The following is a 230,686-nucleotide window of genomic DNA, read 5'->3' as shown; positions in this document are numbered from 1 at the left end:
TTAGTTTTACGTAATATCAATGAATTAAAAGAAGACTGGTTACAGTCTGCATTATAAAGTGGGCAGCCGGCGAACTTTATATTTGCCGGCTATCATTATATAGGGAGAGAATAAGTATGAAAATGGGGATAACCTGCATCCCGGGCGATGGAATCGGACCGGAGATCGTTGCGGAAGCTAAGAAAGTACTTAATAAGGTTTGCTCCGTATACGGACACGAAATGGAATTCACTGATGTTTTAATGGGTGGCGCATCTATCGATGCCTATGGCAAGCCGCTCACTGATGAAACTATCGACAAATGTAAACAGGCTGACGCTGTACTTATGGGTTCAATCGGCGGTAATACTTCTACGTCACCATGGTATAAGCTTGAGCCTTCTCTTAGACCTGAAGCCGGTCTTCTTGGGCTTCGTAAATCCTTGAATTTATTTGCAAATTTAAGACCTGCATTTTTATATCCTGAGCTTGCTGATGCATGTCCGCTTAAGGAGGAGACCTCTGATAAGGGATTTGATCTTCTGATCATGCGCGAGCTTACGGGCGGTCTGTATTTTGGTGACAGATTCACCGAGGAAGTTGACGGAGAGCTTGTAGCAACAGATACTCTTGTTTATAAAGAGAGTGAGATCAGACGCATCGCTATCAAGGCCTTTGATGTTGCCATGCAGAGATCAAAGAGGGTGACAAGTGTAGATAAGGCAAACGTTCTTGATTCCTCAAGACTTTGGAGAAAGGTTGTAGAGGAGGTTGCTGCAGATTATCCTGAGGTTGAGCTTTCACACATGCTTGTAGATAACTGCGCAATGCAGCTTGTTAAGGATCCTTCACAGTTTGATGTGGTTCTTACGGAGAATATGTTTGGTGATATCTTATCTGATGAAGCCAGCATGATCACAGGCTCTATCGGAATGCTTCCCAGTGCCTCTCTTAACGAGAGCAGCTTTGGACTCTATGAGCCCAGCCATGGCAGCGCTCCTGATATTGCCGGTATGGATATTGCCAATCCTATAGCAACTATCCTTTCAGCAGCTATGATGCTCAAGTTCACCTTTAAGCTTGAGAAGGAAGCTGAGAGCATAGAGAATGCAGTTAAAAAAGCTCTCAAGGATGGCTATAGAACAGTAGATCTCATTCGCAGTGGTGAGAATATTGCAGAAGATAAGAAATGCGGATGCAGTAAGATGGGAGATATCATTGCTTCGAGAATCGAATGAATCTGAAGAATCATTAACTTTATATGATTATTTACCCCAGGAACCTATAGATATGCTTGTTGTCCTTACAGTTATAGGTATGGCTTTTTACTATATCTGGAGGGCGACATATCTTACTCCCTGGTATGATGAGCTTTACACCTATTACTATTTTATAAGCAGGGGACCTGTGTATGCAGCGATTCACTGGCCGCTTCCCAATAACCATGTCGGCTATTCGGTATTATCATCATTGCTTGATATGTTTGGTAACTCATACATAGGACTTCGAGGTGTTTCGTTCATCTGTGCAGTTGTCAATCCGCTTCTTGTTTACAGGCTAAGCAAGAAATTTATGGAGGACTGGTATTCATACGGCGCGATGCTTTTGTATTTTTGCTGTATGTTGGTAAATGACCTCTCTATTCAGGGAAGAGGCTACACTCTTGGATGTACCTGCTTTTTACTGGTTCTTAGGCAACTCACCCTAATATGCAGATCCGAGGAGTTTAAGCTCATTGATTACATACTGTTTGGAATATTTCTTATACTTGGCTTATATACGCTTCCGAGCAGTATTTACTGGGTTATTCCTTCCTGCTGTGCAGCAGCGTTTTTCTTAATAGTAAATGGATATAGGAGCTATGATTTTAAGGGCTCTGTATGGAATACCAGATATTTTAAGAGACTGAAAAACTGTATAATCACAGGACTCATATCAGCGGTAATAGTTTTCGGTCTTTATCTGGTTATATGGCTTGCAGTTGGATCAAACCTTCTTGTTAAGGATGAGGCGAGCGTTTATTTTGGAATGTCTCACGTGAAGCTTATTCTTACTCATCCTCTTGCGGCTGCAAAGGAAGGCCTTGATTATATGCTTTCACAGCCATATATTCAGAGCGTTAGTAGAATAGGATATATGCAGAGCTTTGTTGAATGGTGTAAATCCCTTTGCTCTTATATGTATCCCGGATTTAACGTGGTTACGCTGTTTTTATCAATATGTGCCCTTATAATTCTTATCGCGGAGTGCATAAGGCATTTTGAAAACAGCAGAACTATATTCAATCTGCTGATGATATTTAACATTATTGGATACCCGATAATGCTTATAATCCAGGCAAAGCTTCCCTACTACAGAGTATTCTCCTATGTGGGAGTGTTGTCAGCAATTTCCTTTGCCTATGTTCTTGAGCACCTTAGCCGTATGGCGAGGCAGATTATTAGAAATACATCTGATTCACCGGTTGCAAGAAATATCTTTGCCACCGTTCCTGTTATAGGTATACTCATATTTGTTATTTTTATGATGACTAAACCTGAGTATAATGCTCAGTATGGACAGCGTGAGACTAACTGCTATAATGCACTTTATATAGCTCATCCCTCTGAGAATAAGAATATATGCGCACTTGATTGTGATCAGCAGTACTTACTTAAATTCGGATGGGGCATTGAATGTGAAAATACCGATGTTACTGACTGTGATTATATTCTTATAGACAGGAATATGATGGAGGAAGGCTACACCGGATCAGATTATTGGAAGTTTTATGTAAATTTTGAGACTATTCCATGGGATTATGTGAATTCTCATTATTATATTTTTTACGAAAATGAAGACTTTGTTCTTTATAAGAGATAAGGAGGTTTTTTATGAACAGTGATCGCGTAATGGAAGGACTTCAACAGGCTCCTCACAGAAGCTTGTTTAATGCACTTGGTTTCACCGCAGAAGAGAGGAAAAAGCCTCTTATTGGTATCGTCAGCTCACAGAGCGACATAGTTCCCGGACATATGGAGCTTAACAGAATTGCTGAGGCAGTAAAGCTCGGCGTAGCTGAAGCCGGTGGTATGCCGGTAGTTGTTCCTGCAATTGCCGTATGTGACGGTATCGCAATGGGACACATTGGAATGAAGTATTCACTTGTAACAAGAGATCTTGTTGCAGACAGTACAGAGTGCCTTGCAATGGCACATGCCTTTGACGGACTTGTTATGATTCCTAACTGCGATAAGAGCGTTCCCGGACTTCTTATGGCTGCAGCAAGAATCAATATTCCTACAATTTTCTGCTCCGGCGGTCCTATGATGGCTGGACGTGTAAATGGTAAAAAGAGATCCCTTAGCTCAATGTTCGAGGCTGTAGGAAGCGTTTCAGCAGGTAAGATGACAGATGATGAGCTTATTGAATTTGAGGAAAAGGTTTGCCCTACCTGTGGTTCATGCTCAGGTATGTATACAGCTAACTCTATGAACTGCCTTACAGAGGCAATCGGTATGGGACTTAGGGGTAACGGAACCATCCCTGCAGTTTATTCTGCACGTATCAGACTTGCCAAGAAGGCCGGCTACCAGATCATGGAGCTTATTGAGAAAAATATCCGTCCCAGAGACATTCTCACAAAGGAAGCATTTGAGAACGCTCTCGCTATGGATATGGCACTTGGCTGCTCAACAAACACAATGCTTCATATTCCTGCAATCGCTCATGAGGCAGGAATTGAGATCAACATGGAGATGGCAAACGAGATTTCTGACAGAACTCCTAATCTCTGCCACCTTGCTCCTGCAGGTCCTACATACATGGAGGATCTTAACGAGGCAGGCGGAATCTATGCTGTTATGTCAGAGCTTGCAAAGAAGAACCTTCTTCACCTTGATCTTATTACATGTACAGGCAAGACGGTAGGTGAGAATATTGCCGGTGTTCATAATCTTGATCCTGAGGTTATAAGACCTATCGAGAATCCTTACATGCCTAACGGCGGTATTGCTGTACTTAAGGGTAATCTTGCTCCTGATACAGGTATCGTTAAAAGATCTGCAGTAGTTCCCGAGATGATGGTTCATGAAGGACCTGCAAGAGTATTTGACTGCGAGGAGGATGCAATCGCAGCTATCCTTGGCGGTAAGATCGTAGAGGGTGACGTTGTTGTAATCAGATACGAAGGGCCTAAGGGTGGCCCCGGAATGAGAGAGATGCTCAATCCTACATCTGCAATTGCAGGAATGGGACTTGGCTCATCAGTTGCTCTTATTACAGACGGACGCTTCTCAGGTGCCAGCAGAGGTGCTTCTATAGGACATGTATCTCCTGAAGCAGCTGTAGGCGGACCTATCGCTCTTGTAAAAGAGGGAGATATCATCTCTATCGATATCAACAACAATAAGCTTGATATGAAGGTTTCAGATGAGGAGCTCGCTAAGAGAAAAGCAGAGTGGAAGCCCAGAGATCCCAAGGTTACAACCGGTTATCTTTCAAGATACGAAAAGATGGTAACCAGCGGTAACAGAGGTGCTATTCTTGAAGTGAAGTAATTATATAGAATATTTTCCCTATGGGGAAGTTGTCACATGGGTGACAGATGAGGAATTTGAAAAAAGGAGTCTAACTTATGCAGTTAACAGGAGCGCAAATAGTTTTGGAATGCCTTAAGGAACAGGGTGTTGACACTGTTTTCGGATATCCGGGCGGAACAATTCTTAATGTATACGATGAACTTTACAAACAGCAGGATAAGATAAAGCACATTCTGACATCTCATGAGCAGGGTGCTTCCCATGCTGCTGACGGTTACGCAAGGGCAACAGGTAAGGTGGGTGTTTGTCTCGCAACAAGCGGCCCTGGTTCAACCAACCTTGTAACCGGTATTGCTACAGCTTATATGGATTCAGTTCCGCTTGTAGCAATTACCTGTAATGTTAACCTTCCACTTCTTGGTAAGGATACCTTCCAGGAGGTAGATATCGCCGGCATTACCATGCCTATAACAAAGCATGGCTATATCGTAAAGGATGTAAAGCAGCTTGCAGATACAATCAGAAAAGCCTTTGATATTGCAAGAAGCGGACGTCCCGGTCCTGTTATTGTTGATATTACAAAGGATGTTACAGCTAATAAGTGTGACTATAAGCCTGCAAAGCCTGTACATAAGGAAAAGCCTGTTAAGTACACAGAGGAGGATATCCAGACAGCTGTAAAGATGATCGAGCATGCCAAGAGACCCTTTATCTATGTAGGTGGCGGTGCTGTTATATCAGGTGCTGATAAGGAGCTTCTGACCCTGGCTGAGAGAATACAGTCTCCTGTATGCGATACACTTATGGGTAAGGGTGCCTTCAGCGGTCACAACAGCCTTTATACCGGAATGATCGGTATGCATGGTACAAAGACCTCCAATTTCGGAGTAAGTGAGTGCGATCTTCTTATAACTCTTGGTGCAAGATTCTCTGACAGAGTCATTGGTAACGCCAAGACCTTTGCAAAGAAAGCAAAGATCCTGCAGATAGACATTGATGCAGCTGAGATCAATAAGAACATCCACGCTGACTATTACATTGTAGGCGATCTGAAGGAAGTCTTAACAAAAATAAATAATAAGCTTACTCAGCAGAATCACGCTGAGTGGATTTCACACATCAAGGAATACGAGAAGAACTTTCCACTTGATTATGATAAAAATGCACTTACATGTCCTTACGTAATCGAAACACTGGATAAGCTTACAAACGGAGAAGCAATCGTTTCAACAGATGTTGGTCAGCATCAGATGTGGACTGCTCAGTTCTATAAATTCAAGACTCCCAGAACCTTCCTTACTTCAGGTGGTCTTGGAACAATGGGCTACGGCCTTGGCGCTGCCATAGGTGCAAAGGTAGGTATGCCTGATAAGACTGTTGTAAATATTGCAGGTGATGGCTGCTTTAGAATGAATATGAACGAGCTTGCAACTGCAAGCAGATACGATATTCATGTTATTGAGATCGTGATAAACAACCAGGTACTTGGTATGGTCAGACAATGGCAGAACCTTTACTATAACCAGCATTATTCAAATACAGTTCTCACTGATAAGGTTGATTACTGCAAGGTTGCTGAAGGTCTTGGCTGTATGGCTATCAGAGTAAAGAAAAAGGATGAGGTTGAGCCTGCTCTTAAAAAGGCTCTGGCTGCAAAAGGACCAGTTCTTATTGATATCGCCGTTGATTCAGATGATAAGGTATTTCCTATGGTTTCACCCGGTGGTTCAATAAGCGAAGCTTTTGATGAAAAAGATTTAGAGGGAAAGGATAGAGCATAATCTGTCAAAGTATAAGGTATGAAAAAGAGGGGAATTCTATACATAATATTGGCGTTATCTGCGGGACTTTGTCTGACATTGTATCTGCTTTTGGGCTTTTACTACACAGACAGCTTTTCCTATGGCACATGGATCAATGAGGTCTATTGCACTGGAAAAACTCCTGCGCAGGCCAATGAGGAACTTAAAAACCATTCCTTCTACAACGGAATGGTGGTCACAGGCATGGATGGGGAGGATTTTTTTGTCGACTCCGGAGCCATAGATTACAGTGTGGACTATCTTGAAGAGCTTACGCAGATGCTCGACAGACAGAATCCGATTGCCTGGGGACTTAATATGTTTAAGTCTAAGGATAGGGAAATTATTGGTAATCCTACATTTGATGAAGAGAAATTAAAGGCTCTTCTTTCAACGTGGGGCATTTTTGATGTCCAGGATAAGGATATCTATGAGCTGAAAAAGGATGATGAAGGCTATTATCTTGTAGAAAACGAGATTAAATCAGCTAATTTTGATAAGTATTTCGAGAATATCAAAGCCGGTCTCTATAACAGACAGTATGCGTTGGACCTCAGCACCGATGAGGAACTGTATGACATTGCAACTGCATCCGAAGAGGATGAAAAGCTTTATGACCTTTATCAGAAGATTGAAAAGGTTCAGAATCTCAAGGCTTCCATAAAGATCGGTGAAGCAGAGATTTCAGCAAAGCCGTCTTCAGTTTCTGAATGGATGGTCACAATTGATGAGCTTACAAAGGCTCAGAATGAAGAGCTATCTGATGAAAATCCCGGGGGTGGAATGTTCCTTGCTGGAGATAAGGTTATTGAATTCCCTGACAAATACAAGATTGAAGAGAATTTTGTTACGGATGAAGCCGGAAACATTCTTCTTAGCTGCTCCAAGATATATGATTTCCTTGAGAATAGCCTTAGTTATGTCGATACTAATAAGTGTATAGACAGATTCCAGAAGGATGGAAAAGGCCTCATTTATGTCAGCGGCAATAAAAATGGTAAGCTCTATGATATTGCCAAGGAATATACCAGCTTTGTAGAGGCAGTTACAGGCACAGGCCCTGAGCAGACCGAGGTTACCTTCCCGGGTAAATCCTTTGTCATAGATGGCACAGAGCTTGGTAAAGAGTATATCCTCGTTGATATGGGGAACCAGCATCTTAGATATTATAAAAATGGCAAGGTTAAAATCGAGTACGATATAGTAACCGGTAATACAGGGCTTGGAAGAGGTACGCCGGTTGGACTTTTCCATATTTATAACAAGAGATACCATACAATTTTAAGAGGCGTTGATTATGCTTCTTACGTTAATTACTGGCTTGGAGTTAATAAGGGAATAGGCATTCACGACGCTACCTGGAGAAAGGATTTTGGCGGCGAAATATATAAGCATTCAGGATCTCACGGATGTATAAATTCGCCTCTCGAACTGATGGAAAAGCTATATGAAACCGTGGAAGTAGGCGTTCCAGTATTATTATATTATTAGTTCTTTTTATATCAGGAATTATTTGTTGTTATGGAAGAATTATATCTGCAACCATGTCATATAACTTCAATCATCGCTTTGTTTTTAAGAAAAAACAACGTAAAAAAGACACACTTTATAGATTTTTAATTGTTTCAACGAGTCAGATGCCGATAAGTGCTTTTATTGTTGCAAATCTTCACAGGATGATTGGAGGGGAAGAGGTGCTAAGCAAGATCCCTGCTGACTTTTTGCTGTTTTTTTATGTTCTATTATTTTTAAAGAAAATTTGTATTTAAGAGAAAAAAGTGATGCTAAAAAGCATCACTTTTTTTGAATTAGTTTAATTAAAATGATTAAATAACATCAATTATGGAATATGTAGTTGACAAAAAATATTTTACGGTTAAAATGAATTTAACTTTAAGAAAAACGAAAAATAAAAATCATAAAAAATTATGATTTTTGAAAACGATCCATAGGAGGAAAAAACAGTGTCCAGAGTTTACAATTTTAGTGCAGGTCCGGCAGCACTTCCGGAAGAGGTTTTAAAACAGGCTGCAGCAGAAATGCTTGATTACAATGGCAGTGGTATGTCCATCAACGAGATGAGCCACAGATCCAAGGCTTTTGATCAGGTTATCCAGACTGCTGAGCAGGATATCAGGGATCTTATGAACATTCCCGATAACTACAAGGTATTATTCCTCCAGGGTGGTGCAAGTCAGCAGTTCGCTGCAGTTCCCATGAACCTTATGCAGAATAAGAAGGCTGCATACATCGTAACTGGTCAGTGGGCTAAGAAGGCTCTGGCAGAAGCTAAGAAATACGGAGATGCTGTAGAGGTTGCTTCAAGTGCAGATAAGACCTTCTCATATATTCCTGATTGCTCAGATCTCGCAATTCCTGAGGATGCTGATTACGTATACATCTGCGAGAACAACACAATTTATGGAACAAAGTTTAAGAAGCTTCCCAACACAAAGGGACACATCCTTGTATCTGATGTATCCTCATGCTTCTTATCTGAACCTGTAAACGTAAATGATTACGGCGTAATCTATGGCGGTGTTCAGAAGAACGTAGGACCTGCCGGTCTTGTTATCAGCATCATCAGAGAAGATCTCATCAGAGATGATGTTCCGGATTATGTCCCTACAATGCTTAAGTGGAAGACTCAGGCAGATAACGGTTCTTTATACAACACACCTAACTGCTGGGCTATCTATATGTGCGGTCTTGTATTCAAATGGCTTAAGGCACAGGGCGGTCTTGAGGAGATGAAGAGAAGAAACGAAGAGAAGGCAGCAATCCTCTACGACTTCCTTGATAACAGCAAGATGTTCAAGGGAACAGTAAGACCTGAGGACAGATCACTTATGAACGTTCCTTTCATCACAGACAGCGAAGAGCTCAATGCTAAGTTCATCTCTGAGGCAACTGCAAACGGTCTCGTAAGCCTTAAGGGCCACAGAACAGTTGGTGGTATGCGTGCTAGTATCTACAACGCTATGCCTAAGGAAGGTGTTCAGAAGCTCGTTGACTTTATGGAGAGCTTTGAGAAAGCAAACCAGTAATTTCAATCTGAAGGGAGATTATAAATAAAATGTTTAAGTATAAATGCCTTAATCCTATCGCAAAGATTGGTCTTAACAACTTCACAGACCAGTATGAAGTAGTTGATAATATCGACGATGCTGATGGCGTTCTTGTAAGAAGCGCTAACATGAACGAGATGGAGTTCTCTGAGAACCTCCTTGCAATCGCAAGAGCAGGCGCAGGTGTAAACAACATCCCTGTAGACAGATGTGCTGAGGAAGGTATTGTTGTTTTCAATACTCCCGGTGCTAACGCTAACGGTGTTAAGGAGATGGTTATTGCAGCAATGCTTATCGCTTCCCGTGACATCATCGGCGGTGTAGAGTGGGTTAGAGCAAACGCAGGTGATCCTGAGATCGCAAAGCTCACAGAGAAGACAAAGAAAAAGTTTGCCGGAACTGAGATCGCTGGTAAGAAGCTTGGTATCATCGGCCTTGGAGCAATCGGTGTAAGAGTTGCCAACGCAGCCAGAAACCTTGGTATGGAAGTATTTGGATATGATCCTTATCTTTCAGTAGATGCTGCATGGAGCCTCTCATCTGATGTTAAGCACGTTACAAATGTAGATGATATCTATTCAAAGTGCGACATCATCACAATCCATGTTCCTGCACTTGACAGCACAAAGGGCATGGTTAATGCAGAAGCAATTGCAAAGATGAAGAAGGGCGTTATCATCCTTAACCTTGCAAGAGACATTCTTTGCAACGAGGCTGATATCCTTGCAGGAATCAACTCCGGCAAGATCAGAAAGTATGTAACAGACTTCCCGAACACAGTTACATCAGGGCACGACGGCTGTATCGTAATTCCTCACCTTGGTGCATCAACAGAGGAGTCAGAGGACAACTGTGCTGTTAAGGCTGTTCTTCAGATGAAGGATTACCTTGAGAACGGTAACATCGTTAATTCAGTTAACATGCCCCGCTGTGAGCAGGGAATCTGCACAGGTCCCAGACTTGCTATCATTCACAAGAACGTTTCCGGTATGATCGGAAAGTTCACACAGGTTCTTGGTAACGCAAACTACAATATTTCTAACATGACAAACAAATCAAGAGGCGATTATGCTTACACTATTATCGATGTAGAGAGTGGTATCTCAGATGATCTTGTAAAAGAAATCGAGAAGATTGAAGACGTTATCAGAGTGCGTGTTGTCAGAAAAGATGTATAATAAATAAGACGTTTACAGGCGCAGGGTAAAAGCCTTGCGCCTTAATCTTTTATTACTGAGAGGTGAAAAATGGCTGATATAAGAGCATTTGCTGCGTACAGACCAAATGAGGAAGTAGCTTCAAGAGTTGCAGCGCTTCCCTATGATGTTTACAACAGAGAAGAGGCTAGAGTAGAAGTACAGCGCGAGCCTATGTCATTTCTTGCAATAGACAGACCCGAGACTCAGTTTCCTGAGGACTACGACATGTATTCAGAGGAGGTATATCAGAAGGCACATGACATGCTTTGGGAGAAAATTGAGAACGGGACCTTTGTTCATGAAAATAAGCCCTGCTATTACCTTTACGAGCAGACCATGAACGGCAGAGTTCAGACAGGTATTGTTGCCTGCAGCTCAGTTGCTGATTATGAGAACAATATTATTAAGAAGCATGAGAATACACTCGCCAAGAAGGAGGCAGACAGAATCCATCATGTTGATTCCTGCGACGCCCAGACCGGTCCGATTTTCTTATGCTATAGAGAAAATGCTGCTATCCGTGAGGTCATGGAAAGAGTAAGGAATCACGAAAAGCCTGTCTATGACTTTGTAACTACTCAGGATGTAAAGAGCAGAGTTTTCGTTATTTCCAATGATAACGACATAAAAATAATTGCTGATGCCTTTGCGGGTATGGACAGTATCTATATCGCTGACGGTCACCACAGATGCGCCTCTGCAGTTAAGGTAGCTCAAAAAAGAAGAGCTGCGGATCCTGATGCAAACGGCAATAAGGAATATGATTTCTTCTTGTCTGTTTTATTTTCAGATAAAGAGCTTATGATCATGGATTACAACCGCGTAATAAAGGACCTCAACGGACTTAGCGAGGATGAGTTTAAAGACAAGATAGCCGAAAAATATGATATAACCGAGGAAAAGGAAGCTGTGAAGCCTTCAAAGAAGGGTGAAGCAGGAATGTACCTTGGAAAGAAATGGTACAGACTGAATGCTCATAAGGATATCATGTCTGAAGATGCGGTTGACGGCCTTGATGTAAGCATATTGCAGAACAACGTACTTACACCGGTTCTTGATATCAGCGATCCCAAGAACGATCCGAGGATAGATTTTGTCGGCGGCATCAGAGGCCTTGGTGAGCTTGAAAAGAGATGTGAAAAGGACTGCGTTCTTGCATTTTCCATGTATCCTACAGATATCCATGAGCTCTTTGCGGTAGCTGATGCAGGAAGGCTTATGCCACCCAAATCAACCTGGTTTGAGCCAAAGCTTTTAAGCGGTTTATTTATACATGCTATTTGAAGCAAATAACATCTATTTCACTTGACTTTACTACTATTAATGATAAGATGTTTTTGCCTTTATAAAAAGAATTAGCAAGGGCAGTATGCAAAAGGCATACCGCCCTTTTTATTCGATATATTTTAGAGCCGGAGGTTTGTTCAAATTGAATCTGGACCGTCAGAGAAAAGCGCCTGTATATGAAGCGCTTGAGAGATTTAGAAAACAGAGAGTGGTGCCCTTTGACGTACCTGGACATAAGAGAGGTCGCGGTAATGCGGAATTAGTGCGCTTTCTTGGAGAACAGTGTGTTGGTATCGATGTAAACTCCATGAAGCCTCTGGACAATCTTTGTCATCCCGTTTCTGTAATTAAAGATGCTGAGGAGCTGACTGCTGATGCTTTTGGAGCAGAGCATGCTTTCTTAATGGTAAATGGAACTACCAGCGCTGTTCAGGCCATGGTTTTATCATCTGTTAAGCATGGTGAGAAAATCATCATGCCAAGAAATGTCCATAAGAGTGCCATTAATGCTCTTATCCTGTGCGGTGCGGTTCCCGTATATATTGATCCCAAGGTTGATACAAAGCTTGGAATTCCGCTCGGAATGGAGCTTTCAGATGTAGAGGCTGCTGTCAGGGAAAATCCTGATGCGAAGGCAATTCTTATCAACAACCCTTCATATTATGGAATATGTTCTAATCTGCAGGCTATTGTTGACCTGGCTCATGCAAACGGCATGAAGGCTCTGGTTGATGAAGCTCACGGAACTCATCTTTATTTTGGACCAAACCTACCTTTATGTGGTATGAAGGCTGGTGCTGACATGGCTGCAATCAGTATGCATAAGTCAGGTGGGAGCCTTACCCAGAGCTCAATTCTTCTTTGCGGCAAAAATGCTAATATAGGATACATAAGCAGAATCGTTAACCTTACACAGACCACAAGTGCAAGCTATCTGCTTATAGCTAGTCTTGATATTTCAAGAAGAAACCTTGCTCTTCATGGACATGATTCCTTTGAGAAGGTTACAGGAATGGCAAAATATGCAAGGGAAGAGATTAACGAGATTCCCGGCTATTATGCCTATGGTCACGAGCTTATAAACGGCGGAAGTATCTATGACTTTGATGAGACCAAGCTTGTTGTAAACACAAGAGGTGTCGGCCTCACCGGAATTGAAGTCTATGATCTTCTTCGTGATGAATATGACATACAGATGGAATTTGGTGATTTATCAAACGTTATGGCGTATATTTCCATCGGTGACAGGCTTCAGGATATCGAGAGACTCGCAGGAGCACTTTCAGATATCAGAAGACTTTACGCTAAGCCAGAGCAGAGCTTTTTCTCTGCAGAATATGTAACACCTATAGTTAAGGCAACTCCTCAGGAGGCCTTCTATGCTGAGAAGGAAGCACTTCCCATAAGAGAGACTGTTGGAAGAATCTCTGCGGAATCAGTTATGTGCTATCCTCCGGGAATTCCGATCATTTCTCCTGGTGAGGTGGTTACAGAGGAGATTCTTGATTACATTATGACTGCCAAGGAGAAGGGATGCTCCATGCAGGGACCTGAGAGTGAGGACATTTCCGAATTACAGGTTTTAAAGTAAAAGAAAGGATGATTGACTATGGCTGAAATGGATTATTGGTTCAGTGATATGCATACGCAGAATGTTAAGATCAGCATTCGACTTGCGAAGCAGCTTTTTTCAGGATCAAGTGAATTTCAGAGAATAGACGTATTTGATTCTCCGGAATTTGGTAAATTCCTTGCTTCTGACGGTAATATTATTTTTTCAGAAAAGGACGAGTTCACTTACGACGAGATGATAGTTCATGTGCCTATGGCTGTTCATCCTAAGGTTCAGAGAGTCCTTGTTCTTGGCGGCGGCGATGGCGGTGTTGCCAGAGAACTCAGTCACTACGAAGAGATCAAGGTTATTGACGTGGTTGAGCCTGATAATATGTTCGTCGAGGTTTGTAAGCAGTACTTCCCGGACAATGCCTGTGGTCTTGATGACGACAGAGTTCATATCTATTATCAGGACGGTCTTAAGTACCTCAGAAAATGTGAGGATATGTACGACCTTATTATCAACGACGTAACAGAACCCCTGGGACATGAGGCCGGACTTTTCACAAAGGAATTCTACGGCAGCTGCTATAAGGCTCTTCACGATGATGGAATCATGGTTTACCAGCACGGAAGCCCGTTCTATGACGAGGACGAGGAGAGCTGCAGAGCAATGCACAGGAAGGCCTACAGAGTATTCCCTATTAACAGGGTTTATCAGGCACATATTCCTACCTGCCCTGCAGGATATTGGTTATTCGGATTTGCAAGTAAGAAATATCATCCCTTGAAGGACTTCAATCCTGACAGATGGGATGAGAGAAATATAAAGACCTGGTATTACACAACACATCTTCACAAGGGCGCATTCATGCTTCCTAAATACGTTGAGGATTTGTTGCAGGAAGAAGAGGCTATGTCTAGATAATCCATCATATGCAAAGCCTTCCCCTTTTTGGGGGGAAGGTGGCACGAAGTGCCAGATGAGGGTAATTAGGAGGATAAAAAATGAGTAGATTATTAGTAATTGGTTGTGGCGGTGTTGCACAGGTTGCAATTCAGAAGTGCGCACAGAACAGCAAGGTTTTCACAGAGATGTGCATTGCATCACGTACAGTAAGTAAGTGTGATGCTCTTAAGGAAAAGCTTGAGAAGGCAGGCACACCTGTTAAGATTACAACAGATACAGTAAATGCTGATGACGTAGAGGATATCAAGAGAGTTATTACCAGCTATAAGCCTGATGCAGTGCTTAATGTAGCACTTCCTTATCAGGATCTTACAATCATGGACGCATGCCTTGCCTGCAAGGTTGATTATATTGATACAGCTAACTATGAGCCTGAGGATACAGACGATCCGGAGTGGAGAAAGATCTACGAGAAGCGCTGCAAGGAGAAGGGCTTTACAGCATACTTTGATTACAGCTGGCAGTGGGCTTATTTTGATAAGTTCAAGGAGGCAGGTCTTACAGCTCTTCTGGGAACAGGCTTTGATCCCGGCGTAACCTCTGTATTTACAGCTTATGCAAAGAAGCATTACTTTGATGAGATTCACTATATCGATATCATGGACTGCAACGGTGGCGATCACGGCTATGCTTTTGCTACCAACTTCAACCCTGAGATCAACCTTCGTGAGGTTTCTGCAAACGGAAGCTACTGGGAGAATGGACACTGGGTTGAGACCAAGCCCATGGAGATCAAGAGAGAGTATGATTTTGCTCAGGTTGGTAAGAAGGATATGTACCTTCTTCATCATGAGGAGATCGAGGCTCTTGGAAGAAACTTCCCTGAGGTTAAGAGAATTCGTTTCTTCATGACCTTTGGCCAGAGCTATCTTGATCACATGAGATGTCTTGAGGATGTCGGAATGCTTTCAACAAGTCCTGTAATGTTCGAGGGAAGAGAGATTGTTCCTATCCAGTTCCTGAAGGCACTTCTTCCTGATCCTGCAAGCCTTGGCCCCAGAACCGTTGGTAAGACCAATATCGGTTGTATCTTCCGCGGTATCAAGGATGGTAAAGAGAGAACAATCTACATCTACAACGTATGTGATCATCAGGAATGCTACAAGGAGCTTGGCTCACAGGCTATCAGCTACACAACAGGTGTACCGGCAATGATCGGTACAGCTCTTGTTGTAACAGGTCAGTGGAAGAAGCCCGGCGTATTTACTACAGACGAGTTCGATCCCGATCCGTACATGGAAATGCTTAATGAGTATGGGCTTCCCTGGGTTGTTGAGGAGAATCCTACACTTATCGATTGATAAAAATAATGAACATAAAGAAAAATCAGGGCAGGCTATGATGGCTTGTCCTGATTTTATTTATATGCACAGACGCGTGCATGAAAGGCATATTGAAAATACAAATAATCAGTCGTCCTTAAAAACCTTACTCAAAGCGCGAAGTACATCGCTGGCCATGAAGGGCTTTACGACGAAATCCTTTGCACCCTTCTTAAGAGCAAGCACAATCATTGGCTCCTGCTTCTGGTCAGAGCACATGATAACGTTTGCCTTAGGGTCAAATTCCATTACTTCCGTAAGTGCATCAATACCGTTCATTTCGGGCATATTAATATCGAGAATGAGAAGATCAGGCTTTTTATCCTTGAACAGATCTACAGCCTGCTTACCTGTTTTTGCTTCTCCGATGATCTCATATTTTTCCTTGTCCAGTGATGATTTAAGCATTTCACGCATAAATGTTGTATCGTCAGCTATTAGAATTCGTTTGCGCATTTTAACTCCAATCCCTATGAATCAGACAATAGTTTTATATTAAAAAATCTCCTATAAAATATTATTACAACAAAATTACCTAATATCCAATAAAAAAGAGTTACAATTTCATTAAAGAAAAATAAATTCTGATTTTGGTCTGATTTTAGTTACAGCTACATAAAAATGAAGTAAAATGATTGTGCAAATTTTATAGGAGAGTAGCTAATGGAAGAGATGTTTTCAAGAACCGGCCTTCTTTTGGGAGAAGATGCTATAGAAAAACTCCATAACAGCCACGTTGCTATATTCGGCATCGGAGGTGTTGGCGGCTATGTGTGTGAAGCCCTTGTACGAAGCGGAATCGGTTCATTTGATCTTATAGATAGCGACACTGTAGCTGAAAGTAACTTAAACAGACAGATAATCGCTCTAAAAACAACTATTGGGAAATATAAAACAGAGGTTATGAAGGAGAGGATGCATGCAATCAATCCTGATGTGAAGGTAAATATACATAACTGTTTTTATCTTCCCGAAAATGCCGATGATTTTGATTTTAATAAATATGATTATGTAGTTGATGCGGTGGATACAGTTACCGCAAAGCTTGAAATCATAATGAGAGCAAAGGAATGTGGCACACCTGTAATAAGTGCCATGGGCGCCGGCAATAAGCTTGATCCCTCAAGATTCAGGGTGACTGACATTTATAAGACCAGTGTCTGCCCTTTATGTAAGGTTATGAGACGCGAGCTTAAAAAGAGAAATATTAGAAAGCTTAAAGTTGTATTTTCTGATGAAGAACCAATTAAGCCGGCTGTAAGAGCGGAGGATGCCGCAGAACTTAAGGCATCAGGCTCTTCAAGAAGAAGTACACCCGGAAGCACCGCATTTACACCTGCTGCCTGCGGACTTGTTATCGCAAGCGAGGTGGTGAAGGATTTACTTAAGGAAGGATGCTCTGATAAATGAACAATCTAAAGACTCCGGTCTATGTTATAGATGAAAAGAAACTAATAGAAAACTGCAGAATTTTAAAGGATGTACAGGAAAGATCCGACGCGAAAATACTTCTTGCTCAAAAGGCATTTTCAGCCTACAGCACTTATCCGGTAATTGCTGAGTACCTTGCAGGAACCACGTCATCCGGTCTTTTTGAGGCAAAGCTTGCCTGTGAGGAGTTTTACACTAAGGAGCAAAGAAAGCACCTTGAAGCTTCAAACATAACCTCAAGTACAAAGCTTCCTGAGATACATGTTTTTGAGCCAGCGTTTGGCGATGAGGAGATGAAGGAAATATGCGATATAGCTGACCATCTGGTTTTTAATTCCATAAATCAGCTTGAGCATCACAGAGCTGTATGGGAAAAGGCTGTTAACGAGAAGGGCTCAAACGATGAACCTAAAGTAAGAAACGGCTTTTCAGTAGGTATAAGGGTAAATCCCGAATTCTCAACTCAGGATGACCATGAGATATACGATCCCTGCGCTCCTGGATCAAGACTTGGAATAAGAGTCTGCGATCTCGGGGACAAATTACCTGATGGCGTAGAAGGACTGCACTTCCATACTTTATGTGAGCAGGGCTTTGAGCCCTTAAAGGAGACCTTTGAAGCCTTTGAAAAAGCCTTCGGGAAGTATTTGCCCGGTAAAAATAATGACAGTCATCTTAAATGGATAAATCTTGGCGGCGGACATCATATCACAAAGCCCGATTACGACAGAGAAGGTCTCATAGAGCTTGTTAAATATATAAGAAACACCTATGGGCTCCAGGTATACCTTGAGCCCGGAGAGGCAATAGCTCTGGATGCAGGATATGTTATAACTACTGTCATGGACATTGTTACTACAGAGAAATATCCTGTACTTATCCTTGATACATCTGCTGCATGCCATATGCCTGATGTGCTGGAGATGCCCTACAGACCTCCGCTTAGGGATGGCGGCGAGCCAGGAGCGAAGAAGTATACTTACAGACTTTCATCAAGGACCTGCCTTGCCGGAGATGTCATAGGCGATTACAGCTTTGATAACGAAATAAAAATAGGTGACAGGCTCTGCTTTGAGGACATGGCTATATACAGCATGGTAAAGAACAACACCTTTAACGGAATGCCATTACCTGATATAGCTGTGCTTCACGAAGATTCCTCTACGGAGGTTGTGAAAAAATTTGGCTATGATGATTTCAAATGTAGGCTGTAACAGACTTTATAAACACTCGAATTTATGATATTATGCTAACAGTTAATTGACGGAGGTAGAGGAAATATGAAAAATGTTACAGTTTTGGATCATCCTTTGATTGAACATAAATTGTCCATCTTAAGAGACAAGCACACAGGTACAAAGCTTTTCAGAGAGCTTGTAGGTGAGATCGGAGCTTATCTTGTATATGAAGCTATGCGTGATGTTCCGCTTGAGGAGACAGTAGTTGAGACTCCTATTAAGACAATAAAAATGGGAAGACTTAACGAAGATAATTATGCATTTGCTCCTATCATGAGAGCTGGAATGGGACTTCTTGACGGAGTACTTAAGGTTATTCCCAATGCGAAGATCGCTCACGTAGGAATGTACCGTGATGAAGAAACATTCGAGCCTGTTAATTATTTCTTTAAGGCTCCCGAGGATATCGGTGAGAGAGAGGTTATTATCCTTGATCCCATGCTTGCTACAGGCGGTTCTGCCTGCGATGCAATCGAGCTTTTCAAGCAGAAGGGCGTTAAGAAGATGAGATTTATCTGCCTTATCGCTGCTCCTGAGGGAATTGACAAGGTTGTTTCAGAGCATCCTGATGTACCGATCACTGTTGCTCATATTGATGATTGCCTTAACGAGAACAAGTACATCGTTCCCGGACTTGGTGATGCCGGAGATCGTATTTTTGGAACAAAATAATTAGTTGTTATTAAATATAAAGCTGGAACCCTTTAAAGTATTTCTTTTTAGTAAGTTCCAGCTTTTTTAGAGGTTAGTGACAATATGGCTGATATGATTACACCTGGTAAAGATGGATATAGCATGCCTGCAGAATATGATCTGCATGATGCAACAATAATGATATGGCCGGTAAGACCGGGAAGCTGGGGAATAGACTCAACTGCTGCAAAGAAGGCCTTTTGCAGGATATTTTCTAAAATAATAAAGTCTGAGGTTCTCTTTGTCCTTGTAAACGAGAAGGACGCTTATGAGGCGAAGGACTTTATTAAAAGAAATACCATGAATTTAAAGAAAATATTTAACGTAAGGAGCGATGATAATAAAATCATCCAGATAAATCCCAGGGACACAGGTACAATCTACCTTGTTGAAATGGAGACCGATGATGCGTGGGCAAGAGATGTAGGTCCTACCTTTGTTCGAAATGAAGAGGGTGACATCAGAGGAATAGACTGGGCTTTCAATGCATGGGGCGGACACGTGGATGGCCTTTATGCAAATTGGGACAAAGACGACCTTGTAGCAAGCAGCTTTTGTAAGCTTATTGGAAAAGAATGCTATGACGCTCATCCCTTTGTACTTGAAGGCGGATCCATACATTCTGACGGTGAAGGCACTATCATGGTTACCGAGAGCTGCCTTTTGAGCGAAGGAAGAAACCCTTTCCTTAGTCAGTATGAGATCGAAAATAAGCTGAAGGAATACCTTGGGGCAGAAAAGGTTTTATGGCTCCCTTCCGGAATTTATAACGATGAAACCAACGAGCACGTAGACAATGTCTGTGCCTTTGTGGCTCCCGGTGAGGTGGTTCTTGCATGGACAGACAATATGCTTGATCCGCAGTTTGACTTATCGCTTTCATGCTATGAATATCTTAAGGGCGAGACTGATGCCAGAGGACGTCAGATAAAGATTCATAAGATGCCCATACCTGAAAATCCTGTTTGCGTCACTGAAGATGATGTTGATAATTATGATTTTGAGGACGGCGAGGATGAACGCGAGGAAGGCGAGAGACTTGCCGCAAGCTATGTGAATTTCTATTTTACAAACTCATCAGTGCTTGTTCCTGCCTTTGGTGGAGAAAACAAGCAAAGCGACCTCATGGCCGTAAATATACTAAAGAAGATATGCAAGAACAGAGAGGTTGTCTCTGTTCCTGCAAGAGATATTCTTCTAGGAGGCGGCAATATTCACTGCATTACTCAGCAGATTCCTGCAAAGGTAAGTAATATGAAACGCAAGACCGTCAATTTCGAATAAGAGAGGCTAACAACATGTATAAGGACTATTCATCTACAACAGTTGCGGCAATACAGTTTGCCTGTGGTAAGGAAGCCTATAATAATCCGGAGATGTCGGATTATGAGCTCGTCAGAGCCAATATCAAAAAAGCTGATAAGCTTGTAAGAAGAGCTGCTTCTCAAGGCGCTCAGATAATTCTTCTTTCAGAGCTCTTTGAAAGACAGTATTTCTGCCAGGAAAGAAGATATGACTATTACGATTTTGCAACTACTACAGCAAAAAATACTGCAGTTCAGCATTTCAGGGATGTCTGCAGAGAGCTTTCAGTCGTTATGCCCATTAGCTTCTATGAACGTGAAGGTAATGTCCTTTATAACTCAGTTGCAATGATAGACGCTGACGGCGATATTCTTGGAGTTTACAGAAAAACTCATATTCCGGATGACCATTATTATCAGGAAAAATTCTATTTTACTCCCGGAGATACAGGCTTTCATGTATTTGAAACCGCTTACGGAAGAGTCGGTATAGGTATCTGCTGGGATCAGTGGTTCCCGGAGACTGCAAGATGTCTTGCACTTCAGGGTGCTGACATTATCCTTTATCCTACAGCCATCGGCTCAGAGCCTATTCTTAACGTGGACAGCTCGGGACACTGGCAGAGGACCATGCAGGGACACTCTGCAGCGAACATTATTCCTGTTGTTGCAGCAAACAGAATTGGTACAGAGAAGGTTATTCCTTCAGAGGAAAATGGTGGTCAGCTTTCATCACTTAATTTCTACGGACACAGCTTCATGACTGATGAGACCGGAGATATATTAAGACAGGCAGGAAATAACACTGAAGAAATCATTATGGCAGTTTATGACTTTAACGAGATTCGTCAGAACAGATTGTCATGGGGACTTTTCAGGGACAGAAGGCCTGAATGCTACAAAGAAATTACCGATTGATTATATACTTTACCGAATTAAAGCGGTGCTCTTTTCATTTGTTATATAGTGTTATATAATTTCAAAGCATGTGTTTTGACATGTAAAAATGTTCTATGAGGTAGTTGTATGACACTAACTGATGGGGAGAAAAACGGCGTTTATCTTGTAAAGGAGATGAACGTTGAACAGGACGTCTATTCCAAAAGACTTAAGTCCATTGGGATCAAATACGGATCTCACATTAAAGTTATTAATAAAAAAGAACGCGGCGGTCTCATCGTTCAGGTTGAGAAAAAACAGATAGCATTATGCCGCAACGTAGCTTCCGGAATAATCGTGGAATTCGAGAAAAAGGAATTCCCGGAGGTTATGTAGAAGGAGAGTTATGGCACAGAAGATCAGAACCCGTTACGCACCGAGCCCTACGGGAAGAATGCACGTTGGCAATCTCAGAACAGCTCTTTATGAGTTCCTTATTGCCAAGCATGAGGGCGGTGATTTCATCCTCAGAATCGAGGATACAGATCAGGAGCGTTATGTTGAAGGCGCTACAGAGATCATTTACAGAACACTTGAGAAAACAGGACTTATCCATGACGAAGGTCCTGATAAGGATAAAGGCGTAGGCCCTTATGTTCAGAGTGAGAGACAGAAGGAAGGACTTTATCTTAAATATGCCAAGGAGCTTGTTGAGAAGGGTGAAGCTTATTATTGCTTCTGCACACCTGAGAGACTTTCTACACTTGTACAGGTTATCGATGGCAAGGAAGTAAGCAAGTACGACAAGCATTGTCTCCACCTCTCAAAGGAAGAGATTGAGAAGAACCTCGCTGAGGGAATGCCTTATGTAATAAGACAGAACAATCCTACAGAGGGTCAGACAACCTTCCACGATGAGCTTTACGGAGATATCACAGTTGAAAATGCAGAGCTTGACGACATGGTTCTTATCAAGTCTGACGGCTATCCTACATACAACTTTGCAAACGTTGTTGATGACCACCTTATGGGAATCACACATGTTGTAAGAGGTAACGAGTATATCTCTTCATCACCTAAGTACAACAGACTTTATGATGCATTTGGATGGGAAGTACCGAAGTACATCCATTGTCCTCTTATCACAGATGAGGATCATCATAAGCTCAGTAAGAGAAGCGGACATTCTTCATTCGAGGATCTCGTTGAGCAGGGCTTCCTTACCGAGACAATTGTTAATTTTGTGGCGCTTCTTGGATGGTCACCTGATGACAATACTGAGATCATGAGCCTGAACGAGCTTATTGAGAAGTTTGATTATCACAGAATCAGTAAGTCTCCTGCAGTCTTTGATTATACAAAGCTTCGCTGGATGAACGGCGAATATCTCAAGAAGATGGATGAGGATGAGTTCTACAAGCTTGCAGAGCCCTACATGAAGAAAGTTATCAAGAAGGATCTTGATCTTCATAAGATCTCAGCTATGATCAAGACAAGAATTGAGATATGGCCTGATATTCCGGACATGATCGACTTCTTCGAGGAGATGCCCGATTACGACGTATCTATTTACAAGCATAAGAAGATGAAGACTGATGAGGCTTCATCACTTGCAGTATTGAAGGATCTTCTTCCTATTCTTGAAGCTCAGGAGGACTACAGCAATGACGCCCTCTATGCAAGACTCCAGGAATACATCAAGGAGAAAGAATACAAGAACGGCTATGTACTCTGGCCGATTCGTATAGCAGTTTCAGGTAAAGCCATGACTCCCTGCGGTGCAACCGAAGCAATGGAAGTTATTGGAAAGGAAGAGACTCTTAAGAGATTAAAAGAGTCTATTGCCAAGCTTGAGGCCTGACCTGAATGTAAAATGTAATTCCGCTCAGAAAAGTGCAATAGAGCACTTTGAAGGACCTGCTTGTGTTATAGCAGGTCCAGGCAGCGGTAAAACCTTTGTTATTATTCAGCGGATACTTAATCTGATCCGGAAGGGAGTTAGTCCCGGATCGATCCTTACGATAACCTTTACAAAGGCAGCTGCCATCGAAATGCAGCAGAGATTTATTAAAGAAACTGATTCCATGTATCCGGAGGTTCTCTTCGGAACATTCCATTCCATTTTTTATCATATTTTAGACAACAGAAATTATTCAATTTTAAAGGAGCCTGATAAGTACAGGATTCTTTCGCATATCCTGCAGGGGAAGGATTATGACAATGAATCTATTAGGCTTATTCTCTCTGAGATATCAAGGCTTAAAAATACGGGTGAGCCAATAGAAAACCGTGATAAGGGTGTACCCTTTTACGAGGGCTTCCCTGAAATTTATTCTGAATACTGCGAGATTCTAAAGGAGCAGTCATTAATGGATTTTGATGACATGGTGCTTCTGTGCAGAGATTATCTGATAGACAGACCTGATATAAGAAAGAAGTGGCAGGATAGATTAAAGTTCATTCAGATTGATGAATATCAGGATATAAATAAGATGCAGTTTGAGGTTGTAAGGCTCCTTCTTAATGAAAAGAATAATCTTTTTGTGGTAGGCGATGATGACCAGGCTATATATGGCTTTAGAGGATCTGATCCTAAATTAATGCTGACCTTTGAGGAGTATTTTAAGGACGCAAGAAGGATAATTCTTGATACGAATTACAGATGCGCCCCTGCCATATTGGACGCTTCAAAGCTTGTGATCGACGAAAACAAGATAAGGTATAGAAAAGACATTAAATCCGGCAAATGCCAAAATGCAGGGATTTTCAGAGGTGCATCATTCACAGACAGAAGTGAACAATATAAAGGCATAATCCGTAAGCTTAATTCCATGAAGACGAATATGCAGCTCTCCGACATCGCAATAATCGTAAGGACAAACACTGAAGCTACTGGTATTGCCAGAATACTAAACGATGCAAATGTACCTTGTCTTTACAAGGAGAAAATAGTTGCACTTCATGAGAAGCCGGTTGTAATGGATATTTTATCTTATATGGCCTTTGCCAAGGCAGGCCAGAAGCGAAGCGACTTTATACGAATCATGAATAAACCTGTAAGATATATCTGCAGAGAATGCTGTTCCAGGGAGATAATAAAAGAAAGCGACCTTACAATGTATTACCAGAAAAAGGGGAAGCTAAGAATGACCACTACAGTGCAGAAGTTCTTCAGGGATATGAAGCTATTATCAAAGCTTAGTCCAAAGGGCTCGGTTCACTTTATAAGAGGGTACCTTGGCTACGATAAATACCTTAAGGAAAAGTTCATTGGAAATGAAAAGGTGTGGACCATTCATAAGGAGGAGCTTGATGAATTCGAGAAGCTCTGCGCCGGCTTTAAAACCTATGAGGATTTGATTGAGTATCTGGAAGATACCTCCAGAGTTCTTGATAAGATGCGAAATACTAAGATTGTAAATAAAAGCGGTGTTAGGATAATGACTATGCACGCATCTAAGGGACTTGAATTTAAGGCTGTTTTCCTTCCGGACTTAAACGAGGGCATCGTACCATCGAGGAAGAGCATAACCAGTGAGGAAATTGAAGAAGAGCGGCGTATGCTTTATGTTGCTATGACAAGGGCTAAGGAGGAGCTTTATCTTAGCTTCGTCAAAGGCACCAAGGAAAATCCCATGAGAATGTCAGGGTTCCTTAGGCCTGTTCGGGATATTTTTGATGCCGGTATAGATGTTAAATAACTATAAAATAATAGAAAATAGTGCGGTATTTTGATAGAATAATCCTAGTTTTAAATATTTGTTGGAGGGTAATTATGAAAAGGAAATACGTAAAAGCTTTAAGGCTTTTGACCGGGGCTATGGTCTATATGATGGTAGTTACCGGTTGCGGCAGTAGCGACGGGGCTTATGCTACAAAAAGCATGGATGAAAGCTACGCTACAGAATCAGCCATGGAGGGCGGAGTATACGATGCTGAATACGAAGAAGCCTATGATGAGGGCTCTACTAACAGCAGCACCCAGGCTGAGGAGATAACAGAAGAAAAGTCATCAGCCAAGCAAAAGCGCAAGCTCATTACAAATATGAGCATGAACACGGAAACAAAGGAGTTTGACAAGACTGTTGATTTCCTTCAGAAGAGAACTGAGGAACTCGATGGCTATGTAGAAAGCTTTAGTACTGATAAGAGCTCCTATTCAGAAGAGCGCACAGCTAATCTTACTCTTAGGATTCCCGAGGAAAAGCTTTCAGGCTTTGTGACAGAGGTTGCAGATGTAAGTAATATCACTTCCCAAGAGATGAATGTTACTGATGTAACTTTAACCTACGCAGATCTTGAAAGTCACAGGAATGCACTTCGTGCTGAGGAAGAGCAGCTCCTTACTCTTATGGAGAAAGCTGAAACCATTGAAGATATCATGACTATCCAGGATAAGCTCACGGATGTACGCTATCAGCTTGAGTCAATGGAGTCACAGCTACGAACCTATGATAATCAGATCACCTACAGTACCTTAAGAGTAACTGTCCGAGAGGTTATTGAATATACACCCGAGCCTGTTAAGAATCCTTCCTTCTGGGAGAGAGCAAGGGATGGCTTCCTTGATAACTGTGAAGGCGTAGCAACCTTCTTCAAGGAATTTGCACTGCTTATAATCACTCATTTGCCTGTGATTACGATCCTGATAATCATTGTTATCATCATCATTGCTATCGTAAGATTCGCAAATAAAAAGAGTAAGGAGAGACTTGCCAACAGACCTCCTGTTATGCCGGGACCTGTACCCGGTGGTATGCCGCCTGTTCGTCCAAACGACAAGCCTAATCAGGGAACTGCACAGGGTAAGAGCGTACCTCCGATTCCTCAGGGACCTACCACCTATGGAAAGTCATCTATAGAGGATAAATCTGAGACAAAAGATGAGACACCTAAGAACTAAATGATGCTTTGAATGCCCTTGGAAAATTATAAATTCCAAGGGCATTTTTTTCTTATATTTTTTTAATAACTGAGATTATTGTTATTGAAAACCGCTAATGTTATGATGAAAAAAAGTAATTTTATAAGTGGGAGTATGTTGATTATTAAGCATTTTACGGAGATGTTTGCCGATGCTTAGAGAGGCTCTTGAACGGTTCAAGAAAGAAGAAGATAAGTACTTCGAAATCTGTGAACAAAGCATAATTCAAATGAATATGTCTGTTCAGAGAAAGATGTCTGTTATTCTTGTGGGCATCTTCCTCATAATGCTCATCATCGCAAGGGCTTTACTTCAGGGCTTTCGCGTTCATAAGACATACTATGCGCTTTTTACACTTATTGTTGTATTTTTTATTACAAACCAGTATTTAAAGGACAGAGTTGTATCGATGAAAATGTGCCGGGCAGAGTCCGTTTTCTTTTATGGCCTTTTATATCTGGCACTTATCAGTATCGATATTCTTCCTTACAAAAATCAGCCTGCCGGCTTGTTTCCGTTTTTCCTCATAATGTTTTCGATCATTTATATAGACAGGCTGAAGCTATATATAGTTTTCGATCTTTCGCTGGCTGCGGTATTTTGCGTACTTTGCTTTATCTGGAAGGAAAATTTTTATTCCTCCAGAGATGTTTTTTCAGTTATTTCCTGCCTTTTTGTATCCGCAATCAGTACGACCATTCTTGTAAACCTGCGTATCAGAGAGGCACTTAATGCAGCAAGTCTCGTGGATCTTGGAACTAAAGCTGCAGAAGCAGAGGCTAATGCCATAGCGGCAAATGGTGCAAAGACACAGTTTTTATCCCAGATGTCCCATGAGATAAGAACTCCCATAAATGCCATTTTAGGTATGAACGAGCTGATCATCAGAGAATATGATGATCCGGATCTTAAAAAGTACACTCACGGCATTAAAACTGCGGGCAACACTCTTTTGGCTCTTGTAAATGATGTACTTGATTTTTCAAAGATCGAAGCAGGAAAGATGGAGCTTTATAACGTCGACTATGATCTTGCAGATATGATCTCGGAGCTCATCAATATGGTCGATGAAAGAGCCAAAAACAAAGGACTTAAATTAAATGTCGTTGTAAACAGCCAGACCCCGCATCTGCTATATGGAGATAATGTAAGACTTAAGCAGATAATACTTAATATTCTTACTAATGCAATAAAGTATACGGAGCATGGCGAAGTAAGATTTGCCGTGGACTATATTTCCGGCGGACACCTTGATGTTCAGGGAATAATCGGGCTTAAGGTATCAGTATCTGATACCGGTATTGGTATCCGCGAGGAGGATATGCAAAAGCTCTTTGCTCCCTTTGAGAGACTTGAAGGATCCAGAAACAGAAATGTAGAGGGCTCAGGACTTGGAATGAGCATCGTACAGAAATTCTTACAGCTCATGAATTCTGAGCTACACGTTAAGAGCGAATATGGAAAGGGCTCAACCTTTTCCTTTGTTGTAAAGCAAAAGGCCAGAAGCTGGGAGCCTATAGGGGACTTTAAGGTCACCTATGAAAAGATCATTCAGGGCGATAAGAAGTACAAGGAGCTCTTTACAGCTCCGGATGTTGATGTTCTCATTGTTGATGATAATGATGTAAACCTGGTGGTTGCAAGGAATCTTTTGAAGGATACGCTGGTAAACATTGATACAGCCGCATCCGGTAAAGAAGCGCTTGAGATGTCCATGGAAAAGAAATACGACATCATGCTAATTGACCACAGAATGCCTGAGATGGATGGAATGGAACTCCTGTGGAGACTTAAGAGCGATGAGAATAATCCTAATAAGGATACACCGAGCATAGCACTTACGGCCAATGCCTTTGCGGGGGCAAGAGATGTATACCAAAAGTCAGGCTTCCAGGATTATCTTTCAAAACCCATTATCGGTGATAACTTAGAGAGGATGCTCATTAAGTATCTGCCTGAAGAAAAGGTCAATACCGACGGCGGAAAAGAGAAGGTAAAGAAGAGGCCTGTTAAAATAATAAAACAGGTGATCACGACTAACGCTGTTGACAATGTAGCTGATATAAAGGAGCTACGAGAGAACTACAGCGACGATAAAGAGCTTTACGATGCAATTGGACTACTGATGCACAGGGCGAACATGGACTAAATTGTTTCGGAGGTTAAAGTGAACGAAAAAGTTTTGATAGTTGACGATTCCGAACTGGATAGATTTTTTATAAAAAAGCTCCTTGGTTATCTGGGCATTGAGTCAGAGGAGGCTGAGGGCGGAAAAGAGTGCTTGAAATCAGTCCGCTCAAATGAGTATGCGCTGATACTTATGGATTATCTGATGCCGTCCATGACCGGAATAGAGACTCTGAACAAGATAAGAGGAAGTAACGGAAACAAAAATGAATCAACTCCGGTTATAGCCCTTGTATCACCGGATGATCCCGACGAAGGAAAGCTTTGTTTGGAAGCGGGATTTGCCAATTACCTTGATAAACCTGTTGATTTTAAACAGCTTACAGCAGTTCTTATCATGTACTTACCTGACAGCGTGCGAGGTGACCTGAAGCTACCGACCGAAGATAAAAACAGCATTCAAGGACCTATAACCGCAGCGTCTATGGCTGCGAGAGCTCCAGAACCAGAACCTGAGCCTGCCGGAAACGATACGCTAAAGGCTTTGGAGGGTGTCGCTGAAATTGATGTACAAAAGGGTATTTCACTTTGCGGCTCGGAGGATGGATATCTGACAGCCCTTGAAATTTTCTATACATCAATTGATGTAAAGGCTGATGAAATAGAGAACTATTATAACAACGAGGACTATAAGAACTATACAATAAAGGTTCACGCACTAAAGAGTTCAGCCAACCTGATAGGTGCCCTGCAGCTATGGCAGGATGCGAAGGACCTTGAGGAAGCAGGAAACAATAACAATATTGAGAAGATAAAGAACGAAACGGATGCTCTTTTGACAGCCTACAGGTCATTTAAAGAAAAGCTATCATTTTTGTCCAATGAAAAAGAAGAGGAAGAAAAGCCTCCTGTTGATGAATCAGCTTTAAATGACGCATACGCATCTCTTAATGAATTTATAGATGCCATGGATTTTGATCTTGCCGATATGGTCATAAAATCCATGAAGGATTATAAGCTGCCGGAAAAGGATGACAAGATTTTCAAGGAAATGGAAAGACTCTTAACCGGGCTTAACTGGGAAGACATGAAGAAGCTTATAGATGAGAGATAGGATTCGGAGAAAACTATGGCTAAGAAAGTTACTATCATAAGTTCAAATGAAACCTTTATGGTAAAGGGACTTATCATGAAGTTGCAGGGCGTCGGAATTGAGGCAACCTTCTCTTCAGATAAGGTTGAGGATCTGCAGAAGAATCAGGAATCTGCTAATGTTTTCATCTATTATCTTGATGAAATCGTACCAAAATCCCTGATCTATCTTAAGGATCTGTGCCTTGAGACCCACAGGCAGGTAATTTTCATAAGTAATCCTCTTGAGTACGAGGAGGCGCTTACGTATCTTCCTGAGTCCCATGTCCACAGCTTCTTTGAGAGACCTCTCCAGATGGATGCTTTCATCGAGACCATGGATAAATTCTTCATGGACGTGATGATGGAGACTAATAAAAAGAGCATTCTCATAGTTGATGATGATGTCACCTATATGAGAACCATCAGAGACTGGCTAAAGGACGACTACAAGGTTTCAATGGCTAATTCCGGAATACAGGCGATCACCTGGCTTGCAAAGAACAAGGCTGATCTTATCCTTCTTGATTATGAGATGCCTGTAACACCGGGGCCCAAGGTTCTTGAGATGTTCAAGAGCGATATGAGTATTAAGGATATTCCCGTAATGTTCCTTACAGCCAAGGGCGATAAGGCCAGCATCGTAAGAGTGCTTGCGCTTAAACCTGCGGATTACATTCTTAAAACAGTTGACAGAAACTCGCTTCATCTAAAGATAGACAACTACTTTAGAATGAAATGATTTTTGTGCAAAAAATATTTTATATAACTATAAAGTACTAAGGTAAACCGTCCGATAAATAAATTGGAGTAGTATATCCATATAAGTGACACGGAGGTCACGGGTTCTAAAAACAAAGGAGGGTTTCATATGAATATGGTAAATGGCATTGGTTCCAATATTGCGAGCCAGTTAAGTGCTTATCAACCTAAAAAACGCGATCCCGAAAAAGTTGACAACATGAAAAAGTCGGAAGCTTCCATTGGTATGCAGAAAAACAAACAGGTTTCCGAGAGTCATATCCAGGAAGGCCTTGAGTTATCTGAGGGTGCAAAAAAACTTTTGGACGAACTCAAAGAAAAGTATGGAAATATGGACTTTTTTGTGTCAAACTATTCTTCAGATGAGGAAGCTCAGGATATTATGTCCAGAGGCACTAAGGAATACAGTGTTCTGATCGATCCTGAGACCCTTGAAAAGATGGCTGCCGACGAGGAGACCAAGAACAAATACATGGGTATAATCGAGGAATCCACCGGTAAGCTTGACGAGATCAAGGAACAGCTTGAAGAATCCGGTCAGGAGGTTGAATCCATCGGAATCAATATCGATGCAGAGGGTGCAATTAAGTTCTTTGCAAAGATAAAGGAGCAGAACGAAAAATATCAGAAGCAGGTTGCTGAAGATAAGGAAGCCGCTAAGGCTGAGGAAGAAAAGGCCAAGGAGCGTAAAGAACGGGAGGATGCTTTAGAGAGACTCCGTGACGGACACGGGACTAATCCTTACGGAAAGAAAGAGCCTCCTTATGAGAAAGCCACTACAGTTTACGCTGATTCGGCAGAAGAACTATTAGAAAAAATTCAAAATGTAGACTGGAGCCAGATCGAGGCTACTCCTGTTAAGGGATTTGGTCATAAGATTGACTTCACAGTCTAAACGGAGGTGCTTATGATCTTTTCAGAGATCGCTACAGAGATGAATACCAAGATTCAGAATGACGAGCAGATTACAGTCGACATCGAGCTCGATGACGGAAGAAACGTAACCTGTGCCGTTCTGATAGTACTTACAGTTCAGGAGAAGGATTATATCGTATTATTACCTCTTGATGAGCATGGCCAGAATAATGATGGTAATGTCTGGTTCTATGAGTTCATTCAGAAGTCTAAGGATGAAGAGCCTCAGCTTGGCTACATCGAAGATGATGATGAGTACGAGGCAGTTGCAGATGCTTTTGATGAGTATCTTGACGATATAGAGTTTGATGAACTGATTGACGCTGATCCGGAAGACTGAAAAGACCAGGCAGAGATTGTTTTTAACTATACGAGGCAGTATGGAAAAATTCCATACTGCTTCTTTTATTTCGTATGAAATAAAAAATCGAATGTGTTATAATATTGTGTCGTATATCTAAAAAAAGGAAGACTCATGAAAAATATACTGAAATTGGCAGCCTCCCGGCCTTATCCAATGGGAGTAAAAAGAACATCAAAAGGAATCCGCGTCTGTGCAACCTTCCAGTCAAGGAAAAACTGCGGAATAAAGCTCTATAAGAAGAATGACAGGGAAGGAACCCTTGTTACCTTCTCAGAGGAATTCCGTTATGGCAAGGTATTCTGCGCACTTATTACCGGAGATACCGATGAATATACTGGCTATATGCTTTATGAGAATGGCACATTATTTGCTGATCCTTATGCCATTTATGTAGAAGGCTATGATAAATGGGGTAAGCTCGTAAAGCCAGAGGATTGCCGCTGCAGACTTGATGAAAGTGACTATGACTGGGGACAGGACAAATTCCCAAGAACAAAGTATGAGGATTCATTTGTATACACACTCCACGTAAGGGGATATACCAAGAGCCCTTCAAGTGGAATCGAACTTAAAAAGAGAGGAACCTACAAGGGATTAATCGAGAAAATTTCTTATCTTAAAAGCCTTGGCGTAACTGCAGTTGAGCTTATGCCCGCTTATGAGATGAATGTTCTCGAGGTTCCTAAAAAGGGTAATGCCAACAACGGCGGTAATATGCCTGAAGGCTCCTTTAAGCATTCCGGCGGTACCAGTGGCAAGGTTATGTATAGCGAAAACGGTGCTATCAAAAACAGCGGCTCCGTAAGACAGAAGATTAATTTCTGGGGCTATAAAGAGGGCTTTTACTTTGCTCCCAGAACTGCTTATGCCATGGATTCCCAGAATGCTGACCTTGAGTTCAAGGATATGGTCAAGGAGATGCATAAGAACGGAATAGAAGTTATTATGCAGTTTTTCTTTGAAGAGAATGCAAAGGAAGATCTGGTATGCGCTGCAATAAGGCATTGGGTATTTAACTATCACATAGATGGCGTGCACATGAAGGGAAGCTACCTTGCTCCAGCCATGGTTGCCCAGGACCCTGCATTATCAGATATCAAAATATGGTATTACGGCTTTGATTACGGACGCATTTATGGTGGTAAAAAGGCCGATGTACGCACACTTGCCGAGTTTAAGCCTGATTTCATGTATGCTTCCAGAAGATTCTTAAAGGGTGATGACAATTCACTTGGAGACTTCATAAGAGTAATGCTTGAGAATTCAGAGAATGCCGGCACAGTTAACTATCTATGCGATTATGAGGGCTTCCGCCTTGCGGATCTTGTGTCCTATGAGCATAAGAGAAATGAGACAAACGGCGAAAACAACAGTGACGGTACTGATAACAACCTGAGCTGGAACTGCGGTATGGAGGGTAGGACCAGAAGAGCGGCTATCCTTAATCTCAGAGCAAAGCAAATAAGAAATGCGCTTACAATGCTCATGTTTTCACAGGGAACACCCATGATATTCGGAGGAGATGAATTCGGTAATTCCCAGGATGGTAATAACAATCCCTACTGTCAGGATAACGCCACCGGTTGGGTTGACTGGAGTCAGGCTGAAAAGGGCTTTAATCCCGGAATAACCGCTTATCTTAAATTCCTTGTGGCACTCAGATTTAAGTATAAGATACTGCATGAATCCAAGGCATTTAAGCTTATGGACTATAAGGCCTGCGGATATCCTGACCTTTCTTATCACGGAATCGAGGCCTGGAGACCTGACCTTTCAAACTACAGTCACAGTATAGGTATGCTGTACTGCGGTCTCTATGAGAAGGCAGATAAGGAGCAGGACTTCTTCTATATTGCCTATAACATGCATTGGAATCCTGTGACCTTCGCACTTCCCAAGCTCCCTGAGGGAATGACCTGGCAGGTGCTTAATGACACAGAGGAGCCTTCCGATAATTTCAAAATGAGTTCGATCAAGGACCAGACCAAGATTGAATGTAGTGAGAGATCCGTAAAGATCCTTATCGGAATCGGCAAACCGGTTAAGAAGACTACAAAAAAGATGACAAAGTGAAACAGACATGGAAAATAACGACAAGATAACTCTTAAGAGCACCTTGCTTCATTTTAAGACCATTACGAAGCACAGGCGCCTTGTGAGGAAGCACTGTTTTAAAATGGGGCTTTTTTATCAGGGACTTACCCATGATCTTTCGAAGTATTCACCCTCTGAATTTTGGAACGGTGCCAGATATTATCAGGGAACACGCTCACCGAATACACGAGAAAGAGAGCTCTTTGGATATTCAAGAACATGGCTTCATCACAAAGGAAGAAATAAGCATCATTTTGAATATTGGATAGATTTTTATAAGATCAACGGCACTGAGAACAACGGCGTTGTGCCATGTCCCATGCCGGACAGATATGTGGCTGAGATGATAGCGGACAGAGTTGCTGCCTGCATGACCTACAGGGGTGATGAATACAACTCCTGGGATTCACAAAGATATTACGAGAGAGAAAAGCATATACTCAAAAATCTTGTCCATCCGGACACCTTAAATAAGCTTGAATTCTTTCTCAATATGCTTGGTGAACAGGGCGAAGCAGCCACATTTAAATACATAAAAGAAATCTTCCTTAAAGGCAAGGATAAAGGCCGCTGGAAGAGAGAACTGGAGGATAGAACACGTTGAAAATATTAAGCGAAGAGGTAAAGAATAAGCCTGAGGATCTCATAGAGAGATTTATCAGATATACAAAAATAGATACTCAGTCCAATGAGCAGACAAATACAAGTCCATCTACTCCGGGACAACATGATCTGGCTAAGCTCTTATATAAGGAGCTTACTGAAATGGGTGCTTCTGATGTGTATTATGATCAGGAGCATTGCTATGTATACGCAACAATTCCTGCAACTAATGATGGATCAAAGAATACACCTGTTATCGGCTTTATATCCCACATGGATACATCTGATGCTGTTAGCGGTAAGGACGTTAAAGCAAGAATCGTAGAAAAATATGACGGAGAAGACATTAAGCTTTCAGGTGATGGAAAATATGTCCTTTCTCCTAAGGATTTCCCTGTTCTTAATGAGAAGGTCGGAGAGGACCTAATCGTAACTGATGGCCAGACACTTCTTGGCGCTGATGATAAGGCCGGAATTGCTGAGATCATGACTATGACAGAGATTTTCCTTAAGAATCCTGATATCAAGCATGGCGAGATCAAAATAGCATTTACTCCCGATGAGGAGATTGGTGAGGGTACAGATCACTTTGATATTGAGCGCTTCGGTGCGCAGTTTGCTTATACAGTTGATGGCGGTGATCTTGGTACTCTTGAGTATGAGAACTTTAACGCTGCTGAGGTTGAACTCATTATTAACGGAAGAAGCGTTCACCCCGGTGATGCCAAGAACAGAATGCTGAATGCGACTCTCATTGCCTATGAGTTCCAGTCAATGCTTCCTGTGTCTCAGAATCCCATGTATACAGAGGGCAGAGAGGGCTTCTTCCATCTTACAATGATGAAGGGAACCTGTGAAAAGGCAGTAGTTTACTATATTGTACGTGATCATGACATGGAAAAGTTCACCGTTAAGAAGGAAATGGTTAAAAGCATCGTAGATTTCCTTAACAAGAAATATGGTGAAGGCACTGTAGAACTCACAATGGAGGATTCCTACTACAACATGATCGAGAAGATCCGTCCTCACATGCATCTTGTAGATAATGCCAAGAAGGTTATGGAGGAGCTTGGAATCACAGCGGTTGATGTTCCGATAAGAGGTGGCACTGACGGAGCTATGCTTTCCTACAAGGGACTTCCATGTCCGAACCTTTGCACCGGCGGTTACAATTACCACGGTAGATATGAATTTGCAGTAGTTAATGAAATGAGAAAGACCGTAGATATTATTCTTGGAATCTGCGGCACATATGGAGATTTTGAGATTTGAGTAATGAAGTAAAAAACAACAATACACTTTTACATGATAAGCCCGTAGAAAATGCCAGCGAGGAGACACTACGCCAGTTTGAATATATGGAGAAGGTAAAGCAGCACGTAGCTGACCTTGAGAAGGAGCTTGGAAGAAAGCCCACAGCCTGCGTTGTAACCTTTGGATGTCAGATGAATGCCCGCGACTCAGAGAAGCTTCTTGGTGTTCTTAAGAAGGTTGGCTTTGAAGAGGTTGAAAACGAGGATGCGGATTTTGTTATCTACAACACCTGTACTGTAAGAGATAACGCTGATCAGCGTGTTTTCGGAAGACTTGGCTATGTGGGCGGAATAAAGAAGAAAAAGCCCTGGATGAAGATTGCTCTTTGCGGCTGCATGATGCAGGAGCAGGGTGTTATCGAGAAGATTCAGAAGAGCTACAGACATGTTGATCTGATCTTCGGAACACATAATATCTTCAAGTTTGCAGAGCTTCTTAACACAATGTTTGAATCAGACAGGATGATAATCGATATCTGGAAGGATACAGACCAGATCGTTGAGGATCTTCCCGTTCTTAGAAAATATAAATTCAAGTCCGGAATCAATATCATGTTTGGCTGCAACAATTTCTGCACATACTGTATCGTGCCCTATGTTCGTGGACGTGAGCGCTCAAGGAGCCCCAGGGACATCATTCGTGAGATTGAATACCTTGCAGCTGACGGAGTTAAGGAGATCATGCTTCTTGGTCAGAACGTAAACTCCTATGGTAAGGGACTTCCTGAGGGAGACCAGCTTACCTTTGCAGAGCTCCTTGCTGAAGTATGTAAGGTTGATGGAATCGAGAGAGTCCGCTTTATGACTTCTCATCCCAAGGATCTTTCAGATGATCTTATTAAGGTTATTGCTGAAAATGAGAAGGTTGCAAGACATATTCATCTTCCTTTGCAGTCCGGCTCAGATGAAATCTTAAAGAAGATGAACAGACATTATACAAAGGAGAGCTTCCTTGCGCTTGTTGATAAGATAAAGGCTGCAATCCCGGACGTATCCATCACAACGGATATTATTGTTGGATTCCCCGGAGAGACTGACAGCGACGTTGACGATACCATTGATGTTGTTAGAAAAGCCGCTTTTGATAATGCCTTTACATTTATTTACTCAAAGAGAACAGGTACACCTGCTGCAGGCTGGGAGCAGGTACCGGAGTCTGTAAGTAAGCCTAACTTCGACAGACTTCTTAAGGTGGTTCAGGAGACAGCCAAGGAGCGTGCATCACGCTTTACAGGCCAGACACACCGCGTTCTTGTGGAGGAGATTAACGAGCAGGATTCAAGCCTCGTTACAGGTCGTATGTCCAACAATACGCTGGTTCATTTCCCTGGAGATGAATCACTTATTGGGGAATTCGTTGACGTACGTCTTGATGAATGCCATGGCTTCTATTACACAGGAGCTATGATTTAACTATTTGGATAAACAGGAGAAAGTTTTTTGGAAATACAGGTAGATAAGCTTAGTCCCATGATGCAAAACTACATGAAGACTAAGGAGGAGTATAAGGACTGCATATTATTTTACAGACTTGGGGACTTCTATGAGATGTTCTTTGACGACGCCAAGGTGGCTTCCAAGGAGCTTGAGCTTACCCTCACAGGTAAGGCCTGCGGACTTGAGGAGAGAGCCCCTATGTGCGGCGTTCCTCACCATGCCGTTGAGAGCTATTTAAGTAAGCTTGTTAACAGAGGCTATAAGGTTGCAATCTGCGAGCAGCTGGAAGACCCCAGGGAAGCTAAGGGCATCGTTAAAAGAGATGTTACCCGCGTTGTTACTCCTGGAACAAATCTTAACATGCAGGCGCTTGATGAGACTAAGAACAACTATCTCATGTGCGTTTTCTATTCAGAGGATAAGAGCGGAATTTCTTTTGCTGACGTTACAACAGGTGATTTCTATCTTACAGAGGTTGATCAGCTAAAGGATATCCTTGATGAAATACAGAAATTCCAGCCTTCAGAGCTTATATGTAACGATGCATTTATGCTCAGCGGCGTTGATATTGAGCTCTTAAAGGACAGAAGCGGTATTGTAATAAATACTCTTGAACCCAGATATTTTGATGAGGATTCAAATAAGAATGTCCTTATGAAGCACTTTAAGGTGGGATCACTTTCAGGTCTTGGAATTACAGATTTCCCCAGCGGAGTACTTGCAGCGGGAGCTACACTTAAGTACCTTACAGAGCTTCAAAAGGATGAACTCTCAAATATCATACACATTTATCCCTATATAAACAGCAAGTACATGCTCCTTGATTCTTCAACAAGAAGAAACCTTGAGCTTATTGAGACTATGCGCGATAAGCAAAAGCGAGGTACCCTGCTCTGGGTTCTTGATAAGACCAAAACTGCTATGGGCGCAAGAATGCTTCGAAGCTTTATCGAGCAGCCACTTATCGAGGTTGACGATATCCTTCAGAGACAGACTGCAGTAGAGGCTCTTATGAAAAGTGCGATCGCAAGGGATGAGCTTAGAGAGTATCTTGGACCTATCTATGATATGGAAAGACTTATGGCCAAGATCAACTACCACACAGCTAATCCTCGTGATCTTCTTGCTTTCCGCAATTCACTTAAGATGCTTCCTGCAATTAAGATTGTCCTTGAGGATTTAAGAGATATCGTTTCTCTTGACAGGGTTTATAACCAGATCGACAGCCTTCAGGATATTTATGAGCTTATAGATAAAGCCATTATCGAAGAGCCTCCGCTTACAATAAAGGAAGGCGGAATCATTAAGGATGGCTTTGACAGCAATATAGATCACTTCAGACAAGCCAGCAGCAATGGCAAGCAGTGGCTCTCTGACCTTGAGACCAAGGAAAGGGATAAGCTTGAGATAAAGAACCTCAGAATCAAGTACAGCAATGTATTCGGTTATTCCTTCGAGGTTACCAATTCCTTTAAGGATAAGGTTCCGGATTACTTTATAAGAAAACAGACTCTTACAAATTGTGAGAGATACACAACTCCTGAGCTTAAGGAGCTTGAAGATACAATCCTTAATGCACAGGATAAGCTGAACAACCTCGAATATGAGATGTTCTGCAAGATCAGGGATTCCATCTCAATGGAGATTGAGCGTATACAGGAGACCGCCAAGGGCGTGGCTCTTCTTGATGTATATTGCTCACTTGCCTATGTTGCTGAGAGGAATCACTATACAAAACCTGTTCTTTCCGATAAAGGAACACTAAAGATCACAGGAGGACGTCACCCTGTAATCGAGCAGATGCTGGATAGAACAGATATGTTCATCTCAAACGATACGTTCCTTGATGATAAGAAGCATGCTATTGCAATCATTACAGGTCCCAACATGGCAGGTAAGTCTACCTTCATGAGACAGACAGCGCTTATTGTTCTTATGGCGCAGATAGGAAGCTTTGTTCCTGCAGAGTCAGCACAGATCGGCGTTGTGGACAGAATATTTACAAGAGTCGGTGCTTCCGATGACCTTGGAAGCGGACAGAGTACCTTCATGGTTGAGATGAATGAGGTTGCCAACATTTTAAGAAATGCTACCTCAAAATCTCTTCTTATTCTCGATGAGATCGGAAGAGGAACATCAACCTATGACGGACTTTCTATTGCATGGGCTGTTATTGAGCACATCAGTAACAGAAAGCTCCTTGGAGCAAGAACACTTTTTGCTACTCACTATCACGAGCTCACAGAGCTTGAGGGCAAAATCGATAATGTAAACAATTATTGCATCGCCGTTAAGGAAAAGGGTGATGACATAGTATTTCTTCACAAGATCATAAAGGGCGGCGCTGATAAGAGCTATGGTATTCAGGTTGCACGTCTTGCGGGAATACCGGATATGGTAATAGACAGGGCAAAGGCTATTGCCGAGGAATTATCCGATAATGATATAACAGAAAAAGTTCAGGGGATAACAGTTAATCAAAATAGCAGTAAAAAATCAACGGTTAAACATTATGACACCGTTGACCTTTCACAGATGTCTCTCTTTGACACAGTGAAGGATGAGGATGTTTTGAGAGACTTAGAGGAGATCGATATTTCAAATCTTACGCCTATGGATGCCTTAAATACTTTGTATAAGCTGCAGAATCAGCTAAAAAACAGATGGAAGGGGTAAGAAATGGCAAAAATTTTCGAGCTTGATCAAAATACCATAGACCAGATTGCAGCGGGGGAAGTTGTAGAGAGACCATCAAGCGTTGTAAAAGAGCTTGTGGAGAATGCAATAGATTCCGGTGCTACTTCAATTACAGTTGAGGTACAGAACGGCGGAACCTCACTTATAAGAGTTACTGACAACGGAAGTGGTATAGATAAGTCAGAAATTCGAAATGCTTTTAAACGCCACGCTACAAGTAAGCTCATGAGTATTGACGACATATACAGACTTAAGTCTCTTGGTTTTAGAGGTGAGGCTTTATCAAGTATATCCGCAGTTTCTCAGACAGAGCTTATAACAAAGACAGCTGACGAACTCACAGGTATCAGATACTGTATAAACGGTGGTAACGAAGAGTCTATAGAAGAAATTGGTTCTCCTACAGGAACAACCATTATCGTAAGAGATCTTTTTTACAACACACCTGCGAGAAAGAAATTCTTAAAGACACCTCAGACTGAAGGCTCTTATGTTGGAGATATCATGGAGCACATGGCAATGGATAACCCCAGTGTGTCCTTCCATTTTATCAATAACAGAGATGATAAGTTTATAACCTCCGGTAATGGCGACCTTAAGGAGCTTATTTACAGAATATACGGACGTGATGTTGCAACCTGTCTTGTGCCAATTTCTGTGACAGAGGGCAATTACACCATAGAGGGTTATCTTGGCGAGCCCGCACTTAACAGATCAAACAGGAACTTTGAGAATTTCTTCGTAAATGGAAGATATATCAAGGATAAGGTTATTTCAAAGGCTCTCGAGGAGGGCTATAAGGAATACCTGATGCAGCACAAGTTCCCGTTCTGCGTAGTGCACATCAGAATGAATTCCGAGCTGGTTGATGTTAACGTTCATCCCTCCAAGATGGAAGTCAGATTCAGTAATCAGCCCGCTGTATATGAGTTCATAAGAAAAAGCGTTGCAGAGGCTCTGCATAAGCACGAGATGATTCCTGAGGTTTTAAGGAACGAGAAGGAAGACAGAGCTTATCTGAATAAGCAGAATAAGCAGATTACTCAGGCTGTGCCTACTGTGAGCTACAATAAGCCTGCAACCGAGTTTGTTAAGCCTTCTCAGGTTAAGGAAGAACCTGCAATGACATCAGCCTTTGTTAAAAAGGAGATTCTTCCTGCAGTTTCTGAAAATATACCAAAGCCTGTCATCGAACCTGTTAAGACTCAGGAAGAAAAGATACCCGAACCCTTTGAGAAGAGCAGGCTGACTTCAGAGAATAAGCTTAAGGAATCTGAGTCTGTATTTGCTGAAGGATTGTCACCTGAGCCTGTGGTTATCGAGGACAATATGAAGTCTGCGGTATGGACAAGAGTATTTGGAGACCACACACCTCCCAAGTCTGAAGAGGACAGCAAGGCTGCAGGACCTATAATAAAGAGCTCCGATGCAGTAATTGTTGAGAAGGGGCTTCAGCTGGATCTTTTTGATGACAAGATGCTCACCAAGAACAATCGTGATGAATATCAGATTCTTGGTCAGCTCTTTGATACATACTGGATCATCGCCTTTAAGGATAAGATGTACATAGTTGATCAGCATGCAGCCCATGAAAAGGTTAACTATGAGAGGATGATAAAGCGCTATAACGAGAAGGAAACAGCTTCCCAGCTCGTTCAGCCTCCGATAATCGTTTCTCTTACAGCGCAGGAGATCGATGTATTTGAGAAGTATCACGCTGACTTTGAAAAGCTAGGCTTTAATATCGAACCCTTCGGACAGAATGATTATGCTATAAGAGAGGTTCCGATAGACCTTTATGGCTGTGAAAACGAAAAGGCAATGTTTACCGAGATTCTTGATGAGCTTGCAAGCGATACTAATCTTGACAGAACACCTGATGTTATAAATTATAAAATTGCAAGCATGGCTTGTAAGGCTTCAGTAAAGGGCAACATGAAGATGTCCAGACTGGAAATGGAAAAGCTTATTGATGAGCTTTTGACACTTGATAATCCATACAACTGTCCTCATGGAAGACCTACGATAATTTCTATGAGTAAGTATGAGATAGAGAAAAAATTCAAAAGAGTTGTGGACTAAACCACTTAAAAATGCCTGCTCTGCAGGCATATTTCCTCTATAGGAAGAGATATGGATGCTTATGGATAAATTAGTTATTCTTACAGGACCGACAGCGGTCGGCAAAACAAAAATCTCAATAGAGCTTGCGAAGGCCTTAAACGGTGAGATCATATCTGCTGATTCCATGCAGGTATACAAGGATATGAATATCGGTACCGATAAGATAAAGCCCGAAGCCATGCAGGGAGTGCGTCACCATCTGATCGATTTCCTTGACCCCAAAGAGGACTTCAATGTCTTTGAGTTTAAAAGACTTGCAAAGGAAGCGATAGAGGATATCACCTCCAGGGGAAAGCTCCCCATAATAGTTGGAGGAACAGGCTTTTATATACAGTCTGTTCTGTATGATATCGATTTTTCGGATGATTATGATGATGGAGTTCTCTCAGAATACAAAAACAGTCTTACAAAGCTCTCTGAAGAACCCGGCGGAATCCATAAGCTTCATGAGATGCTATCAGAGGTTGATCCTGAGTATGCTTTAGAAGTCCATGAGAATAATGTAAAAAGAGTGATTCGTGCGCTCTGTTTTTATAAGGAAACAGGCCAGAAACTCTCTGAACATAATAAGGACCAGAGGAAGAAGAGCTCACCCTATGATTCATTTTACTTTGTGCTTACTGATGAGAGAGCTGTTTTGTATGACAGAATAGAAAAGCGCATTGATAAAATGATGGAGGAGGGACTTCTCGATGAGGTTAAGGAGCTTTTGACCAGAGACATCGACAGATCCGCGACCTCTATGCAGGCTCTTGGCTACAGAGAGATCATTTCCTATCTTGATGGGGACATATCTCTTGAAAGGGCTGTAGAGCTGATAAAAAGGAATACAAGACATTTTGCAAAAAGACAGCTCACTTGGTTTAAACGTGAAAAAGATGTGATATGGGTTGACAAATCCGAGTTTCAGCGTGATGATGTTAAAATTGCAAATGATTTGATTAGAAGGATAAATGATAAATGGCAAATAATGAATTAAAGTCCATGTATAAGAGCATGGGAATCCCGGAAGCTGTCTATGATTACTGTGATGAAATATGGGAGAGCTTAAAACCTAGATTTGAGAAGATAAAAGAGATTTCAGATTATAACCAGGCCAAGGTTTTAAAGGCTATGCAGGATAATAAGGTTTCCGAGGCATGCCTTCTTGGAACGACCGGCTATGGATACAATGATATAGGAAGAGATAAGCTTGAAGCTGTATATGCTTCAATTTTCCATACAGAGGATGCGCTTGTAAGACCTCAGATTACCTGCGGAACACATGCGCTTGCTCTTGCACTTATGAGTAACCTTCGCCCCGGCGATGAGCTTTTATCACCCGTAGGTAAGCCCTATGACACTCTTGAAGAGGTAATAGGAATAAGACCTTCAAAGGGTTCACTTGCTGAGTACGGCGTTACCTACAGTCAGGTTGACCTTCTTGCTGATGGCTCCTTTGATTTTGACGGCATCAAAAATGCTATTAATGAAAAGACAAAGCTCGTTACAATCCAGAGAAGTAAGGGATATCAGACAAGACCTACACTTTCTGTTGAGAGAATCGGCGAGGTTATTAAATTCATAAAGGATATCAAGCCTGATGTAATCTGCATGGTTGATAACTGCTACGGAGAATTTGTCGAGACCATCGAGCCCACTGATGTAGGCGCAGATATGGTTGTGGGATCACTTATAAAGAATCCCGGCGGCGGACTTGCGCCCATCGGCGGCTATATTGCAGGTAAGAAGGAATGCGTTGAGAATGCTGCATACAGACTGACTTCACCCGGACTCGGCAAGGAGGTTGGTGCTTCACTTGGAATACTTCCTCAGTTCTACCAGGGACTTTTCCTTGCACCTAATGTTACAGCTAATGCACTTATGGGTGCTATTTTTGCAGCTAATATATATGAAAAGCTTGGATTTTCGGTTCTTCCCAATGGAACAGAGGAGCGCTACGACATTATTCAGGCCATTACCTTTAATGATCCGCTTCTTCTTACATCCTTCTGTGAGGGTATTCAGGCAGCTGCACCTGTAGATTCATACGTTACTCCGGAGCCCTGGGATATGCCCGGTTACGACTCACAGGTTATCATGGCTGCAGGAGCATTCGTATCCGGAAGCTCAATTGAGCTTTCAGCTGACGGACCGCTTCGCGAGCCCTATTCAGTGTTCTTCCAGGGTGGACTTACCTGGCAGCACGTTAAATACGGCATTATGAAGACTTTATCTGTAATGTATGATAAGGGTCTTGTAAAATTATAAATTTCTTCATAATTAGATTGTACTGCGATGTTGCCGAGACGCTAAATTGTGGTATAATCATTTGAGGTCTGATTATTTTTCCTTATTTTATAGCCCCGAAGAAGCATAAAGAAAGGGTAAATGAGTAATTACAGATCAATCAACAAAATGCTAAAAGAAGATGACAGCTATAGAAATATGCTGCCACATGAAAGGTTCATGAGGCTTGGAGCCGATTCACTTACGGATGCAGAGCTTCTCGCCATTATCATCAGAACCGGAACTTCAGAAAAAACTCCGATGGAAATCGGCAATTCTATAATGAGCATGTGCGACAGGTACGGAAAGGGTATTTCCGGAATTAGACATCTGTCTATGGAGGATCTTCTATCCATAAAGGGCATAGGCGAGGTAAAGGCAGTAAAGCTCATGTGTATCGCAGAGCTTTCAAACAGAATTGCGCGGAGTAGGGCGAGAAGCGCCCTCGATTTCAGGAATCCTGAGACAGTAGCAGATTATTACATGGAAAAGATGTGTAATTTTCAGAGGGAACACGTGGTGCTTGCCTGCCTGAATACTCAGGACCAGCTTATCTGCGAATATGAGATATCTGTTGGAACTGTGAAATCAGCTTCTTTATCACCGAGAGAGATATTTATCCACGCAGTTAGGAATCGTGCAGTAAAGATCATTATATTGCATAATCATCCAAGCGGAGATCCGACACCATCCTTTGCTGATATGGATATTACCGAGCAGATACGTGATGCGGGACTCATATTGGATATAAGGCTAATGGATCATATTATTATCGGTGATCACAGATATTATAGTTTTAAAGAGAATAATAATTTGTAATTTAGGAGGCTTAACTTTGGGCAACAATACATTTGGTATCGATCTTGGGACAAGCAATATCAAAATCTACAACAAGGCAACAGATACTGTTACCGTAGAGAAGAACCTTATCGCAGTTGAGAATAAGACAACACTTCTTGCTTATGGTGATACAGCATACGATATGTATGAGAAGGCACCCAGCAACATTAAGATTTCATATCCCTTAAGTAACGGCGTTATCGCTGATATCGAGCATATGAAGTCTCTTGTTAAGCTCTTTATCACAGACCAGATGAAGGGTGCAAGTAAGCCTGTTGACGTTTATATTGCTGTACCTAAGGATGTAACCGAAGTTGAGAGACGTGCTTTCCACGACCTTATCAAGGAGTCAGGCGTGAAGGCAAAGAAGATCATGATGGTTAAGAAGCCTGTTGCTGACGGACTTGGAATGGGCGTTGACGTTATGAACTCACAGGGTGTTCTCGTAGTTAATGTCGGATATGACACAACTGAGATTTCCATCCTTTCACTTAAGGGTATCGTAATCAGTAAGCTCATCAAGGTTGGTGGTAAGAAGTTCGATGACGCTATCAGAAACGTAATCCGTAAGGAGTTTTCACTTATCATCGGTGAAAAGACTTCTGAAAACATAAAGATTTCTCTTAAGGAGCTTGAGAAGTCAGGTCAGGACGCTGTTGTTTACGGAAGAGATATTGTTACAGGTCTTCCCGTTGAGCGTTCAATTCCTACAGACCTCATCGATCAGTCTCTTATTGAGAGCTTTGACCAGATTCTTGATAACATCAAAGCGACTCTTGAGCGTACACCTCCGGAACTTGCAGCAGATATTTTCAAGCACGGTTTATATCTGACAGGTGGTGCTTCACAGGTTTGCCACCTCGCACAGAGACTCTCCAATGGTGTAGGTCTAAATGTTAATTTAGCAGAGAATCCACTCAGTTCAGTTGCACTTGGTCTTGGCAAGATTATCAAGGATGATCAGTACAAGGCACTTGCTTACTCAGTTGAAGAGGATGTATAAATGAGTCCTATCATTAAAAGAGGGGGAGATAAATTTACACTTCCAAGTAAATATCTCCTCTTTATTTTAACAATTTTATGTATTGGGCTTATCGCAATAACGTTTAACACCAGCGTGTTTAACAGCTCTGTTAACTCATTTGCAGGAACTGTGGTTGTTCCTTTTCAGAAGGGCATCACCACTGTAGGTGTCTGGATGAAGGGCACAGCAGATAATCTTGCAAGCATAAGAGCTCTCCAGAAGGAAAACGATGAGCTGCGTACACAGGTGGAAGAGCTTACAATTGAAAACACTAATCTTGAGCAGGATAAGTATGAGCTTACCAAGCTTCGAGAGTTATATGAGCTGGATGCACAGTATTCTGATTACAAGAAGATTGGTGCCAGGATTATCGCTAAGGATGCTGGTAACTGGTATCATTCTTTTGTTATAGACAAGGGCTCTGATGAAGGTGTTGAGGTGGACATGAATGTTATCGCCGGAGGCGGCCTTGTAGGAAGAATTACTGATGTCGGTCCTGACTGGGCTAAGGTCCAGACCATTATCGCTGATAATTCTTCTGTCAGTGCGACAGTTCTTTCTGCTTCAGAGAATCTTATAGCTACCGGAGATCTTGAGCTCTACAATGAGGGACAGATCGCGTTTTCAAAGCTTGTTGATGAAGCTGATAAGGTTAATGTGGGAGATAAGGTTGTTACTTCAAACATCAGTGATAAATATCTTCCCGGAATTTTGATTGGTTATATTTCAACTATAGAAGAGGATTCCAATAATCTTACAAAGTCAGGTAAGATTACTCCTGTTGTTCAATTTGAGTACATGAATGAAGTACTTGTCATCATGAAGCTCAAAAACACCGGAGAATAGTTTTTATGCGCAGAATTATATTCACATTATTATCTATAATAATTTGTTTCATACTGCAGACCACTGTGTTCAGAGCATTGGACTTTAGTGGAATTGTTCCTAATCTGATGATAATACTTACTTCCTCCTACTCATTTATGAGAGGTGATAAGAGTGGTATCTTTATCGGTATGTTTTGCGGACTCTTATGTGATATATTTTTCGGAACGTATCTTGGGTTCTATGCCCTTATATATATATATATTGGATTTATCGTCGGCAAGTTCAATAAGATATTCTTCCCTGAAAATATCCTCCTTCCGCTGGCACTGATAGTTTCATCAGATCTTTTATTTGGATTTATTTGTTATGTTCTTTTATTTATGTTCAGGAATAAATTTGACATTGGCTATTACATTGTAAATGTCATTTTCCCTGAAGCTGTTTACACAGCACTTGTAGCTGTTTTTATTTACCCTGTTCTGATCAAAATCAATACGTATCTTGAGGGAGTAGAACAAAGGAGTGCTAAGAAATTTGTTTAGTAAGATAAAAGAAGTCTTTATTAATTTTATAACTTCACGCCTTGTTATGATTTCAGCAATTCTCATACTGGCATCAGCAGGGCTTGTATACAGACTTTTCTTTCTGCAGATAGTCAAGGGAGAAACCTATCTCGATTCCTTCCAGCTCAAGATCATGAAGGAAAAATCCATTGCAGCCGCCAGAGGTAATATTTATGACAGGAATGGTAAGCTCCTTGCTTACAACGAGCTGTCTAACTCTGTTATGATCGAGGACGTTTATGAGTCCGGATCAGGAAAAAATGCGGCAATCAACGAAACTCTCAATAAGGTAATCGATATCATTGAAAAGGACGAAGATGTTGTTGACACTGATTTCAATATTCAGCTCAGCAGCTCCAACAATTTTGAGTTTACGATAGAGGGTAATTCCCTTCTTAGATTTTTGGCTGATATTTATGGCAGAACCTCGGTTGGCGACCTGAAATATGAGGAGAGATCCAAGACTGCCCAGGAGGTTATGGATGACCTTTGTAATAAATTCGGAATAGGTGATTACACCGATCCCGACGACAAAAAGTCATTTGTTCCGGGCCTTGGTTATGAGAAGGATCGTATTCTTCAGCTGGTAACTATCAGATATAAGATGTTCTCAAACAGTTACCAGAAGTACATCAATACCACTATTGCTACAAATGTAAGCGATAAAACCGTTGCCGATGTAATGGAAAATGCCAATGTTCTCGAAGGTGTCTCAATAGAAGAGGATACAGCGAGAGTTTATGTAGATTCTGTCTATTTTTCACAGATTCTTGGCTACACTGGTAAGATTTCTGACAGCGAACTTGAAGAACTCCAGAAGGAGAATCCTGCATATCGTTCGAATGATACTGTAGGTAAGTCCGGAATTGAGCAGTCAATGGAGTCCGTTCTTCAGGGAACTAAGGGAAGTGAGACAGTATACGTTGATAACACAGGTAAGGTTATTGAGACCAGCAGCTATATTGATTCAAAGGCCGGCAATGACGTTTACCTTACAATAGATAAGGACTTACAGGAGGCCTGCTACAACATAATTGAGCAGTCTCTTGCAGGTATTCTTGTTTCCAAGATTCAGAACATCAAGTTCTTCTTGCAGGGCGAGAATCAGAAATCCTCAGAGATTATGATTCCTATCTATGATGTTTACTTTGCCTGCTTTGATAACCATATTATCGATCTTAGGCATATGCAGTCAGAGGAAGCAGGAACCAACGAGAAGAATGTATATGCAAAGTATCTCACAAAGAGAGAACAGGTAAATGCAGGACTTCGTGCTGAATTTACTGAGACTAATACGCCTTACAACCTTTTATCAAAAGAATATCAGGTTTACATGAGTTATATCGCTCAGAAGCTCTATAGTAACGGAGTCATCTCTACTGATAAGGTCGATAAGGAAGATAAGACATATATTGCATGGACTACAGATGAGACCATATCTCTGGCAGATTATATAAGATATTGTATTTCTGCCAACTGGATAGATGTTAGCATTCTTGACCTTGAGAGTCAATATGTTGATTCCCAGGAGATTTTCAATACCATCGTAGAATATATATTCAAAGATATAGAAGAGGATGATGAGTTTAATAAAAAGCTCTATAAATACCTTCTTCAGGATGACATTGTAAGTGGTGATGAGGTTGGCCATATCCTTCTCGAGCAGGGAGTTGTTGAGCTTCCTGAGGAGGAGCTTTCACTCTGGCTTTCAGGTGCTGAGTCACCCTACACATTTTTCATAAACAGAATTTCTAACCTTGATATCACACCGGCTCAGCTTGCTCTGGACCCCTGTTCAGGATCAATGGTTGTTACTGATGTTAATAACGGTGACGTCCTTGCACTTGTATCATATCCAGGATATGACAACAACAAGATGGCTAACGGTGTAGATGCTGATTATTACGCAAAGCTTCGAAGCGATCAGGCATCGCCTCTTATCAACTATGCGACGATGCAGAGAACAGCGCCCGGATCTACCTTTAAGATGGTTTCAGCTACGGCAGGTCTTATGGAGGGAGTAATCGATACTTCATCGCAGATTACCTGTACAGGTGTGTTCGATAAGCTTGATAATACCAATCCCGCACACTGCTGGATTTATCCCAGGTCCCATGGACAGCTCGATGTTACTGGCGGTATTAAGAACTCCTGTAACGCCTTCTTCTTTGAAGTTGGTTACAGACTGAGTCTTGTGGGTGAGAATTTCCACTCTGACGTAGGTCTTGAGAAGCTTGCCAAGTACGCTGATATGTACGGACTTAGCGAGACTACCGGAGTAGAGGTTACTGAGTATGAGCCTATCGTTTCAGATCTCGACTCAACCCGTTCTGCTATCGGTCAGGGTACCAACTCCTTTACAACAGTTGGACTTGCCCGATATGTAACTGCGGTTGCCAACAGTGGAACCTGCTATAATCTTACACTTGTTAAGAAAACCTGTGATTCTGACGGTAACCTTCTTAATGAATATGGTGCTACCGTAAGAAATCACATTGATATGGATTCAGCCTACTGGAACGCAATTCACACAGGTATGCGCCAGGTGGTTGAGGACAAGCCTTACTTTAATGATCTTGCCGTTAATGTTGCCGGTAAGACAGGTACTGCCGAGGAGTCAAAGAAGAGAGCGAACCATGCGCTTTTCGTTTGCTATGCTCCTTATGAGAGCCCTCAAATTGCGATTGCAACGAGAATAGCTTATGGTTATACATCCAGCTATGCTGCACAGATAACAAAAGAGGCAGTAGCATATTACTTTGGTCTTAAGGATCCTGAGGAGGTTCAGACAGGAACCGCTCAGCAGCTTGAAGGTGGAGACGCTAATGCGGACTGAGAATTTTTTAGAAAAACTGAAAAGCTATCATATATTTGACTATGACTTCAAACTGGTCATTATGCTAATTGCATTATCCTGCATCGGCGTAATGGCCGTAGGAAGTGCTGACCCGTCATACAAGAAAAAGCAGATAGTGGGTATCGTTTTGGGAGTATTCATGATGATTTTTATATCCCTTCTCGATTATGTATTTATCTGCAAGTTTTACATTTTGTGCTATGTACTTAACCTTGGCGTACTTGCACTTGTATTTACGCCGCTTAGTCACTCGGTTAAGGGTGCTACTAGATGGATCAATCTTTTTGGCGTACAATTCCAGCCTTCGGAAGCATCTAAAATATTATTGATTTTATTTTTTTCAGCGTTCATAATGAAATATAAGGATAAAGTAAAGAAGATTTACTTTATTTTCATATGCCTTGGGCTTTTGGCACCACCGCTTATTATGATTGTATTGCAGCCTGACTTGTCTACGACCATTATGTTAACGGTTATCATTGCCTGCATACTATTTTCTGCCGGAATAAATCTTAAATTTGTTATTACGGTTCTGGCCATCTCAATACCAACAGCCTTACTTGTTATATTTGATGCTCTTTCAGACAGGAGTATAATTTTGCGTGATTATCAGCAAAGGCGTGTTTTGGCATGGCTTCATCCCGAGGATTTTGCTTCATCTGATGCCTATCAGACGCTTAATTCCATTATGGCCATAGGTTCGGGACAGCTTTTGGGAAAAGGCTATAATACAAATGAGATCAGTTCCGTTTTGAATGGTGGTTTCGTTTCAGAGTCACAGACAGACTTCATTTTCACCGTTGTAGGTGAAGAATTTGGATTTATAGGTGGATGTTCAGTAATAGTCCTGATTCTGCTCATTGCCATTGAATGCATGGTAATCGCAGGAAGAGCAAAGGATCTCACCGGACAGCTCATAGCTACCGGAATGGGAGCTTGGATAGGATTCCAGGGATTCCTTAATATCGGAGTTGCCACAGGTGCACTTCCTAATACCGGAATTCCACTGCCGTTTGTTAGTGCGGGACTTACATCCTTAGTCAGTTGTTTTGCTGGTATGGGCTTTGTGCTCAATGTCAGATTACAGGGTAAAAAATACTTTTAGTTGGGGAAGGGGATTATAAACCAATGAATATTGCTTTTATAGCGCATGATGCGAAAAAGAAATTGATGCAGAACTTCTGTATTGCATACAGAGGAATTCTTGCAAAGCATGATCTTTATGCTACCGGAACAACCGGAAGACTTATTGAAGAAGTTACCAATCTTAATATACATAAATATCTCGCAGGTCACCTTGGCGGATCTCAGCAGATCGGTGCTGCAATCGAAGCCAACGAGATCGATCTTGTTATCTTTCTTCGTGACCCTCTCACTCAGAAGGTTCATGAGCCTGATGTTAACAATGTAATGAGACTTTGTGATATGCACAATATCCCGATTGCAACAAATCTGGCTACTGCTGAGCTTTTGATTAAATCATTGGATAGAGGAGACCTTGAGTGGCGTGAGATGTATAAGTAATCTGAAAAACCGTATCACCGCTTTATGCATGGTACTGGTTTTTTCGACCTTTATTACTGGATGTTCTGATACAGAATACGCATTTCCTTATACAATTCCATCTGCTGATTATGGTGAGAACGGGGCAGTTGTTATGAAGACATTTGCCTCTGATTTGTGTGTTACCAATTCGGATATAGGAGATTCCCTTACTTTGAGTGAAAATACCTGCCTTGGATTATTTGATTTAAGTAAGAAAAAGACTCTTTATGCTAAGAATGCACAGCTTCAGCTCGATCCCGCATCCCTTACTAAGGTTATGACAGCTATAGTAGCGCTGAAAAAGGGATCTCTTGATCAGGTTCTGAGGGCTGATTCCAGCGTTTATATCAGTGAAGACGGTGCACAGGTGATAAATCTGAAAGAGGGCGATACCATGACCCTTGATCAGGCTCTGCATATTCTTTTACTGTATTCAGCTAATGACGTAGCTGTTCTTATTGCCAATAATATATCCGGAAGCATGGAAGCCTTCGTTGAAGAGATGAATAACGAAGCAAAGGCGCTTGGTGCTACACATACACATTTCATGAATCCAAATGGTCTTACTGCTGATGATCATTACACAAGTGTTTATGATATGTATCTGATGTTCAACGAGGCTCTTAAGTATGACAAGTTTACCGAAATCATACACATGTCCAATTATTCAACTCAGTTCTATACAGCCTCCGGAGAGCTCAGAGACGTAAATGTTAAGAATACAAATGGATTTATAAACGGAAATTATGAAATGCCTGCCGGAATTACAGTTCTTGGAGGTAAAACCGGAACGACAGCAGCTGCAGGACACTGCCTTGTTCAGCTTGCTTCCGATACTTCAGGCAATAATTATATTGCTGTAGTTATGAGGGCTGAGGATACCGGAACCCTTTATAGTGAAATGTCCGATTTGTTATTGCAGATAACTAATCAGTAATTTATAATATTATTAACGAGATAAAAACTTTTCATTAAGTTTTTAGAAATATTTCTAAGTATCTCAAACACAAAAATAATATAAAACTGGAGGGTATGGATATGGTTCAATTAATCGTTGGGAATAAAGGTAAAGGTAAAACAAAATGCCTGTTGAACAAGGTCAATACCGAGGTAAAAAACATTTTGGGGAACGTTGTATTTCTTGATAGAAATACAAAGCACATGTTTGAACTTAACAATAAAGTTCGCCTTATTGTAGTTCCGGAGTTCATGATTGAGAATTCCGACGAGTTTCTTGGTTTCGTCAGTGGCGTGATTTCACAGGATCACGATCTTCAGCAAATGTATTTCGATGGCTTCCTCAGTATCGCATGTCTTGAGGGAAAAGATATCACTTCTACAATTGAAAAGCTTGAGCGTCTTGGAGAGAAATTTAACGTAGATTTCGTACTTAGCGTATCTATGGATGAATCTGAACTTCCTGAGGCTGTTAAGTCTAAGGTTATGACAGCGCTCTAATTATATATTATGGATAGGATGGATAAGCCGCGGTTTTATCTCGCGGCTTATCTTTAGTTTTAAAATATGGCAAAGAAACAAAAAAACAAGATAGCGAGATATCCTGTTTTTCTGCATGTTAATGTGGGAATGGTATTTTTTGCATTCATGCTTATTTATGTCGTTATCTGTGTTTTTACTTACTTCAGTAAAAAGCATATAGTCGGTTATGAGGTTAAAGAGGGATCTCTTTCATCAAACAACATATATGAAGCGGTTGCACTAAGGGATGAACAGATAGTAGAGGCTGCCAATGCAGGCTACGTCAACTATTTTGCTCCTGAGGGACAGCGAGTAGCTGTCGGTAACCTTGTATATACGGTTGATGAATCAGGAGATCTGCTTGATTACCTTAAAACACAAGGGTCTGAGCAGGCTGCTCTTACGGACGAGGATCTTAGCGAGCTTCGAACCCAGATAGTCAGCTACAGCGCAGATTTTGACCCCAAGAGCTTTGGCTCTGTATATGATTTTAAGCTGAGTCTTGATGGTACTGTTCAAAAGCTTGCAAGCGCCAGCGTACTTCAAAGTATCAATTCTCTTGGAGATAACTCAGGAGCTATGCAGAGTATAAATTATTGTTATTCTGCAGGAACAGGAATTGTTCAATATTATACTGACGGTTATGAAGACATCACCTTGGGGAGCATGACCGCAGACCTAATGGACAGTTCCAAGTATGAGCGTAAGCAGCTTATAAATAATTCTCTTGTTGGTGTCGGCGATCCGGCATTTAAGCTTTCAACCAGTGAAGACTGGATGATAGTAATTCAGGAGAATGACCTTGATAAGGTAAAGAGCCTTGCTGAGAGAGAATATGTTAAGGTCAGATTCCTTAAGAATCAGGATGAGGCCTGGGGCAAGGTATCTTATGTCACCAATGATGCAGGTGATACCTTCGTTGGACTTTCCTTTACAAATTCAATGATCACCTTTGCAAAGGACAGATTCCTTAACGTGGAACTTATCACAGAGGATGAGAGTGGACTTAAGATCCCCAATTCCTCAATCGCCGAGAAGAGCTTCTTTGTTGTTCCAAAGTCATACGTGACTAAGGGTAATAATAACAACTACGGTGTTCTTCGAGATAAATATGATGAAAATGGTAATGAGACTTCTGAGTTCATTGAAGTTGAGCTTTATAATGAGAACGAAGATTCCTATTACGTGGATGATGATACTCTGAGAAATGGCGATCTATTGATAATGCCTGATTCTCAGGAGAAGTTTACTGTTAACACCAAGGACACCCTTATCGGTGTATACAATATCAATAAGGGTTATGCAGACTTCAGACAGATAAGCATTTTGTACCAGAACGATGAGTATTCTATCGTTAAATCAAATACAAATTACGGTTTAAGCGTATATGATTACATAGTGCTGGATGCGTCAACTGTAGAAGGAGATGCTAAGAACCTTGACACTTCGAATGAAAACTAGCATAATATAATCGTTGTATATTTTGTTGGGGTTAGGAGTTTAATCACATGAGTGTAATGGATAAGTTTTTATCAGCTATGAAGCTGAACGGGGATGACGAAAGCGGATACTATGATCAGGACGATGATTACTATGATAGCACCATCGAGCCTATTCATAAGGCTAGCGCAATCGGTAAGGACGATCCCTCAATTGAAATAAATGAAGAGAAGCTTAAGAGACCTGCGGCTGCTCCCAGAAGTACTGCAGCTCCCAGAAGCAGAAGCGCTAACGGAATGGAGGTTTGCGTTGTAAAGCCCACTTCCATTGAGGATGCCAGAGAGATTACTGAGACTCTTCTCAACAACCGTACAGTTGTACTTAATCTTGAGGGCATTGATGTTGAGCTTGCACAGAGAATCATCGATTTCACATCAGGTTCCTGCTTCGCAATCAACGGCAATCTTCAGAAGATTTCCAGATATATCTTTATCGTAACACCTGCAAGTGTTGATATTTCAGGAGATTTTCAGGACATTTTAGGCGGTGCATTTGATAGTTCCATGGGAACATCAGGTCTTCAGTCTATGTAAATTACAGAAGTTAACTATCAGGCAGAAACTTTTGTTTCTGCCTTTTCTTTGAGTATAAAGCAAACTTTGAAAGGAATTTCAGCCTGGCTGATAGATTACTATGTCTGAAGTATTAAACGTAAAGTATAACGGTAATCCCTGCTACGATATCGTCTTTGATACATCCTTCGATGAGCTTTCAAAGCGTATTGAAGAGCTTGGATTCAAAAACAGAAAATTCGCAATAATTACTGATTCCAATGTAGAGCCTCTGTATGCAGATACAGTAGTTAAGACCGTTGAAGCTATTTCATCCAAGGTTATTGTTTATGCAATTCCTGCAGGTGAAGAGAACAAGAACCTCTCTGAGATTCAGAAGATATATAAGGTGCTTATTGAGAATAAATTCGATCGGCATGATCTTATCATTGCTCTTGGCGGCGGAGTTGTCGGTGATATGGCTGGCTATACTGCAGCTACATACCTTAGAGGAATCGCTTTTGTTCAGATTCCTACAACACTTCTTGCCCAGACTGACAGCAGTATAGGTGGTAAGACAGGCGTTGATTTCGACGGCTATAAAAACATGGTTGGCGCTTTCTACATGCCTTCACTTGTTTATATGAATATAAAGGTACTTGATACGTTATCAGGAGAGCAGTTTGCTTCAGGCTTTGCTGAGGTAATGAAGCACGGTCTTATTAAAGACTCTGACTTCTATATCTGGCTCATTGAAAATATGTATGAGATTCAGGAGAGAGATCCCGAAATACTTATCAAGATGGTTAAGAAGAGCTGCGACATTAAGAGAGCAGTTGTTGAAAAGGATCCCACTGAGAAGGGTGACAGAGCACTTCTTAATTATGGTCACACCATCGGACATGCAATTGAAAAGTATAAAAACTTTGCATTATCCCATGGCGAGTGTGTTGCTCTTGGCGCTGTAGCAGCTGCCTTCATTTCCTGGAAGAGACAACTCCTTTCAATGGAAGAGTATTATGAGATAAGGGATATGTTTGTTCCCTTTGGACTTCCAATCTCTGAGACAGACATCGATGCTGACGAAGTAATTAAGCTGATGCATTCTGATAAGAAGGCTGACGGTAATACAATAAAGTTCGTTCTTCTTAAGAAGGTCGGCAAGGCTGTTCTTGACAGTACAGTTACAGATGATGAGGCCAGGGCTGCAATCAAAGAGATCACATGGTCTGAGGACTTTGAATAATAAATATAATCCGGAGTTTTTATGAATAAATTAACAACCAAAAAGAAATTATTTCTTGTAATTGATCTTATAGCTATTGTTTTACTTGTTGTTCTTGATCAGTTTACCAAGCACCTTGCTGTGACACATCTTATGGATAAGGATTCAATCGTGCTTATCCCTGGGGTCCTTGAGCTTACATTTTTAAAGAACAGAGGAGCTGCATTTGGAATACTTCAGGATCAGAAGGTATTCTTCGTAATGATAGCTATAATGATACTTCTTGTAATCGCTTACGTATTATTCCAGCTTCCTCTTGAGAAGAAGTACACATTCCTGCAGATCATACTTGTAATGATAGCCAGCGGCGCTGCAGGTAATATGATAGACAGACTTGTTAATGATTACGTAGTTGATTTTATTTCCTTCGTAATTATCAATTTCCCCATTTTTAATGTGGCGGATATTTATGTGACTGTTTCAACGTTTTTGTTCATTATTCTGTTCCTGTTTTATTATAAGGAAAAGGACTTCGATTTTCTTAGCTTTAAACAGCAGAAAAAGTACAGGGAGTTTAAATGACAGATTCTATCGAAAAAGAAAACAGTGTAAGTTATGTAGTTAACGAAGATATGGATGGAGAGAGAGTTGATAAGGTTATGAGCTCTCTCTCTGATTCTATGTCCAGAAGTTATATTCAGAAGCTCATCAAGGATAACAAGGTTCTTGTTAATGGGAAAAATGTAAAGCCAAGTACTGTAGTTTCTGAGGGCGATACAATTTTCATGGAGATACCGAAGTCCATAATTCCTGACATCAAGCCTGAGAATATCCCGCTTGATATCATCTATGAGGATAAGGACGTACTGATAGTCAACAAGCCCAAGGGGATGGTTGTTCATCCTGCAGCCGGACATTACGACGGAACCCTTGTAAACGCCCTTATGTATTATCTTGGGGATGATCTCTCTGGAATAAACGGTGTTATGAGGCCTGGTATCGTTCATAGAATTGACCGTGATACCACAGGTTCAGTAATCATCTGTAAAAACGATATAGCTCACAGAGGAATCGCTGACCAGTTAAAGGAACACAGCATAAATCGTGTTTATCATGCTATTTGTCATGGAATCCTTAAGGACGACGAAGGAACAATTATCTCTCATATAGGAAGAAGCCAGAATGACAGAAAGAAGATGAGTGTTGTTCCGGATTCGCAGGGTAAAAATGCAATTACCCATTATCGCGTTATTAAGAGATTTGAGAAGGACAGGATGACTTATGTGGAATGTATGCTTGAAACGGGCAGAACCCATCAGATAAGGGTTCACATGGCTCATATAGGACATCCCTTACTTGGTGATACCGTATACGGACCTTCAATGAAAAGTAAGTTTAAGCTTGAGGGACAATGTCTTCACGCAAAGACCCTTGGCTTTAAGCATCCCGTAACCGGGGAATATATCGAGACCGATGCACCGCTGCCGGAATACTTTAGCCATCTGCTAAATATATTAAACTGATTGAGCGATTTTGTGGTATAATTGTATCAAATTTATGAAATCTTTTATCACGGAGGTTTTATTATGAATACAATCATAACAATAGGCAGACAATTTGGTTCAGGCGGTCGTGAGATTGGTATGAAGGTTGCTGAGCGCTTTGGCATTAAGTTTTATGACAAGGAGCTCCTTACAAGAGCAGCATCGGAGAGTGGCTTTGCACAGGAAATGATACAGGATCATGATGAAAGACCTACAACATCATTCCTTTATAATCTTGTTATGGATACGTATTCGTTTGGATATAATTCATCCAGCTTCGTGGATATGCCCATCAGCCATAAGATTTTCCTGGCTCAGTTTGATACCATCAAGAAAATTGCTGATGAAGGCCCCTGCGTAATCGTTGGAAGATGCGCTGATTATGCTCTTGCTGATTATCCCAATGTTATCAACATTTTCATTCACGGTGATGAGGAGGATAAAATCAAGAGAGTTATGAGCCGTTATGACGACGTGACGACTAAGGACAAGGCTCTTGAAATGATCCTCAAGAAGGATAAACAGAGACAGAGCTATTACAACTATTATTCATCCAAGAAATGGGGAAGATCCGATACCTACGATCTTACAATAAACAGCAGCGTTCTCGGCATTGACGGAACAGTTAATCTTATAGCACAGTTTGTTGAAGATTTCGAAAACAAATAATCCGGATAATAAAAGAAAGGAATAAGGAGCAGACAAAATGTGTTTGCTCCTTTTTTTGTAACATCATGGCTTATAATTTTTTCGCAACAATATCAAGAATGAAGTATATCGAGAGATGGGCGCTCATGCGCAACTCAAGACCTGAGAATTTGAGCGAGCACTCCCTTGAAGTATCAATGATTGCACATGCACTCTGTGTAATTGGCAATGTCAGATATGGCAAAAATCTTAATGCTGAAAAGGCTGCACTCATCGGCCTTTATCATGATGCATCAGAGATAATCACAGGAGATATGCCTACACCTGTTAAGTATTACAATGACGAGCTGAAAAACGCCTATAAGCAGGTAGAAGCAATTGCTGATACGCAGCTTCTCCATAAGCTTCCGGATGACCTCCGCCCTGCCTTTGAGGTGATATTTAAGCCCCAGGACGGCGCTGATGAAAAATACATGCGAAGACTTGTTAAGGCAGCTGATAAGCTCTCAGCACTTATCAAATGTATCGAAGAAAAGAACGCCGGAAACAGTGAGTTCAGGACAGCGGAGCAGAGTACATTAAAATCACTTGAAAAGATGAAGAAGGAGCTTCCTGAGGTCGAGGATTTCATGAGTGACTTCCTTGAGCCCTATGGCAAAACTCTTGATGAGCTTTCATGATTTGATTTTTAATAAGAATCTTTTTTATCACGAAAGGATCTGATATGACATATTTTACATGTTTTTTCCTTGATACTGAAAAAGATATAATCGTAAGTCTCTATAAGGATCTGGACAGGATGTACTATGTGCTGTCCACTCCTAATCACCACACAGGCAATCTGATAAGAAATTTGTCTGCTATATGCGAGCTTCCTTTGTCAGAGGATAACGAAGGAATGCTTGTTATAAAGGGTGAGGTTCCGTGCTTCGTAGATTCCTCAAATACGGAATTCTATGTTTTCAGGCTCGGTAAAACTGATGTTGCAAGTATTTATCCTGATGGCAGCGTTGATCTAAAGGCGACGATTCCTGCAATCGCCAAAACGCTTATGAGCCAGACCAAGAATTATCAGCTTGATCTATCCAAAACAATTTTCAAAACACAGATAAAAAAGAATATAAAATTCCAGGCGGATCTCCATACTCACATGAACGGCAACCTACCGGGAGACGTTCTTATTGCGCTTGGAATCTATCATCAGATAAGGTATCCCCTATATTACATAAGAAAGCTTGGCTTAAAGCTGACTGAGGCTCAGGAAGAGAAACTGAGTAAGCAGCGCGAAAAGGTTGCAAGGCAGTTTATTTCCTCAGGTCTTCAGGGAAAATATCTGGATAGAAGAATTAATGATAATACCTTTATAAATTTTGCAGACCTTATCCTTAATAATCTCGATAACGCTGAAATAAACATAGTTAAGATAAGAGGTTCCCTTGCTGTTATTAAGGACGGACAGGCCGTATTTACAAATCTTGAGAAGGTTTATCTCTACAGATATGTATTCTGTAAAGCAAAGGAGCATGAGGAAAAGATAGACCTTGAGAACATCAGTCAGATTCCTGATATTGATGTAAAAAACACTTTAAGGCAGATGCTTAAGGATAAGGAAAATCCTGATTATGCAGGAAATACTATTTTCCAGGATAAGCTACTGTGGATCGCAAGAAATTATAAAAAGCAAGGCGTTTGCTACGCAGAAATAAGTGATACAACCCTGGTTAAAAAATACGAATCTGTTGAAATGCTAAAGCAGGTTCATGAGGTCATGCCCAAAATCTATCAGGAAACGGGCGTAATGATAAGATTCCTTGCGGCCATGAGGCGTATACCCCTGACAATCGTTAAGGACGCTGTAACACCTTCTGATTACCTTGAACAGAACCTTGAGGTATTAAGGGCGACATTCCTTGATCCTTACGTTGCAGGCTGCGACTTTGTAGGTGAGGAAATAAATGACATCATCACATTAAAGCCTGTATTTAAGGAGCTTGTAAAATTCGCAGCGATTGATCCATCCTTCGTAATAAGGGTTCATGCCGGTGAAAATGACAGTCTTAAGGATAATATCGCTCACAGTATATCCTGCGTTAAGGACTGCCTTCTTCCGGGACAGACCATGCCCAGAATGAGACTTGGACACGGCTTATATACCTACAGCCCAAGGTCTCAAAAGGGAAAAGAGGTTATAAAGCAGCTTAAGGAAAATAACGTTGTTCTGGAGTTCCAGCTCACAAGTAACGTGCGCCTGAATAACCTTAATTCCCTAAAGGATCATCCGCTTAAGTACTACCTTAAACAGGGAATACGCTGTGTTCAGGGAACTGACGGAGCAGCTCTTTATGGAACAAATTCAATCGATGAGGAGCTTTCATTAAAGAAGATGCTTGAGCTCTCTGATGAAGACCTTGCTCTCATGAGAGACGCTGAGCGCGGCATAATAGAAGAGGGGCAGATCGCCTACTCCGATAAAAAGGCCGCCTTCATCTCACTTATTAAAAACAGGGATATGGAAGAGGTCCTCCTTGAGAAGATGAAGACCGTCAAAATTTCTAAGACAGGTCAGCGTAAGCTTAAGAGACTTGATGCTAATAAAGAACTCAAGGATGAAATTGAAGATATTACCTGGGACAGATTCCCCATAGTACTTCTTGGGGGCAGTTTTAATACTGAAAAAAGAGCAACAAGGATCACACCTGATGGAAAAAAGGAGCTTGATGAGCTTCTAAAGCTCCTTAATCCTGATGAAGTCTGCTTTGTAATTGGCCATAAGCTCTCAGGATATGAAAAGTATCTGATAGAGCATAATGATAAAAATTTTAAAATATATGCTGTTGTGCCCTCACTTATCTCCAGGCACGAAAGGGATAAGCTTAAGGAAGCAGGCGTATTTATAAGAGTGTCTCCGGAAGCTGAGGGAATGGGCATATATAAGAGCTTTAACTATGAGATTTTTGAGAGAAGACCTTCGATGGTAGTAGCCTTTGATGGTAACAGTGCCGCGGCTAATCTTATTCAGGAAGCCAAAAACGGCAAGGGGAAATCTGTTATTTTTATATGGAGTCATTCTCAGACTTTAAAACAAAAAGCTACATCATTACATGGCTATGTACGATATTTTGATAGTGACTCACCAATCGTTTCTCAAATTATAAAGCTTCAAAATACGGATAAAAACTGAACTTGACAATAATTACGAAAAAGATAGCAATATTGTTGGACATTTGTTGGACATATTATTTTATACTTAATGTATGAAATTTAGTTTTGAAAAAAGTTAACAATTTAGAGGGAGGTTCTATATGTTCAATTCAAAGGGTAAGCTTCGCAAAAGTTTACAGTCAATTTTTCTTGCTGCAGCAGTCGCTGTAACAGTAGTACCGGTTTCATTCGTAGCTTCAGAGCCTGTAACTGTAGAGGCTGCATCATCAGCTGTTAAGGATGCTCTGAATGAAAGTCAGAAGAAGATCTTCGATGCTTATGAGTACCTTGATACCAGAATCATGGATAAGGGTGTTGAAGTAACATCTGCTAACAAGGGGCAGTTTGAATCATCTAATTTCTATACCATGTATACAAATTCTGATGAAAAGAAAAAGTATTCAAACGATGATCTCAAGTATGCAAGACGTGCTTACATTTACAGCAATCCTTATGAGATCGCACCTGCAATGGCAGAGCTTAAGTTTGTCACAGTAAAGAATTCAAGCGGTAAGTATAGCTGCTTCGCATATCTTAGAAAAACAGGTGACAGCGATTATTCATCAGAGAAGAAGAATCTTAAGTCAGCTGTAAAAAGAATCATGAAGAACATTGATGATGATGCTTCAGTTTTCACAAAGGAACTTGAGTGCTTCAATATGATCATCGATAACGTAACTAATGTTAAGGTTGGTATCGATAACAAGGATCTTAAGAACACAGCTTATGGCGCACTTGTAACACACAGAGCTTCCTCGCAGGGTTATGCTCTTGCATTTTCACTTCTCTTAGATGAGTGTGATGTTCAGAACGATATTCTTTTCAATGAGAGTAAGTGCTGGAACCAGGTTAAGATCGGTAAGTGGTATGAGACAAACATCCCTGCATGCGACAAGGCAAAGAAGGGCAAGGTTAATTACGATAGCTTCAACGTTTCTCAGAAGACAATGAAGAACAATGGCTATACAAGAGTTAATTACTGCACAAAGCTTCGTACATCCAATGGTAAGCACAGCGATTCCAATAAAAAGGTTGCTAAGTACGAGGAAGACCAGTTATATTCAGCAAGCAACTATAAGTTAGCAGTTCTTAATTCTGATAATACAACTACACGTACAAACCTTACTGTAAATGATCAGGTAGCTAACGTAGTTCCTGTATTTGTATTAGGAAGTTCTCTTAAGAACATCAGCTCCGCACTTAAGGCTTGCACAATAACACTTCCCGCTGACAGTGCTTTTGCTCCTATAGCTACAGCTGATAAGTGGACAGTTAATCACCCTTACATCACACTTAGAAAAGGTGGCAAGGGTGGCAACAGAAATCTTACATTAACATTTGTACTTGATGATGGTTCAAACAATGGTAACGGAACACAGGTTACTGTAAACACTTCTTTAAATGATGAGAACGACACAACAGGCAGCTATGTATACAAGGTTACAGGCGATGACACAGCAGCTCTTGTAAAGTGCACAAAGACAAAGATCAAGAATGTAAAGGTTCCTTCATCTGTTACAATCGATGGCAAGGTTTACAAGGTAACCAAGATCGAGAAGAACGCATTCAAGAAGTGCAAGAAGGTTGAGACTGTTATGATCGGTGCTTATGTAACTGAGATCGGAAACAACGCTTTCTCAGGAAAGACAAAGCTCATCCGTGTTGAGAACCAGGGCTTTGCACTTGATAAGTTCGGTAAGGACGCATTCAAGTCAGCTAATGATGATACATTCTTCCTTATTAAGGCTCCCAGCTACAGTAAGTATAAGAAGATCGTCAAGAAGATCAAGAAGGCAGGCGGAAAGAATTCTGTTTACAAGTACAGAGCAGAATAAAAAAATTATTTAGTAATTTTATAATTTGATATTATAAAGTCGGGCAACTGTGATACAATCTATTAGTGTCGATAGTTGTCCGACTTTTTATATATTAATATAACTGAAAGAAGATTTACGTGAATAATTTTAAGAACAAGCTTTTTACAAAAATAGTGCTTAGCGCAAAAGATTATAATTCAAAGCATAAAAAACATGCCAGGAATATCACATATATAACACTCGGACTGATTGTATTTCTGAGTATTATTTTGTATATTCCCGAAAAGATAATTGGCTTTCTTGCTAATATCTGCAGGTTCTTTATGAAGAATATAATCGTGCTTGTTGCAGCACTTATTATAGCGATTGTCGGAGCCTTTATCTGGAAGTTTAAAGTCATCGCTCCTGATAATCAGCCTGTCGCTGTTACAGAAAATATTGAGCCTGAGACAGTTGCAAGTAACGATGTAGAAGTATCTGCCGATGAAAATGAGGCTCCGGAGGCTAACGAGCCTGAAACCACTGAGGTTGATGAACCTGAAGAAGATATACCTGAGGAAGAGCCTAAAGCAGAAGAGGAGCAGACAAAGGAAGCTTTTGCAGGTGATGTAGAAGGTAATACCGGTGACAAAGCTAATGCCGGTAATACTGAAGAAGAAACTACCGCAGCTGTTTCTGATAATAATGCTGAAGCAGATGAAGCTGAAGAAACTGTAGAAGCTGTAGAGAATACAGACAGTGAGCAGGAAAATGATGTAGCAGATGCTGAACCTGAAAATAAAGATGAAGAAGCTACAGAAAACTCAGAAGAAGATAATTCATCCGACAACTCTTCCGATGATAATAAATTGTATGCAATGGATGAGTATCTCGAAAAATTGAAGAATGAATATCACGATGCAGTGGGCTGGCTTTACTTTGAGGATGGCTCCATAAGTTATCCCATAATGCAGGGCGAAGATAATGAGAAATATCTGACCTATGGATATGACGGTAATCCTGCAGATACCGGTGCAATTTTCCTGGATTACAGATCTGCAGCTGATTTCTCAGATTCTAATTCCATCGTATACGGCCATAATATGAAAAATCGTACTATGTTCGGTACCCTGAGGAATTTCAGATACGATAAGAACTACTACAATGATCATCAGTATTTCTACATAATAACCGAGGATAATCTCTACAAATACGAGATATTTGCTTACATGGATGTACCTAACGATTACGTCATCTATGATTATGTAGGAGAAAAATCCAAGGAATTCGTAGCAGATGCTGAGCCTGTAAGATTGAAGTCCTATATGGATTCGGAGATACCTGTGAATGAATCCAAGAAGGTAGTTACACTTTCAACATGTACTTCAAAGGATCAACTCAGATTCGTAGTTTTAGGCGTATTGGTGGACTAAGCCCAGTATCCATGGGCTTTGCGCTTATTTGGCTATTATTTCGTTAAAGAGGGATTTAACGAAATAATACATTCTGCTATCCAACCTCCTATATTGTAGCTACGTTTATATATAAAGAATTTCTTTGTAAGCCCTGAAATAAATCTCGAACCTGCCATCCTTTGTCAGGTAATCAAGATCCTCATACAGACCGTGCTTATTTTTTATCAGCTCTATTACTGAAGGGCTGTACCTTGTTCCTGCTTCATGTGATAGCTCTTCAAATACAGTAGAAAAATCCTTACCTTTTGTATAATTTCTTCCCAATATGTCAGTCGCAGCATCAATGCTGTCAGAAATTGATATCAGATCTATGACAGGTTTATATGGAGACTTTAAATTGTCAAAGCTTTCAGGATATCCGCCATTTCCATCAAAAAATTTGTGATGCCCGCGAATAATGTCAAAGTACTTTGAAAATTTGGGATCATGGTTTAGCATGAAAAATCCATCCATAGGATGACGTTTTATAATCTCAAATTCCTCATCATAAAGATGGCGATCCTGACGGCTAACAACACCTACTATTCTGCATTTTCCGCAGTCGTGTATTAATCCGCAGTCTGCGATATAATCCAGTAACTCCTTCTGATTATCTTTCACAGCTTTTTCATCAGGATATCCAGGAATGCCAACAAAATATGAAGGGCTCTGGGTTATCAGAGCATGAGCTATTCGCATTGCAATCTCACTTACCATAAGGCTGTGAATATACGTCAGAGGCTGCCTGATTATTACCAGCTTAAGAAGCAGTTCTTTCTTTTCAATGGGATCGTCAATGAAGGGTGCATATTCTGTAAACCATTCTGCACACATCTCATCAACAAGCTGAGGCCACACACCGAAGGGGATTCTTTTCTGAAAATCAGTGACCTTTTTGCAGAATCTGTCCATATAAATTCTGCTCACGTCATGCTCCACATTCTTCCATTTAAATATCGAAAAAATGGTACAGCTGCAGTTATGATAATTCATAACTTTTATAATTGATTCTTCTTCATCCTTTTCAAAATCGACATCACCCATGTTATCAAGGTATTCTATTGTATCCTCGATTAGCGGCTCATATTTTTCACCTTTAATAAGGCGACATTTTATTTCAGCTCTGAACAGCGAGCCTTCATCATCAGTCATTCCTTCCTTATTCCATTTTTCTTTTATATATGGAACAGCTGCAGCAAATTCGATTGTAAAATCCAGAGGCATTTTCTCGACAAATTCCTCAGCAAACAGGATATTCGACTCAATCTGGCCTATACAGGCCAAGAAATCTTCATTCTTTCCGTCAAGCTCCTGAACATAATCCTGATTCCACAGATCCATGGCCTCATGGTAATACCTGAACATCCTGCTCCTGTATTCAGTAGTCGTCTGTCCTATGGGAGCTATCAGGTTGTTATAAGAAGTAAAAATACATAGTCTTGCAGATGCGTCCTTTAAATCCCTGTAATGCTTTTGTAGAGCTATACATTTCTCGTAATATTGCGCTGCCTCATCGGGACCATTTTCCTTATCGATTCTTCCATAGAACTCAAAAAACTCGTATCCCAGTATCTTATATAGATGGCAGAGCTTTTCATAATCGCTTCGCTCTTCATAGAATCTGATCGCAGGCTTAGCGAGATTTCTCATTACAAAAAGATCATCATATCCCCCATCATAAAAGCCTTTTACAACCTCGAAGAGCTTTTTGGCAATGCTTTCATCTATACCATTCTGCAGAAAATGTCGTATTTCTATAATGAACCTATTATTTTTCGAATAGATGTCTCTTGTAATTTTTGCTCTCTCTACGAGGACATCTCTCCACTTATTAAAGGTCATCTCTTCAAGAAGATGCTGGTTTGTTTCCCAGATCTTCTGTCTGTTTGCCGTATATTCTTTAAAAAAAGTGGATAATGTTTTTTCCATCTGTCCGCCATTCTCCAGCCTGTAGATAAAGACATTTGTTTGCAAATTTTAATCTATAACAACGCATAGTTCTGAATTTATTATACTGTTTCTCGTCCCTTGGTTTTATTAGATGGATATTATGTTTTTCTAAATACTATATAAAGTACTTCTACACATGTTTTTAAATATATTCTTTTGAGGATACCTTTATGTTTACCCTGCTCATGTTCAGTGTTTTACTTAAGAAATGGCATCTATACTGTAAATAAGGAATCTTATCTTCAATATTTTCAGCCTTTGGTCCTAGGATAAGCTCTTTTATATATGTGTTCTCATTGCTTTTGACAAAGAGCTTTCCGCCCTTATCTGATGTATGTCTTATCGCCGGGCTGTCCGCATCTTCAAGTCTGATAATTCTGTACTCATCCTCATGAGCATTGGAGGCCTTTTTAAATAAATATGCGATAGGCTGCATAAGAGGTATGAGCTTTGCCTTATCGCCGCCTCTTTTTATGAAGCAGGCATAATCGTCAGAGAGCTTCCAGATAAGGTCATTTATCATGGAAACAGTCGCTGCTGACATGGATTCGTTATCCTCCATCCATGCTTTGGGGCGGCCTGTCTCATTACGTAAATAACATACCTTTTTCAGAACATAATGCTTAGAAGCTCTGGCACTGTCTATTACTGCGCAGAAGCCCTTTGCTCTGTCGCCATACATCTCCCACATGGTGAGATCATCAATCTTGGTAGTGAAGTTCTTCATGAAAACATAAGGGTATTCTATGGATTCCGTGTAGTCAGGATATACCTGGTCTTCAGAGATCGCCTCAAAAATGGTTCTGCCTTCCATTGGATCATTCATATGACCTACATGCATAACTGTAAAATGCCCGGTGTCCCCACCATCGCCTGAAATAGGAAGGATGTCTTCCAGATTCTCATTTGATGTGTAAAATGAAAGCTCCTTTGGCCACTCAAATTCACCGAGACACATATCAAGCAGTCTTATGTAATAATTCATTGTGGCAAGACACTTATTCAGCATTCTGAACTTCCTGCCACCTGTATAGAACACCTTCTTAAGATCCATATAAAATGAAAGCTCAGGGTAATTTGCAAGGAGCTTACCGAATTTAAATGATTCATCAGGCTTAGTCATATAGTGCAGATAAAAGCCGTTATCAAGGGCATGATCAAGAAGAAGGTTCAGTATTATAACCTCATTTCTAAGAGCAGACAGGTTCTTTTTGGTATAGCTTTTTATCTCATCCTTGCCGGTCTCAAAATATTTATTTGTAAGATTCCAGAGCATGAGCTTTTGCTGAGCATCAGTATCCTTACCTGTTGTTCTTATCATGTTGGTCTCTATGTATGATGACAAAAGCTCTAAATGATTGAACTGAATTCTTCTGCGGAAGTTAGCAATGGCTTCGTAGTACTGTCTTGCTTTTAATTTTTCATCAAGCTTTGCGTACTGCTCCGCGAAGAGTCTGATATTGGTTAACTGAACAAGATCCTCATGGCTGATATCGTTGCCATGTTCAAATACAATCTCATCCTTTGAAACATCTGCAACGGTTTTGTAGAACTGCAGCGCATGACGGAATCTGTTGTATTTTAGAAGATAATAATCTCCTGTCTCATAGATAAGCACCAGCATTCTATGAAAAAGTGCACTCTTTAATGGTGTGGTATTTTCCCCGTTTGAGGCTCTTAGCATTTCAAAGAAGTTTAAAATGCGCTCGCAGGTCTCTGCATCATCAGCAAGAAGCTTTAATCTGAAAAATGCCTCAAGCTCCTCTACAATCTCTTCCATATTCAGTTTGATATTTGATGGTAATTCTTCTATGGATTTTAATAGATAATCAAGACCAACCCTAAGCTTTGGCGCATAGATAGGTTGTTTTATATCCTGATCCGGTTTTAAGTATATGCCACTTTTCAGACAGTTGACACATACCTTTATAAGTGGTGCATCATAATAATCCGCATCACATGTCTCCCTGCTGGGGAGCTCTAGCTTTATTTCTTCCAAATGATTTAGATGTGACTCTATTTCCTCATTGTATCCCCATTTTTCTCTCAGCACGTAATCTAGTATTGGCATACTTTTCCTCTTTCACATCCTTTAATTTTCCCCTCGGGTTTCTATATTATCAGAAAATTACGCATATTCTAGTGCTAAATTAAAGGAATTTCTTAATGTTTTATTAAGTTTTGCCACTTTATGCTTAATTGTGTCAAAATAATTAAAAAAGCGGCATTTCTGCCGCCTTTTTAATTCATATTTATTTATATAGATGTAATAATTCCTTATCCGGAAGCTCATCAGCTTTCCCTCATGAGAACCTCCTGCTTGTTTCCGCTTGCTCTTGTGTCAGTTCATTATTTAGTTACCTTCTGGTTTTTACCGTTTAATCCCTTCTTCTTAAATATCTTTCTATAGGCCTTTACCTTCTTCTTAGGAACCTTCACCTTTGCGTTTTCGTTGATGCCCTTAAATACACCCTTATCAACTGAATCCTTTGTAAGTGCGGATGTCTTAATTGTGATCTTCTTAAGCTTCTTGCACTTGTAGAATGCTTTTGTTCCGATTCTGAGGACGTTCTCGCCTATTGTAACCTTCTTAAGCTTCTTGCAGCCCTTGAAGGCATTATCTTCAATATCAGTAACCTTATAATCTACGCCATCAATATTCACAGTATCAGGAATAATTGCGCTCTTAATACCCGTATCCTCAGGCTTAACGTACATTACGCTTTCATTACCGGCTGTAAGGTCTGTAATCTGATAAATCGCACCATCAATAGTGATCTGTTCACCTACGGTGTGAGCGTTTGCTTCAACAGTAGCCGGCTTTTCATCCGGGGTTACAACCTGCTCCTGCTGAGGTTTCTTATCTTCAGTTTTTTCTTCTACTGAGAGAATGAATTTCCAGGAACTGTAGTGGTTGTTAAATGCTACTGCATTTTTAACAACATCACTTAGTTCAAATTCTAAGGTTCCGCTGCATGTACATGTAGCCAGTTTTTTAAATGTAACTGAAGAATAATTCCCTTCTATACTTACATCGTAGTCTCCAGTTTTATCTAAATTAAGTAAATCACCAAGCTCGGTAGCTTCAATCTTTGGTTTTTCTGAATCATCTAATCCATTAATAGTTTCAGGAAATAACAATCCCTTAAACGAATAATAATAGGCTTCACCTTGAGGTTCTTTGCCTATGTCTACAACTGCATCACCTTTTGACAAATCAATGACCAGAGTACCAAGATCAAACTCACCAAAGCCATAATCATCATCATTTTTGTCAAAAGTAGTTGGAGCAGCATAGGAATTTGTCCCAAGCAAACAAAACGCTAAACAGAATGATAGCGTCGACAATAGAAACTTTCTTCTTATATTCATCATTTCATCCCCCTTCTAAAATAAGGACCTTTTCTTCAATACATATTATAGAAAAATTATTTCATTTTCACTACCGCTAGATAGAGTATTTTTTTCATACCACATACAAAATCCCGGAAACATACGAAAGTATGCCTCCGGGAAGTAATTTGACTTTTTATTTAAGCTTATACTCTAAGCTTCCAGTAGATACCATAGCTCTCTTTATACTGGTTATAATGTGTTGTGAAAATCAGCTTCTTATCTGTATCTGATAAATCAAATTCCATTTCGCCATCTCTTTTTATCAGATGCTTATCAATGTTATTTATAAAATCATCAACGCTGCTTTCACCTGATACAACGATCTCGTCATTATCTATAGCCTTCTTTGCTGCGACGCTAACTGCTACGCCGTGGGATTTTGTTTTAATCTTAGTTGTGCCAAGTCTTGCTGATAATACATAAGGGCCATACATAAATGAATAGGTGTCCTTACCATCTTGTAAATTATGGCATGTTATTCCCATAGGCAATGTTAACTTAAGCTCACAACCTGACTTAAGCTTTTCATTAGTAATAATCATGAAGCCATCCTTTACAGTAGCCTTTATTTTTTTAGCGTCCTTTACAACTGTAATATCACCTTTAACCCATGTCGGAACTATAAGCCATAAATCCTTATCAAATGATATGCCTGCCTTAGGTCTTATAGTCAGTTTCACTTCATCAGAAACGCTAAGATCACAATCAAGTGAAACTGTATAGTTCTCTGATTTATACTCAGAACCAATATACATTGCTACAACAAGTTTATTTTCATCCTCAAAGAATATTCCGTCCTGAAGCTTAGTGAAGTTCTCATATCCTGTTCCTGTGCAGCACCAGAAATTCCCATCAAGATTATTGAATACCTTTTGATAGCCGGTAGCCATAGCCTGGAAATATGTTGTAAAGCCTGTTTCGTGATTCTGCGAAGCCATAATAGCATTAATAAAGGTTCTCTCCGCATAGTCCAGATACTTCTTTTTACCTGTCTCCTGATAAAGTCGCCTTGCAAACTTAAGCATATTATAGGTGTTACAGGTCTCGTTATTTACATTTGTTCTCTCAGCATCAAGGATATTGTCTTCTCCAAAATGCTCATTCTCACTGTTTCCACCGGTTACATAGGTATGCCTTGAAACAACGATATCAAAGAATCTCTCTGCATATTCAAGGTATCTTGTTTCATTATGATCTGCTTCATATCTTGCCAGCGCACCGATAAATTTAGGAATTGTAGTATTGGCATGAACATTGTTAAAGAGGTTCTTTTCACCTGTCAAAACTTTCTCAAAAAGACTATCCTCATCAAAGCGATGAGCAGCAGCCTTAAACCTTTCGTATTCAGGATGATCGCCGCCTTTTCCCGACTCATGCAATTCACGATTTATCCTGTAAAGCTCGTAAAGGCAGTCATTCATACCGCCATATTCTATGCTAAGAACAGTTTTATTTACTTCCTCAGACCAGCCCTCTGTTCTCTTTGCAATCCAGATTCCAAGGTTATTTGCTATCTCAAGAGCAAGGCTTTCTCCTGCAATAAGGAAAGCTGCATTTAATCCTGACAAAATTTTGTGCATCGTATACCACGGAACCCACGCCTGAGTAAATAATTCCTGAAGCCCGTGTTCTACATTATCAAACTGTAAAAAAGGATTCTCTCTGAATTCCTTACTCGGAAAAGCTCCTCCGAATATAAATCCTTCGCCATCAGTTTCCTTAGTATATTCCTGACATTCCTTCAAGGCTTCAAGTATATTTATAAGTCTGTTTTCAACATCCTTCTTTTTGGCCGCAGTAAGTGCAGGATTTACCTTAGCCTGAGCCAAAGCTGTAAGGTAGTGTCCGAGAGTATGACCTCCAATAAGTCCATCCTCCCACATACCTCCGTACCGCTGTTTGTTTTTCATAAACTCAGTTATCTGAGGTTCACTCATTCCTGCAATTAGTCCGGCAGTCTCCCTGAAGCCCGCTAGCAATCTGTCATCATCAAGCTTAAGCATATTCGTCAGCTGAAGATTGAATGCTTCATCTATATATTTGTCTTTTATTTTTACATCAGAAAGTTTTGCAGATATAATTCTATTTTTCATGATATATGGCCTCTCTCATATATTTTTTACGATAAAAAAATATCATTTTCGAATGGCTGGGAAAATAGTAAAACTATAGAATAGGTGTCAATATGTATCTTATGAATAAATCATGTATTTATCAGCATTCTCTTAATATTTAATATATATTAGTGTAGATATATGATGTCGTTGTGTCATTTTGACCTATTTAGTGTATAATTGACATATTGATTAGTCTTGACTTAATGGACATAATTAACATTTTTTTATTTAAATAATCCGTTTTTTATGAGGTTTCTATGGCAGGAAGAAAGAAAAAACAGGAAGATAAGCTGATGCTATTTCCAAAGAACCAGATATTCGGTTATCTTCGCTCAGGAAAATTTAAAGCCCTTTCAGATGAATGGCAGCATGAAACAATGCCTCTTATATTTGACTACGAGCTGATCGTAGTTACAGAAGGCACTTTATTCCTTAGATATATGGATGAAGACTTTACTGTGGAAGCCGGAGAATATCTGATTCTTCCGCCCAGTAATTCCTTAAGATCAGGCAGTAAAAAAGCCTACTGTTCCTTTTATTGGCTTCACTTTACTGTTGATATGTGTAATTTCCCTGCTCGCATTTCTCAGGGCGAATATGCTTCCTATGAGAGATCCAATTGTTTCATTATGCCTCAGAAGTCTGTAGTTCCAAGACCTCAGAAAATGATAGTAAAAATGAAACAGCTTCAGGATCTTGAGAGAAATAATTACCCTGAGCTGTCTCTTAATGCAGAAGTCACAGCCATAATTACCGAGCTTTTTGGTCAGCTTCGCGTTGAGGTTCCTTCTGAAGATGATCCCATGGGAAACAAACAGATTTACTCTGATATTGCAGACTACATAAGGCGCAACATCTCTGAAAACATCAAACTATCTGATATCGCAGATGCCTTTGGTTATAGTCCCAAATATCTCTCCCATCTGTTTAGTAAAGTCAACGGAACCTCTCTTAAGCAGTTTATTTTATCTACAAAAATGGAAACTGCCAGTTATTATCTAACTGACAGTGACCGTACAATTACAGAGATAGCTTCTGAAGTAGGTTTTTCGGATATGCATAACTTCTCACGTACCTTTAAGCGGTTGACCGGTCTTACTCCCAGTGAATACCGCAACACCTACTCCAAGCGTCTTCTATTTCATTATTAAATTAATCAGTTAGGCATAAGCCCTGAATTGCCGGCCCACTCGTAGGTTGGATCGGCTTCTTTTACATATTCAAAGACCATTGCCATTGAAGAATCGCTTATGGTGATTACGTTCTTTCCATCATAATCGGATACAAAGTAGATCATCTTTTCCTGACCTTCATCTGTTGCGACATAGATGCTTCCATCATCCCATGACAGATCGTAGTAGGTTCCGATAAAGTGAGCATAGCCTTTTCCGTCAGGGCAAAGCATCATGTCAAAATCAACACCAGCATTTTTAAGCTGTCCCTTTGAATAGGTTGTACCATTTTCCTGGAATGCCATTATTTCGTAATATCCGGCATTGATATGCTTTCCGCCTGACAAATCAGGAAGATATGATGAATCAAACTTTGAAGAAGTATTACCTGAATCCCCCTTTTTATTTGAATGAGATCCGGATAATCCTCCTGATAATGAACCGGTTATGGCATCCTTTCCGTCAGTCAGAGCACTTTCAATTTCCTCTGCTGCATCGTCTTTGGCTTCTTCTATAGCTTTTGACGCATCCTCAGCAGCCTTATCAATTTCTTCCCCTGCTTCCGAAGCGGCTTCATCAAGCTGCTTTGTTGCATCATCCATCGCTTCACCCAGTGCATTATCAAGAAGCTCATCATTGATCTGATCTACAGTTTTATTTGATTCGCCATTATCAAATGCCTTTACTTCATCTTCTGTCATGGCTACAAATACCATTTCTGTATTATCTGCAGCCAGGGTTATCTGACCATCCTTAAAGGTGTATGGCGTATCAGTATCTCCCATGTCTGCATCATGCATAGTAAATATCTTATCATTCCAGTCAAAATCAGTATTTTCTCCGAGCATGCTGACATAGCCGGTTCCGTCTTCCCTTACAATAAGATAAATACTTGAGCCCATGGATTCCATCTCATGAAGCTCTTCGGTAATGTCTTCACCTTCGGATATAAATTTTATGATTTTGTAATAACCGACCATGGGATTTGTGGATTGTTTCTTTTCTTCAGCAGTGTCTTCTACTTTAACATCACTGGCTGTAGTGCCTGCTTTCAGCTTTCCTGCAGACATAGCTGAAGAGCTTTCTGAATTGGTATCATCGGAATTCTTTTTTGAACCGCACGCAGACATAGACAGTGCCATTGTAAGCACCATAAAATAGACCAGAATCTTTTTATACATATTGTGTCCCCCTCTTACATTTGACAATTACCCATTTAGATTATAAACAATAATCACATACAAAATTATTAAATTGCTATTAATTATCTTTCATAGAAGGACTAGTTTTCGTGAAATAAAAAAAACAGCCTCAGCAATTTAATGCTGAAGCTGTAAGGTATTCGCATATTATTATTTAGCTTTGTTTGACTTATCGATTGCTTCCCATAAGCCGTTCAAATATGTTGCTCCAAGTGCTCTGTCATAGAGACCATAACCGGGCATTGCAACCTCGTCCCAGATCATACGACCGTGGTCAGGTCTGATGGGACCTTCAAAGCCTATATCGTAAAGCGCTTTCATTATCTCGTACATGTCGAAATCGCCATCACTTGATAAGTGCGCTGCCTCTTCAAAGTTATCATCTGAATGGAATTTCAGATTTCTTACATGTGCAAAGTGTATTCTGCCCTTAAGTGATCTGATCATGTGAGGCAGGTCATTTGCACGGTTTGTACCATAGGATCCGGCACAGAAGGTAACACCGTTGTGCGGATTATCTACCATTTTCATCATTCTCTGTATGTTCTCAAGATTGATTATGATACGGGGAAGTCCAAATACTGACCACGCAGGATCATCGGGATGGATTGCCATGTTGATATCATATTTATCACATACGGGCATGATTCTCTCAAGGAAGTACTTGAGATTTTCGAAGAGCTTCTCCTCGTCTATATCCTTGTACTGTTCGAAAAGATCCTTGATTATAGCCATTCTCTCAGGCTCCCAACCGGGTAAGATTGCACCGTTTGCACTGCCCTCGATACTCTTGAACATCTCCTCGGGATTAAGCTCATCAATTGCTTTCTGTGTGTATGCAAGAACTGTAGAACCATCAGGTCTTACTCTTGCAAGCTCTGTTCTTGTCCAGTCAAATACCGGCATGAAGTTATAGCATACAAGGTGAATTCCCTCTTCGCCTAAGTTTCTTAAGGTTTCAATGTAGTTATCAATGTACTGGTCGCGTTCGCTGCTTCCAGTTTTAATTGCATCGTGGATATTAACTGATTCAATTCCGGAGATATGAAGGCCTGAAGCTTCAACTTCTTCCTTTAAAGCATGTATCTTTTCTCTCGACCATACTTCTCCGGGCTTGGTATCATATAAAGTTGTAATTACGCCTGTTACGCCGGGAATCTGGCGAATCTGTTTTAAAGTAACTGTGTCGAATCCACTTCCAAACCATCTAAATGTCATTTCCATAACAATGATATCTCCTGTAATTAGCTTTATACTTTTTTTAATAAGCGCCCCACATTTTAATGGGGCGCTTTGTAATACTTTATCAGTCTACAGATGTTGAATCGCCATACTTAGCTTCAAATGCTGTAGTACGCTCATCCATGATAGCCTGTCCGCCGGATGAAAGGTAATCTGCAATAGCATCGTCCCAAACCTGATCAAAGTCCTCAGGCTTAGCTACAAGAGCTGTATCAAATACAACGTCTCTCTTTGAACCTAAAGCTTCGCCCATACCATCTTCAGCCTTGATCTCAGGTACCTTAACGTTCTTAGCTACCTTGTTTGCTGTGTCAGCGTAGTCGATAGCCTGCTGTACGTCTGCAGGATCTGCAGGGCTGTAAGCATGTGCAGCTGAAAGAAGTGTCTGGTTGTCATCAACAAGGTGTAAGCCGTTACATGTGATTGTGTAGTCGATGTTGTTACCGGAGTTCATGATAGCATCGCCCTGTGCAGGAACAACTTCGATAGCGCCATCATCAAGCTTGTTGTGTGTAACGCCCTCATCACCTATCTGGAGATACTGAATGTGCTCAGGATCTGAAATCCAGTCAAGGTAAAGGAGTGATGCAAGAGGCTCCTGGTTTGTTGCAGGGAAGAATATCTTTCTGTCACCAGCTGTTGAATCAACATACTTAAGTGTCTCACCCTTGCTGTTCTCGAAGCAGTCAACTGCTACATACTTAGCGTCGGGACCAACGATTCTCTGTAAGTTAGCCTGGATTGAATCTTCACCGTTTCTGTAAGGGTAATCCCAGTTGTGCTGGAATGCGCCTACGTAACCAGCCTTCATCATGTCATCCTCTGTGCTGTCACCTGCTGTGTAAAGAGCAAAATCTTTCCAAAGAAGGTCTTCGTTGTACCACTTGTTAAGGATACGCATAGCGTCCTTTGTTCCGTTCTGTGTAAGCTTTCTGTCATCGAAGCCATTGATGTAGAATTCCTTATCTGTGATATCGGGATCCATCTGTGACTCGATAAGAAGAGCTGCTCTCCAACCTACATCGTAGGATACTGAGAAAGGTACCATCTTGTCAGCGTCAGCGCCAAGAAGCTCTGAAGCGTTATCTCTGAAAGCGCAGATTGCGTTGTAGAACTCTTCCTGTGTCTTGGGCTCTTCAAGACCAAGCTTATCAAGCCAGTCTTTTCTCATGAATGTAAGTATTCTTCTTGAAACTGCTCTCTTACCTTCGATTGCCCATAATGTGCCGTCTTCATCGTTGAGATCCCAATAGATATTGGTATCGCCAAGCCAGTTCTGAAGGTTAGTAAGCTGGCTGCCGTACTGATCAAGAAGTGGCTTAAGGTCTGTTACACCACCCATGTTTGCATAGGTCTGAATTGTAGGATATGAATATGTAAGGCAGATGTCAGGAGCTGTACCAGCTGCAAGGAGATTGTTGATCTCATCTGTCTCTGTCCAACGAGGAACTGAAACGAACTCTACCTCTACGTTGTGATCTTCGAGCATTCCCTTTTTAATATACTCTGTGTACATGTTGTTTGTAGGATCTGTACCGCCGTCATTACCACGGTCATAAACCTCTACTGTGATGTGCTTTGTCTCCGGGAACTTACCGTCAACAAGCTCACCTGTAGCTTCTGCTGCATCCCCAGCTTCAGCAGCGTCTGTGCTCTGTGCAGAGTCAGCTGTGTCTGTGCCGCTCTCAGTTGTTGACTGGCCGTCACCTGTTGAAGCGGGTGCAGTATTTGAACCTGAACCGCCACAAGCTGTTAAACCAGCTGCCATTGTGAGCGCAAGCATTAATGAAACGATTTTTTTCTTCATTTTTTGCCTCCCTTTTGTAGTGAAAAGTGTTTTATTAACAACGACATACTGTCGTCATTTTCATTACTCTTTTACCGCACCGAGTGTAACTCCGTGAATGAAGTACTTCTGCAGGAAAGGATAGATGCAGAGAATTGGTATGGTTGAGAACATTACTATTGCAGCCTTTAATGACTCAGATAATCCGGGAGTTGAGAAACCTTCCTGGGTCGCCACTTCTACTGAGTTCATGTTATTAAGGATGTTATACAAAAGAAGCTGCAGCGGATAATAATCCTTGTTCTTCATATACATAAGAGCATCTGAGTAACCGTTCCATCTTCCTACTGCATAGAAAAGTGCAAGGGTTGCAAGAACCGGCTTTGAAAGCGGAATGTAAATGCTCCAGAGTATTCTGAAGAAGGAAGCACCATCGATTTCAGCGGATTCCTGAAGTGAATCAGGGATTCCATAGAAAAAGCTTCTCATAATGATCATGTTGTAAACGCTAAGGCATCCCGGAACTATAAGTACAAGAGGATTATCAAGGAGCTTTAAATCCTTCATAAGCAGGTAGTTAGGGATTGTTCCTGCATTAAAGAACATTGTGATTGTGATGATAACGTTGAATATTCCGCGTCCCTTCAACTTACTGAATATAAGCGGATAAGCACATAGTGTTGTCATTGTAAGTGATAAAACTGTACATACGAATGTAAGTATTACTGTCCATACAAATGACTTGATGTACTTGGGATCACCAAGAACTGTCTGATAAGCCTTGAAGTTAAGTCCCTTAGGAAGGAGGTAAACCTCATGCTTTACAAGGAAATCAGCTCCTGAAAGTGATCTTGATAAAAGGTTTATCATCGGTATCAGACAAACAATGCTTATGATCACACAGATGATCACGAATATGATATCGCCAAATCTTGTATGTCCGGATCGCACCATTCTGGTTATTTCATTTTCATCGTTAATTTTCTTTACTCTAGTTGCCACTGTGCTATCCTCCTACCATATTCCGCGCTCGCCCAATTTTCTGGAGAGCCAGTTAGCAAATAGCAGGAATGCCACGCCAACTACTGATTGGAAAAGTCCTACTGCCGTCGTCAATGAGAACTGCAGACCCTTAATACCATTTTTATAAACGAAGGTCGAAATAACTTCAGCACTGCTCATAACAAGGTTGTTCTGAAGTGCGAAAGGACGGTCGAAGCTGGATCCCATAATGTTACCGAGAGCCATGATCAAAAGAACGATGATCGTACTCTTGATTCCGGGAAGTGTGATGTGCCACATCTTACGGAATCTTCCGGCGCCGTCTACGCTTGCTGCCTCATATAACTCAGGTGAAATTCCGGCGATAGCTGCAAGATAGATGATTGAGTTCCATCCAAAGCTCTGCCAGATTCCCAGGAAGATATAAGTGCCAACCCATTTCTTCGGATCATTAAGGAATGGAATTGCTTCTCCACCGAGCTTGGTGATAAGCATATTTACCAGACCTGTACTGGGGGTAAAAAGCTGAATTGCCAGTCCATAGATGATGACCCATGATAAAAAGTGAGGCATATATGCTATGGTCTGAACTGTCTTTTTGAATCTCTTAAATGTAAGCTCGTTCAAAATAAGAGCAAAGATGATCGGAACAGGAAATCCGACTATAAGATCCAAGAGATTAAGAACTACTGTGTTTTTCAATGCATTCAAAAAGTCTCTGTTCTTAAATGCCTGAATGAAATACTGCATACCATGGTTATCAGCCCACGGCATCTCTCCTACCTTCTGAACTATACTGTACTTCTTAAAAGCGATAAGTACATATTTCATAGGTACATACTTAAATACAAGCAAATACACCATAGGTAAGAAAAGCAATACATATAATTGCCAGTACCTTTTAATGTATGCTTTCCAGTTTGTCTTCATACATATCCTCCCAACAAATATTCTTCCCAACTAGTATACAAGTATATTAGTGTTTTTCAGTGCGAAAATCAACTAAAAAAACAACCAAAAACAAAAATGTGTTTTTGGTTGTTTTATACAAGCATATTTACGAAAAATATTAAGTATTTAGTTATTCTCTTTAAAATAATGAGGATATGCCTTTATAAGTGCCTCGTGATCTACGCGGTATCTGTTCAGGTGCTTCTCTACCAGTTCTCTGGCCTGACTCTTATCACGCTCTTTTATCGCAGCAACCATAAGCTTATGGTCATTTACAATCTTGGTGTCCTTAACAGTCTGCATGGACATGTTACGCACACGGTCGAAATGGATCATAATAGACCTCTTCATTGCGTAGATGGTCTCTTTTTTCGCTGCTACATAGATTTTCTCATGGAACTCGTTATCAAGCTCATATATCTTATCCGTGGCATTGTTCTGAAGATAGAAATCCTGAAGAGCTACGTTCTCTTCAAGCCCCTTGATATCATCCTCAGTAGCTATATCACAGGCTTCCTCGATAACTGCAATATCAAGTACACGTCTAAGGAATACTGCTTCATCAATGTAGTTACTGTCTATCATTGAGACAAAGCTTCCTCTCTGAGGATATATCTCAATTACAGCAGCCTTATGAAGCTCCTGAATGGCTTCTCTTACAGGTGTTCTGCTGACACCAATAAAAGTAGCGATCTCATTTTCACTTATAGCGGTACCCGGTTCCAAATCAAGAGATATGATGTTCTCAGTTATAGCTCTGAGCGCATATTCTCTGGCTGTTTCGTATGAATATTTTTCTATTTTTCTCATTGCCCACCTCAAGTTCTTTAATCTGTATGCTACCATACATGTTCCGAGGTTGCAATTTTCATATTTTGCTTAGAGAGTTAAATTCTTGCGACTCCGCACTCTCTTGCTGCTTTCGCAACTGCCTCAGCTACTGTAGGTCCGACTCTCTTATCGAAAGCCAGAGGAAGAATGTACTTGTCATTAAGCTCCTCAGGAGAAACCAGGTTAGCAAGTGCATAGGAAGCTGCCTGCTTCATCTCCTCTGTGATGTCCTTAGCTCGAACATCTAATGCTCCACGGAAAAGTCCGGGGAAGCAAAGTACGTTATTTATCTGGTTGGGATGATCACTTCTGCCGGTACCAACTACTGCAGCACCTGCTTCAAGTGCTTCATCGGGCTCAATCTCGGGAACGGGGTTAGCCATAGGGAATACTACCGCACCGGGAGCCATGGATTTAATCATATCCTTACTTACGATGTGAGGAGCACTTACTCCTATAAATACATCTGCGCCCTTCATGGCATCTGCAAGTGTGCCGGAGAACTTTTCAGGATTGGTCTTCTTAGCCATCTCCTCCTGAGCTGAGTTCATCTCAACTCCTTCGCAGAGAACACCGAAGCGGTCAACCATCTTAAGGTTCTTAACACCAAGGTTCATGAGGTGTTTTCCGATTGCAATACCTGCTGAACCTGCGCCGTTTATAACGACCTTAGCCTCTGAAATCTCTTTTCCTACCACGCGAAGCGCATTGATAAGTGCAGCTCCAACAACAACGGCTGTACCGTGCTGATCATCATGGAAAACAGGGATGTCGCAGACTTCCTTAAGCTTTCTCTCTATCTCGAAGCATCTTGGAGCTGCTATATCCTCTAAGTTTATTCCTCCAAAGGATCCTGAAATCAGGTAAACTGTGCGGACAATCTCATCAACATCCTTACTGCGAACACAGATGGGGAATGCGTCTACATCAGCGAATTCCTTAAACAGTGCGCATTTTCCTTCCATAACAGGCATGCCTGCCTCGGGACCTATGTCTCCAAGTCCAAGTACAGCGGTTCCGTCGGTAATAACAGCTACAAGATTGTGTCTTCTTGTAAGTGTGTAGGATTTGTCGTAGTCCTTCTGAATCTCCAGACAGGGCTGCGCAACTCCGGGTGTATAAGCAAGTGAGAGGTCTTCCTTGTTTTCAACCTTAACTCTTGAAACAACTTCAATTTTTCCCTGCCACTCACCGTGTAATCTCAAGGACTCTTCAGCATAGTTCATAGATTTCATCTCCTCATTTTATATAATTATTTATTAGTATCAGTCATTTATTTTTGCTATACTTATCGAGTGTGCACAAGTAACTTTGGCGCACTATCTATCATAATAATAAGGAGAATACGTAAATGCAAGGAAAATTACCTAAAAGAAACGAAGTCGAAGAGGCACTGACCTGGCGACTTGAAGATATTTATGAAAATGAAGAATTGTGGGAATCAGAAGTAAAGGAAGCTCTTTCCTTAGCTGATAAGATCGCTGAGTTCAACGGAAAGGTTGCAGACAGCGCTAAGAACCTTCTTGAAGTTTTAAAGCTTTTCGAAAAGGCTTCACTTTTAATCAGCAGATTCCATGCCTATGCTCACATGAGACATGATCAGGATTCAGCTGATTCAAAATATACAGGAATGAATCAGAGAGCTACCTCTGCTTATCTTCAGATCGGTGAGAAGGCATCCTTCCTTGAGCCTGAGGTTCTTTCTATTTCCGACGATACTCTCACATCCTTCTATGCTGATGAGCCTGAGCTTAAAAACTATGAGCTTAAGATAAAGGAAATCAGAAGACTTAAGGATCACATTTTAAGCAAGGAGCTTGAACAGCTTCTCGCTTCTGCAGGCGAAATGAGCCAGACTCCCTACAATGGCTTTAATATGCTCTCAGATGCTGACCTTAAATTCCCCAGTGTAACCGATTCTGAGGGAAAAGAGGTTGTTCTTTCAAACGGACGCTTCGTTCCTGTTCAGATGTCCAAGGACAGAGAGCTCAGAAAGAAGGCTTTTGAGGTATTCTATGGCAGATACGAGGAGTTCAAGAACACATGGGCTGCTCTTTACGACGGCGAGGTTAAGGCTCGTATTTTCAATGCTAAGGCCAGAAAATATAACTCCAATTTCGAAGCAGCCGTTAACGAGAATGATGTTGATCCCGCTGTTTGCGACAGACTTATCGATTCAATCCATAAGGGCTTTGATAAGATGCACAGATACGTGGCACTCAGAAAGAAGCTCCTCGGCGTTGACGAGCTTCACATGTACGATGTCTATGTGTCAATGATAAGCGATTTTGATATGGAAGTAGGCTATGAAGAGGCAAAGGATATTTCCTTAAAGGCTCTTGCTCCTCTGGGTGATGAGTACCTCGGAATCGTTAAGAAGGCTTATGATGATCGCTGGATCGATGTTGTTGAGAACGAAGGAAAAAGAAGCGGCGCTTACAGTAGCGGTGCTTACGGCGTTCATCCTTACATGCTTCTTAACTACAACAATACTCTTGAGGATGTGTTCACTCTTGTTCATGAGATGGGCCACTCAATGCACACCTGGTACTCTGAGCACGAGCAGAGCATCTGGAATTCCGAGTACAAGATTTTCGTAGCGGAGGTTGCTTCTACTACTAACGAAGTACTTCTCTACCACTATCTGAAGGATCATGCTAAGAGCAAGGAAGAAAAGGCTTATATCATCAATCACTTCCTTGAGAGCTTCAAGTCAACCATGTACAGACAGACCATGTTTGAGGAATTCGAGAGAAAGACCAACGAGATGGCTGAAAAGGGCGAGCCTCTTACAGCTGAGAGCCTCTCTGATGTTTACTACAACCTCAACAAAGAATACTTCGGCGAGAATATGGTTTCTGATCCTCAGATCGCTTATGAGTGGTGCAGAATACCTCACTTCTACTACAACTTCTATGTGTATCAGTATGCTACAAGCTTTGCAGCTTCAGTATCTATCGCAAAGAAGATTTTAGAGGAAGGCGCACCTGCTGTTGAGCAGTACAAAAAGTTCTTAAAGAGCGGCTGCACACAGGATCCTGTAAGTCTTCTTAAGATTGCAGGCGTTGACCTTACTACTGCAGCTCCTATCGAGGATGCTCTTAAGGTATTTGAAGAAGCACTCGTTGAGATGGAAGAATTATATAAATAATTTTGATCATTATAAAACCCATATCCTCTTTAATTTTGAGGATATGGGTTATTTTTTAATCCTTTTTAATTACGACTCCTGCCTTTTCTACATGTTTTATAATATGCCTCCATATTCTTTTTGTAGGTCTCGGCAGATAATGAACGCCGTCATTGGAGTCGATTTTAAGTCTCTTCTTGAAAATCCAGTCGTACAGGTCTACCAGATAGACGTCGTTTTCATCAGCCCATTTATCAAGGGCGTGGTTATATTTTTCCATAAGCTTACTGTTAAAGCATATCTTTCCTATATCATCAAGAAGTGCATCCTTAACAGGTCCTACGGTGCAGACTACCATCTTTTTATTCATCCTGAGGATTTTCTTATAATACTTCTTATATTCCTTGAACTGTCCTCTGTCGTTAGCTCCCATCCAGGTCACTACCGTATCGTAGGTATTGGGATCTACCGCATTGATGACTTCCTTAACATAGCTCGCCTGGGCTCCGCCTCTTGCATAGACATACATGCCGTCTCGGATATCGCCGCACAGCTCTACGTTTGCCTTATTAAACATATAAACACTTCTGGAGTCGCCAATAAACAGGATTCTCGGTATCTCCTCCTGAACCTTCACGGTAAAGGTACAAAGATAATGATGCCATTTCTTTGTATAGACCTTTATCTTTGCTTTTCCAAGCTCGTGCGTTGTTATCTGCCCCGATGAATCAACGGAAGCTATGGATTCGTCACTTGATGAAAATTTCAGAGTGCTGGGCTTAAGCTTTTTGCCATAGTCTATGATTTTAATCTGAAAGGTCTCATTTTTAAGAACAGACTTCTGGAATAGTCTCTTATTAGTTGAGATATAGACCTTTTCATCATTGGCTGCCTTTGCATGGATGACAAAATTGCCCTGCAGGAAAAGAGGAAATGCTAAAACAAAGCACATCCAAAGAAGTACCGCCCAAACGTTAAAACTTTTATTATTTTTCATAATCCATTCACCCTCATAAGTTTAGAAAACTATATGAATATTATCGCATTAAAAAGGCCCGTACATAAGTACAGGCCTTAAAACTTAATAATAATTTTATTATTGCTGCCTATTACATAACAGCCTGAGGATTGTAGGTCTCCTTGATAGCTGTGTAAAGCTCAGCGTCAGAGCACTTCTTGTAAGGTCCTACATAGAAGATGTAGAGGATACCGCAGGTAAGTGCGCTAAGAAGAATCCAGCCAAGGAATGAAAGATCATAAACGAAAGCGTTCATCTTCTGTCCGTTCATCATCTGTCTTGAAAGTGTAATAGCTTCATCAGCTGTCATATCAGGATTCTCAGCAAGCAGATAAGGTACAAGTCTGTAAGAATAGCCCTTTATGATTGCAGGAATACCGCAAAGCAGTCCCCAGAAGAAAAGGTAAAGATTCTTAAAGAACATAACCTTAACAATATTTTTCCAGTTGGTCTTAAAACCAAAGGCAACGTTGTTAATCTGTGCCTTTTCCTGAACACGGTTCACAATAAAGAATCTCTGGCAGCCTACTTCAAGAGGAGCAAAAACTGCAATCTTGAGTACAAGACCAATTACAAGAACAACAACCAAAACTGCCATAACAGCCATGATTATGGGAATAAGTACATCCCAATCAATATTGTTAAAATCAAGACTGCCGTTTGAAGAAGAACCACCTGCGTTTCTTCCGACATTACTTCCTACGGAGCCACTACCGCCTCCTGTAGCTATACCTAAAATCAGGCAAACTACAACGCAGGGCCAACGGTTTTTGGTAAAGTTAGCCATACCGTTTTGTTTAAGCATTGAATTTGTCCACATGTTATATATCTCCCTTCCAATTAAAACAATTTGCTTTGATGATTAGATTATACATAATAATTCATATAATTGTATATAATATTATGGCAATTTAAGATAATTTAATAATATAATTTGGTGAATTATCAGCCGTATCTCTTCATATATGTTTTGTGGTAAAATTATTCTTGATTGGAGGAGCTATGGGAGCAGATTCAGAATATAACAGAAAACTTCATTTAGCACGTTTAGAGAAGCTTCACGAATTAGAGGGCATACTTCCGGTTTACTGTATGCCTTTTTTAGATGATAAGGAGCTTACTTCTCAGATAAATACGGTCATATCCTACGCTTATGATCTCATTACCTTTTTCCAGTTTCTCAAGGAAAAGAACCCGCTTTTAAAAAATGTATCTGAAATAAAGGATATTGATCTATCACTTTTGGATAATCTTTCCTTTGAGGACATTAATGAGTTTCAAAGATTTTTATCCTTTAATAACGGCGAAAACAAGCACGTTAATAAGGAAAAAGGTATTGCCCGCAGGATGTCTGCCGTAAGGGGCTTTTACGAGTTTATGTGTCAGCATCATTACCTTAAGAACAACCCTACTCTCGGTGCTGCAAAGCGTAAAAAGACACCTAAGAAGGACATTATTAGGATGAATTCCGAAGAGGTTAATACTCTTATGGATACGGTAATAAATACCGAGATGAATGTCTCTGACAGGCAAAAATCTCTTCTTGAAAAGACAAACCTTAGAGATACTGCTATTTTCACTCTTCTGCTTAATACAGGTATCCGTGTTTCAGAGTGTGTAGGGCTCGATATTGACGATCTTAATTTTGATGAGAATTCCTTTTCTGTTGTTCGAAAAGGCGGAAATACGCAGATTCTTTATTTTAACCGCACAACAGCCGAGGCCTTGAAGGAATATATGGAATTTGAAAGGCCCGGACTTTGCGCTGACGATAAGGAAAAAGCTCTGTTCTTATCTCTTAGAAAAAGACGTATCACAGTAAGAAGCGTCGAGCTTCTTGTAAAGAAATTTACTCAGATGGCAGTTCCCGGAAAAAAGCTTACGCCTCATAAAATGCGAAGCACCTACGGTACTGCTCTCTACAAAGAAACCGGTGACATAAGGCTTGTAGCTGACGTTCTTGGTCATAAGGATATAAATACTACCGCCAAGCACTACGCTGCTATCGAGGATGAACACAGACGCAGAGCCGCTACTATCGATCCTTATTCAAACTAAACATTAATTGTTTAAAGGCCACTCTTCATACGAAGAATGGCCCTTATTATTGTTGTTATTATGAAATTAAAGCAGTTCCTGGAATCCAGGTACAAAGAGGTGTCTCGGAATACCATCAACCATGATCGGTCCTACGTCACCCTGGATAAGAGGACGAACATATGTGATGAACTCATCTGTTACATATGTGCCTTCCTTGTTGATCCATTCTCTGGGAACAAGTCTCTCATCATTAGCAATCTTGTGAACGTCCTTAACCTCAGTACCAGCCTGATAAGGATCATCTGAAAGTCTCTCGATAACAACCATCTTACCGCTGTCACCTTCATCAGCAGCCTTCATGGCAGCACCACCAACCTCGTATGCTTCAAGGATATCTACACGGGAAGCACAGTGGCTTGCAGCTCTCTGAAGAGTTGAAAGCTCGATAGCTCTTGTCTTACATCCGATCTCAGTTGAAAGCAGTGTGCAAAGGTATCTTGCAGTACCTGTGAGCTGCTTGTGACCAAATGCATCAATGTATTCAACACCGTTGTCATACTCGCTGATGTATTTGCCATCTTTATCATGAATACCCTCAGAAATAGCAATAACAACATTTGCCTTTTCCTTAAGGAGTTTTTTAACCTTGTCAACGAACTTCTTAACATCGAAAGGAAGCTCAGGAAGATAGATAGCGTCAGGTCCGTCACAGTCCTCACCTCTGGAGAGTGCTGCTGATCCGGTAAGCCATCCGGCATTTCTACCCATAATCTCAACGATTACAACCTGGCCGTGCTCTGTCTCAAGACTCCATCCATCACGGATGATCTCTTTTACAGAGGTTCCGATATATTTAGCTGCTGAGCCATATCCGGGTGTGTGATCAGTAAGTGCAAGGTCATTATCAATTGTCTTAGGACAACCAACGAATCTTACTGCTGAACCTGAAATAATAGCATAATCAGATAGCTTTTTAATGGTATCCATAGAATCATTGCCGCCGATGTAGATAAAGCAGTCAATCTCTAAGTCAGTTAATATCTGGAAAATCTTCTCATAAGTCTCTTTGCTCTCGAAGATCTCAGGCAGCTTATAGCGGCATGAGCCAAGATATGCAGATGGTGTTCTCTTTAACAGTTCAGCATCAAGACCTGTCTTGATGTGGTCGGCAAGATCAATATAACGACCTTCCATAAGACCCTGTACGCCGTGGATCATTCCATATACTTTCTTGTATCCACGATCTTTAGCTGTACGATAAACACCTGCAAGCGAGGAATTAATTGCAGCTGTAGGTCCTCCTGACTGTCCAACAATAACGTTTCTTTTCTCCTTCGTTGCCATGGTTATGAATACCCCCTTATCTAGTTTTGTTATGCAACATGCATATATTTTATCATTCAAAGGGACGTTTGTCATTAAAAATGTATAAATATATAAAATTAATATAAATCGCAGGGCTGAAATCTATATATATATTTTATGGAGAGCATAAAAAAATTAGATAAAAGGTCATCCTTATGCGGATGGTCTTAGGAATTATGCTCTCCAAAAATTCACATATAGTTTCAGCCCTGCTCCTCGATTTCAATTTCTTTTATAAGAAATTCGTTTCCTTGTACAAGGTATGTCTTTTCGCTACCGCAGAATGGACATATTTTACCATGGGCGATTGTTCCAAACTGTTTGCCACAGTCGGAGCACTCAGTAATAGCCGGGATAGTTTCTATTTTTAGTTCTGTAGATTCAAGGAGTGATTCCTTTGCAGCTGCCCATTTCCAGCAATCTGTCAGGAAATGAGGAATGACTGTTGAAACCTCCCCAAGCTCTATTGTAACCTTTTCAATTTTATCTATTTGGTTCTCATCAGCAACTACCTTCAGGTCGTCGATGATATGGAATACTACACCAAGTTCGTGCATTTTAATACCCTCATCCATCTCCTCCTGCATTTACTGCAAAAGGAGATGGTCTATAAATTACTTCTTTTTAACCTTCTTTAACTTAACTTTTATAGTCTGCTTTCTGATGTTAACTCTCTGCTTTGCAGCATAGGGAAGAATATACTTAAGCTTATCTTCACTCTTTCTCATCACGCTGCAATCCGGATTATCTCTGTAGAGATGGATAGCGTCGAATTCACACTTTGTTGTGCAAAGTCCGCAGCCGATACACTTGTTTGTATCAACAACTGAAGCTCCGCAGGAAAGACATCTTGCTGTCTCAGCCTTAACCTGTTCCTCTGTGAATACAAGCTTAGCGTCACGGAAGGAATGCTTAGGATCAGCTATAGCATTGCTCTTTCCGGGAATCTGTCTCTTGCAGGTATCATAATCCTTAATAGAGATATCATCCTTATTCAGCTCCTTGAAATCGTTTCTGTTTCTTCCGATTGTCAGGGATGAATGAGGCTGTACAAAGCGGTGGATGGAAATAGCGCCCTGTTTTCCTGCTGCGATAGCATCGATTGCAAACTTAGGGCCTGTATATACGTCACCACCTACAAAGATGTCAGGCTCAGTAGTCTGATATGTAAGTGAATCAGCAACTGCACCGTTACCTCTTCCAAGCTCAACGCAAGAGCCGTTAAGTAAGTTGCCCCATACGATGCTCTGTCCAATACTTAAGAATACATGCTGGCACTTAATTGTAACAGTGTCACTCTCATCGTACTGAGGATTGAATCTGTGATCTGCGTCAAATACAGAGAGGCACTTCTTAAATACAATGCCTGTTACCTTACCGTTTTCAGTAAGAATCTCCTTGGGACCCCAGCCACAGTTAATCAAAGCGCCATCCTCTTCAGCTTCCTGAACCTCTTCATCGGATGCAGGCATGATATCTCTGCTTTCAAGGCAGAACTGCTTAACATTTGATGCGCCGCAGCGAACTGCACTTCTGGATACATCGATAGCAACGTTACCACCACCGATAACAACTGCATCGCCCTCAACCTTAAGTGACTCATCATCTGTTACTGCGTGAAGGAAATCAACGGCTGTTACAACGCCTTCAGCGTCCTCTCCGGGAATTCCTGCTTTTCTTCCGCCCTGGCATCCAATAGCAATGTAAAATGCCTTGTAGCCCTGTTCGCGAAGCTCCTCAATAGTGATGTCCTTACCTACTTCAACACCGGTCTTAATGGTAACGCCCATCTCCTTTATGATATCTATTTCAGACTGAACAACATCCTTTTCAAGCTTGTAGGAAGGAATACCATATACAAGCATTCCGCCTGCTCTTTTATTCTTTTCAAAAATTGTAGGTCTGTAGCCTTTTTCTGCAAGATAGAAGGCACAGGATAAGCCTGCAGGACCGCCACCTATAATAGCGATCTTCTCTTCAAACTCGCCGTTAACCTTAGGAATAACCTTCTTGGGAATGAATCTTGTATCTGCATTAAGATCCCTAGCTGCCAAGAATTTCTTTACTTCATCGATAGCAACAGCCTGATCGATTGTTCCTCTGGTACATGCCTCCTCACATCTTCTGTTACAGATATGACCGCATACTGCAGGAAGCGGATTATTCTTCTTAATAAGCTCAAGAGCTTCTGTGTATTTACCCTGAGCAGCAAGCTTAAGGTAACCCTGTACAGCTACATGTGCAGGACAAGCTGTCTTACAGGGAGCAGTTCCTGAATCATAGCAATTGATTCTGTTGTTGTCTCTGTAATCCCAATCCCAGTCGTCCTCAGTCCATTTTTTCTGACTGGGAAGCACATGCTTAGGATATTTTACTTCAGAGCCATCCTTTCTGCAAAGCTTTTGTCCAAGCTTAACAGCACCTGCAGGACATACCTCTACGCAGCGTCCGCAGGCAACACAGTCTTCCTTTGTTACCTTTGCAACATAGGCTGAACGTGAAAGGTTGGGTGTATTGTAAAGCTGTGATGTTCTAAGTGCGTAACATACATTAACGTTACAGTTACAGATAGCAAATATCTTGTCCTGACCGTCAATGTTTGTTATCTGATGTACAAATCCGTTATCCTCGGCCTTCTTAAGGATCTCAAGAACCTCTTCCTTGGAAACATATCTTCCGCCTTTTCCTGTTTCTACAACATAATCGGCCATATCTCCAACTGCGATGCACCAATCAGTCTCATCATCCGCACAGCCCTCGTTGTAGGTCTTACGTGAACGACGGCATGAGCAGGGAGATGCTGCATACTTACCCTCATATTTATCGAGCCAGTGAGAAATATGCTCAAATGAAATAGATTCATTATTCATTTCAATGGCCTTCTCAACAGGAATAACGTGCATTCCGATTCCTGCTCCTCCCGGAGGTACCATAGGTGTTATCTTCTCAAGAGGAAGTGTTGCCATATAATCAAAGAACTTACCCATCTCAGGATTCTTATTTATAAGCTCTTCGTTCATGTTTGTAAACTCAGCACTGCCGGGAACATACATGGGAACGAGGTACTGCTTTTCTCTGTTCTCATTTTCCCAGTTATACTCTACAAGTCCTGTCCACGACATATGATCAAGGAGCTGCTGAAGCCTCTCCTCTTCAAGTCCTGAAATAGCCTTAAGCTGTGCAAAGGTCTTAGGCTTTCTTACTCCCATTTTGAGTGCAAGCTCTGCCTCTTCGTCAGTTGCAACAGCTGCAAGTGCCCAGTATTCCGGGTCATCACTTGTGAGCTTTTTTAAACCAAGATGATAAGGTACACGGTCCGTGATCATTTTACCAAGCTTTACGATAGGCTCACGTAAAGCTGTGTCTTCTTTTACATAAGACGGTTTATAAGGTGGCTTTCTACCCATTTTCTTCAAAATCTCCTTTACCCTGAAGCTTTAGATAACAACAGGGAGCCAGATAGCTCCCTGTCTGATAAAGCTACATATTTATTATTTCTTAGCTAGCCTTTTCTGCTCTCTCCATAGCAAGCTTGAAATCTCTTGTATCGCCAAATACTTCGTTAGCATAAGGATTCTTACCAAGCTTGCAGGCTCTCATAATTATCTCTGCCATGCAGATAACGTTTATTGCTATTGCAAGAACAGCAACAAAGCCCTGCATTCTGGGATCTGCCGTAATTCCCATCTGACTGATAACTTCGCCTGCCTGAGCAGTCTTACCTAAATTGTTGTTATAAAGCTCGATAGCCTTGTCATAAAGAGCCATGGTAGTAATGCCATTCTCTGAAGCTCCACCGTAAACTGAAGGAAGTGCAGCAGCAAACCTGCTTGAGAGCTGGAATCCGGGAACTACCTGTGCCCACATACACCAGATTGCAAGTGTATTAGCTCTGTTCTGGATCCATGCACCCTTGTTCCAGAATGCATTAGCAAATGTAGGAGCAAGAAGCAATGCTACGCCGCAATACCATGAATGTGTAGGAAGGTTGAGGTATGTATACTCAAAGTTCCATACATCATAAGCAATGATGAACCAGATAGTCATATCAGGCCAAAGCATGTCAGCGTGATTCTTATCACTTGAAGAATAAAGGTGAACAACACCTGTCATGCAGAAAATGTTGATCATACCTGCAATGGCGTTAACTACGTTCCACCATCCACCATAGATGAATACACCTTCATTTGACGCCCACCATGCGCCGTTAAGGTTACCTGAGATAGAGAATGCAGCAAGAGCTGACTCCATATCAGAAACATTAGCGATCATGATGTTAGCAGCTACGATAAACCAGGGGAACCATGCAAACCACTTCTCCTTACCGATACCCCATTTATACTTGATCATCATAAAGCCGACACAGCCGATGTCAGCAGCATATAACTTAAAGTAATGGAACCATCCGTCCATAAATGCAACTGTGGGATTGGAAGAACCACCAAATGCACCCATATGAGCGGCAATAAAGTAAACTGTTAAAACAGTCGGAATGAACACAAATACGATCATTCCCCCAAGCTTTGTTCTACGGCCAACTTCGTTCATGAGAATAAGTCCCACGAAAACAAGTATCCAGCCTATAAGCTGAGAACTTGCATTGGCGCCGTAAAGTTGAAATAACATAAGACACCTCCAAAATTTTTATTATATTTTTATAAAATCTTTATAAACTAATAATAGCAATTCTGCATACAGAATTGCTATTGGCAAAAAGTAATATAATTAAGGTGATATTTTTGGGTACTGTTATTTAAATTGTAGTTTCCCATGTTATTTCAGTGTATCTGAATAGTAAGGAACTATAAGATTCGTTCCTGCTTTAAGCATAGTGTCAGGTGATATCTTGTTGATTCTGGCGATATCATTAACGAATTCCTTAGTACTTCTATAATGAAGATCATCCATATATTCCTCAGCTATAGTCCATACGGAGTCACCTACATTTACGCTTACAGAGGTATAGTATTTATACTGTTCGTTATTCTTGCTGCTCGCATCTGAACTAAATGAAAAGCTTAGAATAATAGCCATGAAGATAATAACAGAAGTCATAACACCAAGAATAACAAGTCGTCTTCTAGCAGCGCGCTCGCGTCTTCTCTTAGCAAGAGCTGCTCTTTTGTATCTGTCGTTCTCACTAACATAATTGTTTCTGTTCATTGCTGTTCTCTTATTCATCCTTCGCTCCTCCGTTTGTCGAACAAATGTTACGAACAACTGTTCTTAGAACAATATATCGAACATCCATTCTTTTGTCAACACATTTTTCGTACGTTTGTTCTTTTGAAATTATAAAAAAAATCTTAAATAATTCCTTCGTTTGAGTTCATATTTTGTTCATATTTATCCTTTAATATATGTATCAAGGTAGTTGATAAACAAATCACACTATCTCCCCCTCATAAGAAAATCGCAGGACACTCACAGCAATGTGAGTGTTTTGTGATTAATTCAAAGATCTTATGTATATACTCTATACAATCTCCTGTCCAATAAAAAGTACAGCGAATATATGTTTGCCTTTTCTTTCTTTATATGTTAAACTGAACATAGGTTCTTAATATATGGAGGATAACAATGGAAAAAGGAAAGATCAGCGAAAAGCAAAGTGAAATTCTCGAATTCATTAAAGAAAAGATATTAGAAAAGGGCTATCCGCCTACTGTTCGCGAGATTTGCGAAACCGTACATTTGAAATCAACATCATCCGTACACTCTCATCTCGAGACCTTGGAGAAGAACGGCTATATCAAGCGCGATCCTACCAAGCCCCGTACCATTGAGATATGTGATGATTCATTTAATATGATCAGAACAGAGATGGTTAACATCCCTGTTGTTGGCCAGGTGGCTGCAGGTACACCTATTCTGGCTGAGCAGAATATAGACAGCTACTTCCCTATTCCTGCAGAGATGTGTCCTAAGGGACAGATGTTCATTCTTAATGTTAAGGGTGATTCAATGATAAATGCCGGTATTTTTAACGGTGACCGCATTTTTGTTGAGGCCTGTGACACAGCCCGTAACGGTGAGCAGGTCGTAGCTCTTATCGATGACTCTGCTACTGTTAAGACCTTTTATAAGGAGAAGGGCCACATCAGACTCCAGCCTGAGAATGATACCATGGATCCCATTATCGTAGATGACTGCGAGATTCTTGGACGTGTATTTGGTGTTCTGAGATTATACTAATCTGATATTAGTATTTCGAAATAAGTATTTAAATGTAAAAAGCGCTGCATGTTCATTGCATGCAGCGTTTTTTTATGCTCAAAAGTGATTATAAATTATAATTCATCCTTTGTAATATGCTTACCATCTCTCCAGATTCTCTCAAGATCATAGAAAAGTCTGTTCTCCTGATCAAAGATATGGACAATGATATCACCAAAGTCCTGAAGAATCCAAAATGCGCTCTCATAGCCTTCGATATCCTTCTTCTCATATCCTGCTCTGCCAAGAGTCTCCTCAACTCTGTCTGCCATAGCCTGAATCTGTGAACGGTTAGATCCGCTTGCAACGATAAAGAAATCGCCAAGGGTTGATACCTCGCTGATATCGATGATCTCAATATCAAGGCCCTTTGTATCTTCAAGTGCATTTACTGCAAGTTTTACCATTTCCTTAGAATTTTCAATTGAGTGTTCAGCCATTTTCTTTTTCCTTTTTTAAATAGTATTCGTAAGTGTTCCAGGTCATAGGATCGCATTCCTTATCAATATTATTGAGATAATGAATCGTATCCTCTAATATCTTAAGCATACACTTATCAAGATCAGCATATGCAAGCTTCCGGATTATATCCATGTGCTCTAAAGGCTTCCTGTTTGGTTCAACAAAATCGGCAATAAATACGATTTTCTCAAGATCATTCATACCGGGATGCCCAGTGGTATGCCATCTGATGGCACCAAGTATTTCAGGATCATCATAACCGTATTTATGCTCAGCCAGACACATTCCTGCCTTGGCATGGATAAGCGCCGGATTACGCTTTTCTATGTCAGTTATTTCAACGCCGTACTTATTACAGATCTTAATCTGCTCTTCATGATCAAGATTTTTGGCACAGTCATGCAGAAATCCTGCTATCAGCGCCTTTTCAATGGAGACATCATGAACCGCAGCCATATTGGCAGCCGTGTAGGCAACGCCAAGTGTATGGTCAAATCTGTCTGCATTAAGTACAAGCTTCATTTCTTTTCTGAGCTTATGTGATAATTCAATCATTTTCATAATATATAAAGACTAAGCCTCCGATACATCAACCGTGATAGATTTTCATATCGTCGTCATCATCTGAAGACGCCATGCCATTATATATATTTTTCAAGCTGGCAAATTCGATAACAGATTCAGGAAGCATGTATCTTACAGATCTTCCGGTCATAATTCTTGATCTGATATCGCTGCTTGAAATATCAATGTTCTTATATTGAAGAATCCTTACATCAGCACCGTATTTATCGTGAAGGTATCTTCTCTGCTCATCCATTTCGGCAATAGACATATTATTTCTGATTGCAGCCAGAATAACGCAGTTCTTGAAAATCTCCTCGCTCTTATACCAGGTTTCGATCTGCTTAAAGGTATCACCACCGAGAATCAGATATATCTCATCTCCGGGATACATTTTTTCAAGCTCATAAAGTGTATCAATAGTATAGGTATTACCCTCACGGTCAATTTCAAGACGCGAGCATGTAAAATAGGGATTACTGTCTATTGCAAGCTTAACCATCTGATAGCGCAGCTCTCCGGAAGTCAGACTGCCCCCCTGGTCCTTCATGTAGGGCTTACCTGTGGGCATGAAAACTATTCTGTCCAGTCCGAACTGCTCTCTTGCTGCCTCACCTAAAATAAGATGAGCATTATGTATTGGATCAAATGTACCGCCTAAAATACCGATTTTTCTACTTGCCATAATATTCCGTCACCTCTTTTATGCTGTATTTGTCGTGAAAATATTGACCGCTATATTTTATTACTTAGGAAGCTTAATCTCCGGATTTTCATGGAAGGGCTTGTAAAGCACGAATTTTCTTCCTATTACCTGAACAAGAGTTGATCTTGTTCTCTCTGCGATGGTGTTAGCAACTTCATTAACATCATCGGTGCAGTTTTTCAAAATTGAACCCTTGATGAGCTCCTTATTATTAAAGCACTCCAAAACGCTCTCAGTTACTTCGGGAGTAACTGCAGCCTTACCGATCTGGAAAACCGGATCAAGGTTCATTGCAAGACCTTTTAAATAAGAACGCTGTTTACTGGTTAAATTCATCATTGTCCTCCGAATCAAAATCTATATCATCGCTCTCTGCAAAATCAGCCTCATCAGAACCTGAAGCCTCTTCTGTATCAGCATTTCTGTAATAATCAAAACTGTTACCATACATGCGAACTGTGTCGCCTTCCTGAATGCCAAGGGCCTCAAGCTGGTCAAGAATACCGTTCTCAACAAGGAAGTTCTGGAAAAATGCGAATCCCTTTTCAGAATCAAGGTTTGTATAACCAAGCATTTTCTCGATCTTAGGTCCTTCGATAACGTATTCCTTAGCATCAGAATCATACTCTACAGTGAATGATTCATTCTCAACCTTAAGCTCAACCTCAGGATCATATTCGCTTTCAAATACAAAGGTCTCTTCGCCTAGGTTATCAAGCTCCCTGCTAATATAGTATAACAGTTCATTAATTCCTTTGCCAGTAAGGGTTGAAGTAGCAAATACTTTAACTCCCTGGGGCTCAAATTTATCTCTAAGCTTCTGTATGATCTCGGAATCCTCTCCGTCAGGAAGCATATCGATCTTATTTGCAGCAATAACCTGAGGCTTTTTGGTAATATCAGCGTTGTACTTGGAAAGCTCATTATTAATAGCTTCTATATCTTCAAAAGGATCTCTTCCTTCGGTTCCGGCAGCGTCTACAACGTGGATCATGATCCTGGTACGCTCAATATGTCTTAAGAACTCGTGACCAAGACCTGCTCCGTCTGCAGCGCCCTCAATAAGTCCCGGAATATCCGCAACAACAAATCCTCTTGCATCATTCAAACTTACAACTCCAAGAATTGGAGTAAGGGTTGTAAAGTGATAGTTTGCAACCTTAGGCTTTGCATTACTAACCTTTGTGAGGAATGTTGATTTACCAACGTTAGGGAAACCAACCAGTCCTACATCCGCAATCATCTTAAGCTCGAGTAATATCTCCAGTTCCTTAGCGGGTTGACCGGGCTGTGCATATCTGGGAGCCTGCATTGTACTTGTAGCATAATGCATGTTTCCGTTTCCGCCTTTTCCGCCCTTAAGAAGTACAAACTCTGTAGTATCACCTGACATATCTACGATAACTCTTCCGCTGGAAGCTTCCTTTATGACAGTACCCTGAGGTACCTTTATAATTATGTCAGAGCCTGATTTACCATGACAACGTCTCTTTCCGCCGTCTTCACCATTCTCAGCCTTGTACTTTCCGCCGTAGTGAAAATCAGAAAGAGTATTAATACCAAGATCAACCTTGATCACAACGTCTCCGCCTTTTCCGCCGTCTCCGCCGTCAGGTCCTCCATTGGCAACAAACTTTTCTCTTCTGAAAGAAACGTGACCGTCTCCACCTTTTCCACTTTTAACAAATATTCTCGCTCTATCAACAAATGCGGGCATATTATTCTCCTGTTAATCTCAAAATAGACACTAGCTAAAAAAGGACTCCAAACAATAATATGTTTGGAGCCCAATACATAACGATACTGATTACTTCTCTACAGCATAAACGCTAGCCTGCTTCTTATCGCGGCCCTTGCGTTCGAAACGAAGCACACCATCAACAAGTGCAAAAAGAGTATCATCTTTACCGATACCAACATTTACACCAGGATGAATATGAGTGCCACGCTGTCTGTATAAAATATTTCCAGCCTTTACGAATTGTCCGTCAGCTCTCTTTGCTCCAAGGCGCTTAGACTCGGAATCACGACCATTCTTTGTGGATCCGACTCCCTTCTTATGAGCAAAAAATTGAAGGTCCATATTCAACATGACTTATACCTCCTCGAATTTAATGTTCAAAAACTCATTTCCATATTGTTTGTAGACTCCGGTAATGCCAAGTTCGAATGACCTCATTAAAAGATCTCCCTCTTCTGAAAAACCATCTTCAGAAGTAACCTCTATATATCCTTTTCCAGGATCTGCATCACAGGTAAAATTATCATCTGTAAATTTTTCCAAAGAATTAACTGTGTTTATGCTTAGAATCGAAATCGCAGCACAAACAATGTCTTTTCCATATTCTCCGGAACCGGCATGTCCTTCGAGCTTAAAGCCCATGTACTCGCCATCTTTGTTTTTACGAATAATGATATTTGTCATATCTGCAAACACTCATCTACAAGATTACAGTGAAATCTTATCGATCTTCACAGCTGTGAAGCACTGTCTGTGACCGTTCTTCTTGTGATAACCGGTCTTACTCTTGTACTTATAAACGATAACCTTCTTGCCCTTGCCCTGTTCCATAACAGTTGCGCTAACCTTTGCGCTTGCTACATCACCAGCAACCTTAAGAGTCTTGTCATCATTTACTGCAATAACATTATCAAATGTAACTTCTTTTCCGGCTTCTACGTCAAGCTTCTCAACACGAATAACGTCGCCCTCGGAAACCTTGTACTGCTTACCACCAGTAACAATAATTGCGTACATAAGGCACCTCCTTCTTCCAAATCTCGCTAACTGTGGTGGGATAAAAATTAATCCACTTATACCTCGTTAAGCGGCATACCATTGAATAATAACATCACATTTTTTTAATGTCAATAGTTTCTCTTAGAGATTTCTTTCTTTTCTCTCTCGTAAACTCAATGATACCTAATTTTGTCATATCTATAAAGGTCAGATTCATTGGATCATCCTTTATAAGCTCTTTTATATATCCGATAAGCTCATCCTTTGTTTCGCTGTTTTTAAGTGAAACAAAATCTATAAGGATCATTCCTGACAAATTCCTTAGTCTTATCTGTCTGTAGGCTTCCTTTGCTGCTTCCTTATTAAGATTAAGGAAGAACTCCTCGCTTTTCTTTAAATCCTTGCCGGAGTTTACATCAATGAGATTAAGTGTCTCCGTCTGCTCTATTATAAGAAAAGCTCCCGAATCAAGCCAGACCTTCTTTTTAAAAAGGTCATCTGTTTTACTTGTAAGGCTGTAATGAACTATTAGCGCAAGTCTCTTTTCCTCTTCGTCATAGAATTCTATAACTGCATTTTCAGAAAAAACATCTCTGCCTTCGAGTAGTTCCTGATGTATATCAGCTACATCCGTCACAAGCTTATATTCAGTATCGCCTGTGATTTTCTCCATAGTGTCGCATGCATTTTTTATGTCATCTGCGATGCCTGAAATCTCATTACTTATCTGCTGATACTCTTTTCTTGTTCTGGCAATTGCAAGAAGCTGATCCATATCACCATTATAATCGGCTTTGGCAAGATCAATTTTACCGGTTAGCCTTGCCTGCTTAAGCTTCATCTCCTCGACGTTTATCTGAACCAGAACAATATCTCCCGGCCTTATCTCTTTTGAAGAATCTACGCTTCTGTTAAGAATATTCTTCACAGGAATCGCTTTTATAGGAAGAAATCCTATTCCGTGCTTTCCGCCATCCTTTTCAAATCTGACAAAGGCGGCATTAAGATTGGAAACTATATTCTCAACTCTTCCGACATAAATATTACCTGTTCTGTCTCTGGAATCAAGAACATCAATCAGCTCTACCTTGTTTTCATAAAAACCGATTGCAGTCAGGTGTTCATGCCAGTTTGTTATAACTACTTCAAACATAAATCTTTCCCTGTGTCAGATTCTTATCAGAAGTAAAGGATAACTCAGACATGCTCTCAGGTATCATGGGCTGAATGTAATCTCCCTTATCATCAATACCTGAAAGGTAGGTCTCAAGTCTATGGAAAACAGCTGCAAATTCCTTCATCTCTTCGCCGGCAAAGCTAAAAAGGCTCTCTGTCAGAAGCGCTGCCTTAAGGTTTGAGCTGCTTCCTGCTGATAACAGCACATGGATTCTGTTATCAGGTAAAATCTCCCACTTATAAATAAGCGGCTTTATATCTATTGTCTTCTCTCCATTTTTAGTCTTCTTAACAGCAGGAATCTCCTTCTGATCCATGAAGTCACTAAAGGTCTTTTCAAGATCAAAGGAAGGCTCTTTTCCTACTCTAAAGGAAATAATGTATTCTGCTGCGGCTACGCTGGTCATGGCATTTACGCTTTTTTCGGGAAGCTCTGTAATAGCTGTGATTACGATGCCTTCGTTCATGGCGCCATTTAAAGCATCCATTACTGAAGCTACGTTTTCCATGCTCATTACAGTCATGTCCATATAGTCACCATCAGTTGTTGAACCTACGCTAAGGGGCTGTGCAAATGACAAAATCTGATGCGGACTGTAGCCTTCACTATATTTTATGTCTATTTCAGCGCGTCTGATTGCCTTCTGAACATATCGCATTACGTCGAGATGGCCAAGAAAGCGGATTGGACCGTGCTTTGAAAATTTTAATCGTAATTTATTCATATGACCTCATCCGGCACTGCGTGCCACCTTCTCCCTCTGGGAGAAGGCTTAATAATATTATTAAACACCTGTTTTAGGCTGGAAGCAGATTCCTACGCCGTAGCCGGCTCCGCCACAGCCCATGCAGGACTGTCTGCAATTAGGTGAAACCTTGGCTTCCTTGGAGGTCTGCCATTCTCTCCAGAGGAATTCCTTGGACACGCCGCAGTGGAGCATATCCCAGGGAAGGATTTCATCCTTTGTTCTTTCACGCTTTACGTAGAACATGGGATCAAGTCCGGCCTTTTCCATCTCTTCCATCCAAATGTCATTTTTGAAGTACTCGCTCCATGCATCGAAGATGCAGCCGCGCTTATAAACGTTATAGATGACCTCTGAAAGTCTTCTGTCACCTCTGGCAAGGATTCCCTCAAGCATGCTGGCGTCAGCCTCGTGCCAGTTGTACTTGATGTGCTTCTGGTTAAGCTGAGACATAATGCCCTTACGGGTGATGCTTGCCTTATCAAGGAACTCTTCCTTTGTATTCATGGATGCCCACTGGAAGGGTGTGAAGGGCTTCGGTACAAAAAATGAGGTGCTGGCAGTAATCTCAATAGTTCTGCCGTTTCTCTTTTCCTTGGGAACGGTCTCAAAATACTCTACCGCTATCTTATTGGCGATATCACCGATTCCTTCAATATCCTCAATGGTTTCTCCGGGAAGACCAAGCATGAAGTAGAGCTTAACCTTGTTCCAGCCGCCCTCAAAGGCTTCGTGTGCACCTTTAAGAATATCCTCTTCAGTAAGTCCCTTGTTTATTACGTTTCTCATTCTCTGAGAGCCGGCCTCAGGCGCAAAGGTAAGTGATGACTTTTTAACATCCTGAACCTTACTCATAACGTCTAATGAGAAGGCGTCAATTCTAAGAGAAGGAAGTGAAATATTAACCTTGTGCTGATTGCAGTAATCGATAAGGAAATCAAGAAGCTCGTTAAGGCCTGTATAATCACTGGTACTAAGTGAGCTTAAGGAGATTTCCTCATAGCCTGTGTTTTTAATAAGAGTCATAGCGTACTCTTTGAGCTTATTAACATCCCTCTCTCTTAAAGGTCTGTAAAGCTGACCTGCCTGACAGAATCTGCAGCCTCGGATACATCCTCTCATAACCTCAAGAACAACTCTGTCCTGAGTAACTCTGATAAAGGGCATTACAGGCTTCATAGGATAATAGCTCTCAGTGAGGTCAAGGCATATTTCCTTCTCAACGACCTTGGGAACATTTTCCTTCAAGGGCTCTATTGCCTTGATTGTTCCGTCCTCGTTGTAGCTGATGTCATAAAGTGAAGGCACATAAATTCCGTGAATCTGTGAGCATTTATATAAAAACTCTTCCCTGCTTGTGCCATTTTCCTTGCACTCCTCATAGAGATCGAAGATCTCGCGATATTTTGTCTCGCCTTCACCGATATAGAAAAGGTCGAAGAAATCCGCGATAGGCTCCGGATTATAAGAGCAGGGACCGCCACCTATAACAATTGGATCATCCCAGGTTCTGTCCTCTGTATAAATAGGGATTCCTGAAAGATCAAGAACCTGAAGAATGTTTGTATAGCACATCTCGTACTGCAATGTGAAGCCAAGGAAATCAAAGTTCTTTACGGGATCCTGAGACTCCAACGCAAAAAGCGGTATATTTTTCTCTCTCATTACGCTGTCCATATCAGCCCATGGAGAAAATACCCGCTCACACCATACATCCTCATATTCGTTAAAAAGACCATAAAGTATCTGTATCCCCAGATGTGACATTCCTATCTCGTATACATCAGGGAAACAAAAAGCAAATCTGATTTTAATGTCAGATAAATCCTTCACAGCACTATTAACCTCGCCTCCGATATATCTCTCGGGCTTACTAATGCTAAGAAGGATCTCATCTGATAACGCTAATTTGTCGTTCAAATTACACCTCAAATATTTTCAATCTCGAAAAAGGTGATTTTTTATCTTCTGGCAAGCTCATCTGTAATCTCTTCCCAGCCAATTCCTTTTTCTGACATAAGTACCATCATATGATACAGGAAATCTGCCATTTCGTAAATGAGTTCATTTGAATTTTCATTTTTTGCTGCAATAACCATCTCTGTGCTCTCTTCACCGACCTTCTTGAGAATCTTATCAAGGCCCTTGTCGAAGAGGTAATTGGTGTAGGAGCCCTCTCTGGGATTGAGCTTACGGTCATTGATTACTGCAAAAACGCTGTCCAGAACCTTTTGAGGATTCTTTTCAGTGTACTTCTTGGAAGTAATGTCGTTAAAGAAGCATGAATAGCTGCCTGTGTGGCATGCAGCTCCTACCTGCTTAACCTTTGCAAGGATTGTATCCATATCGCAGTCAGCGGTAAGCTTTTTAACATACTGGAAATGTCCGCTGGTCTCGCCCTTAAGCCAAAGCTCGTTGCGGCTTCTGCTAAAGTAGGTCATTCTGCCTGTTTCAATTGTCTTGTAATATGACTCCTCATTAAAATAAGCAACCATAAGTACAGCGTCTGTACGGTAATCCTGAACTACAACAGGTACCATGCCATCGTTATTCTTCTTTAAATCCTCCCATTTATACTGTGGAAGCATTCTGTTTACGGCAAGATCATTTTCAGCACAGATACTCTTCATGTTTCTAATTTCAGAAGAGTTCCTGTTTATGGCAGTTCCGGATAAGCCGCTGACATTAGGTATTGCCATAAGATCAAGCATCTTATCAAGAGAAAGATGCGGAAGGCTTAAGATAGTAGGAAGGTTAATATCAGATGCCTTCTTGATCTCAGAGCTGTTGAGCAAAATAAGCTCATCAGCATATTTCCTGATACTTTCATCATACTCTGCAATTCTGTCTGTTTCTGTATAGCAGATGCAGATCTTATCCTTTCCGAACTTCTCGGAAACCTCCTGGAGAATATCTATATTGCCCTGCTTGGAAAAATTGAGACATGCCTTTTTGCAGCCTGCGTATAAAAGCTTTTTAATATCCTCCATACGCTTTACGTTTCCTGCTCCATAGATGTCACATGAAACCTTTCCGCATATATCCTTTATAATATCAAGTGATTCTTCATGCTCAGCGTCACCATTTGACATATCATATATTATGATCGCATCGCAGTCATCATTATCAAACTTCTCTGCAAGACCTGCAGGTGACTCATCGATAACATCTGCATTCTGAAGTGAGCTTACTGCCTTTCCATGAAGTAAAAAAATGCACGGCACAAATTTTTTAAGCATATAGATCCTTATCTCCCGGTTTAAATGTATTTAATATTACTTGCTATTTATAAACTGCCCTTTGTACTTAAAACTCCGCTAACTCTCTCATCAAGCATTGTCGCTTCATCAAGAGCCTTGGCAAATGCCTTGAAGGCAGCTTCAATTTTATGGTGGTCGTTTATACCAGTGATCACTCTGAGGTGAAGGTTCATCATGGCACCATAGGATACGGAATAGAAAAATTCCCTGACAAGCTGTGTATCGAACTCTCCAACCATAGGTGCTGTAAACTCAGCATCCATCTCAAAATATGGTCTTCCGCAAAGATCGATCGCACAAAGTACCAGCGACTCATCCATAGGAAGAAGGAAGTTTCCATATCTTTTAATGCCCTTCTTATCACCAAGAGCCTTAGCTATGGCCTGGCCAAGAACGATTCCTGTGTCCTCAACTGTGTGGTGACCATCAACGTTTATATCACCCTTTGCATCGACCTTAAGATCAAAGAAGCCATGTCTTGCAAAGGCAGAAAGCATGTGGTCAAAAAAGCCAATGCCTGTATTTATTTCTGATTTTCCGGTTCCATCAAGATCAATCTCAATGGTAATATCCGTTTCCCCTGTTTTTCTGGTAACTTCAGCTTTTCTAGCCATATCAGTCCTCCTCAAATCGAACCGCGATAGAGTTAGCGTGAGCTGTTAAGCCCTCATTCTTAGCAAACAATTCGATATCCTCGTGAACCTTCTTAAGTCCCTCTTCGGAGTAAGCGATGATGCTTGTCTTTTTAACAAAGTCATCAACTGAAAGAGGTGAGAAAAATCTTGCAGTCTGGTTTGTAGGTAATATGTGATTTGGTCCTGCAAAATAATCACCAAGAGGCTCTGAGGAATATGCACCAAGGAAAATTGCACCAGCGTGCTTGATCTTAGGCATAACCTCGAAGGGATTAGCTGTGATTATCTCCAGGTGCTCTGATGCGATAGCGTTAGCTGCTTCAATAGCATCCTCCATGCTATCAGCAACAAAAACGTATCCGTAATTATCAAGAGACTTATTGATAATCTCAGCTCTCTCAAGCTTTGCTGTGAACTTATCGATTTCTACGGATACATCCTCAGCAAGCTTCTTACTTGTTGTGATAAGAATCGCACTTGCCATCTCGTCGTGCTCAGCCTGTGATAAAAGGTCAGCCGCTACAAATTTGGGATTGGCTGTCTCATCAGCAATTACAAGGATCTCTGAAGGTCCTGCGATGGAATCGATTGAAACATAACCAAAGCATGCCTTCTTTGCAAGCGCTACGAAAATATTGCCGGGGCCTGTGATCTTATCAACCTTCGGTACTGACTCCGTTCCAAAAGCCATAGCTGCGATAGCCTGAGCTCCACCTACCTTGTAAACCTCTGTAACGCCTGCGATGTCAGCAGCCACCAGAGTTCCGGGATTTACCTTTCCGTCCTTTGAAGGAGGTGTGCACATTACGATTTTCTCAACGCCTGCAACCTTGGCAGGTACTACATTCATAAGAACGCTTGAAGGATATGCAGCCTTTCCGCCGGGAACATATACACCGGATATCTCAATAGGAATTATTCGCTGTCCGAGAATTGAACCATCAGCCTTAGTATCAATCCATGAATTTCTCTGCTGTTTTTCATGGAAAACACGAATGTTCTCAGCACTCTTTTTGATAACCTCGATGAACTTGTCATCCAGTGCGCTGTAAGCTTCCTCTATCTCTTTTCTTGTAACCTTAATTGTATCAGATGTAAGGTCAAAATGGTCGAATTTTGAAGTGTATTCGAATAAGGCTTTATCCTTATTCTCCCTTACGTTATTTATGATATCTGCTACGATTTTTTCATATTCACCGTAGTTGGAGGGGCTTCTCTTAAGAAGCTTATCAAGAAGCTCTCCCTTTGTATTTTCATTTAATTCAAGTATGCGCATTACAGATTCTCCTTCATGTCACTAATCAGTTTGTGTATTCTATCAGATTCCATCTGCATGCTGACCTGGTTGACAATTACCCTTGCAGATAATGGACATATCTCTTCAAGAACGGTAAGTCCGTTTTCTCTAAGAGTACTTCCTGTTTCAACGATATCAACAATTACATCTGATAATTTAACTATGGGTCCCAGCTCTACAGATCCGTTCAGCTTGATAATATCAACGGTCTGCTGCTTTCTGTTATAGAAATAATCCCTTGCGATTCTGGGATATTTACTTGCAACCTTTATCATCTCATGATGATTCAAAAGCTCTCTTGCGGATTCAGGACCGCATACGCACATTCTGCATTTTCCAAAGCCAAGATCAAGAACCTCATATACGCTGCGGTTCTCCTCCATGATGGTGTCCTTACCGACTATACCGATGTCAGCAGCGCCATATTCAACGTATGTTGGAACATCAGGTCCCTTTGCCAGGAAAAATTTAAGCTTGAGCTCTTCGTTTGTAAATATAAGCTTTCTTGTCTTTTTATCGGTAACCTCCTGACAGTGGATTCCGCACTTTTCAAGAAGCTCCATTGTAGAATCAACAAGGCGCCCTTTTCCAAGAGCAAATGTAAGATATCTGTCTGTATTATTCATATTTATTTGCCCCCTTAAGTATTGCGCGCTTGCCCTCTGCTCTGTAAGCCTTGGCCTTTGAAAGCGCTTCTCCGAAGTTGTCAGCTGTATATTCGATTACTATAGGCTCCTTACGTCCGGGCAGGCTGATATCCTGTCTGTAAAGTGCATTCATAAGATCATCAAGATTGATCATGAAGCCAATAGAAGGAGCGCTTTTTCCAAATCTCTCAAGAAGATTATCGTATCTTCCGCCCTTGGCAATGGCATCACCAACGCCGTAGGTATAAGCACCAAACATTACGCCGGTGTAATAGTTGAATTTACTGAGCATTCCAAGGTCAAAGGAAATGTACTGTTCAATACCGTAGTCACACAGAACCTTGTGAAGCTCCTGCAGATGATTTAATGCCGCAATTGATCTCTTGTTATTAACGAGCTCACCTGCCTCCTTCAAAATGCCAACGCTGCCAATGCATGTGGAGACGCTTTTTATCAGCTCTCTGTACTTGGGGTCAACCTCAGCCTCCTCCATTATGGTGTCAGCTGCAAAGGCATTACGGTTAACAAGCTGCTCACGGATCATCTCTTCTGTATCAAAATCGATTCCGGCTTCTTCACAGATACCATAGTAATAATCTGCATCGCCTATGCTTACCTTGAAGTCCTTAAGTCCTGTTGAAGATATAGTTTCAACAAGAAGTGCTATCATCTCAGCGTCCGCATAGATTGAGCCATCGTTCATGAGCTCAGCGCCGATTTCTGTAGATTCCTTAAGCTTTCCCTGAAGATTATGGGTATTAACAAAGGTCTTACCGCTGTAGCAAAATCTTACGGGTTCTTCATCCTCAAGAAAATACTTGCTGGCGCATCTTGCAACCGAGGGAGTGAAGTCAGGTCTAAGAACCATTGTCTCTCCATCCTGATCAAAGAACTTATAAAGTTCTTTTGCGCTGTTATCAGAAATCTCTTCCTCAAAAACATCAAAAAACTCAAATGTAGGTGTATCGATCTCATCAAAACCGAATAACTTCATCTGGTTGCAGATAGCATTCTTTACCCAGGTTCTGTCACTGCACTGTGATCCGTATAAATCACGTACTCCTTCTGGTGTGTGTAAAAGCCTACGATTCATAAATATCTCTCCAAAATATACTTTAGTGTGTTAACGTGCTACCTTGTTACTACATTAAATTTATTTCAGTTTATAGGAATACAATTTATTTGTCAATCTCTTTGCTCAAGATCCTTCTGTAATAGGTTCAAATATGGAATAAATGCTTCTAAATCATTGGAAATAACATAATCAGGATCAAGCTCATCATACCGAAAGCTCTTTCTTCCTCCGGCAAGGGCTCTGTCCCAGAATTTTTTAAGATGTCTGAAGGGCAAATAATAGAATTCTCCCCTTGTTGTGAAATGTATAAGAAAAAATGCAACTCCATCCTGCTTCTCAAAGCTCTCCATAAAGGCCACCTGGTGAGGATGGATGTTCTCAAGAGCAAATGTATCCTTGCTGCACTCCTTGGCATCAAAGCATACAGGAATTCCCTGTACTGCGCCGATATAATCGACCGTACTTTTCTGATCGAAGTAAGCAAGGGTTATGTGTCTTGTCTCTTTTTCAATTTTGATGGGAGTTATGGGAGTAGGGATTTTCTGGATCAGAGCCAGTTCCTCTTCCTGATATCTTTCGTTTGTTCGATTTATCAGTTCCTCCAAGGCCTGTCCACGAAGCCCCCTTGAATTCCATGTGGCCATACTAACTCCCCTGTTTTTAGATCATTAAAATAGATTATCAGATATTTTTTTATATAATTGCGGTATATCTGCCTCAAAGTTTTTACCTGACAGATATGAAAGTTCCCCTTCAATCTCAGGGAATTCCAGCTTGTATGAATGAAGGAGCTGATATTTAAGTCCATATTCCTTCTTTATAAGCTGATTTATTTTATTGCTGCCATATTTTGAATCACCGATTATAGGATGCCCGATTGATGAAAGGTGTGCCCTTATCTGGTGAGTCTTACCTGTGTGAAGAAGAACCTGAAGCTCAGTAAGCTTCTTCTCACTATCGTTATCAGTTAAAGTACCTCTCCTTAATACCTTATATGAGGTCTTTATCTCAGAAAAATCGCTCTCCTTAAGCTTTCCGCCCTTTGGAATCTCGTCATAGAGCTTTACTCTGTTGGTCTTCTCGTCCTTATACAGGAACCCTGAAATACTTGAATCCTCTTTAACGTCACCTACAACAATAGTCTTGTAGTATTTGTGAATTGACCTGTCCTTAAGTATCTCAGCCATCTTCTGAGCACCTATAAGGCTCTTGGAGCATATCATCATTCCGGAGGTGTTCCTGTCCAGTCTGTTACAGACAGAAGGCCTGAAGGTCGAAAGCGACTGAGCTGAAACGACCTTTTTATCAAGAAGGTATCCGATGAGCCACTCGTTAACACTAACATCGTTCCATTCTGCCTTCTGGGATAAAATTCCGGCAGGCTTATTTAATAAAATGATATGCTCATCCTCATATATAATATCAATATTTTGATATTTTTTATATGCTTTTACAAACTCTCCCGTCTGGTCTGCGTCACCGTTAGAGCCTGACTTTGCATGCTTATTTACGAATTTATCAAAGGTCTCATCTGAAAAGAAAACAGCTATGGTGTCACCCACATTAAGCTTTTCCTTTCCGTCAGCCTTTTTACCGTTAAGGGTTATGTTTTTCTTCCTTAGCATCTTAAACAAAAAGCCCATTGAGCATTCTGAAAAATAACTTCCAAGGAATTTATCCAGCCTTTTACCTGCTGAATTATTATCTATCTTTATTTCTCTCATATATTTACCTATTACAAATTACAGCTACAAGCCTGTTTACAGTGAAATAGATAAAAGTACCAGTGCGCAGGTTTCGACAGTTCCGGGAACCCATGCATTCTCAATTGCCACAGGATCGATGTTCTTGGCTGCGCGAATCTGTTCGAGCTGATCAAGTCTAGTGCAGAAGGCGTTTATGTCCTTGAATACCTTCACCGTGTAGCTGCTATAGCCACTCTGTGCTATCTGATTTCTTATATGCTTCTCACAGTTTTGAATATCAAGCTCTTTATTCTCGGTAAAGCAAACCACGTTCTTATCAAGAACTGTTGCTGCAGCGATGCTGTAGTTCTCTTCATAGCTAGTCATCTCAAGGTCATATCTTATAAGAAGACCATTTCTGTGACTCTCAATTATTTCGTGAGCCTTTTCAGAACAGGGATGCGCCTTTAAATACATGATGAAGTTAACTGCGCTAAGACCTGTCGGAAGGCATCCAACAGCAGCGATTATACTAAATACGCTTTTGTTTGATTTATTGATTATAAGTCCAGTGAAAAATATTATTAAGCATATAGCAAGCGCTATTATCGTTCTTATTGCTGCAAATTTGCGATTATACTCTATATATCCAAAGCTTCCCTTAGCTACTCTTTTCATAACAACCTCAAAGTGATTTATTTTAGTAAATTAAGCTCATCATCCGTAAGTTCTCTGTAATCTCCAGGCTCAAGTTCAGGATCAAGCACAAGGCCGCCCATTCTGATTCTCTTTAGGAAAACAACCTCATTACCAACAGCTTCAAGCATTCGCTTTACCTGGTGGAATCTTCCTTCATGAATGATGAGATGGAGAATATCACCCTCCATAAATGCCTTTGCTGGAAGTGTAGGCTCATCATCACCTATATCAACACCTGCTTCAAGCTTTTCAAGATCAGCATCAGACACAGGGTCCTTGGTATGAACCTCATATTCCTTCTCCACATGCTTTTTAGGAGAAAGAAGCCTGTGAGAAAGCTGTCCATCATTGGTTATAATAAGGAGCCCTTCGGTATCCTTATCAAGTCTTCCTACAGGAGCAAGATTATTATCATAGCCTGTATCAATAAGGTCAAGGACTGTGGTGTCATGGTTATCTCTTGTTGCTGAGACCACGCCCTGGGGCTTATTAAGCAAATAATATCTGAATTCCTTATAGTTTGCAGTAAGGCTCTCCCCTGAAAACAGTATCTCATTTACTGTAGGGTCGATAGCCATTTCCGGTTTCTTGGCGATTTCGCCATCGACAGAAACCATTCCGTTTTTTACAAATTCTTTTATCTGTTTTCTGGTTCCAAGTCCGCAGGAGCCAAGAAACTTATCTAATCTCATAGTGACCTCATTAGATTTTGTATTAAAATAGCTGCCGCATGATTATCTCTGCGGCAGCCATGTAATCATTCATTGAATAAACCAAAATTGATTTAACAATATCAAAGCATATCAAGATTAAGACCATCATCTTCCTCATAATCATCCAGTGAAGGGCTTATCTCTGTCATATTAGCTGATGGTCTGACAGATTCCTTAACACTAGCGGGAGTAACGCTGGGCGGAACCAGATCAGCTCTGTTTGACTTAATGGTCTCACTGTAATTGGTCAGATCCTTAAGCAAAGCATTGTTTGCAGCGCTTGTAGTATCAATTGCCTTATTAACAATCTCCTCTACATCAGCTAAGAGTGAATCTGTGTAGCTTACGGCAGCAGCCTTCATCTGATTAGCTTCATTGGTAGACTTTGTTAAAATCTCCTCAGCCTGCTTAGCCGCATGAGCTATAACCTCATTAGCCTGTGCATAAGCCTGCTGCATGATCTCATGCTCATTTATCATGGTGTGAGTCTGCTCCGTAGCCTTGTCGATCAAATCCTTAGCCTTTTTACGAGCATCCTCAAGGATAGCCTCTTTATTGCTGATAATAGTCTGATATCTGCGAATTTCCTCAGGAGTCTTACTTCTAAGCTCTCGAAGAAGCTCGTCAATTTCTTCCTTATTGACAATGATATTTGTGTGAGAAAGAGGCTGGTGCTTGCAGCTTTCAATAAATGTTTCTATTTCATCAATACATTGTTCAATTCTACTGCTCATACTATAAATCCCCCTTTACGCTTTATTCTCATACCCGTATTTTTTATAAACCATTTGTGCAACCTCAGGTGTTACGCATCGGCTTATATCCCCGTGGAAGCTTGCGAATTCTCTAACAGTTGAACTGCTAAGATATGCGTACTCAAGACTTGTGGTAAGGAAAACCGTATCAACTTCATTATGTGAAAACGCTCTGTTAGTCTGTGAAATCTGAAGTTCATATTCAAAATCCGTAATAGCACGAAGTCCTCTGAGCAGAATTTTAATATTATTCTCCTTGCAATAATCAATGATGAGGCCTTCATAGGAATCAACCTCAATATTGCTGAGATCTGCAGTAGCTTCTCTTATCATCTTAACACGTTCATCAGGCGAAAACAACGGACTCTTAGCGGTGTTAACGCTCACGACAACAACCAGTTTGTCAAACATTTTGGATGCTCTCTTGATAATATCGAGATGACCTAAAGTGATAGGATCAAAGCTTCCGGGATATACAGCTATTTTCATATTTTTAAAACCTCTTTTTTATTTAACCCTTACGGTACAGGTAGCCTTGTGCTTACCGTCAGCAGACTTGGCTGTAATCTTAGCCTTACCTTTGCTGAGAGCTACAAGATTACCGTTTGCATCAACAGAAACAACACCGGGCTTATTACTCTTCCAGGATACTTCCTTGTTTGTAGCCTTCTTAGGATTAAACTTAACGCCAAGAGTAAATCTCTCGCCTACAGCGAGCTTAAGCTTTTTCTTTGTAAGCTTGATTGATTTAACTCTCTTAGACTTCTTAACCTTAATCTTAATCTTAACCTTGTATCCGCCATCACGGGAAGTACATGTAACTGTGCACTTACCGGGCTTCTTACCGGTTACAACACCGCTCTTACTTACGCTGGCAACTGACTTATTGCTGGATTTATATTTAATGCCTTTGTTGCTTGCCCATGTAGGGAATACATAAGCATTGATAGTAGCCTTGCTACCTGCATATACAGTAATGCTTCTTGTATCTGCATCAATAGTCTTAACATGTCCGTCTGTTACAAGAACACGGCAGCGAGCCTTCTTACCACCTACTACAGATGTAGCAAAGATCTCACACTCACCGTTCCCAACACCGTATACGATACCAAGAGTATTAACTCTTGCAACTGTAGAATCTGAAGAACTCCACATTACAGACTGATTGGTGCTGCCCTTAACTGTTGCCTTAAGCATAACTGAGCTTCCAACACCTACTGTAGCGCTACCCATATTAAGTGATACACTTACGCCTGAAGTGTTTGTTCTTTCCTTAGAAGTAAAGTCTGTGGTGCTTGTGGGATATACGTAATTAAATTCTGCAGTGTTATAGTCATCATATCTTGCATGAATAAATGATTTGCCATCATAAGAAACTCTGTCAAAGTTCCTACTACCTTTTAGGAACCATTTATAGGCAGTTTCTTTTTCTTCTGATCCCCAGGTACTATCAACATTGTAATAATAATTACCTAGCTTAACTATGTTCCAACCATGGCCACCGATATTTGGCACTCTTCCACCATCGCCTGCTACCATTCTGCAGTCAACACCTGCTATAAGCATCATTCTGTAAAACAGAAGTGCATACCCTTCACAGACTGTATGATTCGTTACTGCTGCGGAATAACAAGACCAAGGTGAATAATCACCTCTTTGTTTTTTATCATTGAATTGATAATCATATTTAACATGTTCTACGATCCAATCATAAGCAAGCTTTGCCTTAGCATAATCTGATTTAGCATTTTTTAAGCCAAGAGTTGTTACAATTTGGTTTATTTTATTGGTTGTAGCAACCTCCTGTGCATAGTTATGTGTATATACATACTTAACCTGGATTGAACCATAGGTAATACCATCAACATAAGCAACTGATGACTGATAAGCTCTCATGATTGAAGCCCACTGTACATAGTCACCCTCATTCGGTACACCTGTATGCTCAAACGCGATCGGAATCATGCTGTTGAGGATTTTTGTCTCGTTGTAGATTCCGGGAAGCTTAAAGTTAATTGTGATAGGAGCCTGTCTTGCCATAACTCCTCTCTTACATGCTTCACCCATCTCCTGCATTGATGTGCAATTACCGTTTGAAGCCATAAGTGCCTTAACGTTTGATGCAGAATCAACACCTTCACCAAGAGCCTGAAGCTCTTCATCGCTTACATCAATGAGATTCTCATATACAGGGTTAACCTCTGCAGTAACCTCTGTAGTTGTGAAGTTAAGAACTGCAGATACATCATATACAGAGAAGCTTTCAGCATCATAGCTTACAACAGTTTCCTCATTACCGTCATAAACATCTGTAGCATCATCATTAACATCTGCAGGAACCTCAGTAGTTACTGCATTGTCATCGATATGGAATACCTGAACAGATACAGAGTCATTCTCATTATTTAAGTCAGCGAGCTTATCATTAAGAGTAATCTCTACAGAAACCTTGTCATCGGGCTCAAATTCCTGACCATCCTTAATAAGTGTGATATTAAAGGATGCTGATTCATAAACAACTGAATCCTCGGGAAGTACCTCATTTACAAGGTCATCAGTTTTTTCTCCGCAAACCTTATTTACCTTTTCTACTGATACCTCTGTGCCTGTAGGAACAACGCCTGTTTCAGCATGAAGCTTAATTGTATAACCGTCTACAACTGTTTCGAAGTTAAACTCTTCAGAATAGGGAACCTCAGCATTACCATCTGATACTGCCTCGTCCTTATCTTCTGTGTCCTCTGTCTCAGCGTTACCGTCTGATACAGCTTCCTCGAATTCATCATCTGATGAATCTGCCTTATCCTCAGTAACCTCTTCGTCCTTTTTGTCGTTACCTTCTTCAGTAACTGTCTCTTCTTTTGTTCCCTCTTCCTTATCTTGGGAATCATCAATGTTCTCTTCTGTAAGATCAGCATCTCCGTCACTTACAGCCTGGTCTGCATCAATAGAATCCTCAAACTCTGATACGATTGCAGGAGTTTCCTCTGTTCCTGCAGCAAGAACCTCCATGGAAGCTCCGCTTTCCGCAAATAAGAGCGCACTTAATACCAGCGCTAATTTGCGCTTTCCCCAAATTTCTTTTCTCAAAATCTCTCTTCCTTTCTGTGTATACCCCTCTCACAGAATAAATATATAACCAAGCATGTAATTTAAATAATTAAACACTTTTCTTCATAAATACATGCTGATTAGTCTTATATCTTTTCTCCTTGACGATTTCAAAACCATTATCTTCAAAAACTGATAAATCCATATCCAGACTACACTCAGCAATAAGCATCGTATATTCTGTCACATAAGGCATCTTTGAAAGAAGCGCGAAGGTTCTCTCATAAAGGCCTGATTCATACGGCGGATCGCAGAATATAATATCGACTTCCGTCTCCTTAACATTCTTTAATCCAACAAGAACGTCCTGCTTTAATACAGTGGCTCTGTCTTCAAATTTTGTAGTTTGCAGGTTCTGATTGATACACTTAACTGCTTTAATATTATTCTCAATAAAATATGCCTTCTTTGCGCCTCTTGACAGAGCCTCTATGCCAATGCCTCCGCTACCCGCGAAAACATCGACAAATACAGCTCCCGGTACATCATTTTGCAGCATATTAAAAAGAGTCTCTTTGATTCTGTCCTGAGTAGGTCTTGTTTCATTTCCCTCAGGTGTTACTAATCTTAATCTTCTTGCTTCACCGGCAATAACTCTCATAAATATCTCCAAATCTTAATCTATAAAAACGCAACAAGTTATTATAAACGAACTTTGGTTCCTTTGGTATCCCTACTTGTGATTTTCAGGTGATCAAGCTGAAGCTTCTTGTTGTTGTGCTCGATTGTCTTCTCCTCGGCCTCGCCAAGATAATAAACCTCTCTTATGAAGTCCTTGGCACCAAGTCTCATTCCGCGAACACCCACAGCACTCTTTTTCTTCTCAGGAATATCTGTAACATTAAATCTTAAGAAGAATCCTGCCTCAGACTGGAATACAACAGTGCTTATCTCATGTACCTCATGAACGCTTACAACCTCATCGCCTTCAGCAAGCTTTGTTGCAGCAACTGTTCTTCTTGAAACATCGAACTCGCCGCCATCAACAATCTTGGTGTTGGCCTGCTTTGTTACAAACATGATTCTGTAAAGGTTAAGGCTGCTCTGACTTGCCACATAGATAATACGATCACTTGTGGTATCGAAATCGCTGACATTATCAATGGGAACACCCTTGTCACGCATTCTTCCAGCAGGAAGATCCATAGCCTTAATTGTATGGAGATTACCGCTGGCAGTGAAAATACAAACCTTACCGGTATTCTTCATGATAAATGAATATCTGAAATCAGCCTTGATGGTCTCAAGATTCTTCTCATAGGTAGTAACATCAATGGTCTTGGCATAGCCAAAGCGGTCCATGATAAATGCTACATCGATCTCTTCAACCGGCTTCTCCTCATAAACAGCATCCTCAAGGTTATCGATAACTGTCTTTCTCTTTGAGCCGTAGCGCTTTCTGATCTCGCTGAGCTCATTCTGGATAACAAGGGACATGGACTCATGATCCTCAAGTATATCTTCATAGCGATAGATCTTGGCAATTGTATCCTCATGCTCCTTAACAAGGGCATCAAGCTCTAGTCCGATGAGCTTATACAGTCTCATCTCAAGGATTGCTTCTGCCTGTCTCTCTGTGAAAAGAAGCTGAGCTGCCATGGCCTTTGAAGCCTCGCTCTTAAATCTGATACCCTCAGTATTACCGTTAACAAGGCAGTCCTTAGCCATAGGTCTGTCCTTTGAACCTCTGAGGATCTCAATAACTATATCAATTACATTGCAGGCCTTGATGAGACCTTCCTGTATTTCCTTTTTATCCTGCTCCTTATGAAGGAGTGTTGTATATTTTCTTCTTGCAGTCTCAAACTGGAAGTCAACTACTGCCTTCATGATGGACTGAAGACTCATGGTCTCAGGTCTTCCATCACAGATAGCAAGCATGTTTACACCGAAGGTATCCTCAAGCTTTGTCTTCTTGTAGAGAAGATTGGTGAAGTTCTCTACATCAGTATCCTTCTTAAGCTCGATTACGATACGGATTCCTTCCTTTGATGACTGGTTAGAAATATCAATAATATCGTTAGTGATCTTCTTTTCAGCAAGGTCAGCAACATCAGAAAGGAACTTACCGATACCTGCACCGATCATGGTGTAGGGAATCTCAGTAATTACCAGGTTAATATGACCTGCCTTACCCTTCTCGACCTCAACCTTACCTCTGACACGAACCTTACCCTGTCCTGTCTCATAGATGGAGCGAAGCTCGTCCTTATTGATTACGATTCCGCCTGTAGGGAAATCAGGTCCCTTGATATATTTCATGAGCTGCTTTGTGTTAAGCTCAGGATTCTGCATATAGGCAATCTCAGCGTCAATAACCTCAGCAAGATTGTGAGGAGGTGTACTGGTAGCCATACCTACGGCGATACCCTCAGATCCATTAATTAAAAAGTTAGGGATTTTTACAGGTAAAACAGTAGGTTCACGCTCTGTCTCATCAAAGTTAGGGATGAAATCCACAACATCCTTATCGAGATCAGCAAGGAAATTCTCCTGTGTTATCTGAGCAAGTCTGGCCTCTGTATAACGCATAGCAGCGGCGCCGTCACCCTCGATATTGCCAAAGTTACCATGACCGTCAACAAGAGGCACTGCCTTCTTGAATTCCTGAGTCATAACAACGAGTGAGTCGTAAATTGAGCTGTCACCGTGGGGGTGATATTTACCCATGGTATCACCGACAATACGAGCACTCTTACGATAAGGTCTGTCGTATCTTATGCCGAGCTCATACATATCATATAAGGTTCTGCGCTGAACGGGCTTTAAGCCGTCCCTGATATCGGGAAGCGCACGAGCAACTATAACGCTCATGGCATAATCAATATATGATTTTTGCATTATCTCCGAGTACTCGGAGCGAATTAATTTCTCTTCCATATTACCTCATCCGTCAGCCTCGCTGACGCCTTCTCCTTGATTTAAATATCCAGTTCAGCGTCTGTAGCGTGCTGGTGTATAAAGTCTCGTCTCGGCGGAACCTCATTACCCATGAGGAGCTCCGTCATATGTGAAGCCATCTTGGCATCCTCGATCTCAACAAGTCTCATCATTCTGTTTTCGGGATCAAGTGTTGTCTCCCAAAGCTGCTGAGGATCCATCTCACCAAGACCCTTATATCTCTGAAGTGTGAAGGGTCCCTTGTGATTCTTACGATATCTCTCAAGAGCTGCATCATCGTAGAGATATTCTTCCTTACCTCTGCTGGGCATCGCCTTGTAAAGAGGCGGCATAGCTATATAAACATGGCCCTCAAAAATAAGTTCGGGCATGAATCTATAGAACAGAGTAAGAAGAAGTGTCGCAATATGCGCACCATCGACATCGGCATCGGCCATGATTACTATCTTGTCATAGCGAAGCTTGGAGATGTCGAAGTCATTACCATAGCCCTCTGAGAAGCCACAGCCAAAGGCGTTGATCATTGTCTTGATCTCGGCATTTGCAAGAATCTTATCTATGCTGGCCTTCTCAACGTTAAGGATCTTACCTCTGATAGGAAGAATAGCCTGAAACTCTCTGTTTCTTGCCATCTTGGCACTACCTCCCGCAGAATCTCCCTCTACGATAAAGATCTCGCATTTGGAAGCATCCTTACTTATACAGTTGGCAAGCTTACCATTTGAATCGAATGAATACTTCTGCTTTGTAAGAAGATTTGTCTTTGCCTTCTCTTCTGTTTTTCTGATCTTGGCAGCCTTCTCAGCACAGCCGATTATTGATTTTAATATCTCAAGGTTACGGTCAAAGAAACGTGTAACCTCATCACCTGTAATCTGTGACACGATCTTGGCAGCGTCCTGGTTATCCAGCTTGGTCTTGGTCTGACCTTCAAATCTGGGATCCGGGTGCTTAATGCTGACAACAGCTGTCATGCCGTTTCTTACATCAGTTCCGTTAAAGTTGCTATCCTTTCCTTTCAGGACACCAATCTCTCTTGCGTACTGATTGATAATATTGGTAAACATGGTTTTAAAGCCGGTGAGGTGTGTACCACCCTCGGCATTATAAATGTTGTTACAAAAACCAAGTATATTTTCATGGAATTCATTAACATACTGAAAAGCCACATCTACGGAAACACCATCCATCTCACCGCTGTAGAAAATCACATCTGTAACGGCTTCCTTGGATTTATTCATATCTCTGATAAATCCGGTGATTCCCTCAGGCTCGTGGAACTCGATATATTCCTCAGTGCCCGGTCTGTCATCTATATAGATGATAGTAAGCTCGGGATTAAGATAGGCAGTCTCATGGAGTCTGGATTTTATATCCTCCTCTCTGAAGCGTGTCTTCTCAAATATAGTAGGATCAGGAAGGAAAGAAATGGTTGTACCATGATCTCTCGTCTTACCTACAGGCTCAAGCAGCCCGTTTTTAAGCTCTACTGTGGGAACGCCTCTCTCGTAGGCATCTTCATAGATCTGACCGTCAGTCCTTATCTGAACCTTAAGCCAGGTAGACAAAGCGTTAACAACAGATGAACCAACACCGTGAAGACCACCACTGGTCTTATATGCATTATTATCGAACTTACCTCCGGCATGTAGCATAGTGAGAACTACTCGCTCAGCGGTAATTCCCTTAGCGTGCATACCAACAGGAATGCCTCGTCCATTATCCTCAATGGTCGCACTTCCGTCAGGATTAAGTGTAACCGTTATCTGAGAACAGTGACCGGCAAGATGTTCATCAACTGCATTGTCTACAATCTCGTAGACAAGGTGATTAAGTCCCCTTGTTGAAACACTTCCGATATACATACCGGGTCTCATTCTTACAGCTTCGAGCCCCTCTAAAACTGTAATGCTCGACGCATCATAGTTATTATTTGTTGACATAAAACTCCCCAACCTTACTAAAACTTTTTCTTACACTCAAACATGAACTTTTCTGGAGGCAGCTATTGCAAGTGCTCCGGGTCCGATGTGACATGAAACCACCAGTGAAAGGGGATCCATATGCATCTGATAGCCGGGGAATGCAGCCTCTACCTCGCTCTTAAATTCATTTGCTTTTTCAAGATCGTATGAATAAGCACCGCTAAGGTGAACATCATGTGCATCAATTCCGCCGAATCTGTTTTCAAAATCAGCGAGCATAGCGTTTATCATAATATTCTTACCCTGTGTTGCAGTTCTTGCCTTCGCAAACGCATCAAGCTTCTCCCCCTGAATCTGAAGAACAGGCTTAAGCTTAAGCAGTGTACCAAGGGCTGCAGCAGCCGGTGTTATTCTTCCGCCCTTTTTGAGGTAATAAAGTGTATCAAGCATAATGTAAATACTTGATTCAAACTTAACCTCTTCGAGCTTTTCCTTTATCTCTTTACCGTTCATGCCCTTGTCACGCATCTCTACAGCATCAAGAACAGACTGTCTCATTGTTACGGAGATACGCTGATTGTTAACTACGAAAACCTTATTCTCGTAATCATCGGCAGCGAGCATCGTAGCAGTCTGGCAAGAGCTTGAAAGGCCACTACTGAGCGGTATATAAACTATCTCATCATATTCCTTAAGCATCTCATCCCACAGCTCAAGAGTGGATCCCGGGCTGGGCTGACTTGTTGAAACATCAGCTCCCTCAGCAAGCTTCTTAAAGAAGTCCTCCTGAGTAAGATTAATGCCTTCTAAATATTCAACACCATCAATCATAAAGGGCGTAGGTATTACCTTGATACCTAAAGCCTCTCCCTCAGCAGGCATAATTCCGCTGTTTGTATCAGTTATGATTGCAACTTTTGACATGTTTTCCTCCATGTAAGTACACTATATATTGTATTAGTCGAACACATACTCTACTAAATTTTACTTTTATAAAGCCGTAAAGTCAAATAAATTTGAGGAAAGCCACTCCTTAAGCGGTGCATTTTCTTCCATTATGAGGTCCGGATCCTCTGAAAGCAGCGTATCTGCAAGGCTTGCCGCCTCTCTTATAAGAGCAGCATCCTGATAAATATCTGCCACATGGAAGGACATCTCTCCGCTTTGTCTTATACCAAAAAGGTCACCGGGACCTCTCTGTTTTAAGTCCTCCTCTGCAATCTTAAAACCGTCATTTGAATGATTCATGATATCAAGACGCTCCTTTGCCTCCTCGCGTCCTGAGGTATTAATGAAAATGCAGTATGACTGAGCTTTTCCTCTTCCGACTCTTCCGCGAAGCTGATGTAACTGAGCAAGGCCAAATCTTTCGGAATTCTCGATCATCATTACAGTTGCATTAGGAACGTTAATACCTACCTCTATAACCGTCGTGGAAACAAGAACATCTATATTACCCGCAGCAAACTCTGCCATTATCTTTTCTTTTTCAGAGGGCCTCATCTTTCCGTGGAGCGTACCAATCCTTATATTAGATGGCATTGCGTCTTTTAGCTTATCTGTATAGTCGGTGACATTCTCGACACCGTCCATCTCACCCTCTTCAACCATTGGACATATTACATAAGCCTGATGCCCCTTTGATATCTGATCAGCTATGAATTTATAAGCTGTAGGTCTGTACTCCGTACCAACTACGCAGTTCTTAATAGGTATTCTTCCTATAGGCATCTCATCAAGAACAGAGATGTGAAGGTCTCCGTACAGGATAATAGCCAGTGTTCTCGGAATGGGTGTTGCACTCATTGCTAAGATATGAGTATTTTTTCCTTTTTCAGAGAGTTGTTCTCTTTGCTTAACACCGAATCTGTGCTGCTCGTCTGTTATAACCAGGGCAAGATTCTTGTAGGATACCTTTTCCTGAATAAGAGCATTTGTTCCGACTATGCAGTTAACTTCGCCGCTCTCTATGCTCTCCTGGGCAATTCTCTTTTCCTTGGCAGTTAAAGAGCCCACAAGCAGTACCGGCTTTAGAGGAAGCCCGTACTCCTTCGCCATCTCCACAAATGACTCGTAGTGCTGCCTTGCAAGGACCTCGGTAGGCGCCATTATTGCACCCTGATAGCCATTTTCAGCAGTAAATAAAAGTGATAAAAACGCAAGAATAGTCTTGCCGGAGCCAACATCACCCTGAATAAGCCTGTTCATTACATGCTCGCCCTCAAGGTCATTTTTAATCTCATCCCAGATAGACATCTGTTTACCGGTCAGCTTATAGGGAAGCTTTTCAATAAGTCCATCTGAGAAATCAGATGAATTATAGACGTAATCATTTATGGAAACATCCTCTTCCCTTTTAAGGAATCTGAGCTTTAATATAAACTGCAGAATTTCATTAAAGGCAATTCTCTTCCTTGCCTCTGTAAAGGCCTCCATATTAAGAGGGAAATGAATCTTCCTTACTGCTTCCGAAAAATTCATCAGCTTCATCTTGTCGCGAATATAGGAAGGAAGCATCTCCTCCAAATATGGAGTACTGGGAATAGCCTGCTTCATAGTCTTAATGATAAGCTGATTGGAAAGTCCCTTTACAAGAGGATACTTGGGCTGCATTGAGCCCATTATTTCCATATAATCCTCAGTCTTGTACATCTTTGGCTGCTCTATTACATAGCCGCGGCCCTTTCTCTGAATAAGTCCTCTAAAGACATAATAATGCCCGGGTTTAATATTATTTCTCATGAAAGGCATGTTGAAATAAGTGATCTGTATTTCACCTGTCGCATCGGATGCCTTAAAGGTGAGAATACTTAAGTTTCTAACCTTCTTCACAGCAATATTGGATGAAGGCGTAACTCTTACAGCACTTATTTCTCCCGGAACAAGATCAGAGACATTCCTTATTTCCTTACAGATGTCATAGTCCCTTGGAAAATACAGAAGCAGATCCTGCACGGTTTTAATTCCGCACTTTTCAAAAAGGGCGCTGCTTTTATCGCCAACGCCCTTTAAAGTAGATACATGTTCAATTAATGATGGATTTTTTCTACCCGTCATCTTACTCCGCACTCACAATATAATAGTAAATCGGCTGACCACCATACTGAACCTCAACATCACAGTTGGGGAACTTGGAAGTAATACTCTCGCAGAGAGCATCAGCCTCTTCCTGTTTAATATCTGAACCATAGTATAAGCTGATAAGCTCAGTAGTATCATCTGCGATCTTATCAACGATCATCTCAGTTACTTCAGCAATATCACCGCCGACACCAAGGATTCCGCTATCGCCGATTCCCATGTAGTCACCCTGCTTGATTGTAACATTATCGATCATAGTGTCACGAACAGCGTAGGTAACTTCACCTGTCTTAACAGTTGTTATTGCTTCTACCATGCCTTCTTCATTTTCCTTAGCGGAAACGCCGGGCATGAAGTTGATTGCAGCTGTGATACCCTGAGGAACAGTCTTGGTAGGAATAACAATGATTTCCTTATTCTCACCCTTATCCTCCATCAATATCTTAGCCTGGTTAGCAGCAAGAATGATGTTCTTATTGTTAGGAAGTACAAATACTGTATCAGCGTCAACCTTCTCAGCAGCTTCGAAAATGTCCTCTGTGCTGGGATTCATGGTCTGACCGCCTTCGATTACATAGTCAACGCCAAGTCCTCTGAAGATCTCAGCAAGTCCATCACCTGCACATACAGCAACAAAGCCGATTTCCTTGTGCTCTGAATTTACAAACTTAGGCTCTTCTTCCTTAGCTGCACCTGTAGCGCTCTCCTTAAGCGGAATGTCATCACCTGCACTATAGGTAGGTGTAGACTCAGCAGCACCGTTGATCTCAGTTTCAATCTCAGCGTATACGCCGTTCTGCTGCTCATGGAAGAGCTTCTCACGGTGCTCCATACGCATATTATCAATCTTCATATTGGAAAGCTGACCATACATAAGAGCTCTCTGAATAGCAAGTCCGGGATCATTGGAATGAACGTGAACCTTGCAGATCTCGTCGTCAGCAACCATTACGATACTGTCACCGATCGATTCAAGGAATGCCTTGAAGTCAATCTCCTGCTTAACATTAAGAGGCTTGTTAAGAAGAACGATAAACTCAGTACAGTAACCGAACTTAATATCAACCTCAGCTTCTGCCTTGGCTCTGCTTGCAACAGGTGTTGCTGCAGCTTCATCAACAGTATAATCAACCTCTTTGCCAAGGAATGCGTCAACAGCGCCCTTAAGGACCTGCATAAGTCCCTGTCCGCCTGAATCAACAACGCCTGCCTGCTTTAATACAGGAAGCATCTCAGGAGTCTTGGCAAGAACCTCATCACCATATTTGATAACTTCTTCAAAGTAAGGAGCAAGTTCCTCAGCACCTTCCTTGGAGAGCTCCATAGCTCTCTCAGCCACGCCCTTGGCAACTGTAAGAATAGTACCTTCCTTAGGCTTCATAACTGCCTTATACGCAGTCTCAACAGCCTTATCAAAGGAATCAGCGATAATTGCTGCATCAAGCTCTTCGTAATCACGAATGCCCTTTGTAAAACCTCTAAGGAGCTGTGAAAGGATAACACCGGAATTACCTCTTGCACCTCTCATGGCACCAGAATAGATATTCTTAGAAAGTGTTCCCATATCTACATCATCAGGAAGTGCCTTTACATCCTTAGCTGCAGACATGATGGTCATTGTCATATTCGTACCTGTATCTCCATCGGGAACAGGGAATACATTAAGCTCATTGATCCATTCTTTTTTCGCATTCAAATTACTAGCGCCCGCAAGAAACATCTTTTTTATATCAGACGCTTTTAATGTGTTACTCAAAATTCTTACCCTCCTTGAACCTTAGTCGATGACGCGAACGCCTTCAACGAAGATGTTTATCTTCTCAATTTCAAGGCCGGTGAATTCCTCAACCTTGTACTTAACATTATCTATCAGATTGTCGGTAACAGCTGAAATGCTCACGCCGTAAGCGATAATTACATGAAAATCAAGAGTGAGCTTTCTATTAGGACCAACAGTAACATTAATTCCTCTTTTGATGTTGTCCTTCTTTAAAAGACTAACAAGTCCCTCAGCAACATTTACATTAGCCATGCCGACGATACCAAAGCATTCATTGGCAACAGCCCCTGCATACTGAGCAATTACTTCATTATCTATTGCGATACTGCCCATATGGGTATTCATTGAAGTAGACTTCATACTACACCTCCATTAAAATTGCATATAAGAGATTATAAACTAATTGTGCAAAAAATAGAAGTAAAAAAGGACTCACCTCAGTGAATCCTTTAATAATCAAATCTTAATGAATTAAGCACGCTCAACCTTTTTTGATCTGAGACAGCTTGTGCAAACGTTCATTCTCTTTGTTCCACCGTTAACCTTAACAGCAACCTTATGTACGTTAGCATTCCAGATTCTATTGCTCTTTCTATGGGAATGGCTTACGTTGTTACCGAAATGAACGCTCTTGCCGCATACTTCACACTTAGCCACTTTGACACCTCCTTATAAGCCATATTTTAATCAAATACATCACGCGAATAGATAAATTTCACTAATAAATATTCGCAACATGAGATATCATAACAGAAAAGTTGAGCAAATGCAAGCAAAATTTATTTACAGCTGATATTAAGTTGTAATCAGGCCTTCATATATGAATCAAACTGTCTGAGAAGTATGTTATACTCCTCGTTTATCATATCGCAGACTCTGTGATCACCGCACATATTATCGGGATGATAGATTTTCATCAGATCCCTGTAACGCTTTTTGAGCGCTAAAAGAGAATTAACGCCCTGGAAGAAAAATTCAGCTCTGCTGTACTCATCCTCACGAAGGAAGCCTCTCTCCTGTTCGAGCTTTTTCCGTTCACGCTCGATTTTCTTTCTGTCAGCATTGAGCTTATCAAAGCCATCCTTGAGAATCTCTATCTGCTGATCAAAGAGAGCCTGATCGTCCTTGAACTTCTGCTTATCATGCTCGAACTGGCTTCTCTCAAACTGAAATTTCTGACGGAACTTATTCATCTCGTCCTCAATCTCAGCAACCTTTGTGTCGACAATGCGCTGCTCCTGCTCAAGTCTCTGGCTCTCCTTGTAGATCCAGAGCTTCATCTCGAGAAGCTCCTCCTCTGTTGCCTTGTCGATTCTTTCCTCACTTAGAAACTTTTCCATACGGAACCCCCTATACTACAAATTAACTCAGGTTCTCATCTTCAGGAAAGGCAATATCTACCGCGCTGTCATCATCCATCATGTCATTACCGCGATTCATGAAGCGATCTGCTATATCAGGAACAAGATCGAGTACTTTCGTAACAGCATCCTGATTCTTGATATTAACAAGCTTAGTCTGACCGTTTTTGATTACCAAAACCGCACTGGGCGACATTTTGGCTGCAAAACCGCCTGCTCCGGAATTCTTCTTGTCGGCATCACTGGCACCTGCGCCTACACCAAAGGACACATCAACCAGCGGAACGATTATAGTGTCACCAACCTTAGTAGCTTCTCCAACTACAGTCTTGGCTCCCATAATCTTATTCATACCGCCCATCAGAGAATCTACAACGGAATTAAAATTTGAATCTCCCATATAATACTCCCCAACTTATGAATCTAATATTTTCTTAAAACGTCTGTAGGTCTTCCTTACGTCCTTATTAAAATAGAGAACTCCGGCAGCCCAAACTATGGTAAATACGGTTATCTTGCCCTTTAAATGTACTTTCCCTGCAAGTATCTGCCTCTCAAAATCCGGAGTAAGAAATACCTTATTAACAAGTACAGGATACATAACACCGTAAGCAGCCAGTATATCTGCGGTTATTGTAGGATCGCTTGTCCCCACAAGAAAATCCGCACTGAATTTCCTGGGCAATATCATTTTCAGAACCCGGAAAATCTGCTTCTTGGTAACCTCGAAAGCACGCTTAAAAATGTCGTTAGATAGCGTATTTTTAACCATGTTTATCTTAGCATAAATTCTAGATATTGTATATTGTATTTTTTTGAATACATCCTGTGGTATTTTTATTATTTTTCCTATTGTATTAAAAATATCGCCAAGGAATTCGAAGAAGTCTTTGCCATCATCGTCATCATCAAAGTCTTCATCATAGGATGCATTTTCTTCTTTAATATCAGATTCTGTGCTATCTTTTTCCTCTACAGGCTCCTCAAGAATCGCATCGCCCTTACCGGCTCCCTCTTCGCCATCCTCTTCCTTGTCAGGCTTTGCTTCAAAGCCTTCTTCCTTCTCCAAAGCCTCCGCATACCCGGTTTCAGAGGGTTCGTAGGAATCCTCCTCAAAGTCGTTATCATCCTCGTTCTCTAAATCATCATCCTTTTTCTTTTTCGGAGGAAAAACAGTAAAACATAATACTTTTGCGGTAAACTCTTTTGACTCAGGGTAGTTTATTCCGCCCCGAACAAGGTGTAAAAGCCAACTAAATGAAGCATTTGCGGTCAGATTTTCAAGTATGAGCGAAGGTCCCTTTTCGAGATCTGTCTCCGCTATTACCGCATCTGCCTTATATCTTATTGGAACAAACAGAACACAAATTACTATCAGTAATAACAGCGCCAGTATTCCCAAAAGTACTAGCCCTGTTATTTTCAAGACTGTTAAAAAGATCCCCATTAATTATCCCCCAACGCGCTGTTTAAGTACCCTCTTACATCGCCAGTCATACCACTCTCATCAGCCTCAGCAAACATCTTAAGGACAATATCGAGAGCCTCCTTGTAGCTTCCGGCAATGCCGTAAATAAATGCAGGGTGGCGCTGATAATACTTCTGCTTCAAAAAGGCACAGTGCTTAATCTCTATCTGCCCATCCGGTATTTCAGATGAAGTGATCACATAGATAAAAAGCTGTCCGGCGCCATGCTTAAGCTTCCACCTAACCATCGCAGGCCTTTTCACAGATTCCCCAATATAAAGATTTTTAGCAAAAGTACAAAATCCCCTTATAGACAAAACCTTTGACTCCTCTATTTCCCAAAGTAAGCATCGAAAATTCTCTTGGCAATCGGCACTGCATATTCACCGCCGGAGCCTGCATTTTCAACGATAATTGTCACAGCAATCTCAGGATTCTCTGCAGGTGCATAGCCTGTAAACCATGCGTGTGAGTCTGACGTGCTGTCCTTAAACTCAGCTGATCCGGTTTTTCCTGCTGCTGTGTATTCAAGCCCCTTAAGCCTTGAAGCGGTTCCTTCCTTAACAACCTTCTCCATCATGTTCTGAAGATAATATGCTTCATCTGAAGACATCAGGGTCTTATATTTTGATGGTTCAAACTCCTCTAATACCTTACCGTCCTCTGTCTCAACCTTTTCAAGAAGATAAGGCTTCATCAGTACTCCGTCATTGGCAATCGCAGACGTAATGAGATTCATATGAAGAGGTGTCACTGTAGTTGCACCCTGACCAATTCCAAGCTGCATCATATCGCCGTCCGCAAGCTTCTCATTACAGGTAGCTGTAGATACAGAATAATTCATATCCCACGGAAGCTCGGAATTAAACATCAGTCCTGCAAGAGTCTTCTCAAAGGAAGCCCTGTCAAGCTGCAGTGCGATATTCGCAAAGGATGAGTTACAGGATTTCGCAAAGGAACCCGTGAAATCAAGAGCTCCGTGACTCTCTCCATGGAAGCATTTTATCGTGTCGTTACCGCTAGTAAACTTACCATTACAATTATATCTGTAATTTAGATATTCATCACCCTTTTCTCTGTAATATTCAAGAGAAGTGACTATCTTAAAGGTTGATCCCGGAGGGTAAAGCCCCTGGGTTGCCCTGTTTAAGAGCTGAGTATTTTCCTTATCAGAGGTAATATCCTCCCACTCATCAAGGATTGTACCGGGGTCAAAATCAGGCTTTGACACCAGTGCAAGAATCTTACCTGTTTTTACATCCGTTACAATAATTGCTCCCTCTCTTGCAGATAAAGCCTCATAGGCTGTCTGCTGAAGGTTCACATCAAGGGTGGTATAGACACTGTCACCGGGGAATTTCAGCTCATTTTCCTTGGCCTTGGCCTTACTCTTTAAGGTAGCGTGGGAATTAATGAGGTAGTAATTCGCAAGGTTCTCAATGCCGCTTCTTCCGTTTACCGAAAAGCCAACCACATGTGAAAACACCTTACCAAAGGGATATTCTCTCAATTCATTTCCGTTTGCATCCGTTACGGTTTTTGCAAGTATCTGTCCATCATTTGCATAGATTGTACCGCGACTGTTTTTCGTCTTTAAAAGCTGCTGATGAGCATTATAGCTGTTGTCCATCATTACGCGCTCATTACTTATGGCATATGAACAGATGTAGATGATCATTGTCAAAAACAGAAAAACAGTAGCACAGCCAATTATCATAATGGGATAAGATTTATTTTTTTCTTCCATTCATCTTCTCCCTCTTTTTTTCTAAATAAGCCTGATATCTCTCGTCGCTCCTTACAAGACATTCGCCCTCTACAAGCGAAAGCATGACGATAGTAACCATGACTGATGTTCCACCATAGCTTACAAGCGGAAGTGTGACGCCGGTAAGCGGAATAAATTTGGAATCTCCACCAACCGTGAGGAACACCTGGAATATGTAGGTTACTCCAAGTCCAACGCACAGAAGTCTTCCGAAATTATTCTTAATCTTATAGGCCTCTAAAAGTATCATCAAAAATGTTGATATGCAAACAGCGATAAGACAGGAGGCAAAGATAATTCCAAGCTCCTCTGCGATCGCCGCAAACATAAAGTCCTCTTCAACATAGGGAATTGAGGACGGTGTTCCGCCATATAAGCCAAGCCCCCAGAGACCGCCACCGCTTATGGCAAAAAGTGACTGGGTTATCTGGTAGCCTGTGGAATCGATTTCAGTCCAGGGATCCTTCCAGGCAAGGACTCTTTGCTGAACGTGAGGAAACAGCTTGTACGCAACAAAGCTCGCCGCAGCTCCCGAAAAAAGTCCTCCCAAAAAGTACAGTGGCTGATTGGTCGCAACAAAGAGGACACACAAATAAACAACAAAATAAATCAGCGCACTTCCAAGATCCTTTAGAAGAACCAGCACAAGCACATGGGCGGCAGCAATGGCCGTCACTATGCAAACCGTTTTAAAATCCTTCTTCTGCGCAAGGATCGATGCTATAAAAAATGCAAATATAATCTTTACTATTTCCTGAGGCTGGAAGGAAAGTCCTGCTATTCTGAAATTGATCTTGGAGCCGTTGGTAACAGAGCCGTAAATCAAAAGAATAAGAAGTACCGCCAGACCTATTCCTGCAAAAATCCATCCCATCCTTTCAAGGAAAGCACACCTGAATAATATCTCAGGAACAAGGAATGCAATAACAAGTGAAGCGCTGGCAATAATGAACTGCCTTATTCCCTTGCCATAGGAAATCCTCGTAATCATTATCATTCCGACCATCAGGAACATGCACATATTATTTATTAAAAGCCTGTTCCCGTCGGGGTATACCATTTTAAACATGGAAATGGTGCTGATAAGTACCAGTGTCTGGATCATCAGCAGCAAAAAATAGCGCTTACTGCCCGTTTGGGCAATAATCTGAATAAAGCATGCAAACTGAGTGGCAAAAAGAGCAACGGTCTGAAGCGCATAAATCCACCCGCGCCTTTTTTCACCCTTGTACATAAACACCAGGAAGCTGAATAAAGTAAAAGCCGCCATGCTTCCTGTAATAACATATTTAGATATTTCAGTTAAGTATAATTCAATCATCGTGTAAGCTTAGTCCGCGCTTCTCTCAAAATGCCCTGCTGTATAATCCATAGCAGAAAGCACCTTATCCGCGTCCTTTGATCCATCCTTGTTATCGCTATATAAAACCTTCACATAAGCATCCAGAATATCAGAGACCTCTGAAGGCTTCTCAATAGTAAAATCAATCCTGTAAATCAGGTTATATTTATCTGCCATGCTCTTAAGCTTTTTGGTCTTTTTAAAAAGTGACACAGGAACACTGTTCCATATAATATTATTGCAATGCATGCAGTCATAAGAAACAGGGAGTCTTCTTCCTGTTCTGTCAGTTATTCCTGTATTCTCATAATCGCACAATGTTCCACGTTTTCCCGAACACTTATCCAATGTATTCTTTAAGCAGTTCGCAGTGAGCATCATGGGAACTCTGCCATATACCTGAATTCCTGCTGGCTCTGTAGAACTACCCGGATCATTCATATAAGACTCTTTAAGTAAATCAGACATCTCATACGAGTTAAGCTCAAGGGGCAGATTAAAGCCCTTTAAATCGAGTTCTCCCACAGCCTCCTTGTACAGTGATAATGCCTCATGATTCCAGATATAAAGGCCGTAATCAAGAACTACTTCTCCCTTGTATCCTGCATCCTTTACAAGCTTTAGCTCCTCTGTGCTTCTTACAAGAACGCCTTTAACCTTAAGTTCATCAGCCTTTTTAAGAATATCCTCCACCTCTTTATGTCCATTAAAGAAGTCTTCATTTCTCAAAACATAAGGAAGTGAAATATAGTAATCACAGCCCGAAATTTCCGGAAGTCTATTTTCTAAAAGAACAATTCTGCTATCAACATATATTCTTCCAAAAGCTTTGCCCTTACTAAAGAAATCGGCAGTAGCCTGTAGCTGGGACTGGTTCATTACTGATACGGCAATGCATGACTCTTTACCAGACTTATGCGGCGCTTCCTTTGTAGGAGCCTTTGCATCATCATCTAATCCAAACGGCTCACTATTTGCAGTTTCTTCAGGAATTTTATAGCCAAGACTCTTTATTATCTCATTTTCAAGAGCTGTGCAGGCACTTCTTCTAAGCTCGTTAAGTGCCTTATTGGGCATAAAAATCCCCTTTGTATCCATATCTACAGACAACGAAGTAAGCATAAACGCAGTATTTCCAAACTTTGATAACTGCTTTTCAATATCCTCCCTTGTCATGGATCTCTTAAGAGCTTCCTGAACCACATCTCCCTTAACAGAGGCAGACACTTCGTTACCTTCTGCGTTTCCTATTGTCTTAATCGATAGCTCAGCAGGCTCATCAACTCTTAATCTGCAGGACAGTTCCACATCAATTTTCTTTTCACCAGTGATAAAGCGATTCCTTACATTCTCCAGAACCTTATCATCGGATCCATTATATGCAGGATTATCAAGGGTTATCATATCAGGACTGTTGTGCCTGAAATAATATCCCTCGCCAATCTCTGAACGAAGATATAATGAGGACAAAATCTTCCTGTCCTTATCTGAAGCTGTGAGACTTATGCTGCCCTCTTTAAAATCAGGATCCTTTTCAGAGAGCTCATAATATTTATCAATATATTTGCGGTAAACGCTTGTAACACCTGCAGCATACTCAGGCTTTTTCATTCTTCCTTCAATCTTAAAGGAATCGATTCCAGCCTCGATAAGCTCAGGTATCCTGTCTACCATGCACATATCCTTTAAACTCAAAGGATAGCATTCACCCTTGTTAGCTGTCTTATAGGGAAGTCTGCAGGGCTGAGCGCAGCGGCCTCTGTTTCCGCTTCTCTCACCGACCATGCTCGAAAACAGGCATGCTCCGGAGTAGCAGTAACACATAGCTCCGTGAATAAACGCCTCTATCTCAATACTCTTCCCATCATCGAACCTGCAGTTTTCATGGATACTTCTGATCTCAGACAGTGAGAGCTCCCTTGCAGGAACCACTCTTGACGCTCCAAGATCCATTAAAAGCTTTGCTCCCTTTTCACCTGTAATTGTCATCTGCGTGCTGACATGAAGCTCAACCCAGGGGTAGGATTCTCTTATCATTTTGAAAATTCCGAAATCCTGAATAATAGCTCCGTCAAGGCCCGCATAGGCAAAGGGTGCAAAGAATTCCTTAAACGCAGGTATCTCATTTTCCTTCAAAAGTGTATTAACAGTAAGATAAATCTTCTTGCCATGAAGATGAGCATACCTTATAGCCTTTATAACTTCTTCATTTGTAAAATTGTCGGCAAATGCCCTGGCTCCAAAGCCCTGTCCGCCCAAATAAACGGCGTCTGCTCCTGCATTAAAGGCACCGAGCATTGTCTCGTAATTACCTGCCGGCGCAAGAAGTTCAACTTTCTTAATCATTATATAACACCTCTAGCAAAAAAGGCTGCCCTGCGGCAGCCTCATTATCACTTTTTAAGAGTTTTAAGCTCTGTTTCCATCTGGATTATTTTTCTTGAATCCTCAGTGATATCTGACTGAAGGTTCTTCACATTTTTCTCTGTATTCTCAAGCTTAATCTGAGTAGCAATGAGCTCATGCTTTATATCATAGAGCTCCTTCTCCTTATCACTAAGCTGTCCTTCAAGCATCTCAACCTGTTTTTTAGCCTTAAAGTAATCATCTGCAATATTCAGCTGAAGAAGTACGTTCTGAGTATCAAGAGGCTGTCTCTTAAAACCGTCCATTTTGTTGTAATCAGCTATCTTATTATTTATGTAAGAAGCAACCTTCTGAAGATATTCCTCACTCTCATAACCACTTAAAGTAAAGACTTTACCTCCAATGATTACCTCAGTATCTGTCTTAGATGCCATAAATTTTTCCTCCCCACCTCAAACTCGAAAGTTATTTTTTATATTTTATACTTTCAAAGAGTGAGATTTCAATAGTATTGAATGTTATTTTATAGAGATAATATTACCACAATATCATGTATTTGTCATTGGCTGTAACCCAAGATGTGTATATGCAAGGTCTGTCACAACTCTTCCCCGGGGAGTTCTGTTGATCAGTCCGTTTTTCAAAAGATATGGCTCATAAACATCTTCGATGGTACCTGGATCCTCGCCTATTGAAGCAGCCAGGGTATCAAGTCCTGCAGGTCCTCCTCCGAATTTCTCAATAAGAGTAAGAAGAAGCGTCCTGTCGTTATGATCAAGTCCAAGCTTGTCAACATCCATAAGGTCAAGGGCTGTTCTTGCAACCTCCTCGGTTATAACACCGTCATATCTTACCTGTGCATAATCCCTTACTCTCTTAAGAATTCTATTGGCGATTCTCGGCGTTCCACGGCTTCTTCTTGCCATCTCCTTTGCGCCAAGGTCCTCTGCTTCAACTCCAAGAACCTTCGCTGACTGCATAATGATCTGCATCAGCTCCTCGGTCTCATAAAATTCCATTTTGTAAAGCATTCCGAATCTGTCACGAAGGGGTGCTGAAAGCATACCTGCTCTTGTTGTAGCACCTATAAGTGTAAAGTGCGGAAGGTCAAGTCTTATTGATCTGGCAGTCGGTCCCTTGCCGATCATAATGTCAATCTTGTAATCCTCCATTGCAGGATACAAAACCTCTTCAACCTGTCTGTTAAGGCGATGTATCTCATCGATGAAAAGAACATCCCCTTCTTTAAGATTATTTAGAATAGCTGCGATATCACCGGGCTTTTCAATTGCAGGTCCGCTTGTAACCTTGCAGTGAACGCCCATCTCAGCTGCAATGATCTCTGCCAGGGTAGTCTTACCAAGTCCGGGCGGGCCATACAATAAGATATGGTCAAGGCTCTGACCTCTCTTCTTTGCAGCCTCTATAGATATATTCAGGTTGTCCTTTATCTTGGACTGCCCAATATAATCCTTTAATTTCTTGGGTCTTAGTGACCCCTCTATTTTTCTATCCTCATCCAAAAAGCCAGCGCTGACTGCACCATTCCCTCTGTCAGCGGAGGTTTTTATCGATCTTTTTTCCATACAATCACCAACTCAATATCAGATTAATTCCTTTAAAGCGAGCTTAAGTATCGCCTCTGTGTCCTCAGCATCGGCATTTCCTGAAGCAATTACAGTTCTTACTGCCTTTGATGCTTCTGTGAGACCATAGCCAAGACTTACAAGTGCCTCTACTGCCTCATTAGAAGGAGTTTCATCACCACCCGGTACAGGAAGTCCCTCAACTGAGCTGCCGGCCTTACCTGCAAGAATATCATCATTGGATATCTTATCCTTAAGCTCAAGAACAAGCCTCTCAGCAGTCTTTTTACCGACGCCGGGAGCTTTACTTATAGCCTTTGAATCGCCTGAAATAATGGCGAATCTCAGATCATCGGGCGTCATTACCGATAAAATCGCCTGGCCGCCCTTAGGCCCTATTCCGCTTACGCTGATAAGGAGCTTGAAAAACTCAAGCTCATCCCTTGTAAGAAAGCCATAGAGATTCATGGCATCCTCACGCACACTCATATATGTATGAAGCTTAACAGCTTCACCCTTAGAAGGCAATCTGTCCGCAGTATAAGCAGAGATATTGACATTATAGCCAATACCTCCAACATCGATAACTGCCAGCAGATCTCTTTTTTCTTCAAGTATTCCGTTTACAAAAGCAATCATTTAAAGAGCTCCAATTCATTTTTTTAATTTCCGGAGAAATCTCCCGAACGTCTACGAGCACTGCCCTTATCCTCGACAGTAATAAGCTCAAACTCGTATGTCGCATTGATCTTGGATGAAAAATCAAGCTGCTTCCAGGAGGTTATAATTCTTCCAATAACATTGTCGATATGCTTTTCATCAATGTCCGGGAGGAATAAGAAAAACTGATTTATACCGTTCTGCATCATGACATCACTTTTTCTAAGAGAATTCGTAAGGAAGGTTCCGAGCTTTTTCATATACTCAGTAAATTCAACCTCACTAATATCATCAGATGCAGGTGTGGCATTAAAAAGAACTTTATATGCAGTACTGTGATAGCTCTTGATATACCTCATCATATATCTGTAAATATGACTGAAGGCATCCTGGCCAACCCACATAGCACTGTTATAGGTCTCATTTTCTTTAAGGACATTACTTATTCTGTCAATCTCATCCTTGGAGGCAACATCATAAGTAATGATCTGATCCATGTTATCAGAAAAGATGTTATAGCCATGCTTACCATGCTGCTTAACCTGATAAAGCGCAGTATCAGCCTTTCTGAAAAGGATATCGTAATCTCTTCCATCGTCAGGAATGAAGGAAACGCCTATGGAAACACCAACATTAAATGGAATAAGGTCGCCCACCATCTCCTTCATGCGTTCCTTAAGCTCAGCATTAACACGTTCATTCAGAGAGCTTATACCTGTCTCGCCCTTAAAATTCTTAAGGAAGATAATAAACTCATCACCGCCGATTCTGCCGATAACATCCCTTTCACGGGTACTCTTTGTAATAATATCGGCAAAGGCTTTAAGTACCTCATCACCTTTATCGTGACCGTACAGATCATTTACCTTTTTGAAGTTATCAATATCAAGAATAACCAAAGCACCCTTTTCATTCAGGCACTTTTCCTTAAGTTTCTCATTAACAGCTGACTTATTCAAAAATCCTGTCAGCCCATCAATGGTAGCATCATTAATAAGCTCGCGGATTCGTGAGCGATTTTCAAGAACATTGAGAATTCTCTTTAAAAGGACATCCTCATTTAAGGGTTTATGAATAAAATCGACTGCTCCGAGGTTCAGAGCCTTGTTCTCTGCCTCCTTATCCTCGTCTGCAGTAAGAAAAATTACAGGAATCTCATCCTCCCCGCTTTCCTTCTCCTGTGCTCTAAGCTTTTCATACGCTTCAAAACCGTCCATTTCGGGCATGAGAATATCGAGAAGTATAAGATCCGGCTTATTATTTTTCAGATGCTCAAGAAGCTTTTTACCTGATTTTATAGCCGTAACACGTATATTGTTCTTGCTTAAAATATTCCCCGCAGCAAGAAGATTGGTCATGTCATCGTCAACAACAAAAACCCACCCAGCCATTGTCAATCTTCCTCCATATAAGTTTTACTCTAAAATATAACTTATATCATCTTTAATTCTATCATACCATTCGAAAATTGCTCCAGTTTTTTCGTCAATTGTCTCAATTTTGTTATCTTTTCCTGCAAATTCAAGCTCTCTTGCAAGCTCGCTAAATTCATCAGCACCAATAAGTCTGGCTGAACTCTTAAGCGCATGCATCTCAATAATATAGTTCTTTATATCCTTAGCTTCATAGAGCTCCCTGATGCGCTTTTCCTTGGCATCAGCACTTCTGATAAACATCTGCAGAATTGTTATATAAGCATCCTCTGTTCCGCAAAGGCCCACTGCTTCGTCAACCTTCAGATATTCAAGGTCTCTGAGGTCATCAATTGCATCATTATCTTCAGCCACTATTGCGCCCACTTCACCTGTAGGTACAAACTCAATGATATCCTCATCAAGATCAGGCCCCTTAACAGCCTTCTTCTCTTCCTTAGCTTCCTCTTCTTCATTTTGAACATAAGAAACCTTGAAGGAAGGCAGATACTTGGAAAGGAGCTTTTCAAGACTCTTGGGATCAACAGGCTTGGAGAGATAGTCATCAAAGCCTGCTGCAATATACTCTTCCTTTGCTCCCAGAACAGCGTTAGCCGTAAGAGCAATTACAGTGGTATCCTTTCTTAAGAGCTTCTTTTCTCTTATCTTGATAAGTGTCTCAATACCATCCATCTCAGGCATCATGTGATCGAGCATGATAATGTCATAGTGCTTGGTACTTACCTTATCAATACACTCCTGACCACTCGATGCAAAATCAGGCTTAATCCTGTTTCTCTTAAGAAGACTCTTCATTACCGCAAGGTTCATATCGTTATCATCAACAACGAGAATTTCAGCGTATTCAGCAACAAGATATTTATCCTCATCCTGCTCAGCTTCCATGATGATATTGTTGATATCAAACTCACCTATATGTCTCCAGTCAATTACCTTCTGCTTTAATTCAAATGAAAACTCTGAACCTTCACCGTAAACACTCTTTACCTTGAGGTTACTTCCCATCATCTCAAGAAGACTTGTAACAATAGCTATTCCAAGTCCTGTACCTTCGATATTTTTATTTCTTCTTTGATCGAATCTCTGGAAGGACATATTGAGCTTATCGATATCTGCGTCACGGATACCAATACCCGTATCAGAAATCTTTACATCAAGCATGATATGTTCTTTTCCTATTTCCGTTCCGACAATGGATAAAGTAACGCTACCCTTTTCTGTATATTTAACAGCGTTTGTCAAAAGATTAAGGATTACCTGCTTTATTCTGAAATCATCGCCGTACATTCCCATAGGAAGCTTGGGATCAATATCCAGCTTAAACTCCAGATTAGTCTTCTTAATCCTTGCATTTATCATGTTGATGACATCTGCAAGAAGGGATTTTGTCTCATAATTAACATTAACAATTTCAAGCTTACCTTCTTCAATCTTAGAGAAGTCAAGGATACTGTTAATAAGAGTAAGCAGCGTCTTTGAGGCACTCTGAATATTCGCAGCATATCCCTTAATATCATCGGAAGAGCACTCTCTTATGATCATCTCATTCATACCGATGATCGCATTTATAGGTGTTCTGATCTCATGGGACATCATAGCAAGGAAATCACTCTTAGCCTTACCTGCTGCAATTGCCGCATCAGCAGATTCCTGCAGCTTTGTATTCATCTCATCCTGCCATGTGATAAGGCCACCAAGGAGCCTGTAAATAATAATCACGCAGATAAGTGATACAAAGAATGCTATCGATCCATAAAGGATTGTCCTACCATAAATTGCAAGGAAGTTAAACACAACAAAAACAGTAAAATCTGAAACGCTACTCTTTTCAGCGATAATTACTTTATAGACGCTGTCGTAATCCTTGATAATATCTACTGTTTCCTGATTCTTATAAGCATCCTTATAGGGAAGTGATGCTATATTGGTGGATCTGTCCTTTGTCATCTGATAGGTGCCATAGGGGTGATTGATTATTACTCCTCTGGCATCGGTAAGGAACGCATAGCTCTCATTAGAATATGAATTTCCAAGGATTTCCACAAGCTTATCAATATAAAAATCTATACCAAATACGCCCAGGAAATCTCCTGTATTCTTATCAAATACCTCCTGCGAAAAAGTTATACAGTAAAGACCTGTCTGAGCATCAATATACGGACTTGAAATATTAAAGCCGGACTCAGAATTTATGGTATCCATATACCACTGTCTGTCTTCAATTCTAAAATCAGTTCCAGGCTTCCAGCCATTATTCATGAAAACCGTAGGTGAAAATTCCTTATTTGCAATGTAAGTAGCTGAAATCTGATCATAGCAGGCTGTAACGCGGTCAAGATACGTAATGGTCTCATTATAATCATTCAAAATGCCGGGATTCGTTGCAATGTCATTACAGAACATATCAAGTATGCTCTTTTGAGATACAGTCCACTCGGATACCTGGCTCTCATATTCGCCCACCGCTTCCTGCATTCTGGCTCTGCACCATCTGGATGTCATCCAGCTGATCGAGAAAACACTTATAAGCATAGTAATGCACATGAGAATAATGATAATATTCCTGAACCTGGAGCTTACCCTTGCATACTTTTTTACATTCAGTCTGGCATGCTTCTGGTTTTCACCTTTAACATAATTTGAGTAACTGATGATCTGATGAATATATTCAGATAGCTGAATCGAGGCCTCCTGTATGGTCTTAAACCTTGCCTCGTAGTTCATGTCCTCATCAAAGACTGTTGAATCCGCATTATTTAAGATCTGATTAAGGGGAGTTTTCAGATTGCCGGAAACAGTCTTAAGGAAATCTTCCTTTTCCTCAAGTGCTTCCTGTGCCTTGATCTCATTTGACTTACTGATGAAATAAAGCGCAAATACTACTGAAAACAAAATGACATTAAGAATCATGGCTCCAACGAGCCAGACATAAGAATTGCGATAGAGCTCCCAATCATTTATACAAACAATAAGATACCAGCCGGAGTTGGTTCCTGTGGCAAACAGATTATCATTTACCAGTCCTTTTCTTATCTTACTGGAAACTGTTTCAGTGGATCCCTTGGCAACGTTAAATATTCCAACGTAGTCCGGATATGAATCTGCAAGAAAAGTTCCTACATAGCGATCATCGCTGCAGCCCGCAATAACACCTTCCTCTGTCACAATAACAGAGAGGTTGTTATCAGTTATAGAAATCTTTTGAATCTGTTCCTGAATTTTTGCAAGAGTATAGTCAATCGCAAAGACTGTTCCATTATTATCAATAGCTTTAGATACGGAATAACATATATTACCGGACACAGCATCTATGTAGGGAGCTGCAATATAAACATTTCCGCTATTTCTAACCGCACCTGTATACCATGAACGGTCAGTTGCGGAGTAATTTTCATCATCAAGCTCCGGAATGATTTCCCAATCAGTTCCGGCCGCATAAACATTAAAGCCCACGCCATCTGTTTTGATCTTAACCTCTTCTTTAGCCTCGTAAATAAAAGACTCAAGAGCCTCATGATCAGAAGAAATGGCTTGTGCTTTATAAGAATATTCTGCTGTTAAATTTTTGGCGTTATTAATGCCGTTTTCAAGCTCAGCGCCGATACTTTCAAGCTGATATTTTCCTGCATTGATGGTTTCATCAGCTGTTGTCTTAAATACAAGCACCAGATTAAGACTGTTAACGATTATAAGAGCTATAAGTACGATGATAATTACGCCAGCTGCCTGCTTTTTCTTGTTCACTAAAATACCTCCGCAAAGGCGTTAAAGCAGCTACAAATATTTAACATATCTGAGCATTATCCCGGCTATGATTCCATTTAAAAAGCCGGTCAAAGCTCCCGATATCATCAGAAGCGGCAGATAAAAAACTATGCCTGAGGTCTTAACAACAAATGCGGCAATCAGAAGCTGTGCCACATTATGGGCTATGCCACCGCAGATACTTACTCCTCTGATATCAAAAATATTCGTTTTCTTTACCAGGATCATTACAAGAAAGCTCACCACAGCACCTGCCGCAGAAAACATTATTCCAAACATGGTTCCAAACAATAATCCTGTAAGAATAATCCTAAGTATATTTATTACTATCCCTGATTCCCATCCAAAGCTATAGAGAAGAAGCACTATAACCATATTGGGGAGACCGAGCTTCATGCCCGGGACTCCGCCAAAAAATGGAAAAAGAGATTCAATATAAGACAATATCATTGCATAAGCAAGTAAAAGTCCAAGAGTAGAAATTTGTTTGATATTTAGGGTCTTATTCATTTTTTAGTTCTTTAATAATTGTCATCTCTATTGTGTTACTCTTTGTTCCTACGATTACATCAGTTGCAATATTGGCAACGATTGATTTCTCCAGCTCATCCCAGGCTTCCTGAGTAGCGTCATCCTGCTCATCTTCCTCAATGGCATCTGAAAGTGAAAGCTTATAGTCAGATAATGACCAGGCAGATCCAAGATCTGCAATTCCGCCCATGCCATCATAAATACCCATACTTCCAAATCCAACACTTACTCCACCATATTCCTGCTGAAGTCTTCCAACATAGTCAAAGTCAAGAAGTCCGGTCTCAATGATATCAGCAATCTTTGCCATAAAACCCTTAGCCATGGCATTTTTACCATCTGTAGCCATACCAAGAAGCTCTTCCTTCTTTTCAAAGGACATGTCGGTTTTTGCTGTGAGCTTAAGGCAGCAGTAATGCTCAAACTTTTCAAACCAAAGCATTGCCGAGAAATCCTTTGTGATCTGCTCAAGCATTAAGGCAGTCTCTTCAAAAAGGAGCTCCATATGAAGGTTATCCTTAGGAAGAAGCTGGCATTCCTGAAGATTATCTCTGGCCTTACCAAAATCAGCCTCAAGATTATTGTCCTTGCAGGTTATGATAATTCTCTTTGATCTGCAAATAGGCTCCTTCTCAATTTCCTTGTACATTTTTTCCATAAACTCCACCTCACTCAAAATTATTTTTTTATAAGTTATACCACCTCAGCGCCCGCATCAGCCCCATAGTACTTAAGGCATAGCATTGTGATATCATCAAACTGTGGTGCATCCTTAACGAATTCCGTGATACGATTCCTTACATGTTTATCAAGAGTAATAGGATCTGCATCCGGATCCTCATTAAGTGCGCTTAGCATTCTGTCGTTACCAAAGAGCAGATTCTTGGAATTGGTAGCCTCGGTAACTCCATCTGTATAGATGTACAAAGCATCACCGGGCTGAAGCTTTAGCTGGCCTCCTCTGAAGGAAAGTCCTTCCATTGTTGCAAGAGGCGGTGAATGCTTTTCCTTTAATAAAGTGAAATTCCCTCCACCGGTTCTGATGCAGGGATATTCATGTCCCGCATTAGCGTAATCCATTATTCCTGTAGATATATCAATAATTCCAAGCCATGCAGTTACAAACAGCTCAAGCTCATTTCCCTCACATAGCTGGTTATTTACCTTCTGCAAAATAGTACAGGGATTCATTTTTCTTGAATACAATCCCTGATTCTTAATGATCGTTCTTGATACCATCATAAACAGCGCTGCCGGTACACCTTTACCCGAAACATCAGCTATTACAACAGCCAGATGGTTATCATCTATCATAAAGAAATCATAAAAGTCTCCACCGACCTCCTTGGCAGGAGTCATTGAAGCATATAGATCAAATTCATTTCTGTCAGGAAAAGGCGGGAAAATTCTTGGAAGCACATGCTCCTGAATTGAAGAAGCAAGCATAAGATCCCTGTCAGCAATAGCCTTATCCCTTCCCTGAAGGACATTGAGCATGCAATACATTAGCAGTATTACCAGCATCAGTACACCGCTTATGATAGAAAGCCCATACACTCTTATAGTCAATATTGATACTATCAGAGGTGCAATTGCATACATAAAAAACGTTATAATCTGATATCTTTGAAGATTTTTCCTCTCCCACACAACTACCAAAAGCGTGGCTGCCGTTGATGAGAAAACATATATCATAGAGATCAGATATAAAGGACTTCTATGGTATAACCCATCTGGTGACACGTAATAGTAAATTCCTGTAAATATGTTGCTAATCCTCATGAATAAAGATATAAAAAGGCCTGCAACCTGAAATTTATCAATAAGCTTTACTATTCTTCTGTCAGTTTCTAAGTATGATTCTGTATATTTCCAAAAACAGAATAGTTCCAAGGGTGCACATAAATAATAGAAAAAATTGTCCACGTAATTTATAAGCGCAAGCTTTGGAACTCCATCTACCAGCCATGCTATTGCATCTGTAAAAAGTGCTATGTATGCCGCATTAAGCAAGTATAGTAACCACTTAAGGTTTGATCCTGTTTTCTGGACGTCAATGAGACAGCATATAAAAAGTACTGCCCCCATCAACATTCCAAAAATATCCCCACTAATATTAAAAACATAAATTGGTTTAAGATTATTTATGCCTCTTATAAAGATCATCTGGGCACAAACAAAAACCATCAAAAAGTAAACTACAGAGACTATATACGCCCTGTTCTTCTGTTTCTTAGTTATAAACTCCATTCTATAGGTCCATCCGGTCAGTTAATAGATTTTACTATCGTAGTAATATTTTTATTGTCCTTGTATTCATAGCGAACATCATCCATGCTGTTCTTAACCATATAAATACCAAGACCGCCAATCTGCCTCTCTTCAGCTGAAAGTGTAACATCAGGATCATCCTTGGCAAGAGGATCATAATGACTTCCGCTATCTATAAGGGTAATTGCCGCGCTGTTTCCTTCAATTTCATAACGGATCACAGCATCTCCAACCTTGTCCCTATATGCATAATGAGCGATATTGACAAACAGCTCTTCAACAGCCATATCAATCTTCATCTGATTTTTCATATCACAGCCGTCATTTTCAAGCTCGCTGTCAATAAATTCCAAAACCTTGGGAAGATTTTCAACTTTTGCATCGATTTTTAGTTCTTTCATAACCCCCATCCTTTTTGGTGCTTCAAACTAATAGTTTCGAATATTTTGAAAAGCTTAGAATTCCAACGTATCAATTCTGTCAAGGAGTTCTATGAGCTCTTTTGTCCAAAGCTCTATTTCCTGCTTACCGGTTTCATTTTCAAGTGCACCGCGTCTGATATTTCTTCTGATAATTCTTGTATAGCCTACAATTCTGGCTTTATCTACAACCTCTTTTATTCTGTCCTCATCTTCCGTGCCAAGATAAACAGACATTGCCTTGTTAAAGAACTTAATAGCTTCATCACTGCTGATCTTAAGGAAATCCTTACATCCTTCTTTATTGACTTCATAGAAACCAATAAATGCATTGTAAATGGATGCAAGCTCGAAAATAGGATGTCCAACTGCCAGAGTATCCATATCGATGAGGAGAACCTCACCGTCCTGAAGCTCAATATTGTTGGTATGATAATCACCATGGATCATATGATTGGATTCAGGCACCTTTTCGATAAGTGACTTAAGCTTTTCATAAGATTCAACAGGTAAATAATCCTTATCGAATTCAGTCCATTTAAGAGCCGTTTCCTTAATGCTGGGAAGCTTCCCTTCAGGAACCTCAGTCTCATGAATTTTCTTAAGGAGACCTGCAAACTCATTTACGCACCAGTCAAACTTATCAGGCTCTGTTGCCAGAATCTTTGAAAAGGATGTTGCATTTAAGAGCTCAAATACTGATCCGTAGCTGTCTCCAACCTTTACAACATCATAGGATATTGCAGTAGGTATTCCAAGGACAAGCGCAAGCCTTGCAACCTCTCTCTCATGCTGAATATCATTAAGGGCATCCGCATTTTTATAAACCTTGACAACATTATCGCTATCAATTCTGTACAGAATGCCATTAGCACCCTTACCTATAACTTCACAGCCTTCAACGCTGACAACCTTGTAAGCCTTCTCAACAGTCATCATCTGATTAAAGCCTGTCATATCAAATATCTCATATACCTCTGAGCTCACATTTATTATTCTCAGATTCTTCTTAGTTTTTCTTAAATGAAGGAGAACACGGAGTCCGGCACTGGAAATATATTCCAGATTCTGAGCATCAATAACCACTTCATCGGGAGAATCAAATGCTTCCTTCATGCTTTCCTCTACCTGAGGCGCATTGTTTGAATCAATTCTACCTATAAGTTCAATAAGTAAACCGTCTGATTGCTTTTGAATATTTACCTCTTTCATAATTACCTCTTCTCCATATACTAAAAGGTCATCAGTGTCTTGTTGTCCTTGCAACTCTGTAGGCTATATTCTGCCACAGGTGGGTGATTATTCCGAAGTCTCTTGAAAGTGACTGCGGAAGTGAAGGTACGCGGTCATAAAGTATTTCAAGATATTCCATCTCGGAATCGCCAAAGTCTAAAATTTCAATGGTATGCGAATAAATACCACCGTTCTTGGATTCAATAATATTGGTTACCGCACCATCAAGTTTTGCACTGTATTTCTCAGTGTCTATGCTTAATTTCACTGAAGCTCCTGATTCAAGCTTAACCCCATCATCCAGGAAAATAGAAACACTATGCTCAGTGAGCCTTGTTGTAACGCCGTAGTACTTTGAGCCTTTACCCTCTCCGTGTGCAATTTCAACCTCGACAGGCTCTGCATCAATTACATGTACAACCTCGTTATCGGAATCTCTTCCATCAACAAGGAACATCGACATAATAAGATAGTAAAAATTCCTTATCATCCAGAACAATAGTACCGACAGTCCAAGGAAATTCATCCAGTTAAGCATCATCAAAACTCTCGTGATACCAATTACCGAGCATATCGAGAGAATGATAAACGGTGCCATGGTCCTTAGATCGGTTTTTCTCTTTGTAACCTTTTTCGATTTATCCGTAACCTTAAAGGTCGAAAGAGTAATTCCAAATGTCTCTTTTAAAATCGGAATGAAAAGATGAGGCATGACACTTGTCTCATATATTCCGCTCCATTTTATAGACATGGCGTTCTGACTTAAAACTCTCAGGGTTATATCCTGCAAAGCAAACATCGGAAGCCAGTAAACTATAAGATCCATCCAGTTACACTTTAGAACCGGAACTGCAAAGGTTGCAAACAGGATCGGTGAAAGCATATAGATAAAGTTCTTTAAGGGTGAAAGCCAGTAGACTACGCAGCTCCAATAGCTGATCTTCTGTCTGAGTGATAATCCCTTCATTCTCCAGAACTTCAGTTTTCTGGCAGTTACGATTACACCTCTTCCCCAGCGGGTTCTTTGCTGTATATGCTCTTTGAAGGTATGAGGCGTCTGTCCGCTTGCAAGAGGTTCGGAAATAGCCAGACTGACATATCCCTTCGACTCTATAAGCAGTCCGGTTGCAAAATCCTCCGTAATAGATTCTGTATAGAAGCCTCCGATATCCTCAAGAGCCTTTCTGCTGAGTATCGTATTTGAACCACCATATATAACACTGTTTGTGGAGGTCTTGGCAACCTCAATGGTTCTATAGAAGAAATCCTGCTCATTGGGAGCTCTTCTTTCAGAATACAGTGCATGCTGGAATACATCAGGATCATAGAAGCACTGCGGAGTCTGAAGAACATCAAGGCGAACCTTTTTTCCATCCTCCAGCAATAAGCTTTTCTTTTCTGCCTCCACAAAGTACGGTATTGTCTTTAACAGGAAATCGCTCTTTACTATCATGTCCGCATCAAGGGTGACAACATAGGGAGACGAGGTCTGTCTAAGTGCATTATTTAGGTTTCCTGCCTTTGCCCCCTTATTATCAGGTCTGTCAAAGTAACCAACGCCCATATCTTCTGCAAGCTTTCGCATTTCTGAGCGCCTGTTATCATCGCATACATAAACATGAACTTTATTCTTATCAGGATAGCTTAAATGTACACAGCCATTGATTGTTTTCTTAAGAAGTTCACAGGGTTCATTATATGTAGCAATGAAAATATCAACATCAGGGAATTCCTCATCCTTTATCTTTGGAAGAGGATGTCTCTTCATACCAAGAAGGCTCTCATAAAATACAATTGATTCAAGGAAGCCTAGTATTTCAACAAAAAGAAGGAATATATTTCCCGCAACAGCTATAAAACCAAATTCGATCGGTACTGAATAAAAAATTCTCCAGCACAGATAAATCAATGTCAGATATGAGCTTATGATAATTATTGCTTTTGCAACAAAGTAAGCTACACCGCTCTTTCTTGAATTATCCCTAAGCTCTTTTTTCGTAAACAGATCATAATAGGTCGCATGTCTGTTTTTCGTAAGTTGTATATAAATAAAGCGAATTGTAAAAAATACCAATATGATAAGCGCACACAATGCTGCAAATTCAGGATATTTATATACAGTTGTAAAGCCGCGTTTTCCAAGTGAATTGGTCACATAGGACTCAAGCTTTTGAATGTCTGTTTTTTTTAGCACATCCGCGGGAGCATAAATATCATCTGGAGGAGTGCCCTTTATAAGCTCCTTAACCCATTTACCATATTCGGTAAGATACTTATCATCCAGCCCATATTTTACAGGATCATACTTTATGTTGAAAAATGCAGAGGTTTCATCCTTGTTTGAAAAACTCCAGACTGTATAGCTTATCTTATGCTCATCCAGATAATTGAACCATTTTCTTGCCCAGGCAAAATCGATGTCTCCATCACCTGTATGTTCACTTATTCCGCATTCGCTTATAAAAACAGGTGCATTCTCATTTACCGCTGTTTTCAGCTCATCCATAAGATCATCCTTATGAGATGCAGCATAAAAATGTAATGAATACATTACATTGTCAAACTGAAGCGGTCTGTTTATTGCAGGCAAAAGTCTTCTGTCATATTCAGGTGTTCCCACAACAATGACAGAATCAGGAACGTTTTTTCTTATTACAGGTATAACGTCATTACAATAGGTAACAATATCATCCCAACTTGTATCGCCATTAGGTTCATTACATATTTCGTAAATAAGATTGGGTGAATCAGAGAATTCTGAAGATATTTTCTCAAAGAAATCCAGAGCCTCTTTTTTGTTTACATTAGGATTTTGTTCTTCAAGCACATGCCAGTCCACAAGAACATACATATCAGCAGCTATCGCAGCCTGTATACCTTTTCTCATGTATTCCATGCTGATATCTTTATCCTTGCCGCAATATACATGTGAATACATTGCAAGCCTAATAAAGCTGCTGTTCCATTCATCGGAAAGTTGCTTGAATAATTTCTCGTCTATAAAGTCCGGATACCAGGTAAGACCGTGCGTACTAATACCTCTGAGTTGCACAGGTTTTCCGCTCTCATCTACTAGTTTGCCCCCATCCACATGGAGTCTTCCATTAACAGAAGGCCTCGCTGTCTCAGCAAGCTTTGTGCTGCTCTCAGCAAAGGACGTAATCTTAAGCGGACAAAATAGGCCAAGAAAAATCACTATTGCTAATAAAAGCGCGGAGATTTTCCTGATATTATACTTATCCATATACCCTCATTAAGAAAAAAAGCATAAATAGCAGGATAAACATAGTTATCCTGCTATTATATAAACGGTATTATTCGATTGTAAGAATATCTGAAAAGCCTGTTACCTCGAAGATCTCATTAACCTCCTCGGAAACATTCTTAACAACCATCTTGCCCTGCTTATTCATTGTCTTTTGAGATGACAGAAGCACGCGAAGACCTGCACTGGAAATGTACTCGAGTTTAGCGAGATCAAACTCAAGAGTCTCTACTCCAGCAAGTGAAGACTTAAGCTCCTCCTCAAGTGTGGGAGCTGTTGTTGTGTCAAGTCTTCCTTCGAGACCAACTACCAGATTTTTGTCCTTCAAGTCTTTAGTGATGTTTAACATTCGCATACCCTCCTCATAATTAGTATGTTAGAATTTTTAAAATTTTTAAATAAAAAATCACTTATAAAAATATTTTACACTATTCCGATAACAATTGTAGTATTTTTATATTTTTTTTATATGTTTCTCAATTATTTTGCTTCTATTTAGCTATCGAATCCAATTCATTACTCTTATCAGCTCCCATTATTGTGACAACAACCCTGTGGGGAAGGCAGATTACGGATTCGCCTTCCTTTATTATTTTACCCTGTTTTACGCAAAGCTTATCAGGACAGTCCGCATAGCTGACATAACAGGTGCCGTCCTTAACAATAACTTTATTCTCGCCGCCCTCGTAGCCGGTAGCAACAAATTCAGCATCCTCTGAGAGTGGAAGCTCTTTTACTGTTTCTCCATTCACAGTGATAACAGCTATCTTCCCCTTAGGCGACAGCATATTGATTGCTACCGATAAAGCGAGCGAAAAGATGATTATTATAATAAGAAGTATGACTGATCTTTTATTACTGGCCTTTTCTTCCATTCTGCTGGCAGTTCCTTTTTATATAATAAGCCCCGACATAAAGCCGGGGCAGAAATTCAAAATATAAGATTTTATTTGATAACGTGTACCCATCCTTCAGGAGCTTCAATCTCACCCATCTGGATTCCTGTGAGAGTGTCATAGAGTTTCTTAAGTACAGGTCCCATCTCATCCATACCGGACTCGAAGCAGATTTCCTTGCCGTGATCATTGATCTTACCAACAGGGCTGATAACTGCTGCTGTTCCGCAAAGACCCATCTCCTTAAAGTTCTGTACTTCATCAAGTCTTACAGGTCTCTCTTCTACGCTAAGTCCAAGGTAATCCTTTGCAACCTGAACGATAGATCTTCTTGTTATTGAAGGAAGGATTGAATCTGTAAATGACTTAGGAACTACAAGGTTGCCGTCAGCATCTACAAATATAATATTTGCTCCGCCTGTCTCCTCGATGTATGTTCTGCTCTGAGCATCGAGATATACGTTCTCGGCAAAGCCCTCTTCGTGAGCTGTTACAATTGCATGAAGGCTCATTGCGTAGTTAAGGCCGGCCTTGATATTACCTGTTCCGTTCGGTGCTGCTCTGTCAAAATCACTTACCTTTACAACGATGGGCTTAGCGCCACCCTTGAAGTAAGGTCCTACGGGAGTTACGAAGATTCTGAACTGATACTCATCAGCAGGCTTAACTCCGATAACGTTACCTGTAGCAAACATTACAGGTCTGATGTATAAGGTTGCTCCGCTTCCGAAAGGAGGAACCCAGTCCACATTAGCCTTTACAACTTCGTCAACAGCCTTGATAAATCTATCAGCAGGGAAAGCAGGCATCTCAAGACGTCCTGCTGACTGCTCCATTCTGTCTGCGTTGAGGTCAGGTCTGAAGCACACAATGTGTCCATCCTCTGTCTCATAAGCCTTAAGGCCTTCGAATACTTCCTGTGCATAATGAAGAACGCCTGCGTCTTCACTTAATACAATCTTAGAATCGGTTGTAATGGCGCCGTCATCCCATTTTCCATCCTTGTAGTTGGACACATAACGATAATCCGTTACGTGATAATTAAATCCAATACTTGACCAGTCTAAATTTTTCTTACTCATAATAATTATGCTCCTCCTAATTTTCTGATCAGTTCAGGTATATAAAGTAACGCCCAAGCCGATATGATTTAGCACGTTAAAGTGCCAACTTTTTAAAGATTATTATAATTACATAAAATCAAGTGTCAAGGCGCTAATTTAAGCATTAAATCCGCAGGGTATACATTACAAAATTAATGTCCTTATTTATCATAGTCATCAAGTCCCTGCGTTCCGACCTGCTCCAAAGTCTTCTCCTGTGCGCCTTCCGAATGCTTTTTGCCCTCTTCCTTTTTCACAGTCTCTTCATTATCAGAACCCATATTGGGAAGAACATTCTCGATTATCTTCTTTTTGCTTCTGTAAAATTTAAAGATCCTGCGCCATGTAGATGTATCGTTGTGGACGTAGTACCTGCTGTTATCCGCATTTTCAAGGGTAACTATACCACTATCGTCCATATATGCAGCATCAATATAGGTTGAAGTATCCCTCGGCAGTCTCTTATCGCGAAGTCTGTTCATAGTAATATGCCTTGCCAGAGTATACAGACATGCAAATACCGGCACACCTATAAGCCATCCGATAGGTCCCCAGATGCCGCCAAAGAACATGATCGCAAAAATAACCCAGAAGCTGGACAGACCCGTGGAATTACCGAGTATAACCGGTCCTATAATGTTACCGTCTATCTGCTGAAGGATTACGATAACTATCAGGAATACCAGTGCCTTAAAGGGATTGATCATTATCAGAAGTATAAGTCCAAAGCCTCCGCCCAGGTACGGACCAAAAAACGGGATTATATTGGTAATACCAACACCAAAGGCCAGAACTATCGGATATGGTATTTTCAATATTTTAAGAACAATAAAGCAGATGATACCAACAATAATGGAATCCACCAGTTTTCCCATTACAAATCCGGTAAAGGTGTAATGAGCATACCTGAATGCACCTATGACCTCATTGGCAAACTCTCTTTTTAAGTATGCATAGCAAATCTTTTTGCCCTGTCCGATAAAAGTTTCCTTTGAATTCAGAACATAAGCAGCAACTACTACGCCGACTATAAGATACAGGAATACCTGGATAATGCTCATCATACTCTTCGAGATCGTCGTGATCATAGTAGAAAGATTAGGAACAACATTATCCTTAAACATATTGTTTATGGTGTCTGAATACTGTTGAAGCAATGTATCCATAACCCTTCTGATCGAAGGATTATCATCCAGATATTTGTCCATGAACCTCTGAAGATTGGTAGCATAAAAAGGGAAATTACGAATAATGTCCCTTATGCTTCTGATCAGCTGAGGAATAAGGATCATCAGCATCGCGTAAAGAACTGCAAAGAAAAGGATCATGGTGAGAGCTACACTTAGCTTTCTCACCTTTTTCCTTTTTTGAAAATACTGGCTTTCTTTAAGATTTACTCCGCCAAGCTTATATAAGGGATAAATCCATTGTTTTTCGATGAAATTCAATATGGGCGTAAGAATATAACCGATTACACATCCAATAATGATTGGAGTAAGGATACCCAGAAATCTGTTTATACCTTTTTCAAGTGAATTCCAATTAAAGATAACATAGTAGATCAGCATGATGGCAAGACTGCATAGGATAACAGATACCATTATACTGAATTGTTTTTTACCCGGTCTCCACTTCATAACCGTATCCCCCGAAAGAATATTATTTTCATGCCATAATATACGTATATATTTATTATATACACCCTGAGCGAATTAGAAAATATTATAATTGCTCAAGTGCATATACAAGGCTATCCATGAAGTCAGGCTCATATTCTTCTATCTTACCTGCGTCGCATTTTGCAGCAAACTCAGGATCAAGCGGAATTCTTGCAAGAACATCAAGTCCGTTAGCTGAAGCATAGGAATCAATCTTGCTCTCACCAAACACATAAATAGGCTTATTGCAGTGAGGACAATTCATATAGCTCATGTTCTCAACAAGACCGATTACAGGAACGTTCATCATCTTAGCCATATTAACAGCCTTTTCAACGATCATGGAAACAAGCTCCTGTGGTGTTGATACAACGATAATTCCATCAACAGGAAGTGACTGGAAAACTGTGAGCGGAACATCACCTGTTCCGGGAGGCATATCTACAAACATGTAGTCCACATCGCCCCAGCAGGCCTCTCCCCAGAACTGCTTAACAACACCTGCGATAACAGGTCCTCTCCAGATAACAGGATCAGTATCGTTATCCATTAAGAGATTGATGGAAACCATCTTGATTCCGTTTTCAGATTCTGAAGGAATCATATTACCATTATCGTCTGCATATTTAATCTGCTCAGCACCGAACATTCTCGGAATTGAAGGACCCGTTATATCTGCATCAAGTACAGCTGTGCTGTAGCCCTTTCTATTCATAGCGCAGGCTGAAAGTCCTGTTACAAGACTCTTACCAACTCCGCCCTTTCCGCTGACTACGCCGATAACCTTCTTTACCTTAGAGCCCTTTGCAAGGTCTACCTTAAAAGCTGCCTCGCTCTCCTTTTTAAAATCGGCGGGTGTTTTCTTTTTCTTTTCTTCTGACATTTTAATACCTCAATTTATATATTTTATTCGAGCAAGCTCGATCATAAACATTTTTATTTATCAAATTCTGTTGTCCTGCATATCTTCACATCAACAAGATTTACTTTATCATCCTTATCTCCAAGATACTCACTTATTATGTATCTTGGTCTGTTCTTGGTCTCAAGATAAATCTTACCGATATATTCGCCTATTACACCAAGGGAAATCATCGTAAGACCTCCGATAGCCCATATGGAAAGAACCGTTGTGGTCCATCCGGGAATCGTATTATTGGTAAAATGACGAACCAGTGAATAGATTAAAATGATTATACTCACTGAAAAGATCGTAACTCCAAGGCCTGATATTACCCGAATGGGCTTAACGCTAAGTGACGTGATCCCCTCAAATGCAAAAGATAACATCTTCATAAGAGGATACTTACTCTCACCCGCAAAGCGCTCTGATCTCTCATAAAAAACAATATCTGTTTTTAAGCCTATCATCGGAACAATTCCTCTGAGGAACAGATTGACCTCAGTGAACTCTGAGAGCATCTCAAGAGCTGTGCTACTCATAAGTCTGAAATCAGCGTGATTATACACGATGTCAGCTCCCATGTTGTTCATGAGCTTGTAATAGCTCTGTGCTGTACCTCTTTTAAAGGCAGTGTCTGTCTCTCTGCTGCTTCTTACACCAAATACAATCTCAGCACCTTCCTTGTATTTTTGCAGCATCTCGTCTATCGCACCTATGTCGTCCTGAAGGTCAGCATCCATGGATATTGCAACATCACAAACACTTCTTACAGTCATAAGACCTGCAAGAAGTGCATTCTGATGGCCTCTGTTTCGGGAGAGCTTAACTCCCTGAAACAGAGGATTTTTCTTATGTAATTCATCAATCATTTCCCAGGTCTTATCAGCAGAACCGTCATCTACAAACACTGCTCTGCTGTCCCCAGAAATTACACCGTCATTTATGAGCTTTCCAAACTTTTCCTCAAGTCGTCTGGAAGTCTCAGGCAATACTTCCTGTTCGTTATAACAGGGAATAACCATAAAAAGTCTGATATCACTTTGCATTGATATAATTTACCAGTCCTTCACTGTCTATTATTTTCTGCATAAAAGGAGGGAATGCCTGTCCCTGATAGGATTTACCTGTAGTCTCATCAGTGATAACACCTGTATCAAAATTGATACTGACCACATCGCCGGGGTTTATTTCCTTTGCGGCTTCCTCACACTCAACAATGGGAAGACCAATGTTTATGCTGTTTCTATAGAAAATTCTGGCAAAGGTTTCTGCTATTACGCAGGAAACACCTGCAGCCTTAATGGCAATAGGTGCATGCTCTCTTGATGAGCCACAGCCAAAATTCTTATTGGCAACAATGATATCACCCTTTTGTACCTTCTGAATGAAGGTCTTATCGATATCCTCCATGCAGTGAGCAGCCAGCTCTGAAGGGTCAGCTGTATTCAAATATCTTGCAGGAATGATAACGTCTGTATCTACGTTGTCACCGAATTTAAAAACATTTCCTCTTGCTTCTTTCATACGCTTATCCTTTCTTTCATATAAAGCCTTTTATAATTCAGAAGGCTGTGAAAGCTTACCTGTTATCGCACTTGCTGCAGCAACAGCCGGAGAAGCAAGATAAATCTCAGAGTCAGTAGCTCCCATTCTGCCTACAAAGTTTCTGTTAGTTGTTGAAACGCATCTCTCTCCTGATGCAAGAATTCCCATATATCCGCCAAGGCAGGGACCACAGGTAGGAGTAGAAACAACAGCGCCTGCTTCAATAAAGATCTTAAGAAGTCCCTCGTCCATAGCCTGCATGTAGATTGCCTGTGTAGCAGGGATAATGATGCATCTCATTCCCTCTGCAACTTTGCGGCCTTTAAGGATTCTGGCAGCCATTCTTATATCATCGATTCTACCATTTGTGCAGGAACCGATAACTACCTGGTCAATCTTAATGTCATCGATATCATCAAAGGTATGAGTGTTCTCGGGAAGATGCGGGAAAGCAACTGTTGACTTAAGTGTAGAAAGGTCAATAGTGTACTCCTCATCATACTCAGCATCGGGATCTGCTTCAAACACCTTGTATTCCTTACCCGGTGCATGCTCCTTAAGATACTCGATTGACTTCTCATCAACAGGGAAAATACCGTTCTTTCCACCTGCCTCGATAGCCATGTTGGCAATTGTAAATCTGTCATCCATGGAAAGCTCCTTAACGCCTTCGCCTGTAAATTCCATGGATTTATAGAGAGCGCCGTCAACGCCAATCATACCGATAATATGAAGAATTACATCCTTACCGCTTACGTATTCGTTAAGCTTACCTGTAAGATTAAACTTTATAGCTGAAGGAACCTTGAACCACGCCTTACCTGTAGCCATACCTGCAGCCATATCTGTAGAACCAACACCGGTACTGAAGGCACCGAGAGCACCGTAAGTACATGTGTGTGAATCAGCTCCGATTATAAGGTCTCCGGGAACTGTAAGACCTTTTTCAGGTAAAAGAGCATGCTCTATTCCCATCTGACCAACCTCAAAGTAGTTGGTAATGGAATTTCTCTTTGCAAATTCGCGAACGCATTTGCAGTTTTCAGCTGATTTAATATCCTTGTTGGGAACAAAATGATCCGGAACAAGTGCGATCTTATCCTTGTTGAAAACGCCCTTGGAATTAAACTTTTCCATTTCTTTTATGGCAACAGGACTTGTAATATCATTACCAAGTACGAGATCAAGATCAGCCTCGATAAGCTGTCCGGCCTTAACCTCTGAAAGTCCTGCATGTGCCGCCAGAATTTTCTGGCTCATTGTCATACCTGCCATTTACAATCACTCCTCACCTTTCTTATAAACATTCACACCATTACATCTTTTGTATATTCACTGAATAAACATACCATATTTAGCGCTTTTTGTAAAAACGAAGAACCAGTAAATAAGCGCTAAAAATCACAATTCCGGCTATGCTCATGACAAGTCCCTGATAAAAACCACTGGGCCTGAAATCAGTCCTTATCTCATGAACTCCTGCGGGAATTTTTACAGCCATCATTCCGTAATCTGCATTTATTATTTCAGCCTTTTTACCATCAACGGTAAGGCTAAAGTCCTTCATGTTCGGAACAGAGAAAAACATCAGCTTATCTTCCAAGAGATTACTTGTCATGGCATAAAAGCCCTTTGTATCTGTCTCAAATTTCTGGCAGGCTGTGTCTGCGCGGTCCATGCAGTTGTTTTGAAAAACATCTACAGGAAGCTCATCCGCATAATATGCAGCCGGAAGCTCACTTATAATATCGCTGTACTTATCAGCATCCTCATCGGATAAAACCAGGGCCACAGTGAGCAGGCGGTCCTTTATTTCAGTATCAATTTTCTCCCAGTCAGACTCTCTTATGAAGTAATCATAGGTAAAGCCCATGGGAATATAATTCATATTAAGAAAAATATCTATTCCGTTTTGCGTATCAATCTTAAAGAACCCTTCTATTCCATCCCCACTTTCAAAAAAGCCCTCATCGTTTATAAGCGAGTTTTCAAAATAATATTTATTTGAAAGTATCGCTCTTAAACCGATTCGATCCGCAGGAATATTGGTCTCCACCGTCCTCTCAACATCATCTGCACCATATAAAAAATCGAAGGACTCTGAAGGGATGGTACTTATAAAGCTGTGGAGAGATCCATATCCCCAGTACATATCGTAGTTGGTAGCAGTCCTGTCTGTCTCTGTTCTGTAAAACTCAGTATCATCATTAAGAACAGGCGCTGACTGCAGCATCTGCTTCTCCCACTGTTCCTTACCAAAATCATTGATAAGACCGCTTCCGTTTAGAAGCACAATGTGAAGAGATATTATTGATGCTATAGCAGTCATGATAAACAGGATATCCGTTCTCATGACTGGCTTTTTTAAGGTTGCTAATACCTTACCTTTAAAGGGCACCTTTATTTGTCTAATACACTTCGGAACTGCAAACACAGAAGCAATCAGCATCACCATCATGATTGCTGTTCCAATGACATCCCTCCAATAGATATGCTCATTAAGGATAAGCTTCATGGTAATAACCTCATCCTGGTCGTTATAGGAAGGAAGCACTGATATGAGAATTATCAGCAAGAACAATCCGCAGGTTATAAGGACTCCCTTTTTTAATTCCTTAGATCCGCCTCGTTCCACTACGCTTGCTGTCATCATGGACATTATGAGAATCGGCATATAAAACCATCTCGCATAATAGCTTTCATTAAATAAAGAAAACGCGGAATTAAGAAAAGGAACAAATGCCATGATAAGGCATATATTGATCAGTCTCTTATAAGCATTCTTCTTTGTCTTATGCATTAAGCAATACGCTATGACTCCGGATAACCCAAACAGTGGAAGGAAAACCGCAAGTGATGCGTTTTTCACAGTATCCGTATAAAATACCGTACCCTTACCGATTATATCCGGTATCATGACCATGCTCTTTATGATATCCCAGAGCATATTCATGCTCTTATAGGACACGGTGTCATAGCCAAGGATAACCTTAGAAATCCTGCTGTTACCCGATACTCCGAGAATAGCCTGAAGGATGTAGAAGCCTCCGATAAGAACGCCCAGGGTTCCTCCCGCTAAGGAGCGCATAAACATCCTGAGTATCTGCCTCGTCCTGTTTCCCGGAACGTAGCATACAACAAAGTAGATGATCAGAAATACCACTTCTCCAAAGAAGAAATAGTAATTTATAACCGCCATAAGGGTTGTCATCAGCGTAAAGAATACAAACTTCCTTCCGCCCGGAATAAAGAACCAGTGGTCCTTGTGATGATCAACCTCCATCAGCAGCTCAAAGGACAATAAATACAAAGGGAAAAAGGCAACTGCATCCGTAAAATGGTTAAATACAATATTGCAGGCGTTGAAGCCTGAAAATGCATACAGAAGTGCACCGATCATTGCAGAATCATCGCGCACTACTTTTCTTCGGATATAAACGTATGCAGTCATTGAGCACACACCGTATTTAAGTGCCATCAAAAATGGCATCATATACGGAATTGCTTCCTCAGAAAATGGAACAGTCAGCCAGAAAAACGGACTTCCCAGAAGATAAAATGAAAAGCTTCCTATGAGTGAGCCTCCAAAATCCATGTTCCATAGATATAAAAGGTTCCCACTTCTTATGGCTCTGTGAGCAACAGTATAGAAAGGAATCTGTTGAACATTGTAATCCCCATAATAGAAAAACGGCATGCCTCTGGCTATAAATAAAGGCAAAACCGCTACCATATACATAGTAAAGGAAAGAACCAGAAGAGAAAGCACTCTGCTTCTCACAGGCTTCTTACTGTAATATTCCATAATCCCCAAAATGAGCTGCCGCTAAGCGGCAGCTCCCCTTTTCCTAATTATAATAAGTTCATCGTAATTAGTTATTGATAAGCTTATCACTTTCGTTGTTCCAGCTGTAAAGCTTTCTGATCTCAGCACCAACCTGCTCAGCGGGATGCTCAGCTGCAAGCTTTCTCATAGCCTGGAAGTGTACCTGTCCGCCTGCCTCGCTCATATCAAGGAGGAATTCCTTAGCGAAGGTTCCATCCTGAATATCAGAAAGGATCTTCTTCATTGTCTTCTTTGTCTCCTCTGTTACAAGCTTAGGACCTGTGATGTAATCACCATACTCAGCAGTGTTGGAGATTGAATATCTCATTCCTGCAAAGCCTGACTGATAGATAAGGTCAACGATAAGCTTCATCTCGTGTACACACTCGAAGTATGCATTTCTCGGATCATAGCCAGCCTCAACAAGTGTCTCAAAGCCTGCCTGCATAAGTGCGCAAACACCGCCGCAAAGTACAGCCTGCTCACCAAAGAGGTCTGTCTCTGTCTCTGTTCTGAATGTGGTCTCAAGAATACCAGCTCTTGCACCACCAATACCAGCACCATAAGCAAGTGCCTTATCAAGTGCCTTACCTGTAGCATCCTGATATACAGCTACAAGACAAGGTGTTCCTTTACCAGCCTGATACTCAGATCTTACTGTGTGGCCGGGAGCCTTGGGAGCGATCATTGTAACATCGACATCCTTCGGGGGCTGGATAAGACCGAAGTGAATATTGAAACCATGAGCGAACATAAGCATGTTGCCTGCCTCAAGGTTGGGCTCGATGTCTTCCTTGTACATCTTAGCCTGCTTCTCATCGTTAATAAGAATCATAATCACATCTGCGAGCTTAGCAGCTTCCGCTGTATTATAAACCTTAAGTCCCTGTGCCTCAGCCTTAGCCTTGCTCTTTGAGCCCTCATAAAGTCCTACGATAACGTTGCATCCGGACTCCTTAAGGTTAAGTGCGTGAGCGTGTCCCTGGGAACCATAACCGATAATAGCAATTGTCTTACCCTCTAAAAGTGAAAGATTACAATCTTCCTGATAGAAAATACGTGCATCCTGTGACATGTTTCTTACCTCCGTAAATATGTGTTTTAATATATAGCTGCGAAAATTTATAATTTTCGAAGTTAACTGTAGTCAGCTGCAGTCATTGCTGCATTACATATTCTCAAGCTCCTCGATAGAGATTACCTTATCGGTACCTCTTCCAAGACCTGCAATACCTGTTCTTGCAAGCTCAAGAATCTCCTTGCCCTCAAGCATCTTCAAAAGTGCATCCACCTTTGACTGATTACCAGTGATCTCGATGATGAGAGACTCCGGTGTAACATCGATGATATTTGCTCTGAAAATATTAGCTATAGTGATAAGGCTGTCTCTCTCCTTCTCACCTGCACGAACCTTTACAAGAGCAAGCTCTCTGTAAACACTCTCCTCGGGCTCAAGCTCATGAATGTCCCTGACGTCTATCAGCTTACTGAGCTGCTTCTCAATCTGATCAAGGATCACATCATCGCCCGATGTAACAATTGTAATTCTGGTATAATTAGGATCTGCTGTAGTTCCGGCAGTGATACTCTCGATATTGTAGCCTCGTCTTGCGAAAAGACCTGAGATTCTGGTGAGAACACCGGATGTATTATCTACAAGCAGCTGAAAAACTTTTCTCTTCATGCTCCTCCCATATAATAACTTAAAAGTTACTGTTAAATATGGATTATATGCGCTTTTATGCGCAAAGTCAACGAAATACTTTATAAATTTAAAACTTTAAAGGGGTAAATTATTGATATATTTTACCAAATACTTACTTGATGTTTTTTAATGTGAAAGTCTTACTTCTCTCCCTCACTGCATTTCGTAAGCGCAACCGTTCCTGTTCTTGCCATTTCAACAATGGAAACAGTTCTGAGCATTTCAATAAAAACTTCTACCCTTTCAGGGGTATCACAGATCTGAATGATCATCATATTTTTACTCATATCAACAATCTGAGCCTTCATGATGTCACAGTTTTCCATGATATCTCTTCTGTTTTCGCGGTTATACCTTACCTTTATAAGGGTGAGCTCACGACAGATACTCATGCTCTCCTTAAAGGTCTTAACCTTTATGACATCAAGCTTCTTGTTGAGCTGCTTTTCAATCTGCTCGATCGTGCGCTCATCGCCGCTTGATACGATCGTCATGCATGATACGTCCTTGGAGTTGGTCTCACCAACAACCAGGGAATCAATATTAAAATTACGTCTGGAAAACAGTCCGGCCACCTTAGAGAGTACGCCGGCATGGTTTTCAACAAGAACTGAGTAAATTCTTTTCATAGTTCCTCCTGCATTACTTTGCCAAATCCATAGGGTCTACAACCACTTCACAAAGCACACACTCATCTGTATTCATAAGCTCTTCAATAAGCTTATCCGCTTCCGCCTTGGAAGATGCGCGAAGATACTTCATGTCATAAGCTTCAGCTATCTTATCAAGCTTAGGAGTGTTATGAAGTACGACCATGTTATATCTGTCATTTAATGCATAGTGCTGATACTCACGAACCATACCAAGATATCCGTTATTGAACACGATAAGTGATACATTCATGCCGTACTGACGCAGGGTTGAGAGTTCCATCATGGACATCTGGAATGCTCCGTCACCCATTACAGCAACTACCTTTTTCTTCGGAGCTGCGTATTTTGCGCCAAAGGCAGCAGGTATCGAGTAGCCCATGGTTCCCATTCCGCCGGAGGTAAGGAATCTTCCCTCGCGGACAAGATGCCATCTGCAGGACCATATCTGATTCTGACCTACATCTGCGATGTAGATTGCATCATTAGGAAGTGCTCTTGATAAGCTTTCTATAAAGTCCTTGGGATCCACATACTTTTCAGTATCGATAACAGGTCTTTTTTCCAGCATCTCACTCTTATATTTATTAAGAGTATTTATCCATTCTTTTCTCTCGTGGATAAGATCTTCCTCATCCTCGAAATCATTTATCTTCTTGAAAATATGCTTAATATCACCAACAAGAGGAATCGTAGGCCCTACGTTTTTACCGATTTCAGCAGGATCTACATCAATATGGATAAGAACCTTATTCTCTGTAATAAGGTCAGGTCTGTTCACAGCTCTGTCAGCAACTCTTGCGCCTACCATAAGAAGAAGGTCTGATTCATTGAGGGCTCTGTTAGCACAGGGACGTCCGTTATTGCCGACCATTCCAAAGTAGTAGGGATCCTCAGCGGCCATGACACCTATTCCCATCATTGTGGATACAACAGGGATGCAGTTGTCCTTAACAAATTTTCTTATCTCGTGTACAGCATCTGATAAATGAACACCACCACCAACACAGATAATAGGTCTCTTTGCCTTAGCAACTTCCTTAACGACCTTCTTTATCTGCACAGCATTACCCTCGATTGTAGGCTTGTAGGTTCTCATATTTACCTTTTCAGGATATGAGAATTTAGAGATCATCTGCTGTTGAACATCTATCGGGATATCAATGAGTACAGGGCCTTTACGTCCTGTACTTGCAATATGAAAAGCCTCCTTGAATATCCTTGGAATATCATTAACATCACGGATCAGGTAGCTGTACTTAACAAAGGACTCAGCAGCACCAGTAATGTCAGCCTCCTGGAAAACATCACTTCCTATAAGCTCACTATTTACCTGACCGGTAATACAAACAAGCGGAATGCTGTCTGCATAAGCAGTAGCAATACCTGTTATAAGGTTAGTAGCACCGGGACCACTGGTAACGGCACAGACGCCAACCTTTCCACTGATTCTCGCATATCCGCTGGCCATATGAGCAGCGTTCTGCTCGGTTCTTACAAGTATCTGTTTTATAGGCAATTCGCCGAGCGCATCATAAAAGGGAGCTATAGCCACCCCTGAATAACCATAAACAACTTCAACATTTTCAGTCTGCAAACATTTCACAATAGCCTGAGCACCATTCATAATGTATGCCTCCATAAATAACTTTTATAATATTATATCAAAAATGTTATGTATTTTCGATAATCTTTCTAACCACCACAACGCAGTTAGCTGCATCGGAGGAATAGCCATCAGCACCTATTTCCCATGCGTAATCCTCGGTTACCACCGCACCGCCTATAAGAATTTTTGCATTGCAGCTTTTCTCTTTTGCAAGCTTAACTACATTCTTCATCTCCTGCATTGTTGTAGTCATAAGTGCAGAGAGACAGATTATCTTTGCATTTTCAGAAAGTGCTGTGTCTACAATCTTCTCACTTGGTACGTCCTTACCAAGGTCAATTACATTAAAGCCATGGTTCTTAAGCATAAGAGCCACAAGGTTTTTACCTATATCGTGGATATCGCCGTGTACAGTGGCAATAACAATGGTGTCCTTATCCTTTGCTCCCTCTTCGTCTCCTTCGTTAAGAAGGGGCTCCAGCCTGGCGATACTGAGCTTCATGGCTTCAGCACTTGCTATAAGCTGAGGAAGGAAGTATTTTCCTTTATCAAAAAGATCACCAACCTCATTTATGGCAGGCATCAGGTATTCATTCAAAATTACCTTAGGCTCGCAGCCTGCAGCTACGGCGTCAAGGGTATCCTTTTCAATGGTACGCTTTGAACCCTTCATTACATCGGTTCTGACCTTATTATAGAACTCCGTTTTTTCATCAACAGGCTCACTGTTACCCTGAGCAGCGTCCTTTGTTTTTTCTTTATTTCCTTCGGCATTTGCCAGAGCACTGCCCGCTGCTGAATTTTCAGCCACAAGCTTTTGTCCCTTGGGAACGCTCACAACCTGGACATTCATGCCATCATATCTGTCCATTCTCTCGATATAGCGAAGATCTGCCTCCTCCTTATGTCTCAATAAGTCAGATGCAAATGCGCTGTTAACAAGAAGCTCCTGGGAGGGATTGCATATAGCCATGGTAAGGCCGTTGGCAATGGCCATGGTCAGAAATGCTGTGTTAATAAAAGCTCTCTGGGGAAGTCCAAAGGATATATTGGAAAGACCGCATATTGTAGCAAGTCCGTTTTCCTTACAGTAGCTTATTGTAGAAAGGGTCTCCAGGGCTGCATTCGGGTTAGCTCCGATTGTAGCAACAAGTCCGTCTACGACTATATCTTCTTTTCTGAGACCATGTGCATAAGCCTTCTCACAAAGAGCATCGATAAACTCATGCTTTTCCTCAAGGCTTCCGGGAAGTCCCTTGGGTCCAACAGGAAGTGCTATAAACATAGCACCGTATTTTTTCGCAAGAGGTAAAAATCTCTCAGCCTTATCCTTTTCCAGTGAGATGGAGTTAATAAGAGCACGGCCCGGGTACTTTCTAAGAGCCATCTCCATGGTGCTCTCATCACTGGTATCTATACATAGAGGAAGTGGAGTCAGAGGAATGATCTCATCGAGAACATCGCTCATCATCTGCTTCTCATCAATTCCGCTCATACCCACATTGACATCAAGAATTGCAGCTCCGTCATCCTCCTGCTGTGATACAAAGTCGCAGACCATATCGAGCTTACCCTCGCGAAGCTCAGCCTGAAGCTTCTTTTTACCTGTAGGGTTTATTCTCTCTCCAACAATCATGAAGGGATCATCAAGCTTAAAGTCAACTGTTTCTCTCTCACTTGTGAGGAAACGCACGCCGTCCTGTCTTCTTGTGAAGGTAGAGCCATCAGGCTTAGAAAGTGTCTTATCAGCATCAAAAGCTGCAGCATACTTATCGTGAATACCTTTGATATAGGAAGGAGTTGTTCCGCAGCATCCTCCGATAATTGAAGCGCCTGCATTTAAGAGCTTCTCCATCTCAGTTACGAAGGTATCACAGTCCATATCGTACTCTGTAGAGCCGTCCTCAGTAACTACAGGAAGTCCTGCATTGGGCTTAGCTATAATCGGAATCGTGGTTACAGAGGCCATATCAGCGATAATATCTACCATATTATCAGGACCTGTTCCACAGTTTGCGCCAACGGCAGCAGCTCCGAGAGATTCCATAACTATGGCAGCAGTCTTTGCATCTGTTCCAAACAGTGTTCTCCCATCACCTTCAAAGGTAAGGGTTACAATAACAGCTATATCAGAGACTTCCTTAGCTGCGATGAGTGCTGCTCTGCACTCCTGAAGACTCATCATGGTTTCTACAACAAGGATATCGCAGCCTGCTTTATCGAGGATCTTTATCTGTTCCTTGTATACCTCGATCAGCTCCTCAAAGTCCAGGTCTCCCATGGGCTTTAGCTGTCTTCCAGTCATGGTGATATCACCTGCTACAAGAGCCTTTGATCCCGCACTTTCTTTTCCAAGCTCCACAAGCTTTGTATTTATCTCTTCAATTCTGTCTTCCAATCCGAAGTTCTTAAGCTTGATCCTGTTACCTGTAAATGTAGGCGCATAGATAATGTCACTACCAGCATCCACATAGCTCTTCTGAAGCTTCTTAATTACTTCAGGGTTCTCCAGGATCCACTCCTCGGTACAGGCACCTGCAGGAAGTCCCTCCTTCATAAGGTTGGTTCCTGTGGCGCCATCCAGAAACATAATCTTTTTTTCTTTGATCAAATCCAAAAATTCTTGTCTAGTCATTTAAATCTCCTGCAAAAACAATATGCTAACTATTTTCTCAAATTCTTATTTGAATTAACAGTGATAAATTTCACCATATAAAGTAGGAGTGATATTAATATTGTAATGATTATCACAAAAATCGGCCGCAAATACATAAAAAGTGTATTTGCGTATGCATCAGGCACTGTCCTGTCGATCACAAAGCCAAAAAAGGAAATTGCAATCACATGAAAGTAATATATATTTGACGAGAGGTTTTCACCTGTAAAGGCCAGATATTTTGCAGGCCTTCCTTTTTCAGCATCAGGTCTCTTTTCATGAGTGCGTTGCTCAGCATTTAATCCGACTATCAAAAGTCCTACTACCAGGAAAAGAGAACCAAAGTAAACCTCAACAGAGCCAAATATCTTATATTCAGCAAATGTGAGAAATACTCCCGTAACAGACAGGGCGCTTCCAAGTGTAAGGGGCTGCTCCAGCTTAAGCGTCACCTCATCCTGCTTCATCCAATAGCCCAGCATCGTAAAGGGAATACCTACAAAGAGCCAGTTTCTTATCACATACCACACGGAAACACTTATTCCAAAAGGTCTTATCGGATAAAACAGCTGCAAAAACTCTCCAAAATATAAGAATAAAATCAGAATAAAGGTAAGTGGCTTTGACAGCGTCTTCATCACAGGAGCAAAAATGTAGCAGAGTCCGTATACATAGATCAGGGCAAACAGATACCACAAATGATCAAACGCGTAGGTAAAGTCATAGATAAACTTGCCGGAATTAAAAAGAATAAGTCTTGAAAACTCAAACAGATTGAATTTTTCATGAAACCAGGCTGCTGCGCCATAGTGCACAGCCATGGCATATATAAAGGAATATACCGTATATACTCCCCATATCTTAAGTGTTATTATGCCTGTCTTTTTCAGCTTTTTTGAAAGGCCCTTTCGAACAAGCGTGATATCATCATTTTTCTTTGCAAGATAAACACCTGCAATAGCAAAAAACATCGGCACACCAAAGCGTGCCAATGCTTCAAATAAATCCCCGATAACAGAGGGAAATTTACAGTGAATAAGAATTACAAGTATACATGCAACTGCTTTAATCTTATCAAATGTCTTATTTCTCATAAGTTATCCTGTCGTTTTTATTTTTTATGAAACAAACAGATCAATCTATACCGTAATCAGCAGAGTTTTTAAGTCTGCTGAGGGCTCTGGCCATGGCAGCCTGAGCGCTGTAGTATTCCTTGATGGAATTGTTTTGTCTCATCTCTTCCTCAGCTCTCTCAAGAGCTCTTTGTGCCCTGCTTCTGTCAATATCCTCAGGTTTTTCACAGGTATCAACAAGCACAATAACTCTATTGTTGGCAATCTGCGCTGAGCCGATTCCCACAATAGCTTCTATTTTATCTCCGATAGCATCTCTGATCGTCATCTTACCATTGTATATGGCAAGCACCATCTCCTCGTGATTGGCAAGGATTGCAAACTCACCGTCAATGCAGGGAAGAATGATCTCAGCAGCCCTATCATCAAAGAATACGCCATTTATTGACATAACCTGTAAGCGAAAGGTCTTTCTATCCTGTGGCACTTCGTATCTCCTTAAATCCTAAAGTGTTAAGCTGTGTGCCTTACTGTTCTCCTGCAGCACTTTCAAGCTTCTTCGCTTTTTCTTTTACTTCTTCAATAGTTCCAACGTTGAAGAATGCGCCTTCCGGATAATCATCCATCTTACCCTCGATGATCATCTTAAAGCCCTTTATGGTTTCCTTAAGAGGAACATAAACACCCTTAACACCTGTAAAGTTCTCAGCTACATGGAAAGGCTGAGACAGGAATCTCTGTATCTTACGAGCGCGGTAAACAGTAAGCTTATCCTCTTCACCAAGCTCATCCATACCGAGAATAGCAATAATATCCTGAAGCTCCTTGTACTTCTGAAGCATCTCCTGAACCTTGGTTGCAACATAGTAATGCTCTTCACCTACAACGTCTGCTTCAAGGATTCTGCTGGAGGATTCCAAAGGATCAACAGCTGGATAAATACCCTGTTCCACGATTTTACGTGAAAGAACCGTTGTAGCATCAAGGTGAGCAAAGGTTGTTGCAGGAGCGGGGTCAGTAAGGTCATCCGCAGGCACATAAACAGCCTGAACAGATGTAACTGAACCAGCCTTGGTAGAAGCAATTCTCTCCTGAAGCTGACCAAGATCAGTTGCCAGTGTAGGCTGATAACCTACGGCTGAAGGCATACGTCCAAGAAGTGATGAAACCTCTGAACCCGCCTGTACAAATCTGAAAATATTATCAATGAAAAGAAGAACGTCCTGTCTTTCTCTGTCTCTGAAATATTCAGCCATGGTAAGTCCGGTCTCGGCAACTCGCATTCTTGCTCCCGGAGGCTCATTCATCTGTCCAAAAACAAGTGCTGTCTTTTCAATAACTCCGGACTCCTTCATCTCTGTCCAGAGATCGTTACCCTCACGGGATCTCTCTCCGACACCTGTGAAAATTGAATATCCGCCGTGCTCTGTTGCGATATTCTGGATAAGCTCCTGAATAAGCACGGTCTTACCAACACCGGCACCTCCGAAAAGACCGATCTTACCACCCTTTGCATAGGGAGCAAGAAGATCGATAACCTTTATACCTGTCTCGAGAATCTCAGCAACAGGGCTCATATCCTCAAGCCTTGGAGGATCTCTGTGAATGGACCAGTGCTTTTCACCCTCAAGGTCAGGGCCACCATCAATGGTGTCACCAAGAACATTAAAAAGTCTACCAAGGTTCTTCCTGCCTACAGGAACACTTATAGGACCACCTGTCTGATAAACTGGCATGTCCTTAGCAAGTCCTTCACTGGCTGTCAGCATAATGCATCTTACGACGTTATCGCCTATATGCTGTGCAACCTCCATGACGCCTTTTTTCTCTCCGACCATAACCTTAAGAGAGTCGCTTATGTAGGGCAAATTACCATTTTCAAATAAAACATCCACTACAGGTCCCATTACCTGCAGGATTTTTCCTTCATTACTCATGTCTGTCCTCTTATTATTTTTTCTGCTTTGCAGCTTTAGTTGCCTTAGCTCTCTTAAGAGCCTTGGCGCCACTGGCAACCTCTGTGATCTCCTGTGTTATGGCAGCCTGCCTCTGCCTGTTGTACTGCTTGGTAAGCTCGCCTATCATTGAGGTTGCATTTTTATTGGCATTATCCATTGCCATCATTCGCGAATTCTGCTCCGAGCAGAAGGTCTCAACCAAAGCACCGTAGATAAAGCCGTTTATAAAGTTAGGCACTATGTTATCCAAAATGGCCTTGGGGCTCGGATCAAAGATGAATTCCTCGTTATAAGCATCGATGATTCTATATTTGTTTCTGGCATTTTCAATGATATCAAGAGGAAGAATCTTCTCAATCTTCACCTCACTTGAAAGAGAATTCTTCATTGAAGTATAGACAACATATACCTCATCAATAACGCCATTTTTATAATCATCAATAAGAATCGATCCTATGTCTCTTGCTCTGTCGAGATTGGGATTCTGCGCAGTATACCTGAAGTTCTCCTCGATCTTTAAGCCAAGGGATGTGAAATAATGTCTTCCGAACTCACCTACAACATACAGCTTGTAGTTTACAAGCAGATTGTTCTCTCTTATGTGCTCTTCAGCAAGTCTTACAACATTATGGTTGAAGGCACCGGCAAGTCCCTTATCTGACGTAAGTACAAGATACCCCTTCGCTCTTGACTTAAAGGGAATATCATCAGTTGTCTTAAGAAAAATATCATCCACATCATCAGGTATATGTCTCGAAACCCTGGCTATCATGGCCTGCAAAGCATAGAAATACGGCTCTGTCTCAGTGAGCTGCTTCTTTGCCTTGCGGAGCTTGTTCGACGAGATCATATACATCGCATTTGTAATTTTCATTGTGTCGCGAATACTTCCGATTCGGTCGCGAATTTCTTTAATATTTGCCACTGAAAATCACCTTAATCTAAAACTAGTTTCTTTCTCTTCTTTTTAAGTTCCTGCTTCAACGCCTCATTGTTGATCTTCTCAAATTCATCTGCGCCTTCCAGAATAGCCTTCTTTGTACCATCTGAAAGATCAAGAGATTTTGATATATCCTCAATGATGTCCTTTTTATTATCAGCAAAATATTTAAGAAGCTTTGTCTTATAGTCCTTAACCTGATTAACAGGTACAAAATCAAGCTTTCCTGCGTTTGCGCATACAAGAAGGATTACCTGTTCATGCATCGCATAGGGCTTTCCGAGGGGCTGCTTTAAGAGCTCCATCAGAACACTTCCGTGACGAAGCTGACTCTTGGTAGTCTCATCAAGATCAGAAGCAAACTGTGTGAATACTGCCATCTCTCTGTACTGAGCAAGGTCAATACGAATACTACCCGCAGCCTTTTTCATAGCCTTGGTCTGTGCCGCACTACCTACACGGGATACAGAAAGTCCTACGTTTACGGCAGGTCTCATACCCTCGAAGAACAGATCTGACTCAAGGAAAATCTGACCGTCTGTAATAGAGATAACGTTAGTAGGAATATATGCGGAAACGTCTCCGGCCTGTGTCTCTATGATAGGAAGCGCTGTTATGGAGCCTCCACCCAGATCACTTGATAATTTACTTGATCTCTCAAGAAGTCTTGAGTGCAGATAGAATACGTCGCCGGGATAAGCCTCACGTCCGGGAGATCTCTCAAGAAGAAGTGATAACGCTCTGTATGCCACAGCATGCTTTGAAAGATCATCATATACGATAAGAACATCCTTACCCATGAGCATGAAATACTCTGCCATAGCTGTTCCTGCGTAAGGCGCGATATACTGAAGCGGCGCACTGTCAGATGCTGTTGAAGCAACAATTATGGAATACTCCATGGCACCTGCTTCTCTTAATGTATTTATAAGCTTCGCAATAGTGCTGGCCTTCTGTCCGATTGCAACATAAACACAGATAACATCCTTACCCTTCTGGTTAAGAATGGCATCCATTGCGATAGATGTCTTACCGGTCTGTCTGTCACCGATGATAAGCTCACGCTGTCCTCTTCCGATAGGGAACATGGTATCGATAGAAAGAATACCTGTCTCCATAGGCTCATTTACAGAGCGTCTCTCAACGATACCGGGAGCGGGCTCCTCAACAGGCCTGTAAACATCTGTCTTAATCTCTTCCTTGCCGTCGATAGGGTTACCGAGGGCATCGATTACTCTTCCAATAAAGGCCTCGCCTACAGGAATACCTGCCTGCTTATAGGTGCGGACACATCTGCTTCCCTGACGGATTCCTTCGTCACCACCAAAGAGGATTACACCGATATGGTCATCTCTGATGTCCTGAACCATACCCTTGGTGCCGTCTTCAAAACGAACGATCTCACCATAAAAAGCGTGATCGATACCAACAACATTGGCAATTCCGTCACCGACCCAGATGGTTCTTCCGACTTCTTTTCCTTCAGCCTTAAGGTCAAAATTATTCACCCTGTCTCTGATAATTGAAACAAGGTTTTCAGCACTGGTATTTTGTCTTTTTTTAGTAAGCTCAATAAGCTCCTTAAGCTGCCTGGTACGACCTTCATCACTCCAGTCATACTCAAAGTTACCGTAGTTTACTACGAAACCACCGCCAACCTTGGGATCATGAACTATTTCAAGCTCAAGATCGGGATTATTGAACTTTTTGGCAAGTGCCTGCTTAATCTGCTCAGCCTGTGAATCTGATGGCGCAACAGAAGAATAGCGAAGCCTTGCAGTATTTTCGTTTATCATAAATATCAAACCTCTGATATCAATTATTCGCTCTTCTCAATAGCCTCAAAGATAAACTTGTTATAAAGCTCCTTATCAGTCTCCTCGTCATGCTTGGAAACTGCAATCTTGTTAGCTGCATGTACAACAAGATCTGTGAGCTCGGATACATAGGCATCCTTCTCGCGCTGAGCTTCAATCTGAGCGTTATGCTTTGCCTCAACAATTATCTGTTCAGCCTTTTCCTTAGCCTCATTGATAATGCGATCATATTCGTCATAACCGTCCTTCTTGGACTTAGAGATCATCTCATCACATTCCTTGCCGGCTTCCTGAAGCTTCTTGGCATAGCTCTCTTTTAAGTCCTCTGTCTCTTTTTCCTTCTTTACAGCCTCATCGGTAGCGTGCTCGATTTCTTCTCTTCTCTTTTGAAGAACAGCATCAACTCTTTTGAATAATAATAATCTGAACACCACGTACAGAATCAGTAAGTTGATCACTGTCCATACAACGTTCATAATGCTGATATTTAACACAGTAAAGTACTCCTCTCAAAAAATATCAGGTAATAAAAATTACTTAGCAAACAGAATCATGATTGAAACAACGAAACCATAAATAGCGGTAGCCTCTGCAAGAGCACATCCGAGAAGCAAAAGCTTCATGATCTTACCGTCTGCCTCAGGCTGACGGGCAACTGCATCAACCGCCTTCGCTGTAGCCACACCGATACCTATACCTGCACCAATACCTGTAAAAGCTGCAATTGCTGCACCGAGTGCTGTTAAATCCATATATATTTTCCTCCTTAAGTGAATTTAAAAATTTCTTTTTTTATTATTCAATGGCCTCTTTTATGTAGAGTGATGTCAGGAATACGAAAACGTATGCCTGGATCAGGCCATCAAAAATATCAAAATATACTGAAAACGCTGCCGGAACAATTACCGGAACTGCCATTTTCAAAAGCTCCATGATTACCGTAGCACCGATTACATTACCAAAAAGTCGCATGCACAATGATAAGGGTCTGATAGCAAGCTCCAGAATATTCATGGGAGTAACAACTGCCATGGGCTGTGAAAAGGATTTAAGCCATTTACCAAAGCCCTTGTGATGAATACCTGCCGCTTCAACAAGTACTATACTCATCAGAGCAAGTCCTGCCGTTACATTGAGATCCATGGTAGCAGGTACCTGCCCCACAAGTCCTACAAGGTTAGATGCACCTATAAATACAAGGACAACTGCCATGAAATCCCTGTACATATAGCCCTCTTCGCCGAGCATTCCTCCCGTTATTCCTCTTAAGCCGTCAACTATAAATTCAGCAACAAGCTGTTTGTTACTAATGTTGTGAACCTTCATGTTACTGGTAAGCCACAAAAGCACTAATGTGAGCACCGCTATAACTCCCCAGGTCACAACAATTGACTTATTAATATCAAAAAAGCCGTTCATAAAGTCAAAGTGTATGAGCACTTTATCCTCTAACAACAGCTCTTTTAAAAGTCCACCAATATCCATAATAGTACCGTCCCCAAAAACAATTAGTATAATTTTCAACAAATATTATTATACTTCCTGGGGACGGTTTTCACAATTGCCAATTACTAAAATTTAAGTTTCCTCGTTATGATGATTCTTTTTCATTTCGTACATTTTCTGGTCACTTTCCGCAAGACAATCCTCTATTCTTGTAGCCTTATCAAGGACTGTCGTGTGCCATCCGATCGAGATACTGAGCTTAAAAGGAAATGCTCCTGAAGCATTTCTTTTCTTCATTCCGCTCTCGATCTTTGCGGCCACATCTTCAGGGGAAGCCTTCTTTGCAGGAAATACCATCAGAAATTCATCCCCGCCTGTTCTTGCGCAAAGACCGCTGTCGGGGCATTTTTTCTTAATTATCTTAGCCGCAGCGGAAATGGCAAGATCACCGGATTCATGTCCAAGCACATCATTTATCTTCTTTAGCCCGTCCAGATCAAGAGTCATGAAAGCTATCTCTTCTCCAGTCTTTATCCACTCTTTTCTGTTCTGGGATACAAACTGATCAAAGCCTCTTCTGTTGCTGAGCTTGGTCATAAAGTCTGTTAGGCTCTTCTGCTTTGACTGCTCAAGAAGATATTTCAGCTCAGATGCCATATAATGCTTATTTATCGCAAGTGATATCTTTAATAAATAATCAAAATAATACTGATCTACAGTATCGTTAAGACTCTGGAACTCAGACACAACAAATCCAATACAGTTATTGCTGTCGTGCAGCAGTGAAAAATATACTGTCCTTGGCTTTTCATTTTCAAATTCATTTATAAGCTGAGCGGTATCCGTTCTGATCTTTCTTGTATTTTCAGGAAGTCTTTTCCCATCTCTGTAGCCAAAAACCTGCTCAACCTCATCTGTGATATCCTCCTTGAAATCTCTTCCTCCGTTTTCATTATCACGGCCGGAAAGGAAAATAAAGAAAGATTTATGCTTGATTACCAGGTTGATATTTTTCTGAATAGTTTCGAGGAGCTCCTCCATGGTATCACAGCCATCAAGTCCAATCTGGAACATAGTCTGATTGTGAGGCTGCCCAAGAAGATGGCTCATCCTCTCATAGTACTGATTAAGCTGATGCTGATAAGGAATCACAACCTCCTCACCATTACAGCCACAGCTCTCCCTGTACATGATCTTGGCAGGTACAGCATTGCCCGACTTTATATACTGCTTGTTAATGAGCTTATCAACAAGCTCTATGGTACGAATATTCATGGCCTCGATATCAACGCTAACCGTAGTAAGCGTCGGATGATATTCAACAGCCTCAGCTATATCATCAACTCCTGTAACAATAAGGTCGCCGGGTATATCAAGCCCGTGTTCTATAGCAGCATTACAAAGCGCTCTGGCCATGTGATCATTAGCGCAGATAATAGCATCCGGAATATGATCAGGATCAGCAAAGAAATATCTGAAGGCTTCTTCACCCTTAAATCTCCACATATCACCATAGAAAATGGAGTTCTCGTAGATAGGAAGCTCTTTATACTTCATTATCTTTTTGTATATTGCGAGTCTCTCATTACTGTCATAATGGTGCGGATATCCTGCCATAAAAGCGATATTTTTGCAATGATGGTAATCAGCAAGATGATTAACCATATTAATGATCGCATCATTGGCATTACTTGTAACACTATAAAAGTCCTTGTATTTTTCCCTGAAGCTGATTACAGGGCAGGTGGCTCTTTTCCTTAGCTCGTTCTCAAGAACCTGTCTTATTGATTCTCTGTCAAAGGTGTCAAATGCCACGATTATGGCATCCATGTACTCGATCGGAGCAAACTTTATCATCTTCTCATTCATCTTGTTGAAATCACTCTCATCATCGATGACTTCGAAGGTCATAAAGAAAATGATGTTATAATCCTTTTTTCTGGCCGCACTCGAAAGAGAATGACAGAACCTCTTCTGAAATCTCACTTCCGAGCAATTGAAAAATACGCCAATATTCTTCTTTCTGTTCTTTGCTCCCCTATCCACTTTAACCCCCATAAGTTAATGTGACCTATAATTTGTACATATATTTTAGAATATTTATAGTATTTTTCCAAGCTCTGCAACGTTATCAAGTGTATAATCCGGTTTCTTTTTCATTTCTGCAATCTCTGCTTCATTACATTCACCGGAAAGCACACAAACAGAAACAGCGCCTGCATTCTGGGCAACAGCTATATCCGTATAAAGCCTGTCACCAACACAGCAAATCTTTTCATTGGGGATCCTCTTCATCTGAGAAATGATATCCACCATTTTTCTGTTGGGTTTACCTATGTATCTGGGCTCTTTTCCTGATGAAGCAGTAAGAAGCGCACATATACTTCCGCAGTCTGGAAGCACCTCTCCCTTAGGCATAGGACATACCCAGTCAGGGTTAGCTGCAATAAACGCCGCATTTTTTCTAAGATAATGAACTGCCAGATCGAGATCTCTGTATACAAGCTCAGTATCAAAGCCCACGCATACAACCGGAAGATTATCTGTTACATCAAGGTATTCCCTGAACTCCTCAGCGCTGCCCATGCCCTTTAATCCATAGTTATTATTTATATAAAAATCGTTATCATCATAGTCCTTAGAGTTAAATACCTTTAGCCCCGCAGCTTTAAGCTCGTTATAGAAGGTTTCTGTTCCCACAACAAAGATTAATCTGTCAGAGCATCTAAGTCTTAAGTATTCGGCAGTTGCCATCCCTGAGGTGTAGATATTTTCCGCCTCGCAGGGAAAGCCCATGCCCTTAAGTCTTGCAACATAATCACTTCCTGACCTGGAGGAATTATTTGTCAGATAGATGTACTTTTTCCCAAGTCTGTCAAGGGTATGTATGAACTCGATCGCCCCGTCAAATACATCATCTCCGAGATAGAGTGTTCCATCCATATCAAGAAGGAAAAGCTCGCAATTTTTAAGTTTATTCAAATCAGTCTGAGCTGATAAAGCCTTATTCATATAAAAAATCCTTTGCAAAGAAAAAACCTCAGGCATAAACCTGAGGCCTTTAAAATAATTCAAAAATTAAAGATCGATGCTGCCTGTCATCTTGTTATTTACTACATAATAAGCCTTGTTCTCTTCAGGCTTAACGTAAAGTTCAAGATTCTTAGCACCCTTAACACCATATTCTGCCTCATAAGCTGCCTTGGCTCTCTCTACGAGATCCTCTGAAGAAATACTCTTATCAGCATACTGAAGCTCGATTTTTGTCTTAATAGCTGCCATAACAATTTCCTCCTCGCAAAAATTTCATAAAACTTTTTATGATTATAATACTGTTATATAGTATTCGTCAAATAGTGAACGCCAAAACATGCTTAAAATTTAGTTTTCTACAACAGGTACATAAAACTCCATAGCCTGATCACCTTCAAAAATAGCTCTTGTATATAAAGACTTCTGATCACGCCTGTAAGTAAATTCGCCATATTCCGTTATACTGTCTTCACAGGGATAAAAGAAGGAATATGCATAAACTTCCCCATTCTGTTCAGTAAGTACAAGCCTTATATCGCGGCTACCAGATGCAAATTCTGTTTTAATATATAATATGCATTCGTACTTACCATCCTGATTTATATCAGCATATTTCTTATCAACAAGCTTTATGTTGCTACCTGAAGAATTCTTTAATACATCACTTGTAAAAATATTATTAAAGGTAATCTGTCCCTGATCCAGTGTAAACTTGTCACCCTTATAAAGATATATCTCCTGATTATCAGTAATGACCTTTTCAAAAAAGTTTACATCATCGAAGGGGTAACTTGCAGCTTTAATCTCGCCCCTGTTACCACTTATGTAGCTCATTATCTCATCATACATCTCAAGAGGAAGTGTCATGTTATATCTGCAGTGTGCTAATTCGTATGAACCCGTAACTATATCCCAGGGACTTTTATAGCGTGCTCTTTTAAAGTAGCTCTCTGTACCTTCTGCATGTTCTCTATGCAGCTCTTCCTCAATCCTCTGTCCGTTCTGATATGAGATTCTGTAGCATACAGCTTCCTTAGCTGTATATCTGTAGCAGAGCATTCCGTTTTCACCGGGGTCTGTGTACAGATCAGTCAGTGAGAGATCAAAGTCATCATCGAGAACAACCGCATTGTCGCCATCCATTGTATAGATAACGCCTTTGTAGTCACTATCCATATAGGCTTCATCAAGAACTCCGTAGCTGAGAATAAGCTCCGGCATGTCGTCCTTATCTATGTCATATAAATAATATGAGTCATAGGGATACTTATTTTCCTTACCGGCTTCTTCATCCTGTATCTTCTTATCAGTCTCTGCTTTGATAATTTCGGCATAAGCCCTTACATAGGGCTGAAAATCATCTGAATAGGCCTTGGAGATTATGCCATCATTCTTTTTCTCAGCCTTTTTATCTGCTTCATCATCTGAAAAAGTTTTTTTCGAAGAATTATCAGTAGCTCCATCTGTTTCTTTATCTTCTTTATCTACCTCGGCTTCCTTTTTGAGCTCAGCCTCTTTAGAATTCTCGGCCAGCTTTTCCTCGAGTCCTTCTTCAAATTCTCCTATTGCATCAGCTCCCTTGTTTACAGAGCTCCCAATAGTATCTATGCCCTTAGTAACCTTACCTATCGTATCATCAACTATATTACTGCATCCTGTAAGAGATGTTACAAGAGCCCCCGTCATTATAAATGCTACTACTCTTTTCATTTCCCCTTTTATACCCTCTATAGTTATTTTTTAATCTTCGTTTTTCGGAACAACAACGCCCTTTTCCTTGTAGATGTGCTTTGCAGGAACGCAGCCTCTTACAGAAGAAAGCGGATAAATATTGCTCTCACGTCCGATTACTGTTCCCGGATTAAGTATACTTCCGCAGCCAACCTCTACGTTATCCCCAAGCATTGCTCCCATCTTCTTAAGACCGGTCTCTACCTTATCATCAGCGCCGTTTTTTACAACAACAAGCTTCTTATCTGACTTAACGTTAGATGTGATTGAACCTGCTCCCATGTGGGACTTAAAGCCAAGGATTGAATCGCCCACATAGTTGTAGTGAGGAACCTGCACCTTGTTGAACAGAATTACATTCTTAAGCTCTGTTGAATTACCGACAACAGCTCCCTTACCTACAATAACACTTCCTCTGATAAACGCACCGGGACGGATCTCAGCATCCTCATCGATGATGCAGGGACCTGCAATGTAGTTGTTCTCTCTTGATAAAAACTTTACGCTCTTGGCAATCCAGATATCATCACCGATCTTATCAAACTTATCAGCAGGCAGTGTCTTGCCAAGCTCTACGATAAATTCCTTGATCTTGGGCAGAACCTCCCAAGGGTAAGTAGCTCCCTTGAAAATATCTGCTGCAATTGTCTCGTTTAAATCATATAAGTTTTCAATTCTGTATTCTTCCATAATCATTTCCTTTCGTTCCCTCTTTTGACACTATGTGTCGCATCACCTTTTACAGTGGAAGGATTTATGATTTCTTACTTTTGCTTTTTGCCACTTTACTCTTGGCAGGTGCCTTTTTGTAATACTCTGCAGATGCCATAAAGAATCTTTGCATATGTGATCTCATATCGTTCTGCTTAACATAATTGGTTCTTCTCGTTATGAAATCCGTGAGCTTTTTCATGTACTCATCTTCTGATATCTCACCCTGCTCAACCTGGGTAAGTCCCTTCTCCCAGCTTGCTGTAAGAGAAGGATTGAGCATAGGCTTCATGGACACGAAAACCGTATCATATATCATCTCACCCATCTGAGTAGGCGTGATTATCTGAGTCTTTTTATTAAGTTCCAAATATCTGTTTTTAACAAGCTTATCAAGGATACCTGCTCTTGTGGCGCTGGTGCCTATTCCGGAGCCCTTGATCTGGGATCTTAATTCCTCGTCCTCAATAAACTGACCTGCATTCTCCATTGTAAGTATAAGCGTTCCTGAGTTATATCGCTTAGGAGGTGTGGTCTCACCCTCCTTAATGGAAGCAGCTGTCAGGTCGATCTCATCACCCTTCTTAAGCTTTGAAAGAGCCTCAAAGAGGCCTTCATCTGCTGCTGCATCCTCGGCATCATTTTCAGCCTTTTCGTCCTTCGTATCTTCCTTGTTTTCCTCCTCCTTCTTTTTACTAAAGGAGTAATCCATAACATGAAGATATCCCTTGGAGCTAAGAAGCTTAAAGCCCGCATAGAAATGCTCCTCAAACTGAGGATCCAATGTGGGCACTACCATCTCCATCTTAATCTTTGAATACTGGGCAGCAGGATAAAATACAGCAAGAAATCTTCTTACTATTATCTCATATACCTTAGCTGCAGTTGGACTAAGCGAGCTTATGGAACCAAGTCCCTGCCCGGTAGGAATTATCGCATAGTGGTCAGTAATTGCCTTGTCATTTACATACCTTGTCTTTGCGATATCCTTATAGGATTCATGCTGCAGAATTGCTTTTGCAAATATAGATGCAGGCTCGTAGGCTGTAAGTCCCTTAATATTTTTATCTATCTCCTTAGAGATCGCCGTACTAAGTACTCTGGCGTCCGTTCTGGGATAAGTAGTAAGCTTTTTCTCGTATAGCTCCTGGGCAATTGCCAGTGTCTGATTAGGATCTATCTTGAAAAACTTGGAGCAGTCATTTTGCAGCTCCGCAAGGTTATATAAAAGCGGAGGATTTTTCGTCTCCTTTTTCTTTTCAAGAAGAAGTATCTTTCCTTTTACAGGGAGCTGTCCAAAGGACTCTATAAGAGCCCTGGCTGATTTTTCTTCCTTAAAGCCCTTCTCACTATATAGCTCGAAGGAACCGTTATACTTACTCTTTTCCTGGACGCGCCATTCGGCAGATATACTTTTTTCACCGATAGCAAAATCTCCAAGCACTCTGTAGAAGGGAGTCTTGACAAAGTTCCTTATCTCCCTCTCTCTGTCAACAACTATACCGAGCACGCAGGTCATAACACGGCCAACCGCAACAACACATTTATCCAGGCCAAGAAAAGTTCTGATGGAATAACCATACCTAAGAGTCAGTGCTCTTGAAAAGTTAATACCCATCAGATAATCTTCCTTAGCCCTCAGATATGCAGCTGCTCCGATGTTATCGTATTCACTGTCATCCTTGGCTTCACGTATTCCTCTAAGAATTTCGTCCTCAGTCTGTGAATCGATCCAGACTCTCTTTTTAACCTTGCCTGTTACCTTGGCTTCCTGATCAACAAGTCTGTAAATGTATTCTCCTTCACGTCCCGAGTCAGTGCAAATATATATAGTATCCACATCATCACGTGTAAGAAGCCCCTTAACTATATTGAACTGCTTAGCACTCTGTGGAATAATTTCGTACTTAAATTGAGACGGAATAAATGGAATTGTGTTCAATGACCATTTGGCCATTTTCTCATCGTACACCTCAGGATAACTCATCGTCACCAGGTGTCCTACACACCAGGTGACGATGGCTTCTTCTGATTCCATATATCCGTCTTTATTAGAAAAATTATATTTTAATGCAGCGCCGAAAGCCCTGGCAACGCTGGGCTTTTCGGCAATAAAAACGCTTTTAGGCATTCATCATTTCTTCCAATTCTATAAGTTTGATGGACGCTTCTTCTTTTGCGAGCTCCTTTAATCCGTCCTCAAATCCTACGGCAGAGAAGAGGTAATAGTAATCGGGATTAACCCTTGCTCTCTTACAGCAGCTTCTAACCTTTTCAATCGCATCAACATCCATCTTGGAATCCCAATAACATACACCAACAAGTGTATCACCGGATTCACTCTGAGCCACAATATCAAGGGAATCAACCTTGCCGACCCATTCACCCTCTTCATCAATTACAAAGGGTAATCTTCCGTATTCTGCAAGCTTTACAACATACTCCCTGCAGACAGCTCTGAAAGCGGATGCAACATATTCTGACAATCCGGGCTCAATAAATTTTGCATAAAATTCTTCAGAATCCATTCTTATAATCTCAGTAAGATGTGCGTAGAAGAATCTGTAGAAGAAATGAGCCAATGGATCACATATTCTGTATACACCCTTCTGAACATTTTCATGTCCGGTAGTAGCAAAGGAATAAACCTTTTCTACCATTCCAAGCTCGATAAGGCTCTTTAGATAAACCATTATCTTTGCTCTGGAGAAGCCTGTTGCATGATGAATATCATTTAACTTATTCTTGCCATTTGCAAGACCATACATGATGGTATTGTAAACAGCTGTCTCTCTGAGGTTTTCTTCGAGAATCTTAAAGGTTTCTCGAAGGAGTACGCTGTTAAGCGCATCCAGGAATTTCTCACACACATTCTGTTTGAAGGTCTTATTCTCATCAAAATAGGACCAGAGTCTTCCGTTACCTCCAAATACAGCATAAGAAGTAACAACATCCCTGTCACTCATTTTTGAGAATCTTCTTCTCATCTCCTGGAATGAATAGGCTTTAATCTTGAGGAAGCCTGAAATATTGGCAGCCTGTGCGCCAATCTTCTCAACCATGTTATTCTCAATCCATGCGGCATTAGAGCCCATGAGAACAACCATCATCTGAGGATGGCCGCTTCTGTAGATTACAGAGCTTATCTCCTCTATAAAGTTTGGAGAAGCTTTTATAATATCCTCAAAATTCTCAATAAAAACAACAATCGGCTTGTTCAGTTCCTTTGCATAGTTCTCAATAACCTCGGTTATCTCCTTATACGAAGGATACTCTGATATTTCTCTTCCATCCTTACGTATCATTTCGCCAATCAGATACTGCTGCAGCCTTTCAGAAGCTGAACATGCGCAATAATAAAGATACTCTTTATCATCTGCAAAAGTGGTTATTACGCTTGCGCTGCCAGTACGAATATGGCCATAGACTATAACTATCTGATTGTCCCCACTGTTATAGTAACCATTAAGTACTTCTAGTTCCTGAACCTTTGTCTTTTCCATATAAATTTTCCTCACCCCAGATTACTAATCATGTAAACTTATTTCTTGCCAATGTATCCAAGTGCCTTGAGGAGTTCAGCGCATTCTACTGCACCGCCTGCAGCTCCTCTAAGTGTATTGTGAGAAAGGCCAACAAACTTCCAGTCATATACTGTATCCTCGCGGAGACGACCGATGCTTACACCCATGCCACCTTCGTAGTTGACATCAAGTGAAACCTGCGGACGGTTATCCTCTTCAAGATACTGAATAAACTGCTTGGGAGCACTGGGTAAACCAAGCTCCTGAGGCTTGCCACTAAAATTCACAAGACACTTAATAAGTTCTTCTTTTGTAGCTTTCTTCTTAAATTTTACAAAAGCTGCGGCCGTATGTCCATACAAAACTGGAACTCTTATGCACTGACATGTAATAATCGGGCTTTCAGCAGGTACAATCACGCCATTTTCAATGTGTCCCCAGATTCTGAGAGGCTCTTTTTCACTCTTTTCTTCCTCACCGGAGATGAAAGGAATGATGTTGCCCTCCATTTCGGGCCACTCCTTAAAGTTTTTACCTGCACCGGATATAGCCTGGTAGGTTGTAGCTACTACTTCGTAGGGCTCAAACTCTTTCCATGCTGAAAGAGCAGGTGCATAGCTCTGGATTGAGCAGTTAGGCTTAACAGCGATGAAGCCCTTTGTTGTACCAAGTCTCTTCTTCTGGAACTCGATTACATCTGCGTGATGAGGGTTAACCTCCGGAATGATCATAGGAACATCGGGAGTCCATCTGTGAGCGCTGTTGTTTGAAACTACAGGAGTCTCAGTCTTAGCATACTCTTCCTCGATAGCCTTAATCTCATCCTTGGACATATTTACTGCTGAAAGGACAAAATCAACATCCTTAGTAACTTCTTCTACATTTGTAACATCCTTGATTACAAGCTTCTTAACAGACTCAGGCATGGGAACTTCCATCTTCCATCTGTCACCTACAGATTCCTCATAGGTCTGGCCTGCACTTCTGGGGCTGGCTGCAACAACAGCTACCTCAAACCACGGATGATTGTCAAGGATTGTAATAAATCTCTGACCTACCATACCTGTTGCACCAAGAATTGCTACTTTCAATTTCTCGCTCATTTTTTCAATCTCCTCTTTAATATATGATAAATAAATTTTTTATTACTCCGTTTTAAAGCTTTCAACTCCAGTCCAGTAAGCCCTGAGTCTCTTATCGTTTCTTGCGATGGATTTCTCCATAACCTTAGGTCCCGGAGCTCCAACGGTAAGTCTCTTTTCAACACAGGTCTTAAGACTTATGGCGTCATATATATCTTCATCGAACTCAGGAGCAAATCCCTTAAGCTCTTCGATAGTAAGATCAGAAATTCCACATTCCTTTTCAAGGCAATGTAAAACTATTCTACCTATAATACCATGAGCATCCCTAAAAGGTACACCCTTATTAACAAGATAATCTGCAGCGTCAGTTGCGTCGGTAAATCCTCTTATCGCACTCTTAGCCATCTGATCCTTATTGAACTTCATTGTTCTAAGCATATCTGTGAAAAGAACAAGACAGTTCTTTACGGTATCGATAGCATCAAAGCTGACCTCCTTATCCTCCTGCATATCCTTATCATAGGCAAGCGGTATTCCCTTCATGGTAACAAGAAGTGAATTAAGTGCTCCGTATACCCTTCCTGTCTTACCTCTTACAAGCTCTGCGATATCAGGATTCTTTTTCTGAGGCATAATACTGCTACCTGTGGAATATGCATCATCTATGGTCACAAAATTATATTCATTGGAATTCCAGATTATTACTTCCTCTGAAAATCTTGAAAGATGCATCATAATAATTGAAAGGGCTGATAAGAATTCAATCAGATAATCCCTGTCAGATACAGAATCCATACTGTTGGCAGTAGGACCTGTAAAATGAAGAAGCTCCGCGGTATAGTCTCTGTCCAGAGGATAGGTTGTTCCTGCAAGAGCGCCGCTTCCAAGCGGACAGAAATTCAGTCTTGTAAACACATCCATGAGACGCTGTGAGTCTCTGTAGAACATCTCAAAATATGCTCCCAGATGGTGAGCCAGAGTAACAGGCTGAGCCTTCTGAAGATGTGTAAAGCCGGGCATATATGTACCCAGATTATCCTTCATTATCTTATTTAATGTATCAAGGATATCATAGAGTGCTTCAGCAGTACTCTTTACTTCCTCTCTGATATAAAGACGCATATCAAGTGCCACCTGATCATTTCGGGATCTCCCTGTGTGCATCTTCTTACCGGCATCACCGATTCTGTCGATCAGATTAGCCTCGAGGAAGCTGTGAATATCCTCATATTTATCGGTAATCTCGAGCTTTCCTTCCTCTACATCTTTAATAATGGAGTCAAGTCCGCTGATTATCTGATCTCTCTCGCCATCAGTTATAATGCCCTGCTTGGCAAGCATGGTAACGTGAGCCTTGCTGCCCTGAACATCCTGTTTAATAAGTCTCTTATCGAAATAAATGGATGCATTGAACTTCCATGCAAGCTCATTTATCTCTCCTTCAAACCTTCCACCCCACAGCTGCGCCATAGTTTTCTCCTTATAACGTTATTGTTTATTTTTTACAATATTCTTTACCATATCACAGTATTAAAGTGTTGGCAAGAATGAAATCGAGCAATTTTTGAATTCATTTTGTTAAAACAAAAACCCCACAGATGAAACTGTGAGGTTCTTCTTATAAGCTGGAAAAGGGACTTGAACCCTCGACCTACTGATTACGAATCAGTTGCGCTACCGACTGCGCTATTCCAGCAAACATCTGTGTCCTTTAAAAGGCACAGATATCATTATACTTATTACACCAGACTTTGACAAGCAAAAAAGCTATCATCTCATGTGCACATCCATCTGAGGAAAAGGTATCTCAACCCCTTCCTTATCAAAAGCCTTTTTGATTGCCTCATTCATGGACCATTTTGCCTTAACATAGTCTGCAGGCTTAACCCATCCTCTGATTCTGAGGTTCACGCTGCTGTCAGCAAGCTCATCAACGTAAACTACCTTCTCATACTTATCGGAGATAAACTCATTTGCATCAAGCACTCTTGTTGCAACAGCTCTTGCCTTATCAATATCAGCGCTGTAGGAGATTCCTACCATGGTATCAAGGATTCTCATTGTGTTGCCGTTGTTGTTGGTTATGGTAGCTGATGCCAGCGCGCCGTTAGGAACAACGATTCTTCTGTAATCAGCTGTGAGCATTCTGGTATTGATAAGAGCTATCTCAGTGACAGAGCCTTCAATTCCTGCCCCATTAACAACAATGTAATCACCTACTCTGAAGGGTTTTGCAAGAAGGATAAGAATACCACCTGCAAAATCTGAAAGTGTTCCCTGTACGGCAAGACCGATAGCAACACCGGCAGAACCAAGGAGTGCTACTATACTTGCCGTATCCATTCCAAAGCCGGCAGCTATGGAGAATGCAAGGAATACCTCAAGCGATACCTTGACAACACTTGCCAGGAACTTGGCTGTTGCGTCCTCAATCTTTGTTTTCTTTAAGGACTTCTCCACCAGATTAGTTATAGCCTTTATGGCCTGCCACATTATTACAATGACAATGATGGCAAAAACGACCTTCACCAAAAGGGCGAAAGCCTTATCCGGGAGGTCCTTAAGATAATTCTGGATTACTCCCGGTTTTAAGTTTTCGTTTCCTGTTACCTCCGCCAAAGTCTCGATAGCAGTTTCAGCAGTAGCAGTAAGCAGCATGGGCGGTAACATCATATTCATTATTTATTGTCTTCCTTCTTTTCTGTCTTATTTACTGTCCTTTTCGCAGTAGTCTTTTTTGTTGTGGTTTTTGCAGCCTTCTTAGCTGTTCCTGTTTTGCCTGAAGCCTTTGAAGCAGCAGCCTTCTTTGTTGCAGTCTTCTTAGCAACAGTCTTTTTACCTGAAATAGACTTAAGGGCTGCTTCAGAAACTATGCTTGAAATACGCTCTTCCTCAATCTGCTCGTACTTCTTTTCGATAGCCTCCTCCTGAGCTGCAAGCTCCTTCTCATAGCGCTCATGAAGCTCTCTTAAAAGCTCTGCCTCTTCCTTTTCCTGTCTGTTCTTCAGCTCTCTTAAGGTCTTCTCGCGCTCCTGCATCTTGTTGTTTGCTTCCTCTTCGCGGATCTTTCTGATCTTCTTCTCCTGTGTTGTGTAAGGAGTGTATGAGAAGATTGCAAGGGATGATGAAGCAACCTTGATCGGAATTGAATAAGGTCTACCGTCAGCCTCGTTAAAGCTGGCCTCAATCCTTCCGGGATTAACTATTCCGCTTCCGCCATAGCAGGTATCATCTGAGTTAAATATCTCATAATATTTACCATCGGCAGGAACACCAACCTCAAAGGTTCTGTCCACACCGGCCATATTAACAACAACTACAAGAAGGTCTTCATCCTTCTCGCCCTTTCTCATAAAGGACATCATACACTCTTCAGCAGCCATACTGTTAATCCACTCGAAGCCACTGTCATTTACATCGATCTTATGAAGAGCAGGTCTGTTGTAATATATCTCATTAAGTGAATGGATCATGTTCTCAAGGAAAACAGCATTATCTATGCTGAGCTCATTGGGATCCATATAGATCATCTTCTTGCCGGGATGTGTCATAAGATAAGAAATTGCAAGTCTTACGCCAGCCATCTTCTGAGCTGAATCACCGGGCATAAGGTCATAAAGTCCCTCTAAGCCTTTTCCGATTTCCTCATGGGTAAATGCAAGAACAAATCTCTCTGTGTAGCAATATACAAGGGAGAATGTAAGCTCGTTGTGGTTACCTGATCTAAACAGCGGATCATTCTGGATATAATCAAGGAAGTCCTTGGTCCATCCATTGTTCCACTTATAGTCAAATCCAAGACCGCCATCATCAAGCTCTCCTGTAACTCTGGGCCAGCAGGAGGTCTCCTTTGTAAGTGTAAGTACGCCGGGATAGGTTGTCTTTAAAACAGCGTTGAAGTTGCAAAGGAAATCCTTAGCCTCAAGGTTTTCATTACCGCCGTAAATATTAGGAACCCACTGTCCGGGCTTTCTGTCGTAATCAAGATAAAGGATCTTGGCAATATCAGCTACCCTTAGACCATCCAGGTGGAATGTCTCAACCCAGAATAAAGCACTTGAAATAAGGAAATTGGTAACCTGTTTTCTTCCAAAGTCAAATATCAGATCGCCGGTTCTGGGATGTACGCCCATTCTCGGATCGGGATACTCATAAAGAGCCTGTCCGTCAAAGGCATTAAGTCCGCACTGAAGCTTGGGGAAGAAGGTTGTAACAAAGTCCATGATTACTCTTATGCCTGCTTCATGCATGATATTAACGAACTTCTTAAAGCCTGCAGGAGAACCGTATCTCTTCTGAATTGAGAAGAATCCATTTATATGGAACGGATGTCCCGGAATGTGCTCCATAATAGGCTTAAGCTCGATTGTATTAAAGCCATGATCCTGAACATACTGAAGGATTTCATGAGCGAGCTCCTCGTAATCAGGAATATGATTCTGATGTCTTGCAGCAAAGGAATCAAGTGAAAGCTCGCAGATTGAAAGCGCATCCGTATCTCTGTTGAACTTTGCACGGTTCTTTATCCATGCAGCATCAGTCCACTTGATATCGTCTATAGGAGTAACCTGTGAAACCTCGTTCTCCTTATCCTTAAATGCATAGCCAAAGGGATCGGGTCTCTTAAAGATTACGCCGCCCTTTGTCTTGATCTCATACTGATATCCGTCACCGGCCTTTGCCTCAGGAATGAATATCTCAAAAATGCCGTCGTGATCAACACGCTGCATCTGATTTACTCTGCCATCCCAGTCATTAAAGTCGCCGATTACGCTTACTCTGGCAGCATCGGGAGCCCAAACCGCAAAGGCGCAGCCCTTAACGCCATCAAGCTCAATAATATGAGCGCCAAGCTTTTCATGAATAGAATAATGAATGCCGCTGTTAAACTTGATAAAGTCCTCACGATCCATTCTCGCAGAGAAATTGTAAGGATCTATGATCTCCTTAACGTCGCCGTTCTCAAGTTTTATTCTGTATTTATATTTGAAGTTCTCCTTATAGGGAACAAGAGCAGCATAAAAGCCTGCTTCATCAGCAAGTTCCATCTTATACTTCTTTGTTCCTGAATCCGGAACAACTTCTATTTCAACCGCCATTGGATAAAATGTCTGAATTAACAGATTGGAGCCCACCTTATGAGCACCAAGGATTCGATGAGGATCATCCCCGTCAGAATATATTATTTCTTCAATCTCAGGCCAGTTCATAAGTTTGTAAAGCTTGTTGTTCATAGTAATCCTCCTCATCTATGGCATAATGAATAACATCCAAAATTAATTATAGCACTTTTGCCAGTAACAATGTGCTTATTGTTTACCTGTTGAACCGAATCCGCCTGCTCCTCTTTCTGATTCTGCAAGCTCATCTGCTTCTTCAAATTCCACTGATAAATACGGCTGGATAATGATCTGCGCAATTCTCTCTGCAGGAGTTATAACTCTCTCAATATCTGAGTCATTATGAACTGCAACAATTATCTCTCCGCGATAATCGGAATCCACTACACCAACGCAGTTAGCAGGACGAAGTCCTTCCTTTGTTGCAATACCGCTTCTTGCATAAATTCCCCCAAAGTAGCCATCCGGAATTTCCATTGCAAGTCCTGTTCCTATCTTCTGTGTTGTGTGAGGTGCTATCTTTGTATCCTCACTGACATTCGCATAAAGATCATAGCCGGCAGCTGCAGCACTTCCTCTTGTAGGCAATGTAGCTGTATCGCTCAGCTTTTTAATATTTACTTTCATCAGGATTCTCCTTTGAATAAAAAAGACTTGTTGTCATTCTGCATACACAGATCCGCAACAAGTCTTATTATATAACAAATCAGCTAATATATCATCGTAAAAATACTTGTAAATTCACGATTTTTTAAATTCCGTATCACATATCCTCAATCATGGCAAGGGCTCCGTAGATATTGGAGTCATCTCCGAGGGCTGCCTTCTTAAGTTCAACGGTTTTTCTGATGGAAGGCATGCAGTATCTGTCTACCTCTGCAAGTATCTTCTCCATGAAAAGATCGCCGACCGCTTCCATAACGCCGCCGCCATAAACAACAATGTCAGGACTTATGGTATTTATCATGTTACCTGTAGCAATTGCAAGATAGTGGCAGGCTCTGTCAACAGCCTCAAGAGTTACTGTATCTTTTGCAGCAAGAGCCTTCTTTAGGTTCTTACTCTTAAATACGCCGTTTTCAATAGATTCAGCCAGCATATTCTTGCGGCCTCTTGCTGTCTGCTGAAGGATATACGCGCTCATGCCCTTCTTACTTGAGAAGGCTTCAAGACATCCTCTCTGTCCGCATCCGCAAAGCGGTCCCTCGGGATCAAGGATCATGTGTCCGTATTCAGCTGCTTTATACTTATTACCGGTGAACATCTTGCCATCAAGTATGAGGCCGCCGCCCATTCCGGTTCCTACAAAGAAGCCAACAACGTTCTTATAGCCCTTTGCAACTCCGTATTTCCACTCACCGAGAACACCTACATTTACATCATTTCCGATGTAGAAGGGAATGTCGAACTTCTTTTCAATAGAGGACTTTATATCATAATCAGTCCAGGGAAGATTCGGAGAAGTAAGAATGATTCCCGAGCCCTGGTCTATAACTCCGGGTGCTCCCGCAGCTATCGCCTTGATTTCCTTCTTTTTGATACCCGACTCGTCGATCATATCCTGCACAACGCTGATTATCATCTTTTCAACATTGGCAGTGTCATCACCTGCTTCCTTAGTCTTTTTCTTAAGTCTGTAAACTATATCCTTTTTTTCGTCAAAAATTGCCCCAAGAATCTTTGTTCCACCAATATCAAGACAGATATTATACTTTCCAGACATCTTCTTACCTCCGCTAGCCTTCGTACTTTGAATAGTTGTTCTTTCCGTTTTCTTTCACATAGTATAATGCTTTATCTGCGTTTCTATATAATTCATTATACGCTTTTCCGTCTTCCGGGTATACAGCATATCCCACAGACATTGTGAATTTTACTTCTTCCCCATTGTAATCAACTATCTTATTATCTTCGGAAAACTGTTTAAGCAGCCTGTCCACTTCTTCTGTCGAGTGATTCCTTATTACTACCAGGAACTCATCTCCACCGATTCTTGAAGGATAGCAGTCATCTCCAAGATTTTCCTGCATTCTTCTGGCTGCGTCCTTTAGTACCATATCGCCGCAGTCATGTCCATAGTCGTCATTTATATGCTTGAAGTAGTCAAGGTCAAGAAGTATGAGCGCAAGGCTCTTCGTCTCCTCATCCTTAACAAAGGCATCAAACATTCTTCCGATAGTCATTCTGTTAAAGAGACCTGTGAGGGTATCTCTTTCAGCAAGGAATCTTATTCTTTCATTGGTTCTCGTAAACTGATCGATATCATATTTAAGAATATAAATATGAATATTATTATCCTGTCTTGTCTTCCTCATGCGATAGCAGAAATTCTGATATCTTGGCATATCATTGGCACCAGTCATCTCAAGGCAGACAATATGATCAGAGGTTGTTCCGTCATTGTACGCTTTAAGGAGTCTTTCATCATCAAAAAACTCAACCATTTTCTCTCTGTCCTCGGCAACAACCTGGGCATTTAGCATGCTTATCATAACTTCCTTAAACGGAAGCTCAATATATCCGGTCTCACCAAAATCAGATATCAGACCGCTCTGTCCAAGATGCATATACACCGTCTTCTTCGTACTGAGATTAGCCTCAAGATAGAAGGTGTTCCTGATGAACTGCTCAAAAGAACCATATCCAAGGGTATGCGTAAAGGCATCACTTGCAAGAAGCAGGAATGTAGGATCACTTGGCATGTCATAGTACTCTGATCCGCTCTGACTTATGTCAGGAAGCTTTCTCATGCGCTCCGCATCAATACTTCTTGCGCACATGATAAACATCTTATTGCCCTCAGAGACAATAGGAATGATCAGATACATGAGCCAGTTGTAATCGCCCTCTGCATCTATAGTTCTGAAGTAGTCAGTCAGATGGTCAAAGCTGTATTCCTCGATACGGTCATTAATTGTTGTAAGATCATAGAAATCAAGGAATGCTTCTCTGTCCTCGTTATAGATAGCCTCATCTGCGAAGGCCTTAATAGCCCTGGAATATGTACCCTTACCCATCTTGTGGGTGTACTTGGCATTATTCTCATATACGGTCTCAAAGGTATCCATATCGATATTTACAATATCAACACGGTTGTAGATCATATACAGGAACTTGATATGGGAATTGAGCTGAACTGCTCTTGCTCCCGGATCATCGTCCGTCATGGTCTCTGCAATCGCAAGAATCGCAGTCTTACCAATTTCCTTATTGGTGGTTATCTGCCTCAGCATTAGTCTGTTATAGCCTCTGCTGGTAACAAATTCCATCGCATGGATTTCATCATTATCCACACACTGTTGTGCAAGGAGCTTAATGTTTTTAGCAAGAGAATGCCTTGGTGAGTCAAGCAGATCATTGATAAATCTGATATCGCCAATAAACAGCGGCTCAAATATATTATTAAAGTCCCTGCTGTACATAAGTACTTTGAAGTTTTTCTTGTTATCAAGCTCAAGTATTGCAAGAGGAAGCTGATTAAGGAAAATCGACTCCTCCTCATCAATATGCTTTTCTTCAATAGGAGTCTGTGAAAGGATATTTATATTACCAATTTCCTTATAAAAATGTCTCTCCGCTTCAGTCTCATACTCGAAGGGATATCCGCCGGGTGGATAATACCATAGCGGCACTGCCTCACTATAGAGATGTCCCTGAGTCATCTCACAGCCTGCCTGCTTTAGGAACTCAAGAATTTCCTCATCCTCAACACTACCCATCATTGTACGTATGCCAAGCTCCTTGACCAGGTTGATGACATTTTTCATCATAAGTCTTGGTGTCTTGTCATAGTTATAGCCCTCAAGGAAGCTGCTGTTTATCTTAACAGCATCAAAGGCCATATCATTCAATATATGAAGTGATGAATATTCACTTCCAAAATCATCAAAAATAATAGTAAAGCCGGCTTCCTTAAAGCGCTTCAGCTCGCGCATTATGCCCTTTCTGTCCATGGTGATCTCTGCTTCACTTATCTCTATCTGAATAAGATTTCTGGACAGCTTATATTTCTTTATCTCACCCTCAAGGAGACTTAGCATATCGCAAAGCTCAAAGTCCATTCTTGTAAGGTTAATGGAAACAGGAACAGGATCAAGCCCTGTTGTCTCCTTAATTTTACTCTGATCCTCGCAGACCTTTTTAATAACAAAGGAATCAAGCAGATATATCTTCTTTGAATTTTCAAGGACAGGTACAAAATCTTTGGGCATCAGAACTCCATATTCAGGGTTGTTCCATCTTGCAAGAGCCTCATGACCACATACCTTACCTGAATATGTATGGAAAATAGGCTGATAATATACCTCGATCTCGCCGTTTTCAAGAGCAGTTTCCAGGTGATGCACAACATAATGCTGCATCAGAATACTGTTATCAACATGCTCCTTATCATATATAGTTATTCCCTCTCCCTTGGACTCACCGTTGTAGCAGGCAATATTAGCATCCAGTATTATTTCCTCTGCATTCCTATCATAGGGATCAATGGGATAAATACCGGCATGCAGCTCCATATTGGTATGAATATAGACTTCATCAAAATCCTTACGGATTCTTGTAATGAAGGTATCAACATCCTCAATATCAGTGATAACCGCAAAGGTAGAATCCTCCAATTTGCAGGCAATATCAACCGGGAAGGCATCTCTTATCTTATTTGATACAAACATGATAACCTGATAGCCTTCATCAAAGCCGTACTTCATGTAATACTGCATGAAATTATTTACAGCAAAATATACACAGCAAAAAGAAGCAGAGAAATCACCTTTTTCTGCTTTTTCATTAACCAAGCTAATAAATTCTTCTTTGGAATAAAGAACCCTGGATGGTCCTCTCTCTTCACTTTCTGCCATAAATAACCAGCCTTAATTTAGATTTAATGCCTCAATTAATGTTAGCAAAACGGACGCTGTAAAACTATTAATCATATATAAAAAATTATTAAAAAAAAGAAGCACCACAAAAGTGCTTCTCTTAGGAAGTTCTGCTCTCGTTTCGCTCGCCAGAACACGTTCAAACTAGGCCAGGCAATACCTCGCCAGGTTTTCTCAGCCAAAAACTGCCTTATAATCCTTCTGGAACTTCTCAATTCCGGCAGTTGTAAGAGGATGATTAACCATCTGAGCGATAACGCCATAAGGTACTGTAGCAATGTGTGCACCTGCAAGTGCGCAATCTGTAACGTGCATAGGATGACGAACAGATGCAGCGATGATCTCTGTATCGATACCGTGAAGGTCAAATATCTGTGCAACCTCAGAAATAAGGTCTGTTCCTCTTGTGCTGATATCATCAAGTCTTCCGAGGAAAGGACTAACAAATGCAGCGCCTGCTCTTGCTGCAAGAAGAGCCTGGTTAGCTGTGAAGATAAGAGTCATGTTGATCTTGATACCCTCAGCTGCAAGTGTGTGGCAAGCCTTAAGTCCCTCTTCTGTCATAGGAATCTTAACTACCATGTTCTTGTGGATCTTAGCAATCTCGCGGCCCTCTTTGATCATGCCTTCAGCATCAACTGTTGTAGCCTTAACCTCGCCACTTATAGGACCATCTACGATAGAAGCGATCTCTGCAACAACCTGATTAAAATCTCTGCCCTCTTTTGCGATAAGAGAAGGGTTTGTTGTAACACCGCAGATAACGCCCATGTCATTTGCTTTTTTAATGTCTTCAACGTTAGCAGTATCCAAGAAGAATTTCATAATACACTCCATTCCGCTTAAAATTTATTTAAGCTTTTTCTAAACTATTTTTCACACTATTAAAATAATATCATATTTTAGGGAGTATTTTCAATTCATATCATGCTAACTTTTTGACAAAAATTGCCTTTTACGGTAATTAGTTCATTTTACGCTATCTAAGATCTCCGCCATCATCATGGAGAAGCTCATCAGAAGGGCTATCGGCAGCAGTCGTTGCAAGACTGTCGCACCTCTCGTTTTCCGGATGTCCGTCATGTCCCTTAACCCAGTGCCAGGTGACCTGATGTCTTCCTGCAGCTTCAAGAAGTCTCTTCCAGAGCTCAACATTTTTAACAGGCTTTCCGTCAGACTTTTTCCAGTTTTTCTTAAGCCAGCCGTTTATCCAGTTTTCATTAAAAGCACTAATTACATACTTGGAGTCTGAATAGAGATCCACTACGCAGGGTCTGTTTAAGGCTTCAAGCCCCATTATCGCTCCCATAAGCTCCATTCTGTTATTTGTTGTCTTATCGTACCCAGCACTTAATTCCTTTTCATGGAGCTCACCCTTTGAATCAACAAACTGTATAACGGTTCCGTATCCGCCCGGTCCATCCGGGTTTCCTCTTGCTGATCCGTCTGAATATATTGTCACATTCATAAATTCCAAATTCCTTTATCTTCAAATCTTGCAGCCATTTTCTCGGCCTCATCAACTATGCTCTCGTTGTAGCCAATTGTCCTTAAAAGACTGATGGCATTTCTTTTGGTGGCAGGACCATCCTTAAGAAGGTAATCGAAAAGGACATCTCCTTCCTTCATCTCGCCCTCAAAATGATGAACATCATAAAGCTCTCCTAAAATTTCGGACAGCTCACCATCATGTGTTGCCGCAAAGCACATCATACCGCCTTTGTTACCTGCGAAGTACTCCAGAATTTTTGAGGAAGCTGCTATACGCTCAACCGTATTGGTTCCGCGTAAAACCTCATCTATAAATGAGAGCACCGGCGCATTGAAGAAGCCTGCCGCATCAAGGATACGCTTAAGAGATTTTATCTCCACCATGTAATAGCTGTCTCCAAGCTTAAGGTCATCCTTAAGTGCCATGGAGGTATAAACTCTGTAAAGCGGAGCCCTGTATTCCTTACATAGGCAGGTATGGATTGACTGTGCAAAAACGCTGTTTATCGCACACATCTTAAGAAATGTAGATTTACCTGATGCGTTTGAACCGGTTATAAGAAATCCTCTTTTTGCGGTAAATGAATTGGCAACAGGCTCATCCATAAGAGGATGTCTTCCCTCAGCAATAACATAATCAGAATTCCTTGAGAACTCCGGGATACAGTATCCATTCTTCAAGGAAGCTCTGTAATAATCTATAGACACACAGGCATCAATGTAGCCTATAAGCGTTGTTAATCCATATACGCTTTCTATTTCATTCTTTAGCTTTCTAAGCATTGAATGATATTTTACAAGATCAAGATGTGTCGCCATTCTCACATAATCAAGAATCACATCAAAGGGATTTGAGGAGCCGGTAGCTCTTCCGGCAGACATGAGAATCCAGGAGCCTCTTTTAAAGCCCTTTAGGTTATTCTCATATTCAGCTATCTTTTTAATCTCATCCCCGAAAGCCTCTGACTTAATGCCCTTCAGCTCGCCTGCACCTCTTATAAGTCTTAGAACGTATGAAAAGGTGGCTAGATACGGGTCGATAGATGCTTTGATCTTAAAGTATGCCATCATGTTTACACAAAGAAGCAATGTAAACAGGCAAAAGCCCATTGTGAAATTATACGTTGCCATCACAACAATTGAAAATACATACAGAAAAAGAATAACCATTTCCAGGCCGGTATAGCCTGTCTTTGCATTATCAAGAAGCTTCAGATATTCCCAGATTGAATACCTGCCCATCCTTCCAACCTTGTGGAGGCTTTCCTTAAGGAGTATCCGCTCATCAGCATTATCTTTAAGAACCCCAAGGCTCTTTTCCATTTTTGAAAAGGCATCTTCATTTTCTATTTCCGGGCACCTCAGCATATAGTAAAGGTACTCCTCACCCGAGGATGTCTCACAATAGTTAATCCTGTCGTAAACCTCATCCATCATAAGGTCATTCCAGGTTATATCATCAATGAAAAAATCCTTTTTGTTAGCGTTATAAAAACCGCTTAAACTGTCTCTTTCCTTCTTTATACAAGACGAAGGCGCAGAACCATATTCGTCTGCGCACTTCTTTCTAAAGCGTCTGCCTTCATCTCTTGAATTTTTTACCCCCAGAAGAAATATTATAAGGATAAATGCTCCTATAATACCCAAAATCATCCCAGCTGTCATACACTCTCCTCGATAATATTTATAGTTCTTTACTTATTCTCTGCTTGATTTCTTCTGCCTTTGCGTAGATCTCATCAGGGCTTACACCGATATTATAATTACCGTTCTCGTATCTGATAATTCCACCGATCATTGTAAGAATTACATTTGAGGTGTCACCACTATAGACAATGTTCTTGGCGATATTGTTAACAGGCTGCATATTAGGCTTGTGCAGATCAATCATGATAATGTCAGCAAGCTTGCCCTGCTCAAGAGCATCTGCGTTATTATGTCCCATTGCTCTTGCGCCGTTAACTGTAGCCATCTTAAGAACTTCCATAGCATCAATACATGCGGCATCATTTTCACGAAGCTTACCAAGTCCTGTTACAAGGAACATCTCTCTGAACATGCTAAGAGCATTGTTACTTGCAGGTCCGTCAGTACCAATCGCTACAGGAATTCCTCTCTTTAAGTAATCGTTAATAGGAGCAATTCCGCTTGCAAGCTTTGTATTTGAACCGGGATTTGTTACAACATAGAGTCCGCGCTTTTTCAGGATATCCATGTCCTTCTCATCAGTATGAACAAGGTGATATCCGCCTCCGCCGTAATCAAACATCTGAAGACTGTCAAGGAACTCCACAGGGCTCATCCCATATCTTTCCCTGCATCCTGCAACCTCACCTGCAGTTTCTGAAATGTGAGTAAATACAGGTGCCTTGTACTTATGTGAGAGCTCTGCTATTTTCTCAAGAAGCTCCTTAGAGCAGGTATATTCTGCATGAAAGCCAATGAAATATGAGTTGTACTCATCCCTTCCATTCAGAGTGTTATACATCTCCTCAACCAGCTCAGGTGACTGGCTGAAATTATTCACGGCGCTGACCTGAGCACATCTCATACCTGCATCTCTGCAGGCATCAGCTATTGACTGAGGTGTAAGATACATATCAAAAATGGATGTAATACCACCATCCAAATACTCAAGTATTGCAAGCTTTGTAAGGTGATAAATATCCTCTGCAGTAAGCTTGGCCTCTACAGGGAAAATCTGCTTATTAAGCCAGTCTGCAAGCGGCAGGTCATCAGCCTTTGACCTAAGCAGCGTCATACCGGAATGAGTATGCGCATTTTTAAAGCCGGGCATAAGAAGATTACCTTTACAGTCTATCTCTCTGTCAAACACCAGCATTGTGTTGGGATTTTCCTTGTAGTAGTTCTCTATCTGTTCATTGGTATCGCAGAAGATTATCTTATTCCCGCTTACCCAAAGCTCACCCTCGAAGATATCCTGTCCATCTTTCATTGTAAGTATTTTTGCATTGTAAAATCTGATTCTCATCCCGTTTTCCTTCTCCATGGTCTTAATTAAAATTTCTTAACGCACTCGGTTACAAGCTTCTCAAAAAGAGGTCCGGTTTTGTCTGCAGCCTTCTGCACATCTTCATGAGAAAGGGGTTCATTTAACATACCTGCAGCGAGGTTACTTATACATGAAATACCACATACTCTCATTCCCATATGTCTTGCGGCGATGGCTTCTACAACCGTGCTCATGCCGACAGCATCAGCTCCGAGAGTTCTGAGCATGCGTATCTCGGCAGGAGACTCAAAGGAAGGCCCTGTCAGCTGAGCGTAGATACCCTGCTTGAGCGGAATCTTGTTTTTAAGTGCTGTCTCAAGAATGATCTCACGAAGCTCCTTATCATATACACAGCTCATATCCGGGAATCTTGTTCCAAACTCTTCGATATTAGGTCCGATAAGAGGGTTTCTTACAAACACTGAAATATGATCGTTAATGAGCATAAGGTCACCACAATCAAATGTGTAGTTTATGCCACCGGCAGCATTTGTAAGGAAAAGAATCTCTGCGCCAAGTCTGCTCATAACTCTTGCAGGAAGAACCACGTCACTTATATCGTAGCCTTCATAAAAGTGAACTCTGCCCTTCATGCAAACTACCGGAACTTTTCCTACATAACCAAAGATGAATTTTCCTGCATGTCCGGGAACTGTTGAAACAGGGAAGCCCGGAATATCTGAATAGGAAATCTCACACTTAACATCTATCTGCTCTGCATAGTTGCCAAGTCCTGAGCCAAGAGTAATGGCAACTCTGGGCTGAAAATCAGTAACCTTTCTGATTGCTTCTACGCAGCTGTTAACTTTTTCAAAAATCTCATTTGCCATATTTAATCATCCTCCATAATTGCATCATCTTCATCTGAGATAAGATAAGCCTCCTCCGGAAGCTCATCTATATTATCATACCCCAGACTGCCGTCTTTGTCATGTATTCTGCCATGCAGTTTAGGTCTTACAGCAACAGTGATGGCCATCATCAGCGCATCTATCGCTCCAAAATCGGAAAGCCTGTTTAAAACAAAACCGCTCATTCCCTTTCCCAGCTCTAAATGTCCGAACTGGTTAAGTATTCTCATGAGCATTCCGCTTCCCGGAACCTCGTCGAATCTAATACCAATATTTTCCGGAACATCTGTTTTTTCCAGGGTGAATCCGGTATTATGCTCCAGCGGCTCTCTTTTCCCAAAGTATATGTTCATAACTCTGCAGGTAGAATCTTCGAGCAGATAGAATTCGTTTCTAAGTACAGGTCTTCCGTATTCATCTATAGAAAACTCTGACACAGTTGAAATCGCATATATCTCACCATGCTCATCTATCTCTGTAACTGCCCTGAAGCCGTCAAAGCCGCACTTTATCTCATGAACAGTTTCGCCCTCTGTGATAAGAAGGAAAAACGAACCGGTTCTTTCATCCAGTTTAAAGCCGACTGATTTAATTCCATCGGTGTGATTATTGTGTAAAATCTGTAGCAGTATCGGCATAAAGCCAACACCCTTATCATCCATGTCATAGGTTACGCCATCAATGCACTTCATAAGATGATATCTGAATTTAGGGCTCATGCCACAGGTATTTCTTTTCTTCTTTTTATTCCAGCCTCCGCCTGCAATAACAGTTCTGCATTCAGGTATGTCCTCAGCCATCCTTATAAATTCTCCAAGGCTGCTTTGCTTACATCTTACCTCCTGTGTAACAGGTATAGGTGCATCCTGAACCTCAAGCTCTGACATCAGCCTGTGAACTGTCTGAGACATATTGCCCTTCTGGAACAGATCCTCATTTCCCGCATTTGTAACTACCATCATGTTTACATCAGGGAATATGTATACATTCTGTCCGAGCATTCCATTAAAGGTGTAAGCACCAAGTCTCGAGCTGCTGGTCCATAGCTGGAAGCCATAACCGGGAGCTGTCACTTCACCGGTTGCCATGTGCGCCTGTGTTGCTTCCTCAACCCACTCTTCAGGAAGAATCCGCTTTCCATCATACATGCCCTTATTCAGATACAGCTGACCAAGCTTAGCCATATCCTCTGCTCTAAGGTACATTCCCCAGCCACCCTTATTTATATTCTGGGGGCAGCTCTCCCAATATACCCTCTTTATTCCAAGAGGCTCGAAAATTCTTGGCTTTAGATAATCAAACATGCTCTCGCCTGTAACTTCCGTCACTATTGCCGAGAGCATGTATGAATTCATTGAATTATACTCAAAGGCTGTTCCCGGCGTGAACTTCGTCTGTGATTCAAGGAACTGTTTTCTCCAGTCATTGACAAGGACTGATCCCGATTCATTAAACTCGACACCGCTACTCATTGTAAGGAGGTGTCTGACTGTAAGTCCCTTGGAAAAGAAGATCTGCAGAGGGCCTTTCTTTCCGAATATATCTTCAATTTTGTCGTCTAATTTAATTTTTCCTTCGTAAACAAGAAGACCTATAGCCATTCCTGTTACACTTTTGCACATGGAATGGGTAACATGCCAGTAATCCATATCAAAGGGCTTAAAGGCACATTCACCAATTACATATCCGTTCCTCACTACCATGATCTTATGCATATGGCAGCTGTTGTTGTTATATAAAGTCCTAAATAGCTTTTCAATAAAGGCGCTGTCTACGCCCTGCTCCTCCGGTGTGGATCTTGGAAGAGTTGTCTCTCCTTCTGCACTCTTAGGGAATGCAATCTTCTGAGGAGTGTAAGTAACCTTGCAGACATCACCGCTCTTATGACTGATAATTCTCATTAAATACTGGATAAGTTCAAGCTCTGACTTTGCCATTCATGTCCTCTTTCGTCCATTTCATGGCCCTCATGGAATTAAGAATTGCTATTACAGCTACGCCAACATCTCCGAAAACTGCCATCCACATGGTAGCAAATCCAATTGCGCCAAGAAACAGTATCAATATTTTCACGAAAAGAGCAAAGACTATGTTTTCTTTTACTATTCTCAGTGTCTTCCTGGCGATCTGAATTACTGCGGAAATCTTGCTGATGTCATCATCCATAAGGACAATATCCGCAGCTTCAATAGCAGCATCGGAACCCATACTTCCCATGGCAATTCCCACATCGGCTCTCATCAAAACAGGAGCATCGTTAACACCGTCACCGACAAATGCAACCTTGCCGCTATTATTATCTTCAAGAAGCTTCTCTACTCTTTCCACCTTATCAGCGGGCAGCAGCTGTGCATAAACCTGATCTATTCCAACCTTATCCGCTACAGCCTTAGCAGTATCCTCGTTATCTCCGGTCAGCATTACGACCTTTGAAACTCCGGCTCTTTTAGCCAGTGAAATAGACTCTGCTGCACCTTCTTTTATTGTATCAGATATTATGATTGTTCCAAGAAAAAGTTTTCCCTTTGCCACATAAATAATGGTTCCGGGCTTATCGGATTCACTAAATTCTATGTTATTGTCTCTAAGAAGCTTTGCATTACCGACATAGATGGTCTCATTCTGAAAGCTTGCTGTAATGCCGTGCCCGGGAACTTCCCTGATGTCTGAAAGCACAGTATTATCGTCTCCAAGGCTCTCGTTATTTTTTTTATGCATCTCCTCGTGATATTCCATCACGGATCTTGCTATAGGATGAGTTGAAAACTTCTCAGCTCCTGCAGCAATGCATATTATCTCTTCCTTTGTAACGTTTTCATTTGCAGGAAGAATCTCTGTTACCTTAAACTCTCCCTTTGTTATGGTTCCTGTCTTATCAAGAACGAGTGTGCTTGCTTCGGCAATTGCTTCAAGATAATTACTTCCCTTAACAAGAATACCCATTTTGGAGCTTGCTCCGATTCCTCCAAAGAATCCAAGAGGAACGGATATAACCAGTGCACAGGGACATGAAACTATAAGGAAAATACATGCTCTTTTTACTGAATCAGAAAGAGGCATCATACCAAGGAGCGGCGGAATAACCGCAAGTAAAACAGCGCCGATTGTAACAACAGGTGTGTAGTACTTCGCAAACCTTGTTATAAAATTTTCCATCCTTGATTTCTTGTTGCTTGCATTTTCAACAAGCTCAAGAATCTTGGAAACTGTTGAATCCTCGTAGTTCTTGGTAGTGCGGATCTTAAGAACGCTGTCCTTATTAACGCAGCCACTAATTACTTCGCTTCCCTCAGAAGCTCTTCTTGGAACAGACTCTCCTGTAATCGCTGATGTATCAACGAAGGAATCTCCCTCAGTTACGATACCGTCGATCGGAATCTTTTCACCGGGCTTGATAAGCAGCATTGTTCCAATCTGAACATCCTCAGGATCTGTCTCCTCGATATCGCCATTATCTTGAATCACATTGGCATATTCAGGAGCAATACTCATAAGCTCAGTTATGGATGCCCTTGATTTACCAACAGCGTAGCTCTGGAAAAGCTCGCCTATCTGATAGAACAGCATAACTGCCAGTGCTTCTGAATACTCACCAATTGCAAAGGCTCCAAAGGTCGCAATCATCATAAGGAAATTCTCATCAAATACCTGGCCATGAGATATATTGATAAAGGCCTTCCTTAAAACATCGTATCCTATCACAAGATAGGGAATAAGATATATAACAAAAACTGCCGGCCAGGGAAGCTTATCTAAAAGGCCCGTATGCTCTGCAACCAAAAGAGCTGCAAAAGCAATCAGTACTGCTATTATTCTGTTTCTGGTTTTCTTCATTTTCTTAGTCATAATGTCTGCCTCGTAATGCTGTTCTTAACTATTTATATAAAATTTAGATCTCAATCTCACAATCAGGTTCAACCTTCTTGCAGGCCTTAACTGCAGCATCAAGAATCTCTGTATATCTCTCATCATCAGCCTCAAGTGTAAGCTTCTGAGTCATGAAATTAACTCTTGCATTCTTAACACCATCGATCTTGTTAATAGCTTCTTCCATCTTTGCTGCACAGTTAGCGCAATCAACTTCACATTTGTAGGTCTTTTTCATAGTTTTTTCCTCTTTTCTTTTAATTATTTATTTTTCTTCTATATGCTCACGTCCCATGGAAATTATGGTTCTTACGTGATCATCAGCCAGGTAATAATACATCTGCTTCCCTTCACGTCTGCTCTTCACAAGCTGATTCACCTTCAGGATCTTAAGCTGGTGAGATACTGCAGACTGTGTCATTCCAAGAGTCTCAGCAAGATCATTTACGCAAAACTCAGATGCAAATAGCGCAAACAATATTCTGATTCTGGTGGAATCACCGAAGACCTTAAAAAGCTCTGCAAGGTCATACATCTCTTCCTCATCCGGAAGCTCATCCAGTTTGCATGAAAGTTTGGTCATCTGATCAGTTCTCCTTTTCATAATTACATATGAGCATTTGTTCATATGTTGATTTAAATATAAACCCGAAAAATGATTATGTCAATACAAAAATATGGGCTAAAATAAAAGTATGGAGAATGTGGAATATAAGTATTTAACTGAAAAAGCAAGAAAAATATTAGAAACCGGGAAGGGCTATCGCGATAACACTCTCTTCCCTTCAATAAATGCGCTTACGACCAGTAAGTATGATCCAACAAGCGTTGTTTCAACTGAGATAATGTACTGTGGAAAATATGAAATATGCGACTTTTTAATAAATCACTATTCTGCTCTTTTATCCAGAAGTGATTACAGACTGCTTACTAATCTTGTATATGAAATAAAAACTACAGGCTTTCCCATCATTGATCTTGAAAAAAGCGAGCAGCTAAAACGTGTTGTAAAAAAGCTTACTCCGGATTTAAATCACTGCCTTTGGTTATGCTCTTCTCCTGATGATATCTACAATCATTACGTCAAAGATTATATCCCGAAAGCAGACAAGATCCAGCCGGGCTACGCTGCCTCCTGCCCGGATTTTGATATCAAAGCTTCTATGACTCTTGAAGAATACAAAACAGAGTATGTCTCGGAAGTTATTATTCCTTCCGAGAATGTATTATTATGCGATATGGGCACCGCCGGAGCCCTTATTGCATTCTGTAAATAACACATAAATATCAGATTGACGAATGTATTCATACGTAATAAGGTAATTGTCATGAGACAATCAGAACGAAATACAACTAAACTAATAAGTGCAGGATTCCTTATCCTTGCATCTATCGTATGGGGTGCTGCCTTTGTTGCGCAGTCACTTGCCGGACAAAGCATCGGAACTTATACCTTTAACGGAATCAGATTCATTATCGGCGGCTTCTGTTTACTTCCCATGATCGGTCACGAGAGGAAAAGGGGATCTTTGCTTCAAATGAGCAAACTGATAGGCGGCATCATCTGCGGCGCGGCTTTATTTCTTGCGTCCACCTTCCAGCAGGCCGGAATTGCAGCCGGTGCAGGAAGCGGTGAAGCCGGCTTTATCACAGCCTTTTATATCATTCTTGTTCCGATACTCGGGATATTCCTTGGTAAGAAAAACTCCAAGCTTGTATATATCGCTGTAATCGTTGCACTTGTAGGGCTTTACTATCTCTGTTTTCCAAGCTTTGACGCTCTAACTCAGTCCGGTATAGCATTACTTTCAAAGGCTGATATCCTGCTTCTTGGATGCGCCTTCATGTTTTCGGTGCAAATACTCTGTGTTGACCACTATGCTCCGATCATGAGTCCTGTTGCACTGTCCTGCACGCAGTTCTTTGTAGCCGGAGCTTTATCCTGCATCTTTGGTTTTGTTTTTGAGCTGCTTCCCAATCCTGCAACCTGGGCTTTATCCCTTTCGACCTTCAGGGCATGGATTCCCATCCTTTATACCGGCATCTTCTCAAGTGCTATAGGTTACACTCTGCAAGCCGTAGGCCAAAGGAATCTCAGCCCTACCATCGCTTCTCTTATCATGAGCATGGAATCTGTATTCGCCACATTATTCGGATGGCTGATATTAAGCCAGACATTAACCGCAAGAGAAATCCTTGGATGTACTCTGGTATTTATAGCAATAATATTAACTCAGTTAAAGCCACATAGAATTCGTAAGGTATCTGCAAGATTCAGGCCATAGATTTTTCATCATGTGAGTAGAGCGCTTTCAGTATAATAGGTGTAAGTATTGAACTGGTGATAATCAGAAGAATTACAGCTGTAAAGTATCTGCTGTCTATGATCTCAGCCTTTAGGCCTCTTTGAGCAACTATCAGAGCGACCTCACCTCTTGTCATCATACCCACACCGATCTTTGCACTATCAGATAAGTTGTAGCCAAGAATCTTTGCTACCGTTCCGCAGCCAAGAACCTTACCAAGCAGTCCGACTAATACGAAGGCAAGTGAAAATGCCATTATAGTCATATCTATTTCTTTGAGATTAGTCTGAAGACCTACACTGGCAAAAAACACAGGTCCAAAGATCATATATGAATTGATGTCCATTTTTCTGTCTATGTATTCCGAATCCTCAAGTGAGCTAAGGACAATTCCTGCAACATAAGCTCCTGTAATATCCGCAACACCAAAATATCTGTCGGCTACATATGAAAAAACAAATGCTATAGCCATGCCCATGATCGGGATTCTTCTTGTATGTGGCCATCTTGTATCCATTATTTTCATAATCTTAAATACAATGATTCCGACAATAACTGAAAGGGCAAAGAAAAGAACTGTCTTAACACAAACCATTCCCACATTTGAACCTGGATCCTGTAGTCCAAGAACCGCTGTCAGAACGACAATACCGATAACATCATCAATGATGGCGGCGCTCATAATAGTTGTTCCGACATCTGTTGAAACCTTTCCAAGCTCCTTAAGAACCTGAACGGTGATACTTACTGATGTGGCAGTCAGAATAGTACCTATAAACAGAGCCTGCATGAATCCGGTGGTTCCTACGCCTGAAAAGCCGTAGAAACACATATACAGAATTGTCCCCAGTACAAGCGGAATTAAAACTCCGGCACATGCAAGGATTGTAGCCTTTATGCCTGACTTTTTCAGGTTGTCGATGTTAGTTTCAAGACCTGCACTGAACATCAGTAAGATCACACCGATTTCAGCCATCCCTGAAAGAAAATCATTGGTAGTAACAGCATTCAAAAGTGTAGGGCCGATCAAAAGGCCTGCAATAATCTCTCCGGCAACCTGAGGCGCCTTGAATTTTCTAGCAACAATGCCCATTAACTTGGCAGAAATTATGATAATTGCCAGGTCTTGTAAAATGCTTAAAGTATCCATTTTTTATTCCTCCAAATATTTACACATTCTTATTCCGGCAAGTTCTCCGTTTGGTTGAACGATGAATCTGTACCAGCCGCTATCAAAATTGTATTCATAATAATACATTGTAGTTCCGAGAACATCCTCTGTGCTGTCTTCCGGAACAGTTAAGGGTCCAAACATCTTCTCTACATCATCAATTGTAGAGTACTCGATTTCCAAGCCTCCAGCGATTTTATAGGGGTACTTTCTGTACTGATTCCATCTGAACTGATTACCATTTACCAGAATAATCGGGATATCTGCAAGCTTTTGGTCCTGGTCAGTATTATTCAAAACTGCAAAGTCAAGCTTGGAATACTCATTGCCCATATAGCTGCCCTTAAAGTAATAGGATTCTCCCGCAGGAACCAGGTAGTTACCGTCTGTATCCGGGGTAAAGCCTCCGTCTACTATCTCATCATATGAAAGCGGAAGCTTATAAACTCTGCCATTTATTGAAAAAGTATAGTCCTCAAGGTTATCCGAAAGCTCAATGTCTGATTCATAAACATTGTTTGATCCATCGGCTTTTCCAACCATTTTATAGTATTCATCATCATGGTTATCTACCATTTCATATTCTTTATCTGCAGTTTCGTAGAAACCATCCTTATCAAGCCCTGCAATTGCATCCCTGATTGCCTGATTCTTCTCATCTTCCGAGCTGTATTCATTACGGAACATTTCGCCGTAATAATATGTCTCATGTATTTCTTTGAAATCGTTATATGTTACCCTAAGCCTGTCATTGAAAATCTCAACAAGCTTCATATATTCATTCTGAGAAAGGTATCCACATTTAAAGCTTATATAGGTAACTCTTATAAGTCTGAGGAAATCATAGCCATCAAGACCCTTTTCACCAAATCTGCTATAGGCTAGAGCTGCTCCTCTTATCTTCCCCATAGTAAACGATCTTATGCCCTTTGATTTCAGATAGTCCTCAGTTACATTATCCGCATCCTCTATTGTATTAAGACTTCCAAAATCACTTGCTATTGCATTTATAGCTTCCTGGACATCTGAGTCTGATTTTACATACTCTCTGAAGCTTTCCTTGTGCCCATGATTTGTCATGCGCTCTATTGTCTCTTTTGCGGAATCCCTGTCATAAATGCTCCATGCATTATCAAGGAAGCTTTTCCAGTCATCAACATCACTATCAGAAATAATATGTCCTATCAGTTTATCCTGATAACCATACTCAAGCTTTGCATAGATAGCAGTTGCATGGGTCGCCCATATATATGTGGGTGTATTCTCCTCATTGTAGAAAACCGTATCTGCATCACCCTCATCCCATATTTCATCAAAGTTTACAGGATCTGATTCTACAGTTATATCACTAAGTGAAGGGACCTCTACAAAGGTATTGGCATCATTCTGATTTCCTTTCGTATCATCAGAATTTTCAGCTTTTATCTCTGCAATTTCTTCACCCGCAATGATATTACCGATTATTATCGGCTTTACAAATTTGAAAAATACAAAAAATGCCGTGCCATAGATAATTAATGTAAGAGCTATGACAATTGCCAGCAATACCTTTTTAAAAGGTGATTTTTTCCGGGAATTAAATTGATCGTTTGGATTGCAATTCATTTCATACCTGTATCTAAAAGATACTCCCCTTTCAATGCTTTTCTTTTATAAAGGGAAAAATCCCCTAACCATTGATTCTATCAACGTTTAGGGGATTCATCAAGCATACAAAATATACGAATATACTTAAATAAAACTGCTTTTAAAGTGTAGAATATCCAAATCCGTTACAGATTGCATCCACCGGCACTCCTTCTTTACAGAGAGGACAATTGTCATGAGGATAATTAGCATAATCCGGAAGCTCTCTTGTTGAGAAAAGTGATCTTATAGGATAGCCTTCAATCTGAGTAGCTACTGAGAAGAATGCTGCAACACCAACAACCTCGCCCTTATAAAATCTCACGGACTCAATGGCGTTTCTCAGCATACCGCCTGTAGTAACGGAATCAGATAGAATAAGCACCTTCTTGTCAGCTATCATATGCTTATTGTTGTCACGGAACATAATCTGTCCGCTTACATTGTACTCAGGACCTGTAATGTACATGGTCTTATGAGCGTTCTTGGAGATAACTCCTGCCTGAGTAAGCGCATCTGCCAAATAGGAACCAACAACCTCCATACCGTTAAGGCAAAGAATCGTATCAATAACCTCTGAAGCAATATAAAACTCAGCCAATGCCTCACCGGCTGCCCTTGCCTCTTTCATTCTAGCCTTAGTATCGCAAAGGTCAATGAAATAATTAACATGTGCATTGGGAGTAATAAAATGTCCCTTTGTGTTACGAAGAATTACATCAGTATTTCTTGAATACTCAATCTTAGTATAGCCTTGCATAATTCCTCCTCCTGCTTTTTAGCATGGGTAAATCAGTGGTTAACTCTATACAATATAATATCATATAAAAATCGAATATTCAGTTAATAGTTAATTTTTTATACAATTTTAAGATTATATGATTCCTATAATCTTCTCATAGCACAAAACAAACTAAAGTCTAAATTTGCATCATTCCTTAAAATATCTTATCTCGGAATAGGCAAGCGGAATTGACACAGCTATTGAAAACATATCTGCCACTGCCTGTGTGATCTCAACTCCGAAAAGTCCGAAAATCTGAGGCAGGATCAGAATAAGCGGAATAAAGAAAATACCGTTTCTGCAGGATGCCATTATTGATGCTTTGAAGCCTTTTCCTATGGATTGAAGCATCATATTGGTCATGACTATACATCCGCTAAGCGGAATTGTTGCAGATGTCCATTTAAGTGCCACGGTACCAACCGCAATAACCTCAGGATCATCTCTGAAAACAGAAATAATCTGTGGTGCAAAATAAAAGCACAGAGCTCCCAGGATACACAGGAAAATCGTGGAGTATTTAAGGCAGAAGAAATATCCTTCCTTAACACGTTTTTTAAGTCCCGCACCATAGTTAAAGGAGCATACAGGCTGATAGCCCTGACCAAAGCCAATAAGTGCTGAGGACATCATCATCATTACCCTGGTGTTAACAGACATTCCTGCAATAGCTGCATCTCCTCCAAAGCTTCCTGCAGCCTTGTTCATGAGAAGTGATGCTACAGCTGCAAGTCCCTGCCTGAAAAGAGACGGTGCTCCGCCGTTTATAATCTCTTTTATGTAATAGGTATTTATCCTGATGTTAGAGAATGAAAGCCTGATATTTTCACCCTTACTGCTTCCAATAAGAAGAACGATGAAGCTTGTAAGCTGCCCCATTATGGTCGCTATAGCAGCACCTGCTACGCCCATATGGAATACGAAAATAAGAAGCGGATCCAGCCCCATATTCATAACTGCGCCGCACATAAGACCGATCATGGCGTAAACTGCGCTTCCCTGGAACCTAAGCTGATTGTTTATAACAAACTGCCCGGTCATAAAGGGAGCGCCTATCAGTATTATTCTCATGTAAATCCTGGTGTCCGCAAGTGTTGTAGGTGTCGAGCCTATCATCATGGCGATGTCGTCAACGAATATATTGCCTACAATCGCTATTATCACACCAAGTATTATAGCAATGGTAAAGCCAGTGGAAGCCATCTCGTTCGCTTCCTTTGTCTTACCAGCGCCAAGCATTCTTGACAGGAAATTACCGGAGCCATGTCCGCAGAAGAAACCGGTGGCCTGTACAAGAGCCATTACCGTAAAAACAAGACCTACAGCTGCTGTGGCCTGTGTTGAAATCTTACCGACAAAGAAGGTATCAGCAGTGTTGTAAATTCCCGTTACAAGCATACTGATAATTGTCGGAACCGCCAGCTTTAATATAAGCTGCGGAACCGGCGTTTTAGTCATCATTTCATATCTTTTTGTGTTTTGCATTTAATTCACTTCCCAAAAAACTTTATTCCCCTCACGAAAATAATCTTCTTTTACGGTCGATCATATCGTCAATACTGTTCATATAAAGAGTGACGTCTTTAACATTGTCACAGCGCTCAATTCTGCCATCTCCGTAAACACGCTTGGTTACGGTTCCCGCACCAAGAGCCACAATTGATTGAACCTCTTCCATCATAAGAATGTTATATATTCCGGCCTTTCCCTCGCGGGCATAGCCTGTGTTCTCAAGGTTTCCGGAGATATTCTTCTGTCTGTAGAGATAGTATGGCGTAAGTCCCATTTTTGAAGCGCCCTCTTTTGCTATCTTCATCATTCTCCCGGTATCACCTGCCACAAAGAAACCATTGTTTCTTATATGCTCAGCCAGTCTTGAACCTCTCTTTACGGACAGACTGTGTACTGTAAGATCATCAGGACCAAGCTTTTCTATCTCATGCATTGTATGCTTAACATCTTCCTCAGTTTCTCCGGGGAGTCCCAGGATAATATCCATATTGATATTATCAAAGCCCTCTTCCCTTGCCATATTGTAGGCATCAACGAACTGGCCAACTGTATGCTGTCTTCCGATTCGCTTTAATGTCTCATCGCTCATGGTCTGCGGATTAACGGATATTCTGTCAACGCCACATTCTCTCATGGCATGAAGCTTTTCTCTTGTTATGGAATCAGGTCTTCCGGATTCAACAGTAAACTCCCTGCACTCGGAAATATCTATCTTTTCCCTGAGATATGTTATAAGCCTTGTCATCTGCTCAGGTTCAAGAGTTGTAGGCGTACCGCCTCCTATGTAAACAGAATTAACCACTTTCCCCTTAAAAGCATCTGCTACATAATCTATCTCCTTAAGAAGACAGTCTATGTAGGAATCCACCTTCTTTTTCCAGGTCACTATCGGGAATGACGTGAAGGAACAATAAAGGCAGGTTGTAGGGCAAAATGGAATTCCAAGATAAATGCTGTAGCCGTTTTCATAGTTAATGTCATCAAGAATTTTCTTTTCCCTAAGGGCTATATCATAAGCAAGATCCGTCTTCTCATCGGAAACAAAAAATGTATCCTGCATATAGGCCTTTATCTCTTTCTCTTCCTTGCCGGCTTCCAGCATCTGCATCGGAATCCTGGTGGGACGTATGCCTGTAAGTGAACCCCAGGGAAGATCATGTCCTATCTCCTTGGAAAGCTCCCTGTACATCATCTGCTTAAGAGCGTTCTTAGGTGTTGAAAGAGATGCGGCAGAGCCGTTGGTTGAACCGGAGCTCTCCGTTTCACCATCGGAGCATTCAGTACTTGCACTGACTTTGCTTCCGTCTCCATGAATTATTTTCATGGAAATCAGTCCCTTTTCCTCTTCAAGATTTATTTCAATTTTAAAAATATATTCCTGTTCCTTATCCTTAGCTTCTTTGGCTGTAAGAACGCTTACATCCTCCTTTGGATAAAACGCCTTAACAAGAGAATGGATATCATATTTGAACTTATCTTTATTCAGTATTACTTGAATCATTTATTGGTACCTTTTTTATAAATACATATTATGTTCTTTCTCAAAGCCGATGGTGGTCTCAGCGCCATGTCCCGGATAAACAACGGTATCATCAGGAAGAACAAAGAGCTTTTCATGACAGGATCTTACAAGAGTTGCCGCTGATCCACCGGGGAAGTCCGTTCGGCCAACCGATCCTTCGAATAAGGTGTCTCCACTAATAAGAATCCTGTCATCCTCAAAATAATAGCAGCAGCTTCCCGGTGTATGTCCGGGCGTAGCAATAAGCTTGAACTTAAGGCCTGCACACTCGCACATATCACCATCAGATAGAAGTTCATCAGGCTTTACGCTGGCATTTCCTCCAAACATGTTTGAAAGATTATAATCCAGATCCTCGCAGAGTTTAGCCTCTTTTTCATAGGCATATACCTTTGCTCCGGACAGCTTCTGCAGTTCCTTCACGCCGCTTATATGATCAAAATGTCCATGGGTCAGATATATGGCTTCAACCTTAAAGCCACGCTTTTTTAATTCATCATATATCATGGCACCGTGGTCAGCCGGATCAAAAAATATCACAGGCGTAAATTCCCTCTCGCTTTCAGGCACAGTATCAACGCCATGATCATTTCCATCTTCTTTAAAAACAAAATAGCAGTTAGTCTGTACCATTCCCAGGCACATGGATCCAACTGCCGCAGTTCCTATCTCCCTATTTGCCATTTTCAATACCTTTCATAAAGCACGGTATCGAGAACAGGATGAGAATTCATAAAAATGAATTCTGCATCAGCCTGTAGTTCTCTCGATATCGATGACACTGTCAATATTTCTAATCTTATCAACAATCTCCCCAAGCTCTTCTCTGCTTGAAACCTGGAAGGATGTTTCCATAGTCGCAAGTCCCTGCTTACTGGTACGGGTATTCATTGAAAGAATATCAACGTTTTTCTCAGTAAGAGCTCTTGAAACATCCGCAAGAAGTCCCGGTCTGTTATTAGCAAAAATATTGATAGTAGCTACATACTTCTCGCCAAGAGCGTGGCTTTCCCACTTGGCTTCTATGAGCCTTGTTCTGTCTTCGTTTTGCATAGCGCGTACATTGACACAGTCTTTTCTGTGAATAGACACGCCACGACCTCTGGTAACAAATCCAACTATTGGATCGCCGGGTACAGGGTTACAGCACTTTGAAAATCTGACTGCAACATCGTGAATACCCTTAACGATAATTGCACTTCCGCTACTGCTGATACGAGGAGTTACATTAGATTCCGCAACTGCAGCAAGAACCTCCTCATCAGTCATATTCTGCTTGTGATCCTTGTCGTAAAGCTCAAGAATCTTATTTACAACCTGTCCCTCTTTAAGACCACCATGACCTACAGCTGCAAGAACAGCATCCCAGCTGTGGAAGCCGTATTTTCTGACTATAAGATTCTGGTACTCAGGCTTCATGACATTATAGATATCTATGCCCTTGGACTTACAATATTCAACTAGAGCTTCCTTACCCTTGCTGATATTCTCTTCCTTGAACTCATTCCTGAACCACTGGTTGATCTTATTCTTGGTGGATGTACTTCCTACAATACTGAGCCAGTCACGGCTGGGTCCCTTGGAATTCTGGCTGGTAAGGATTTCAATTCTGTCACCGTTCTGAATTCTGTAATCGATGGGAACAAGCTTGCCGTTTACCTTGGCTCCGATCATCTTGTTACCTACTGCGCTGTGAATACTGTAGGCAAAATCGATAGGTGTAGAGCCCGCAGGCAGGTTCTTAACTTCTCCGTTAGGAGTAAAGCAGTATACATCCTCTGAGAACAGGTTAAGGTCGCTCTTAAGAAGATTCATGAACTCCTGGTTATCCGACATATCCTGTTGCCATTCAAGGATCTGTCTGAGCCAGATAAGCTTCTCTTCTTCCTGTCCCTCAACATGCTTACCATCGGAAGCCTCTTTATACTTCCAGTGAGCTGCGATACCGTATTCAGCTGCACGGTGCATGTCATAGGTTCTGATCTGTATCTCGAAGGGCTGACCCGAAGCACCAATCAGTGTGGTATGAAGTGACTGATACATATTGGGCTTGGGCATAGCAATATAGTCTTTAAATCTGCCGGGAATAGGCTTATACATCTCATGGATTACACCAAGAGCTGCATAGCAGTCCTTAACAGAATCTACTATTATTCTGACCGCGAATAAATCATAGAGCTGATCCAGGGTCTTACCCTGATTGTGCATCTTCTTATAGATACTAAAGAAATGCTTAACTCGTCCGTTTACATCGCCGTGTATTCCGGCTGTGCTGATATGCTCTCTTACCTCTGCGCATATCTCCTCAACGTATTTTTCTCTCTCAACCTTTCTCTGAGCAACTCTCTTAACGAGATCATAGTAAATATCAGGTTCAAGGTATTTAAGTGAGAGATCATCAAGCTCAATCTTAATTTTACTGATACCAAGTCTTCCTGCTATAGGACTGTAAATATCAAGGGTCTCCTGAGCAATCCTCTGCTGCTTCTCCGGCGGCATATGCTTAAGTGTTCGCATATTATGCAGTCTGTCCGCAAGCTTGATCAGAATAACTCGAATATCCTTAGCCATAGCAAGGAACATCTTACGAAGGTTCTGAGCCTGCATCTCCATCTGGTCAGGAGTCTTGGTCGCATAGTCCCCGGAAAGCTCCAGTCCCTGCAGCTTGGTAACTCCGTCAACAAGAAGTGCAACATCAGCACCGAACTGTTCCTCTACCTGTTTCTTGGTATAGATGGTATCCTCAACGACATCGTGAAGAAGTCCCGCTGCAATCGTCTCCTTATCCAATTCCAGATCAGCAAGGATGATTGAAACACAGAGAGGATGAATAATATAAGGCTCACCCGACTTACGCCTCTGCTCCTTATGAGCCTCGGCTGCAGCCTGATAAGCCTTCTCAATCAAAGTAATATCATCTGAAGGGTGATATTTGCGGACACGGGTAATAAGCCCTTCGTAAAGAGCTTCGGGAGACTGAAATTCATCGATTGATTCAATTTTTCCATCATCAAATTCTGTCTGACCCATGCGTGTACTCCGTTAATTTAGTAATTTATTTTCCGTCATATGCAAGAGCTGAGAAAAGCTTGTATTTTCCAAGCGCTTCTCTGCCGTGAAGTCCCTTGAGCTCCATAAGTACAAGAACACCTGCAACCTCACCGCCAAGTCTCTCGATCATCTTGATCATAGCCTGTACAGTTCCGCCTGTAGCAATAAGGTCATCTACGATAAGAACCTTCTGGCCGGGCTTGATCGAATCCTTGTGCATCTCAAGTGTAGCCTTGCCATACTCAAGGTCATAATCCTCAGAAATGGTCTCGCAGGGAAGCTTACCCTTTTTACGAGTCATAACAAGACCCTTCTTAAGGTTATAAGCAATACATGTACCAAAAATAAAGCCTCTTGATTCAGCACCAACTATTACGTCGAAATCAACGTCCTTTACAAGGTCCTGCATCTCATTTATAGCAAGCTGAAGTCCGTCAGGATCTGCAAGTACTGTTGAAATATCGCGGAACATAATGCCGGGTTCCGGAAAATCTGGTATTGTTCTTACATAATCGTCTAACTGTTTCATACATTTACCTCGTTTATTGAAAATGATTATAACTACTCTGTTCCAAATAGTTAAATATGTTCTTTATAACTAAATTAGTATATCACGAAATTTGCAGAAAAACGAAAAAATTTATACATATTTAATAGAAACCATAGTAAATTTCGAATATGCAAAGCCCTCTTTGCCGATTTGTTCAGTAAAGAGGGCTAAAAATACGTTATTCAAAATGCATTTATTCCAGGTTAAATTCTATTGTCTCTCCGCCAAGATCCCCGATAAGTCCAAGCGTTTCGACGTTTTTAAGCTTAGCAGCATCCATCTGCTTTATAAGAACCATGCTCTTTTTCTGACCTGAGGTTATTGTTCCCGCAAAGGAGCTGAGGTCATTATCAAGCATTGTTACATTGGTATATCCCACATTAACGCCGTTTAAAATAATCTGAAAATGAGGATTTGCCTTTACCATATCAACGGTAACGTCCATGCCACTAGTATTTGCAAGCCTGAAATTGAGGATAAGAAGCTTTTTACCTGCAGTTGCGTTTATTACGAAAATATCATCGTTGTCAGGATAGGTTGCAGCAACACTGTAGCCTGAATATGTAAGGAACATTCCCTTGGAAAGCTCCTGTCTCATGCCATCCACAACCTTATCTGCCTCAGTGGCAGGGCTTCCACCCTCATCTGTTACCATAGCGGGCGGAATGGATTCTGTAGGAGTATCAGAATTATCCTGCTTTTCATCAGTCTCAGGGAAATCTAATCCTGCATTCTGGATACCTTCATTCAGGTCATCCTCATATTGATCTAAAAGATTCTCAATATCATCCTTTATTTCTGTCTTCTCAGTAGTGTCGTCTACGAATTCGGTAAAATCAGTCTGATCTGTATTGTTCTCATCAGTGTTATCAGGTTCTGCCTGTGCTACATCTGTAGTATCCGTTGTATCCTGAACCTGAGTATCTTCACCTGTGTTATCTGTCTCTTCTGTTCCATCACCATCTCCGTTATTATCAGGCATGTTGGCAATAGCAATTTCAAGCTGTTTATCACGGGCAGCCTTTTTAGCATTTCTGTCATCTCGCTCCAACTGTCTCTGAAGCTCAAGTGAGCTTAAAGATGACAGCTTCTCAACTCCGTTATTGGAGTGCTTCATAAGAAGACTCACCATATACTGAACAGTCTGGTTGTACTCATCCTCTGTCATTTCAGGAATCTGAGAACCACAGCCTGTCAGTAAAAGCCCCACAGCAAAGCATGTAATTAAAGCCTTTAAAACACGTTTAACCATAAACGCCTCCGAAAAGGTTTTATCTTGTTTCCAGCTCAAACCAAAATTCCACACCATTATCGTAGTTATTAACACCATAGCCCTGATGCATGGATTCCATAATAGCCTTTACAATTGAAAGTCCAACGCCACTTCCGCCATATTCTCTGGTCCTTGCCTTATCAACCTTGTAAAACTTCTCCCAGATATGGCCTATGCTTTCTTCAGGAATCGGCTCTCCGGTATTAAATACTGATACTCTGACCTTATCATCATAGGTCTTGAGCTTTATCTCCACAACGCAGTCACCACTAAGGTGATTAAGTGCATTACTGTAATAGTTCATAAGAACTTCTTCTGTCTTGAATTCATCCGCCCATACATAGATCGGAGGATAATCATCCATTTGCACCTTAGCGTTTTTCTGCTTCGTTAATATATCGGCAGATTTTACGTAATTCTTTATAGTTTCAGTGATGTCAAAGCGCTCCATCTGCGCAACATCATTACCGAATTCGAGCTGATTAAGAGTAAGAAGCTTCTTAACAAGCGTATCCATCTTGGATGCTTCATCTCTGATTACATCACAATAGAAAGCCATACTCTCGGGATCATCACTGATTCCCTCCTCGAGGCCCTCTGCATATCCCTGGATCAGCGCTATAGGAGTTTTCAGCTCATGGGATACATTAGATAAAAACTCGCGACGCATCTCATCAATTTCTTCTTTATGTGCAATATCCTGCTTCAGTTCGTTATTGGCTGTTTTCAGCTCTTTAATTGTAAGCTCCAGGGTTTCAGACAGTTCATTTATGTTTTCACCCAGGATATCAATTTCATTAGTGTTCTTCCGCTTGCTGTCAGCCTGATACTTCGCTTCGAAGTTAAGGTTTTTCATCTCTTCGGAAATCTTTGAAAGCTGAAGAATAGGCTTCGTGATTCTGTCGCTAAGGTACAGAATACTGATTGAACCAATGACAATTGCAGCAAGACCTGCATAAAGCATGAATTTGTTTGAAATGCCAACGCTCTCCCTGATTCCTGCAAGTGCACTTCGAACCATTACAATGTAACCGGATTCAATAACGCCCCAAATCTCCAGATACTCAGTATTAAGGCGCTTATCAGTCTCTATCTGAATCGTATAGTCATTACTTTTTTCAATTATTCTCTTTACGCCTTCAGTTCCACCCAAAAGGCTGTCGCCCACAAGATTGTCCCACAGAATATGTGCCATGTAGTCGGCATCACTGGAGGACGACTTTATCATCTGCGAATCGGCATCAAGTACAATAAGCTCAATTCCGTAGGTATCGCAGATACTCTGAAGCTCTATATCATATTCATCAGTTGAAAAGCTTCCATCTGTGGACGCTTCATCAATGCTTCTGTAAGCCTGCTTTACCACATCAAGCTGGTGTGATAAGTAAACACGTTCCAAAAAGAACTGATTAATTATGACCAGGAATAATATCATTCCAACCATGACAAACAGAAACAGTATGTTTAACTCTGTACGTAAGGATAGCCTTACCTTTTTTTCACTGTTATTCGACATAAATTCCTATCAGGGTTCAAACTTGTAGCCCATGCCCCATATTGTTTTTATAAGGTCGCCCTTTTCGCCCATCTTGCCGCGGAGCTTTTTAACATGGGTATCGATTGTTCTGGCGTCACCAAAATAGTCATAATTCCAGACGTTGTTGAGGATCTTCTCTCTTGAAAGAGCAAGTCCCTTATTTTCAATAAAGAAGGTAAGAAGCTCAAATTCCTTAAAGGAAAGCTCTATCTCCTTGCCATCGATAGTGACATTGTGAGCAGCCTTGTTAATAACAATTCCGCCTGCCTCAACAATATCATCGCTTGCCCCCTGTGTGGTTCTTCTCAAAATAGCTTCAACTCTTGCTACAAGTATCTTGGGACTAAAGGGCTTTCCGATATATTCATCAACTCCAAGCTCAAAGCCCTGAAGCTCGTCTCTCTCCTCAGTCTTGGCTGTAAGCATGATGATCGGCACCTTTGAATATGCCCTTATCTCTCTGCAGACCTGCCAGCCATCCATCTTAGGCATCATTACATCAAGGATTATCAGAGCAATATCCTTTTCCTCAAAAAAGATATCAACTGCCTTCTGTCCATCCTCAGCCTCAATTACATCAAAGCCGCTTTTTACGAGGAAGTCTCTTACGAGCTTTCTCATTCTTGATTCATCATCAACTACTAAAATTTTTAATTTTTCCATTGTTTTACTCTCCCAAACACAAGTATATTCTTAAATTGTGTTCATTTTGTATACAAAAGGCTTTTTTATTCTTCGATTTCACTGCCGTATTCAGTATCGTCCTGAATCTTAAGCTCTCTTTCCTTGATTCTTACTGCCTTTTCACGCTCTTTTAAGGATTCCTCCCACTCAGCGTATCTGTTGGTGACATTCTGCTTATAATTTATGATATTGTCATTATCGCTTTTCCAGACCACCACGAACATGGCAATTACCAGTCCCACAAGTATGAGGTTCATGGCAATCAGTACTACGAATGTCGCTTTTACATCCTTTTTCTTTTTTTGAGGAAGGGGCGTTATATATTGCCTCGGATGATATTCATCCTTTAAATCAACCCTGGTAAACTTGGTATTTACAGGAATCGGTATCAGATCTTCCTCATTAACTCCTGCCGCTATGAGCTTGTCGCGAAGCTTTGCGAGATAATGCCAGCCCACCGGCGTGGAAAAAATCTTATTGGTTATAGCCTTTTCATAAACAGCCTCTAAGTCCACAATCCTTGTGGAGTGGATTTTCTGTCCAAGAATATCGATCTTTTGTTTATCGGATTCTGCCTTTTTCACATCCTCCTTCGACAAAAACTCATATCCTTCCACAACAAGATTCTCTTCCTCCTTAGGAGGCGCAGCATCAGCTACTTCTTTATTCTCTTCCTCGGTGCTCTTTTTCTCATTGTCATCTGCCATAGCCTTCTCCATACGCTGCTATAAATACACTAACGCTTCTGGATTTAAGTCTCCAGTTGGGAACAGTCAGCGGCTTAGGACGGTTGTTAAAATACCTCTTATCCTCAGCTGCAGTATCTACGACCAGCGTCCAGTATGAGCCCTCCGGAGGCTCCGGGAGAGTTATCTGTATATCCTCCCAGAAAACATTCACGGACATCAAAACAACGTCATCATGCCCCTTTTTCCTGATGTATCCAGCGAACATGATGCTTATAACCTTGGTGCTGTCCGAAATATGAGTATTGTAAGGATGATCCGTAAATACGGAAATATGCGGAAGACCTGACATAGCAGGCTTTAAGTCCTTACGTATGCAGGGATGCTTTCTTCTAAACTGGATCATATCCCTGTAGAAGTCAAAGTACTGCCTGTTTTTGCTGTAAAGATTCCAGTTAAGCCAGGAAACCTCATTATCCTGACAATAGGCGTTGTTATTACCAAACTGGGTATTGCCAAACTCATCACCTGCAAGGATCATGGGTGTTCCTCTGCTGCACATAAGAACGGTAATGGCATTTCGCATCATTTTAAAACGAAGATCATTTACTTCTTCGTTATCTGTCTCACCCTCATGACCGCAGTTCCAGCTTCTGTTATCATTGGCGCCATCTGTATTATTCCAGCCGTTGGCTTCATTATGCTTTTCGTTGTAGGCAAACATATCATACAGAGTAAAGCCATCGTGACAGGTTATAAAGTTAACAGATGAGTCATAGCCTGCATAATTGTGACCATACATATCCATGGAACCGGTGATACGGCTTACTGCTTCAGGCGCAGCCCAATAATCGCCCTTAAGGAAGGACCTTATACTGTCTCTGTATCTTCCGTTCCACTCAGCCCATCTTCCCCATGAAGGGAAGGAACCAACCTGATACATTCCGCCTGCATCCCAGGCTTCTGCTATAAGCTTCACATCGCCAAGGATAGGGTCAAAGGCAAGTCTCTGTAAAAGTGGCGGCGAATCCATAGGCGCACCGTTCTGGTCTCTTCCAAGGATACTTGCAAGGTCGAATCTGAAACCATCAACCTTATATTCCTCTACCCAGTAGTGCAGACACTCAACTATCATCTGCTGAACCATGGGATGATTACAGTTAAGAGTATTACCACAGCCACTGAAGTTGTAGTAATCTCCATCCGGTGTAAGCATGTAATAAATATTGTTATCAAATCCCTTAAAGGATATGAACGGTCCATTCTTATTACCCTCAGCTGTATGGTTAAATACAACGTCGAGAATAACCTCTATTCCGTTTTCCTTAAGGAGCTTTATCATCTCCTTAAGCTCAATACCTTCTCTGTTATACTCCTCAGTCGAAGCGTAGCTGGTATTAGGCGCAAAAAAGCTAACTGTGTTATATCCCCAATAATCAAGAAGAGTTCTTCCGTTGACCACTCTCTTATCTCTGGTCTCATCAAACTCGAATATTGGCATCAGCTCTAACGCAGTTACTCCAAGTCTTTTAAGGTAATCGACCTTCTCCATTATTCCGGCAAAGGATCCTCTGCATTTAATTCCTGAGGATTCATCCATGGTAAAGCCGCGAACATGCATCTCATAAATGATAGAGTCACTCATGGGAGTTTTTAACCAGGTCACATCTCCCCAGTCAAAATCGTTTCTTACAACTCTTGCTCTGTAAGCTTCCTCAAATTTTATGGTCTGCCCCCAAACTCTCTGGCCCGCAACAGCCTTTGCATAGGGGTCGAGAAGTATGTGGTTATAATCAAATAAAAGTCCCTTTTCTTCATCCCAAGGTCCATCAATACGGTAGGCATATTCAAGATTTTCGATTAAGAGACCGAATACGATCATGGAATGAACTTTTCCGATTCGGTAATTTTCAGGAAAAGTAAGCGAAACATAAGGTCTCTCCTCACCTCTGTGATACAGAAGGAGTGTAACCTTAGTTGCTCCGTTAGAATATACGGTAAAATTGACACCGTCAGGAAGCACAGTCGCACCGTTGATGTCATAGTAGCCGGGGCGAACCCTGAAGCCATTGATGACATCCGCAGCAAGTATCTGTCTGTTCTCTTCAGACTTTCTGTTATCCTTACCGGATGTATAATAATCATTTTCTTTAGGTCTTGCTCTTCCAAACTCTGTCATATGCAATCGTTAGAGGCGAATCCTCTTTCCTCTCACCCTTCGTAGAATTCAAAATATCAAAACGCCATAAAAATACTACTCTAATTGTATCACAAATTAACAATTTAAAGTATATTTTGACACCAAAAAAAAGAACAGATTCCGTAATGGAACCTGTTCTTTGTATTTTTATCCGTTAATCGACTCGGATTATGCCGGATACGCTCCGTTCTTGGTGTCAGCAGCTGTAAGATCAACCTTATCCTGCTGAGCAAGACGATATTTGAAGAAATCTGTAGCAACCTGAGGGAACAGTGCATAGGACAGAACGTCCTCATCCTGCTGCTTCCACTGCTTAACATCCTCTTCGAACTTAGGAAGTCCGGGAGCAAGCTTATCTGCAGGTCTGCATGTGATAACTTCTCTGTCGCCGATGATCTTCTTCTGAACTTCAGGATTGAAGGGCTTAATTGTCTTACCATACTCACCTGCAAGAAGATCCTTGGTCTGGTCTGTAGCAACCTTATATCTCTCACCCATAAGCACGTTCATAACGGCCTGAGTACCAACGATCTGTGAAGAAGGTGTAACAAGCGGAGGCTCACCGAAGTCCTTACGAACCTGAGGGATCTCCTCAAGCACTGTGTTGTACTTGTCGCTTGCATTCTGCTCTTTAAGCTGGCTAACCATGTTGGAAAGCATACCGCCGGGAACCTGATACATAAGAGTCTTGATGTTAACACCAAGAACCTTAGCATCCATAAGTCCACTTGCAAGGCACTCTTCTCTGTAAGGTCTGAAGTAGTCAGCAACCTCAGCAAGAAGCTTCTGATCAAGACCTGTGTCGAATTCCTGACCCTTAAAGGCCTCAACCATAACCTCTGTAGCAGGCTGTGATGTACCAAGAGCGAAGGGTGAAATAGCGCAGTCGATGATGTCAACGCCTGCCTCTGCAGCCTTCATATATGTCATACTTGCAACACCTGAGGTGTAGTGTGTATGAAGATCGATAGGAAGTGATGTAGCACTCTTAAGAGCCTTAACAAGCTTCTCTGCCTCGTAGGGAAGAAGAAGTCCTGCCATATCCTTGATACAGATTGAATCTGCACCCATAGACTCGATCTCTTTTGCGATGTTCATCCAGTACTCTTCTGTATAAGCATCACCAAGTGTATAAGCAAGAGCGATCTGAGCATGTCCGCCCTCTTTCTTTGTAGCCTTAACTGATGTCTCAAGGTTACGAAGGTCATTCAGACAGTCGAAAATACGAATGATATCAATACCATTAGCGATTGATTTCTGAACAAAGTACTCAACTACGTCATCAGGATAGTGCTTGTAACCAAGGATATTCTGACCACGAAGGAGCATCTGAAGCTTTGTATTCTTGAAACCGGCTCTGAGCTTACGAAGTCTCTCCCACGGATCCTCTTTAAGGAATCTCATGGAAGCATCGAATGTAGCGCCTCCCCAGCACTCAACTGAGTTATAGCCAATCTTATCCATTGTAGGGATAATGGGAAGCATTTTTTCTGTAGGCATTCTGGTGGCAATAAGTGACTGATGTGCATCACGCAGAACTGTCTCTGTAATCTTTACTGGCTTTGCCATAGTAATATCTCCTTTTCAATATTTTCATAAGGAAGTTCCGCTCTCAAGCTTTCAGCTTTCGCCGGAACAGAGTTCGATCACGAAAATCATAGATTTTCTATCTCACTTTAGAACACTCCGAATACCGCCATAAAGGTTCCGGCAACGACTGCGGTTCCAACAACACCGGCAACGTTAGGTCCCATAGCATGCATCAAAAGGAAGTTACTGGGATCATACTCAGCTCCGACCTTCTGTGATACTCTGGCAGCCATAGGAACAGCTGAAACTCCGGCTGATCCGATAAGAGGATTAACCTTACCACCAGTGATAACACACATGAGCTTACCGAACAGTGTTCCTGCCGCAGTACCAATAACGAATGCAATAAGTCCGAGTGCAACGATCTTAATAGTTGTGATATTAAGGAACGCCTCAGCACTTGTTGTTGCACCTACAGATGTACCAAGCATGATAACTACGATGTACATAAGTGCATTGGAAGCTGTCTCCTGAAGCTGACGAACAACGCCACTTTCACGGAACAGGTTACCAAGCATCAGCATACCGATAAGAGGTGCTGTTGTAGGAAGAATCATACTTACAACAATTGTAACAATGATAGGGAAAAGAATCTTCTCCAGCTTGGAAACAGGTCTAAGCTGCTGCATGCGGATTTTTCTCTCCTTATCAGTTGTTAAGAGCTTCATAACCGGAGGCTGAATGATCGGCACAAGTGACATGTACGAATAAGCAGCCACGGCAATGGGTCCTAAAATTGTTGTCTGATTAAGCTTTGTTGCAAGGAAGATAGATGTAGGACCATCTGCTCCTCCGATGATTGAAATAGCTGCAGCCTGCTGATCATTAAAGCCCATAGCAATAGCCATGAAGTAAGCTGAAAAGATACCAAACTGAGCAGCTGCTCCCATAAGGAAACTCTTGGGGTTAGCGATCAGGGGACCGAAGTCCGTCATCGCACCTACACCCATGAAGATAAGTGAAGGCATGATTGCCCACTCATCAAGCAGGTAGAAATAGTATAAAAGGCCGCCTACGCCATTCGATGATTTCTCGATAGAAAGCATAATATCCGGATAGATATTTACCAGCAACATACCGAAGGAGATAGGCACCAAAAGAAGTGGTTCGAAATCTTTGGCGATTGCAAGATACATAAATATCAGTGCAACTACAACCATGATATAGTTTCCAGGTGTCATTGTTGTAAATGCAGTTTGCTGCCAGAGATTCGATAATGTGTTTACAATGTAATCCATTTAACGACCTCCGTGTGAGTCTCTCCGAAATTTAGTTCATTGTTGCTACAACGCCGCCGGCTTCAACCTGATCGCCTACTGCAACGTCGATACTTGCAATTGTTCCATCCTGAGGAGCAACCATAGGAATCTCCATCTTCATGGATTCCATAACTACAACTGCGTCACCCTTCTTAACTGACTGGCCAACACTAGCCTCGATCTTAAGAACCTTACCTGCTGCACCGGCTGTTACCTTAACGCCGCCTGCGCCTGCGCTTGCCTTCTTAGCAGGTGCTGCAGGAGCCTTGGGAGCTGCTACGGGAGCTGCTGCTACAGGTGCGCCGCTTCCTGCACCCTCTTCTACTGTTACATCATATACGTTTCCGTTAACGGTAATTGTATAATTTTTCATTATCTATGTCCTCCTAAAATAAGCTCTGATTATTAAGCTCTTTTCCAATTACTTGCTTTACCGACTTTACGTACAGATCTAACAACAAATCCGTCGGTGCCGGCGCTTCCTTCATATGCGGCAATTGCAGCAGCTATAACGGCTACAAGCTCAGCATCCTCAGAAAGTTCTTCCTTATCAGCTATCTGTGATGTTACGGTTTCCATTGACTTCTGTGTAATCTCCTGTGAAGTCTCAGGCTTCTTCTCAGTCATCTTATTGATGAGCGGGAATAATGAGATTACCAAAGCTATGATGATAAGAACCGTAAACGCCATACCCATACCAAGAAGAGTATTAAGTCCTGCACTCTTAAGCTTCTCAGCAAGTGAATGATTTACATTGACTGAGATGAGAGTCGGCATTCCTTTTCTGTCAAGACTATACTCAAGAATAGCTGTGTGAGAATTATCTCCTGTTCCCTCGATGATTGCATCAACCATGAGTTCGCCATCTTTGTTGATATAGTATTTGAATTCATCAAGATGAGTTACACTGATATCGTTCGCAATTGTCTCTTTGCTGCTAAAGCCGAGCTCATCGATTGCATCGTACCAGTTTCTATAGCCTGCCGCAAAAACATCCAGCATAGACTCATCAAAGCTGTCTTCCAGTTTTTCTTTAAAATTGTCAGGTGTTATTCCCTGTAAGTACATGTTCTCAAAGTACTCATCCTCAAGTGTCTGGGCAACACTTACAAGATAATCCTTTGTGAAATAAGTCTCATCGTATCTACTTCCGGCAACAGTGTTGTACTGTGTACTATTGCCACAAGCTGTAAGACCCAGCATGCAGATCAGCGTAACACCTAAAGCAAAAATCTTATGCTTCACTGTCAGGCTCCTCCTTATACTGTTGTGTGCTTCCTCACAGGGCGCTCCTCGCGCTTAGAGTAAAGCATTTCAAAAGCTCCTATTACATATTTTCTGGTGTCAGCAGCGTTGATGATTGTATCAACATATCCTCTAGCTGCAGCACTTTCTACATTGTTCTGGAGTTTTTCGTAAGCAGCTGCTGTCTCTGCTACTGCTGCGGCATCCTTACCGTCAGCGATGATCTTTGCAGCATGATCTGCATTCATTGTGCCGATCTCAGCATCAGGCCATGCAAATGTCATATCTGCACCGATAGCCTTGGAGTTCATAATTACATATGCACTACCATAAGCCTTACCTGTTACTACATTAACCTTCGGAACTGTTGCTCCTGATAATGCAGCTACAAGCTTAGCAGCACTCTTAGCTACATGTCTCTCATCGCACTTTGTAGCACCAAAGCCTGCAACGTTTGTAAGTGAAAGTACAGGAATCTCAAATGCATCGCAGAAGTCAACCATATCAGCTGCCTTATTGCAAGCATGAGCAGTAAGTACATTATCGAACTTCTCAGCTACTTCACCCTTTTCATCATAAACAGCGCTTCTGTTAGCGATAACACCAACTGTAGCTCCGTTAAGCTTAATAAAGCCTGTTACCATTTCTTTTGCGTAATCACGCTTTGTCTCAAAGAAGATTCCGTTATCTGAAATCTGTCTGAGCATAAGAGCAGGATCAGCCATACAACCATCAAGGTTCTCGCATGCACGATTAAGATCGTCTGCACACTCATCAAAGTTCTCTGTGTCTTCATTATTAGAAGGAAGCATTGAAACGAGTTCTCTAATCTGAGCGTAAAGCGTCATCTCATCAGCTACAACATCTACGTTGCCAGCCTCACCACTCTGCCATGCAGCAGATGAAGTGTCACACTTCTCCACGCTGTTACCCTCGAGTACGTTGGGAGAATTAACAAAGAGCTTACCACTCTTTTCTTCCATAAATGTAAAATCTGTCATTGTCGGGAAAAGTGCAAGACCACCACCACAAGAACCAAGTATTGCAGTGATCTGCGGAACTACCCCTGAAGCACTAACCTGCTTGCGATAGATTTCGCCGAATGCATTAAGTGCATCAGTTGCCTCCTGAAGACGAAGTCCGGCTGAGTCGATAAGACCGATTACCGGTGCACCCATCTTAAGAGCCATATCATAGAGACCTGCTATTTTCTTAGCATGCATCTCACCTACAGAGCCACCGAGAACGGATGCATCCTGTGCATAGACGTAAACGAGTCTGCCGCCAATAACGCCATAGCCGGTTACTACACCATCAGAGGGTGTCTCTGTCTGCTTCAGATTGAAATCTGTGCTTCTTGCTTTTACCTGAGCGCCGATTTCAACGAAACTGTTTTCATCAAGCAGAGAAACAATTCTCTGACTTGCCTGAGAAGAACTACTCATTTCTTCACCTCCGTAATTTATTATGTTAAGTGTATAAAACCACAACTTAAGTCAGAATATAGTATATCACAAAAAAAAGACATGGAGAATAGTCCATGTCCTTATTTTCTGCGCTTTTTATACATTTTTTATTAGAGTGAAAAAATATCGCTCTTCAAAGTCAAAAATCAGATATCTAGCTTAACATTTATCTCTTGTTCAGCCTCTTGCTTAAATTCTTCAACCCTTACTGCATCAAGGGAAGGAAGCTCCTCAAGGGACTTAACGCCAAAGCTTCTGAGGAACTGCTCTGTAGTTCCAAAAAGCAGCGGTCTTCCGGGGGCATCAAGTCTTCCAAGCTCCTGCACGAGGTTAAACTCAACAAGTCTGTTAACTGCATGGTCGCTGTTAACGCCTCTGATCCTCTCAACGTCAAGACGTGTGATAGGCTGCTTGTAGGCTATGATAGACAGCGTTTCCATAAGTGCATCCGTAAGAGTAATTTTCTTAGGTGTCTTTGCTACCTTTATAAGATATTCATACATCTCACTCTTGGTACAAAGCTGTATGGAATCCTCAAGCTCAATAAGGCCTATTCCGCTGTCAGCCTTCTCATATTTTTCCTTAAGATATTTTATCTGCGCACGAACATCCTTAAGGTCCTGATCAAGCGCATTACATAATGCCGCAACTGTTACGGAATCCCCCATTGTAAAGAGGATTGCTTCAATAGCTGCTGCTCCTTCTTCTTTAGTCATTTCTCCCTCACTCTGCTGCTACGTTGGAAGTAATCGTAATATCTCCAAACGTCTCATCCTGTTCTATTTGTATATCTCCGACCTTCATCGCCTCCAGAATAACCAGGAAGGTGACAATGATCTCAACCTTGCTTCCCTGCTTCTCAAGAAGCTGCTTGAAGCTAAAGCTCTTGTGCTCACGAATGTAAGCCTTTACATAAAGAGTCTTCTGATCCAGGTCTACAGACTCCTTCTCGATCTTACCAAACTTACTTCTGATAGGATCGACCTTGTCCTCCTGCCTTCTAAGTAAAGCCTGGAAAATCTCATTGAGCTTTGCAAGATTGGCATCTCCCAAAAGTGTATCGTAATCTATAGGCTCCTCATAGGACATGACCTCATCAGGAATATTCTTTTTCCTGTACATGTGAGTATCCGCATTCATCTGACGCTCGCGAAGCTCATCTGCCATGAATTTATACATCTTGTATTCCAGGAGCTTTTCAACAAGCTCAGCTCTGGGATCCTCTTCTTCACCTTCTTCATTAACCTCTTTGGGAAGAAGCATCTTACACTTAATATCTACAAGAGTAGCCGCCATTACAAGAAACTCACTGGTTACTTCCATATCGTCCTTTTTCATGGCCCGGATATATTCCATATACTGCTCGGTTATCATGGCTATAGGAATATCATAAATATCAATTTTATTTTTATCTATAAGATGAAGCAGCAGGTCAAGAGGTCCCTCAAAAACCTGCAATTTTACTTCAAGTGCCATTATTTTTCCTCTTGAGTTTATTTCTTATCTGCAATAAGTCTTATTACACAGAGTTCACCCGGATTATTGAAACGAACTCTTATTGAATGAGTGGACAACCCTCTGCTAAGGATCATCTTGGAATCTCCCATCTCAAAAAGGCCACCATCATATTTAGGAAATGGAACAAGAGCGGGTGAAATAACTCCGCCCAAAAGAGGAAGTCTTATTATCCCCCCATGAACATGACCTGATACCGTAAGGTCAGCTCCCCATAACTTATATCTGTCAAAATAAATAGGATTATGAGCTATCAAAAGCTGAAAGCGTTCCTTGCAGGGCACACCGAAGGATTCCTCGATATGGCCTTCCGGCATTGAAAATCTAACCACTTTCCTGAAAAAACGCGGATCAAGCTCAAGCCCATGGATCTCCATATTGAGATCCTCGAGATATGTCCCCTGATTTCTCAAAAGAACACATCCGGCTTCCCTTATTTTTTTCTCGTAACTTTCATACGCCTCTTTCCTGTAACCACCCAGGACATCCATCTTAGTCTCATGGTTGCCGTTAGCAGCATAAACTGGATATTTGGCGCAAAGCCTTTTGACAAATTCAGCTATCTCATCGTAGCGGCTGCCACCAAGCTCATCATAAGCCGTAAGCATATCTCCGGCTATAAGAATTGCATCCGGAGAAATCTCATCAATGGCATTCATCAGATCTATATTGCCTTCTCCGAACAGATTCTCATGTAAATCGGACAAAAGACAAAATACAGCATCTTTTTTTAATTTATCAGAATGAATCTCATAATTCCTGATAACAAAGTGCGTCATGTCATGGCGGATCACCATCGCTATTAAAATGATTGCCACAATAACAAGCACTAATATAAAAATATGCATATTGTTTCCTAATGAAAGTATAAAAATAGTCCTTGATTTATAAAAACCAAGGACTTGTTTTTATTAATTATATTTACGTTTTCTAGCTGCTTCAGACTTTTTCTTACGCTTTACGCTTGGCTTCTCGTAATGTTCTCTTTTACGAATCTCCTGCTGGATGCCAGCCTTGGCACAGCTTCTCTTGAAGCGACGCAGTGCGCTGTCTAAAGTTTCGTTTTCTTTTACAATAACTGTTGACATTCTCTACTCTTACCCTCCCTTCAGACCCTTCCTTACGGCTGATTGGGTTATTTGCTATGCTTTGAAATTATCCACATAACATCTATAGATTATACCATAATTTTTAAAACCGTCAAGCACAAAAATAAAGGGTTTTATAAATTTTTTAAAATAATTTATATATCGACAATAAATTATTTAATTTGCGTTTCAAGCGCTACCTTTGCTTCAGCGATAGCATCCGGAATTCCTGCGGGATTCTTACCACCGGCCTGAGCCATGTTAGGACGTCCGCCACCGCCACCGCCAACTTTTCCGGCAATAGCTTTTACAAGGTTACCAGCGTGTGCACCGGAAGCGATAGCTCCGTCAGTTGCCATAGCCATAAGATTAACCTTGCCATCATTCTCAGATACAAGAACAACTACACCTTCACCGAGCTTAGCCTTGAGCTGATCACCAAGATCTCTAAGCCCGTTCATATCAACGCCCTTTACGCTCTGAGCGATAAGCTTAACGCCCTTAACGTCGATAACGCTGTCCATAACGTCACCAAGTGCAGCCTGTGCTTCCTTGCTCTTAAGTGACTCGTTCTCACTCTTGAGAGCCTTGAGCTCCTCCTGGAGCTTCCTGATCTGAGCTGTAATATCTGCAGGATTTGTCTTGAGAGTCTTTGCAGCCTCTCCAAGATTAGCCTCTACATTCTTGTAATATGCTCTTGCGTTGTTTCCTGTAAGTGCCTCGATACGACGAACACCTGCAGCAACACCGCTCTCGGAAAGGATCTTGAAAAGACCGATGTGGCTTGTATTTGCTACATGAGTACCACCACAAAGCTCGATTGAGAAGTCGCCCATGTTTACAACCCTTACTGTCTCGCCATACTTCTCACCGAACAGAGCCATAGCTCCTGTCTTCTTTGCTTCTTCAATAGACATAACCTTTGTATCAACAGGAAGTGCCTCTAAGATCTTTGTATTAACAATCTCTTCAACCTTCTGAATCTCATCAGCGGTCATAGCCTGATGATAACTGAAGTCGAATCTTGTCTTGTCAGGATCCTGATAAGAACCGGCCTGCTCTACGCCATCACCGAGAACCTCCTGAAGTGCCTTCTGAAGAAGGTGAGTAGCTGAGTGGTTACGACAGGTCTTAGCACGATTCTCAGTATCAACATTGAGAGATACCTTATCTGAAGTCTTGAAGCTTCCGCTTACAACCTTACCAACGTGAGCGGTTCTTCCGCCTGCTACCTTGATAGCCTCTGAAACAACAAACTTAGCGCCGTTTGCTCCAAGGATCTCACCGATATCGCCTACCTGACCACCCATTGTGCCATAAAATGTAGTCTTATCTGTGATGATTGTTCCTTCCTGGCCTTCTGTAAGCTCATCAGCAAGTGCCTCAGCTCCTGCCATAGCAACAACTGTGCCCTCACACTCAAGAGCTTCATAACCAAGGAATTCAGTAGTTACAGACTCATCAAGCTCGTCGAATACACCTACGCCTGTTGAAAGCTTTGCAGAGAAGTTCTGATTATCTCTAGCCTTCTGCTTCTGCTCTTCCATGGAAGCAGCAAAGCCCTTCTCATCAACAGTAAAGCCTTCCTCCTGAGCAAGCTCAACTGTGAGCTCTACAGGGAATCCAAATGTATCATAAAGGAAGAATGCATCCTTTCCTGTGATCTCCTTCTTGCCATTAGCAGAGGTCTGATCAAGTATCTTCTTGAACTCCTTCATACCATTCTCAAGAGTTGACTCGAAACGGGTGATCTCTCTCTCAAGCTCAGTAAGAACGAACTTCTGATTCTTGTTAAGATGCTCATAGCTCTCTTTATACTCATCAATATAAATCTTAGCTACGCCAAGGATCTGCTCCTTGTTAAGACCAAGAGTTCTTGCATGTCTTACAGCACGGCGGATAAGTCTTCTGAGGATATATCCTGCACCTGTATTTGAAGGAAGAAGCTTAGCCTCATCTCCGATAAGCATGATAGAAGTACGGGTATGGTCAGCGAGAATTCTCATTGATCTTGTAGTCTTCTCATCTGCCTCATACTTAATTCCGCTCTCTTTTTCGATATAAGCGATTACAGGAGCGTGAAGATCGATCTTGTAAACATCATCAACGCCGTTAAGGAAAGCAAGAATACGCTCAAGTCCCCAACCTGTATCAACGTTCTTCTGAGAAAGAGGTGTGAGGTGGCCGTCATGGTGCTTCTCATACTGCATGAATACGTCATTACCAATCTCAGTATATTTTCCGCAGTGACATCCGGGGCCACAGTCAGGACCGCAATCCGGAACATCCTTTACGTAGAACATCTCACTGTCAGGACCACAGGGACCATATTCAAGTCCCCACCAGTTATCCTCAGCAGGAAGATAGAATATATTCTCAGGCTTAAAACCTGACTCAATACGATATTTAGCGCCCTCTTCATCTCTGGGTGCATTCTCATCACCTGCAAAAACAGTTGCAGCAAGGTGATCAGCATCAAAGCCAAAAAGCTGTGTAAGAAGCTCAAAGCTCCACTGGCAACGCTCTTTTTTGAAGTAGTCCCCAAGTGACCAGCTTCCCATCATCTCGAAGAATGTACCGTGGCTCTTATCACCTACAGAATCGATATCATTGGTACGAACACATCCCTGAACGTTGCAAAGTCTTGTTCCGAGAGGATGCTTCTTACCAAGAAGATAAGGCATAAG

Annotated in this window: 195 protein-coding genes and 1 tRNA gene (1 of these 196 running past the window's edge); 59 read left to right on the top strand and 137 right to left on the bottom strand. The window is 41.2% G+C overall.

What is annotated here, in order from left to right; all coding sequences use genetic code 11:
• The first annotated feature begins 116 nt into the window (after window positions 1-116).
• The 12 genes from leuB (at window position 117) to G587_RS0101135 (ending at window position 15,680) form a co-directional block, all read left to right on the top strand.
• Complete coding sequence (gene leuB / locus G587_RS0101190; RefSeq protein WP_026490738.1) at window positions 117-1,217, top strand: 3-isopropylmalate dehydrogenase; 1,101 nt, start codon at window positions 117-119, stop codon at window positions 1,215-1,217.
• Complete coding sequence (locus tag G587_RS0101185; RefSeq protein WP_207637456.1) at window positions 1,153-2,841, top strand: glycosyltransferase family 39 protein; 1,689 nt, start codon at window positions 1,153-1,155, stop codon at window positions 2,839-2,841. Before leuB ends, G587_RS0101185 begins: the two co-directional genes overlap by 65 nt.
• An 11-nt stretch (window positions 2,842-2,852) precedes the next feature.
• Window positions 2,853-4,517: a dihydroxy-acid dehydratase gene (gene ilvD / locus G587_RS0101180; protein ID WP_026490736.1), complete on the top strand. Its 1,665-nt coding sequence runs from the start codon at window positions 2,853-2,855 to the stop codon at window positions 4,515-4,517.
• A 77-nt stretch (window positions 4,518-4,594) separates the two neighbouring features.
• Complete coding sequence (ilvB, locus tag G587_RS0101175) at window positions 4,595-6,280, top strand: biosynthetic-type acetolactate synthase large subunit (protein ID WP_026490735.1); 1,686 nt, start codon at window positions 4,595-4,597, stop codon at window positions 6,278-6,280.
• 18 nt (window positions 6,281-6,298) lie between these two features.
• Complete coding sequence (locus G587_RS0101170; RefSeq protein WP_081679289.1) at window positions 6,299-7,792, top strand: L,D-transpeptidase; 1,494 nt, start codon at window positions 6,299-6,301, stop codon at window positions 7,790-7,792.
• Window positions 7,777-8,070 carry a GtrA family protein gene (locus G587_RS26820; RefSeq protein WP_442855746.1) on the top strand — a complete coding sequence of 98 codons (294 nt, stop codon included), beginning with the start codon at window positions 7,777-7,779 and terminating at the stop codon, window positions 8,068-8,070. The genes G587_RS0101170 and G587_RS26820 overlap by 16 nt, the downstream gene beginning before the upstream one ends.
• A 195-nt stretch (window positions 8,071-8,265) precedes the next feature.
• Window positions 8,266-9,348, top strand: coding sequence for a 3-phosphoserine/phosphohydroxythreonine transaminase (serC, locus tag G587_RS0101160; RefSeq protein ID WP_026490732.1), 1,083 nt, complete (start codon window positions 8,266-8,268; stop codon window positions 9,346-9,348).
• Between the two features lie 29 nt (window positions 9,349-9,377).
• Window positions 9,378-10,547, top strand: coding sequence for a phosphoglycerate dehydrogenase (locus G587_RS0101155; RefSeq protein WP_026490731.1), 1,170 nt, complete (start codon window positions 9,378-9,380; stop codon window positions 10,545-10,547).
• A gap of 69 nt (window positions 10,548-10,616) precedes the next feature.
• Window positions 10,617-11,852, top strand: a complete 1,236-nt coding sequence (locus tag G587_RS0101150) for a DUF1015 domain-containing protein (RefSeq protein WP_026490730.1) — start codon at window positions 10,617-10,619, stop codon at window positions 11,850-11,852.
• A 145-nt stretch (window positions 11,853-11,997) separates the two neighbouring features.
• Window positions 11,998-13,446 carry an aminotransferase class I/II-fold pyridoxal phosphate-dependent enzyme gene (locus G587_RS0101145; protein WP_026490729.1) on the top strand — a complete coding sequence of 483 codons (1,449 nt, stop codon included), beginning with the start codon at window positions 11,998-12,000 and terminating at the stop codon, window positions 13,444-13,446.
• A gap of 27 nt (window positions 13,447-13,473) precedes the next feature.
• Complete coding sequence (gene speE / locus G587_RS0101140) at window positions 13,474-14,337, top strand: polyamine aminopropyltransferase (protein WP_026490728.1); 864 nt, start codon at window positions 13,474-13,476, stop codon at window positions 14,335-14,337.
• An 80-nt stretch (window positions 14,338-14,417) separates the two neighbouring features.
• Entirely contained in the window at window positions 14,418-15,680 is a 1,263-nt protein-coding gene (locus G587_RS0101135; protein ID WP_026490727.1) for a saccharopine dehydrogenase family protein, read from the top strand.
• Window positions 15,681-15,788: 108 nt separating this feature from the next.
• Here the strand turns inward: G587_RS0101135 and G587_RS0101130 are convergent, their stop codons facing one another.
• Complete coding sequence (locus G587_RS0101130; protein WP_026490726.1) at window positions 15,789-16,157, bottom strand: response regulator; 369 nt, start codon at window positions 16,155-16,157, stop codon at window positions 15,789-15,791.
• 207 nt (window positions 16,158-16,364) lie between these two features.
• Between G587_RS0101130 and G587_RS0101125 the strand changes: the two genes are divergently transcribed.
• From G587_RS0101125 to G587_RS23960, 41 genes are all read left to right on the top strand, one after another.
• Window positions 16,365-17,111, top strand: coding sequence for a tRNA threonylcarbamoyladenosine dehydratase (locus G587_RS0101125; RefSeq protein ID WP_026490725.1), 747 nt, complete (start codon window positions 16,365-16,367; stop codon window positions 17,109-17,111).
• The gene (nspC, locus tag G587_RS0101120) at window positions 17,108-18,346 is read left to right on the top strand and encodes a carboxynorspermidine decarboxylase (RefSeq protein WP_026490724.1); all 1,239 of its coding nucleotides are present in this window, start codon (window positions 17,108-17,110) and stop codon (window positions 18,344-18,346) included. The genes G587_RS0101125 and nspC overlap by 4 nt, the downstream gene beginning before the upstream one ends.
• Window positions 18,347-18,412: 66 nt before the next feature.
• Entirely contained in the window at window positions 18,413-19,042 is a 630-nt protein-coding gene (gene upp, locus G587_RS0101115; protein ID WP_026490723.1) for a uracil phosphoribosyltransferase, read from the top strand.
• A gap of 84 nt (window positions 19,043-19,126) precedes the next feature.
• Window positions 19,127-20,347 (top strand): agmatine deiminase, encoded by a 1,221-nt coding sequence (gene aguA / locus G587_RS20880; protein ID WP_051200503.1) that lies wholly within the window; start codon window positions 19,127-19,129, stop codon window positions 20,345-20,347.
• A 14-nt stretch (window positions 20,348-20,361) separates the two neighbouring features.
• The gene (gene aguB, locus G587_RS0101105; RefSeq protein ID WP_155829396.1) at window positions 20,362-21,285 is read left to right on the top strand and encodes an N-carbamoylputrescine amidase; all 924 of its coding nucleotides are present in this window, start codon (window positions 20,362-20,364) and stop codon (window positions 21,283-21,285) included.
• 108 nt (window positions 21,286-21,393) lie between these two features.
• Window positions 21,394-21,642, top strand: a complete 249-nt coding sequence (locus G587_RS0101100; RefSeq protein WP_026490721.1) for a ferrous iron transport protein A — start codon at window positions 21,394-21,396, stop codon at window positions 21,640-21,642.
• 10 nt (window positions 21,643-21,652) lie between these two features.
• Window positions 21,653-23,107 (top strand): glutamate--tRNA ligase, encoded by a 1,455-nt coding sequence (gltX, locus tag G587_RS0101095; RefSeq protein WP_026490720.1) that lies wholly within the window; start codon window positions 21,653-21,655, stop codon window positions 23,105-23,107.
• The gene (locus G587_RS20875) at window positions 23,088-24,947 is read left to right on the top strand and encodes an ATP-dependent helicase (protein ID WP_081679288.1); all 1,860 of its coding nucleotides are present in this window, start codon (window positions 23,088-23,090) and stop codon (window positions 24,945-24,947) included. Before gltX ends, G587_RS20875 begins: the two co-directional genes overlap by 20 nt.
• Before the next feature lie 74 nt (window positions 24,948-25,021).
• The gene (locus G587_RS23970; protein ID WP_051200499.1) at window positions 25,022-26,149 is read left to right on the top strand and encodes a DUF4349 domain-containing protein; all 1,128 of its coding nucleotides are present in this window, start codon (window positions 25,022-25,024) and stop codon (window positions 26,147-26,149) included.
• Window positions 26,150-26,321: 172 nt separating this feature from the next.
• Window positions 26,322-28,319 carry an ATP-binding protein gene (locus tag G587_RS23965; RefSeq protein ID WP_051200497.1) on the top strand — a complete coding sequence of 666 codons (1,998 nt, stop codon included), beginning with the start codon at window positions 26,322-26,324 and terminating at the stop codon, window positions 28,317-28,319.
• An 18-nt stretch (window positions 28,320-28,337) separates the two neighbouring features.
• A complete protein-coding gene (locus G587_RS0101075) occupies window positions 28,338-29,411 on the top strand; it encodes a response regulator (RefSeq protein WP_026490719.1) in 1,074 nt (357 codons plus the stop codon).
• Between the two features lie 15 nt (window positions 29,412-29,426).
• Window positions 29,427-30,170, top strand: coding sequence for a response regulator (locus G587_RS0101070; RefSeq protein WP_026490718.1), 744 nt, complete (start codon window positions 29,427-29,429; stop codon window positions 30,168-30,170).
• Window positions 30,171-30,299: 129 nt separating this feature from the next.
• Window positions 30,300-31,085: a DUF6033 family protein gene (locus G587_RS20860; RefSeq protein WP_051200494.1), complete on the top strand. Its 786-nt coding sequence runs from the start codon at window positions 30,300-30,302 to the stop codon at window positions 31,083-31,085.
• Window positions 31,086-31,097: 12 nt separating this feature from the next.
• Window positions 31,098-31,445: a DUF1292 domain-containing protein gene (locus G587_RS0101060; protein WP_051200492.1), complete on the top strand. Its 348-nt coding sequence runs from the start codon at window positions 31,098-31,100 to the stop codon at window positions 31,443-31,445.
• A 177-nt stretch (window positions 31,446-31,622) separates the two neighbouring features.
• Entirely contained in the window at window positions 31,623-33,542 is a 1,920-nt protein-coding gene (locus G587_RS20855) for a hypothetical protein (protein WP_196812484.1), read from the top strand.
• A gap of 7 nt (window positions 33,543-33,549) precedes the next feature.
• The gene (locus G587_RS0101050; RefSeq protein WP_051200488.1) at window positions 33,550-34,167 is read left to right on the top strand and encodes a DUF5662 family protein; all 618 of its coding nucleotides are present in this window, start codon (window positions 33,550-33,552) and stop codon (window positions 34,165-34,167) included.
• The gene (gene pepT / locus G587_RS0101045) at window positions 34,164-35,438 is read left to right on the top strand and encodes a peptidase T (protein WP_242830009.1); all 1,275 of its coding nucleotides are present in this window, start codon (window positions 34,164-34,166) and stop codon (window positions 35,436-35,438) included. The genes G587_RS0101050 and pepT overlap by 4 nt, the downstream gene beginning before the upstream one ends.
• Entirely contained in the window at window positions 35,435-36,892 is a 1,458-nt protein-coding gene (gene miaB / locus G587_RS0101040; RefSeq protein ID WP_026490714.1) for a tRNA (N6-isopentenyl adenosine(37)-C2)-methylthiotransferase MiaB, read from the top strand. Before pepT ends, miaB begins: the two co-directional genes overlap by 4 nt.
• Window positions 36,893-36,949: 57 nt before the next feature.
• The gene (mutS, locus tag G587_RS0101035) at window positions 36,950-39,592 is read left to right on the top strand and encodes a DNA mismatch repair protein MutS (RefSeq protein WP_026490713.1); all 2,643 of its coding nucleotides are present in this window, start codon (window positions 36,950-36,952) and stop codon (window positions 39,590-39,592) included.
• Between the two features lie 3 nt (window positions 39,593-39,595).
• Entirely contained in the window at window positions 39,596-41,695 is a 2,100-nt protein-coding gene (gene mutL, locus G587_RS0101030; RefSeq protein ID WP_026490712.1) for a DNA mismatch repair endonuclease MutL, read from the top strand.
• 61 nt (window positions 41,696-41,756) lie between these two features.
• Window positions 41,757-42,716, top strand: a complete 960-nt coding sequence (gene miaA, locus G587_RS0101025; protein WP_026490711.1) for a tRNA (adenosine(37)-N6)-dimethylallyltransferase MiaA — start codon at window positions 41,757-41,759, stop codon at window positions 42,714-42,716.
• Entirely contained in the window at window positions 42,698-43,987 is a 1,290-nt protein-coding gene (locus G587_RS0101020) for a methionine gamma-lyase family protein (protein ID WP_026490710.1), read from the top strand. The genes miaA and G587_RS0101020 overlap by 19 nt, the downstream gene beginning before the upstream one ends.
• 120 nt (window positions 43,988-44,107) lie before the next feature.
• The gene (radC, locus tag G587_RS0101015) at window positions 44,108-44,824 is read left to right on the top strand and encodes a RadC family protein (RefSeq protein ID WP_026490709.1); all 717 of its coding nucleotides are present in this window, start codon (window positions 44,108-44,110) and stop codon (window positions 44,822-44,824) included.
• Between the two features lie 16 nt (window positions 44,825-44,840).
• Window positions 44,841-45,848, top strand: coding sequence for a rod shape-determining protein (gene mreB, locus G587_RS0101010; RefSeq protein WP_026490708.1), 1,008 nt, complete (start codon window positions 44,841-44,843; stop codon window positions 45,846-45,848).
• The gene (gene mreC, locus G587_RS0101005; RefSeq protein ID WP_081673557.1) at window positions 45,849-46,715 is read left to right on the top strand and encodes a rod shape-determining protein MreC; all 867 of its coding nucleotides are present in this window, start codon (window positions 45,849-45,851) and stop codon (window positions 46,713-46,715) included. It abuts the gene before it with no gap.
• 5 nt (window positions 46,716-46,720) lie between these two features.
• Window positions 46,721-47,239, top strand: a complete 519-nt coding sequence (mreD, locus tag G587_RS0101000; protein WP_026490706.1) for a rod shape-determining protein MreD — start codon at window positions 46,721-46,723, stop codon at window positions 47,237-47,239.
• 46 nt (window positions 47,240-47,285) lie between these two features.
• Window positions 47,286-50,096: a penicillin-binding transpeptidase domain-containing protein gene (locus G587_RS0100995; protein WP_242830008.1), complete on the top strand. Its 2,811-nt coding sequence runs from the start codon at window positions 47,286-47,288 to the stop codon at window positions 50,094-50,096.
• Window positions 50,086-51,222, top strand: coding sequence for an FtsW/RodA/SpoVE family cell cycle protein (locus tag G587_RS0100990; protein ID WP_026490704.1), 1,137 nt, complete (start codon window positions 50,086-50,088; stop codon window positions 51,220-51,222). The genes G587_RS0100995 and G587_RS0100990 overlap by 11 nt, the downstream gene beginning before the upstream one ends.
• Before the next feature lie 23 nt (window positions 51,223-51,245).
• On the top strand, window positions 51,246-51,641 hold the full coding sequence (gene mgsA, locus G587_RS0100985; protein ID WP_026490703.1) for a methylglyoxal synthase: 396 nt from the start codon (window positions 51,246-51,248) through the stop codon (window positions 51,639-51,641).
• Window positions 51,625-52,599 (top strand): D-alanyl-D-alanine carboxypeptidase family protein, encoded by a 975-nt coding sequence (locus tag G587_RS0100980; protein WP_026490702.1) that lies wholly within the window; start codon window positions 51,625-51,627, stop codon window positions 52,597-52,599. Before mgsA ends, G587_RS0100980 begins: the two co-directional genes overlap by 17 nt.
• Window positions 52,600-52,700: 101 nt before the next feature.
• Window positions 52,701-53,120 (top strand): hypothetical protein, encoded by a 420-nt coding sequence (locus G587_RS0100975; protein ID WP_026490701.1) that lies wholly within the window; start codon window positions 52,701-52,703, stop codon window positions 53,118-53,120.
• 66 nt (window positions 53,121-53,186) lie between these two features.
• Entirely contained in the window at window positions 53,187-54,602 is a 1,416-nt protein-coding gene (locus G587_RS0100970) for an HlyD family efflux transporter periplasmic adaptor subunit (protein ID WP_026490700.1), read from the top strand.
• A 47-nt stretch (window positions 54,603-54,649) separates the two neighbouring features.
• The gene (locus tag G587_RS0100965) at window positions 54,650-55,174 is read left to right on the top strand and encodes a cell division protein SepF (protein ID WP_026490699.1); all 525 of its coding nucleotides are present in this window, start codon (window positions 54,650-54,652) and stop codon (window positions 55,172-55,174) included.
• A gap of 100 nt (window positions 55,175-55,274) precedes the next feature.
• Window positions 55,275-56,378 (top strand): 3-dehydroquinate synthase, encoded by a 1,104-nt coding sequence (aroB, locus tag G587_RS0100960; RefSeq protein WP_026490698.1) that lies wholly within the window; start codon window positions 55,275-55,277, stop codon window positions 56,376-56,378.
• A gap of 21 nt (window positions 56,379-56,399) precedes the next feature.
• Window positions 56,400-56,939 carry a signal peptidase II gene (lspA, locus tag G587_RS0100955; protein WP_026490697.1) on the top strand — a complete coding sequence of 180 codons (540 nt, stop codon included), beginning with the start codon at window positions 56,400-56,402 and terminating at the stop codon, window positions 56,937-56,939.
• Window positions 56,936-57,880 (top strand): RluA family pseudouridine synthase, encoded by a 945-nt coding sequence (locus G587_RS0100950; RefSeq protein WP_081679286.1) that lies wholly within the window; start codon window positions 56,936-56,938, stop codon window positions 57,878-57,880. The genes lspA and G587_RS0100950 overlap by 4 nt, the downstream gene beginning before the upstream one ends.
• A 63-nt stretch (window positions 57,881-57,943) precedes the next feature.
• Window positions 57,944-58,570, top strand: coding sequence for a cytidylate kinase-like family protein (locus G587_RS0100945; RefSeq protein WP_026490695.1), 627 nt, complete (start codon window positions 57,944-57,946; stop codon window positions 58,568-58,570).
• Window positions 58,571-58,635: 65 nt separating this feature from the next.
• Entirely contained in the window at window positions 58,636-59,229 is a 594-nt protein-coding gene (gene yfbR, locus G587_RS0100940; RefSeq protein ID WP_026490694.1) for a 5'-deoxynucleotidase, read from the top strand.
• 44 nt (window positions 59,230-59,273) lie between these two features.
• Window positions 59,274-61,730: an adenosine deaminase gene (locus tag G587_RS0100935; protein ID WP_026490693.1), complete on the top strand. Its 2,457-nt coding sequence runs from the start codon at window positions 59,274-59,276 to the stop codon at window positions 61,728-61,730.
• A 121-nt stretch (window positions 61,731-61,851) separates the two neighbouring features.
• Complete coding sequence (locus tag G587_RS0100930; RefSeq protein WP_026490692.1) at window positions 61,852-63,585, top strand: leucine-rich repeat protein; 1,734 nt, start codon at window positions 61,852-61,854, stop codon at window positions 63,583-63,585.
• Window positions 63,586-63,890: 305 nt separating this feature from the next.
• On the top strand, window positions 63,891-64,979 hold the full coding sequence (locus G587_RS23960) for a class B sortase (RefSeq protein WP_155829395.1): 1,089 nt from the start codon (window positions 63,891-63,893) through the stop codon (window positions 64,977-64,979).
• A 105-nt stretch (window positions 64,980-65,084) separates the two neighbouring features.
• On the opposite strand, the gene G587_RS0100920 is transcribed toward G587_RS23960, so the two are convergent.
• From G587_RS0100920 to G587_RS20845, 4 genes are all read right to left on the bottom strand, one after another.
• Entirely contained in the window at window positions 65,085-66,929 is a 1,845-nt protein-coding gene (locus tag G587_RS0100920; RefSeq protein ID WP_026490691.1) for an HD-GYP domain-containing protein, read from the bottom strand.
• Between the two features lie 163 nt (window positions 66,930-67,092).
• Window positions 67,093-69,021: a hypothetical protein gene (locus G587_RS0100915; protein ID WP_026490690.1), complete on the bottom strand. Its 1,929-nt coding sequence runs from the start codon at window positions 69,019-69,021 to the stop codon at window positions 67,093-67,095.
• Window positions 69,022-69,299: 278 nt separating this feature from the next.
• A complete protein-coding gene (locus G587_RS0100910; protein WP_242830007.1) occupies window positions 69,300-70,265 on the bottom strand; it encodes a leucine-rich repeat protein in 966 nt (321 codons plus the stop codon).
• Between the two features lie 224 nt (window positions 70,266-70,489).
• Window positions 70,490-72,439, bottom strand: a complete 1,950-nt coding sequence (locus G587_RS20845) for a beta-L-arabinofuranosidase domain-containing protein (RefSeq protein ID WP_051200482.1) — start codon at window positions 72,437-72,439, stop codon at window positions 70,490-70,492.
• Window positions 72,440-72,720: 281 nt separating this feature from the next.
• Between G587_RS20845 and G587_RS0100900 the strand changes: the two genes are divergently transcribed.
• Window positions 72,721-73,614 carry a helix-turn-helix domain-containing protein gene (locus tag G587_RS0100900; RefSeq protein ID WP_051200481.1) on the top strand — a complete coding sequence of 298 codons (894 nt, stop codon included), beginning with the start codon at window positions 72,721-72,723 and terminating at the stop codon, window positions 73,612-73,614.
• A 5-nt stretch (window positions 73,615-73,619) separates the two neighbouring features.
• Here the strand turns inward: G587_RS0100900 and G587_RS20840 are convergent, their stop codons facing one another.
• The 7 genes from G587_RS20840 to G587_RS0100865 all read right to left on the bottom strand — a co-directional run bounded on the left by G587_RS20840 (window position 73,620) and on the right by G587_RS0100865 (window position 81,875).
• A complete protein-coding gene (locus tag G587_RS20840) occupies window positions 73,620-74,816 on the bottom strand; it encodes a hypothetical protein (protein ID WP_035785255.1) in 1,197 nt (398 codons plus the stop codon).
• 171 nt (window positions 74,817-74,987) lie between these two features.
• Entirely contained in the window at window positions 74,988-76,061 is a 1,074-nt protein-coding gene (gene uxuA, locus G587_RS0100890) for a mannonate dehydratase (RefSeq protein ID WP_026490687.1), read from the bottom strand.
• 82 nt (window positions 76,062-76,143) lie between these two features.
• On the bottom strand, window positions 76,144-77,886 hold the full coding sequence (locus G587_RS0100885; protein WP_026490686.1) for an extracellular solute-binding protein: 1,743 nt from the start codon (window positions 77,884-77,886) through the stop codon (window positions 76,144-76,146).
• 63 nt (window positions 77,887-77,949) lie between these two features.
• Window positions 77,950-78,867 carry a carbohydrate ABC transporter permease gene (locus G587_RS0100880; RefSeq protein ID WP_242830006.1) on the bottom strand — a complete coding sequence of 306 codons (918 nt, stop codon included), beginning with the start codon at window positions 78,865-78,867 and terminating at the stop codon, window positions 77,950-77,952.
• A gap of 12 nt (window positions 78,868-78,879) precedes the next feature.
• Window positions 78,880-79,797 carry an ABC transporter permease gene (locus G587_RS0100875; protein WP_026490684.1) on the bottom strand — a complete coding sequence of 306 codons (918 nt, stop codon included), beginning with the start codon at window positions 79,795-79,797 and terminating at the stop codon, window positions 78,880-78,882.
• A gap of 147 nt (window positions 79,798-79,944) precedes the next feature.
• Window positions 79,945-80,628, bottom strand: a complete 684-nt coding sequence (locus G587_RS0100870) for a GntR family transcriptional regulator (RefSeq protein WP_026490683.1) — start codon at window positions 80,626-80,628, stop codon at window positions 79,945-79,947.
• 77 nt (window positions 80,629-80,705) lie between these two features.
• The gene (locus G587_RS0100865; protein ID WP_026490682.1) at window positions 80,706-81,875 is read right to left on the bottom strand and encodes an NAD(P)-dependent malic enzyme; all 1,170 of its coding nucleotides are present in this window, start codon (window positions 81,873-81,875) and stop codon (window positions 80,706-80,708) included.
• A gap of 125 nt (window positions 81,876-82,000) precedes the next feature.
• Between G587_RS0100865 and pepF the strand changes: the two genes are divergently transcribed.
• Window positions 82,001-83,800, top strand: a complete 1,800-nt coding sequence (gene pepF, locus G587_RS0100860; protein WP_026490681.1) for an oligoendopeptidase F — start codon at window positions 82,001-82,003, stop codon at window positions 83,798-83,800.
• A gap of 55 nt (window positions 83,801-83,855) precedes the next feature.
• Here the strand turns inward: pepF and G587_RS0100855 are convergent, their stop codons facing one another.
• Both G587_RS0100855 and G587_RS0100850 read right to left on the bottom strand, forming a co-directional pair.
• A complete protein-coding gene (locus G587_RS0100855; RefSeq protein ID WP_026490680.1) occupies window positions 83,856-84,776 on the bottom strand; it encodes an Ig-like domain-containing protein in 921 nt (306 codons plus the stop codon).
• 112 nt (window positions 84,777-84,888) lie between these two features.
• Window positions 84,889-85,617, bottom strand: a complete 729-nt coding sequence (locus G587_RS0100850; protein WP_026490679.1) for a DUF975 family protein — start codon at window positions 85,615-85,617, stop codon at window positions 84,889-84,891.
• Window positions 85,618-85,799: 182 nt separating this feature from the next.
• Between G587_RS0100850 and G587_RS0100845 the strand changes: the two genes are divergently transcribed.
• Complete coding sequence (locus G587_RS0100845) at window positions 85,800-86,855, top strand: tyrosine-type recombinase/integrase (RefSeq protein WP_026490678.1); 1,056 nt, start codon at window positions 85,800-85,802, stop codon at window positions 86,853-86,855.
• Between the two features lie 66 nt (window positions 86,856-86,921).
• On the opposite strand, the gene G587_RS0100840 is transcribed toward G587_RS0100845, so the two are convergent.
• From G587_RS0100840 to G587_RS0100820, 5 genes are all read right to left on the bottom strand, one after another.
• On the bottom strand, window positions 86,922-88,181 hold the full coding sequence (locus G587_RS0100840; protein WP_026490677.1) for a 6-phosphofructokinase: 1,260 nt from the start codon (window positions 88,179-88,181) through the stop codon (window positions 86,922-86,924).
• Window positions 88,182-88,405: 224 nt separating this feature from the next.
• A complete protein-coding gene (locus tag G587_RS0100835; RefSeq protein ID WP_026490676.1) occupies window positions 88,406-88,759 on the bottom strand; it encodes a hydrogenase maturation nickel metallochaperone HypA in 354 nt (117 codons plus the stop codon).
• Between the two features lie 57 nt (window positions 88,760-88,816).
• Window positions 88,817-91,609 carry an FAD-dependent oxidoreductase gene (locus tag G587_RS0100830; RefSeq protein WP_051200478.1) on the bottom strand — a complete coding sequence of 931 codons (2,793 nt, stop codon included), beginning with the start codon at window positions 91,607-91,609 and terminating at the stop codon, window positions 88,817-88,819.
• A gap of 91 nt (window positions 91,610-91,700) precedes the next feature.
• The gene (locus tag G587_RS0100825; protein WP_026490674.1) at window positions 91,701-92,828 is read right to left on the bottom strand and encodes a DUF5692 family protein; all 1,128 of its coding nucleotides are present in this window, start codon (window positions 92,826-92,828) and stop codon (window positions 91,701-91,703) included.
• 147 nt (window positions 92,829-92,975) lie between these two features.
• Complete coding sequence (locus tag G587_RS0100820) at window positions 92,976-93,383, bottom strand: LysM peptidoglycan-binding domain-containing protein (RefSeq protein ID WP_026490673.1); 408 nt, start codon at window positions 93,381-93,383, stop codon at window positions 92,976-92,978.
• 399 nt (window positions 93,384-93,782) lie between these two features.
• Between G587_RS0100820 and lexA the strand changes: the two genes are divergently transcribed.
• On the top strand, window positions 93,783-94,397 hold the full coding sequence (gene lexA / locus G587_RS0100815) for a transcriptional repressor LexA (RefSeq protein ID WP_026490672.1): 615 nt from the start codon (window positions 93,783-93,785) through the stop codon (window positions 94,395-94,397).
• 95 nt (window positions 94,398-94,492) lie between these two features.
• Here the strand turns inward: lexA and rsfS are convergent, their stop codons facing one another.
• From rsfS to G587_RS0100340, 95 genes are all read right to left on the bottom strand, one after another.
• Window positions 94,493-94,858 (bottom strand): ribosome silencing factor, encoded by a 366-nt coding sequence (gene rsfS / locus G587_RS0100810; protein ID WP_035785252.1) that lies wholly within the window; start codon window positions 94,856-94,858, stop codon window positions 94,493-94,495.
• A complete protein-coding gene (gene yqeK / locus G587_RS0100805) occupies window positions 94,851-95,441 on the bottom strand; it encodes a bis(5'-nucleosyl)-tetraphosphatase (symmetrical) YqeK (RefSeq protein ID WP_026490670.1) in 591 nt (196 codons plus the stop codon). The genes rsfS and yqeK overlap by 8 nt, the downstream gene beginning before the upstream one ends.
• A 28-nt stretch (window positions 95,442-95,469) precedes the next feature.
• Window positions 95,470-96,129 (bottom strand): nicotinate-nucleotide adenylyltransferase, encoded by a 660-nt coding sequence (nadD, locus tag G587_RS20835; RefSeq protein ID WP_051200476.1) that lies wholly within the window; start codon window positions 96,127-96,129, stop codon window positions 95,470-95,472.
• Between the two features lie 60 nt (window positions 96,130-96,189).
• Window positions 96,190-96,486: a ribosome assembly RNA-binding protein YhbY gene (gene yhbY / locus G587_RS0100795; protein WP_026490669.1), complete on the bottom strand. Its 297-nt coding sequence runs from the start codon at window positions 96,484-96,486 to the stop codon at window positions 96,190-96,192.
• Window positions 96,470-97,867: a GTPase ObgE gene (gene obgE / locus G587_RS20830; RefSeq protein ID WP_051200474.1), complete on the bottom strand. Its 1,398-nt coding sequence runs from the start codon at window positions 97,865-97,867 to the stop codon at window positions 96,470-96,472. The genes yhbY and obgE overlap by 17 nt, the downstream gene beginning before the upstream one ends.
• Window positions 97,868-97,957: 90 nt before the next feature.
• Window positions 97,958-98,242: a 50S ribosomal protein L27 gene (gene rpmA, locus G587_RS0100785; protein WP_026490668.1), complete on the bottom strand. Its 285-nt coding sequence runs from the start codon at window positions 98,240-98,242 to the stop codon at window positions 97,958-97,960.
• Between the two features lie 3 nt (window positions 98,243-98,245).
• Window positions 98,246-98,575 (bottom strand): ribosomal-processing cysteine protease Prp, encoded by a 330-nt coding sequence (locus G587_RS0100780; RefSeq protein ID WP_026490667.1) that lies wholly within the window; start codon window positions 98,573-98,575, stop codon window positions 98,246-98,248.
• A 24-nt stretch (window positions 98,576-98,599) separates the two neighbouring features.
• The gene (gene rplU / locus G587_RS0100775) at window positions 98,600-98,908 is read right to left on the bottom strand and encodes a 50S ribosomal protein L21 (protein ID WP_026490666.1); all 309 of its coding nucleotides are present in this window, start codon (window positions 98,906-98,908) and stop codon (window positions 98,600-98,602) included.
• A 94-nt stretch (window positions 98,909-99,002) separates the two neighbouring features.
• On the bottom strand, window positions 99,003-100,043 hold the full coding sequence (locus G587_RS23955; protein ID WP_026490665.1) for a ribonuclease E/G: 1,041 nt from the start codon (window positions 100,041-100,043) through the stop codon (window positions 99,003-99,005).
• Window positions 100,036-100,791: a TIGR03936 family radical SAM-associated protein gene (locus G587_RS20820; RefSeq protein ID WP_051200472.1), complete on the bottom strand. Its 756-nt coding sequence runs from the start codon at window positions 100,789-100,791 to the stop codon at window positions 100,036-100,038. The genes G587_RS23955 and G587_RS20820 overlap by 8 nt, the downstream gene beginning before the upstream one ends.
• Window positions 100,792-100,851: 60 nt before the next feature.
• Window positions 100,852-102,732, bottom strand: coding sequence for a TIGR03960 family B12-binding radical SAM protein (locus G587_RS0100760; protein ID WP_026490664.1), 1,881 nt, complete (start codon window positions 102,730-102,732; stop codon window positions 100,852-100,854).
• Window positions 102,733-102,773: 41 nt separating this feature from the next.
• Window positions 102,774-104,051, bottom strand: a complete 1,278-nt coding sequence (hisIE, locus tag G587_RS24920; protein ID WP_035785249.1) for a bifunctional phosphoribosyl-AMP cyclohydrolase/phosphoribosyl-ATP diphosphatase HisIE — start codon at window positions 104,049-104,051, stop codon at window positions 102,774-102,776.
• 47 nt (window positions 104,052-104,098) lie between these two features.
• Entirely contained in the window at window positions 104,099-104,686 is a 588-nt protein-coding gene (hisB, locus tag G587_RS0100750) for an imidazoleglycerol-phosphate dehydratase HisB (protein ID WP_026490662.1), read from the bottom strand.
• Between the two features lies 1 nt (window position 104,687).
• Window positions 104,688-105,983: a histidinol dehydrogenase gene (gene hisD, locus G587_RS0100745; RefSeq protein ID WP_026490661.1), complete on the bottom strand. Its 1,296-nt coding sequence runs from the start codon at window positions 105,981-105,983 to the stop codon at window positions 104,688-104,690.
• Window positions 105,983-106,630, bottom strand: a complete 648-nt coding sequence (gene hisG, locus G587_RS0100740) for an ATP phosphoribosyltransferase (RefSeq protein WP_026490660.1) — start codon at window positions 106,628-106,630, stop codon at window positions 105,983-105,985. Before hisG ends, hisD begins: the two co-directional genes overlap by 1 nt.
• Window positions 106,623-107,744 (bottom strand): ATP phosphoribosyltransferase regulatory subunit, encoded by a 1,122-nt coding sequence (hisZ, locus tag G587_RS20815; protein WP_035785246.1) that lies wholly within the window; start codon window positions 107,742-107,744, stop codon window positions 106,623-106,625. The genes hisG and hisZ overlap by 8 nt, the downstream gene beginning before the upstream one ends.
• Window positions 107,745-107,836: 92 nt before the next feature.
• Window positions 107,837-108,370, bottom strand: a complete 534-nt coding sequence (locus G587_RS0100730; protein ID WP_026490659.1) for a Holliday junction resolvase RecU — start codon at window positions 108,368-108,370, stop codon at window positions 107,837-107,839.
• A gap of 24 nt (window positions 108,371-108,394) precedes the next feature.
• A complete protein-coding gene (locus G587_RS0100725; RefSeq protein WP_026490658.1) occupies window positions 108,395-109,450 on the bottom strand; it encodes an RluA family pseudouridine synthase in 1,056 nt (351 codons plus the stop codon).
• A gap of 36 nt (window positions 109,451-109,486) precedes the next feature.
• Window positions 109,487-110,089 carry a hypothetical protein gene (locus tag G587_RS0100720; protein WP_026490657.1) on the bottom strand — a complete coding sequence of 201 codons (603 nt, stop codon included), beginning with the start codon at window positions 110,087-110,089 and terminating at the stop codon, window positions 109,487-109,489.
• 17 nt (window positions 110,090-110,106) lie between these two features.
• Entirely contained in the window at window positions 110,107-110,802 is a 696-nt protein-coding gene (locus tag G587_RS0100715; protein WP_026490656.1) for a pseudouridine synthase, read from the bottom strand.
• A 101-nt stretch (window positions 110,803-110,903) separates the two neighbouring features.
• On the bottom strand, window positions 110,904-111,557 hold the full coding sequence (locus G587_RS0100710) for an HrpE/YscL family type III secretion apparatus protein (protein ID WP_026490655.1): 654 nt from the start codon (window positions 111,555-111,557) through the stop codon (window positions 110,904-110,906).
• Window positions 111,558-111,572: 15 nt separating this feature from the next.
• Window positions 111,573-112,067, bottom strand: coding sequence for a pantetheine-phosphate adenylyltransferase (gene coaD / locus G587_RS0100705; protein ID WP_026490654.1), 495 nt, complete (start codon window positions 112,065-112,067; stop codon window positions 111,573-111,575).
• Between the two features lie 18 nt (window positions 112,068-112,085).
• Window positions 112,086-114,668: an Ig-like domain-containing protein gene (locus tag G587_RS23945; RefSeq protein ID WP_051200471.1), complete on the bottom strand. Its 2,583-nt coding sequence runs from the start codon at window positions 114,666-114,668 to the stop codon at window positions 112,086-112,088.
• 70 nt (window positions 114,669-114,738) lie between these two features.
• On the bottom strand, window positions 114,739-115,290 hold the full coding sequence (rsmD, locus tag G587_RS0100695; protein ID WP_026490653.1) for a 16S rRNA (guanine(966)-N(2))-methyltransferase RsmD: 552 nt from the start codon (window positions 115,288-115,290) through the stop codon (window positions 114,739-114,741).
• 41 nt (window positions 115,291-115,331) lie between these two features.
• Entirely contained in the window at window positions 115,332-117,569 is a 2,238-nt protein-coding gene (locus G587_RS0100690; RefSeq protein ID WP_026490652.1) for a DNA gyrase/topoisomerase IV subunit A, read from the bottom strand.
• Window positions 117,570-117,610: 41 nt separating this feature from the next.
• Window positions 117,611-119,533 carry a DNA gyrase/topoisomerase IV subunit B gene (locus tag G587_RS0100685; protein WP_026490651.1) on the bottom strand — a complete coding sequence of 641 codons (1,923 nt, stop codon included), beginning with the start codon at window positions 119,531-119,533 and terminating at the stop codon, window positions 117,611-117,613.
• Between the two features lie 36 nt (window positions 119,534-119,569).
• Complete coding sequence (locus G587_RS0100680; protein ID WP_026490650.1) at window positions 119,570-120,439, bottom strand: DegV family protein; 870 nt, start codon at window positions 120,437-120,439, stop codon at window positions 119,570-119,572.
• Window positions 120,440-120,505: 66 nt separating this feature from the next.
• A complete protein-coding gene (recG, locus tag G587_RS0100675; RefSeq protein ID WP_051200469.1) occupies window positions 120,506-122,572 on the bottom strand; it encodes an ATP-dependent DNA helicase RecG in 2,067 nt (688 codons plus the stop codon).
• A 1-nt stretch (window position 122,573) separates the two neighbouring features.
• Window positions 122,574-124,355: a DAK2 domain-containing protein gene (locus G587_RS0100670; RefSeq protein WP_026490648.1), complete on the bottom strand. Its 1,782-nt coding sequence runs from the start codon at window positions 124,353-124,355 to the stop codon at window positions 122,574-122,576.
• Window positions 124,356-124,373: 18 nt separating this feature from the next.
• Window positions 124,374-124,736, bottom strand: a complete 363-nt coding sequence (locus G587_RS0100665) for an Asp23/Gls24 family envelope stress response protein (protein WP_026490647.1) — start codon at window positions 124,734-124,736, stop codon at window positions 124,374-124,376.
• A 111-nt stretch (window positions 124,737-124,847) separates the two neighbouring features.
• A complete protein-coding gene (rpmB, locus tag G587_RS0100660; RefSeq protein ID WP_022759940.1) occupies window positions 124,848-125,033 on the bottom strand; it encodes a 50S ribosomal protein L28 in 186 nt (61 codons plus the stop codon).
• Window positions 125,034-125,182: 149 nt separating this feature from the next.
• A complete protein-coding gene (locus tag G587_RS0100655) occupies window positions 125,183-125,716 on the bottom strand; it encodes a hypothetical protein (protein WP_026490646.1) in 534 nt (177 codons plus the stop codon).
• Window positions 125,717-125,738: 22 nt separating this feature from the next.
• A complete protein-coding gene (locus G587_RS0100650; protein WP_026490645.1) occupies window positions 125,739-126,137 on the bottom strand; it encodes a GerW family sporulation protein in 399 nt (132 codons plus the stop codon).
• Between the two features lie 15 nt (window positions 126,138-126,152).
• The gene (locus G587_RS0100645; protein ID WP_026490644.1) at window positions 126,153-127,184 is read right to left on the bottom strand and encodes a hypothetical protein; all 1,032 of its coding nucleotides are present in this window, start codon (window positions 127,182-127,184) and stop codon (window positions 126,153-126,155) included.
• Window positions 127,184-127,453 (bottom strand): hypothetical protein, encoded by a 270-nt coding sequence (locus G587_RS0100640; RefSeq protein ID WP_081679284.1) that lies wholly within the window; start codon window positions 127,451-127,453, stop codon window positions 127,184-127,186. Before G587_RS0100640 ends, G587_RS0100645 begins: the two co-directional genes overlap by 1 nt.
• An 83-nt stretch (window positions 127,454-127,536) precedes the next feature.
• Complete coding sequence (locus tag G587_RS20805; protein WP_051200467.1) at window positions 127,537-128,952, bottom strand: peptidoglycan D,D-transpeptidase FtsI family protein; 1,416 nt, start codon at window positions 128,950-128,952, stop codon at window positions 127,537-127,539.
• Window positions 128,936-130,294: an FtsW/RodA/SpoVE family cell cycle protein gene (locus G587_RS20800; protein ID WP_035785241.1), complete on the bottom strand. Its 1,359-nt coding sequence runs from the start codon at window positions 130,292-130,294 to the stop codon at window positions 128,936-128,938. Before G587_RS20800 ends, G587_RS20805 begins: the two co-directional genes overlap by 17 nt.
• Window positions 130,295-130,303: 9 nt before the next feature.
• Window positions 130,304-132,661: a peptidase U32 family protein gene (locus G587_RS0100625; protein WP_026490642.1), complete on the bottom strand. Its 2,358-nt coding sequence runs from the start codon at window positions 132,659-132,661 to the stop codon at window positions 130,304-130,306.
• 47 nt (window positions 132,662-132,708) lie between these two features.
• Window positions 132,709-133,116, bottom strand: a complete 408-nt coding sequence (gene zapA, locus G587_RS0100620; RefSeq protein ID WP_026490641.1) for a cell division protein ZapA — start codon at window positions 133,114-133,116, stop codon at window positions 132,709-132,711.
• A gap of 114 nt (window positions 133,117-133,230) precedes the next feature.
• Window positions 133,231-134,268: a Holliday junction branch migration DNA helicase RuvB gene (gene ruvB / locus G587_RS0100615; RefSeq protein WP_026490640.1), complete on the bottom strand. Its 1,038-nt coding sequence runs from the start codon at window positions 134,266-134,268 to the stop codon at window positions 133,231-133,233.
• 18 nt (window positions 134,269-134,286) lie between these two features.
• Window positions 134,287-134,907 (bottom strand): Holliday junction branch migration protein RuvA, encoded by a 621-nt coding sequence (gene ruvA / locus G587_RS0100610; RefSeq protein ID WP_026490639.1) that lies wholly within the window; start codon window positions 134,905-134,907, stop codon window positions 134,287-134,289.
• A 23-nt stretch (window positions 134,908-134,930) separates the two neighbouring features.
• A complete protein-coding gene (locus tag G587_RS0100605; protein WP_026490638.1) occupies window positions 134,931-136,319 on the bottom strand; it encodes a GGDEF domain-containing response regulator in 1,389 nt (462 codons plus the stop codon).
• Between the two features lie 24 nt (window positions 136,320-136,343).
• Entirely contained in the window at window positions 136,344-140,105 is a 3,762-nt protein-coding gene (locus G587_RS20795) for a response regulator (protein WP_051200465.1), read from the bottom strand.
• A 30-nt stretch (window positions 140,106-140,135) separates the two neighbouring features.
• Window positions 140,136-140,636, bottom strand: coding sequence for a Gx transporter family protein (locus G587_RS0100595; protein ID WP_026490637.1), 501 nt, complete (start codon window positions 140,634-140,636; stop codon window positions 140,136-140,138).
• Entirely contained in the window at window positions 140,629-141,315 is a 687-nt protein-coding gene (locus G587_RS0100590) for a hypothetical protein (protein ID WP_026490636.1), read from the bottom strand. Before G587_RS0100590 ends, G587_RS0100595 begins: the two co-directional genes overlap by 8 nt.
• A gap of 35 nt (window positions 141,316-141,350) precedes the next feature.
• Entirely contained in the window at window positions 141,351-142,352 is a 1,002-nt protein-coding gene (locus G587_RS25765; RefSeq protein ID WP_196812483.1) for a PP2C family protein-serine/threonine phosphatase, read from the bottom strand.
• A gap of 572 nt (window positions 142,353-142,924) precedes the next feature.
• Window positions 142,925-143,329 (bottom strand): ATP-binding protein, encoded by a 405-nt coding sequence (locus G587_RS0100580; protein ID WP_026490635.1) that lies wholly within the window; start codon window positions 143,327-143,329, stop codon window positions 142,925-142,927.
• 54 nt (window positions 143,330-143,383) lie between these two features.
• Window positions 143,384-144,559, bottom strand: coding sequence for an anti-sigma factor antagonist (locus G587_RS23935; protein WP_051200460.1), 1,176 nt, complete (start codon window positions 144,557-144,559; stop codon window positions 143,384-143,386).
• 31 nt (window positions 144,560-144,590) lie between these two features.
• Complete coding sequence (locus G587_RS20780) at window positions 144,591-147,824, bottom strand: cellulase family glycosylhydrolase (RefSeq protein WP_081679283.1); 3,234 nt, start codon at window positions 147,822-147,824, stop codon at window positions 144,591-144,593.
• Between the two features lie 70 nt (window positions 147,825-147,894).
• Window positions 147,895-148,194 carry an STAS domain-containing protein gene (locus G587_RS0100565; RefSeq protein ID WP_026490634.1) on the bottom strand — a complete coding sequence of 100 codons (300 nt, stop codon included), beginning with the start codon at window positions 148,192-148,194 and terminating at the stop codon, window positions 147,895-147,897.
• A 142-nt stretch (window positions 148,195-148,336) separates the two neighbouring features.
• The gene (locus G587_RS0100560; protein ID WP_026490633.1) at window positions 148,337-148,720 is read right to left on the bottom strand and encodes a NusG domain II-containing protein; all 384 of its coding nucleotides are present in this window, start codon (window positions 148,718-148,720) and stop codon (window positions 148,337-148,339) included.
• A 71-nt stretch (window positions 148,721-148,791) separates the two neighbouring features.
• Window positions 148,792-149,823, bottom strand: a complete 1,032-nt coding sequence (locus G587_RS0100555) for a branched-chain amino acid aminotransferase (RefSeq protein WP_026490632.1) — start codon at window positions 149,821-149,823, stop codon at window positions 148,792-148,794.
• Window positions 149,824-150,005: 182 nt separating this feature from the next.
• Window positions 150,006-151,481, bottom strand: coding sequence for an AI-2E family transporter (locus G587_RS0100550; protein WP_026490631.1), 1,476 nt, complete (start codon window positions 151,479-151,481; stop codon window positions 150,006-150,008).
• Between the two features lie 85 nt (window positions 151,482-151,566).
• The gene (locus G587_RS0100545) at window positions 151,567-152,385 is read right to left on the bottom strand and encodes an Mrp/NBP35 family ATP-binding protein (protein WP_026490630.1); all 819 of its coding nucleotides are present in this window, start codon (window positions 152,383-152,385) and stop codon (window positions 151,567-151,569) included.
• Between the two features lie 53 nt (window positions 152,386-152,438).
• A complete protein-coding gene (locus tag G587_RS20775; RefSeq protein WP_051200458.1) occupies window positions 152,439-153,452 on the bottom strand; it encodes a glycosyltransferase family 2 protein in 1,014 nt (337 codons plus the stop codon).
• Window positions 153,442-153,930, bottom strand: coding sequence for a 3-isopropylmalate dehydratase small subunit (gene leuD / locus G587_RS0100535; RefSeq protein ID WP_026490629.1), 489 nt, complete (start codon window positions 153,928-153,930; stop codon window positions 153,442-153,444). Before leuD ends, G587_RS20775 begins: the two co-directional genes overlap by 11 nt.
• 30 nt (window positions 153,931-153,960) lie before the next feature.
• Window positions 153,961-155,226: a 3-isopropylmalate dehydratase large subunit gene (leuC, locus tag G587_RS0100530; RefSeq protein ID WP_026490628.1), complete on the bottom strand. Its 1,266-nt coding sequence runs from the start codon at window positions 155,224-155,226 to the stop codon at window positions 153,961-153,963.
• 79 nt (window positions 155,227-155,305) lie between these two features.
• Window positions 155,306-157,756, bottom strand: coding sequence for a YfhO family protein (locus G587_RS0100525; protein ID WP_026490627.1), 2,451 nt, complete (start codon window positions 157,754-157,756; stop codon window positions 155,306-155,308).
• A 67-nt stretch (window positions 157,757-157,823) separates the two neighbouring features.
• Window positions 157,824-158,852: a ketol-acid reductoisomerase gene (ilvC, locus tag G587_RS0100520; protein ID WP_026490626.1), complete on the bottom strand. Its 1,029-nt coding sequence runs from the start codon at window positions 158,850-158,852 to the stop codon at window positions 157,824-157,826.
• 93 nt (window positions 158,853-158,945) lie between these two features.
• Window positions 158,946-159,461 carry an acetolactate synthase small subunit gene (gene ilvN, locus G587_RS0100515; protein ID WP_026490625.1) on the bottom strand — a complete coding sequence of 172 codons (516 nt, stop codon included), beginning with the start codon at window positions 159,459-159,461 and terminating at the stop codon, window positions 158,946-158,948.
• A 161-nt stretch (window positions 159,462-159,622) separates the two neighbouring features.
• Window positions 159,623-160,111 carry an acetolactate synthase small subunit gene (gene ilvN / locus G587_RS0100510; RefSeq protein WP_026490624.1) on the bottom strand — a complete coding sequence of 163 codons (489 nt, stop codon included), beginning with the start codon at window positions 160,109-160,111 and terminating at the stop codon, window positions 159,623-159,625.
• Window positions 160,112-160,124: 13 nt separating this feature from the next.
• Window positions 160,125-161,759, bottom strand: coding sequence for a biosynthetic-type acetolactate synthase large subunit (gene ilvB / locus G587_RS0100505; protein ID WP_026490623.1), 1,635 nt, complete (start codon window positions 161,757-161,759; stop codon window positions 160,125-160,127).
• Between the two features lie 46 nt (window positions 161,760-161,805).
• Window positions 161,806-164,376, bottom strand: coding sequence for a homocysteine S-methyltransferase family protein (locus G587_RS0100500; protein WP_026490622.1), 2,571 nt, complete (start codon window positions 164,374-164,376; stop codon window positions 161,806-161,808).
• A 29-nt stretch (window positions 164,377-164,405) separates the two neighbouring features.
• Entirely contained in the window at window positions 164,406-165,491 is a 1,086-nt protein-coding gene (locus G587_RS0100495) for an acyltransferase family protein (RefSeq protein ID WP_026490621.1), read from the bottom strand.
• A 40-nt stretch (window positions 165,492-165,531) separates the two neighbouring features.
• Window positions 165,532-165,957, bottom strand: coding sequence for an ATP synthase F1 subunit epsilon (gene atpC / locus G587_RS0100490; RefSeq protein WP_026490620.1), 426 nt, complete (start codon window positions 165,955-165,957; stop codon window positions 165,532-165,534).
• 40 nt (window positions 165,958-165,997) lie between these two features.
• Window positions 165,998-167,407 carry a F0F1 ATP synthase subunit beta gene (atpD, locus tag G587_RS0100485; protein ID WP_026490619.1) on the bottom strand — a complete coding sequence of 470 codons (1,410 nt, stop codon included), beginning with the start codon at window positions 167,405-167,407 and terminating at the stop codon, window positions 165,998-166,000.
• A gap of 13 nt (window positions 167,408-167,420) precedes the next feature.
• Window positions 167,421-168,353 carry an ATP synthase F1 subunit gamma gene (gene atpG, locus G587_RS0100480; RefSeq protein WP_026490618.1) on the bottom strand — a complete coding sequence of 311 codons (933 nt, stop codon included), beginning with the start codon at window positions 168,351-168,353 and terminating at the stop codon, window positions 167,421-167,423.
• An 11-nt stretch (window positions 168,354-168,364) separates the two neighbouring features.
• Complete coding sequence (gene atpA, locus G587_RS20770) at window positions 168,365-170,164, bottom strand: F0F1 ATP synthase subunit alpha (RefSeq protein ID WP_035785237.1); 1,800 nt, start codon at window positions 170,162-170,164, stop codon at window positions 168,365-168,367.
• Between the two features lie 23 nt (window positions 170,165-170,187).
• Complete coding sequence (locus tag G587_RS0100470) at window positions 170,188-170,679, bottom strand: ATP synthase F0 subunit B (RefSeq protein ID WP_035785232.1); 492 nt, start codon at window positions 170,677-170,679, stop codon at window positions 170,188-170,190.
• Window positions 170,680-170,718: 39 nt separating this feature from the next.
• A complete protein-coding gene (gene atpE, locus G587_RS0100465; RefSeq protein ID WP_026490616.1) occupies window positions 170,719-170,937 on the bottom strand; it encodes an ATP synthase F0 subunit C in 219 nt (72 codons plus the stop codon).
• Between the two features lie 43 nt (window positions 170,938-170,980).
• A complete protein-coding gene (locus tag G587_RS0100460) occupies window positions 170,981-171,664 on the bottom strand; it encodes a F0F1 ATP synthase subunit A (protein WP_442855745.1) in 684 nt (227 codons plus the stop codon).
• Window positions 171,665-171,763: 99 nt separating this feature from the next.
• Window positions 171,764-173,677, bottom strand: coding sequence for a substrate-binding and GGDEF domain-containing protein (locus G587_RS0100455; protein ID WP_026490614.1), 1,914 nt, complete (start codon window positions 173,675-173,677; stop codon window positions 171,764-171,766).
• A gap of 54 nt (window positions 173,678-173,731) precedes the next feature.
• Window positions 173,732-174,643: an HAD-IIA family hydrolase gene (locus tag G587_RS0100450; protein WP_051200594.1), complete on the bottom strand. Its 912-nt coding sequence runs from the start codon at window positions 174,641-174,643 to the stop codon at window positions 173,732-173,734.
• A gap of 66 nt (window positions 174,644-174,709) precedes the next feature.
• Complete coding sequence (locus G587_RS20765) at window positions 174,710-174,913, bottom strand: DUF6465 family protein (protein ID WP_049945310.1); 204 nt, start codon at window positions 174,911-174,913, stop codon at window positions 174,710-174,712.
• A 99-nt stretch (window positions 174,914-175,012) separates the two neighbouring features.
• Complete coding sequence (locus G587_RS0100440; RefSeq protein ID WP_026490612.1) at window positions 175,013-176,374, bottom strand: hypothetical protein; 1,362 nt, start codon at window positions 176,372-176,374, stop codon at window positions 175,013-175,015.
• A gap of 30 nt (window positions 176,375-176,404) precedes the next feature.
• Window positions 176,405-177,085 carry a UDP-N-acetylglucosamine pyrophosphorylase gene (locus G587_RS0100435; RefSeq protein WP_035785367.1) on the bottom strand — a complete coding sequence of 227 codons (681 nt, stop codon included), beginning with the start codon at window positions 177,083-177,085 and terminating at the stop codon, window positions 176,405-176,407.
• 64 nt (window positions 177,086-177,149) lie between these two features.
• Window positions 177,150-179,237 (bottom strand): DNA topoisomerase, encoded by a 2,088-nt coding sequence (locus tag G587_RS0100430; protein WP_026490610.1) that lies wholly within the window; start codon window positions 179,235-179,237, stop codon window positions 177,150-177,152.
• Window positions 179,230-180,609 (bottom strand): ATP-binding protein, encoded by a 1,380-nt coding sequence (locus G587_RS0100425; RefSeq protein WP_026490609.1) that lies wholly within the window; start codon window positions 180,607-180,609, stop codon window positions 179,230-179,232. The genes G587_RS0100430 and G587_RS0100425 overlap by 8 nt, the downstream gene beginning before the upstream one ends.
• A 38-nt stretch (window positions 180,610-180,647) precedes the next feature.
• On the bottom strand, window positions 180,648-181,733 hold the full coding sequence (gene asd / locus G587_RS0100420) for an aspartate-semialdehyde dehydrogenase (RefSeq protein ID WP_026490608.1): 1,086 nt from the start codon (window positions 181,731-181,733) through the stop codon (window positions 180,648-180,650).
• 42 nt (window positions 181,734-181,775) lie between these two features.
• Window positions 181,776-183,185 (bottom strand): argininosuccinate lyase, encoded by a 1,410-nt coding sequence (gene argH, locus G587_RS20760; protein WP_035785229.1) that lies wholly within the window; start codon window positions 183,183-183,185, stop codon window positions 181,776-181,778.
• Between the two features lie 153 nt (window positions 183,186-183,338).
• A tRNA-Thr gene (locus tag G587_RS0100410) sits at window positions 183,339-183,411 on the bottom strand.
• Window positions 183,412-183,485: 74 nt separating this feature from the next.
• Complete coding sequence (locus G587_RS0100405) at window positions 183,486-184,394, bottom strand: mechanosensitive ion channel family protein (RefSeq protein WP_051200456.1); 909 nt, start codon at window positions 184,392-184,394, stop codon at window positions 183,486-183,488.
• Window positions 184,394-186,949 carry a 1,4-alpha-glucan branching protein GlgB gene (glgB, locus tag G587_RS20755; RefSeq protein ID WP_051200453.1) on the bottom strand — a complete coding sequence of 852 codons (2,556 nt, stop codon included), beginning with the start codon at window positions 186,947-186,949 and terminating at the stop codon, window positions 184,394-184,396. Before glgB ends, G587_RS0100405 begins: the two co-directional genes overlap by 1 nt.
• Window positions 186,950-187,024: 75 nt before the next feature.
• On the bottom strand, window positions 187,025-187,462 hold the full coding sequence (gene dut / locus G587_RS0100395) for a dUTP diphosphatase (RefSeq protein ID WP_026490606.1): 438 nt from the start codon (window positions 187,460-187,462) through the stop codon (window positions 187,025-187,027).
• A gap of 136 nt (window positions 187,463-187,598) precedes the next feature.
• The gene (locus G587_RS0100390) at window positions 187,599-188,558 is read right to left on the bottom strand and encodes an ROK family protein (protein WP_026490605.1); all 960 of its coding nucleotides are present in this window, start codon (window positions 188,556-188,558) and stop codon (window positions 187,599-187,601) included.
• A gap of 13 nt (window positions 188,559-188,571) precedes the next feature.
• Window positions 188,572-191,691, bottom strand: coding sequence for an EAL domain-containing protein (locus tag G587_RS0100385; protein WP_026490604.1), 3,120 nt, complete (start codon window positions 191,689-191,691; stop codon window positions 188,572-188,574).
• Window positions 191,692-191,886: 195 nt separating this feature from the next.
• Window positions 191,887-192,537 (bottom strand): fructose-6-phosphate aldolase, encoded by a 651-nt coding sequence (gene fsa / locus G587_RS0100380; protein ID WP_026490603.1) that lies wholly within the window; start codon window positions 192,535-192,537, stop codon window positions 191,887-191,889.
• A gap of 154 nt (window positions 192,538-192,691) precedes the next feature.
• Window positions 192,692-193,180, bottom strand: a complete 489-nt coding sequence (rnhA, locus tag G587_RS0100375; protein WP_026490602.1) for a ribonuclease HI — start codon at window positions 193,178-193,180, stop codon at window positions 192,692-192,694.
• Entirely contained in the window at window positions 193,177-194,868 is a 1,692-nt protein-coding gene (locus G587_RS0100370) for a MutS-related protein (RefSeq protein ID WP_026490601.1), read from the bottom strand. Before G587_RS0100370 ends, rnhA begins: the two co-directional genes overlap by 4 nt.
• A 19-nt stretch (window positions 194,869-194,887) precedes the next feature.
• The gene (locus tag G587_RS0100365) at window positions 194,888-196,195 is read right to left on the bottom strand and encodes an amidohydrolase family protein (RefSeq protein WP_026490600.1); all 1,308 of its coding nucleotides are present in this window, start codon (window positions 196,193-196,195) and stop codon (window positions 194,888-194,890) included.
• A 26-nt stretch (window positions 196,196-196,221) separates the two neighbouring features.
• Window positions 196,222-197,046 carry a purine-nucleoside phosphorylase gene (locus tag G587_RS0100360; RefSeq protein ID WP_026490599.1) on the bottom strand — a complete coding sequence of 275 codons (825 nt, stop codon included), beginning with the start codon at window positions 197,044-197,046 and terminating at the stop codon, window positions 196,222-196,224.
• A gap of 2 nt (window positions 197,047-197,048) precedes the next feature.
• On the bottom strand, window positions 197,049-199,004 hold the full coding sequence (locus G587_RS20750) for a serine hydrolase domain-containing protein (protein ID WP_051200451.1): 1,956 nt from the start codon (window positions 199,002-199,004) through the stop codon (window positions 197,049-197,051).
• Window positions 198,985-200,913 (bottom strand): heavy metal translocating P-type ATPase, encoded by a 1,929-nt coding sequence (locus tag G587_RS0100350; protein WP_026490598.1) that lies wholly within the window; start codon window positions 200,911-200,913, stop codon window positions 198,985-198,987. Before G587_RS0100350 ends, G587_RS20750 begins: the two co-directional genes overlap by 20 nt.
• A 43-nt stretch (window positions 200,914-200,956) precedes the next feature.
• On the bottom strand, window positions 200,957-201,172 hold the full coding sequence (locus G587_RS0100345; protein ID WP_026490597.1) for a cation transporter: 216 nt from the start codon (window positions 201,170-201,172) through the stop codon (window positions 200,957-200,959).
• A gap of 27 nt (window positions 201,173-201,199) precedes the next feature.
• The gene (locus tag G587_RS0100340) at window positions 201,200-201,517 is read right to left on the bottom strand and encodes an ArsR/SmtB family transcription factor (RefSeq protein ID WP_196812482.1); all 318 of its coding nucleotides are present in this window, start codon (window positions 201,515-201,517) and stop codon (window positions 201,200-201,202) included.
• 112 nt (window positions 201,518-201,629) lie between these two features.
• Here G587_RS0100340 and G587_RS0100335 point away from each other — a divergent pair, with 112 nt between their 5' ends.
• Together G587_RS0100335 and G587_RS0100330 are read left to right on the top strand one after the other, a co-directional pair.
• Window positions 201,630-202,211, top strand: coding sequence for a hypothetical protein (locus G587_RS0100335; RefSeq protein WP_026490595.1), 582 nt, complete (start codon window positions 201,630-201,632; stop codon window positions 202,209-202,211).
• A gap of 51 nt (window positions 202,212-202,262) precedes the next feature.
• Window positions 202,263-203,219 carry a DMT family transporter gene (locus tag G587_RS0100330; protein WP_051200449.1) on the top strand — a complete coding sequence of 319 codons (957 nt, stop codon included), beginning with the start codon at window positions 202,263-202,265 and terminating at the stop codon, window positions 203,217-203,219.
• Here the strand turns inward: G587_RS0100330 and G587_RS0100325 are convergent.
• From G587_RS0100325 to alaS, 23 genes are all read right to left on the bottom strand, one after another.
• On the bottom strand, window positions 203,209-204,390 hold the full coding sequence (locus G587_RS0100325) for a cation:proton antiporter (protein WP_026490593.1): 1,182 nt from the start codon (window positions 204,388-204,390) through the stop codon (window positions 203,209-203,211). The two genes, G587_RS0100330 and G587_RS0100325, sit on opposite strands and share 11 nt — an antisense overlap.
• Before the next feature lie 3 nt (window positions 204,391-204,393).
• Window positions 204,394-206,016 (bottom strand): DUF1266 domain-containing protein, encoded by a 1,623-nt coding sequence (locus G587_RS0100320; RefSeq protein ID WP_081679278.1) that lies wholly within the window; start codon window positions 206,014-206,016, stop codon window positions 204,394-204,396.
• Window positions 206,017-206,158: 142 nt separating this feature from the next.
• Entirely contained in the window at window positions 206,159-206,797 is a 639-nt protein-coding gene (locus G587_RS0100315; protein ID WP_026490591.1) for an orotate phosphoribosyltransferase, read from the bottom strand.
• Between the two features lie 171 nt (window positions 206,798-206,968).
• Window positions 206,969-208,306 (bottom strand): MATE family efflux transporter, encoded by a 1,338-nt coding sequence (locus G587_RS0100310; protein WP_026490590.1) that lies wholly within the window; start codon window positions 208,304-208,306, stop codon window positions 206,969-206,971.
• Between the two features lie 31 nt (window positions 208,307-208,337).
• The gene (hemZ, locus tag G587_RS0100305) at window positions 208,338-209,834 is read right to left on the bottom strand and encodes a coproporphyrinogen dehydrogenase HemZ (RefSeq protein WP_026490589.1); all 1,497 of its coding nucleotides are present in this window, start codon (window positions 209,832-209,834) and stop codon (window positions 208,338-208,340) included.
• Window positions 209,835-209,849: 15 nt separating this feature from the next.
• The gene (locus tag G587_RS0100300; RefSeq protein ID WP_026490588.1) at window positions 209,850-210,539 is read right to left on the bottom strand and encodes an MBL fold metallo-hydrolase; all 690 of its coding nucleotides are present in this window, start codon (window positions 210,537-210,539) and stop codon (window positions 209,850-209,852) included.
• 66 nt (window positions 210,540-210,605) lie between these two features.
• The gene (locus G587_RS0100295) at window positions 210,606-212,885 is read right to left on the bottom strand and encodes a RelA/SpoT family protein (RefSeq protein WP_026490587.1); all 2,280 of its coding nucleotides are present in this window, start codon (window positions 212,883-212,885) and stop codon (window positions 210,606-210,608) included.
• A 25-nt stretch (window positions 212,886-212,910) separates the two neighbouring features.
• Window positions 212,911-213,435 (bottom strand): adenine phosphoribosyltransferase, encoded by a 525-nt coding sequence (locus G587_RS0100290; protein ID WP_026490586.1) that lies wholly within the window; start codon window positions 213,433-213,435, stop codon window positions 212,911-212,913.
• A 214-nt stretch (window positions 213,436-213,649) separates the two neighbouring features.
• Entirely contained in the window at window positions 213,650-214,708 is a 1,059-nt protein-coding gene (locus G587_RS0100285) for a hypothetical protein (RefSeq protein WP_026490585.1), read from the bottom strand.
• A gap of 19 nt (window positions 214,709-214,727) precedes the next feature.
• The gene (locus G587_RS0100280) at window positions 214,728-216,245 is read right to left on the bottom strand and encodes a sensor histidine kinase (RefSeq protein ID WP_026490584.1); all 1,518 of its coding nucleotides are present in this window, start codon (window positions 216,243-216,245) and stop codon (window positions 214,728-214,730) included.
• A gap of 9 nt (window positions 216,246-216,254) precedes the next feature.
• On the bottom strand, window positions 216,255-216,929 hold the full coding sequence (locus tag G587_RS0100275) for a response regulator transcription factor (protein WP_026490583.1): 675 nt from the start codon (window positions 216,927-216,929) through the stop codon (window positions 216,255-216,257).
• A gap of 65 nt (window positions 216,930-216,994) precedes the next feature.
• Window positions 216,995-217,657 carry a hypothetical protein gene (locus G587_RS0100270; RefSeq protein ID WP_026490582.1) on the bottom strand — a complete coding sequence of 221 codons (663 nt, stop codon included), beginning with the start codon at window positions 217,655-217,657 and terminating at the stop codon, window positions 216,995-216,997.
• The gene (gene glgX, locus G587_RS20745) at window positions 217,647-219,815 is read right to left on the bottom strand and encodes a glycogen debranching protein GlgX (protein ID WP_051200447.1); all 2,169 of its coding nucleotides are present in this window, start codon (window positions 219,813-219,815) and stop codon (window positions 217,647-217,649) included. The genes G587_RS0100270 and glgX overlap by 11 nt, the downstream gene beginning before the upstream one ends.
• A gap of 189 nt (window positions 219,816-220,004) precedes the next feature.
• Window positions 220,005-221,405 (bottom strand): oxaloacetate decarboxylase subunit alpha, encoded by a 1,401-nt coding sequence (locus G587_RS0100260; protein ID WP_026490581.1) that lies wholly within the window; start codon window positions 221,403-221,405, stop codon window positions 220,005-220,007.
• 107 nt (window positions 221,406-221,512) lie between these two features.
• A complete protein-coding gene (locus G587_RS0100255; RefSeq protein ID WP_026490580.1) occupies window positions 221,513-222,664 on the bottom strand; it encodes a sodium ion-translocating decarboxylase subunit beta in 1,152 nt (383 codons plus the stop codon).
• 31 nt (window positions 222,665-222,695) lie between these two features.
• Entirely contained in the window at window positions 222,696-223,058 is a 363-nt protein-coding gene (locus tag G587_RS0100250; protein ID WP_026490579.1) for a biotin/lipoyl-containing protein, read from the bottom strand.
• A gap of 32 nt (window positions 223,059-223,090) precedes the next feature.
• Window positions 223,091-223,930: an OadG family protein gene (locus G587_RS23930; RefSeq protein ID WP_051200444.1), complete on the bottom strand. Its 840-nt coding sequence runs from the start codon at window positions 223,928-223,930 to the stop codon at window positions 223,091-223,093.
• Window positions 223,931-223,944: 14 nt separating this feature from the next.
• A complete protein-coding gene (locus G587_RS0100240) occupies window positions 223,945-225,375 on the bottom strand; it encodes an acyl-CoA carboxylase subunit beta (protein WP_026490578.1) in 1,431 nt (476 codons plus the stop codon).
• Between the two features lie 167 nt (window positions 225,376-225,542).
• Window positions 225,543-226,112, bottom strand: a complete 570-nt coding sequence (gene scpB / locus G587_RS0100235; RefSeq protein WP_026490577.1) for an SMC-Scp complex subunit ScpB — start codon at window positions 226,110-226,112, stop codon at window positions 225,543-225,545.
• Window positions 226,113-226,119: 7 nt separating this feature from the next.
• Window positions 226,120-226,872, bottom strand: coding sequence for a segregation and condensation protein A (locus G587_RS0100230; RefSeq protein ID WP_026490576.1), 753 nt, complete (start codon window positions 226,870-226,872; stop codon window positions 226,120-226,122).
• 17 nt (window positions 226,873-226,889) lie between these two features.
• Entirely contained in the window at window positions 226,890-227,729 is an 840-nt protein-coding gene (locus G587_RS0100225; protein ID WP_242830005.1) for a metallophosphoesterase, read from the bottom strand.
• Window positions 227,730-227,822: 93 nt separating this feature from the next.
• The gene (gene rpsU, locus G587_RS0100220; RefSeq protein WP_022755619.1) at window positions 227,823-227,999 is read right to left on the bottom strand and encodes a 30S ribosomal protein S21; all 177 of its coding nucleotides are present in this window, start codon (window positions 227,997-227,999) and stop codon (window positions 227,823-227,825) included.
• Window positions 228,000-228,172: 173 nt separating this feature from the next.
• A protein-coding gene (gene alaS / locus G587_RS0100215; RefSeq protein WP_026490574.1) for an alanine--tRNA ligase crosses the window boundary here: on the bottom strand, window positions 228,173-230,686 show its 3' portion. 141 nt of this gene lie beyond the right edge of the window; only the last 2,514 of its 2,655 coding nucleotides appear in the window; its start codon lies beyond the right edge, outside the window; the stop codon is at window positions 228,173-228,175.

This window comes from Butyrivibrio sp. XPD2002 (genome assembly GCF_000423945.1).
Taxonomy (GTDB): Bacteria; Bacillota; Clostridia; order Lachnospirales; family Lachnospiraceae; genus Butyrivibrio.
The sequence above is the reverse complement of the archived record's forward strand: the minus strand, read 5'-3'. Positions and strand labels throughout refer to the sequence as shown.

What these genes read in the sequence shown, in the direction of transcription:
- G587_RS20840 (WP_035785255.1), bottom strand. Translation starts at nt 74,816, where the DNA reads ATGTATAAAAAGATTCTGGTCTATTTTATGGTGCTTACAATGGCACTG.
- G587_RS0100335 (WP_026490595.1), top strand. Translation starts at nt 201,630, where the DNA reads ATGGAGAATGTGGAATATAAGTATTTAACTGAAAAAGCAAGAAAAATA.
- aguB (WP_155829396.1), top strand. Translation starts at nt 20,362, where the DNA reads ATGTATAAGGACTATTCATCTACAACAGTTGCGGCAATACAGTTTGCC.
- lspA (WP_026490697.1), top strand. Translation starts at nt 56,400, where the DNA reads ATGAATAAATTAACAACCAAAAAGAAATTATTTCTTGTAATTGATCTT.
- G587_RS20775 (WP_051200458.1), bottom strand. Translation starts at nt 153,452, where the DNA reads ATGCAAAGTGATATCAGACTTTTTATGGTTATTCCCTGTTATAACGAA.
- asd (WP_026490608.1), bottom strand. Translation starts at nt 181,733, where the DNA reads ATGAGCGAGAAATTGAAAGTAGCAATTCTTGGTGCAACAGGTATGGTA.
- G587_RS0100855 (WP_026490680.1), bottom strand. Translation starts at nt 84,776, where the DNA reads ATGAAAAATAATAAAAGTTTTAACGTTTGGGCGGTACTTCTTTGGATG.
- rnhA (WP_026490602.1), bottom strand. Translation starts at nt 193,180, where the DNA reads ATGAATGTGACAATATATTCAGACGGATCAGCAAGAGGAAACCCGGAT.
- G587_RS0100830 (WP_051200478.1), bottom strand. Translation starts at nt 91,609, where the DNA reads ATGGGTAGAAAGCCACCTTATAAACCGTCTTATGTAAAAGAAGACACA.
- G587_RS0100730 (WP_026490659.1), bottom strand. Translation starts at nt 108,370, where the DNA reads ATGGCCACATGGAATTCAAGGGGGCTTCGTGGACAGGCCTTGGAGGAA.
- miaA (WP_026490711.1), top strand. Translation starts at nt 41,757, where the DNA reads ATGGATAAATTAGTTATTCTTACAGGACCGACAGCGGTCGGCAAAACA.
- ilvB (WP_026490623.1), bottom strand. Translation starts at nt 161,759, where the DNA reads ATGAATGGTGCTCAGGCTATTGTGAAATGTTTGCAGACTGAAAATGTT.
- G587_RS0100250 (WP_026490579.1), bottom strand. Translation starts at nt 223,058, where the DNA reads ATGAAAAATTATACAATTACCGTTAACGGAAACGTATATGATGTAACA.
- G587_RS0100595 (WP_026490637.1), bottom strand. Translation starts at nt 140,636, where the DNA reads ATGAATAAGACCCTAAATATCAAACAAATTTCTACTCTTGGACTTTTA.
- G587_RS0101050 (WP_051200488.1), top strand. Translation starts at nt 33,550, where the DNA reads ATGGAAAATAACGACAAGATAACTCTTAAGAGCACCTTGCTTCATTTT.
- G587_RS0100385 (WP_026490604.1), bottom strand. Translation starts at nt 191,691, where the DNA reads ATGGCAGAAAGTGAAGAGAGAGGACCATCCAGGGTTCTTTATTCCAAA.
- G587_RS0100440 (WP_026490612.1), bottom strand. Translation starts at nt 176,374, where the DNA reads ATGAAAAGAGTAGTAGCATTTATAATGACGGGGGCTCTTGTAACATCT.
- G587_RS20805 (WP_051200467.1), bottom strand. Translation starts at nt 128,952, where the DNA reads ATGGAAGAAAAAAATAAATCTTATCCCATTATGATAATTGGCTGTGCT.
- lexA (WP_026490672.1), top strand. Translation starts at nt 93,783, where the DNA reads ATGGAAAAAGGAAAGATCAGCGAAAAGCAAAGTGAAATTCTCGAATTC.
- G587_RS0100345 (WP_026490597.1), bottom strand. Translation starts at nt 201,172, where the DNA reads ATGAAAAAGACCTACAAATGTGAAGTTGATTGCGCTAACTGTGCAGCA.
- ilvB (WP_026490735.1), top strand. Translation starts at nt 4,595, where the DNA reads ATGCAGTTAACAGGAGCGCAAATAGTTTTGGAATGCCTTAAGGAACAG.
- mutS (WP_026490713.1), top strand. Translation starts at nt 36,950, where the DNA reads ATGATGCAAAACTACATGAAGACTAAGGAGGAGTATAAGGACTGCATA.
- hisZ (WP_035785246.1), bottom strand. Translation starts at nt 107,744, where the DNA reads ATGAATCGTAGGCTTTTACACACACCAGAAGGAGTACGTGATTTATAC.
- leuC (WP_026490628.1), bottom strand. Translation starts at nt 155,226, where the DNA reads ATGGCAGGTATGACAATGAGCCAGAAAATTCTGGCGGCACATGCAGGA.
- G587_RS23970 (WP_051200499.1), top strand. Translation starts at nt 25,022, where the DNA reads ATGAAAAGGAAATACGTAAAAGCTTTAAGGCTTTTGACCGGGGCTATG.
- G587_RS0100840 (WP_026490677.1), bottom strand. Translation starts at nt 88,181, where the DNA reads ATGGCAACGAAGGAGAAAAGAAACGTTATTGTTGGACAGTCAGGAGGA.
- G587_RS0100260 (WP_026490581.1), bottom strand. Translation starts at nt 221,405, where the DNA reads ATGGCAAAGCCAGTAAAGATTACAGAGACAGTTCTGCGTGATGCACAT.
- nspC (WP_026490724.1), top strand. Translation starts at nt 17,108, where the DNA reads ATGAACAATCTAAAGACTCCGGTCTATGTTATAGATGAAAAGAAACTA.
- G587_RS0100290 (WP_026490586.1), bottom strand. Translation starts at nt 213,435, where the DNA reads ATGAAACAGTTAGACGATTATGTAAGAACAATACCAGATTTTCCGGAA.
- G587_RS0101135 (WP_026490727.1), top strand. Translation starts at nt 14,418, where the DNA reads ATGAGTAGATTATTAGTAATTGGTTGTGGCGGTGTTGCACAGGTTGCA.
- ilvD (WP_026490736.1), top strand. Translation starts at nt 2,853, where the DNA reads ATGAACAGTGATCGCGTAATGGAAGGACTTCAACAGGCTCCTCACAGA.
- hisB (WP_026490662.1), bottom strand. Translation starts at nt 104,686, where the DNA reads ATGGCTAGAAAAGCTGAAGTTACCAGAAAAACAGGGGAAACGGATATT.
- G587_RS0100360 (WP_026490599.1), bottom strand. Translation starts at nt 197,046, where the DNA reads ATGGCAAATGAGATTTTTGAAAAAGTTAACAGCTGCGTAGAAGCAATC.
- fsa (WP_026490603.1), bottom strand. Translation starts at nt 192,537, where the DNA reads ATGAAATTCTTCTTGGATACTGCTAACGTTGAAGACATTAAAAAAGCA.
- G587_RS20860 (WP_051200494.1), top strand. Translation starts at nt 30,300, where the DNA reads ATGAATATGGTAAATGGCATTGGTTCCAATATTGCGAGCCAGTTAAGT.
- G587_RS0100900 (WP_051200481.1), top strand. Translation starts at nt 72,721, where the DNA reads ATGGCAGGAAGAAAGAAAAAACAGGAAGATAAGCTGATGCTATTTCCA.
- G587_RS0101060 (WP_051200492.1), top strand. Translation starts at nt 31,098, where the DNA reads ATGATCTTTTCAGAGATCGCTACAGAGATGAATACCAAGATTCAGAAT.
- G587_RS0101130 (WP_026490726.1), bottom strand. Translation starts at nt 16,157, where the DNA reads ATGCGCAAACGAATTCTAATAGCTGACGATACAACATTTATGCGTGAA.
- G587_RS0100915 (WP_026490690.1), bottom strand. Translation starts at nt 69,021, where the DNA reads ATGCCAATACTAGATTACGTGCTGAGAGAAAAATGGGGATACAATGAG.
- G587_RS0101100 (WP_026490721.1), top strand. Translation starts at nt 21,394, where the DNA reads ATGACACTAACTGATGGGGAGAAAAACGGCGTTTATCTTGTAAAGGAG.
- G587_RS0101070 (WP_026490718.1), top strand. Translation starts at nt 29,427, where the DNA reads ATGGCTAAGAAAGTTACTATCATAAGTTCAAATGAAACCTTTATGGTA.
- G587_RS0100495 (WP_026490621.1), bottom strand. Translation starts at nt 165,491, where the DNA reads ATGAGAAATAAGACATTTGATAAGATTAAAGCAGTTGCATGTATACTT.
- mgsA (WP_026490703.1), top strand. Translation starts at nt 51,246, where the DNA reads ATGAATATTGCTTTTATAGCGCATGATGCGAAAAAGAAATTGATGCAG.
- obgE (WP_051200474.1), bottom strand. Translation starts at nt 97,867, where the DNA reads ATGCCCGCATTTGTTGATAGAGCGAGAATATTTGTTAAAAGTGGAAAA.
- G587_RS0100500 (WP_026490622.1), bottom strand. Translation starts at nt 164,376, where the DNA reads ATGACTAGACAAGAATTTTTGGATTTGATCAAAGAAAAAAAGATTATG.
- G587_RS20780 (WP_081679283.1), bottom strand. Translation starts at nt 147,824, where the DNA reads ATGGATAAGTATAATATCAGGAAAATCTCCGCGCTTTTATTAGCAATA.
- argH (WP_035785229.1), bottom strand. Translation starts at nt 183,185, where the DNA reads ATGGCGCAGCTGTGGGGTGGAAGGTTTGAAGGAGAGATAAATGAGCTT.
- glgB (WP_051200453.1), bottom strand. Translation starts at nt 186,949, where the DNA reads ATGAACAACAAGCTTTACAAACTTATGAACTGGCCTGAGATTGAAGAA.
- G587_RS0100865 (WP_026490682.1), bottom strand. Translation starts at nt 81,875, where the DNA reads ATGAACTATGCTGAAGAGTCCTTGAGATTACACGGTGAGTGGCAGGGA.
- G587_RS0100315 (WP_026490591.1), bottom strand. Translation starts at nt 206,797, where the DNA reads ATGCAAGGCTATACTAAGATTGAGTATTCAAGAAATACTGATGTAATT.
- G587_RS0100685 (WP_026490651.1), bottom strand. Translation starts at nt 119,533, where the DNA reads ATGTCAACAAATAATAACTATGATGCGTCGAGCATTACAGTTTTAGAG.
- hisIE (WP_035785249.1), bottom strand. Translation starts at nt 104,051, where the DNA reads ATGCTTAAAAAATTTGTGCCGTGCATTTTTTTACTTCATGGAAAGGCA.
- G587_RS0100270 (WP_026490582.1), bottom strand. Translation starts at nt 217,657, where the DNA reads ATGGCAGATGACAATGAGAAAAAGAGCACCGAGGAAGAGAATAAAGAA.
- G587_RS0100560 (WP_026490633.1), bottom strand. Translation starts at nt 148,720, where the DNA reads ATGGAAGAAAAGGCCAGTAATAAAAGATCAGTCATACTTCTTATTATA.
- G587_RS0100970 (WP_026490700.1), top strand. Translation starts at nt 53,187, where the DNA reads ATGGCAAAGAAACAAAAAAACAAGATAGCGAGATATCCTGTTTTTCTG.
- G587_RS0101150 (WP_026490730.1), top strand. Translation starts at nt 10,617, where the DNA reads ATGGCTGATATAAGAGCATTTGCTGCGTACAGACCAAATGAGGAAGTA.
- G587_RS0100625 (WP_026490642.1), bottom strand. Translation starts at nt 132,661, where the DNA reads ATGATTAAGAAAGTTGAACTTCTTGCGCCGGCAGGTAATTACGAGACA.
- G587_RS23965 (WP_051200497.1), top strand. Translation starts at nt 26,322, where the DNA reads ATGCTTAGAGAGGCTCTTGAACGGTTCAAGAAAGAAGAAGATAAGTAC.
- ruvB (WP_026490640.1), bottom strand. Translation starts at nt 134,268, where the DNA reads ATGGAAAAAAGATCGATAAAAACCTCCGCTGACAGAGGGAATGGTGCA.
- G587_RS20800 (WP_035785241.1), bottom strand. Translation starts at nt 130,294, where the DNA reads ATGATTGAATTATACTTAACTGAAATATCTAAATATGTTATTACAGGA.
- G587_RS0100525 (WP_026490627.1), bottom strand. Translation starts at nt 157,756, where the DNA reads ATGGAATATTACAGTAAGAAGCCTGTGAGAAGCAGAGTGCTTTCTCTT.
- mreC (WP_081673557.1), top strand. Translation starts at nt 45,849, where the DNA reads ATGAGTCCTATCATTAAAAGAGGGGGAGATAAATTTACACTTCCAAGT.
- ruvA (WP_026490639.1), bottom strand. Translation starts at nt 134,907, where the DNA reads ATGATTGCTTTTGTAAACGGAATACTTGAAGAAAAAAGAGATCTGCTG.
- G587_RS0100285 (WP_026490585.1), bottom strand. Translation starts at nt 214,708, where the DNA reads ATGGTTAAACGTGTTTTAAAGGCTTTAATTACATGCTTTGCTGTGGGG.
- G587_RS0100690 (WP_026490652.1), bottom strand. Translation starts at nt 117,569, where the DNA reads ATGGAAGAGAAATTAATTCGCTCCGAGTACTCGGAGATAATGCAAAAA.
- G587_RS0100310 (WP_026490590.1), bottom strand. Translation starts at nt 208,306, where the DNA reads ATGCAAAACACAAAAAGATATGAAATGATGACTAAAACGCCGGTTCCG.
- G587_RS23960 (WP_155829395.1), top strand. Translation starts at nt 63,891, where the DNA reads ATGAAGAATATAATCGTGCTTGTTGCAGCACTTATTATAGCGATTGTC.
- G587_RS0100435 (WP_035785367.1), bottom strand. Translation starts at nt 177,085, where the DNA reads ATGGAAGAATACAGAATTGAAAACTTATATGATTTAAACGAGACAATT.
- G587_RS0100655 (WP_026490646.1), bottom strand. Translation starts at nt 125,716, where the DNA reads ATGGAAAAGTTTCTAAGTGAGGAAAGAATCGACAAGGCAACAGAGGAG.
- recG (WP_051200469.1), bottom strand. Translation starts at nt 122,572, where the DNA reads ATGACGGGTAGAAAAAATCCATCATTAATTGAACATGTATCTACTTTA.
- G587_RS0100325 (WP_026490593.1), bottom strand. Translation starts at nt 204,390, where the DNA reads ATGGATACTTTAAGCATTTTACAAGACCTGGCAATTATCATAATTTCT.
- G587_RS0100715 (WP_026490656.1), bottom strand. Translation starts at nt 110,802, where the DNA reads ATGAGATTAGATAAGTTTCTTGGCTCCTGCGGACTTGGAACCAGAAAA.
- leuB (WP_026490738.1), top strand. Translation starts at nt 117, where the DNA reads ATGAAAATGGGGATAACCTGCATCCCGGGCGATGGAATCGGACCGGAG.
- nadD (WP_051200476.1), bottom strand. Translation starts at nt 96,129, where the DNA reads ATGGCAAGTAGAAAAATCGGTATTTTAGGCGGTACATTTGATCCAATA.
- rpsU (WP_022755619.1), bottom strand. Translation starts at nt 227,999, where the DNA reads ATGTCAACAGTTATTGTAAAAGAAAACGAAACTTTAGACAGCGCACTG.
- G587_RS0100590 (WP_026490636.1), bottom strand. Translation starts at nt 141,315, where the DNA reads ATGGAAAAAATGTACAAGGAAATTGAGAAGGAGCCTATTTGCAGATCA.
- rsfS (WP_035785252.1), bottom strand. Translation starts at nt 94,858, where the DNA reads ATGGCTGAACACTCAATTGAAAATTCTAAGGAAATGGTAAAACTTGCA.
- ilvC (WP_026490626.1), bottom strand. Translation starts at nt 158,852, where the DNA reads ATGTCACAGGATGCACGTATTTTCTATCAGGAAGATTGTAATCTTTCA.
- G587_RS0100255 (WP_026490580.1), bottom strand. Translation starts at nt 222,664, where the DNA reads ATGGATTACATTGTAAACACATTATCGAATCTCTGGCAGCAAACTGCA.
- G587_RS0100350 (WP_026490598.1), bottom strand. Translation starts at nt 200,913, where the DNA reads ATGACTAAGAAAATGAAGAAAACCAGAAACAGAATAATAGCAGTACTG.
- G587_RS0100450 (WP_051200594.1), bottom strand. Translation starts at nt 174,643, where the DNA reads ATGAATAAGGCTTTATCAGCTCAGACTGATTTGAATAAACTTAAAAAT.
- G587_RS0100935 (WP_026490693.1), top strand. Translation starts at nt 59,274, where the DNA reads ATGACATATTTTACATGTTTTTTCCTTGATACTGAAAAAGATATAATC.
- upp (WP_026490723.1), top strand. Translation starts at nt 18,413, where the DNA reads ATGAAAAATGTTACAGTTTTGGATCATCCTTTGATTGAACATAAATTG.
- G587_RS0100320 (WP_081679278.1), bottom strand. Translation starts at nt 206,016, where the DNA reads ATGAATTGCAATCCAAACGATCAATTTAATTCCCGGAAAAAATCACCT.
- rplU (WP_026490666.1), bottom strand. Translation starts at nt 98,908, where the DNA reads ATGTACGCAATTATTGTTACTGGTGGTAAGCAGTACAAGGTTTCCGAG.
- G587_RS0100430 (WP_026490610.1), bottom strand. Translation starts at nt 179,237, where the DNA reads ATGCCTAAAAGCGTTTTTATTGCCGAAAAGCCCAGCGTTGCCAGGGCT.
- hemZ (WP_026490589.1), bottom strand. Translation starts at nt 209,834, where the DNA reads ATGATTCAAGTAATACTGAATAAAGATAAGTTCAAATATGATATCCAT.
- G587_RS20855 (WP_196812484.1), top strand. Translation starts at nt 31,623, where the DNA reads ATGGGAGTAAAAAGAACATCAAAAGGAATCCGCGTCTGTGCAACCTTC.
- G587_RS0101170 (WP_081679289.1), top strand. Translation starts at nt 6,299, where the DNA reads ATGAAAAAGAGGGGAATTCTATACATAATATTGGCGTTATCTGCGGGA.
- G587_RS0100825 (WP_026490674.1), bottom strand. Translation starts at nt 92,828, where the DNA reads ATGTTATTTCAACTTTACGGCGCCAATGCAAGTTCTCAGCTTATAGGC.
- G587_RS0100845 (WP_026490678.1), top strand. Translation starts at nt 85,800, where the DNA reads ATGGGAGCAGATTCAGAATATAACAGAAAACTTCATTTAGCACGTTTA.
- G587_RS0100950 (WP_081679286.1), top strand. Translation starts at nt 56,936, where the DNA reads ATGACAGATTCTATCGAAAAAGAAAACAGTGTAAGTTATGTAGTTAAC.
- G587_RS0100275 (WP_026490583.1), bottom strand. Translation starts at nt 216,929, where the DNA reads ATGGAAAAATTAAAAATTTTAGTAGTTGATGATGAATCAAGAATGAGA.
- G587_RS0100930 (WP_026490692.1), top strand. Translation starts at nt 61,852, where the DNA reads ATGTTCAATTCAAAGGGTAAGCTTCGCAAAAGTTTACAGTCAATTTTT.
- G587_RS0100640 (WP_081679284.1), bottom strand. Translation starts at nt 127,453, where the DNA reads ATGGTTAGGTGGAAGCTTAAGCATGGCGCCGGACAGCTTTTTATCTAT.
- coaD (WP_026490654.1), bottom strand. Translation starts at nt 112,067, where the DNA reads ATGAAAATAGCTGTATATCCCGGAAGCTTTGATCCTATCACTTTAGGT.
- gltX (WP_026490720.1), top strand. Translation starts at nt 21,653, where the DNA reads ATGGCACAGAAGATCAGAACCCGTTACGCACCGAGCCCTACGGGAAGA.
- G587_RS0100945 (WP_026490695.1), top strand. Translation starts at nt 57,944, where the DNA reads ATGAATACAATCATAACAATAGGCAGACAATTTGGTTCAGGCGGTCGT.
- G587_RS0100975 (WP_026490701.1), top strand. Translation starts at nt 52,701, where the DNA reads ATGGTTCAATTAATCGTTGGGAATAAAGGTAAAGGTAAAACAAAATGC.
- G587_RS0100920 (WP_026490691.1), bottom strand. Translation starts at nt 66,929, where the DNA reads ATGGAAAAAACATTATCCACTTTTTTTAAAGAATATACGGCAAACAGA.
- G587_RS0100995 (WP_242830008.1), top strand. Translation starts at nt 47,286, where the DNA reads ATGATTTCAGCAATTCTCATACTGGCATCAGCAGGGCTTGTATACAGA.
- G587_RS0100965 (WP_026490699.1), top strand. Translation starts at nt 54,650, where the DNA reads ATGAGTGTAATGGATAAGTTTTTATCAGCTATGAAGCTGAACGGGGAT.
- G587_RS0100370 (WP_026490601.1), bottom strand. Translation starts at nt 194,868, where the DNA reads ATGACAGCTGGGATGATTTTGGGTATTATAGGAGCATTTATCCTTATA.
- zapA (WP_026490641.1), bottom strand. Translation starts at nt 133,116, where the DNA reads ATGGCATCTAAGACAGATACTGAGGTAATCATTGGAGGTAAAGTCTTT.
- yfbR (WP_026490694.1), top strand. Translation starts at nt 58,636, where the DNA reads ATGGCTTATAATTTTTTCGCAACAATATCAAGAATGAAGTATATCGAG.
- glgX (WP_051200447.1), bottom strand. Translation starts at nt 219,815, where the DNA reads ATGACAGAGTTTGGAAGAGCAAGACCTAAAGAAAATGATTATTATACA.
- ilvN (WP_026490624.1), bottom strand. Translation starts at nt 160,111, where the DNA reads ATGAAAAGAATTTACTCAGTTCTTGTTGAAAACCATGCCGGCGTACTC.
- G587_RS0100820 (WP_026490673.1), bottom strand. Translation starts at nt 93,383, where the DNA reads ATGAATAAGAGAACAGCAATGAACAGAAACAATTATGTTAGTGAGAAC.
- hisG (WP_026490660.1), bottom strand. Translation starts at nt 106,630, where the DNA reads ATGAATAATACAGACAGATATCTTACATTTGCTCTTGGAAAAGGGCGC.
- G587_RS0100390 (WP_026490605.1), bottom strand. Translation starts at nt 188,558, where the DNA reads ATGTCTGGAAAGTATAATATCTGTCTTGATATTGGTGGAACAAAGATT.
- G587_RS0100725 (WP_026490658.1), bottom strand. Translation starts at nt 109,450, where the DNA reads ATGAGAGAAATAAAGATAGATAATAATTCAGCAGGTAAAAGGCTGGAT.
- G587_RS0100645 (WP_026490644.1), bottom strand. Translation starts at nt 127,184, where the DNA reads ATGGGGATCTTTTTAACAGTCTTGAAAATAACAGGGCTAGTACTTTTG.
- G587_RS0100835 (WP_026490676.1), bottom strand. Translation starts at nt 88,759, where the DNA reads ATGCACGAACTTGGTGTAGTATTCCATATCATCGACGACCTGAAGGTA.
- G587_RS0100240 (WP_026490578.1), bottom strand. Translation starts at nt 225,375, where the DNA reads ATGAGTAGTTCTTCTCAGGCAAGTCAGAGAATTGTTTCTCTGCTTGAT.
- G587_RS0100280 (WP_026490584.1), bottom strand. Translation starts at nt 216,245, where the DNA reads ATGTCGAATAACAGTGAAAAAAAGGTAAGGCTATCCTTACGTACAGAG.
- G587_RS0100295 (WP_026490587.1), bottom strand. Translation starts at nt 212,885, where the DNA reads ATGGGTCAGACAGAATTTGATGATGGAAAAATTGAATCAATCGATGAA.
- G587_RS0100990 (WP_026490704.1), top strand. Translation starts at nt 50,086, where the DNA reads ATGCGGACTGAGAATTTTTTAGAAAAACTGAAAAGCTATCATATATTT.
- G587_RS20820 (WP_051200472.1), bottom strand. Translation starts at nt 100,791, where the DNA reads ATGAATAAATTACGATTAAAATTTTCAAAGCACGGTCCAATCCGCTTT.
- pepF (WP_026490681.1), top strand. Translation starts at nt 82,001, where the DNA reads ATGCAAGGAAAATTACCTAAAAGAAACGAAGTCGAAGAGGCACTGACC.
- rpmA (WP_026490668.1), bottom strand. Translation starts at nt 98,242, where the DNA reads ATGTTGAATATGGACCTTCAATTTTTTGCTCATAAGAAGGGAGTCGGA.
- G587_RS0100340 (WP_196812482.1), bottom strand. Translation starts at nt 201,517, where the DNA reads ATGACCAAACTTTCATGCAAACTGGATGAGCTTCCGGATGAGGAAGAG.
- G587_RS0100720 (WP_026490657.1), bottom strand. Translation starts at nt 110,089, where the DNA reads ATGAAAAGAGTAGCTAAGGGAAGCTTTGGATATATAGAGTATAATCGC.
- G587_RS0100425 (WP_026490609.1), bottom strand. Translation starts at nt 180,609, where the DNA reads ATGGAAAAGACAAAGGTTCAGGAACTAGAAGTACTTAATGGTTACTAT.
- G587_RS0101020 (WP_026490710.1), top strand. Translation starts at nt 42,698, where the DNA reads ATGGCAAATAATGAATTAAAGTCCATGTATAAGAGCATGGGAATCCCG.
- G587_RS25765 (WP_196812483.1), bottom strand. Translation starts at nt 142,352, where the DNA reads ATGATATATGTTTTCTCATCAACGGCAGCCACGCTTTTGGTAGTTGTG.
- G587_RS0100875 (WP_026490684.1), bottom strand. Translation starts at nt 79,797, where the DNA reads ATGAAGACAAACTGGAAAGCATACATTAAAAGGTACTGGCAATTATAT.
- G587_RS23935 (WP_051200460.1), bottom strand. Translation starts at nt 144,559, where the DNA reads ATGAAAGAGGTAAATATTCAAAAGCAATCAGACGGTTTACTTATTGAA.
- G587_RS0100300 (WP_026490588.1), bottom strand. Translation starts at nt 210,539, where the DNA reads ATGGCAAATAGGGAGATAGGAACTGCGGCAGTTGGATCCATGTGCCTG.
- atpD (WP_026490619.1), bottom strand. Translation starts at nt 167,407, where the DNA reads ATGAGTAATGAAGGAAAAATCCTGCAGGTAATGGGACCTGTAGTGGAT.
- yhbY (WP_026490669.1), bottom strand. Translation starts at nt 96,486, where the DNA reads ATGAATTTAACCAGTAAACAGCGTTCTTATTTAAAAGGTCTTGCAATG.
- G587_RS0100565 (WP_026490634.1), bottom strand. Translation starts at nt 148,194, where the DNA reads ATGTTAAACATCACTAAAGACTTGAAGGACAAAAATCTGGTAGTTGGT.
- G587_RS0100850 (WP_026490679.1), bottom strand. Translation starts at nt 85,617, where the DNA reads ATGTGGACAAATTCAATGCTTAAACAAAACGGTATGGCTAACTTTACC.
- G587_RS20765 (WP_049945310.1), bottom strand. Translation starts at nt 174,913, where the DNA reads ATGGCAGCTATTAAGACAAAAATCGAGCTTCAGTATGCTGATAAGAGT.
- yqeK (WP_026490670.1), bottom strand. Translation starts at nt 95,441, where the DNA reads ATGAAAATGATTGAATTATCACATAAGCTCAGAAAAGAAATGAAGCTT.
- dut (WP_026490606.1), bottom strand. Translation starts at nt 187,462, where the DNA reads ATGAAAGTAAATATTAAAAAGCTGAGCGATACAGCTACATTGCCTACA.
- hisD (WP_026490661.1), bottom strand. Translation starts at nt 105,983, where the DNA reads ATGCGCATACTTGAATTAAATGAAAATACAAAGGGAGAGCTTCTTGAT.
- G587_RS0101125 (WP_026490725.1), top strand. Translation starts at nt 16,365, where the DNA reads ATGGAAGAGATGTTTTCAAGAACCGGCCTTCTTTTGGGAGAAGATGCT.
- G587_RS0100650 (WP_026490645.1), bottom strand. Translation starts at nt 126,137, where the DNA reads ATGGGAGATTCAAATTTTAATTCCGTTGTAGATTCTCTGATGGGCGGT.
- rsmD (WP_026490653.1), bottom strand. Translation starts at nt 115,290, where the DNA reads ATGAGAGTTATTGCCGGTGAAGCAAGAAGATTAAGATTAGTAACACCT.
- scpB (WP_026490577.1), bottom strand. Translation starts at nt 226,112, where the DNA reads ATGACTAAAGAAGAAGGAGCAGCAGCTATTGAAGCAATCCTCTTTACA.
- G587_RS23955 (WP_026490665.1), bottom strand. Translation starts at nt 100,043, where the DNA reads ATGTTTGAAGTAGTTATAACAAACTGGCATGAACACCTGACTGCAATC.
- atpA (WP_035785237.1), bottom strand. Translation starts at nt 170,164, where the DNA reads ATGATAAACGAAAATACTGCAAGGCTTCGCTATTCTTCTGTTGCGCCA.
- aguA (WP_051200503.1), top strand. Translation starts at nt 19,127, where the DNA reads ATGGCTGATATGATTACACCTGGTAAAGATGGATATAGCATGCCTGCA.
- G587_RS0100550 (WP_026490631.1), bottom strand. Translation starts at nt 151,481, where the DNA reads ATGAAGTGGAGACCGGGTAAAAAACAATTCAGTATAATGGTATCTGTT.
- G587_RS0100665 (WP_026490647.1), bottom strand. Translation starts at nt 124,736, where the DNA reads ATGAAGTCTACTTCAATGAATACCCATATGGGCAGTATCGCAATAGAT.
- atpE (WP_026490616.1), bottom strand. Translation starts at nt 170,937, where the DNA reads ATGGATTTAACAGCACTCGGTGCAGCAATTGCAGCTTTTACAGGTATT.
- G587_RS0100885 (WP_026490686.1), bottom strand. Translation starts at nt 77,886, where the DNA reads ATGAAGAAAAAAATCGTTTCATTAATGCTTGCGCTCACAATGGCAGCT.
- G587_RS0101155 (WP_026490731.1), top strand. Translation starts at nt 9,378, where the DNA reads ATGTTTAAGTATAAATGCCTTAATCCTATCGCAAAGATTGGTCTTAAC.
- mreD (WP_026490706.1), top strand. Translation starts at nt 46,721, where the DNA reads ATGCGCAGAATTATATTCACATTATTATCTATAATAATTTGTTTCATA.
- uxuA (WP_026490687.1), bottom strand. Translation starts at nt 76,061, where the DNA reads ATGGAAATGACATTTAGATGGTTTGGAAGTGGATTCGACACAGTTACT.
- G587_RS20845 (WP_051200482.1), bottom strand. Translation starts at nt 72,439, where the DNA reads ATGAAAAATAGAATTATATCTGCAAAACTTTCTGATGTAAAAATAAAA.
- G587_RS0100680 (WP_026490650.1), bottom strand. Translation starts at nt 120,439, where the DNA reads ATGTCAAAAGTTGCAATCATAACTGATACAAACAGCGGAATTATGCCT.
- aroB (WP_026490698.1), top strand. Translation starts at nt 55,275, where the DNA reads ATGTCTGAAGTATTAAACGTAAAGTATAACGGTAATCCCTGCTACGAT.
- G587_RS0100605 (WP_026490638.1), bottom strand. Translation starts at nt 136,319, where the DNA reads ATGGCTGGGTGGGTTTTTGTTGTTGACGATGACATGACCAATCTTCTT.
- radC (WP_026490709.1), top strand. Translation starts at nt 44,108, where the DNA reads ATGAGTAATTACAGATCAATCAACAAAATGCTAAAAGAAGATGACAGC.
- G587_RS0100545 (WP_026490630.1), bottom strand. Translation starts at nt 152,385, where the DNA reads ATGTCAGAAGAAAAGAAAAAGAAAACACCCGCCGATTTTAAAAAGGAG.
- G587_RS0100580 (WP_026490635.1), bottom strand. Translation starts at nt 143,329, where the DNA reads ATGAAAGAACTAAAAATCGATGCAAAAGTTGAAAATCTTCCCAAGGTT.
- G587_RS0100365 (WP_026490600.1), bottom strand. Translation starts at nt 196,195, where the DNA reads ATGAGAATCAGATTTTACAATGCAAAAATACTTACAATGAAAGATGGA.
- mutL (WP_026490712.1), top strand. Translation starts at nt 39,596, where the DNA reads ATGGCAAAAATTTTCGAGCTTGATCAAAATACCATAGACCAGATTGCA.
- speE (WP_026490728.1), top strand. Translation starts at nt 13,474, where the DNA reads ATGGATTATTGGTTCAGTGATATGCATACGCAGAATGTTAAGATCAGC.
- G587_RS0100710 (WP_026490655.1), bottom strand. Translation starts at nt 111,557, where the DNA reads ATGAGCAGTAGAATTGAACAATGTATTGATGAAATAGAAACATTTATT.
- leuD (WP_026490629.1), bottom strand. Translation starts at nt 153,930, where the DNA reads ATGAAAGAAGCAAGAGGAAATGTTTTTAAATTCGGTGACAACGTAGAT.
- ilvN (WP_026490625.1), bottom strand. Translation starts at nt 159,461, where the DNA reads ATGAAGAGAAAAGTTTTTCAGCTGCTTGTAGATAATACATCCGGTGTT.
- G587_RS0100555 (WP_026490632.1), bottom strand. Translation starts at nt 149,823, where the DNA reads ATGAGTAAGAAAAATTTAGACTGGTCAAGTATTGGATTTAATTATCAC.
- G587_RS0100780 (WP_026490667.1), bottom strand. Translation starts at nt 98,575, where the DNA reads ATGACAAATATCATTATTCGTAAAAACAAAGATGGCGAGTACATGGGC.
- G587_RS0100870 (WP_026490683.1), bottom strand. Translation starts at nt 80,628, where the DNA reads ATGAGAAAAATAGAAAAATATTCATACGAAACAGCCAGAGAATATGCG.
- G587_RS20750 (WP_051200451.1), bottom strand. Translation starts at nt 199,004, where the DNA reads ATGGCAAAGTCAGAGCTTGAACTTATCCAGTATTTAATGAGAATTATC.
- G587_RS0100330 (WP_051200449.1), top strand. Translation starts at nt 202,263, where the DNA reads ATGAGACAATCAGAACGAAATACAACTAAACTAATAAGTGCAGGATTC.
- G587_RS0100230 (WP_026490576.1), bottom strand. Translation starts at nt 226,872, where the DNA reads ATGGCACTTGAAGTAAAATTGCAGGTTTTTGAGGGACCTCTTGACCTG.
- G587_RS0100405 (WP_051200456.1), bottom strand. Translation starts at nt 184,394, where the DNA reads ATGAATATGATGTTACCGCCCATGCTGCTTACTGCTACTGCTGAAACT.